This window comes from Streptomyces sp. NBC_00461, from assembly GCF_036013935.1.
Taxonomy (GTDB): domain Bacteria; phylum Actinomycetota; class Actinomycetes; order Streptomycetales; family Streptomycetaceae; genus Streptomyces.
On the sequence record NZ_CP107902.1, the window covers coordinates 1,420,565 to 1,640,000 of the forward strand.

The following is a 219,436-nucleotide window of genomic DNA, read 5'->3' on the forward strand; positions in this document are numbered from 1 at the left end:
GGGTGCGCGGCTCGGGCTCCTCCTCCCGCTGCGGTACGAGCACCTTGAACGCCTGGAGCCCGCCGGGCCGGCTGGTGAGCGGCCAGAAGGTGCGTCCGTGCCGGACAAGCGGCTGGAGACGGACCCGCGGATCGCCGACCGGTGGGGCGCCGACCAGTTCGTCGAGCGGCACCCGGTGGGCCTGGGCGATCGGCAGCAGCAGTTCGAGGCTGGGCTTGCGCAGGCCGGACTCCAGGCGCGACAGGGTGCTCACCGAGATGCCGGTCGCCGCGGACAGATCCGCCAGGGTCACCTCCCGCTCCTTCCGGATCCGTCGCAGCCGGGGGCCCACATCCGCGAGAACGTCTTCGGTACTCATCCCCGTATTGCAGAATCAGCAAAGATGTTTGTCAATCCCGCACCCGCGGAGCACGTTGTCGGCATGACCGAGACATACGAAGTGATCGTGATCGGTGGCGGCGCTGCGGGACTGTCCGCGGCTCTCGTCCTGGGCCGGGCCCGGCGCCGCACCCTGGTCGTCGACGCGGGCGAACCGCGCAACGCGCCGGCCGCCCACATGCAGGGCTATCTCTCCCGGGACGGCATGCCGCCCGCCGAGTTCCTGGCGGTCGGCCGTGCGGAGATCACCCGGTACGGCGTGGAGCTGGTGCGGGACCGGGCGGTGGACGCCTCGAAGGACGACGGGTTCGCGGTGGCCCTCGACAGCGGCCGTACCGTTCGCGCCCGGGCACTCGTCGTGGCCACGGGTCTCACGGACGAGCTGCCTCGGGTGCCCGGTCTCGCCGGGCGCTTCGGCCGGGATGTGCTGCACTGCCCGTACTGCCACGGCTGGGAGGTGCGCGACCGGCCCTTCGGCGTGCTGGCCACGACGGCGATGAGTGTGCATCAGGCCCTGATCGTGTCCCAGTGGTCGAAGGACGTGACGTTCTTCCTGCACACGGTCGCCGAGGACGAGCTGTCGGACGACGACCTGCGCCGGCTGGCCGCGGCCGGGGTCGAGGTGGTGCCCGGCGAAGTGGCCGGTCTGGTCGTCGAAGAGGACCGGCTCACCGGGGTACGGCTCGCGGACGGCAGCACGCACGAGCGGTCCGTCCTGTTCGTCGCGCCGCGTGCGGTCCCGCACAACGACCTGTTCCTGCGGCTGTGCGCCGAGCTGCGCGAGACACCCTTCGGCGCGTACCCGGTGATCGACGAGCGGGGCCTGACGACCGTGCCGGGCCTGTGGGCCGCGGGCAACGCGTCCGGCTTCGCCGAGCAGGTCGTGAACGCGGCGAGCCGCGGCTACCGCGCGGGCGCCGCGATCAACGGGGAGCTGCTGATGGCCGACCTCGACGCGGCCGTACGTTCGTAGAACCTTCGCCGTCCGGGTGTGGAGCCGCTGCCTCCGTTGCACCATGGCTGCATGCTGCTTGCCCGGCTGGCCCATGTGTCCCAGGAGGTCGCGGCCACCTCGGCGCGGTCCCGGAAGATCGCTCTGCTCGCCGAGCTGTTCCGGGACGCCGAGGCGGACGACGTGCCGATCGTGATCCCGTATCTGGCGGGGCGACTGCCCCAGGGACGGCTCGGCGTCGGCTGGAAGGTGCTGAGCCGCCCGGTCGCCCCCGCCGCCGAACCGACCCTGACCGTGCGCGAGGCCGACGCCGTGCTCACCGACCTGGGCAAGGTCGCGGGCGCCGGCTCGCAGGCCGAACGGGCCCGGCTGGTCGGGGAGTTGATGGGCGCCGCCACACAGGAGGAGCAGCGGTTCCTGTTCGGGCTGATCACCGGCGAGGTACGGCAGGGCGCCCTGGAGGCCGTGGCCGTCGAGGGGCTGGCACAGGCGACCGGGGCGCCGCCCGGGGACGTGCGCCGGGCCGTGATGCTCGCGGGCTCCCTCCAGACGGTGGCCGAGGCCCTGCTCGCCGACGGCCCGGCGTCGCTCGAACGCTTCCGGCTGACCGTCGGCCGCCCGATCCTGCCGATGCTGGCGCACAGCGCCTCCTCGGTGGCCGAGGCGGTCGGCAAGCTCGGCGCCTGCGCGGTCGAGGAGAAGCTGGACGGCATCCGCGTGCAGGTCCACCGGGACGGCGATTCCGTACGGATCTACACCCGCACCCTCGACGACATCACCGACCGTCTGCCCGAACTCACCACCGCCGCACGGGAGTTGAGCAGTCGGCGGTTCGTCCTGGACGGTGAGGTGATCTCCTTCGGCGAGGACGGTCGGCCCCGGTCGTTCCAGGCGACGGCCGGGCGGGTCGGCTCGCGCGTGGACGTGGCGACGGCGGCCGAGACAGTCCCCGTCTCGCCGGTCTTCTTCGACGCCCTCTCGGTCGACGACCGCGACCTGCTCGACCTGCCGTTCGCCGAGCGCCACGCGGAACTCGCCCGGCTGGTGCCCGAACCGATGCGGGTGCGGCGCACCCTGGTGTCCGGGGCCGAGGACGTGGGCCCGGCCGAGGACTTCCTCGCCGACACCCTGAAGCGCGGTCACGAGGGCGTGGTCGTCAAGGGGCTGGACGCCGCCTACAGCGCGGGCCGGCGCGGCGCGTCCTGGCTGAAGGTCAAGCCCGTGCACACGCTCGACCTGGTGGTGCTGGCCGCCGAGTGGGGCCACGGCCGCCGCACCGGCAAGCTCTCCAACCTCCACCTCGGCGCCCGCGAAGCCGACGGCTCCTTCGCCATGCTCGGCAAGACCTTCAAGGGCATGACCGACGCGATGCTCACCTGGCAGACCGAGCGACTGCAGGAGCTGGCCACAGACAGCAACGATTACGTGGTGACCGTACGCCCGGAGCTCGTCGTGGAGATCGCCTACGACGGCCTGCAGAGGTCCACCCGCTACCCGGCCGGCGTCACCCTCCGCTTCGCCCGCGTGGTCCGCTACCGCGAGGACAAGCGCCCCGAGGACGCCGACACGGTCGGGACGCTGCTCGCCGCACACCCTGAGGTACACCTGTGAGCGGGAAGCAGAGCGCGGGCCTGCTGTTGTTCCGGCACACCAGCAGCGGCCTGGAGGTGTTGCTGGGCCATATGGGCGGCCCGTTCTTCGCCAAGCGGGACACGGGGGCGTGGACCGTCCCGAAGGGCGAGTACGTGCCCGGGGAGGAGACCGCCTGGGACGCCGCGCGGCGCGAGTTCCAGGAGGAGCTGGGGCTGCCGCCGCCCGCCGGCGAGGCGGTGGCCCTGGGCGAGGTCCGGCAGACGGGCGGCAAGACCGTCACGGCCTGGGCGGTCGAGGCCGACCTCGATCCGGCGACGATCGAGCCCGGCACGTTCCGGATGGAGTGGCCGCCGCGGTCCGGGCAGACCCAGGAGTTCCCCGAGCTGGACCGCGTGCGGTGGTTCGGGCTCGACCGCGCCCGCGAGGTGATCGTCACGGCGCAGGCCGCGTTTCTCGACCGACTGGTGGAGCACTCGCCCTGAGCAGACGCACACGCGTTGCGGTCCCCCGCGGCGCGCGGGAAGGTCGTAACACGAGCAGCGCCCCCAGGAGGTCAGCCATGCCCATCGCGACGGTGAATCCGGCGAACGGCGAGACGCTCAAGACGTACGAGGCCATGGGCGAGGAGGAGCTGGAGCGCCGGCTCCAGCTCGCGGAGGCGACGTTCCGCACCTATCGGACGACACCCTTCAGCGAACGCGCCCGCCTGTTGCACGGCGCCGCCGTCCTGCTCGACGAGATCCAGCAGGACATCGCCCGTGTCATGACCACCGAGATGGGCAAGCCCATCAAGCAGGCGCGCGCCGAGGCCGCCAAGTGCGCCAGGGCGATGCGCTGGTACGCCGACCACGCCGAGGAACTGCTGGCCGACGAGGAGCCCGCGGACGCCGACGTGAAGGACTCGGGCGGCTCCCGCGTCCTGGTCCGCTACCGGCCGCTCGGCCCCGTGCTCGCGGTGATGCCGTGGAACTTCCCGTTGTGGCAGGTGATCCGGTTCGCCGCACCCGCGCTGATGGCGGGCAACGTGGGCCTGCTCAAGCATGCCTCCAACGTGCCGCAGACGGCCCTGTTCCTGGAGGACCTCTTCCATCGGGCCGGCTATCCGGAAGGCTGCTTCCAGACCCTGCTGATCGGCTCGGGCGCGGTCGACGACCTCCTGCGTGACGACCGCGTGAAGGCGGCCACCCTCACCGGCAGCGAACCCGCGGGCCGCGCGGTCGCGTCCACATCCGGGGAGATGGTCAAGAAGACGGTGCTGGAGCTGGGCGGCAGCGACCCGTACGTCGTCATGCCGTCCGCCGACGTGGACCGCGCCGCGCAGATCGCGGTCACCGCGCGCGTGCAGAACAACGGCCAGTCGTGCATCGCCGCCAAGCGGTTCATCGTGCACACGGACGTCTACGACCGGTTCACGGAGCGGTTCGTCGAGGGCATGAAGGCGCTGAAGGTCGGCGACCCGATGGAGGAGGACACGGAGGTCGGGCCGCTGTCGAGCGAGCAGGGGCGGGCCGATCTGGAGGAGCTCGTCGACGACGCCAGGCGCAGCGGGGCGCAGGTGCTGTGCGGCGGCCATCGGCTCCGGCGGCCCGAGCTGCCCGGCTGGTACTACCCGCCGACCGTCCTCGCCGGGATCACGCGGGAGATGCGGATCCACCGCGAGGAGGCCTTCGGGCCCGTCGCCACCCTGTATCGCGCATCCGGTCTCGACGAGGCGGTGCTCATCGCCAACGACTCGCCGTTCGGGCTGAGTTCGAACGTGTGGACGCGGGACGAGGCGGAGGTCGACCGTTTCGTACGGGACCTGGAGGCGGGCGGCGTCTTCTTCAACGGCATGACCGCCTCCCATCCGGCGTTCCCGTTCGGCGGGATCAAGCGGTCCGGGTACGGGCGTGAGCTGTCCGGGCACGGAATCCGGGAGTTCTGCAACATCACGACGGTTTGGCACGGTGCGTGAACGTCGCGCGGCTAACATCCCGGTTGTGAACCGCGAAGTGACTCTGCCTCTGATCGTCGACGACCGCGGTACCTTGCAGGTGGCCGCGGCCGATGTGAGCAAGTTGTTGCGGACGGTGGGGGGACGGTGGCTGCACCTGGTCGAGGCCGGGGAGAGCGGGCTCGACGAGGACACGGTGGCGGCGTTGACCATTGAGCTGGCGAAGCTGGCCGACCGGATCGACGTGGCGTGCATCGCTCACAGCAGCGGGAGTGCGCCGTAGGGCCCCGCGCCACTTCAGGCCGGCTGGAGCAGAGTCGCCCAGAACATGGCCTCGTAGCCCTGCAGCAAACGGCCGTAGGCGTGTGCGCGTTCCTCGCTCAGGAACCCCCCGTCCAGGCCTGCCCGGACCGCGGCCGTCGCCCTCCGGTCCAGCTCCGGGGACGGCTGCGCGAAGAAGTCGAAGAAAGCGCAGTCGTTGTCCTTGAAGCCGTAGTGCGTGCGCAGGGCCTCCGCGATGGTCGCGCAATAGCCACCCCAGGCCGAGAAGTTGGCGGTGATCGCCAGGACCGTGTCCGTCGGGGAGGCGTTGAGGGCGAGCCAGGCGACGTAGGACGGGTAGGCCTGGCAGCCCGGCAGCGGCTCGTATGCGCGCGTCCGTGCCTCGTCGACGCCGCACGCCGCCGCGAACGGTTCCAGCCGCTCCCCCGCCAGCGCCTCGCCCTCGGCGAGCATCTCGAAGAACGCGGCCGCCTCCGGCTCCCCGGTCGCGCGCTGCGCCAGGTGCAGGAACGCGCGGCGGTCCGCCGGGATCACCCGGCGCTGTTCCAGAGCGAGCGTCGCGAGTGTGTCGCGGGAGGCCTCGCCGCGGGCGATCAGCGGCACGAGTGCGTTGGCCTGCGGGTCCGGGGCGAGCAGCGCGGTGGTCGTCTCCAGCAGTTCCGTGGCCGTACGCGTCATCGCGTCCTCCATGGGTTCCGATGTGGGACTCCTGGCTTCGACCCTGGCACGGGTCACCGATTCGGAGCAGCCCGACGCGAGATCGTCGCCCGCTCGGGTGATCGTGGACGAACCACCCCGCAGAGGTGAACCACTTTCCGACCTGGGAGCCGCAGGCCTTCCGGACGGCGAAAGCAGGCGCGGTTCATGGCGACTTTGTGCAGACCCGGTTCTGGGCGAAGGCCCGGGTCCCGCCGTCGTCCAGCGGGCGCTCGACGACGCCGAGCTCCTCACCTCGCTGTGCCACCAGCCCACCGACCTGGGCGTCGGATCCCTGCTCTCCAACGGCCTGTTCGGCGACGGGACCGCCTCCGACCTGGACTGCTGCATCATCCACGCCGGCGGCCCGCGCATTCTCGACGACCTCAGCAAGTTCCTGCGGGTCGATCCGCACACCTTCCCGTTCAGCCGGGCCACGCTCACCGAGTACGGCAACATCGCCGGCGCCGCCCGGCTGAAGAGACGGAGTGAGTACGGCATGACCGAAGAAGCCCTCACCGAGACAGTCCCGCCGATCCGGGACTGGCCGGCCCTCGACCTGACGGGCGTCGACTTCGACCCGGTGCTCACCGAGCTGATGCGCGAGGGCCCCGTCACCCGTATCCGGCTGCCCGACGGCGAAGGCTGGGCCTGGCTGGTCACGCGCCACGACGACGTGCGCACGGTGACCGACGACCCGCGCTTCAGCCGCGAGGTGGTCATGGACCGGCCGGTCACCGCGCCCGCCCCGCACTTCATCCCGCAGCGCGGCGCCATCGGCTTCCTCGACCCGCCGGACCACACCCGGCTGCGCGGCTCGGTGGCCGCGGCCTTCACGGCCAAGGGCGTGGAGCGGGTCCGCGAGCGATCACGGCGCATGCTGGACGAACTGGTCGAGGAGCTCCTCCAGGACGGCCCGCCCGCCGACCTCACCGCGGCGGTCCTCAGCCCCTTCCCCATCGCGGTGGTCTGCGAGCTGATGGGTGTCCCGGCGGCCGACCGGCACGCCATGCACACCTGGACCCAGCTGATCCTGTCCTCCTCGCACGGCGCGAAGGTCAGCGAGAAGGCCCAGCACGACATGGGCGCGTACTTCGCGGATCTCATCGGACACCGGGAGGGCAGCTCGGGCGAGGACGTGACGTCGCTGCTCGGGGCCGCCGTCGGCCGCGCCGAGATCACCCTGGAGGAGGCCGTCGGCCTCGCCACGCTCGTCCAGATCGGTGGCGAGGCGGTCACCAGCAACAGCGCCCAGATGTTCCACCTCTTGCTGACCCGCCCGGAGCTGGCCGAACGGCTATGCGACGAGCCGGAGATCCGTCCCAGGGCCATCGACGAACTCCTGCGCTACATCCCGCACCGCGCGGCCGGTCCGCCGCGCATCGCGAGGGAGGACGTGGAGATCAGTGGCGTACGGATCCGCGCGGGCGACCCGGTCCACGTGTCGTACCTGGCCGCGAACCGCGACCCGGAGGTCTTCCCCGACCCGGAGACGATCGACTTCCTGCGCGCCCCGAACCCCCATGTGTCGTTCGGCTTCGGCCCCCACTACTGCCCGGGCGGCATGCTGGCCCGGCTGGAGTCCGAGCTGCTCGTCGACGCGCTGCTGGACGGGGTGCCGGGCCTGAAGCTGGCCGTACCGCCGGACCGGGTGCCGCCCTTCAAGAAGGGGGCGTTGATCCGCGGTCCCGAAGCCCTGCCGGTCACGTGGTGAGCGGCCGGTGACCGCGACGGAGGGCCTGCTGGTCCCGCAGGGCCACGGCAGGGTCGTCCGGACCCCGGCCCAGCGCGTGACCTTCAAGGCCACCGGCACCCACTTGCGCACCGCCTCGCCTTCGAGCCGCGGGTGCGCACCTCCGACAACTGGCAGCGCCGGCGGTCGAGTTCGGGCAGCCGGGTGGTCCGTGCGACACCGGGCACGGTCCCTGTCGGGCGCTACCGGATCGGCATCCCCGACAACGTGCGCGCGATCACCAGCCGCTGGATCTCACTCGTACCCTCGAAGATCGTGTAGATCGCGGCGTCACGGTGCATCCGCTCCACCGGGTACTCCCGGGTGTAGCCGTTGCCGCCGAGGATCTGGACGGCCTGGGCCGTGACCTTCTTCGCGGTCTCGCTGGCGAACAGCTTCGACATGGAGCCTTCGGCGGCCGTGAACTGCTTGCCGTTGACCGCCATCCAGGACGCCCGCCAGACCAGCAGACGAGCGGCGTCGATGGACGTCCGCATGTCCGCGAGCTGGAAGGCGACGCCCTGGTTGTCGATGATCGGGCGTCCGAACTGCTCACGGGTCGTGGCGTAGTCGAGGGCGACCTCGTACGCGGCCCGAGCGGTGCCGACCGCCATGGCGCCCACCGCGGGGCGGCTCGCCTCGAACGTCGCCATGGCAGCGTTCTTCACGCGCTCACCGCCCGCCTTGGCCCGCTCGCGGGCTCGCGCCAGACGCTCGTCCAGCTTCTCCTTGCCGCCGAGGAGGCAGGAGCCGGGGACGCGCGCGTCCTCCAGGACGACCTCGGCGGTGTGCGAGGCGCGGATGCCGTGCTTCTTGAACTTCTGGCCCTGGGACAGGCCCGGCGTGTTCGGCGGGACGATGAAGGACGCGTGGCCCTTGGAGCCGAGCTCCGGGTCGACGACCGCGACGACGACGTGGACGTTGGCGATGCCGCCGTTGGTCGCCCAGGTCTTCGTGCCGTTGAGCACCCACTCGTCCTTGGCCTCGTCGTACACGGCGCGCGTGCGCATGGAGGCCACGTCGGAGCCGGCGTCGGGCTCGGAGGAGCAGAAGGCCGCGACCTTGACATCGTTGGCGTCGCCGTACATCTGCGGGATCCAGGTGCCGATCTGTTCCTCGGTTCCGTTGGCGAGAACGCCCACGGCGGCGAGGCCGGTGCCTACGATCGACAGGGCGATGCCCGCGTCGCCCCAGAACAGTTCTTCCATCGCCGTCGGGATGCCCAGACCGGTGGGGTCGAAGTACTGCTGGGCGTAGAAGTCGAGGGAGTAGATGCCTACCTTCGCGGCCTCCTGGATGACCGGCCAGGGAGTCTCCTCACGCTCGTCCCATTCGGCGGCCGCGGGGCGGATGACGTCGGCGGCGAAGCCGTGCAGCCAGTCCCGGACCTCCCTCTGTTCGTCGTTGAGCTCCATGGTGAACTCGGCCATGTCCCCTCCAGCGGCGGTGCCCTCTATTGTTACTAGCGGTAACCCGAGTCTGTTACCCACGGGTAGGAAAAGTCAACTCCCGATGCCGGGTCGGCAGCCCGTTCGATGCAGAGGGCATGTTCAGTGTTATTTTGCGCAGGCATCACCGAATTGGCACGGGCGGGGAGAGCTCATGGACACCACACAGCGGACCGAGCAGCAACGGTCCGCCGACCGACGTCGGCGCGAACTGCTGGAGGCAGCCGACAGGGTGGTGCTGCGCGACGGCCCTCAGGCCTCGATGAACGCCATCGCGGCTGAGGCAGGGATCACAAAGCCGATCCTGTACCGCCACTTCGGCGACAAGAGCGGACTCTACGCCGCGTTGGCCAAGCGGCACACCGACGCCCTGCTGAACTCCCTCCGGGCGGCCCTCGACGCCCCCGCGGACCGGCGGGAACGGGTCGAGGCCACACTCGACACCTACCTCGCGGCGATCGAGACCCGTCCGCAGGTGTACCGCTTCCTGATGCATCCCGCGGAGGGCAGCCCGACCGGCGACCAGGGCTTCGACGTCGGCAAGCACGCGATTCCGCTGCTGAGGCGCATGGGCGAGGAGTTGGCGCAGGTCATCGAGGACCGGCTGGATCTGGGGCCGGAGGGTCAGCGGCTGGCCCGGGTGTGGGGACACGGGATAGTCGGCATGATGCACGCGGCGGGCGACTGGTGGCTGGGGGAACGTCCGTGCTCCCGGGCCGAGTTGGTGCGGAGCCTGGCCGATCTCCTGTGGGGACGGCTGGCCGCTGCGGGGGACAAGGTCGGCGGCCCGGGGTTCTGACGGCTGCGTTTGCGGCTGAGGGCCGGTGGGGTCGACGTCGTCCACTTCACCGGCGCCAGGAGGCTCGCCTCACCTGTCGCATCAGGCGGCTGTGGCGCCGACCCGTCAGGCGGTCGGCGTAGACCTTGCCCTCCACGTGATCGCACTCGTGCTGCAAGCATCTGGCAAAGAATCCCGTGCCGTGGACCGTCACCGGCTCCCCGGTGACGGTGAAGCCCTCCACCACCGCGTGGTCGTGGCGCTCCGTCCCCGCCTCCAGGCCCGGCAGGGACAGACAGCCCTCCGGGCCCCGGATCACCACTCCGTCGGCCTCCACCAGCCTCGGATTCACCACATGTCCCAGGTGGCGGACCTCGTCGTCGTCCGGGCAGTCGTAGACGAACACCCGCAAGGATTCACCGACCTGGTTGGCCGCCAGACCGACGCCCTGCGCCGCGTACATCGTGGCGAACAAGTCCTCCACCAGGGCGGCCAGTTCGGGACCGAAGTCGGTGACCTCCTCGCACGGGGCGTGCAGGAGCGGGTCCCCGAGCAGGGTGAGGGGCCGGACACGCCCGCGGGTGCCCGGAATGGAGCCGTTTCGCATGGCCGCAAGGGTACGGCGGTTCGGGACGGTGAATGGATCTCGATAGGCTGAGGTCCACACCACGTTGCCGTAAGGCTCCAGGCGCGGCGCGTACGCAAGGAGGATCGAGAACTGATGGCAGGCAACTCGGACCCGCTCACGCCGCGGGCCAAGCTGGCCGTGACCGCGGGCAAGGCGGTCGCGGCGGCATCACGCGCCGCCGGGCGCGGCAGCGGTTCGGTGATCGGCGGCCGGGTGGCGCTCAAGCTCGACCCCGACCTTCTCGCGCGGCTCGCCCAGAACCTGGACGTCACGCTGGTCTCGGCGACCAACGGCAAGACCACGACGACCCGGCTGATCGCCGAGGCGCTGCGCGCCGCGGGCCCGGTCGTGTCCAACGCGCTCGGCGCCAACATGCCCGCGGGCATCACCTCGGCGCTCGCCGGCAGCTCGGACGCCCGGTTCGGTGTGATCGAGGTCGACGAGAAGTACCTCGCCGGCGTCGCCCGGGACACCGACCCGAAGTGCATCGCGCTGCTGAACCTCTCGCGCGACCAGCTCGACCGCGCCGCCGAGACCCGCATGCTCGCGGAAGCCTGGCGCGAGGGGCTCGCGGGATCGAAGGCCGTCATCGTCGCCAACGCCGACGACCCGCTGGTGGTGTGGGCCGCGTCCTCCTCCCCCAATGTGATCTGGGTCGCCGCCGGGCAGATGTGGAAGGACGACGCCTGGTCCTGCCCGTCCTGCGGCGGCGTGATGCAGCGGCCCGGCGACGACTGGTTCTGCGGTGAGTGCGGCTTCCGGCGGCCCACGCCGAGCTGGGCGCTGCGCGGCGACCACGTCCTCGACCCCCACGGGTCCGCCTGGCCCATTCATCTCCAGCTGCCCGGCCGCGCCAACAAGGCGAACGCCGCCAGCTCGGCCGCCGTCGCCGCCGTCTTCGGCGTACCGCCGCAGGTCGCCCTGGAACGCATGTACCAGGTGCAGGCCGTCGCCGGACGCTACGACGTGGTGCAGTTCCAGCAGCGCGACCTCCGGCTCCTGCTCGCCAAGAACCCGGCGGGCTGGCTCGAAACGTTCAGCCTGATCGATCCTCCGCCCACCCCGGTGATCCTTTCCGTGAACGCGCGCGGCGCGGACGGCACCGACACCTCCTGGCTGTGGGACGTCGACTACACGCGCCTGGCCGGCCACCCGATCTGTGTGATCGGCGACCGGAAGCTGGACCTCGCGGTGCGTCTGGAGGTCGCGAACCAGCACTTCCAGGTCTGCGACGACCTGGACCAGGCGGTGCAGATGTGCCCGCCGGGCCGGATCGAGGTCATCGCCAACTACACCGCGTTCCAGGACCTGCGCCGCCGCGTCGGCAACTGACCACTCGGAGGACACAAGTGAGCGACAACAGCCTGCGGGTCGTCTGGATCTACCCCGACCTGCTCAGCACGTACGGCGACCAGGGCAACGTCCTGGTCGTGGAGCGCCGGGCCCGGCAGCGCGGCCTGGACGTGGCCCGCCTGGACGTGCGCAGCGACCAGCCGATCCCGACCTCCGGTGACATCTACCTCATCGGTGGCGGCGAGGACCGTCCGCAGCGGCTCGCGGCCGAGCGGCTGCGCCGGGACGGCGGTCTGCACCGGGCCGCCGAGAACGGCGCGATCCTCTTCTCGGTGTGCGCCGGCTACCAGATCCTCGGCCACGAGTTCATCAACGACCTCGGCCAGCGCGAGCCCGGCCTCGGTCTGCTGGACGTGGTCTCGGTGCGCGGCGAGGGCGAGCGGTGCGTCGGTGACGTGCTCGCCGACATCAACCCGCACCTCGGCCTGCCCCCGCTGACCGGCTTCGAGAACCACCAGGGCGTCACCCACCTCGGTCCGACGGCCCGCCCCTTCGCCAATGTCCGCCTCGGCAACGGCAACGGCACGGGCGACGGCACGGAGGGCGCGTACAACGACACGGTCTTCGGTACGTACATGCACGGCCCGGTGCTGGCCCGCAACCCGCTGATCGCGGACCTGCTGCTGAAGCTGGCACTCGATGTGAACGCACTGCCTCCGACCGACGACCGCTGGTACGAGGCGCTGCGCAACGAGCGCATCTCGGCTGCTCAGCAGCCTGCCTGAGGCCGGGCACGCGGTGTGCGGGAACCAGCCCGTCTGACGGCGCGTCCGCACAGCTGAGCGGGGTCGTCCAGCAGGCGGACGCACGGTACGGCCCCGCCCCCTCCTGCCGTTATGGTGGCGGGGTTCGAGCCGGACAGCGCGGTCCGGTCCCGTGCCACGTTCAATAGCTGAGAAGGTTTTTTCGGGCTATGCGCATTGGTGTCCTCACGTCCGGCGGCGACTGTCCCGGCCTGAACGCCGTCATCCGGTCCGTCGTGCACCGTGCCGTGGCCGACCACGGTGACGAGGTCATCGGCTTCCGGGACGGCTGGAAGGGCCTCCTGGAGTGCGACTACCTCAAGCTCGACCTCGACGCGGTGGGCGGCATCCTGGCCCGCGGCGGCACCATCCTCGGCTCCTCCCGGGTCCAGCCCTCCCATCTCCGGGACGGCGTGGAGCGGGCCAGGGGACATGTCGAGGAGCTCGGTCTCGACGCGATCATCCCCATCGGTGGTGAGGGCACGCTGAAGGCCGCCCGGCTGATGTACGACGCCGGCCTGCCGATCGTCGGTGTCCCGAAGACCATCGACAACGACATCGCCGTCACCGACGTCACGTTCGGCTTCGACACGGCCGTCGGCGTCGCGACCGAGGCCCTGGACCGGCTGAAGACCACCGCCGAGTCCCACCAGCGCGTCATGGTCGTGGAGGTCATGGGCCGCCACACCGGCTGGATCGCCCTGCACTCCGGCATGGCGGCCGGCGCCCACGCCATCGTCGTACCGGAACGGCCCTTCGACATCGAGGAGTTGGCCCGGAAGGTCGGCGAGCGGTTCGAGGCGGGCAAGCGGTTCGCCATCGTCGTCGCGGCCGAAGGGGCCAAGCCGAAGGCCGGGTCCATGTCGTTCGACGAGGGCGGCAAGGACATCTACGGTCACGAGCGCTTCGCCGGGATCGCCAACCAGCTCTCCATCGAGCTGGAGGAGCGGCTGGGGAAGGAAGCGCGGCCGGTCATCCTGGGGCATGTGCAGCGGGGCGGCACGCCGACCGCGTACGACCGGGTGCTCGCCACCCGTTTCGGCTGGCACGCCGTGGAGGCCGTGCACCGGGGCGAGTTCGGCAAGATGACCGCACTGCGCGGCACGGACATCGAGATGGTGTCCCTGGCGGAGGCGGTCGAGACGCTGAAGACGGTGCCGGTGGAGCGGTACGACGAGGCGGAATGCGTCCTCTAGCACGTCGCTCGGCGCGTCACCTCGTGCGCCGCTTCGTACGCCACTGATCTTGTACGGAATTGAAGAGTCCGCCCCCGGTCGCAGCAGCGGCCGGGAGCGGTTCTAGTCTGGGTCCGGACAGACAGCGCACAACCCCCACGAATCAGGAGCCGTTGGATGGATCACAGCGGGCACGGCATGACCATGGATCTGCCGCCGTTCACGCTGGGGCGGGGTCTTCAGTGGTCGGCGGACCCGTTCTTCCTCGTGGCCTGCCTGGTGGGGCTCGCGCTGTACGCGTACGGCGTCGTACGGCTGCGACGGCGCGGTGACAAGTGGTCGCCGGCGCGGACGGTCTCGTTCGTCCTCGGTGTGCTGACCATCGGGCTCGTGATGTGCACGAAGCTGAACGACTACGGCATGGTCATGTTCAGTGTGCACATGGTGCAGCACATGATCATCAGCATGCTGTCGCCGATCCTGATCCTGCTCGGCGCCCCGGTCACCCTCGCGCTGCGTGCGCTGCCGACCGCCGGGAAGGGCCGCAAGGGTCCGCGTGAGCTGCTGCTGATGCTGCTGCACAGCCGGTACATGCGGATCATCACGCATCCGGCGTTCACCATCCCGCTGTTCATCGCGAGCCTGTACGCGCTGTACTTCACGCCGATCTTCGACTCCCTGATGGGCTCCAGGACGGGGCACATCGCGATGATGGTGCACTTCCTCGCCGTGGGTGTCGTGTTCTTCTGGCCGATCATCGGGGTCGATCCCGGGCCGCAGCGGCCGGGTTATCTGATGCGGATGCTGGAGCTGTTCGCGGGCATGCCGTTCCACGCGTTCTTCGGCATCGCGTTGATGATGGCGTCGACGCCGATGGTGGAGACGTTCAGGAACCCGCCCGCCTCGCTCGGCATCGACGCGCTCTCCGACCAGACCGCGGCCGGCGGCATCGCCTGGGCGTTCAGCGAGGTGCCCTCCGTCCTGGTGCTGCTCGCGCTGCTGTTCCAGTGGTACGGATCCGAGCAGCGGCAGGCCAAGCGCTCGGACCGGGCCGCCGATCGCGACGGCGACAAGGAACTCGAGGCATACAACGCCTATTTGGCCTCATTGAACGCACGCGGCCGTTGAAGGCTTCGCCATTCGGAAGCATTCAGTAGCATGAAGTGCATCGGGGGAACCGCACGGGGGAGCGGTAATGACACTTCGCGCATTTATGCAAGGAGCCGGGAAATCGGCGATCGGTAAGATCGCCGTCCTGCTCGTTTTCGTTCTGGCGCTCAGCGGCTGTGACCGAAGTGCGCCACTGCTCATGGTGAAGGCGGTGGCCGCGGGGGTGCCTTCTCTCGCGCCTTTCTTCGACGAGAGCGGCGGTCTGGGCCATGACGCGGTGGTCAGGTCGCAGGCCGTGCAGGAGGCCGTGCACGGGAGTCTGCAGCAAGGGGACACACCAGGCCTGTACGGGGGCACGAGGAAGCCGACCATCTGCGACGTCAAGCAGCTCAAGGCCTTCCTCACGGACCCCGTGAACCGGCAGAAGGCGCAGGCCTGGGCGACCGCACTGGACATCACCACGGCCGGGATCCCGGAATATCTGGACCGGCTCACTCCTGTTCTCCTGCGTCACGACACTCTCGTACAGAACCACGACTACAAAAAGGGAAAGGCCGTCCCCTACAACTCCTTGCTCCAGGCGGGAATCGCCGTTCTCGTCGATGAACAGGGACTTCCGGCTGTGAAGTGCTCGTGCGGAAATCCACTCCGCCCCTTCACGGACGACACGAACAGGATTTCGGTCAAGTTCGAGGACGGCAACAGCAAATGGCGGGGATACCGGCCCTCCTCCGTGGTGGCCGTGCGGCCCGCGCCACGGAGTATGGAGCGGCTCGCCCTGGTCGATGTCGACGATCCCGGCCGGGGCATCGACCGGCCGGTCGGCACGACGGGCGGACACGACCAGACCTTCGACACACGCAAGCAGCGTGCGGTGCCCGACCTCGCCGGGACCACGTTCGGGGACGCGAGCCGACGGCTGGCCGACAAGGGGCTGGCGGTCGGGTACGACGAGAAGGAGCGGCCGCCCGACGACGCACGGGTGACGGCATCGGACCCGCCGACGGGGACCGAGCTCGGGTTCGGGGAGTACGTGACGCTGAGCGTGGCCGGCGGGACGCCGGGAGGCACGTCCGGGGGGAGGTCCGGGGGAACGTCCGAGGGGTCGACCACTCCCCCGGCGCCGCCTTCGACCTCCGGGCCGCCGTCCACCGCACGGCCGGCCTCCCCGTCCTCCCCGTCGCCACCGTCCTCGCCATCCTCTCCGTCGTCACCGTCGTCACCGTCGTCACCGTCCGCCCCGTCGAGCAGCGGGGCGGGGCCCTCGTCCTCCCCGCCGACGTCGAGCGCACCGCCCAGCTCCAAGGCGCCCCCGTCGAGTGAGCCGCCCGGTTCGCCGCCGACGACGGCCAGGTCGTCCCCGGCCGGCGATCCGGTCACCAGCAGCGCACCGCCACCCAGCGCTCCGGTCACCACGAGCGCCCGGCCGCCCGAGACCGTGAGCGCCCCGGCCACGAGCTCTCCGGCCACCAGCGAGCCGCCGGCGAGCAGCGCCCCCGCCACGGGTGAGCCCGCGCTTTCGGGGCCCGCCTCGATCGTCATCACGTAGCGCCCCGCAGAACCCGGGAGTCACCGGATGCATTCAGGATCACCGACGTCGGGAGTGGGCCGGGTCATCGCCGACCGTTATCTGCTGCTGAACCGGCTCGGCAGCGGCGGCATGGGCCGTGTGTGGCTCGCCCACGACCAGAGACTCGCCTGCGAGGTCGCGCTCAAGGAGATCGTGTTCCGGGATCCGGAGCCCGCCGGGGACGAGCGGGAGGCCCGGGTCGCCCGCGCCCGTGCGGAGGCCCGGTACGCGGCGGGGCTGCGCGGCCATCCGCACGTGGTGACGGTGCACGACGTGCTGGAGCACGAGGGGCTGCCGTGGATCGTCATGGAGTACGTGGCGGGCGCCGTCGACCTGAAGGAGCTGGTCGAGACGCGCGGGCCGCTCGCGCCCGCCGAGTGCGCCCGCGTCGGGCTCGCCGTACTGGACGCGCTGACGGCCGGGCACGAGCGCGGTGTCATGCACCGGGACGTGAAACCGGCGAACATCCTGCTCGCGCCGGACCGCACCGGGGCGCCGTACGGCCGCATCCTGCTCACCGACTACGGCATCTCGGTGCAGCCGGACGCCGGGGAGACCCGGTACACGTTGGCGTCCGTGCTGGTGGGGACGTCGGGCTATCTGGCGCCGGAGCGCGCCACGGGCGGGTCGCCGACCCCGGCCGCCGATCTGTTCTCGCTGGGCTGCACGCTCTACCACGGCGTCGAGGGCCGGGGCCCCTTCGAGCGCGAGTCGCATCTCGCGGAGGTCACCGCGGTCGTCATGGAGGAGCCGCGTCCGACCGTGCGGGCCGGCGCGCTGGGCCCCGTACTGCAGGCGCTGCTGGTGAAGGATCCGGGGCGGCGGCCGTCCGCGACGGAGGCGGAGGCGGCGCTGTCGCGGATCGTCACGTCGCAGGCCGAGGCGTACGCCCGTACGCAGACCGACCTCGGTTCGCAGCCGCCCTGGGCCACGATGTCACCCGGGACGCCCCCTTCCCCTCCTCCGCCCGGCCCCGGGCCGGACGGCTTCGGGCCCGTCGTCGTGTCGTCGGCGCCCGCCCACCGCCGCAGCGAGCTGCCGCGGGTCCTGCGGGCCGTCATCGCCGCCTGTCTCGGCCTGGTGCTGGCGCTGGGCGGCGTCTGGTACGCCACGGCGCACCAGAAGAGCGGCGGCGACGGGACCGAGTCGTCGCCGTACGGCACGGCCGTCGGGCTCGCCCGGCCGCTCAAGGACGGGGAGTGCGTGCTCGCGGACTGGCCGGGCTCGGCGCGTTTCCAGGGCACGCCCCGGCTCGCGCCGGATCCGACCTGTACGGACAGGGCTCCCGACGGGCAGGTGATGGCGTTCGTGGCGGCGGCGTCGGTGGATGAGGCACGCAGGCTGGGGCCGGCCCGGTGCGAGCAGCGGACGCAGGAGATCCGGGAACGGCTGGCCGATGTCCGCAGCGTCGCCGTCGTGCCGACACAGGCCGGTTTCGACACCGCGGGACGGCGCACCGCCTGTCTGGTCCTTGGCGCGCACGGGCCGGTGTACGGGCCGCTCGGCGACCGGCGGAAGGTCGGCACGGCCTTCGCCGACACGGCGAACATGCAGCGGCGCGACTGTCTCCGGATCCCTTCCAACCGGGACGCCCGCCTGGCGTCCTGCGCCGGCCCGCACGACGAGCAGGTGCTCGGTTTCACCCGGCTGGGCAAGGGCGTCACGCTCGCCCGAGCCCGTACCGAGTCGGACGCGTCGTGCGCGAAGGACGTGCCGCCGAGCGACTACGGCTTCGACCCGTCGGTCTACACGGCGGGCTCCTGGACCAGCGCGGGATCGTGGAAGTCGGGCACGCATTTCGTCGTCTGCACCGTCCGGAAGCAGAACGGGGGCACCATGGAGGGGGACGAATCCTGAGGAGGGTGTTGCGATGCCCGGTTCTGCGGACAGTTCTACGAAAGTGATGGGGGCCGTCACCGTCGGCGGTCTCGTCGTCGTGACCGCCTACACGGTGGCGCTCGGCTCCAACGGCTGGCTGTGGTTCGGCTGGGTCGTGCTGGGCCTGCTCACCCTCGGGGTGGTGGCGACCCGCAGTACGTGACGCTCACTCCCCGGTCAGCCGCCCGGCCGAGTGCACGCCCGGCTGGTACTTCGGCAGCCGGGCGGTGATCTTCATGCCCGCGCCGACGGCGGTCTCGATGACGAGCCCGTAGTCGTCGCCGTAGACCTGGCGCAGCCGGTCGTCGACGTTGGACAGCCCGATGCCGCCCGAGGGGCTGATCTCGCCGGCGAGGATGCGGCGCAGCAGGCCGGGATCCATTCCGGCGCCGTCGTCCTCGATGACGACCAGGGCCTCGGCCCCGGCGTCCTGTGCGGTGATGCTGATGTGGCTCTTGCCGGCGGGCGCCGACTTGCCCTCCAGGCCGTGTTTGACGGCGTTCTCGACGAGCGGCTGCAGGCACAGGAAGGGCAGGGCGACCGGCAGCACCTCGGGGGCGATCTGCAGGGTGACGGAGAGGCGGTCACCGAAGCGTGCCCGCACGAGCGCCAAGTAGTGGTCGATGGCGTGGAGTTCGTCCGCGAGGGTGGTGAAGTCGCCGTGCCTGCGGAACGAGTAGCGGGTGAAGTCGGCGAATTCCAGAAGGAGTTCGCGGGCCCGCTCGGGGTCGGTACGCACGAACGAGGCGATCACGGCGAGCGAGTTGAAGATGAAGTGCGGGGATATCTGGGCCCGAAGCGCCTTGATCTCGGCCTCGATCAGGCGGGTGCGGGACTGGTCGAGGTCGGCCAGTTCGAGTTGGACGCTCACCCAGCGGGCGACCTCCCCGGCGGCGCGGACGAGGACGGCGGACTCGCGCCGGGCGCAGGCGACGAGTGCGCCGTGCACGCGGTCGTCGACGGTGAGCGGGGCGACGACCGCCCAGCGCACCGGGCAGTCCGGGGTGTCGCAGGTGAGCCGGAAGGCCTCGCCGCGGCCGGTCTCCAGCGGCCCGGCGAGGCGTTCCATGATCTCGGTGCGGTGGTGGTCGCCCACGCCGTCCCAGACCAGGACCTCCTTCCGGTCCGTCAGGCACAGCGCGTCGGTGCCGAGGAGGGTGCGCAGTCTGCGGGCGGACTTGCGGGCGGTCTCCCCCGTCAGGCCCGCCCGCAGCGGCGGCGCGGCGAGGGAGGCGGTGTGCAGGGTCTCGAAGGTGGCGTGCTCGACGGGGGTGCCGAGGCCCCCGAGGCTCTCGGGGCGGGCCGTGCGCCTGCCGAGCCAGAACCCGGCGGCCAGCAGTGGCAGGACGGCCACGCACAGACCGGCGAGGAATCCGCTCATGCCTTCGCCTCCGCCCGCAGCGCCTCCGGCAGATGGAAGCGCGCCAGAATCGCCTCCGTCCCGCTCGGCACCCGCCCGGGGGTGGCCAGGGACACCAGCACCATGGTGAGGAAGCCCAGCGGCACCGACCAGAGAGCGGGCCAGGCGAGCAGCGCGTGCAGCGTGCCGGTCCCCGGGAGGCCCGCCATGGTCACGGCCACGGCCACGAACGCGGAGCCGCCGCCGATCAGCATCCCGGCGGCCGCGCCCGGCGGGGTCAGCCGGCGCCACCAGATGCCGAGAACCAGCAGCGGGCAGAAGGACGACGCGGACACGGCGAAGGCCAGCCCCACCGCGTCGGCGACCGGCAGCCCGCCCACGATGGCACTGGCGGCGAGCGGAACGGCCATCGAGAGCACCGTCCCGAGCCTGAAGTGCCGTACACCGCGCGTCGGGAGGACGTCCTGGGTGAGCACTCCGGCCACGGCCAGGGTCAGTCCGGACGCCGTGGACAGGAACGCGGCGAAGGCGCCGCCCGCGACCAGCGCGCCGAGCAGGTCGCCGCCGAGGCCGCCGATCATGCGGTCGGGCAGCAGCAGGACGGCGGCGTCCGCGTCGCCGGTGAGGGTGAGTTCGGGGGTGTAGAGCCGGCCGAGGGCGCCGTAGAGGGGCGGCAGGAGGTAGAAGGCGCCGATCAGGCCGAGCACGGCGACCGTGGTGCGGCGGGCGGCGACGCCGTGCGGGCTGGTGTAGAAGCGGACGACGACGTGCGGCAGGCCCATGGTGCCGAGGAAGGTGGCGAGGATCAGCCCGTAGGTGGCGTACAGCGGGCGTTCCTCGCGGCCCGTCTCCAGGGAGGTCGACATGCCGCCGTTGGTGCCCCGGTCGGCCCTCGGGACGGGGGCGCCCTCGGCGAAGGTCAGCCGGGTGCCGGCCTCGATGCGGTGGGTGCCGGCGGGGAGGCGGATCCGCCGCTCGTCGTGCGAACGGCCGTCGATCGTGCCGCTCGCCGTCACGGTGAGCGGGCGGTCGAGGGTGAGGTCGAGGCCGTCGTCGACGCGTACGACGCGCTGCTCGCGGAAGGTCGCCGGCTCCTCGAAGGCATGCCTTGGTGCCCCGTCGCCCTGCCAGGCGAGGACCAGGAAGAGCGCGGGGACGAGCAGCGCGGTCAGCTTGAGCCAGTACTGGAATGCCTGCACGAAGGTGATGCTGCGCATGCCGCCCGCGGCGACGGTCGCGACCACGACGAAGGCCACGATCAGCCCGCCGAGCGACTGCGGCGCACCGGTCAGCACCGTCAACGTCAGCCCGGCGCCCTGGAGTTGGGGCAGCAGATACAGCCAGCCGACACCGACGACGAACGCCCCGGCCAGCCGTCGTACCGCGTAGGAGGCGAGGCGGGCCTCGGCGAAGTCGGGCAGTGTGTAGGCGCCGGAGCGGCGCAGCGGGGCGGCGACGAACAGGAGGAGGACCAGATAGCCGGCCGTGTAGCCGACGGGGTACCAGAGCATGTCGGGGCCCTGGACCAGGACCAGGCCGGCGATGCCCAGGAAGGAGGCGGCGGAGAGGTATTCGCCGCTGATGGCGGCCGCGTTGAGGCGGGGCCCGACGGTGCGGGAGGCCACGTAGAAGTCGGAGGTGGTGCGGGAGATGCGCAGGCCGAACGCGCCGACGAGGACCGTGGCCACGACGACGAGGGCGACGGCGGGGACGGCGTAGCTGGAATTCATCGGTCCTCGTTCATCGGTCCTCGACGAGGCGGACGAAGTCCCGTTCGTTGCGCTCGGCGCGCCGTACGTACCACAGGGCGAGCAGGACCATCGGGACGTAGAGGCAGAAGCCGAGGACCAGCCATTGCAGGCGGCGGGCGTCCGGCATGGCGGCGAACACCAGCGGCAGCGGGCCGATCAGCAGGCCGAGGAAGGCGAACACGGCCAGTGCGGCGCGGAGTTGGCTGCGCATCAGGGAGCGGACGTAGGTGTGGCCGAGGGTGGTCTGCTCGTCGATCTCGGTGCGCGGGCGGTAGTAGCCGGAGGCGGGGTACCGCCCGCGCGAGCGAAGCCCGGCACGCGGAAGGGTGCGGCGGGGCGGGCCGGTGACGACGACGCGCCGCTCGGCGGGGTCCTGGCTGGGCACGGTCAGGGCCTCCTCATCAGCAGGTCCCGCAGTTCGCGCGTGTGGCGGCGGCTGACCTGGAGTTCCTCGCCGCCGACCAGGACGCTCACCGTGCCCGCGTCCAGGCGGAGTTCGCCGACGTGACGCAGGGCGACGAGGTGGCGGCGGTGGATGCGGACGAAGCCGCGGGAGCGCCAGCGCTCCTCCAGGGTGGACAGCGGGATCCGTACGAGGTGGCTGCCCCGGTCGGTGTGCAGGCGGGCGTAGTCGCCCCTGGCCTCGACGTGCGTGATGTCGCCGACGGCGACGAAGCGGGTCACACCGCCGAGTTCGACGGGTATGTGGTCGGGGTCGGGTTCGTGCACGGGGATGCGCGGGGCGGTGGTGCCGGTGAGTTCGGCGGCTCGGCGGATCGCCTCCGCGAGGCGTTCCCTGCGGACCGGCTTGAGCACGTAGTCGACGGCCTTGAGGTCGAAGGCCTGCACGGCGAAGTCCTCGTGGGCGGTGACGAACACGACCAGCGGCGGCTTCGCGAACCCGGTCAGCAGCCGGGCGAGGTCGAGGCCGTCGAGGCCGGGCATGTGGATGTCGAGGAAGACGACGTCGATCGCCTCCGGCCCGCCCGGACCGGACTCCAGCGCCCGGTTGATGCGGCGCAGCGCCTCGGTGGCGTCGCCGGCGCCCTCCGCGCCGGCGATGCGGGGATCGGCGTTCAGGAGATAGAGCAGTTCCTCCAGTGAGGGGCGTTCGTCGTCGACGGCGAGGGCGCGCAGCATGAACCCGGAGTGTAGGTGGAATCAGCACGCCAGGACATGTGCCGGGCGTGGACGTTCCTGCTGGATACAGTGCCGACATGAACAGCAGGCCCGCGCCGTTCGACCAGACCGACCGGAAGATCATCAACGCGCTCATGGTCAACGCCAGGACGAGCTTCGCCGAGATCGGTGCCGCCGTCGGGCTGTCCTCCACGGCCGTCAAACGGCGCGTGGACCGGCTGCGCGAGACGGGCGTGATCACCGGGTTCACGGCCACGGTGGAGCCGTCGGCGCTCGGCTGGCGCACGGAGGCGTACGTCGAGGTGTACTGCGAGGGCGCGGCCCCGCCTCGACGGCTCGCGGAGGTGGTCCGCAACCATCCGGAGATCACGGCGGCGATGACGGTGACCGGCGGCGCGGACGCGCTGCTGCACGTGCGGGCGCGGGACGTGGACCACTTCGAGGAGGTGCTGGAGCGGATCCGCGTCGAGCCCTTCATCCGGAAAACGATCAGCGTGATGGTGTTGTCCCATCTGCTCCCGGAAAGCCCGGAGGCGGGCGCCACCCAGCCTGCTCCCGAATAAACATCCGGATGCGCAGCACAGCTGCGCCGGACCGGCCGAAGACGCAGCATTCCTGCGCGGACACGCAATTCTTGTTGCTTGTCGCGCGTCTGGGTCACTTCCTACCTTGGTGTCAACCCTCATCGACACCCCAGGAAGCGGAGGAACCCCTCTGTGTCCGACTCCCGTGTGCCGCGTCGGCGGCGCTTCCTCGTCTGCGAACCCAGACATTTCGCCGTGCAGTACGCGATCAACCCCTGGATGCAACCCGACGCCCAGGTCGACGTGGATCTGGCCCATCAGCAGTGGCAGGCGCTGATCGGCGCCTACCGGGCCCACGGCCACAGCGTGGACGCCGTGGAGCCCGCCCCCGGCCTCCCGGACATGGTCTTCGCCGCGAACTCGGCGGTCGTCGTGGGCGGCCGCGTCTTCGGCTCGCTCTTCCACGCGCCCGAACGGCGCCCGGAGTCCACGTTCTACGACACGTGGTTCAAGAGCGCCGGCTTCGACGTCCACCGGCCCGAGTCCGTCTGCGAGGGTGAGGGCGACCTGGTCTGGACGGGCCGCTACGTCCTGGCCGGCACGGGCTTCCGTACGACCCGCGAGGCGCACCGCGAGGTGCAGGAGTTCTTCGGCCACCCGGTGATCAGCCTGACCCTGGTGGACCCGCGCTTCTACCACCTGGACACGGCGCTGTTCGTCCTCGACGACGACAACGTCTCCTACTACCCGGAGGCGTTCTCGCCGGGCAGCCGGGAGGTGCTCGCGCGGCTCTACCCGAACGCCGTGCTCGCCACCGCCGAGGACGCGATGGCCTTCGGCCTCAACTCCGTCTCCGACGGCCGCCACGTCTTCATCGCGCCCCAGGCCGAGGCGCTCACCTCCGCCCTCACCGACCGCGGCTACGTCCCCGTCCCCGTCGACCTGTCCGAGTTCCGCAAGGCGGGCGGGGGCATCAAGTGCTGCACTCAGGAGATCCGTTCATGACCGCTCCCGTCACCACGCGTACGTCCGCCGACCTGATCCGCGCCGAGGAGCCGGTCCTGGCGCACAACTACCACCCGCTGCCCGTGGTGGTCGCCCGCGCCGAGGGCACCTGGGTCGAGGACGTCGAGGGCCGCCGCTACCTCGACATGCTGGCGGGCTACTCGGCCCTCAACTTCGGTCACCGCCACCCGGCCCTGATCGAGGCGGCCCACCACCAGCTCGACCGCCTGACCCTCACCTCGCGCGCCTTCCACAACGACAAGCTCGCCGAATTCGCCGAGCGGCTGGCCGAGCTGACCGGCCTGGACATGGTGCTGCCCATGAACACGGGCGCCGAGGCGGTGGAGAGCGCCATCAAGGTGGCCCGCAAGTGGGCGTACGAGGTCAAGGGCGTCCCCGCCGACCGGGCGACGATCGTGGTCGCCGCGGGGAACTTCCACGGCCGAACGACGACGATCGTCAGCTTCTCTACGGACGAGACGGCACGGGCGGGCTTCGGCCCCTTCACCCCGGGCTTCCGGATCGTGCCGTACAACGACCTGGCGGCGCTGGAGGCGGCGGTCGACGAGACGACGGCCGCCGTGCTCATCGAGCCCATTCAGGGCGAGGCGGGTGTCGTCATCCCCGACGACGGCTATCTGGCCGGCGTGCGGGAGCTGACCCGCCGCGAGGGCTGCCTGTTCATCGCGGACGAGATCCAGTCCGGGCTCGGCCGTACGGGCCGCACCCTCGCCGTCGAGCACGAGTCGGTCGTCCCCGACGTGCTGCTGCTGGGCAAGGCGCTCGGCGGCGGCATCGTCCCGGTCTCCGCGGTGGTCGCCCGCCGGGACGTGCTCGGTGTGCTGCGCCCGGGCGAGCACGGCTCGACGTTCGGCGGCAACCCCCTGGCGGCCGCGGTCGGCACGGCCGTCGTGGAACTGCTGGAGACGGGCGAGTACCAGCGCCGGGCGACCGAGCTGGGCGTGGTCCTGCGCGGCGGCCTGTCCGCCCTGGCCGGCAAGGGCGTCACCGGCTTCCGCGCGCGTGGCCTGTGGGCAGGCGTCGACATCGACCCGTCCATCGGCACCGGGCGCGAGATCGGCGAGCGGCTCCTTCGGGAGGGGGTCCTCGTCAAGGACACCCACGGCTCCACGATCCGGCTGGCGCCACCGCTGACGATCACCGGGGAGGAGCTCCGGTCGGCGCTGGGAGCACTGGAGCGGGTTCTGGGTTCGTGACCCCGGTGGGGAGTGGGGGCGGCCGGACCCTGGCCCCCCACTCCCCACCGATCCCCCAGCCGGTGCCCGAAGGGTGAAGACTGGGTCAAGAGGTGGTAGACCACTCTCAGCGACAGAGAGGTCGGCCGTGGGCACTCACGAGGAGCAGGACGTCGCCCGGCAGCGGTTCGACGTGGCCGATGCCGTGCCCTTGTTGCTCGACGCACGGGGTGTGGTGGCCAGCTGGACGCGGGACGCCCAGCGGCTGCTGAGGTATACGGCCGCCGAGGTGGTGGGCACCGGGGTCGCCGGGCTGCTGCACGACGAGGACGCCGCGCGGCTGCCCGAGCTGGCCGAGCGGTGCCGCAGGGACGGCGGCTGGGCGGGGCTGCTGACCGCGCGCCGCAGGGACGGGCAGCAGGTCAAGCTCATGGTGCGGGTCACTCCGGCCTCGGAGCTGGGAGGCGCCCGGCGCTGGCTGGTGCTGCTGTGTGAGATGGCCGGGGCTCGGGGCTGGGACATGAGCCGCTCGGTGCTGGAGCAGATGGTCACGGGATCACCCGTCGGCATAGCGATCGTGGACGCGAATCTGCGCTGTGTGTGGTCGAACGCGGCACTGGAGCAGTTCGGCGGCGGCGCCGCCGGTGAGCGGCTGGGGCGGCGGATGTCGGAGATCCAGCCGGGCCTGGACTCCGAGGCCATCGACGCGCAGATGCGGCGGGTGCTGGAGACCGGCGAGCCGGTGTTCGGGTACGAGCAGGTGGGCCAGGTGCGCTCGGCGCCGCACCGGGAGACGGCGCACATGCTGTCGTTCACCCGCCTGGAGGACGACCACGGCCACCCGATGGGCGTGTACTACACGGTCGTCGACATCACCGAGCGCCATCGCGCCCGGCAGCGGCTGGCCCTGCTCGACCGGGCCGGTGAGCGCATCGGCCGCACCCTCGACATCGTGCGGACCGCGCAGGAGCTGGCAGACGTCGCCGTGCCGGACTGCGCCGACTTCGTCTCCGTGGACCTGCTGGAGTCCGTGCTGCGGGGCGCGGAGCTGGCGGCCGGGCCGCTGAGCGCCACGGACCCGGTGCCGTTGCGGCGCGCCGGGCACCAGTCGGTGAACCCGGGCGCCCCGGAGGCGGCCGTGCGGGTCGGCGAGGTGGCCGCGTATCTCCCCGGATCGCCCCCGATCCATTGTCTGGCCACGGGCAGCTCCTGGCGTGAGGAGCGCCTCGATCCGCTCGCCAAGGCGTGGGCCGCCAACAGTTTCGGCGGCCGGGAGGCGACCTTCCTGGAGCTGGGGCTGCACAGCGTGATGATCGTGCCGATCCTGGCGCGGGGCGTCACCCTGGGCGTCACCACCTTCTTCCGGCGCAGGCGTCAGGAGCCGTTCGACGAGGACGACCTGAGCCTGGCCGAGGACCTCGTGTCACGGGCGGCGGTCTGTGTGGACAACGCCCGCCGCTACACCCGCGAGCGCAACGCCGCGCTGGTGCTGCAGCGCAGCCTGCTGCCGCGCCGGCTGCCCGAGCAGAACGCGGTGGAGGTGGCCGCCTGCTACCGGCCGGCCGACGAGCTGACCGGCCTCGGCGGCGACTGGTACGACCTCATTCCGCTGTCCGGCGCGCGCGTCGCCCTGATCGTGGGCGAGGTCCCGGGCCACGGCATCGACGCCGCCGCGGCCATGGGCCGCCTCCGCACCGCCGTACGCACCCTCGCGGCGCTCGATCTGCCGCCGGAGGAGGTACTCGCGCACCTCGACGACCTGGTGGCGCGGACGGCCCGCGAGGAGGGCTTCGAGCCGGACGCGCCGGGGGACGCCGGCATCCAGGTCGCCGGTTCGGGTTGTGTGTACGTCGTCTACGACCCCGTCGACGGGCAGTGCACGATGGCCGCCGCGGGCCATCCCGCGCCCGCCGTGGTCATGCCCGACGGCAGTGTCAGCTTCGTGGACCTCCCGCAGGGGCCGCCGCTCGGCGCCGGCGGCCCGCCCTTCGAGGCGGTGGAGCTGGCCCTCGCGGCGGGCAGCACGCTGGCCCTGCACACCGACGGGCTGCTGGCCCGCGAGGACCAGGACTGGTCCGTGGACGCGGACCGCGACCGGCTGCGCCGGGCCCTGGAGCGCGTCGAGCCCTCGCTCGACCTGCGCTGCCGGGCCGTGGTCGACGCGCTGGTGCCCGCCCGCCCGCACGACGACGTGGCCCTGCTGATGGCCCACACCAGGCTGCTGGGCGCGGACCAGGTCGCGGACTGGGACCTGCCCGCGGATCCCGCCGTCGTCGCCGACGCCCGCAAGGAGGCCGCCCGGCAGCTGGCCGAGTGGGGCCTGGAGGAACTGGTCTTCACCACGGAACTCGTGGTCAGCGAGCTGGTCACCAACGCCATCCGGTACGCCGAGGGCCCCATCCGGCTGCGCCTGATCAGGGAACGGGCCCTGATCTGCGAGGTCTCCGACGGCGGCGCCACCGCACCCCATCTGCGCCATCCGCGCACCACGGACGAGGGCGGCCGGGGACTGCTGCTGGTCTCCCAGCTGACCCAGCGCTGGGGTACCCGTTTCGTACCCGAGGGAAAGGTGATCTGGGCCGAGCAGTCCCTGGAGGAGACTCCGGCCTGATCCGGGGACCCGCCCGAATGTCACAAGGGGTGGGAAAATAGCGTGAACCCGGCGGTGAGGCGGTGGCCATGAACGATGCGGCGATCGACTACGCGGGGGTGTTCCAGTGTCTGCCGGGCATGGTGGCGCTGCTGACCCCCGAGCTGGTGTACGCGGACGCCAACGAGGAGTTCCTCCGGTCGTCCGGGCGGGCCCGCGAGCAGGTGGTCGGCCGCTATCTGTTCGACGTCTTCCCGGACAACCCGAACGACTCGGCGGCATCCGGTATGCGCAATCTGGCGGCCTCGCTGCAGCGGGTGCTGGAGACCGGCCGGCGCGACGCCATGGCCCTGCAGCGCTACGACGTGGAGAACCCCGAGCGGCCCGGGGTGTGGGAGGAGCGCTACTGGAGTCCGGTCAACGCGCCGGTGCTCGGGCCGGACGGGAAGGTGGCGCTGCTGGTGCACCGCGTCGAGGAGGTCACCGAGCTGATCAGGGCGCGGGGCGGGCGCGTCGGCAGCCGGGGCCGGGTGCTGGAGGCGGAGCTGTACACCCGGGCGCGCGAACTGCAGGAACTCAACGAGCGGCTGCGGCAGGCGCATGCCCGCGAGCGCGAGGTGGCCCTCGCGCTGCAGGAGGCGATGCTGCCCGCCCCCCGGCAGGTCGGCCACCACCACGCGGCCGTGCGCTACCGGCCCGCCGTCGGCGCGCTCAACGTGTGCGGTGACTGGTACGACCTCGTCGACCTGGTGGGCGGCGACCGCATCAGCGTGGCGGTGGGCGACGTGGTCGGGCACGGTCTCGCGGCCGCGTGCGCCATGGGCCAGCTGCGCAGCGCCCTGAGCGCCGCCTCGCGCGTGGCCGACGGCCCGGCCCAGGCGCTGAACGTGCTGGGGCGGTACGCGCACGTGGTCGACGGCGCCGAGTCCGCCACCGTCGTCACGACGTTCATCGACTTCGACGAGCGGACCATCACCTACAGCAGCGCCGGGCATCCCCCGCCCGTCCTCGTCCATGCCGAAGGCCGTGTCGAGTTCCTCGACCAGGCCACCGACCCGCCGCTCGACGCCGAGGCCGACCCGGCCCCCAGACCGCAGGCCCGCACGGAATATGCGGCGGGTGCCGTCCTCGCCCTGTACACGGACGGCCTGATCGAACGCAGGGACGAGGACATCGACACCGGCCTGGCACGTCTCGCCGACGCCCTCGGCCGCCACCGCGGTGCGGGCCCCGAGGTCCTCGCGGACGCGGTGCTCCTGGAGCTGCTGTCGCCGGTGGGCGCCACCGACGACACCGCCCTGGTCATCGTGCAGCTGTGACCGGGCGGAACCGATCCGGACAGAGCGGCACCGAGCAGAGGGGGCGGCGTGTACGCAAGGGCCGGGAGCCTGCCAGCAGTTGGGCGTGATCGAGCCATGAATTCGCATCCGGTTGCTGTCTACCGGCCGGTAACTGGAGGCTGGTGCCGCAGTTGTCCCCCCGCTCGCGACGCGGCATCCCGCCGTGTTCCGGCGAACTGCGCCTGCACATACACTGGCAGCCCCACGACACGCCGGTTGACCTGCTGGAACGCGGCGGCACAGGCGATCCGCCGGAGTGAGGAGCGACCCCTTTGTTCTACTACGTGCTCAAATACGTGTTGTTGGGACCACTGCTGAGACTGGTTTTCCGGCCTCGTATCGAAGGACTCGAACACGTACCGGCAACGGGTCCGGCCATCGTCGCCGGCAACCATCTGTCGTTCTCGGACCACTTCCTGATGCCGGCGATCCTCAAGCGCCGCATCACCTTCCTCGCGAAGAAGGAGTACTTCACGGGGCCCGGTATCAAGGGCCGCCTCACCGCGACGTTCTTCCGCAGCGCGGGGCAGATCCCGGTGGACCGCACCGGCAAGGAAGCGGGCCAGGCCGCGATCCGCGAGGGCCTCGGCGTTCTGCGCAAGGACGAGCTGCTCGGCATCTACCCGGAGGGCACCCGCTCGCACGACGGCCGCCTCTACAAGGGCAAGGTCGGCGTCGCCGTGATGGCACTCAGGGCACAGGTCCCGGTGATTCCCTGCGCGATGATCGGCACCTTCGAGGCACAGCCCCCCGGCAAGGTGATCCCGAACCTCCACCCCGTCGTCATCCGCTTCGGCAAGCCCCTCGACTTCTCCCGCTACGCCGGCATGGAGAACGAGAAGGCGATCCTGCGGGCCATCACCGACGAGATCATGTACGCGATCCTGAAGCTGTCCGAGCAGGAGTACGTCGACGAGTACGCCGCCGTCGCCAAGGCTCAGCAGGCGGAGCAGGAGCGCGCGAAGGAGCGCCGGTTCCCGCGGATGCCGCTGCGATAGGGCGGGCAGAGCAACGGATGAGGGGCGGCCGGAGTGTTCCGGCCGCCCCTCACTTCGTTCAACTGCCGGTTACGGCTTGGGCGTTGCGTGCGGGGTGCACGTCACGTCCTGGGTGTCCAGCTTGCCGGTGAGCAGGTAGCTGTCGACCCGAGGGTTGATGCACGGGTTGACGAGACCGGTCACACCGTGCGAGCCCGCGTCCTTCTCGGTGATCAGGCGGGAGCCCTTGAAGCGCTTGTGCAGTTCGACGGCGCCGTCGTACGGGGTGGCGGCGTCACGCGTGGACTGCACGATCAGGACCTGCGGCAGCCCCTTGTGCGTCTTGACGTCCACGGGGCTGGTCTGCTTGACCGGCCAGGTGGCGCACGGCAGGTTCAGCCAGGCGTTGGCCCAGGTCATGAACGGGTACTTCTTGTTCAGCTCGGTGTTGTCGCGGTCCCACTTCTTCCAGCTGGTGGGCCACTTGACGTCCGTGCACTCGACGGCCGTGTAGACGGCGTTGCCGTTCTCCGCGCTGATGTTGCCCGCGGTGTCCGACAGGTCCGGGGCGGCGGCGTCGACCAGCGCCTGGGTGTCACCGGCGACGTACTTGCTGAAGACCGTCGCGACCGGCACCCACGAGGAGTCGTAGTACGGGGCGCTCTGGAAGAACCCGATCAGCTCGGCCGGGCCGACGACCCCGCCGATGGGGTTCTTCTTGGCGGTGGCGCGCAGTTCGAGCCACTTCGCCTGTACCGCGGCGCGCGTGGTGCCGAGGTGGAAGGTGGCGTCGTTGGCGGCGACCCAGTCCTCCCAGTCATTCCAGCGGCCCTCGAAGGCGACGTCCTGGTCCAGGTTGGCCTGGTACCAGATCTTCTCCCGCGAGGGGTTGACCACGCTGTCCACGATCATGCGGCGCACATGGCCAGGGAACATCGTGCCGTAGACGGCGCCGATGTAGGTGCCGTAGGAGACGCCCAGGTAGTTGAGCTTCTTCTCGCCGAGCGCGGCACGGATCACGTCCAGGTCGCGCACGGTGTTGGGCGTGGTCATCTGCGCGAGCATCGCCTTGCCGCTGCGCTCGGCGCACCCGTCGGCGTACTCGCGGGCCAGCTTGCGCTGGGCCAGCTTGTCGGCCTCGGAGTCCGGCACCGGGTCCGCCTTGGGCGCCTTCACGAACTCCTGCGGGTCGATGCAGGAGATGGGCGCGGAGTGGCCCACGCCGCGCGGGTCGAAGCCCACGAAGTCGTACGCCTTGGCCGTGTTGGCCCAGATCGGGTTCTTGGCGGTGACCCGGGTCGGGAAGCGCATGCCGGAGGCGCCGGGGCCGCCGGGGTTGTAGACGAGGGCGCCCTGACGCTCCGCCTTGGTGCCGGTGTTGCCGATGCGGTCGACGGCGAGCTTGATCTGCTTGCCGTACGGCTTGGCGTAGTCGAGCGGGACGCTGACCCAGCCGCACTGGATCGGCTTGGCGAACCCCCAGTCGGCGGGGCAGTCCTGCCAGTCGATGCCGACCGCGGCGGCCCGCTGGGCGGCGATGGTCTCTCCGCGCGCCTCGCGGTCCTGTCCGTGCCGCGAGCCGGAGCTCGCGCTGGCACTCGGCGCCGCGACGGCGCCGGCTATGAGTGCGGCCGTGACGAGCGCTCCGGCCGAGCCGAGCGCCGCAACCCGCCTGTTCCGTCTCATATCCCTCAAGTGGGACCTCCCCCTTCGTCCTTGCAATTGGTAGGGGGATCCTTTCGGCTGTGAAGTCTCCGAGGACAGGGGTCGTTGACCTTCTTTACCAATCCGATAAACGGAGATGACGGTCCCGCTCAGCGGAGATTCAGCCGAGAGCGGCGAGCGCCTCGTCCAACACCCGCCGCAGCCGCAGGGCGTCGGTGGCCACGGCGCTCACGAGCACGGCGGGCCCGGCGAGCGGCACAAGCGCGGCCCCCTCGCCCAGCACCCGGGCCGCCACCGGCTCCGCCCCGAACTCCGGCCGTACGACGACGAGTTGCCCCACGGCCCGATGTCCGCCCAGCACGGCAGGACCGTCCCAGCCGCCCGGCGCTCCGGGTCCACAGGCCAGTTCCTGGTCGAGCAGGGTCCGCCCCTCGACCCGCACGGTAAGACGACTGGTCAGCCGCCCGGGTTCCTCGCCGACCCGCCCGAGCACCTGTTCCTCTCGCAGCACGAGCCGCGCGCCGGCTCCGAGCTCGGCTCGCGTCGTGACGTACAGATCGCTGCCCTTGGCGGAGATCAACTGCTCGGGCAGCCACTCCAGTTCCGCCTCGTCGGCGACGTCGAGCCGCACGTCGTAGTGTGCCTCGCCCTTCGCCTGTCCGGGAAGCGCGATGGTGGCGGCGGCCGACCCGACACGCAGCCGCGCCCCGCGCTCCACCCTCGCCTCCACCGCGAACCGGTCCCCGCCGAGGGGCCCGCTCATCGCCCCGACGAGCATGACCCGCGCCTCGGCGCCACTCCCCCGCGTCCGCCGCAGCGCGAGCGGCCCGTCCCCCTCCAGCGCGGGAAGGGCCGTACCGCCCCTGCCGTCGTCCCGGGCGACGATCCGAGCGGTGGCCCGTACTCCGCTCACGATCACGCCGCCCAGGCGGCGAGCCGCTGCCGCACCCAGTCGGCCACCTCCCGTACACCGGCCTCGGTCCGCAACGACTGCAGGACGACGGGCAGTTCGGCCCGCTGCGCCTTGGCGTCGGCCGCCATCCGCCCGAGGTCGGAGCCGACGTACGGCGCGAGGTCGGTCTTGTTGACGACGAGCAGGTCGGCCGTGGTCACCCCCGGCCCGCCCTTCCGCGGAATGTCGTCACCGCCCGCGACGTCGATCACGAAGATCTGGGCGTCGACGAGCCCCTTGGAGAAGGTCGCCGTGAGGTTGTCCCCGCCGGACTCGACCAGGATCAGATCCAGCGGCCCGACCTCGTCCTCCAGGTCCTCGACCGCTTCGAGGTTGGCGGAGATGTCGTCCCGGATGGCGGTGTGCGGACAGGCTCCCGTCTCCACGGCGGTGATCCGCTCGGGCGGCAGCACAGCTTCGCGCAGCAGGAATTCGGCGTCCTCGCGGGTGTAGATGTCGTTGGTGACGACAGCGAGGGACAGCTCGTCCCGCAGGGCCCGGCACAGTGCGGCGACGGTGGCGGTCTTGCCCGACCCGACGGGCCCACCGAGCCCGATCCGCAGCGCGCGCCGCGAGCCGTCGGGGCGCCGGGCGTCGGCACTGAGGGCGGCGGGGCCGTCGTGGGTGTGAGAGTGGTCGAGATGCATGGAGCGGCTCCTCTTGTTCCTTCTTCGGTGCACTCGTGTCTGTCTTTCCTTCGGTGCACTCTCGGCTGTATTTCTTCGGTGCGCTCTCAGCACGGGTCCGGCCCGTTCAGCCCGTCCGGCGTTTGAGGACGAGGCCGTTCAGGCCGAAACGGGGGTCAGGGGGCGGAGCCCCCAGGGTCGGGACGGGAAGGGGCGAAGGGGGCGAACACACCTACGAGGCGAACAACCGGACGCCCCAGGCGGCATGCAGCTCGGCGGCGATCTCCAGCAACGGCGCCGAAGCCGCGGGCAGTGCATCGACCCCCGCCTCGGCAACGACCCCCGCCGCCTCCACCGCCCGATCCGCGACGCGATCCATCTCGGGCGCCAGCCGCGCGAGCACGCGCGTGGCGTCGAACGGATCAAGACTCAGCAACCGCACGGTCGCGCTCGCCGGCCCGCTCACACTCTCGTACGCCGCGCAGTAGGCCGCGTCCTCGGCCCCCAGCCCCGCCGCCCGAGCCGCAAGCCCCAACACCACCGGCTGATGCGCCCCCTTGGGGAACTCCCTTGCCACGGCGTCGAGTTCGTCCGCGGGCCAGGTCGCCCGAGCGGCCCGCATCAACTGCCGTCCGAGCTTGCGCGCAGCGAGCCGCAGCGCGGGCGACGGCGTGCGGGCATCCGCGGCCGCGTCGAGTTCCACGGGATCCACGCCGAGCGCGGCAGCCGCGGCCAGCGAGGCCGCGACCAGACCGGCCGTGTGCAACCGCCCCCGGCAGAAGCTCTCCAGGCTCGCGTCCCCGGTGATCCGCCCGGCCTTGACGGCCGCCTCGGCCCCGCCGGAGTGCGCGTGGCCGCCGGCGGGAAAGCGCCCGTCGGCCAGTACGAGAAGTGCTGCCCGCGACATCAGGACCACTCCGCCGGAAGGGTCAGAAGAGTCACAGGAGTCGGAGAAGTCGGAGGAGTCATCAGAACAGGAAGTAGCGCTGGGCCATGGGCAGTTCGACGGCGGGCGCCGCCTCGACGAGTTCCCCGTCGATGTGCACGGCGAAGCTGTCGGGATCGACCTGCACCCGTGGCCGCGCGTCGTTCTCGCGCATGTCGGCCTTGGTGACCCCGCGCGTCGACTCGATCGCGACGAACCGCTTGCCGAGCGAGAGCCGCTCCGGCAGCCCGTCCTCGATGGCGAGCGGTGCCACGAAGTTGAAGGAGTTCGCGGCGGGCGCCCGCCCGATCGCCCCGTACATCGGCCGCGGCAGAATCGGCTGCGGCGTCGGGATCGACGCGTTGGCGTCGCCCATCTGCGCGTACGCGATCTGCCCGCCCTTGATGACGAGGTGCGGCTTGACGCCGAAGAACGCCGGCTCCCACAGCACCAGGTCGGCGAGCTTGCCGGTCTCCACCGATCCGACCTCGTGCGCAAGACCCTGCGCGAGGGCCGGATTGATCGTGTACTTGGCGACGTAGCGCCGTACCCGATGGTTGTCGGCACGCCCGTCGCCCGGCAGCGCACCCCGGCGCCGCTTCATCACATGGGCCGTCTGCCAGGTCCGCATGACGACCTCGCCCACGCGCCCCATGGCCTGGGCGTCCGACGAGATGATGGAGATCGCGCCCAGGTCGTGCAGTATGTCCTCGGCCCCGATGGTGGACGGCCGGATCCGCGACTCGGCGAAGGCCAGGTCCTCCGGCACCGCCGCGTTGAGGTGGTGGCACACCATCAGCATGTCGAGGTGTTCCTCGGCCGTGTTGACGGTGAAGGGCCGCGTCGGGTTGGTCGAGCTGGGCAGCACGTGCGGCTCGGAGACGACGGTCATGATGTCCGGCGCGTGCCCGCCGCCCGCACCCTCGGTGTGGTACGCGTGGATGCCGCGCCCCGCGATGGCGGCGAGCGTGTCGCCCACGAACCCGGCCTCGTTGAGCGTGTCCGTGTGGATGGCGACCTGTACGCCGGTCCGGTCCGCGACCGTCAGCGAGGCGTCGATGACGGCAGGCGTCGAACCCCAGTCCTCATGCAGTTTCAGGCCGAGCGCGCCGCCGCGGATCTGCGACAGCATCGCCTCGTGCGAGACCGTGTTGCCCTTGCCGAGGAACCCGATGTTGAGCGGGTACTGCTCCATCGCCTCCAGCATCCGCGCGAGATGCCACGGACCGGGCGTCACCGTCGTCGCCTTCGACCCCTCGGCCGGTCCCGTGCCACCGCCCACCAGCGTGGTGACACCGGCGGACAGCGCCTCGTCGGCGATCTGCGGGCAGATGAAGTGGACGTGCGCGTCGATGGCACCGGCGGTCACGATCCGCCCGTTGCCCGCGATGACCTCGGTCTCGGGCCCGATGACGAGGTCCGGGTGGACGCCGTCCATGGTGTCGGGGTTGCCGGCCTTGCCGATGCCGGTGATCCGGCCGTCGCGGATGCCGATGTCGGCCTTGACGATGCCCCAGTGGTCGATGATCACGGCACCCGTGATCACCGTGTCGGGGGTGCCGTCGGCGCGCGTGGCACGCGACTGGCCCATGGATTCGCGGATGACCTTGCCGCCGCCGAACACGGCCTCGTCACCGGCGAGTCCGGGACCGCCGGAACGATCCTCCTCGATCTCGATCAGCAGATCGGTGTCGGCGAGCCGGATGCGGTCGCCGGTGGTCGGGCCGAACAGGTCGGCGTACGCGGCGCGCGAGATCTCAGGCATCGAGGGCACCTCCGGTCTCGCCGCGCAGGCCGGGCACCACGCGGGCGCCGGCGAGCGGAACGAGTTCGACGTCTACGGGGATGCCGGGCTCGAAGCGCACGGCCGTACCGGCGGCGATGTTGAGCCGCCTGCCGCGCGCGGCGGCCCGGTCGAAGTCCAGACCGGGGTTGGCCTCGGCGAAGTGGTAGTGGGAGCCGACCTGGACGGGCCGGTCGGCGGCGTTGAGGACGGTCAGCCGGATGACCTCGCGGCCCTCGTTGTACACGACGGGCTCGTCCGCGAACAGGATCTCGCCGGGAATCATCGGGGCACCTCAGACGATCGGGTCGTGGACGGTGACGAGCTTGGTGCCGTCGGGGAAGGTCGCCTCGACCTGCACGTCGTGGATCATCTCCGGGATGCCGTCCATGACGTCGTCGCGGGTGAGCAGTTTGCGCCCGGAGGACATGAGCTCGGCGACCGTACGGCCGTCACGGGCGCCTTCGAGGATGTGGGAGGTGATCAGCGCGACCGCCTCGGGGTGGTTGAGCCTGAGTCCACGGGCCCGGCGCTTCTCGGCCACGTCGGCCGCCACGTGGATGAGCAGCCTCTCCTGCTCGTGCGGTGTCAGTTGCACGTCCCACCTCACAGTCCTCGCTCCGGACCGTGCGGGGTCCGGTTGCCTCAGCCCCGGGGCAAAGTCCCTGGTGGCGTGGATCGAGAGGCTAGTTGGACCGGGTTTCAAGCACGTTAACCGAGTTGTGATCCCGCACGCTCATCAACGCCCGCAGACCGTCGCGCAGGACGTCGGCCGGCATCGGCCCGAAGAGGGCCTGCTGTGCGAGGAAGCCCATCGCTGACGCCATCATCGTGCGGGCCACGTGGTCCGGGGCCACGTCCGGCCGCATCGTCCCCGCGTCCTGGTACGCCTGCACGATCCGCGCCCAGGCCTCCTGCACACCGCCGTAGCCGTCGCGCAGAAGGGCCGCCAGCTCGTCGTTGCGGAGTGTCTCCGTCCACACCTGGACGACCAGGCGCGGGAAGGCGGGCCGCCCGTCCACGGTCACGGACTCCTTGGTGGAGAGGACGCGGCTGAGGACCGAGGCGACCAGGAGGTCCGGGGGCGGGGGCGGGCTGCTGCGGGCCGCCTCCTCGAAGCCCTCATGGACCTGGCCGAGCACCTCCCCGACGATGGCCGCGATGAGCTCCTCCTTGCCGCTGAAGTAGCGGTACACGGCCCCGGCGGACAGATCGACCTCCTTCAGCACGTCCTGCATGGACGTGGCGTGGAATCCGTTGCGGGCGAAGCAGCGGGCGGCGCCGTCGAGGATCTGCCGGCGGCGGGCGTCGAGGTGTTCCTGGGATACGCGGGCCATGGTTCCCAAATTAAAACGAACATTCCTTCTTGACAAGGCGCACGGACGGCGGGACGGTGGAGACACCCAAAACGAACGATCCTTCTTTTTATTCTCGCTCCCGCTCCCGCTCCCGCCCCCCTCCCGCTCTCGATCCCGGAAAGGGAACCCCATGCCCACCGACTCCGCTACGCCCACGAAGGCGCACCGCCGACGTCTGATCGCGGTCGTCGTCCTCGTCCCGGTGCTCGCCGCACTGGCGCTGTGGGCCTTCGCCTGGCCCGCCGCCCGCACCGCACCCCGCGACCTGCCGCTCGGCGTGGCCGGCCCCCCGGCCGCGACGGCCCAGCTGGAGAGGCAACTGGGGCAGAAGGAGGGCGCCTTCGAGATCCACCACTACTCCGACGAGACCGCGGCCCGCCACGCCGTCGAGGACCGGACCGTATACGGCGCGGTGGCCGTGACGCCCCAGGGGCCCGAACTGCTGACCGCGTCGGCCGCGAGCCCGATGGTCGCGCAGCTGCTGCGGCAGGCGGTGGGAGAGCAGGCCTCGGCCGCCGGCACGCAGATCCGTACGGTCGACGTCGTGGCCGCCCCGGCGAACGACCCCCGTGGCGCGGCACTGAACTCCAGCGTGCTGCCGCTCGCCCTGGCCGGGATCGCGGCGGGCGCGGTGGTGACCATGCTCGGGCTGCGCGGCGTCCGCGCCGTGGCCGCCCTGGTCGTTTCCGCCGGCCTGGTGGGCGTGGCCGCGGCCTGTATCGCGCACAGCTGGCTCGGGGTGCTCACCGGCGACTGGTGGGCGGAGGCCGCCGTGCTGGGCCTGTCGACACTGGCCGTGAGCGGCGCCGTCGCCGGGCTAGCCGCCCTTCTCGGCCGGGCCGGCCTCGGGATCGCCTCCGGCGTCGTGATGCTGTTCGGCAACCCTTTCTCCGGCGCGGCGTCGGCCCCGCAGATGCTGCCGGAGCCGGTCGGCGCGATCGGGCAGTGGCTGCCACCGGGCGCGAGCACGACCCTGCTCCGCTCGGTGTCGTTCTTCGACGGCGCGGCGGCGACCGGCCCCGTCCTGACACTCACCTGGTGGGCCGTGCTGGGCCTGGGCGCCGTACTGCTCGGCCAGGCGCTCAAGGCGCGCGCCAGGACGGGCGAGCCGGCCGCCGAGCGGGAGCTCGCCCGCGTCGGCTGATCGCCCGTCATATCCGACCGACCGTGCATCCCCGCTGTAGCGGACGGGGGTGCACGGTCTTTTCGTCTATTACGAGGGATCCGCATCCGCCTCTTGTGCAAGGGATCCGTCTCCTACGAGGGACCCGGCCCCCGATGGTGCGCGGCGATGCCGAAGCGCTGCTGTTCGCGGGGAGCGGACGCCGCCTCGCGGACGGTGGAGACCGAGCTGATCACCTGGTCCTCGGCCGGCTCCTGGATCTCCTGGAGTTCCTCGAGTCGTGCGAGGTCAGCGGCGGAGACAAGGGCGACGAGGGGCTTGCCATGCCGCGTCACGACGACGCGCTCACCGCCGTACACCACCCGGTTGATCAGGTCGGCGAGCTCAGCCCTGGCTTGCGTCACCGGAATCTCGTAGGCCATGCCCCCATCATAACGTCACGTACGTCCTGTACATTTTTTACAGACGCCGAAGGAGGGGCACCCATGACCCGACCGACCGCCCGCTATGTCCTGCCCGAGATCACCGAGCGCACGAGCTACGGGCACAAGTCGCTGGATCCGTACTCGAAGCTGCTGGAGGAGCGGATCGTCTTCCTCGGGACGCAGGTCGACGACACCTCGGCGAACGACGTGATGGCGCAGCTCATGTATCTGGAGCACAAGGACCCGGACCGGGACATCGCGCTGTACATCAACTCGCCCGGCGGCTCGTTCAGTGCCATGACGGCGCTCTACGACACGATCCAGTACGTCACCTGCGACGTGGCGACGACCTGTCTGGGGCAGGCGGGTTCCTCCGCCGCGGTGCTGCTGGCCGCCGGCACGCCGGGCAAGCGGTTCGTGCTGCCGGGCGCCCGCGTGGTGATCCATCAGCCGTCGCTAGCCGAGCCCGTCGAGGGGCAGGCCAGCGATCTGGCCATCCAGGCCGAGGAGTTGACGCGGATGCGCTCCCGCCTGGAGGAGATGCTCGTACGGCACACGGGACGCAGCGCGCAGCAGGTGAACGCGGACATCGAGCGGGACAAGATCCTGGATGCCCAGGGAGCGGTGGAGTACGGGCTGGTGGACCAGATCATCCCCAGCCGCCGGACCACCCTCGCCCCGCCCACCGGTCGGTGAGCGCCCGGTGCTCCCGCCCGAACTTCCTCCGCTGCCCGCTCTCACGCGCGCCGAGGGAGAGCTGATCGACCGTTACCTCGACGTGGTCGACCTGCTCGGCCGTATCAATCCGGCGCACGAAGGGGACACGTATCGCGGACTGCGTGCCGCGCAGGCTCTGGTGAGCCAGGCGGCGGCGCTGCGCGACGCGCTGGCGCTGATGCACCGTCGGGGCGAGAACGAGTTGCACGCCCCGACTCTGGGACGCGCCCTCAGGGTGCTGGACGGCGAGCGGCGCACGGCCAGGGTCACCCTGCCGCCCCACACCCCCAGTTGAAGCGGGTTCGACCGGTCCGGACACCTCGCCGCGGCGCGAGGTGTCCGGACCGACGTTCAAACGGACCAAACGGCGTACCGCCTTTTGGTGGACGCGAGGCTCCCTTTTCGGGGCCGTCGGAGTTGCGCAACGCGCGTGGCCCGAGGGCGGAATGATGCGTTCCGCCGCTGGTCCGGGGCTCGTCGGGGGCCTCAACATCCGTTCGAACACAGGGGTGTCCACCCGAACGGGTGAGTGGTGAGTAACAACACAAAGTCACGGTTCCATTGGGTTTTTCTGACTTCTGTAGGTGAAGATCCCTGTCTGACGACAAGACCCCGCCACAGCGGCGGGGCGATCCGGGCGGACGCCGAGTCCTGCCGCCGCACGGATGACCGGTCGACAGGAGTGGATCGGCAGGAGTGGAGGACCCAGGCAAGACGGGTCGCCGGAACGGCCGTCTCCGTAGGGAGACGCCGGGTCGAGCAGCCCTTGGGGTGAAGCCGCGTCAGCGGCCGGGCAACTTCGCCAGCCCGAATCCGACAGGTCATCCTTCACAGGCGGCTGACGAAGGGTTGCGCATGTCTGCGCTCAATCGTGTCCCGTCGCTGATGGCCCGGGCCGGCACGGCCTCGGCGCTCACCATCGCCGCCGTGGGCGGCTCCATCGTGGTCCCGGGTGTCGCTTCCGACGCCGCGGCCGCCACGCCCGCGACGAAGGCACTTCAGATCGCGGCCTCCAAGAAGGGTTCCCCGTACAAGTGGGGCGCCTCGGGGCCGCGCAGGTTCGACTGCTCAGGGCTCACGCTGTACTCGTTCAAGAAGGCGGGCAAGAAGCTCCCCCGGACGGCTGCCCAGCAGTACAACAAGTCCCACCACATCTCCTCGAAGAGCCGCAAGGCCGGAGACCTCGTGTTCTTCCACTCGGGCTCCAGCGTCTACCACGTGGGCATCTACGCAGGGAAGGGGAAGATCTGGCACGCCCCGAAGACCGGGGACGTCGTGAAACTGCAGAAGATCTGGACCAACAGCGTTTGGTACGGCCGGATCAGCTGACTCTCCCGCGGGGGCGACGCCGACCTGACAGGCCGTCGCCCCCGCGGGGCCTTCCACGGGCTCGGCACACAGCCGAGGGGGAAACCCCCGCCGCCCTGCCGCCGGAGCCCTCACCGCGCCCTGACGGCCCCTCTGGACGGGGCCGGGGCACCACGGGCCGTGTCGCCACGCTCTCGCTTCCGCTCTCGCTTTTCGCCCCTCGCGGCCGCGCCGTGCACCTCGGCGCTAGGGCTCCTGCTGTCCCGCTGCCCGCACCGGCTCGGCCGGGACGGTCCACGGAAGTTCGATGGACACCGTCTTGCCGCCCTCCCGGGTGGGACGCACCCGGAGCCTGCCACCGCACTCGGCCGCCAGCCAGCGGACGATCACCATGCCCCGGCCGTTGTCCTGCTGGACGGCGGCGGGCAGCCGTTTCGGGAGACGGGGATGACTGTCGGTGACGCCGATGCGGAGCTGTTCGTCATGGTGGAGCTCGACGTCCACCGTGAAGGTGGGTGACAGCCCGAAGGTGTGCTGTACGGCGTTGGTGGCGAGTTCGGAGACGATGAGCCGGATGGTCTCGGAGGTTTCCGTGCCCGCCGGCAATCCCCATTCCGCCAGCGTGTCGACCACGTAGCCGCGGGCCGCGGCAACCGAGGCGGGATCGCTCGGCAGAGTGACGGATGCTTCCAGATGGTCTGCCATGGCGCGGTCGTCCCTTTCCCACGGGACCGGAGTCCGACACGGAGCGGATGGTTCGAGTACGGTCCCGGACTGGTGCTTCGTCGCCAGAGTGCCATTACCGCAGACGTCACGGGTGGCGATCCACCAAGATATGCATATATCTGTCGCTCAAAGCGGTGAACTCTGCGACGGGAGACCGTATTGGGGTGGCCCGGAGGGAGTAAGGAGTAACGCATGCAGCACGGTCCCGCGGTGCGCCGCCGGAAGCTGGGTGCCGAACTGCGTGCGTTACGCACGAGTGCGGGGCTCACAAGTGGTGAGGCGGCCCGGCTCGTGGGCTGGCACCAGTCGAAGGTGAGCCGGATCGAGACCGGCGCCAGCGGGGTGAAACCGGCCGATGTGCGGTTACTCCTGGACGCCTACACCGTGTCGGACGCCCAACTCCGTGAGTTGCTGATGGTGTTGGCGGGCTCCGACGAGGGAGGCGGCCGGCACCACTGGTGGCACGCCTATCGGGGGGTACTGCCCCCGACCTACCGCGATTTCATCAGCCTGGAGTCCCAGGCGAGCGCAATGAGCACGCTGGAGACGTCCGTCGTACCCGGCCTGTTGCAGACGCCCGAGTACGCACGTGAGGTGACCCGTGCGGCGGTGGGCGGGCTGGACGACGAGCGGCTGGACGCCCTGGTCGAGGTGCGCCTGGCCAGGCAGGACGTGTTGCGCGCGGACCGGCCGTTGGAGCTGAGCGCGGTGCTGGACGAGGCTGTGCTGCGGCGCGAGATCGGCGGCCCCGACGTCATGGCGAGACAGCTGCGACAGCTCATCGAGGCGGCGCGTCTGCCTCAAGTGCGGCTTCAGGTACTGCCGTTCGCTGCCGGTGCCCATGTCGGCGTCACCGGGCCTTTCGTAATCTTCTCATTTTCGAGCACTTCTGATCTGGACGTGGTTGTTCTCGACCACTTGACGAGTAGCCTCTACCTCGAGCGGAAAGAAGACCTCCGGGCCTATACCGAGGCCTTCACCGCCCTTCAGTCCCACGCCCTTTCGCCCGAGGACTCGTTGGATCACATCGCCGCAATAAGTGACGGCGCGTAAGGAGGCACCATGTCCGTACTGCCTCGGAACGTACCTTCCAGTACCGATCTGCACGACGTGCGGTGGCTGCGCAGCAGTTACAGCACGGGTGCGAACAACTGCGTGGAGACGGCACTGCCGCACTCCGGCCCCTGGGCCGGGCTCCTCGCCGTGCGCGACTCCAAGGACCCGGCCGGGCCCGCCCTGCTCGTCTCCCCCGGGAGCTGGACGGAGTTCACGGCCGCGTTCAAGGGCTGATCAGTTCCGATCAGGCCTGATCAGTTCCGCATCGTGCGGCACACGGCCGTGTCACGCCGACTCATGGTCGCGTCTCGCCGATCACATCTACAGCGCGTTCGATCTGTGCCTCGGAGAGGTCCGCGCGAGCGGTCAACCTGAGCCGTGAGATGCCGTCGGGCACGGAAGGAGGACGGAAGCAGCCCACGGCAAGGCCTGCCGTACGGCAGTCGGCGGCCCATTGCAGGGCCTCCTCCGGGGACGGCGCGCGCACGGAGACGACCGCGGCGTCCGGGCGTACCGCCTCGTGACCCGCGGCGGTCAGGCGGGCGTGCAGCTCGGCCGCCACCGTGCGTGCCCGCGCCGCCCGCTCCGGCTCACGACGCAGCAGTCTGAGGGCCGCCAGGGCCGCCCCGGCGGCCGCCGGGGCGAGGCCCGTGTCGAAGATGAACGTCCGGGCCGCGTTGACCAGGTGGTCGATGACCCGGGCGGGGCCGAGGACGACACCGCCCTGGCTGCCGAACGACTTGGACAGCGTGGCCGTCACGACGACGTCGTCGGCGCCCGCGAGGCCGGCCGCGTGCGGGGCGCCCCGGCCGCCGTCGCCGAGGACGCCGAGCCCGTGCGCGTCGTCGACCAGCAGTCCCGCGCCGCGCTCCCGGCACGCCTCGGCGAAGGCGGCCAGCGGTGCGGCGTCCCCGTCCACCGAGAAGACCGTGTCCGAGACGACGACCGCCGTGCCCTCGTGCGTCCTGAGCGCCTTGCGCACGGCGTCCGGGTCGGAGTGCGGCACGACCTGAGTGGCGCCCCGGGCCAGCCGGCAGCCGTCGATCAGTGAGGCGTGGTTGCCCGCGTCGGAGACGATCAGCGAGCCGTGCGGGGCCAGGGCCGTGACAGCGGCGAGGTTGGCCGCGTACCCCGAGGAGAAGACCAGGGCCGCCTCGAAACCGCAGAATTCGGCCAGCTCGCGCTCCAGCTCGATGTGGAGTTCCGTCGTACCCGTCACGAGCCGGGACCCGGTCGAGCCGCCGCCCCAGGTCCGCGCGGCCGCCGCGGCGCCCTCGGCGACGGCGGGATGGTGGGCCAGCCCCAGGTAGTCGTTGCTCGCGAGGTCCAGCAGCGGGGAGCCGGCCGGGCGCGGCCGCAGGGTTCGTACGAGTCCGGCGCGACGGCGCAGCTCCGCCTGTTCGTCGATCCAGCCGAACGCCATGGCTCCTCCGGGGCTTTTGTAGGCAGTGGACAGACACTAGCCGGACGGGTCGCACCCCATGGTGTGGCAATACACACACGTCGAAGTGCCTCTGTTGTTCAATCTCTCCTTGGCCGGGAGCGCTTCCGTAAGACAGGATCGGCTCTCATGGACCTGCTGAACACGCTGGTGGACAAGGGGCTTCGGCGCGAGCTGCCGACCCGCGAGGAGGCTCTGGCCGTCCTCGCCACTTCCGACGACGACGTGCTCGATGTGGTGGCCGCGGCCGGAAAGGTACGCCGGCACTGGTTCGGCCGACGGGTGAAACTCAACTACCTCGTCAACCTGAAGTCGGGGCTGTGTCCCGAGGACTGCTCGTACTGCTCCCAGCGGCTCGGCGCCGACACCGGCATCCTGAAGTACACCTGGCTCAAGCCCGACCAGGCCTCCGAGGCGGCCGCCGCCGGCCTGGCCGGCGGCGCCAAGCGGGTCTGTCTGGTGGCGTCCGGGCGTGGCCCGACCGACCGTGACGTGGACCGGGTGGCGGGCACCATCAAGGCGATCAAGGAGCAGAACGAGGGCGTCGAGGTGTGCGCCTGCCTCGGTCTGCTCTCCGACGGCCAGGCCGAGCGGCTGCGTGAGGCGGGTGCGGACGCCTACAACCACAACCTGAACACGTCCGAGTCGACGTACGGGGACATCACGACCACGCACACGTACGCCGATCGGGTGGACACGGTGCAGAAGGCGCACGCGGCCGGGCTGTCGGCCTGCTCCGGTCTGATCGCCGGCATGGGCGAGAGCGACGAGGACCTGGTGGACGTGGTCTTCTCGCTGCGCGAGCTGGACCCCGACTCGGTTCCGGTCAACTTCCTGATCCCGGTCGAGGGCACCCCGCTGGCCAAGGAGTGGAACCTCAGCCCGCAGCGCTGCCTGAGGATCCTGGCGATGGTGCGGTTCGTCTGCCCGGACATCGAGGTGCGCATCGCCGGCGGCCGCGAGGTGCATCTGCGCACCATGCAGCCGCTCGCCCTGAACCTGGCCAACTCGATCTTCCTCGGCGACTACCTGACCACCGAGGGCCAGACCGGCAAGGCCGACCTGGACATGATCGCGGACGCCGGGTTCGAGGTGGAGGGCACCGACCAGGTGACCCTGCCGGAGCACCGGGCGAGCGCGCGGGGCGGCTGTGGCTCGCACGAGAGCGCGGGCTGCGGTTCCCACGAGGGTGCGGGGTGCGGTTCCCACGGGGACGAGGACGGTGGCGTCTGCGGTACGGCGGCCTCGGCCGAGCCGCGCACCGACCTGGTCGCCGTCCGCCGCCGCGGTGCCGGAACGGACCTCGCGCCCAATGCCTGACCTGCCCGTCTCCGAGCTGCTCGAGCTGGACCGGCGGCACGTCTGGCATCCGTACGGCCCCATGCCCGGCCGTGTCGAACCGCTCGTCGTCGAGGCGGCGAGCGGGGTCCGGCTGACGATGGCGGACGGCTCGGGCGAGCTGGTGGACGGGATGTCGTCCTGGTGGTCGGCGATCCACGGCTACAACCACCCGGTACTGAACGAAGCGGCGCGCGAGCAGCTGGGCCGGATGAGCCATGTGATGTTCGGCGGACTCACCCACGAGCCCGCCGTACGCCTGGCGAAGCTCCTTGTCGACATGTCGCCCGACGGTCTGGAGCATGTCTTTCTCGCCGACTCCGGTTCGGTGTCGGTCGAGGTCGCCGTCAAGATGTGCCTGCAGTACTGGCGTTCGCTGGGCCGGGGTACGAAGCAACGCCTCCTGACCTGGCGGGGCGGCTACCACGGCGACACCTGGCAGCCCATGTCGGTGTGCGACCCCGAGGGCGGGATGCACGAGCTGTGGACCGGCGTACTGCCGCGCCAGGTGTTCGTGGACCCGCCCCCGGTCGAGTACGAGGAGTCGTACGCCGAGCAGTTGCGCTCGGCGATCGAGCGGCACGCCGACGAACTGGCCGCCGTGATCGTCGAGCCGGTGGTGCAGGGCGCGGGCGGGATGCGGTTCCACTCCCCCGCGTATCTGCGGGTGCTGCGCGAGGCGTGCGACGCGCACGACGTGCTGCTGGTGTTCGACGAGATCGCGACCGGGTTCGGCCGTACGGGCGCCCTGTTCGCGGCCGGGCACGCGGCCGTGACGCCTGATGTCATGTGCGTGGGCAAGGCCCTGACCGGCGGTTACCTGACGATGGCGGCGACGCTGTGCACGGCTCGCGTGGCCGACGGCATCTCGCGCGGCGAGGTCCCGGTCCTCGCCCATGGCCCGACCTTCATGGGCAATCCCCTGGCGGCGTCCGTCGCCTGTGCGTCGATCGAGTTGCTGCTCGGCCAGGACTGGCTCGGCGAGGTCAAGCGGATCGAGGCGGGCCTGCGGGACGGGCTGGCGCCCGCGCACGCGATCCCCGGCGTGCGGGACGTGCGCGTCCTCGGCGCCATCGGGGTCGTACAGCTGGACCATGACGTCGACATGAAGGCCGCCACGGACGCGGCCGTGCGCGAGGGCGTGTGGCTGCGGCCGTTCCGCGACCTGATCTACACGATGCCGCCGTACGTCACCGGTGACGCGGACGTGGCACGGATCGCGCGCGCGGTGTGCGCGGCGGCACGGGAGGGATGAGCATGTCGATCCTGGTGATCACCGGCACGGGCACGGAGGTCGGCAAGACGGTCACGACCGCCGCGGTCGCCGCCGCAGCGCTCGCCGCCGGACGGTCGGTGGCCGTACTCAAGGCGGCCCAGACGGGCGTACGACCGGACGAGCCCGGGGACGCCGCCGAGGTCGCGCGGCTCGCGGGTGCCGTCACGGCGACCGAGATCGCCCGCTATCCCGAGCCCTTGGCACCGGGCACTGCCGCACGGCGGGCCGGAATGACTCCGGTGCGTCCGCACGACGTCGCCGAGGCCGCCGCCAAGCTGGCCACCGAGCACGATCTGGTGCTGGTGGAGGGGGCGGGTGGGCTGCTCGTCCGGTTCGATCCGGCGGGCGGGACCCTGGCGGACGCGGCGGAGCTGCTGCGGGCGCCGGTGCTGGTCGTGGCGTCGGCGGGACTGGGCACGCTGAACACGACGGAGCTGACGGCACGCGAACTGCGCTTGCGAAGGCTCGACTTGGCCGGAATCGTGATCGGCAGCTGGCCCGACTCCCCCGATCTGGCCTCGCGTTGCAACGTCGCGGACCTGCCGGAGGTGTCCGGCGCCCCGCTGCTCGGCGCGCTGCCCGCCGGAGCGGGAGCGCTGGCACCCGCCGACTTCCGTGCGGCGGCACCGAGTTGGCTGGCGCCGCGACTGGACGGGATGTGGGACGCGGAGGCTTTCCGCGTGCGGGAGGCGCCTTAGGGCATGGGCGCGGGCGCCTTATGCCATGGGCTCAGGGGGCCATGGGGCATGGGCTCGGGGGCTCACGCCTTCGGCAGCGCCCGCATGGCCGCCTTGGCGAGGCGGTCGGCCGCATCGCAGGACTTCTTGTCGTCGAACCCGTCGGGGCCCAGGAACCAGACCCTCAGGGCCGGGTCGGCCTTCCCGGACTCGCCGGCCGGATCCGTCGCGCCCGTCGTGTCGATGGATATCTGGCAGCCCTGGAACTGTATGAGCCGCCGCGCGCGAAGGCCTCCGACCGTTGTCTGCTCCGCGTCCTCCATCACGTAGTAACTGCCCATCTGGAGCTTGCCGTCGGCGGCCCCGTCGACCGGCGCCGTCCAGTCGCAGTCGTCGCTCGCGCCTGCCGGGGAATCGCTCTCCAGCTTCTTCACGCCCAGGAGCTTGGCCATGGTGTCCTCGGGCAGGAGCGTGCACAGATTGGTGCCCTTGAGCTGTCGCGCGCCGATGGGGCCCGAGTCGTCGCTGGACGAGCCGGAGCCGTCGCACGACACGACCGCCGAGAGGCACAGCAGCGTCGGCAGGGCGAGGACAACGGGACGAAGGTGCACAGCAACCCCCTGAACAGGCGTGTTTTTCACGCCAGTTGATCAATGGACCCCGGCTTGCAGATCATAGGGCGAGATGCCGGAAACCACTCGAAATTTCGATGGTCGGGCAGGGCAGGGCAGAGCAGGCCGGGTCAGCGGACGCCGAGCGGGCCCGGCGTCCGCCGTGTGATCGCCGCTCCTTCGTCCGCGGTGTCGTCGGCCAGTGCCCGGACCAGTCCGTGGTCGGGGGACAGTCGGCAGACGGGGTCGGTGCGGGCGGCGTCGCCCGTGAACGCGTGCGCCTGGCAGCGGCAGCCGCCGAAGTCCTCGTCGCGGCGGGAACAGCCGCGGCAGGGTTCGGCCATCCAGTCCGTGCCGCGGTAGCGGCCGAACGCCGGGGAGTGGTCCCAGATCCAGGCCAGGGGATGGTCGCGGATGTTCGGCGGGTCGAGGCCCGGCAGTGAGGCCGCGGCCGGGCAGGGCAGGACGGTGCCGTCCGGGGTGACGGTGAGCGAGACCGCGCCCCACCCGCCCATGCACGGCTTGGCCACACCGTCGAAGTAGTCGGGGACGACCCAGACCAGGTCGGGGCCGTCCGGCGTGAGGCGCTCCCGCCACCGGTCGACGGCGTCCCGGGCCCGGGCCAACTGGTCGCGGGTGGGCAGGAGCGCGGTGCGGTTGAGCAGACCCCAGCCGTAGAACTGCGTGTTGGCGAGTTCGATGCGGTCCACGCCCCAGGACAGGCCCAGCTCGATGAGGGCGTCGACCGCGTCGAGGTTCTCGCGGTGCAGGACGACGTTGAGGCCCAGCGGGAGACCTGCGGCCCGTACGAGCGTGGCGGCTTCTTCCTTCTCGGCGAAGGACCGGCGTCCCGCGATCCGGTCGGAGGCGTGCGGGTCGGAGTGCTGGACGGACAGCTGGACGCTGCGCAGCCCGGCGGAGACGAGCGCGGACAGCCGGGCCCCGTCCAGGCCCACGCCGCTGGTGACCAGCTGCGTGTAGATCCCGGCGGTCTCGGCCGCGGTGACGATCTGCTCCAGATCGCGGCGCAACAGCGGCTCGCCGCCCGAGAGATGGGTGTGGACCACGCCGAGCCCGCCCGCCTGGCGCATCAGGTCCGTCCACTGTGCCGTGGTCAGCTCGCGTGAACGGCGCGTGAGTTCCAGCGGGTTGGAGCAGTAGCCGCAGTGGAGCGGGCAGGCATGAGTGAGTTCGGCCAGCAGGGCCCAGGGGCGGGCGGGCGCGGTGGTCATCGCAGCCAGCCCTCCTCGCGCAGCCGTCCGAGGAAGTCAGGGATGTCGGTCGCCACGGAGGAGCCGGGGAAGCGTTCGGCCAGTTCGTCGACGATGTCGCGCACGCTGCGGGTGCCGTCGCACAGGGCGACGACCGTACCGGCGCTGCCCTTCAGGACGACGACACGCTCGGGAAGGAGCAGCAGGTCGGTGCCGCGGGCATGGTCGTGCCGCAGGACGATGCCGGGCGCCGGCACGGGTCGCCAGTCGGTCGTCGCCGCCGTCACCCGTGCTCCCTGCGACCCGCCTGGTCCACGGCGTCGAGCAGCGACCACAGCACGTCGCACTTGTGGCGCAGTGCGGCCACGGCACGCTCCTGGTCGTCCCGGGTACGGGCCCAGCCGAGCACGAGGCCGAGTGCCTCGCCGCTGTCGCGCCGGCCTTGGGCGACACGGGTGCGGAAGTAGGTGAGGCCGTGGGGTTCGATCCACGGGTAGTGGCGTTCGAAGGCCTCGATGCGGGTGCGCATCAGGTCCGGGGCCGACAGTTCGGTCAGCGACGCGGCGACGGCTTCGAGGACCGGGCGCAGCCGGCAGAAGTTGACGTATCCGTCGACCGCGAGCCGTACGCCCGGCAGCACGATGTCGGCGCGCAGCAGCGTCTCCCGGTCCAGGCCGGCCGCCTCGCCCAGCCGCAGCCACCGCTCGATGCCGCCCTCGCCCTCCTGCTGCCCGTCGTGGTCCTGGATGCGGCGCAGCCACATGCGGCGCAGCGCGGGGGTGGCCAGCTTGGCGGTGATCAGGGCGTCCTTGACGGGGATGTGGCGCTGGTAGTGGAAGCGGTTGGCGATCCAGCGGCGGAGTTCGTCCCGGCTCAGATCGCCGCTGTGCATACGGAGGTTGAAGGGGTGGGAGTCGTGGTAGCGCTCCTCGCCCACCGCGCGCAGTCGCGCCTCGAACTCCGCGGGGCTCCAGGGCTCCGCGAGCGGGGCGGGTGCCGTACCGGCGGGGCCGGTACCGGTGCCGTATTCGCGATGCACGGCTGCCGTGTTCAAAGCTCGATCTCCATCCCGTCGGACGCCACCTCGATGCCCAGCCGTGCGAGCCGCTTGTGCTCGGGCGCCGCCGGGTCGACGAGGGGGTTGGTGTTGTTGAGGTGCGTGTAGAGGCACCGGGCGGAGAGACGCGCGAGGCGCTCGGCCGTTCCGTCCGGTCCTTCGATGGGCAGGTGGCCCATGCCGGTGGCGGTGCGGTCGGAGATGCCCGTGCGGCAGGGCTCGTCGTCGTCCCAGAAGGTGCCGTCCACGATGACGCAGTCGGCCTCGGCGGCGGCCTGCTGGAAGTGGTCCGGCCAGGCGGCCAGGGCGGGAGCGTAGAGCGCGGTCGTGCCGGAGGCGGGGTCGTACAGGCGCAGCGCCACCACCCATGCCTCGTCGTCCGGGGCGTCGGCGGCGTACCGCGGGCGCTTGCCCGACACCGGGATGCCGCTGATCTGCACGCCCTGCGTACCGCGCTCCAGCGGCGCCGCGCCGCGCCGCGGCAGTGGTCGCCAGGTCACGGAGGTGTACGGCGCCAGCACGTCGTCGAGGCACAGTCGCTCCAGGAGCGCCTGCCGGACCGGGGCGGTGGCGATCACCTGGAGGCTGTCGGCCTCGCGGAGCCGTGCGATGCCGAGGGTGTGGTCGAGTTCGGCGTCGGTGAGGACGAGTCCGGCGACCGGTGTCTGCCGGGGGCCGGGTCCCGGGTGGAGTTCGGTCCGGGCTTCGATCTGGTCGCCGATGTCGGGTGTCGCGTTGACGATGTACCAGCGGCCCTCGTCGGTCCGTACGGCGAGGGAGGCGTGGCGGCGGCGCCGGCGCGGATGTGCGCGCGCCCCGGAACATCCGGGGCACGCGCAGTTCCACTGCGGGATGCCGCCGCCTGCGGCGGTGCCGAGTACCAGCAGCAGCATGGCGCCGGCTAGCGGGAGCTGAGGGAGTAGGCGGTGACTTCGAGCGCGGTGTCGACGACCTCGTAGTCGGGCGTCTGCCAGGTGGCCCGGTCGGTCTCCTTCGAGGGGATCTGCTCGACCGGCTTGAGCTGCTGTGTGGCTTCGTTCATGCGTGGCACGTCCTTTCAGTGGGGGGATCTCCGGGCGGGGTCATCTGATGGACACGCGGAGGATCTTGTCCTTGCCGTATCCGGCGTCGCTGGTGCCGAGCCACAGTTCGTCCGAGCCGGGCACCTTCGCGATGCCGCGCAGGCGGCCGAACTGGCCGGCGTAGAAGTCGACCGGCTTGCCGACGCGCTCACTGTTCCCGTCGATCGGGATGCGCCACAGCCGCTTGCCGCGGAGGCAGGAGACGTAGAGGACGTTGTGCACGACGGCGATCTGCGCGGGCACTCCCCCCGACCCGGGGGCGAAGACGACGCTCGGGTCGGTCAGGCCCTTGCGGCCGCAGGAACCCTCGCAGGTGGGCCAGCCGTAGTTGCCGCCCGGCTTGATGAGGTTGACCTCGTCCCACGTCTGGTCGCCGATCTCCGCCTCCCACAGGTGGCCGTTGCTGTCGAAGGCCAGGCCCTCCGGATTGCGGTGCCCGTAGCTGTAGACGCGGTTGCCGAACGGGTTGCCCGGGGCCGCGGCGCCGGTCCTGGTGATCCGGAGGATCTTTCCGTTGAGCGACTTCTTGTCCTGCGCGAGCTTCGGCTGATAGGCCTCGCCGGTCGAGACGTAGAGGTATCCGTCGGGGCCGAAGACGATCTGTCCGCCGTTGTGGTTCCCGATCCTCTTGATACCCGTGATCAGTGTCTTGTAATGGCTGAGCGACTTGCCGTCGTAGTCCATGCGGACGATGCGGGTCTCAGTTCTCGTGGTGTGCACGAAGAACACCTGCTTGTCCGTCTTGCCGTTCCAGGTCGGTGACGGAGCGACACCCAGCAGACCGCCGGGGCCGTCGTCATAGGGCTCGGGGACGGTGTACGGCACCTCGCCGACCCTCTTCTTGGTGCCGTCGCGGTCGAGGCGGAAGACCTGGGAGTCGAGTCGCTGGGTCACCAGTGCCGAGCGTCCGTCCGGCATGAAGGTGATGTCCCAAGGCGTCTGCCATCCCGTGGAGACGGTGGTGACGTCGGCCGGTGCGCCGCTGTCGGTGGCGTCGGTGGCGTCAGCGGTGTCCATGACGGCGATCTCGGCCGAGGTGGGCGCCGCCGCGGCCGCGGGCGCCGGCTGCGAAAGACCGGCCGCGAGCAGTGCGGCCGAAACGGCGAGCGAGGCGAGGACGAACCGGGCGGGACGCCGCACCCAGCGGCGTGGATCTGTCATGCGACACCCTTCGTCGTGCCTTGAGTGAGCCGTCGTGGTGCGGCGTGTCCACATGGCCGCGAAAAGCAGGGTATTTCCCGGATGTCGCCATGCTCTGCATTGAAATCATGACGATGGGCGCCCGATCTGCCATTCGGATGAGCCATGGGGGTGAGGCGCGGACGCGGACGGATGCGGGGTGGCCGGTCTGCGCCGCTCAATCGCGCGGCCCCTTCGAGCAAGTGGCCTACAGTGCAAGGGACTTGACGATGGACTTGACGATGAGCAGGCCCGGCGGGGGCGCCTTCCACGAGGCCGCGTGTCCGGCCACGGAAGGAGCGCGATGCGTCCCGTCCGCCCAACTCGCCGTGTTCTTCTGACCGGTGGCCTCGCAGCCGTCGCCGCCGCCGTCGCATCACCGGTCGCCGCCGCCGCTCCCACGCGGAGACCGTCCGTCGCACCGGCGGCCGGTTCCATCCCCCTCCGCCGGACAGCCGCAACCGGGCGTGACGCCGCAGGAGGGGGTGCGAGGGGCCCGTACGGGGGACAATCGCGGTAAGGAACATCCTGTCAGGGAGGTCCTCATGCCGCTGTCGTCACCCGGTGCCACCAAGGTGGCGCGGGATCCCGTGCACCACCCGCTGTTCGCCCGGTTCTACGCCCGGGTCAGCGTGGGGGCCGAGACCCGGATGGGCATGGGCGCCGTCCGCGACCGGCTCCTGACCGGGCTGTCCGGGCGGGTCATCGAGATCGGCGCGGGCAACGGCCTGAACTTCGCGCACTATCCGGGCACCGTCTCGGAAGTCGTCGCACTCGAACCCGAGCGCCGGCTGCGGCAGTTGGCCGTCGAGGCCGCGCTGCGCTCCCAGGTGCCCGTGGATGTCGTGCCGGCGGCCGCGGAGGCACTGCCCGTCAAGAGCGAGGCCTTCGACGCGGCGGTGGTCTCGCTGGTGCTGTGCAGTGTGCGGGACGTGCCGCGGGCGCTGGCCGAGCTACGGCGTGTGCTGCGACCCGGTGGAGTCGTACGGTTCTTCGAGCACGGCCGGGGTGGCGGGCCGGCGATGACCTTCACCCAGCGCGCCCTGGACCGCACACTGTGGCCGCCGCTCAACGGCGGCTGCCATCTGGCCCGCGACCCGATCGCCGCGCTGCGGGACGCCGGATTCGAACTCGGCCCCTACCGGCGGGTGCTGATGCCGGAGACGGGGCCGAAGCTGCCCACCTCGTACTGCGTGCTCGGCACGGCGTGGCGGCCGCAGGTCAGGGATGCCGAGGGCGATGCCGGGGACCCGGCCGCGAAGAAGTGATCACGGCCGGCTGATCACACCGTCCATTGCCGCAGCTCCGCCGCGATGTCGTACACCGAGGCCTCGCCGCTCTTGACCAGACGGGCCAGTTCGCGGACCTGCACGGGCGAGGTGGTGACCTTGAGGCCGCTGGCGACCAGGTAGGCGTACGCGACGGCGGAGGCGAACAGCGCGTTCGAGCGCTCCAGCGCCGGGACGTGCAGGAGGAGCTGGAGCAGCGAGGCCGCACGCGCGTGCGGGCTGTCGTAGACGGGGACGTCGAATATCTCCGCCTCGTGGCGTGCGACCGCGGCGACCAGGGCACCCCAGTCGGTGACCTGGGGGTCCCCTGGCGTGTTCTGTTCGGCGAGCATGAGGAGCCAGGCGAGGTCGATTCTGAGATGACTCAAGGGATCAGTGACGACCTTCGTCGCGCCCGGCCTCGCGGTCCGTCTCGAACTCCTCCGCGAAGACGGCCTCGTACTGCTTCATGAAGTCGGCGGCGGCCTCGACGAACGTGTGGCCCACCTCGCCGGTGTCCTGTCTGACCAGCTCTTCTATATAGCGATTGACGCTCACGCCGCGGGCCAGCGCACGCTCGCGGGCGGCGCGGGCGGTGCCTTCGTCCACTCGTACGTTCAACTGGGTCTTCGCCATACCTAGAAGCTAGCACCAAGGCGCTAGCACCGACAAGAGGCCCCCGACGGGTGGAGAGTGCCCCTTACACCGGCATCAGGGGCACGACCTGGGGTGGAGACCCGCCCGCACTCACGGAGGATTTCGACTGTGGGCCGGATCACACTACGCTCGGCCGGGACGAAGGAGTCCGTACGTCCACGTGAGCGAGGAGGCAGCCTTGTCCACACCTGCTGCGGAGCAGGCCCGGGGCCATGCGTCGGCCGACGGGATCGCGGCCCGCGCCCGCGGTCTGACCAAGGCGTACGGCTCGGGCGAGACAACCGTGCTGGCCCTCGACTCGGTGGACGTCGACATCGCGCGCGGCCGCTTCACCGCGGTCATGGGGCCCTCGGGTTCCGGGAAGTCCACGCTGATGCACTGTCTGGCGGGCCTCGACACGGTGTCGGCCGGCCAGGTGTGGCTCGGCGACACCGAGATCACCGGGCTGAAGGACCGCGAGCTGACGCGTCTGCGCCGGGACCGGATCGGCTTCATGTTCCAGTCGTTCAACCTCATTCCGACGCTGAACGCGGCCGAGAACATCACCCTGCCCATGGACATCGCGGGCAAGAAGCCCGACGAGAAGTGGCTGGACCAGGTCATCGACACGCTGGGGCTGCGCGACCGGCTGAAGCACCGGCCCGCCGAGTTGTCGGGCGGTCAGCAGCAACGCGTGGCCTGCGCGCGGGCGCTGGCCTCCCGGCCCGAGCTGATCTTCGCCGACGAGCCGACCGGCAACCTCGACTCGCGGGCCGGCCTGGAGGTTCTCGGCTTCCTGCGGGATGCCGTCGACCAGCTGGGCCAGACCGTCGTGATGGTCACTCACGACCCCGGCGCCGCCGCCCACTCCGACCTGGTGGTCTTCCTCGGGGACGGGCGCATCGTCGACGAGATGGAGCAGCCGTCGGCGGAGGCGGTGCTGGAGCGGATGAAGCGGTTCGACGTGATCCGCAGCAAGTTCGAGGGCGACGGCGCCCCCTCCGACGGCGTGACCGGTACCGACGTGCCCCTCGACACCCTCGACACCTTCGACAAGGACTGAACCGTGCTGAAGGCGACGCTCCGCAGCTTCCTCGCCCACAAGGGGCGGCTGCTGCTCTCCGCGCTGGCGATCGTGCTGTCCGTGGCGTTCGTCGCGGGCAGCCTGATCTTCTCCGACACGGTCACCCGCACCTTCGACCGGCTGTTCGCCTCCACCTCCGCCGATGTGACGGTGGAGCCGAAGGAGGACCTCAAGTCGCAGGTGCCGACGGGGGCGGTCGACACCGTGCCCGCCTCGCTCGCCGCCCGGGTGGCGAAGGTCGACGGGGTCGCGTCGGCGCACCCGGACGTGAGCGTCCAGAACATCACGGTCGTCGACAGCAGGAACAAGTCGGTCGGGCCGACCACCGGCGCGCCCACCATCGCCTCCGACTGGTACCTCACCGCCCGCAGCCCGGTGAAGCTGACCTCGGGGCACGCCCCGCACGGCCGCGGCGAGGCGCTCCTGGACGCCGACACCGCCGACAAGAAGCACGTGCGGATCGGCGACACCCTGACCGTGCTCGCCCAGCCGGGCAGCTTCCAGGTCGAGATCGTCGGCATCGCCACCTTCACCACGACCAACCCGGGTGCGGCCCTGGTCTTCCTCGACCCGAAGACGGCCCCGACACAACTGCTCGGCTCGGCGGGCAAGGCGACCAGTATTTCGGTGGACGCGGCCAAGGGCGTGAGCGACGCGACGCTCAAGAGCCGGGTCACCGCCGCGGTCGGCACCCGCGGCCACGACATCAAGACCGCCGACGAACAGGCCAAGTCGGCCGCGCAGGACCTCGGCGGATTCCTCGACGTCATCAAGTACGTGATGCTCGGCTTCGCCGGGATCGCCGTCCTGGTCGGCGTCTTCCTGATCGTCAACACGTTCTCCATGCTGATCGCCCAGCGCACCCGTGAACTCGGACTGCTCAGGGCCCTCGGCGCGGACCGGCGCCAGGTGCGGCGGTCCGTGCTCACCGAGGCTCTTCTGCTCGGCCTGGTCGGCTCGACGCTGGGCCTCGCCGTGGGCATCGGGCTCGCGGCCGGGCTGATCAAACTCATGGGCACGTTCGGCATGAACCTCAAGACCGCGGAGATGGTGGTCGGTTGGGGCACCCCGGTGGCGGCGTACGTCGTCGGGATCGGCGTCACCTTCGTCGCGGCGTACCTCCCGGCCCGGCGCGCGGCGGGTGTCTCGCCCATGGCCGCACTCGCGGACGCCGAGATCGCCGGTGTGGGGCGGCCGTTGCGGACGCGGGCGATCGTGGGCTCGGTGGTCGGAGTGCTCGGCGCCGCGGCGCTCGTCGGCTGTGCCACCGCGTCGAAGACGGCCTCGGCGGCCTCCCTGCTGGGGCTCGGCGTCGTCCTGACGCTGATCGCGACCGTGATCGCGGGCCCGATCCTCGTCCGCCCCGTCATCCGGGTCCTCGGCGGGGCCTTCCCCGCCCTGTTCGGCCCGGTCGGCCGCATGAGCCAGCGCAACGCGCTGCGCAACCCGCGCCGCACGGGTGCCACCGCGGCCGCCCTCATGGTGGGCCTGGCCCTGGTCGGCGGCATGTCGGTGGCCAGCGCCTCCATGTCCAAGTCCTTCGACCAGCAGATCGACAAGACCCTCGGCGCCGACTTCATCGTCCAGAACAGCAACTTCGTGCCGTTCTCCCAGGAGGTCACCGACAAGGTGCGCCACACGAAGGGCGTGGGGGACGTGGTGCGGCAGCGGTTCACCCCGATCGCCGTACGGCTGCCGGACGGCAAGCGCGTCAAGACGACCGCCGCTGGCTACGGCGACGGGGTCGACGACGTCGCACACGTGACGTACGCGGCCGGAAACACGGCGGCGGCGCTCGCGGACGGCAACATCGCCATGGACGTCGAGTTCGCGAAGGACCACCACGTCCGGATCGGCAGCACGATCCCGGTCGAGTTCCCCGCCGGACGGAAGACCACCCTCAAGGTCGCCGCCCTCACCGACCAGGGCGGCGCCAACGGGTTCGGGATGCAGGGCGGGCTCTTCGTCGGTCTCTCGACGATCGAGAAGTACGTCCCGGGCGGCCAGGACTCCGCGCTCTACGTCAACGCCGCCCCCGGCACCAGCCCCGACCAGTTGCGCTCCCGCCTGGAGAAGACGCTCGACCCGTACCCCCAGGTCCAGGTCCGCGACCAGGCCGACTACAAGAAGCTGGTGCACGACCAGATCGCCGTACTGCTCTATCTCGTGTACGCGCTGCTCGGGCTGGCGATCATCATCGCGGTGCTCGGCGTCGTCAACACCCTTGCCCTGTCAGTCGTGGAGCGCACTCGGGAGATCGGACTGCTGCGGGCCATCGGGCTCGCCCGGCGGCAGTTGCGCCGGATGATCCGGCTGGAGTCGGTGGTGATCGCGGTGTTCGGCGCGGTGCTGGGCCTGGCACTGGGCCTGATCTGGGGCGTGTGCACCCAGCAGGTGCTGGCGCTGCAGGGCATGAAGGCGCTCGCGATCCCGTGGACCACGATCGCCGCGGTGGTGGTCGGTTCGGCGGTGGTGGGCATCGTGGCAGCACTGCTGCCGGCGTTGCGTGCATCCCGCATGAATGTGCTGGCGGCCATCGCGCACGAGTGAGGGAATCGCGGCGCGTTCTCAAGTCCCTTGCCGGTGAGGAGAGTTCATGCCGCCTCCGTTGCGCTTCGGTGCCGGCCCGGTCAGCCCCGCGCCCGCCGACGATCGGACCTCGACGGCAACCTGCCAGGCGCACCGCTACGCCCGGCCGGCGGACGCTTCACACCCACGCGGGTCGAAACACGTCGCGCGTTCGAGGGGCCCGGCCCGGCCTTTCCCGCGCCGGTTCACCCCACGGCGCTCGCCCCAGGCACCCCACGCCCCCCGGCCCGGGAGCCGGCTGCCCCGGCGCCTTGGGGAAGCGTGTGGCCCCGTTCCAGAGGCCGGTCATCAGCGAGCCGTGCCAGTGCCGCAGGAGGTCGGTGCCGCAGCAGGAGCACGGCCGGGCCGCCTGTTCGTCTTCGTCGACCCGCTCGGGGTGGAGCGTGACGCGAACGGCCCGGCCACCCAGGTGGCGTACCCGCCGGGTGGAAAGCATGCGGTGTGACGTGGACTCTGCCCGGAGCCGATGCATGACCACGCCCGTGCCTGAGTCCGACCTGCGGCCGGGCTGGGCGGGCGAGCCGAAGGTCGATGGCCACCGGACCGTGCCGTGACGGACCGAGGACAGCGTCCGGCTGCAGTCGCGTACCGGCCGCGACGTCACCACGCTCCGGATGGACCTGGCCGTGGCCGCCACGCGCCTGCCGCCCGGCGTGGTCCTGGACGGCGTTATGTGACCTGTGGGGGTGTCTCAGCCCCAAGGTGTCTCAGGCGGCGCAGCTCCCATGGCCGAGACGTGACGGGCGTCGCGGCCATGTGCCGCAGCGGCAGCTCAGAGGTGGCCGTCCAGGAACTTCCGTACCTCGGTGGTGGTCATGGGCCCCGTGCCGTGCGCCACCGCCTCTCCCTCCTTCAGCAGGACGTAGGACGGGGCTCCGGTGATCCCGTATCGCTCGGTCGCAGCCGGACAACGCGTGATGTCGGCGCGGACGGCCGTCAGGCGGCCCATGTAGTCGTCGGCGATGCCACCCACGACGAGGTCCATCACCCGGCAGGGCTCGATTGCCTTGGGCCATGTCCCGGTGAAGTACGCGAGGACCGGAACCGCGCTCATCCCGAGGATGAAATTGAACTCCGCGTCCTCACGGGGTCGGTGAACCCGCTTCGTCATGGAAGCTCCTGACTTCACGTTCCGTCATTCCACCCCCATCATCCCTCGCGCGGTGTGCCAGGCCGGCCCGGTCGGTCGTCCGGTTGACCTGCCGGAAGGGAGACACGGGGCGCATCGTCCACCGGATCCAGTCGAGCCGTATCCGCCACCGCGCTTCTCAGAGACAGGGCCCCGACGGGCTTCCCGAGGCGTTGTCTGGTCTTCACGTCAACCCCTGGTCTCAGCGGATTCCTGGACCGCTCGCGGACGCGGTCGTGGACGGTCGAAGTACGCGTCAGCCGACCCGAAGACCGACCGCCAGCGTCAGTTCAAGGACCCGGTGTGGCGATGCGAGATCCGGAAACAGCTCCCGCAGCTGCGACACCCGGTACCGGACCGTCTGGGGATGGACGAACAACGCCGCCGCCACCTCGTCCCGCCTGCCCTGGTGCAGCAGCCACGCCCGCAACGTCTCCTCCAGCCGCCGTGCGGTCGCGACGGGCAAGGTCCGCAACGGTGCGAGGGCTCGGGCACGCAGGTCTGCGTACGCGTCCGCGTCGGCGCTCAGCACCAGCTCGGGCAGGTGGTCCTCGGTGTCGCGAATGTCAGAGGAGAGGGAGCGCGCGCGTACGGCTCGTGCGTACGAGGCGGACGCACGAGTCCATGGCCGGGCCGGGCCGACCACGGCGGTGCGGTCGGTCAGCTGCCGCAAGAGATGTGATCGGTCGGCATCGGGGACCAGCAGCACACCGGTGGCGTCCGGCAGATCGTCGAGGACGAGGGTGCTCGGGTCGAGCGCACGGTAGGCAGGCCGGGCCTGGGCGGCGGGCAGCAGGACCGCGGTCAGCGAAACCGGAGGCTGCCACCCGGCCCGTTGAGCAGAGGCCAGCAGCACGTCCGGGCTCGCGCCGGCGAAGAGGTCGCGGGCCAGGTGTTCCAGGTGGCGCTCCTGGGCCCTGCCCCGGGCGGCCAGTTCGTCGGCGTGGCCCGCGGCGCTCGCGGCGGAGAGCTCGTCGATGTACGCGAAGGTCAGCTCGGCGAACTTGGCGACCTCGGCGGCGGGCAGACCTGCGGGTACGGCACCCGCTGCCAGGCATCGCCAGGCCACGCGGGCGCCGACGCGGTAGGCGCTGAGCAGAGCGTCCATCGAACGGCCGTCTCGCACCTCGCCGCGGCCCAGCTCGTAGGCCGCGTCACCGGCGTCGCCGCCTGTGGCGTTCCCGCTCGCGAGGTCCAGGTAGTGCCCCAGGGCGGTGCGGACGGCTCGGCGGATGGTGGCGCCCATGCGGCCCGAAAGGGCGTTGGCGTAGGGAGGGACCTCGTCGATGATCGCCTGGACGACCTCGTCGGCGGTGGTCTTCAGCACGGCCCGAAGTGCGGTGACGGTCGTCTCATCCAGGGCCAGTTCGCTGGCCCTCCGGATTGCATGGCTCACGTTTTTGTTCCCTGCGAACAATTCTGCCGACCAGATTTACGTCCTGCGGTCAGGACTTTACGCCTTGAGGCGCAGCAAGCTGGAGTCATGACGAGTGCAGCCCTCCGCAGCAGGGCGTGGAAACTGCTGGAGATGGTCACGACGCCGCTGCTGCCGTCGGACTACCTCGACCTGGTCAGCCCGTTGCGCGCGGGCGCTGACCTGCGTGGGCGCATCGAGGCCGTGCACCCCGAGACGGGTGACGCCGCGACCATCGTGATCAGGCCGGGACGGGGCTGGCGCGGCCACACGGCCGGTCAGTACGTGCGGATCGGGGTCGACGTCGACGGGGTGCGCCTGTGGCGTGCCTACTCGCTCACTTCACCGGCAAAGCGCCAGGACGGCCGCGTCACGATCACCGTGAAGGCGATCCCGGACGGCAAGGTCAGCAACCACCTGGTCCGCAGGACGAGACCGGGCACGCTGATCCAGCTCGACCAGCCGACCGGTGACTTCGTGCTGCCGCAGGCCAAGCCCGCCAAGGTGCTCTACCTGACGGCCGGCAGCGGCATCACGCCGGTGATGGGCATGCTGCGCGACACCGAGTTGGACGACGTCGTCATGGTCCACTGCGCGCCACAGCCGCAAGACGTGATCTTCCGCAATGAACTGCACGACCTGGTCGCGGACAAGAAGCTGCGGCTCACCGAGGTGCACACCGACACAGACGGCATGCTCGACATCGCCCGTCTCGACGAACTCGTGCCCGACTGGGCCGAGCGCGAGACCTGGGCCTGCGGGCCCGCGGGCCTGCTCGACGCCGCCGAAAAGCACTGGAGCGAGCACGGCGTACCAGAGCGTCTGCACACCGAACGCTTCCGCCCCAGCATCGTCGTCGCCGGCGACGGCGGCGAGGTCACATTCAGCGCCACCGGCAAGACCGTCGACGCGGACGGCGCCACGCCGTTGCTGGACATCGGCGAGGAAGCCGGCGTGCTCATGCCCTCCGGGTGCCGCATGGGCATCTGCTTCGGCTGCGTCACGCCGCTCAAGGCGGGCGCCGTCCGCGACCTGCGCACCGGCGAGATCACCGAGGCCGAGCCGGGCGTCCTCATCCAGACCTGCGTGTCCGCCGCGGCGGGCCCCTGCGACATCGACCGGTAGGAGCACCTTGACCGCCATCGACCCCACCGCCCACCTGACCGCGGAGCAGATCGAGGAGCTCGGCCGCGAGCTGGACGCAATCCGCGACGAGGTGATCGCCGCCCGCGGCGAGAAGGACGCCGCCTACATCCGCAAGGTCATCTCGGCGCAGCGCAAGCTCGAGCTGGTCAGCAGGGGCGTACTGCTGTTCTCGATCTTCCCGCCCGCGTGGCTGATCGGCACCGCCGGTCTGTCCGTGGCGAAGATCATGGACAACATGGAGATCGGTCACAACATCCTGCACGGCCAGTGGGACTGGATGCGAGACCCGAAGATCCACTCCACCACCTGGGAGTGGGATCACGTCTCGCCGTCCGAGCAGTGGAAGCACTCGCACAACGAGCTGCACCACACGTACACCAACGTGATCGGCAAGGACAACGACCTCGGCTACGGCATCATGCGCGTCGACGAGGACCAGAAGTGGCACCCCTTCCACCTCGGCCAGCCGCTGTGGAACTTCCTCAACGCCTGCTTCTTCGAGTACGGCATCGCGGCGTACGACCTGGAGCTCGGCAAGAACCTGCACAAGCGCCGCCGCAAGAACCCGGAGTTCCGCGAGCGGGCCAAGGCCGTGGGCCGCAAGATCCGCAAGCAGGTGCTCAAGGACTACGTGATCCACCCGCTGCTGTCGGGCCCGTCGTTCCTCCCCACGCTCGCCGCCACGTTCACCGCGAACCTGGTCCGCAACATCTGGTCCCACTCGGTGATCATGTGCGGGCACTTCCCCGAGGGCGTGCAGGTCTTCGAGCGCCGGTCGATCAAAGGCGAGACGCGCGGCCAGTGGTACCTGCGCCAGATGATGGGCTCGGCGAACATCAGCGGCAGCAGGGCCATGCACTTCATGACCGGCAACCTGTCGCACCAGATCGAGCACCACCTGTTCCCGGACCTGCCGAGCAACCGGTACGCCGAGGTCGCGGTGAAGGTGCGCGCGCTGTTCGAAAAGTACGAGCTGGAGTACGTCACCGGACCGCTGCCCAAGCAGGTGTTCTCCGCGTGGCACAAGGTCTTCCGGCTCTCGCTGCCGAACAAGAAGGCCACGGTCCAGACGCCGGACCGCGAGCAGGAGCTGGTCGCGGCCTGATCGCCGGTACTGGTTCGGATCTTTCGGCCGTGCCGGCGCCACCGCCGGGTTCGGTGAGATCCGGTGCGGACGGTGGGCGGAGTGTAGACGTGCTGGAAGGCGGTGACGCGTCACTGGCCGACGGGCCGTCAGAAGTCGTACGGCTTCTTGGTGCTCCAGTTCAGCACGTCGGCCTCGTTCCAGCTGAACTGCGGCTTGTGGCCCTTGGCGTCGACGGAGTAGAAGGGGCCGGTGCGACCGTCCGTGCCGCGCAGCGCGATGGCGAACGAGTGCGCCGTGTGGTTCTTCGAGCCGTAGTCGAAGAGGTTCACCGCGCTGTATGCCCTGCCTCCGGGCTGGAGCGTGATGTGCTTGTCGCCGCCCGGGTTGTCCTTCTTCGAGTGCGGCAGTGCGGCGCCGTCGACGTCCTCGCCGAGCTTCACGGCCGGGTACGAGGTGACCCAGCATGGCTTGGTGCCCTCGTTCGACGCGGTGACCAGCAGGTGGTCGCCCTGCTGACCGGCGAACCGGTGCACCGCGGTGACCAGCATCTCGTCTCCGCGGCACTGCTGGGCGCCGGCCGTCGTGCCCGCGCTCGCGACCTCGTCCGTCCCGCCCGAGGCGGTCGCCGGGAGTGCCCCCTCCTTGGTGTCACCAGCGTTGTTGGCCTGCTCCGTGCTGCCCTTGCCGTCCCTGTCGGACGCGGACCGGCTCTGCGCGGTACCAGCGGCGTGGCCGCCGTCCGCTGCCTTCGAGCCGTCGTCGGCGCCGCCGCAGGCGGTCAGGCCCAGCGCCAGCGCGGCGGTGACGGCGGCCAGGGTGGCGGAACGGGTGGTACGGCGGGCACGGTGCGTGGTCATGATGAAAGGTCCCCCATGGTCTGTCAGGACGCGGCACCTCCCCTGCTCCCGCAGGGCGACCGGCCGCCTCGACTGTTTCGCTGCACCCCGTGAGATGACGCGCGGGCGGGCGTAGTTCAGTCGGGTCTGTCCGCATTCGGTAACAGGGCAACTGGGCGCAGGCACACCGGTGTTCACGCCGCGCCCGTCAGCGGGGCGGCGCCTCCGGCTGCTGCGGCACAGGGGAGGCCACCAGATGCTCCTGCCCCGTCCGCGGAACGGTTCGCCGGCGGTCCACCACGCACGCGCCCCCCGGCAGACGCCGGTGATGTCACGCCGAAGCCCGGCCACGCCCCACAGGTCGCCGAGCCGCACTCCGCTGTAACGGGCAACGCGTCCGGCTACGGCGGCAGACCGAGCAAGCCTGTCCCCCGCTCGGTTCCCGGGCAGGGAAACCCGTTCGCCAGACCGGCGATTGCTCTGCTTGGCTCGCCCCATGAGTGATCTTCGCATCCGCCACGCCGCCCTCTCGGACATCGACACAGTGCTGCAGTTCTGGCGCGACGCCGCGGAAGGAACGAGTATCAGCGACGACCACGACGGAGTGGCCCGACTCATCACACGAGACCCCGAAGCCCTGCTCCTCGCAGAGCGCGACGGCCTCCTCACCGGAACCGTCATAGCCGGCTTCGACGGATGGCGATGCTCCGCCTACCGACTCGCCGTACACCCGGACCACCGCCGGCTGGGCATCGCCACCGCCCTGCTGGACGCAGCAGAACAACGATTCGCCGCCCTCGGCGGACGACGCGTCGATGCCATGGTCCTGGAAGCCAACGAACAGGCACACCACACGTGGACAGCGGCTGGATACCATCGCGAGGACCACTGGCGACGCTGGGTCAAGCCGCTGTAACCGCCAACCGCCCGGATACTTGTCAGCTGCCAAGACTCATGGTGCTGCGCGCCGAGGACCACTGTCGGCGCTGGGTGAATCACCTCTCCCACTGACCAGCTTTGCCGATCCTTTACTATTGCGGGGACGGTTTCGGTCCTCCAATGAAAGGTGTGAGCGTCCGCCCATGGGCGAGCCTCCCAGTAGTGCACGCAGTACACGACATCGCGCGATCCTTCCGCCCCTGTCCGACGATGGGACGGAGGTGACCCGATGACCGAAGTGCTCCTCCTGCTGGTGGCGATCCTGCTGTCGCTGGCCTGTGGCGCTTTCGTCGCGGCCGAGTTCTCGCTGACCACGGTCGAGCGGGGCGCACTGGAGCGGGCGGCGGAGCGCGGCGAGCGGGGCGCTTCGGGCGCCCTGAAGGCCGTGCGGAGTCTGACGTTCCAGCTCTCCGGCGCCCAGCTGGGCATCACCGTCACCAACCTGGTCGTCGGCATGCTCTCCGAACCGTCGATCGCGAAGCTCATCGCGGGTCCGCTGGAGGCACTCGGCATCTCGCACTCAGTGGCGAGCTCACTCGCCCTGGTGCTCGGTACTGCCCTGTCGACCCTGTTCCTGATGGTCGTCGGCGAGCTGGTGCCCAAGAACTGGGCGATCTCCTCGCCGCTGGCCGTCGCCAAGCGGGTGGGCAACGCGCAGCGCCTGTTCAGCGCGGCCTTCCGCCCCTTCATCAGCCACCTGAACAACACCGCGAACCGTGTGGTGCGCCGCTTCGGCCTGGAGCCCACCGAGGAGCTGGCCTCCGCGCGCGGCCCCAAGGAGCTGGCGGCGCTGGCCCGGCACTCCGCCAGGGAGGGCGCCCTGGAGGCGGACACCGCCGAGCTGTTCGTACGGACGCTCAACCTCGCCGACCTGACCGCGGAGAACGTGATGACGCCCCGCGTCCAGGTCATCGCCCTGGAGGTACAGGCGACCTGCGCAGACGTGGCGAACGCGACCCGGGCGACCGGGCTGTCCCGGTTCCCGGTCTACCGCGGCAACCTCGACTCGGTCGTGGGCACCGCGCACATCAAGGACGTCCTGGCGATACCGGTCGAACGCCGCACCCGCACCCCTGTCTCCGACCTGATGCGCGAGCCGCTCCTCGTCCCGGAGTCCCTCACCGTCGACCGGCTGCTCGACCGGCTCTCCGGCAAGCGCACCATGGCCGTCGTCATCGACGAGTACGGCGGCACGGCGGGCGTGGCCACGCTGGAGGACATCGTTGAGGAGGTCGTCGGCGAGGTGCGGGACGAGCACGATCCGCACGAGACGCCCGACCTGGCCCCCGCGGGCAGTGACGACGAGGGCCGGTCGCTGTACTCGGCCGACGGTTCGGCGCGGGTGGACCAGCTCGCGCGCGTGGGGCTGAGGGCGCCGGAAGGACCGTACGAGACGCTGGCCGGTCTCGTGGCGGCGGAGCTGGGCCGTATCCCTGCCGTGGGTGACCGCGTGGAGGTCGCCGGCTGGCGGCTCGACGTCGTGGACGCCTCGGGGCGCCGGGCCGCGCGGGTGCTGATGCACGCACCGCTGGACGGCGCGGACGGCCGGGACCACACGATGGACGAGCAGGGGGACGCCCGATGACCGCCGTACAACTGCTGATCGGCTTTGCGACCCTCGTCGTCAACGCCTTCTTCGTCGGCGCCGAGTTCGCGCTGATCTCCGTCAGGCGTTCGCAGATCGAACCGTATGCGGAGGAGGGCGACCGGCGGGCGAAGAGCGTGCTGTGGGGTCTGCAGCACGTGTCCGCGCTGTTGGCGGCCGCGCAGCTCGGCATCACGCTGTGCACGCTGGTGCTGGGTGTGGTCGCGGAACCGGCGATCGCGCATCTGCTGGAGCCGGTGTTCCACGCCGTGGGCGTGCCGACCGGTGCCGGGCACGCGGTGTCCTTCGTGATCGCGCTGGCTCTGGCGACGTATCTGCACATGCTGCTCGGCGAGATGGTCCCGAAGAACATCGCGCTCGCGGAGCCGGTGCGCAGCGCGCTGCTGCTCGGTCCGCCGCTGGTCACCCTGGCCCGGGCGCTGCGACCGGTGATCTTCACGGTCAACGCCTTCGCGAACACCCTGTTGAAGCTGTTGCGGGTGGAGACGAAGGACGAGGTCGCGGCCACGTTCTCGGACGCCGAGCTCGCCCGGATCGTGCGGGACTCGGGCGAGGCGGGCCTGATCGACGACCGCGCGCGGGAGCGGCTGAACGACGCGCTGGAACTGGGCCGGCGCCCGGTGCGCGACGTGGCGCTCCCGCAGGAGAGCGTCGTCCACGCGCGCGTGGGCATCACGCCGGAGGAGCTGGAGCGGCTGTCGGCCGAGTCGGGCTTCTCCCGTTTCCCGGTGGTGGACGAGGGCCGCCGCATCGTCGGCTACCTGCACGTCAAGGACGCGCTGGACGCCTCCCCCAGGGACGTGCCGTTCCGGGTGCGGGACATGCGGGCCATCGCACGCGTCCGGGAGAACACACCGCTGGACGACGTGCTCACCGCGATGCGGGGCAGCCGAACCCACCTGGCGGCCGTGCTCGGCGACGACGGCCGGCTGGCCGGACTGGTGACCATGGAGGACGTGCTGCAGGAGCTGTTCGGGCAGCGGGCGTGAGCCCTCGGACGAGACGACCGGGCCGACCGACCGATGGGTATGGAACCGGGTTACCATCTTTTCCGCCATGCAGACGAACCCCACACACACCAGCCTGGTCGCGGTCGGCGACTCCTTCACCGAGGGCATGTCGGACCTGCTTCCCGACGGCTCCTACCGGGGCTGGGCCGATCTCCTCGCCGGGCGGATGGCCGCCGTCTCCCCCGGCTTCCGGTACGCGAACCTCGCGGTACGCGGCAAGCTGATCAGGCAGATCGTCGACGAGCAGGTCGACGTGGCGGCGGCCATGCGGCCCGACGTGATCACGCTGGTGGGCGGGCTCAACGACACGCTGCGACCCAAGTGCGACATGGGACGGGTACGGGATCTGCTCACCGAGGCCGTCGAGCGCCTGGCCCCGTCCTGCAAACAGCTGGTGCTGATGCGCAGCCCGGGCCGCCAAGGTCCGGTCCTTGAGCGCTTCCGGCCGCGCATGGAGGAGCTGTTCACCGTCGTCGACGAACTCGCCGCACGGCACGGCGCGGTGGTCGCCGACCTGTACGGAGCACCGTCGCTCAGCGACCCGCGCCTGTGGGACGTGGACCGGCTGCACCTGACGGCCGAGGGGCACCGCAGGGTCGCCGAGGCGGTCTGGCAGACACTCGGCTACGACCCCGAGGACGCCGACTGGCACACGCCCATGGCGGCAACGCCGCCTCCGGGGTGGGCCATGCGGCGGGCGGCGGACGTCCGCTTCGCGCGGCAGCACCTGCTGCCGTGGATCGGCCGCCGTCTGACGGGCCGCTCCTCCGGCGACGGCCGGACAGGCGCCCAGTTCAGCGCTGAGCTGGGCAAAGCCTTCTGGGTCACCCCTGTGGACGACACAAACCCCGGCCCCGTGACGGGCTGGCGGCGGGTGGGGCTCCAGGGCTTGTCCGATGGGTAGGGCAACCCGCCTGCCGGCGGGTCGTTCCTTCCGCAGGCAACGGCGGTGGCAACGCCTGGGACAACCCAGCGTCGTGGCCAAGGACACCAGTTGGCTCACCGCCTCTCCCTGGACCTGACGAGCAGCCGGCCTCTCCGAGCGCATACGGCAGCGAGCACGACCGCCTTGCAGAAGCGCAGGGAGGCCGTGCTCGCTCCGTGGCCGAACCGCTCAGGGTTCGGTAGGGAATCAGTCCACGTTCACCGCCTGCCACAGCTGGCTGTCGGCGTTCGTGTCCGTCGACTGCACGAGCTGAGCGCCCGCTGTCGTCGGCGAGCCGGACACCGAGAGCAGCTTGCCGCTGTTCACATTCTTGATCTTGTAGTAGCCGTTTCCGGCGGCGGCCAGGGTCCAGTGCTGGTTCGCACCGTTGTTGTCGGTCCACTGGACGATGGTCGCGCCGTCCGCTGTGGACGCTTGGTAGACGTCCAGCAGCTGACCGCTGTTCTGGTTGACGATCTCGTAGCTGCCGTCACCCACGGCAACCCACCGCCAGCGCTGGTTCTGCGACCCGGTGTCGTTCCACTGGATGATGTTCGCCCCGGCGGAGGTCGATCCGTCCGAGACGTCGATCGCCTTGCCGCTGTTCTTGTTGAGGACCTTGTAGAACGCGTTCTTGGAGGGGAAGTGAATGGAGGCGAACGCGTCCAGCGCACAGACGGTGCTGGTAGAGGCCGCGTTCTTCGTTCCGGTGCACACGACCTTGATCGTGTGGGGACCCGCGGCGAGATCCGTCTTCTCGAACAGCACCGTCTGCTTCGTCACCGTCGAGGCATAGGCGTCGATGCCCGCCTGCGCGAGGGTGCCGTCGATGTAGACGTCGACCTTCCCCATGTTCGGCTGCTTCATGCTGAGATATCGAACGCCCGAGCCGGTGAACGAGTACTGGACGTAGTCGCCCGCCCGGCTCGTGTGGTTCTCGGACCCCTTGAAGTCCTGCGCGTCGTTCCAGTTCGACCAGCCGGAGGAGTAGGTGAGAGCAGAGTCCTTGTCGTCGACGTAGGCCCATCGCTGTCGTACGAGCGACTTCGACGCGGCAGATGCGATCCCCTGGGCGTCCACGACGTAGAGGCGGTAGTCGCCGGCCGTCGGCGGGACAGTGATGGTCGTCGCGGTTCCGGCTGCCTTCGTCATGGTGGGGCCGACGGCGAACGTCGTCGTACCGGAGGGTGCCAGCCAGAGAGTCCTGCTCGCGTCGCCGATGGTGCGGACGGGGATGGACGAAACGCCCTTGCCGGTGAACGTGCTCGCGGGCAGGGCGTAGTCCTGCAGGCCCAGGTTGCTCTGGGGGATGATGTCCTTGTAGGCGTCCTCCAAGCCGGAGTTCACGGCGATGCTGTACGCCTGGGACGGCCACACGCCGTCCGCGTACGCGCGCACGTCCTCGATGGTGCTGTTCGGGACGTTCTTGTCGTTGATCTTGTTGACGGTGCCGTAGGTGTTGGTGATGCTCAGGTCGTGCTGCTTGCCCCAGGTGCCGGAGTTGATGGCGAAGGCCACGTTCGGGTCAAGGTCGAGCACGTTGTCGTGGAAGTTGAGGTAGGCGGAGCCTTCGTCGGGGTGGAGTCCGTACTTGTGGCCGGCCGGAACGCCCTGGATGTAGTTGTTGCTGATCTCGGTTCCCGGCTGGCTGCCCAGGTCGTAGATGGGAGCGGAGTCGCCGAGGACCTGCATCGTGTCGACGATCTGGTTGTAGCTGATGGTGTTGTTCTTCGCTGTGGTGGTCGGCACACCCGGTCGGATCGAGTTCGACGAACCGTCGAAGTTCCACCAGCCCCAGCCGAGGGTGATGCCCGCCCACGGGGACTTCTCGATCCGGTTGTGCTGCACGGACAGGGATTCGGTGAAGTACGCCGACACGGGGCTGGACCCCTGGAACAGCACCGCGCTGTCGTAGAGGTAGTTGTCCGTGATCGAGATGTTCTTGCAGAGTCCCTCGACGTTCACCGGGTACTTCTCGTGGTTGGTCGAGGTGTAGTCCCCGATGTACACGTGCTGGGGGTGTCCCACGGTGATTGCGGATCCGGCTATGTCATTCGTGACGTTGCCGGTCAACTGCGAGTCCGTCACGTCGTTGACCATGCTGATTCCGTCGGCGCCGGTGTGCTGCACCGTGTTGCGCCGGAGGACGATTCCGTCGGCGTTCTCGATCTGGATGATCCCCGGCGGCAGGTCGACGTTGCGGTAGGTGTACGCGTGGAAGTTCTTCTTCGCGTACACGGTCGAGCTGGCGTTGCCCTGCTGACCCTGCCGGAAGACGGAGCCCGCGACATTGACCAGGTTCCAGTCGGAGTGCTCGACCGTGAGCCCGGAGAACGTGATGTTCCGCGCATGGTCGGTCGTGGAGGTGCCGGCGATCTTGATCAGGGTGGACACGTTGTTCGGCGCGAAGACCTGCGCCGACGTCATGTCATCGGAGGGGGACTTGTAGTAGTAGACGGTGTGGGTCGTCTTGTTGAAGTAGAACTCGCCAGGCTGGTCCAGGAACTCGAACGCGTTCATGAACGTGTGGGTGCCGCTGGGGTTGAAGTTGCCGTTCGGCGGTCCCTGGGCGATGGCCGCGCCCGGCTGCTGGAACAGGGCCACGCGGTTGGCGCCGTCCGAGCTGGTGGTGATCTGGCGGACTCCCACGATGGCCGTGGTCCAGGTCGTCGCCGACTTGATCTCGACGTCGTCCTGGTTGGAGGCGATGGCGGGCAGATCGGAGAGGCTGTACTTGGATCCGTCGCACTGCGAACCCGACTCCCAGGCCCAGGGAGCCTGGCCGGCCGTGACGGTGTAGGTCCCGTAGCATCCGGCCGAGGTGATCGTCTTCGAGGCCATCTGGGCGCGCTTGCCGTTGACGTAGAGCGTCCGGAGCTTGTTGTCGCGGCTGAGGGTGGCCTTCCAGATGTTCCCGCTGTCCTGTGTCCAGCCGGTCACCGGAACGCCACCGTTCAGGACGGGCTTCTCGTTCTGGTAGGCGGCGTACACGACCTGGTGGCCGTTCGTTCCGGAGTCGGCCGGCGTGAAGTTGATGGTGCTGCTCACCGGGTAGTTGCCGCCGCGGAGAAAGACGTTGATGTCTCCGGTCATGTTGCTGTTGACGGTGCGCACGACGTCCCGTGCGTGCTGCAGGGTCTTGAACGGCGCGGTGATCGTCCCGGCGTTGGTGTCGCTGCCGTCGGGGGCGACGTAGTAGGTCGCCTGGGTCGCGGCCGAGGCCGGGGTCGGCGTCGCGAGGGAGGTCAGCAGCATCGCGGGGAGAGCCATCGCAAGCACTGCTGACAGCTTGCGGAGGGCAGGGGCGGCGGGCTTCATGGTCTGCCCCTCCATCTGGTTCGGACGGTCGGGAAAGCGTTCATGTTTCGGCTCCGGGGGTGGTGTCAGTGCGGTTGACGCGGCTCTTCATCGCTCCGCCCCTGAGCGCTCCGAAGGCTCAGGAGCGTCGGTGAGCGGCAAAACCCTGGGGATCGGGGGCGACTCCGCGACGACAGAAGGGGTGCGAGCTTCCCTCGTGACGGACGGGGCGTGGCCTGTGTAATCGGGCGGGCGGGTGACAGAAGGCGATCGTGGCGGCGGTGAGCGCGTTGATCGTGCCCCCACACACACAAGGCCGTGGAGCAGTTCGTCCACGGTGGCCGCCCCGTGGTGATCGCCCTTGTCGATCAGCGGCATCGGGAACTCCCCCCGCGAGTGCCGTCACCATGTGCCGCGGACCGTCCATCGGGCGCGGGGCGGTCGGCCGTGCCCTGTGTACCGCTGGTGGTGAGGACGTCGGGCCTGATCAGCCCTTGGCACCGGAGGTCGTCCCAGAGCGCCGGGGGTACGGCGCTTCGCTGGAGAGCCACGGTCTGCGTCACTTGTGCGCGGTCGCGCATGCCCAGCGTGACGTTGACGGTGCTGGGACGGGTGCCTTCGACCGGCCACTCACGAGAGTGCAGGCCGGAGTTGCAGACGCCGACCTGGACGATGCTCCTTGCCCGATTCCTGTACGGCGGCCAGGACGTCGTCCAGCGCGGACCGGTCGAGGAGGGTGTGGCGCCCGGCGAGCATCGGTCCGGGTGCTGCTGCTGGTACAGCTTCGCGGCCTCCATAAGGATCGCGTCCACCCGGACGGTCAACGCACCGTCCTTCTGCGGCGCTTGGGCGAAGCCGTCCTTGGTGCTCGTACCGGCGGAACCGCCGCCGCCCCAGGCCGTCACGGTCAGCAGCACTTGCTGAGCGCTCTCTTCGGGCCGGACGAAGGCATGTTGACGGTCATGAGCGACTCCATTGGGCTCGCAGGTGCCCCGAGCGAGTCGGGGGGTGACGCTTGGACGGGCCGACCCCGGGCCGTCCGGGGCGGGCGTCGGGCACTGAAGGCGGCTCTTCTGCTTCCGACGTGAAAGCAATTAGCCGCCTTACCAATGGGCTCGTCAAGAGTTTGACGGCGTTCCCTTGGCGGATTTAGAGGGATGACGGGGTGTTCGCGTGCTACTACGACCGATAAAGGCTATTTGTCCGCTTGGCGATTTCAGAGCTCACGTCGTAGATCTTGTCGAAATGAGTACGACTTATCTTCGATCCAAACTGCGATGCCGGGCTCCACAGCGATCAGTCGCGTTCGCCGCGGTCACCCAGGAAGCGGAAAAAACCACGACACGCCAGCGGTCAAGGACGAGCCCGTTCAGGGCCGTAGGGGGGTCTGGGGGCGCAGCCCCCAGGTACGGGATGGGACGGGTAAGGCGGGTAAGGGCGGCGGGGGCGAAAACCCTCCCGGTCGGCCGACCGGACCGGCGTGACCCAGGTCTCGTAGGTTCCACCGAACACATCCCTGGCGCTGGCCTGCACGAATCGCCAGTAGAATCCGTACACGTGACTTCTGCGCCCGCCAAGCCCCGCATCCCGAACGTCCTCGCCGGACGCTACGCCTCCGCCGAGCTCGCCACGCTCTGGTCGCCCGAGCAGAAGGTGAAGCTGGAGCGACAGCTCTGGCTCGCCGTGCTGCGAGCCCAGAAGGACCTCGGGATCGAGGTGCCGGACGCGGCGATCGCCGACTACGAGCGTGTCCTGGACACCGTCGACTTGGCCTCCGTCGCCGAGCGCGAGAAGGTCACGCGGCACGACGTGAAGGCGCGGATCGAGGAGTTCAACGACCTCGCCGGGCACGAGCACGTGCACAAGGGCATGACCTCCCGCGACCTCACCGAGAACGTCGAGCAGCTGCAGATCCGGCTCTCGCTGGAGCTGGTGCGCGACCGCACGGTGGCCGTCCTGGCGCGCCTGGGCAAGCTCGCGGGCGAGTACGGCGAGCTGGTCATGGCCGGCCGCTCCCACAACGTGGCCGCGCAGGCCACCACCCTCGGCAAGCGCTTCGCGACCGCCGCCGACGAGTTGCTCGTGGCATACGGCCGGGTCGAGGAGCTGCTGGGCCGCTACCCGCTGCGCGGCATCAAGGGCCCAGTCGGCACGGCGCAGGACATGCTGGACCTGCTGGGCGGGGACGCGGCGAAGCTGGCGGACCTGGAGCAGCGGATCGCCCGGCACCTGGGCTTCTCGCAGGCGTTCACCTCGGTCGGCCAGGTCTATCCGCGTTCGCTGGACTACGAGGTCGTGACGGCGCTGGTGCAGCTGGCGGCGGCGCCTTCGTCGCTGGCCAAGACGATCCGGCTGATGGCCGGGCACGAGCTGGTCACCGAGGGCTTCAAGCCGGGCCAGGTCGGTTCCTCCGCGATGCCGCACAAGATGAACACGCGGTCCTGCGAGCGCGTCAACGGTCTGATGGTCATCCTGCGCGGCTACGCGTCGATGACCGGCGAGCTGGCCGGCGACCAGTGGAACGAGGGCGACGTGTCCTGCTCGGTGGTCCGCCGAGTGGCTCTCCCGGACGCGTTCTTCGCTCTGGACGGTCTGCTGGAGACGTTCCTGACGGTGCTCGACGAGTTCGGCGCCTTCCCTGCGGTGGTCGCGCGTGAACTCGACCGCTACCTCCCCTTCCTCGCCACGACCAAGGTGCTGATGGGCGCGGTGCGCGCGGGCGTCGGGCGTGAGCTCGCGCACGAGGCCATCAAGGAGAACGCCGTCGCCTCCGCGCTCGCCATGCGCGAGCAGGGCGCCGAGCGCAACGAACTCCTCGACAAGCTGGCCGCCGACGAGCGCATCCCTCTCGACCGTGCCCAGCTCGACGCCTTGATGGCCGACAAGCTGTCCTTCACCGGTGCCGCGGCCGACCAGGTCGCCGCGGTCGTCGGCCGCATCGAGGAGATCGTGAAGCAGCACCCGGAGGCCGCGGGCTACACCCCGGGGGCGATCCTCTGACCCGCTTCACCCAGGCGGAACTGGAGGCCGCCCGCGACCGCCTCGTCCCGGACGTGGTCGCGGACGGCCTCGGTGTCCTGTTCTGCGGCATCAACCCCGGGTTGATGACGGCGGCGACGGGCCACCACTTCGCCCGGCCGGGCAACCGCTTCTGGCCCGTGCTGCACCTGTCCGGCTTCACGCCCAGGCTGTTGAAGCCGTCGGAACAGGGCAAGTTGCTGTCCTACGGGCTCGGGATCACGAACGTGGTGGCGAGGGCTAGCGCGCGGGCCGACGAGCTGAGTGCGCAGGAGTACCGCGACGGCGGGCGGCAGCTGGCGCTGAAGGTGGCACGACTGCGGCCGCGCTGGCTGGCCGTGGTGGGGGTGACCGCCTACCGGGCGGCCTTCGACGACCGCAAGGCCCAGGTGGGGCCGCAGGAGCGGACGATCGGGGAGACGCGGGTGTGGGTGCTGCCGAATCCGAGCGGACTGAACGCGCATTGGACGGCTGAGACGATGGCGGAGGAGTTCGGGCGGTTGCGGGTCAGGGCGGGTCTGTCTCAGTGACCACGGCGACGAGCTGGACTTCGTCCGCCTCGTCCCGGTCGGCGACGGCCACGGCGGCCCAGCGGCCGGTGCCCACCACCTCCCAGCCGTAGGCCACGCGCGCGCGTGCGCTGAGAGTGGCCCACGGCTCCGGTATCTCCTCCCGCTCGGTGCGCAGCAGAACCGTCTGCAGGTTCCAGGGGGCGGTTTCACCCCAGCGCGGCGCCAGTTCCTCGTAGAGGGCGTCCCGGACCTTCTCGTACTGATCCACCGTCACCGCTCGCTCGGCGCCGTCGCCGCCTCTGAGGCCATGACTGCTCTCTAACTCCGCGATGTGGTAGCCGTGTTCCGCCGGAAAGGGGCGGAAGCACAGCTCTTCGATGCGGGCGATGTGCTGTGCGATGTCCATGTGGTCCAGTAAACCGGCCGGCACTGACAATTGGTGAGGTGTCAGGCATCCCGGCGCCGCACGCTCCACACCCCGGCCAGCAGCGCGACCCCCGCCCACAGCCCCGTCACCGCAAGCCCTGTCCACGGTCCGAGCGTGCCGGTCCATGTCTCGTGGAGCGCCACCTGGCCCGCCCGGTCCGGCAGGACGTCCGCGACGGAACCGGACATGTCGCCGATGACGAAGGAGACGATGAGCAGGAACGGGATGAGGATGCTCAGGGTGGCGACGCCACTGCGCAGGACGGCCGTCAGTCCCGCCGCGAGCAGCGCCATCAGCGTCAGATAGACCCCGCAGCCGACGACCGCGCGCAGTTCCTCGCTCCAGCTCAGCCCGTCGGCCTTCACTCCGAGGGCGGCTCTGCCGACGGCCAGACTCACCGCACCGCCCACCAGCCCGACGACCAGCACGGGTACGGCGATCGCCACCGCCTTGGCGGCGAACCACCGCCCGCGCCGCGGCACCGCGGCCAGGCTGACGCGCAGGGCGCCGCCCCGGAACTCGGACGACACCGCGGTCGTACCGAACGCGATCGCCGCGATCTGCCCGAAGTTGACGCCGAAGAAGACGGAGAACAGCGGGTCGAAGTCCGCTCCGTCGCTGTCGGCGCCGGCGAGGGCCGAGAACAGGGTGGTGGCGAGCAGCACGGCGGCGAGGCCGCCGACGAGCGACCGCAGGGTACGGATCTTGAGCCACTCCGCGTGGAGTACGGGCGTGAATTCCATGGTCAGGCCTCCTGGGGCTGTGCGGTGAACTCGGTCTCTGCGCCGGTGAGGTCCAGATACGCCTGCTCCAACGTGCCTTCCTCCGAGGCGAGTTCGAGGACCGGCACGCCGGCGGCGGAGACGAGGCGCCCGATGTCGTCCACGCGTGCGTGGTCCACGATCCAGTGCCCGTCCACGTGCTCCACCGCGTCGTGTCCGTGCCGTGCCAGGACGCTCTTGAGGGCGGTGGCGTCCGTCGTCCGGATCCGCACACGTGGCTGCACGCGCGCGTCGATGAACTCCCGCATCGGGGTGTCGGCCAGCAGACGTCCACGTCCCAGGACCACCAGATGGTCGGCGAACGACGCGGTCTCGTTCATGAGGTGGCTGGAGACCAGCACGGTGCGCCCCTCGCCCGCGAGCCGGCGCAGCAACGCGCGGATCCAGACGATGCCTTCGGGGTCGAGGCCGTTGGAGGGTTCATCGAGCATGACCACCTCGGGGTCGCCCAGCAGTGCGGCGGCGATCCCGAGGCGCTGGCGCATGCCGAGGGAGTACGTCTTCACCCGTCGGCGCGCCACCGACGACAGCCCGGCCTGCGCCAGTACCTCGTCCACCCGGCGCCGCGGGATGCGGTTGCTCGCGGCCAGTGCGCGCAGATGGTCCCGGCCGGTACGGGAGCCGTGCGCGGCGTCCGCGTCGAGCAGGGCGCCGACGTGGCGCAGCGGTTCGCGGAGCGTGGCGTAGGCGCGGCCGCCGACCGTGGCGGTACCGGAGGTCGGCCGGTCGAGGCCGAGCACGAGCCGCATGGTGGTGGACTTTCCGGCGCCGTTGGGGCCGAGGAAGCCGGTGACCTTGCCGGGGTGGACGGTGAAGGTGAGGTGGTCCACGGCCCGCCGGGTGCCGTACTCCTTGGTGAGGTTGTCGACGTCGATTCTGGTCATGGCAGCAGCGTCGCCGCCGGAGTGGGGTGATCTCCTCCCCCACGGGTGGAGATCCTCTCCCCCACGCGGGGGAAGCCCGTTGTCAGTGGCGGCTGGCACGATGACGAAATGGCCCGCTTTCTGCGCCCGTTGCTCCGGGGGACGACGTACACACGGCTGCTGCACCTGTGGGTGCCGATTCTCATCGTCAGCGTGTGGCTCTACATCGACATGTCGACGTGGTGGCTGCCCGCGGCCGTGCTCGTGCCGGTCGGGTTCATCCCGGCGGTGCGGCTGGGCGAAGGGGTGCAGGCGCGGCTGCTGCTGACACCGAGTGAGCAGGACTCGGGCATCTCCGTGAGCCCGGCGGCGACTTGGCGGGACCGGCTGCGCACAGTGCTGTGGCTCGAGGTACGCATGGCACTGGGCGCGGTGGCCTCGGCGAGCTGCGTATGGCTGCCGGCTCTGGCCTACGAGCTGGCCCGCATCTCGCTCGGACACACCCCGGACGCTGCCGTCCCGCTCCTGCGCGAGGCTCGACCGCACTGGGCGTACTGGCTGTTGGTGCCGGTTCCGCTCGTCGCGCTGTACGGGGTCGTGGTCGGCCTGGGGGAGCTGATCACCGGCGTCGCGCGCCGACTGCTCGGCCCGTCCGCCGCCGAACGCCTCACGGCCCTGGAGGAGCGCACCGAGCAGCTTCTGGAGCGCAACCGGATCGCCCGTGAACTGCACGACTCGATCGGTCACGCGCTGACGGTGGCCGTGGTGCAGGCGGGCGCGGCCCGAACGGCGGGCGACCCGGCCTTCACCGACCGGGCCCTGGCCGCCATCGAGGAGACCGGGCGGGCCGCGCTGGAGGACCTGGAGCGGGTGCTCGGAGTGCTGCGGGAGGCGCAGCGGCCGGTGAGCAGCCGTCCGACGCTGGTGGAGGCGGACCGTCTCCTGGAGTCCGCGCGCGCGTCGGGCGCGAAGGTCGACTCGGACGTGTCCGGTCCGCTGGAGTCGATCCCGGGACCGGTCTCCCGCGAGGGCTACCGCATCCTCCAGGAAGCTCTGACCAATGTGCTGCGGCACGCGGGAGCCGTCCCCGTGCGCGTCCGCGTCGAGGTCACGGACGCCGCCCTCACCCTGGAGGTCCGCAATCCGCTGACCGCCGACATATCGGGGCCCGGCCGGGGCAGCGGGCTGCGCGGTATACGCGAGCGCGCGGCCCTGCTGGGCGGCCGCGCGCGAACCGGGCCGGACGAGGGCGACTGGCAGGTACATGTGGAGCTGCCGTTGAGCTGATCTACGCTGTCCGGATGCCGGTCACCGTTCTCCTCGTCGACGACGAGCCCCTCGTACGCGCCGGTCTGCGGGCCGTTCTGGAGGCGCAGCCCGACATCGAGGTCGTTGGGGAGGCCGCCGACGGGGCGGCGGTGATCCCGCTCGTGCGCCGGCTGCGGCCCGACGTGGTCGCCATGGACGTACGGATGCCGCTGCTGGACGGCATCGAGGCCACGCGCGCGGTGCTGCGGACGGTCGACGAGCCGCCGAAGATCCTCGTGGTGACGACGTTCGAGAACGACGAGTACGTGTACGAGGCGCTGCGGGCCGGCGCCGACGGGTTCCTGCTGAAGCGGGCCCGCCCGGCCGAGATCGTGCACGCGGTGCGGCTGGTCGCGGAGGGCGAGTCGCTGCTGTTCCCGGCCTCCGTGCGGCAGTTGGCCGCCGAGTACGGCGAGAGCGACGGCAACCGGGCCGCCCGGGACGCGATGGAACGGGCCCGGCTGACCGAACGGGAGGCCGAGGTGTTGCGGCTGATGGCCCGCGGGCTGTCCAACGCGGAGATCGCCGCCCGACTGATCGTCGGCACGGAGACAGTGAAGTCGCACGTGAGCGCCGTACTGGCGAAACTCGGCGCGCGTGATCGCACTCAGGCCGTGATCGCCGCGTACGAGTCGGGCTTCGTGGCCCCGGGCTGATGGGCGTGCCCCGAAGGGCGCGGGGCCGTGCCATCAGCGGCTCCGCCGCGGGGCGCGACCAGCCACGACGGCGCAGCGCGGCACTCCCGAGCGGCACAACCCGGCGGAGCGACCCGGTACGATCCGGCCAACACGCGCACGAGCTGGGAGGACGGGACGTTGGGGCAGCTGACCGGCGGGGACCCCTCGCTGCTGCGAAGGATCAACTCCGCGGTGGTGCTGCACGCGCTGCGTGCCACGGACGCGGCGACACTGACGGAGATCACCCGGGTGACCGGACTGTCCCGGCCGACCGTGGAAGGTGTCGTCGAGGGCCTCATCGAGGTGGGTTACGTCGTCGAGAAGGCGGCCGACGAGAGCGTCGTACGACGCCAGGGGCGGCCCGCGCGGCGCTTCCGGTTCCGGGCCGAGGCCGGACATCTGCTGGGTCTGGACATCGGGCCCCACCGCGTTGCCGCGCTCCTCGCCGACCTCGACGGACGGGTGCTCGGCTCGGTCGCGAAGGACGTCGACGAGACGGCTCCCGCCGACGAGCGCCTGGAGCGGCTGCGCACCGCGGTGGCCGAACTGCTGCGCCGGGCCGGGGTCGCTCGCGGCTCGCTGCGGGCCGTGGGAGTCGCCTCGCCCGGGATCGTCGAGGCGGACGGCACCGTACGGCTGTGCGCCGCGCTGCCCGAGTGGACGGGGCTGCGTCTGGGCGAACGGCTCAGCCGGTCCTTCAAGTGCCCGGTGCTCGTCGAGAACGACGCCAACGCCGCGGCCGTCGCGGAGCACTGGAAGGGCGCGGCCACCGAGTCCGACGACGTAGTGATGGTGCTGGCCGGGCTGAGCCCCGGAGCCGGTTCGCTGATCGGCGGGCAGTTGCACCGGGGGTACGGAGGGGCGGCCGGCGAGATCGGCGCGCTGCATCTGCTGGGCCGCGAGGTGACCCCCGAGACGCTGCTGTCCACCACCGACGAGCCGCTGCACCCGCTGGACGAACAGGCCGTCGCCGAGGTCTTCGCGCAGGCCCGGGAGGGAGACCAGCGGGCCCGCGCGGCCGTCGACCGCTTCATCCAGCGGCTCGTCCACGACGTGGCCGCCCTGGTCCTGGCCCTCGACCCGGAACTCGTCGTCATCGGCGGCTGGGCGGCCGGCCTGGACGGCGTACTGGACCCCCTGCGCCGCGAGTTGGCGCGTTACTGTCTGCGCCCGCCGAAGGTCACCCTGTCGCTCCTCGGCGAGGCCGCGGTGGCGACCGGCGCGCTCCGGCTCGCCCTGGACCACGTGGAGGAGCAGCTGTTCGCGGTCGAGGGCACGATGACGGCGCGGCGCTGAGACCGGGGCACGCACGCGTGCTGTGCCCCGGAGCGGTCCCGGGGCACAGCACGAGTGACGTGCGCGGGTGTCAGGACGCCTGGCGCTCGGGTCCCTGGTGGATCTCCACGCCTCCCGAGTCGCCGAAGGTCAGGCGGCAGGTGTCCGCCCTGTAGGTGGCGACGGAGAGGGCCGCGGTGCGGCCGTCGGCGAGGAAGCGGGTGGTGACGACGAGCACGGGCGCCCCCGGCAGCCGGTCCAGTTCCTTGGCGTCGTCCGCGCGGGCGGAGCCGAGCTCCACGGAGCTGTCCTGCCCCTCCAGCTCCAGCCGGTGCAGCTCGCGCAGCACCGCACGCGCGCGTGCCGGTCCGGACGGCGCGTCTATGGCGGAGAGGTCGGGCACCGACGACGCCGGGATGTAGAGCAGCTCCGCGGCGACGGGCTGGCCGTTTGACACACGGGAGCGGCGCACCGTGTACACGGTCTCGTCCGGGCCCGTCTCCAGCGCGGCGGCGACGGCCGCGGGCGGGGCCGCCGCCGTGCAGTCGGCGGCCTGCCACACGTCCCCGGCCGCTCCCGGCCAGGCGTGCTGCTCCGTGCCGACAGCGACGCCCACGCGCGGCGGGGCGACGGTCGTGCCGACACCGCGTCGGCGCTGCAGCCTGCCTTCCAGTTCGAGCTGCTCCAGTGCCTGGCGGAGCGTGGCGCGGGCGACGCCGAAGCGGGCGGCCAGGTCGCGCTCGTTCGGCAGGATCTCGCCCACGGAGAACTCGGAGTCCAATGCCTCACTGAGCACGGTCTTGAGATGCCAGTACTTCGGTTCCGGCACCGATTCCAGCTGCGTGGTCCCCACCCTGTCCTCCGCAATCGCCGTGGTCCGGCGGCGTTTTAGCGCCCTTGTTTATTAAAGGTTGTTGCACTTATCTGCGACCATAGGGCGGCCCAAACCCTTGGTCAAGACCAATCCTCGATCCCGTCCGCGCGGCGCGGGGCACCTGCCGCACAGCGTTCACACGGCGTTCGTACGGGCCCGTCCGCGCCGCCTAGACCTCGGCCAGCGACAGCAGCTTGTCGGGGTTGCGCATGATGTAGACGGCCTGGATGCGCCCCTCGAAGACGTCCACCTGGAAGACGCTGTCGGGTTTGCCCGCCGAGAGGATGACGACCGCGAGGCCGCCGTTGATCTCCATGAAGCGGAAGGACAGGTCCGCCACGCCCTTCTGGGCGACCCCGACGAGGAAACGGCCCACCTTGTCGGCGCTCTCCAGGACCCGCAGCGGCGCCCGGGACTTGCCGCCGCTGTCGCCCACCAGGCGCACATCGGGCGCGAGCAGCGCCATGAGACCTTCCAGATCGCCTTCCCCGGCGGCGGCGAGGAACCGCTCGGTCAGCTCACGACGCCGGCCGGGGTCGACCTCGTAGCGCGGCCGGCGCTCCTCGACGTGCCTGCGGGCCCGCCCGGCCAGCTGGCGCACGGCCGGCTCGCCGCGCTCCAGCATGGCGGCGATGTCCGCGTAGGGGTAGCCGAAGGCCTCTCTGAGCACGAACACGGCCCGCTCCAGCGGCGACAGCGACTCCAGGACGACGAGGACGGCCAGGGAGACGGAGTCGGCGAGCACGGCCCGCTCGGCGGTGTCCGGGACGGTGTCCCCGAAGTCGGTCACGTACGGCTCGGGCAGCCAGGGCCCGACGTACGCCTCGTTGCGCGCCTTGACCTGGCGCAGCCGGTCGATGGCGAGGCGGGTGGTGATGCGCACCAGATAGCCGCGCGGTTCCCGCACCTCGGCGCGGTCGGCGCCGGACCAGCGCAGCCACGCCTCCTGGACGACGTCCTCCGCGTCGGCCACCCGCCCGAGCATGCGGTAGGCGACGCCCATGAGGACGGGGCGGTGGTCTTCGAAGACGTCGGTTCCGGTGTCCGTGGTCACGGCACCATCCCATGCGACGCGTCCGGACATGTCCAGGAGAAATCCATGTGTCCCGGAGCAGAATGACCCGCGGGCCGTCGGGGGTCGGCGGCCGGAGTTGCGGAGGTGGCCATGCGGTACGGGGTTCTGGGCACGGGCGAGGTCGGCCGTACGCTCGGCGGAAAGCTTGCGGAGCTGGGCCACGAGGTGACTCTGGGTTCCCGCTCGAAGGACAACCCCACCGCCCTGGAGTGGGCGCGCGGCGCCGGCGCGGGAGCACAGGCCGGCACGTTCGCGGAGGCGGCCTCGTCCGCCGAGGTGGTCGTGGTCGCCGTCGGGGGCCGGGTGGCGCTCACGGCTCTGGAGGCGGCGGGGGCGGAGAACCTCGACGGGAAGGTCGTCGTCGACGTCTCCAACCCGATGGCGTTCGAGGACGGGGAGCTGAGGCTGTCGCCCGTCGAGTCGGACAGCGTGGGCGAGCAGATCCAGCGCGCGTTCCCGCACGCGCGTGTGGTGAAGACCCTCAACACCGTCAACTCCAACGTGATGGTGGATCCCTCGCTGGTGCCGGGCGAACACCAGATCTTCGTGTGCGGTACGGACGCGAGCGCCAAGGAGCAGGTCATCGGTCTCCTCGGGGAGTTCGGGTGGCCGCCGCACCGGGTGCTCGACCTGGGTGGCATCCGGTCGGCGCGGAGCGTGGAGATGCTGCTGCCGTTGTGGCTCGACCTCTTCCGGAATCTCGGGCACGCGGAGTTCAACATCGAGGTGCGCAGGGGGCATTGAGAGGTTTTCATCCTGTTTTCGCAGTTCACGGGGCTGGTGTGGCCCTGAGTTGACGTGCTCGTGCCGGTCAGGAGCGTGATCGTTCCGGGGAGATCGTCGGTCACCTCTGGATCTCGGTGTTCGCGAGGACGAGGAGGGCCCGCAGGAGGGTGGTCGCGTGGCGGGCGTGCATGCGGACCTTGGTGAGGCAGCGCCAGGTCTTGAGGTTGGCGAAGCCGTGCTCGCCGACGGCGCGTTCGCGGCTGAGCAGACGGTTCGCCTCCTTCTCCCCCTCGGTGAGCTTGTGGTTCCGGGTGGCTTTGCGGCCGGTGATGATCGCGGGGTGGTCGTCGGGGTCGTCGTCCAGGCCGACGAAGCCGAGGTCGGCCAGGGCGCCGAGGCCGGCCTCGCGCAGCTCGGTGAGCTTGTCGTGGCGGGCGGTGGTGATCTCGCTGGACCGGCCGGGGCCGGGCTGAGGAGATCCAGATCAGGTCGTCCTGCTGGACGGCACCCTGATCCGCACCCGCCGCCGCACCGGGACGGACAACCGCAAGAACTACAGCGGGAAACATAAGGCCCATGGCCTGCTGTTTCTCGCGCTGACCGACGAGAAGGGCAGAGGAGCCGGTATGCCTTGGCCGTCATCGTCGGCAGCAGCTGCCCGCAGGCGCACGGATGACGGGCCGTTCCGTCCGGTGCCCCGTACGCGGAGACGGGGCGCCGAACGGAACTACGCCGTCCGGGAGGTGGGCACCGCTCAGGAGGTGAGCAGCGAGAGGTTCACCGTGTTGGCCATGGCCTGCATGCCCGCGCTGTTGGGGTGCAGATGGTCGCCGCTGTCGTAGGCGGGGAGCAGCTGCGCCGGGTTGGCCGGGTCCCGGAGCGCCGCGTCGAAGTCGATCACCGCGTCGAACGCGCCGCTGGTCCGGATCCACTGGTTGACCTGGGCGCGGATGGCGGCCTTGGCTGCGGTCTGCGTGGAGTTCGGCAGGATGGTCCCACCGATGATCCGGACGCCTGCCTGGCGCGCCTGGTTGATCATGGTCTGGTAGCCGGCGATGATCTGGTCGGCGGTGACGCTGGTTTGGTTGATGTCGTTGATGCCCTCCAGCAGGATGGCGTCCTTCACGCCCGGCTGGGTCAGGACGTCGTGGGAGAACCGGGTGACGGCCGCGATGCCCTGCTGCGCGGACGGGCTGTCGGTGACCACCCGGTTGCCGCCGATGCCCGCATCGGCCACGCCGAGGCGCTGGCCGCCGGACTGGGCCTGCAGCCGCCGGGCGAGGTAGTCGGGCCAGCGCTGGTTGGCGTTGTCGGTGGCGATGGAGCCGTCGGTGATGGAGTCGCCGATGGCCACGACGGTTCCCTTGGCCGTGGGTGACACGACGTCGAGTCCGGCGACGTAGAACCAGTGGTTCGTGGTGGTGGTGAAGTTCGTCGCGGCCGCCTCGGCGGCGTGGTTGCCGGTGCCCGCGGCGGACAGGTACGAGGTCTGGTGGGCGTCGTAGTGGTAGGTGGAGGCGCCGGTGGTGCCCGGGAGGTAGACGCTCACCAGCAGGTTCTGCTCCGCGGCGACCGGCATCGGTATGACGTCGCTGGTCAGTTCCTGCCCGGCGGGGATGGTCGGCGTGGCCGACCGGCCGAAGGTGACGGTGTGTGTGGTGCCCGCGACCGCGGTGGCGCCGCTGGACTGGACGGCCACGGTGACGGCCCCGACCGAGAGGGCGGTCGTGCTGCGCAGGTTGGACAGTCGGATGCGCAGTCCCGCGCCGGAGGTGTTGTTGTGGACGACCATCCGGATGGTCTGCGAGGTGAAGGTCTGGCCGCCGCTGACCATGCTCGGGCCCCAGGTCGCCGAGCGTGGGCGCTCGGTCAGGCTCCACTGCTGGTTGGTGGTGTTCTTGCAGGTCCACTGGATGATCGCGTGGTCCTCCGCGGTGGAGCCGTCGGAGACGTCCAGGCACAGGCCGCTGCGGGCGGAGACGATCGCCGAACCGCTGAAGGTCCAGTTCTGGTTGCCGGCGCCGGTGCAGGGCCACTGGATGATCGCGGCCCCCGCGTTCGTGGAGCCGTTCTGGACGTCCATGCACTTGCCGCTGTTGATGTTGACCAGCGAGAAGGTGCCGTCGCCGTGGTCGACCGCCTCCCACAGCTGGCCGGGGCCGCCGGAGGCGGTCTTCTGCACGACCGTCGCTGCGTTGGCCAGGGAGTCCGACAGCACGGCGGCGTTCTTGCCGCTGTTGGCCGCCGTCAGCGCGTAGACGTGGCCGCCCTGCGGCGCGCCCGCGGCCGAGGCCTCTCCCGCCGGGACGAGCGCGAGTCCTGCGGCGGCCAGACAGGCGGCGGATGCCGTGGCCGTGAGTCTGGCGGTGAGTCTTCGGGAGGTGTGCATGTGCGGCCCTTCTTTGCTGGGTGGGGACGTGCGGCTCTTCCGCGTGGGGACGTGCGCGTCTTCTTCGTGGAGACGTGCGCGCCGGAGGGACCCCGGCCCACAGCGGCCACGCAGGAGGCACGTCGTGGCCCTGTGGCCCGGGAAGAGGTACGGGCGGCGCGGCGATGACGGGTGGTCAGGAGGTGGGCTGGAACGTCCACAGCAGGTTGTTGTTGGTCACCCAGGTCCACTGCTTGGTCACGGATCCGGAGGGGACCTGTCCGCCGCCGTCGAGGACGAGTCCGGTGGTGCGGTTGGCGATCGAGTACTGGCCGTTGCCGCGGTCGGTTACCTTCCACTGCTGGTGGGGGCCGCCGTTCCAGGCCGCTTGCTGGGCTGGAGCGCCGTCGCTGGTCGAGCCCCAGCCGTCGGCGACCATGCCGTTGGCGCGGTTGACCAGCCTGTAGTAGCCGTCGCCGAGGTCTACGGCCTGCCACTGGAGGTTGGGGCTGTCGACCGGGGTCCACTGCTTGAGGTTCGAGCCGCTGGCGACGTTGCCGCCGCTGTCCAGGGCCAGACCGTCGGTGACGTTGATCAGACGGAAGTACGTGGCCGGATTGAAGGTGACCTTCAGCGAGACGATGGCGTCGTTGTTGCCGGTCACCCGCAGGTCGGGATTGTCCGCGGTGAACGTCCAGGCCGTGCCGGTGAAGTTGTCGCCGGAGTAGCCCGTCACCCGGTAGCCCTGGGGCACCCTCAGCGAGGAGATGGTCGCGGACCCCACCCCCGCGGCCGACAGCTGGGAGGAGGTGTAGCTGCCCAGCGTCAGGACGGCGCTCGCCGAGGAGTAACTCACGTCCTGGAACACGGTCACCCGGGCTCCGCCGGCGGCCGTGGGGACGCCGCTGACCTCGACGCAGACCACGGAGTCATTGGCGTCCGGGGCGGTAGCCGGCACGGTGACGCTGATCTGGCCGCCGCTGACGGTGTAGGTGAGCGAGGCCGAGGGGTTGTTCATCAGGTAGACGCGGCTGATCGTGTTGGTGATCGCCGGGATCTGCAGCACGCCGCCCGCGGGCCAGGTGAAGACGTGGGCGAACAGCTTGCCGTCCTTCTTGGTGGCCCTCCCCCAAGTGGGGTCGGTGGTGAAGGGGCTTGCCGTGGCTCCGTGCACGCTGTCGCCGTACGTCGCCATCCAGGAGGCCAGGCCGCGCAGGATGGTCACGGATCCGGCGGTGACCGAGCCGTCGCCCTTGGGGCCGATGTTCAGCAGGAAGTTGCCGTCCCGCGAGACGCAGGTGACGAGCTCCTGAACGAAATCCTTGACGGGGCGGTAGGAGTTCTCTCGGCCCGCCTGGTAGCCCCAGGCACCGTTCATCGTGTCGCATCTCTCCCACTGGCGCTCCAGCGGCGCGTTGGGGACACCGAACTCCGCGACCGTGTAGTCGCCCAGACCGAGGTCCCGCTTGACCCGTTCGTTGACGACGAGTCCGGGCTTGCGGGCGATCAGCCAGTTGTAGAGGTCGACACCGTCCGACCGCAGCCACCAGTCCTGGAGGGTGGGGCTGGAGGGTTCGCCGAACCAGTCGCCGTCGAACCACAGGAGCGCCGGGTCGTAGCGGTCCAGCAGCTCCTGCAGTTGGGCTTTCATGTCCGCGATATAACCTGTGCGGGCAGCCTGCGATGCCATCGTGGTGACACCGCCGCTTCGGATGGTCTGGGAGGGGTGGTTCCAGTCCAGGATCGAGTAGTAGAGCCCGAATTTGACGCCTCGTGCCTCGCACTCGGTCTTGAGCGCCGCCAGCAGATCACCCTGGACACCGGCGTAGTCGTGCAGGTTGTACAGCTTGGTGCCGGTGGTGTCGGTGAAGCTGGGGACGTTGGAGTCCCACATGGCGAAGCCTTCATGGTGTTTGGCAGTGATGACCAGGTACTTCATGCCGGCGTCCGCCGCCAGTTGGGCGATGGTTGCCGCGTTGAACGCGGTGGGGTTGAAGTGCGCGGACACCTGGGTCTGGTAGTTGGCCTTGGACCAGCTCTCGGAGCTGAAGGCCCACTCGCCGTGGCCGAGGTAGGAGTAGGACCCGAAGTGGATGAACATCCCGAACCGGGCCTGGTACCACCAGTCCATCTTCGAGGGGACCGAGTACGCCTCGGCGGCGGTGGGCCACAGGGCCTGCGGCAGCCCGAAGGCCACGGTGCCGCCGGCGAGGGCGGCGGCCTTGATGAGGGAGCGCCTGCTGAGGGGAGCGGAGGTCATGTGCGGCTCCAGAAGGGGTGAAGGACACGGGGCGTGTCGACAGTCGTTTGTCCGTGACTCAGCCCGGACGGCGGGGAACGGCGGCTCGTGTCCGCTCAGGCCACATCCTTCTCGGACATCGGATGTATTAAGGGCTACGCCCTCACGTCTTGTCTAGAGCTAAGGACAGAAATAAGAAAGCTCCACGTCACTGCCCCATGATCAGGTCAACGCGCAAGAATAGATCGGATCTATCACGGTCGATGCGTGGAAACTGCACACGGCTTCGCAGCGCGGCCACCTGACCGCACTGCGAAACCGTGATGTCCGGACCCGCTCCAGCTCGATGTCGCTGGTCGCCGAGGGGCCTGAGATGAGTGTCAGCGGCCGCGACGGGTCGAGGCGGCGGAGCGCATCGGGCACGTCGGGTGTGATCTGATCGGCCCGGACCAGGCAGATGTGCTGGGCCGGGAGCAGCGTCAGTGCCCGCCGTCCCTGGCCCCGACCGTGGTCGAGGACCACGGTGCCGGTGACGGCGATGGCCGCGGCGACCGTGGTGACGACGGCGTCCGCCGAGTCGAGCTGTCCGACGGTCAGCGGCGGGACGTCCGCCGGCAGCGACCAGGGGCCGTCCGGGACCAGGCCTTCGGGGAGTCCTACGGCACCACGAGGGAACGTGCTCCGGTACAGCGCAGAGCGCGGCCCACGGCCGCCGCGGCACCGGCTGCCGGAACACGGACCACTGTGGCGCGGTACTCGGCGGCACGCTCGGCGAACAGCCCCACGACGTCCTCTCCCGCGTGGTCGGCGCGGCGACCACGCGGACGTGGCAGATCGTCGGGGCGCTCGGAGCCGGGAACACCGGACAGGGCTGCCCGAACCGCGCTCAGGACGGTCTCGCGGCCGTTCATCGACATTCCTTGCCTCCCGCCGTCGTACGGCTGTCTTCTCTCACACGTGGTCTCGTACGGCGCCACCAGGCGCGCAGTGACTCCCGGGGTGGGGCCGGCGTGTCACGGGTGGCGGACCAGCGGGCCTGGCAGGGCGCCGATCCGGCCGTTGCGGGCCACCAGCCGTGCTCTCAGGGCGGCGACCCTTTGTGCCGCCGCCAGCCGCCCGGGAGAGGACAGGACGGCGCCCGCGGCTTTCATGGCGAGCGCCTCGGTGGTGGGCAGCAGCCGCGCACGGCGTTTGGCCTCCACCGCCTCTGCCCGTAGGTGGACCAGCACCTCCGGGATGTCGATCTTCACGGGGCGGGCGTCGTAGCAGGCGCCGCAGAGCAGCGAGGCCGCGTTCTCGACGCCGACCAGCTGCGGGGTGAGCACGGCGCCGATTGGGCCGGGATAGACGGAGCCGTAGGCGTGGCCGCCGGTGCGCTCGTAGACCGGGCAGACGTTCAGGCAAGCGGAGCAGCGAATACAGGACAGCGCCCGGCGCCCGACCTCGTCGGCGAGGGGCGCGGTGCGGCCGTTGTCGAGGAGGATCAGATGGAAGGTCTGCGGGCCGTCGCCCTCGGTGACGCCCGTCCACAGCGAGGTGTACGGATTCATCCGCTCTCCCGTGGACGAGCGCGGCAGGAGCTGGACGAAGACATCGAGGTCGGCGAAGGACGGAAGCACCTTCTCGATGCCCATGAAGGTGATCAGCGTGTCCGGCAGGGTCAGGCACATCCGCCCGTTGCCCTCCGACTCCACGACCACGACCGTTCCGGTGTCGGCCGCCGCGAAGTTGGCGCCGGAGACGGCGACCTTGGCGCGCAGGAACTTCTCCCGCAGATGGAGCCGGGCCGCCTCGGCGAGGTCACGGGGGTCGTCGGTGAGTTCGTCGGGAGCCGGCCTGCCCCACTTCCTCATCTCCCGCCGGAAGATCTCCCGGATCTCGGAGCGGCCCCGGTGGATGGCGGGCACGAGGATGTGCGACGGGCGGTCGCCGTCCAGCTGCACGATGAGTTCCGCGAGATCGGTCTCGTACGCGCGGATACCCGCGTCCGCCAGCGCCTCGTTGAGACCGATCTCCTGGGTCGCCATCGACTTGACCTTGACGACCTCGTCCTCGCCGGTCTGCTTCACGAGAGATGGTGGTCGAGGTGGCGCAGGGTGTGACGTTTGACCGCGGCGGCCCTCTCCCGCAGTTCCTCCCAGTCCTCCAGTTCGGAGGTGACCGCCAGCCGCTTGTCCCGGATGGTGCCCGTCGCCCGGCGCAGGTTCGCCCGCAGCCGGGTGTCGGCGAGCGCGGTGCGCGCCGCCTCGGGGAAGGCCGGGGTGCCCAGCCATACGACGTTGTCGGCGCCGCTCACCGTACGTCACCTTCCGTGCGGGCCAGCAACGGCTTGCGTTGGAAGGACGGGCTGAGCTGCTTCGCAAGGAACTGTCCGGAATCGAGTCGCAGTTGGCCCGGCTGGAGGCCGCCGAGGTGGTGTTCGGGTCGGCTTCCGGTGTCGAAGCGGACCCTCGATCTCGTCGGCGGCCTGATACGCCAGGAACGCAACCGGCTGAACACCCGCTGGCGCAAGGTCAGTTCCGGCACCCAGGCCGTCATCGTGCTCGCGGTGCTCCGCCACGACCAGCGTCTTTCTGACATGGCCGGCGGCAACGCGGTCTCCGCCTCCACCGTGCGCCGCTGGGTGCTGGAAGTGATCCGCCTGCTGTCCGCCCGCGCCCCGCGCCTGGACCGCGCGCTGAAGGAGATCGCCCGCGTCGGCGGGGTCGTGGTCCTGCTGGACGGCACCCTGATCCGCACCCGGCGCCGCACCGGGAGAGACAACCGGAAGAACTACAGCGGCAAACACAAGGCGCATGGCCTGCTGTTTCTCGCGCTGACCGATGAGAAAGGCAACCTGATCTGGATCTCGGCAGCGAAGCCGGGCCGGTCCAGCGAGATCACCACCGCCCGCCGCAACAAGATCACCGGACACCTGCAAGAGGTCGGCCTCGGCGCCCTGGCCGATCTCGGATTCGTGGCCTGGATGACGCCCCCGACGACAACCCGGTGATCATCACCGGCCGCAAGGCCACCCGCAAGCACCAGCTCACCGACGCGGAGAGGGAAGCAAACCGCCTGCTCAACCGCGAACGCGCCGCCGTCGAGCACGGCTTCGCCAACCTGAAATCGTGGCGCTGCCTCACCAAGGTCCGCATGCACGCCCGCCACGCGACCACCCTCCTGCGGGCCCTCCTCGTCCTCGCGAACACCGAAGTGCAGAGGTGACGGACGATCTCCGTCAAGCGATCATGCCCTCAGCCTCCGCGAGCACATCACTCCCGACCCACGCCAGCCCCGTGACCTGCGAAATCACGATGAAAATCTCTCATTGAGGGCCGTACGGCTGCGAGGTAGCCCCCACCCGGGGGCTACCCGTCGGTAGCAATTGCTGACAAGCTGTCTACACGGCGTCCGCCGGCGAGCCCCAGACGAGGAGCACCCCCATGTCCGCCACCGTCTCCTTCAAGGTTCCCTCTCCCCGTGGCCCACAGCCCGTGACCGTGTCCTACACGCGCGTGGGCAGCGGCGAACCGCTGCTCCTACTGCACGGCATCGGTCATCACCGGCAGGCCTGGGACCCGGTGGTGGACATCCTCGCGACCGAGCGCGACGTGATCGCCGTGGACCTGCCCGGATTCGGCGCCTCCCCCGCTCTGCCTGACGGCCTCGCCTACGACCTGCCCACGACGACGGCCGTGTTCGGCGCGTTCTGCGAGGCCATGGAGCTCGTGCGTCCGCATGTGGCGGGCAATTCGCTGGGCGGTCTGCTCGCCCTGGAGCTCGGCCGCGAGAAGCTCGCGCGGTCGGTGACCGCCCTGTCCCCGGCCGGGTTCTGGTCGGAGGCGGAGCGGCGCTACGCCTTCGGGGTCCTGCTCACCATGCGGCAGATCTCCCGTCGGCTGCCGCTGCCCCTGGTGCGGCAGCTGTCCCGCTCGGCGGCCGGCCGGACGCTGCTGACGAGCACCATCTACGCCCGCCCGGGCCGCCGTTCACCCGAGGCCGTGGTCGCCGAGACGCTGGCCCTGGCCCGGGCGGCGGGGTTCGACGCGACCCTCACGGCCGGCAGCACCGTCAAGTTCACCGACGACCTCCCCGGCGTCCCGGTCACGGTGGCCTGGGGCACCCGGGACATGCTGCTCGTGCGCCGTCAGGGGGTGCGCGCCAAGCGGCTCATCCCCCGGGCCCGGCTGGTGCGGCTGCCCGGCTGCGGGCACTGCCCGATGAACGACGATCCGGCGCTGGTCGCCCGCGTCATCCTCGACGGCAGCCGCTGACGGGGCGCGCCTGGGAGCCAACGCGCCGGATCCGAGGGCGACTCCGGCGCCGACCAGAGCGCTGCCGACGGCCTGGGCGGCCCCGTAGGAGCCCGTTTCGACAAGTGGCGCCGTGCAGGCGGCGGCCACCGGGATGAGGCCGGAGAACAGCGTGGCGCGTTCCGCGCCGATCCGCTGCATCGCCATGTACCAGCACACGAAGCCGACGACGGTGACGACCGCCGCCTGCCACAGCAGCGCGGCGGCCTCGGTGGTGTCGGGGCGCCGCAGCCACGCCGTGCCGTCCATGACCAGCCCGGCCGCCGCGGACTCGACCGCCGCGACACCGCACACCGTGGCGGACAGCAGCCGGGGCTCCAGGGGGCGCAGCACGGGCACGGCGAGCACGGCGAAACCGACCTCGCCGGCCAGCGCACAGACGGAGAAGGCGATCCCGGTGCCGTCGGCGCGCCCCCACCCCTGGACCGTGAAGGCCCCGAAGGCAACCAGCAACGCCCCGTACAGGACCGTGCGCCGGGGCCTTCGGCCCTCGATCGCGGGGACCACGACGGCCACGACCACGGGCGCGCATCCGACGAAGACGCCGGGCACCGCCGGTTCGGCGGAACGCTCGGCCGCGATCACGGCCAGGTTGAAGCCGACCATGCCGACGGCGGCGAGGAGTGCGAGGCGGAGCCACTGACGGGGCGCGAGCCTCCGCAGCCGTGCCGTCGCTCCCGCGCCGGCCGACGGGAGGAGGAGCAGAAAGGCGAGGCCGTAGCGCAGGAACTGGCCGCCCGCGTACGGGTAGTGGCCCAGGACGCTGTTCGCGGTGAAGGAACCACCGACGAGGACACAGGCGAGCGCGGCGAGAAGGGCTCCACGCGTGGTGGTGGCGTTCATGGCAGCGACGCTAGGGAGCGCGGTGGCCCGGTTTAAGGTCCATTTCCATGACGCCATCGCAGACCAATCGGGACGGGAGCGCCGATCCGGCACGAGGCACGGATCCCGCTCGCGCGGGATCACCCGCCTGGGAACTGCTCCTGCCCGCGGCCTCCGCGCCGGCACGCACGCGTGGACGTTCGCTGCAGGCCGCGCTGCGTGCGGCGGTACGGACGGGGAGGCTGGCGCCGGGCACCCGGCTGCCGTCGAGCCGTGATCTCGCCGCCGATCTGGGGGTGTCGCGGGGGCTGGTCACCGAGGCGTACGAGCAGTTGACGGCGGAGGGCTATCTGCGAAGCGGGCGCGGTGCCGGCACCTGGGTGGGGGGTGCCGTGCGGGCCGCGCCCCCACGCGCGCGGGATCTCGCCCCGCGCTCCCCCGGTGCGCGCGCCGACTTCGTGCCCGGCACGCCGGATCTTTCACTGTTCCCGCGCGCCGCCTGGGCCGCGGCGCAGCGTGCGGTGCTGGCGGAACTGCCGCACCAGGACCTCGGCTATCCCGACCCGCGCGGGCTGCCGCAGTTGCGTACCGTGCTGGCGGAGCTGCTGGCCCGCCGCCGGGGTGTGGTCGCGGACCCGGAGCGGATCGTGGTCGTCTCCGGTGTGGCGCAGGCGACGACGCTGCTCGGATTCGCGCTCCACGCGCGCGGGTTGCGCACCGTCGGCGTGGAGGATCCCGGGAGCCCTCAGCACGACGCGCTCTACGCGTCGGCCGGCGTCACGACCGTACCCGTGCCCCTGGACGGCGAGGGAATCGCCGTCGGGCCGTTGCGGGACTCGGGCGTGAGGGCCGTCGTGACGACGCCCTCCCACCAGTTCCCCACCGGGATCGCGTACTCCGCGCGCCGCCGCACCGAACTGCTCGACTGGGCGCGGTCCGTGGACGGGCTCGTTGTGGAGGACGACTACGACGGCGACTTCCGCTACGACCGCGCCCCGGTGGGCGCGCTGCAGGGACTCGACCCGGAGCACGTGGCCTACACGGGCTCGGTCAGCAAGTCACTCGCCCCGGGCCTGCGGCTGGGCTGGCTGCTCGTGCCCCAGTCCATGGCCGACGAGGTCGTCGAGCGCAAACGGACCATGGACCTCGGCCATCCCACCCTCGACCAGGCCCTGTTCGCCCGTTTCGTGGAGCGCGGCGACTACGACCGTCAGCTGCGCCGCTGCCAGCGCGCTTACCGCGAACGGCGCGACACCCTCGTGGCGGCGCTGGAGGAGCACTTCCCGGGCGCGGAGGTGGCCGGGATCGCGGCGGGGCTGCACGTCATCGCCGAACTCCCGCACCGATACGGCCCGCAGGAGGACTTCCTCGCGCGCGTGGCCGCGGCGGGCGTCGCCGTACGCCCCCTGACGGACTACACGCACGCGCGTGGCGGGCACGACGGGGAGCGGGGCGTGCGGCTGGTGCTCGGATACGCGCATCTCTCACCCGCGCGGATCCGCGCGGGCGTACGGCTGATGGCCGAGGCGACGCGCGTGTGACGGCTGGGTGACCTGCGCGGAGAACACCGAGTGGCTCATGCCTCTCCGCATCATCGTCGCACCCCTCGCACACGGGTTTCCCTGCCCCTGCGGTCAGTTGTTCACCTGTGGTTTCCGTGTGCGCTGCGGCGCACCAGTAGGTCTGGCATCGCACACTGGCCGGATCCCGTCCCTGGAGGCGCATCCATGTCCCACCGTCCGTTCCCGGGCCGCCGTAGCGTGCTGCGCGGTTCCCTGGCCGCGTCGGCGGCCCTGACTCTGCCCACCGCCCTCGGCGCCGCACCGGCGTTCGCCCTGTCCGGGCGCCCCAAGGCGGGCTGGGGCGTGCAGGCGGGAGACGTGACCTGCGACTCCGGTCTGGTGTGGGTGCGCTCCGACCGTCCGGCCCGGATGATCGTCGAGACGTCCGCGACCGAGTCGTTCCGCAACCCGCGCAGATGGCACGGTCCGCTGCTCGGCGCGGATTCGGACTTCACCGGTACGACCCGGCTGCACGGGCTCCCGTCGGGCGAGCAGATCCACTACCGCGTCCTGCTCGCCGACCCCGACGACCCGCGCCGCACCGGCGAACCGGTGACCGGCACGTTCCGCACGGCGCCCGCCAAGCGGCGTCATGACGTGAAGTTCGTATGGTCCGGAGACCTCGCGGGGCAGGGCTGGGGCATCAACGAGTCGATCGGCGGCTACCGCATCTTCGACGCCATGGCCAAGGTGGACCCGGACTTCTTCCTGTGCAGCGGCGACAACATCTACGCCGACGGGCCCATCGCCGCCGCCGCCACGCTGCCCGACGGCAGCGTCTACCGGAGCGTCACCACCGAGGAGAAGTCCCACGTCGCCGTCACCCTCGACGACTACCGGGGCAACTTCCGCTACAACCTGCTGGACCAGGCGCTGCGCCGGTTCAACGCCCGGGTGCCGAACATCATCCAGTGGGACGACCACGAGGTCCGCAACAACTGGTACCCGGGCGAGGTCATCGGCTCCGGCACGCCCTACCCGGCCGGCACGAAGCTCGACGACCTGGCGGGGCGCTCCCGGCAGGCCTTCTCCGAGTACTTCCCGATCTCCTCCATCAGCAGGCGCCCGGACGGCCGGATCTACCGCGTCGTCAACCACGGCCCCCTGCTCGACGTGTTCGTGCTCGACATGCGCACCTACCGCAACGCGAACTCGCCGGACAACCAGACCACGGACCCGGTGGGCATCCTCGGCCGCGAGCAGCTGGAGTGGCTCAAGCGGGAGCTCTCGAAGTCGCGTGCGGTGTGGAAGGTGATCGCCAACGACATGCCGCTCGGCCTGGTCGTGCCCGACTCGAACGAGGGCAAGCCGAACTTCGAGGCCGTCGCACAGGGCGACCCGGGCGCGCCGCTCGGCCGTGAGCTGCAGATCGCCGAGCTGCTGCGGTTCATCAAGCACCGGCGGATCACCGGCACCGTGTGGCTGACGGCCGACGTGCACCACACGTCGGCGCAGCACTACGACCCGTCGCGGGCCGCGTTCAAGGACTTCGAGCCGTTCTGGGAGTTCGTGTCCGGTCCGCTCAACGCGGGCGCCTTCCCGGCCAACGCGCTCGACGGCACCTTCGGCCCGGACCGGGTGTACGTGAAGGCGCCGACGACCGCGAACGTCTCCCCCGCCGAGGGCTACCAGTTCTTCGGCGAGGTCGACATCGACGGGGACAGCGGCGAGCTGACGGTGCGTCTGCGCGAGTACGACGGCACCGTCCTGTTCACGCATACGCTGCAGCCGGGCCGCGTCGGCCAGTAACTCCCGTATTCTTTCCCGTAGGCCGCGTACCGGCGTCATCCCCCGGTGCGCGGCCTTCGCGTGCCCGCGAGCGTGATCAGGCCGGCTACCGCACCACAACCGTAAGAAGAACTCCAAAAGGTGCATAACCAGGCTTTACCCGTCGGTCACAAGGCGTTCGTGATCACGCAACACCGTTCCTTCACAGTGGTTGCATGAGTCGAGACATATCTGATGCGACGCGTGCGAAGCAGGACCGTCCCGTGCGGGCGGTCGCCCGGTCCGCCATGGAGGGGCTCCAGACGTGGTGGACACGCCGCCACGGTCACGCACCGCCGACGAGCGATACCGACGCCCGGTCGCCGTCGCGAAAGCAGCAGACCGGGCCGTCCGACGGGTCGCCGGCCACGCCGGAGGCCGCGCCCGGCGAGAGCGCGCTGTGGCGGATGCGGACGACGGTGCAGGACGAGCCGGGGTCGCTGGCCGCGCTGTGCACGGCGCTCGCCGGCCGCCGGGTCGACATCCTGAGCCTGCAGACGCATCCGCTGGCCGAGGGCACGGTGGACGAGTTCCTGCTGCGGGCTCCCGGCGAGCTCATGGCCAGCGACCTCACCCAGGTGGTGTCGCTGGCCGGGGGCGCCGACACCTGGATCGAGCGGGCCGACGCCCACGATCTGGTGGACGCGCCGACCCGGGTCCTGGGCCTGGCCACCCGCACCGCCCTGGACGCGGCGGAACTGCCGCTCGCGCTGCGGCAGTTGCTCGGCCGGTGCACCATCCGCCAGCTGCCCGCCGCGCCGGTGGGCGGCGGTCGGGGCGCGGAGCAGGTGCCCGTGGAAGGGGTGCTGGAGGACACGGTGATGCGGCTGCGCGCGCCGGAAGGCGGACTGATCACCGTGGAGCGGCCGTATCTGCCGTTCACCCCGGCCGAGTTCGCCCGGGCGCGGGCGCTGGTGGAGCTCGACGCCCGGCTCGGGCCGCGCATGCCGGCCGGCCAGGACGTGCTGACGCTGCCCGAGGGCAACGAGATCACGGTGCGGCGGGCCGACGCACGCGACCTGGAGGCCGCGAAGGCGATGCACGAGCGCTGCTCGGCGCGGACGCTCGCCATGCGGTACCACGGGCCGGTCGGTGACGCCGACCGCTACCTCAGCCACCTGCTCAGTCCGCGGTTCGGCCGGACTCTCGCCGTGCAGACGGCGTCGGGACGCATCGTCGGCCTCGGCCACCTGATGTGGGACGGGGACGAGACCGAGGTCGCTCTGCTCGTCGAGGACAAGTGGCAGCGGCGCGGCATCGGCGCGGAGCTTCTGGAGCGGCTGGTGGCCATGGCCGCCGAGGCGGGCTGCGAGAGCGTGTACGCGGTGACACAGGCCTCCAACACCGGGATGGTCACGGCGATGCGTGGTCTTGAGCGCCCGCTCGACTATCAGATCGAGGAGGGCACGCTGGTCATCACCGCACGGCTGGGCGATCCACTCGGAGTGGGCGGCGCGGTAAGGGTCACCAGCGCCGAAGCACCCTAGGGGCTATGGGGCACCGATGGGCTGCGGGTGCGCCGCGGCTGGTCGCGTGGTTGCCCGCGCCCCTGAAGGGGCGCGGACGCGGCCCAGGGCGCCGTCCAGGTCCGCCCACAGGTCCTCGACGTCCTCCAGGCCCACCGACAGCCGCAGCAGCCGGTCGCTCACCCCGGCACCCCGGCGGTCCTCCGCGTCCACGATGCGGTGGCTGATGGACGCCGGGTGCTGGATGAGGGTGTCGACGCTGCCCAGGCTCACGGCGGGGGTGACCAGGCGGACGCCGGCGATGACCTCGTGCGGGTCGCCGGCCACCTCGAAGGCGATCATCGCGCCGCCGATGCGCGGGTAGTGGACGCGGGTGACCCGCGGGTCCTCGGCGAGGCGGCGCGCGAGTTCGGCGGCGTTCGCCGAGGCGGCCCGGACACGCACCGGAAGCGTCGCGAGGCCGCGCAGCAACAGATAGCCGGCGAGCGGATGCAGTACGCCGCCAGTGGCGAACCGGACCTGCCGCAGCCGTCCCGCGAACTCCTCGTCGCAGGCCACCACGCCCGCCATCACGTCCCCGTGTCCGCCGAGGTACTTGGTAGCGCTGTGCAGCACAAGCCGTGCACCGTGTTCGGCGGGGCGTTGCAGCACCGGCGTGGCGAAGGTGTTGTCCGCGAGCAGCGGGACGGAGCCGCAGGCGTGGGCGACGGCCCGCAGGTCGACTTCGGCCAGGGTCGGGTTGGCCGGTGACTCGACCATCACCAGTCCGGTGTCGGGGCGCAGGGCGTCCGCGATCCCGGCCGGGTCGGTCCAGGTCACCTCGGAGCCGAGCAGTCCGGCGGTCAGCAGGTGGTCACTGCAGCCGTACAGTGGCCGTACGGCGACGACGTGGCGCAGGCCCATCGACGCCCGTACCAGCAGGATGGCGGTCAGTGCGGCCATGCCGCTGGCGAACGCCACCGCCGACTCGGTGCCTTCCAGGCGGGCCAGCGCGGTCTCGAAACGGGCGACCGTCGGGTTGCCGAGGCGCCCGTAGACGGGCGGGCCCTCGGGCTCGGCGCCGGTGGTGGCGAAGGCGTCGATGCGCGCCGCCTCGCCACGGCTGTCGTACGAGGGATAGGTGGTCGACAGGTCGATCGGCGGGGCGTGCAGTCCCTGCCGGGCGAGGTCGTCGCGGCCGGCATGGACGGCTTCGGTGGCCAGTGCTCTCGTGGAGTCCATGGACGGAGAATGAACAACCACCGGGTCACAGGATTCGAACACCGTGCTACGTTCGGCCAATGGCCGAATCTGTCGTACTGGATCCGGTGGATCTTCATCTGCTGCGGCTGCTGCAGAACGACGCCCGGACCACCTACCGCGACCTCGCCGCGCAGATCGGCGTGGCGCCCTCGACGTGCCTGGACCGCGTGACCCGGCTGCGCCGCTCCGGTGTGATCCTCGGGCATCAGCTGCGGCTCGATCCGGCCAAGCTCGGACGTGGTCTGGAGGCGCTGCTGTCCGTGCAGGTCAGGCCGCATCGACGGGAGTTGGTGGGGCCGTTCGTGGAGCGCATCCGGGTGCTGCCGGAGTCCCGTACCGTTTTCCATCTGACCGGGCCGGACGACTATCTCGTCCATGTCGCGGTCGCGGACATGGCGGACCTGCAGCGGCTGGTCCTGGACGAGTTCACCTCTCAGCGTGAAGTGGCCCGCGTCGAGACCCGGTTGATCTTCCAGCAGTGGGACTGCGGACCGCTCCTGCCGCCTACGCCCTCGGCTCAATCCGGGTGACGGGCGGCGGCCCCTCGTATGAGGATGGACCGCATGTCACAGACCACGAACCCGCTGCCCCGCGAGGTCGCCGACGCGTATGTCGACGACCTCATCGCCCTCGACCCGGTGACCGGTACCTACCTCGGTGTGAAGGAGAGTTCGAGCAGGCTGCCCGATCTGTCGCCCGCGGGCCAGGAGGCGCTCGCGGAGCTGGCGCGGCGGACGCTGGCGCGGCTCGACGAGGCCGAGCGGCGGCCCGGCGCGGACAGTGACATCGAGCGCCGGTGCGGCCGACTGCTGCGCGAGCGGCTGACCGCCGAACTGGCCGTCCACGAGGCCGAAGAGGGTTTGCGCGCCGTCGGCAACATGGCCACGCCCGCCCACTCGGTGCGCGAGGTCTTCACCGTGACGCCGAACCAGTCCGAGGAGGACTGGGCGGCGATCGCCGAGCGGCTGCGTGCCGTGCCCGCAGCGCTGGCGGGCTACCGCGAGTCCCTCGCCCTCGGCCTGGAGCGCAAGCTGCACGCGGCTCCGCGCCCGACGGCCACGTTCGTCGAGCAGCTCACCGAGTGGTCGGACACGGACGGCAAGGGCCGCGGCTGGTTCGAGGACTTCGCCTCGGCGGGCCCCGAGACGCTGCACGCGGAGCTGGACGAGGCGGCCCGCTCGGCGACCGCGGCCGTCGTGGAGCTGCGCGACTGGATGCGCGACGTGTACACGCCGGCGATCGAGGGCGCGTCGAACACGGTGGGCCGCGAGCGGTACGCCCGCTGGGCGCGCTACTTCAACGGCACGGACTTCGACCTGGACGAGGCGTACGCGTACGGCTGGTCCGAGTTCCACCGTCTGCTCGGCGAGATGAAGCAGGAGGCCGAGAAGATCCTGCCCGGCGCCGAGACCCCGTGGACGGCGCTCGCGCATCTCGATGAGCACGGCAAGCACATCGAGGGCGTCGACGAGGTCCGCGACTGGCTGCAGGGTCTGATGGACCAGGCGATCGACGAGCTGGACGGCACGCACTTCGAACTCGCCGAGCGGGTGCGGAAGGTGGAGTCGTGCATCGCCCCGCCCGGCGGTGCGGCGGCGCCCTACTACACGCCCCCGTCGGAGGACTTCTCGCGCCCGGGCCGCACCTGGCTGCCGACCATGGGACAGACCCGTTTCCCGGTCTACGACCTCGTCTCGACCTGGTACCACGAGGGCGTCCCCGGTCATCACCTCCAGCTCGCGCAGTGGGCGCACGTCGCCGGGAACCTCTCCCGCTACCAGGCCACCATCGGCGGGGTCAGCGCCAACGCCGAGGGCTGGGCGCTGTACGCGGAGCGGCTGATGGACGAGCTCGGCTACCTCACGGACGCGGAGCAGCGGCTCGGCTACCTCGACGCGCAGATGATGCGGGCCGCCCGCGTCATCGTCGACATCGGCATGCACCTGGAGCTGGAGATCCCGGCGGACTCCCCCTTCCACCCCGGCGAGCGCTGGACTCCGGAGCTGGCCCAGGAGTTCTTCGGCGCGCACAGCAGCCGTCCGGCGGACTTCGTGGAGAGCGAGCTGACCCGCTACCTCACCATCCCGGGGCAGGCGATCGGCTACAAGCTCGGTGAGCGGGCCTGGCTGCTGGGCCGGGAGAAGGCACGCGAGCGGCACGGCGACGCGTTCGACCTCAAGGCCTGGCACATGGCGGCGCTCTCGCAGGGCTCGCTCGGCCTGGACGACCTGGTGGACGAGCTGTCCCAGCTCTGAGACGTCATCCGCTCATCGATCACGGGTCCGGTCCGGTCGAACAGGGTTCCTGACCGGGTGATCGCGTGAGGGCGGAGGCGTGGCAGCAGGGCTTCTTGGTGGTTCGGGGGTGCGATCCCCATCGAGTGCCAGGAGGCCCTGTTGCCGCAGTCTTTCGCGTCCGCCCGCGTGGAGTCCGACTCGCTGCCGGCGTCGTGTGACTGCCTCGCGCACAGGTTCGGCAACGCGGCGGACGGGCCGGACCGCACCCCGAGTGCCTGCTCGGCGCGCAGACCGGTGACAGCGTGAGGATCGCCTGTGTGCCGTGGCGCTCCCCGCGGATAGGGTGGACGGTGATCGACAGGGATGGGCTGGGCGAGGGCGGCGGACGGCGTGGGCGGTGCCGAGGAGAGCGGGAGCACGGGCACCGGGCGCCCGACGTCACGGGACGTCGCCCGGCTCGCAGGCGTGTCGCACACCGCGGTGTCCTTCGTGTTCAACGGCCGAGCCGAGGGAAACCTCTCGCCCGCCACCCAGGAACGCATCCGGCAGGCCGCGGCCCAGCTGGGCTATCGCCCCGACCCGGTGGCCCGCGGTCTGCGCCGTCGCCGTACGGCCGTGATCGGGCTGGTCACCGATGAGATCGCGTCCTCGCCGTTCGCCGGCCGGCTGCTGCGCGGCGCCATGGAGACCGCCTGGGACAGCGACCATCTCGTCCTCACCGTCGACTCCGGCGGTGACCCGGTCAAGGAGGACGCGGCCGTCGCGGAACTGCTCGACCGGCGCGTGGACGGCATCGTCTACGCGGCCATGTCACTGCGCCGGGTCCGCGTCCCCGAGGGCCTGCACCGCACCCACTCCGTGCTGGCCAACTGCCTGCCCGAGGACGACTCCCTGCCCGCCGTGGTCCCTGCCGAGCGCGCCGGTGGCCGCAGCGCGGCCCGGCTGCTGCTCGGTGCGGGCCACCGCCGGCTCGCCGTGATCGGCGGTCTGGACGACATCGCCTCGGTGGAACGTACCCGCGGCTTCCGGGACGCGCTGCGCGCCGAGGGCGTCACCGTGCCCGGGGGGTGGATCGTGCGCGGCGGCGGGGAGATCTCCGCGGGATACGCGGGGGCGCTGCGCCTGCTCGACGGGGTCGAGCCGGGCCGTCGCCCCACTGGCGTCCTGTGCTACAACGACCGGGTCGCGGCGGGTGTCCTGCACGCCGCGACCCGGCTCGGGATCGACGTGCCCGCCGATCTGTCCGTGGTCGGCTACGACGACCAGGAGCACATGGCCGCGTTCCTCACACCGCCGCTCACCTCGGTCGCGCTGCCGCACCGGGCGATGGGCGAGGCGGCGGCCCGGCTGCTCCTGGACGCCATCGAAGCCGGCCGTACGCCGCCCGCGACCGTCCGGCGCCTGGCCTGCCCTGTGGTCAGCCGCGCCTCCGTGGGTCCGGCGCCCACCCGGTGACCCGGGCACCCGGCCCGTCGACGACCAGTTCGGCGATGTCGCCGGGGCGCCGGTAGACGCGCTCGGTGACCATGGCCCGTTCCGCGACGAAGAGTTCGAGGAGCGAGCCGTCGACGAGCAGCCGGAGCGCGAGTTCCGGCCCCTTCGGCACGTGCACGGTGATCGGGGCGGAGCCTTCCCTGCCGGTTCGGGGCCAGGCGCTGCGGTCGAGGACGACGGTCCCCGAGGCAGGGTCCGCCCGGACGGTCAGTTCCCGGCCCGACCCGTCCCGCAGCAGGCTCACCGTGGTCGGTTCGCGTGCGGTGACCGTCAGGTCGTACGTGTGGGGAAGCGGGACCCGTCCTGGCGCGGTGACGAACGGCTCGGCCGGGCGCAGCAGTTCGAGTTCCGGGGCCGGACTCACCCGCAGTGAACCGTCGGGGTGGACGTCGACGACCCGTGGCGCGGTGAGTACGCCCGCCCATCCGGCCCGGTTGATCTCCTCCTGCGGGCGGGCCTCCCACGACCAGCCCCACAGCAGTGCGCGGTCCGGCTCCTGGAGCACGGCGGGAGCGTAGAAGTCCCGCCCCTGGTCGAGCCGGCCGCCGGCGCGCGGTACCAACCTCAACGCGCCCTGGCCGTCCGCCTCCAGACGACCCGTCAGATATCCGGTGGAGCAGGGATCCCCGTCCCACAGGGACACCAGGAGCACGTGCTCGCCGCCTGCTGTCCGGTACAGGTGCGGGCACTCCCAGCCCACCGACTTGTCGCCGAACACGCCCACGGCCACCGGGTCCCTGCCGTCCAGCAGCACACCGGCGAACCGCCAGTCGGTCAGGTCGTCGCAGTCGTAGAGCAGGACCGACGGCGTGCCGTCGGCGTGCCCGGCCCCGACGAGGGCCCAGCGCCTGTCCGCGTGGCGGAAGACGAACGGGTCGCGGAACATCACCACGTCCAGTCCCGGCGGCGGCCCTGCCACCACCGGCGTCGGCAGCGGCTTCCACTCGGTCAGCAGCTCGTCGTCCGGGTCCGCCGCCCGCGCCAGGCAGATGGTGCCGAGCCCGGTGTGGGCATGGTCAACTCCCGTGTACACGGCGGTCGGTGTGCCGGCGTCGTCGATCACGCAGCCCGACCAGCAGCCTGCCTCGTCGGGGCCGCCCGGCGTCGGGGTGAGCGCGATCGGGTGGTGCTCCCAGTGCGCGAGATCGGCGCTGGAGGCATGACCCCAGTGGACGTTCGCGTGCACCGGTGCGTCGGGGTTGTGCTGGTAGAAGAGGTGGTAGCGGTCCCGCCAACGGAACGGCCCATTGGGGTCGTTGATCCAGCCGACAGGCGGACGGACCCTGAAACGCGGCGCGTTGGGGTCATTGCTCAACGGTTGACTCCTGCCGAGGTGATGCCCTCGCGCAGAGGGCGCTGGCCGACGACGAACACGGCGACGGCGGGGAGCATCGAGAGCACGACCCCGGCCAGGACCACCGAGATCGACCCGGTGCCGAGGTTGCCCTGCAGGGAGACCAGACCCAGCGGAAGCGTGTAGTTCTGGCCGGAGGTCTCCAGGATCAGCGGGCGGAAGAACTCGTTCCAGTGGTAGTTGAAGGCCAGCACGCCGACGATCGCCAGGCCGGGTGTGGCCAGCGGCGCGTACACCGAGCGGAAGATCCGCCAGGGCCCCGCGCCGTCCAGCATGGCCGCCTCGCCCAGGTCCTTCGGCATACCGAGGAAGTACTGGCGCATCAGGAAAGTGCCGAAGGCCGTCGGGAAGGCCGGGATGATCAGGCCGAGGAGCGTGTCGGTGAGGCCCATCGACTTCAGCACCAGGAACACCGGCACGATGGTGACCTGCAACGGCACCATCATGGTCGCCAGGACCAGGCCGAAGAGCGGCTTCTTGAGACGGAACTCCAGGCGCGCGAAGGCGTATCCGGCCAGGCCCGCCGTGATCATCTGGCCGACGGCGATCAGCGCCGTCACCAGCGTGGAGTTCAGGGCGAGCAGCCACACGTCGATCTGCTGGAAGACCCCGCGGTAGGCCGCGGTCGTCGGGTGCGTCGGGATGATCTGCGGGGGCAGGTCGAAGGACTGGGCCGGAGTGCGCAGTGAGGTGGCGACGGTCCAGATGACCGGGCCCAGCGTCAGCAGGGCGCACACGGTCAGTGCGGCGATCCGGGCCCACGGGGTGAGTGAGTGACGTACGCGGCTCTGGGTCGGGGTTGCTTGGCTCATGCGGCTCACCGGCTCACTGGTAGTGGACGAAACGCCGGCTGAGCCGGAACTGGAGGGCGGTGACCGCCATGATCAGCACGAAGAGCAGCACGCCCACCGCGGATGCCTCGCCGAAGTCGAGCTGCTCGAAGGCCCTCTCGTAGATCACCATCACCACGGTGCGGGTGGCGTCGCCGGGTCCGCCGTCGGTGAGGACGTAGGGCTGTTCGAAGACCTGCAGGGCATTGATGATGCCGACCACCGACGCGACGAGCAGCGTGGGCGACAGCAGCGGCAGCGTGATGCCGAGGTGCTTGCGCAGGCCGGTCGCGCCGTCGAGAGCGGCGGCCTCGTGGATCTCCTTGGGGATGTTGTTCAGACCGCCGACGAACAGCAGGAACGAGAAGCCGAACTGCTGCCAGACGTAGACCAGGATCACCGTGGCCATCGCCGCGTGCTCCGAGGTCAGCCAGGGCACGGGCGCGACGCCGACCAGGCCGATCGCCCAGTTCACCACCCCGAAGTCCTGGTTGAACAGGTACTTCATCACCACCGAGATCGAAGCGGCCGACAGCACCAGCGGGAAGAAGAACGCCGAACGGAACACCGACCGCAGCCACACCGGCATCCGCCCGTTCAGCGCGAGCGCCAGCGCCAGCGCGATCAGCAGTTGCAGCGCGACAGCGAGGACCATGAAGAGGAGCGTGTTGCGGAAGGAGACCAGAACGGTCGAGTCCGTGAAGGTCGTGCGGTAGTTGGCGCCGCCGGCGAAACGGGGCGGGTCGATCACGTTCCAGTGGAACAGGCTCAGCACGATGGACCCGATGATCGGCACGACCGTGAAGACGACGATGCCGACGACCGTGGGCGCCAGGAACAGCGCGGCCAGCAGCCGGGTACCGCGGTCGCGGACGGACGGCCGCACGGCGACGGCGGGTGGCGTGGCGGGCCGCGGACGTACGGCCGGGACCTGGGTGTTCGTCATACCTCACGCTCCATGGCCTGCTCCAGGTCGCTCTGCATCCGGCGCAGGGCGGGACCCACCGCGCGCGGCGAGGCCAGCGCAGTGCCGGTGTACTTGAGCAGGACGTCGGTCACCTCGGCGACCTGCGGCGGCGCGGGGATCGGGCCGGTGTCGGGAAACCGGTCGAGGGTGTCGTAGAAGACCCGCCAGTGTGCCGGGCCGCTCGCGGCGTAGCGTGCGGCGTTCAGCATCGAACGCCGGGCCGGGGTGGTCTGGTTGCTCTTGAACAGCCGGGTCATGGTGTCCTTGCGGGCCGCGTATTTGATGAACTCCCAGGCGGCTTCCTGCTTCTTCGAGGTGCGCAGCAGCGCGTAGCCCGCCGCGCCGAACTGGTGGCGCTGGGTACGCCAGCGCGGGAAGTACTGCACGTCGTAGTCGGCGGCCCGCATGCCGGCCAGCTGCAGGCCGCCCGCCCAGAATCCGCCTGCCGGTGTGACGCCGACGCGGCCGGTGGAGAACACGCCGACCAGATTGCTGCCGTTGCCGCCCTCGGGCCGGGAGCACAGGTTCTCCTGGACGAGGGAAGCGAGATAGTCGTACGCCTCCTCGACCCGGTCGGCGGTGACCTGCGGGGTCGTCCAGCGGAAGCCCCCGCCGCGCCCCTGCCGGTCGGCGGCCGGGTAGAAGGCGTCCCACAGCCAGGAGCCGCCGGGCGCCTTCGACTCCTTCAGCAGGTTCGTGCCGTTTGCGAAGAGCCAGGGCATCACGCCGCCCCACAGCCGGTTGGTCCAGAAGTACGGCGTGAAGTGCGCACCGCCGGTACGTTTCATCTCCCGCAGCAGCGCGGTGAAGTCGTCGCGGCTCCAGTCGGCCGCCGGGAAACCCGCGCCCGCCCGTTTCAGCACCTGCTTGTTGAGGTAGATGTCGGCGGCGTTGAACTCCATCGGCAGCTGGTAGAGGTTCCCCTCGTACATCATCGACTCCACCAGCGAGGGGTGGACGTCGGCGAAGTACTCACGCAGTTGAGCCGCGTCCCGCCGCACCCAACGGTCCAGGGGCACGCCGAGCCGTTGGGCGAACAACTGCACGCCCTCGGTGGCCACATACACCAGGTCGGGGGCGGTGCCCGCGGCGATCTGGGTGAGGATCTTCGCGAAGAAGTCCGACCAGTCGACGGCCTGCACCGCGTTCACCCGCAGCGGGATGTCGGGGTGGAGCCGGTGGAAGCCCTTGGTGAGGGCGTCGACGGTGGCCGGGTCGAAGGCGGAGCCGAGGGTGGCGACGACGAGGGAGCCGTCGTCACGGCCGGGGATGTCGGCTCCCGTGAGCCGGTCCCAGCTCGCGGCGGTCGCGGCCAGGGCGGCTGCTCCGGCCCCGTATGCGCCGTACCGCAGCAGCGTGCGGCGGGGGAGGTGCGAGTCAGTCATCGAACGGGCCTAACTCGTGTTAGATCAGGGGTGATGCCCCAGATGATGTGAACCGGGCAGCAGACCTGTCAAGGGTCGGGAACGCTTGACCTTTAACGAGTTAGGTCTACAGTCCTCGTTCACACGAACCGATTTTTCACGCCCTCCGCGTTGTGAGCCGCACTCGCGTGCGTGACGAGCCGCCACGGGCCCTCATGGGCCGCCACGAGAGGAACGATGTGTCATGCCCGGAACATCGGGGATTTCCAGGAGATCACTGTTCGCGGGATCGGCGGCGGGCACCGCCGCCGCGCTGCTGCCCACCGCGGCGGCCACGGCCGCCCCGAAGCCCAAGCACGGGGCCACGGCCAAGAGCAGGACCAAGTCCACGGCGAGCGGGGCGAGTTACCGCCCCGCGTACCACTTCACGGTCCCCGACCAGTGGAAGAACGACCCGCAGCGGCCCGTCTGGATCGACGGCGAGTATCACTACTACTACCTCTACAACGCCGACTACTTCTCCGGTGTCGTCGGCACCGCATGGCGCCTGGCCACCACCAAGGACCTGGTCTCCTTCACCGACCGCGGGGTCGCCGTGCCCAAGGACACCACGCCCAATGGCGATCTCTGGTCGGGTTCGGCGGTGGTCGACACCGGTAACACGGCCGGATTCGGCGCGGGCGCGGTCGTCGTCATCGTCACCATGTCCCCCGGCGACGGCACCGACCACCAGGAGCAGTTCCTGTACTACTCGACCGACGGCGGTCTCACCTTCACCAACTACGGGGCCGACCCCGTCCTGGCCAACCCCGGCGTCGCCGACTTCCGCGACCCCAAGGTGATCCGCGACGAGGAGCGGGGCCGCTGGGTGATGGCCCTCGCCGAGAACGACAAGATCGGTTTCTACCACTCCGACGACCTCAAGTCCTGGACGTACGTAAGCGGTTTCGTCCACGCCGGCATCGGCGTCCTGGAGTGCCCCGACCTGTTCCGCATCACCGCCGGCGACGGCACCGTGAAGTGGGTGCTCGGCGTGAGCGCCAACGGGAAGAGCTCGGGGCTGCCCAACACGTACGCCTACTGGACGGGTTCCTTCGACGGCAGCGCGTTCACCGCTGAGGCGAGTGACCCGCAGTGGCTCGACCACGGCTGGGACTGGTACGCCGCCGTCACCTTCGAGAAGCGGGACGCGAGCGGCGCGGTGGACGCGGCTGCCCGGTACGCGATCGGATGGGTGAACAACTGGGACTACGCCAACACCACCCCCACCATCGACTGCGACGGCTTCAACGGCACCGACTCCATCGTCCGCGAGATCACCCTGAAGAAGGCATCCGACAACACCTATTACCTCGCCTCCCAGCCCGTCGCCGGCCTCGACTCGCATGTCTCCCGCACCGTGAACCTGGGCGACGTGACCGTGGACGGCATGAAGGTGCTCGACTACACCGGTATCTCCTACGAGGTGACGACCGAGATCACCTGGTCCCAACTCACCGGCGTCGGACTCCAGTTGAGGCGCTCGCCCGACGGCGGTCGGCACATCGATGCCGGGATCTACACCGACTACGCCTTCCTCAACCGACGCAACACGGTGAACGCCGACACGTCCGGCAAGTGGCAGGAGAGCCACACCCCGTTCGACCCGTCCGCCGGCACGGTGAAGCTGCGCATCCTGGTGGACCGCACGTCGGTGGAGATGTTCGTCGACGACGGCCGCTACGTGCACACCAGCCAGGTGTTCCCGTACCTGCTGGACACCCGGCTCGCACTGTTCACGATCGGCGGCAGCGCGGTGTTCCGCAACACGGTGATACGCGAGTTCTCGGTGTGAGGGCCGGCCAGGGGCGCGGGTGCACACCAGACGCGTGAACCCGATCGGCAACACCGGAACGGGCCGCCCGGTCCTGGAAGACACCTCCACGAGCCGAACGAGCGGAGGAATCACGCCCATCTGTCCCTCCACCGACCGGGGTTCATGCCCACCCGAGCCGAACGCCTGGCCTGACCCAGTCCGCCTCGTCCGTGCCGGCCACGCGATGAGGCGGGCGGGGTCATGAACGGCTCTGCTCGATGCGCCGCAGCTGTACGAGGCCCAGCCAAGTCTCCGGCCCCGGCTGGACGTTGGCCGCGCGTACCGCGTACCTTCCCGCTTCCAGCTCGACCCGGAGGCAGTCGGTGCGGTCCGTTTCGCCGCCGGGCCAGGCCGAGTCGAACAGCACGACCGTGCCGGGCACTTCCCAGCTCATCTCGTGCTCCCAGTCCGCCGTGGCGAGGGCAGCCGGGACACCGGCCAGGAGTTCGTCCTCGGAGCCGGCCGCCCACCACCGTACGAAGGTGCCGTGTTCCGGCAGGAAGGCGGTGGAGGCGGGTTCGTCGCCCAGGACCAGCGCGGTCGAGTCGCCGACCGGGAGCAGTCCGACGTACCCGTCGACCTCGCAGGCGCGGTCGTAGTCGGAGGCGTTCTCCTCGCCGTCGGCGCCCGCCCAGAACGGCAGAACCGTCTCCGGCACCGCGATCAGCGGCCCGCCACCCGACTCGACCCACTCCGCCACACCGGGTTCCGCGTATCGCACCATGGCGCAGAACGGTACACGCCCAAGGAACCCACCATTCCAGAAGTGCTGTCGAGTGGCGCGTAGTTGGAGCCGACCTGGCTGCGGACTGCGGACTCCGGACTCCGGACTCCGGACTCCGGACTGCGATTGTGGTGGGCGTCTGCGACGCGCCGCGCGCCGGACGCGGGGCGGGACCGAGGCGGTCGTCGGGCGTTCAGCAGCCGCAGTCCTCCGAGTTCTTCGGCGCCGTGAGCGGGTCGGCGGCGCGACGCTCGCGGCCCTCCCAGGTCTCGTACGCGAAGCCCTCGCGCACCCAGTACTCGAAGCCGCCGAGCATCTCCTTGACGCGGTAGCCGAGTTCGGCGAGGGCGAGCGCCGCGCGGGTCGCGCCGTTGCAGCCGGGACCCCAGCAGTACGTGACCACCGGGACGGACTTGTCGAGGAGCTGTACGGCCTGCTCGGGGATGAGCGCGGTCGGCAGGTGGAGCGCGCCGGGGACGTGGCCCTGGTCCCAGGACTCGGTGGAGCGGGAGTCCAGGACGACGAACCCGGGGTCGCCGCCGGCCGCGAGTGCGGCGGCGACATCCGACACGTCGGCGTGGAAGGCGAGGCTCGCGCGGAAGTGGGCGGCGGCCTCGGCCGGGGCGGCAGGAGCAACCCGGAGGACGGCGTTCACGGCGTCAGTGGTCATGACAACGAATCTATGCCTGCCGTTCGGCCATCTGAAGCGAGGATCCCCGGGCCACCTCTTGATCGGCCGGGGCTTCCCCTGCTATCCATCCAGGGTGACCGTGTTTTCCCCGGACGCCACCGACTGGCGCATCCTCGACGTCCTCCAGCGTGAGGGCCGGGCCAGCTTCGCCGAGCTGGCCCGCGCCGTCTCCATGTCCCCGAGCGCGGTCACCGAACGGGTGCGCCGCCTGGAGGAGGCGGGCGTCATTCAGGGGTACGCGGCCGTCGTGGACCCCGAGCGGCTGGGGCTGCCGATCCTGGCGTTCGTGCGGCTGCGCTATCCGAACGGGAACTACAAGCCCTTCCGCGACCTGGTCGCCGTCACGCCCGAGATCCTGGAGGCGCACCACGTCACGGGCGACGACTGCTTCGTCATCAAGGTCGCCGCCCGGTCGATGCGCCACCTGGAAGAGGTGTCGGGCAGGATCGGCGCGCTCGGCTCGGTGACCACGAGCGTCGTCTACTCCTCGCCGCTGCCCCGACGCCCCCTCGGCCACTGACTCAGCCGGCGCCGCGCTGCCGCAGCACGGAGCCGGATCTGCCCTTCACGACCTCCAGTTGCGCGTGGATCCGGCGTCTCAGGTCCGCCACATGGCTGACGATGCCGACGCTGCGGTCCCGCTCACGCAGGGAGTCGAGCACGTCCAGGACCTCGTCGAGGGTCTGGTCGTCGAGGCTGCCGAAGCCCTCGTCGATGAAGAGCGTGTCCAGGCGGACTCCACCGGCCTCGTCGGTGACGACGTCCGCCAGACCAAGAGCCAGCGCGAGCGAGGCGAAGAACGTCTCACCGCCCGACAGCGTCGCCGTGTCCCGCTCGCGTCCGGTCCAGGCGTCGACGACGTGCAGCCCGAGACCGCTGCGGCCGCGTCCGGCCCGGTCGTCGGAGTGGACGAGGGTGTAGCGGCCGGACGACATGCGCTGGAGCCGCACGGTCGCCGCGGCGGCCACCTGCTCCAGACGGGCCGCCAGCACATACGACTCCAGGCGCATCTTGCGCTCGTTCTCCGCGGAGGTGCCCGCGGTGAGGGAGGCCATGCGTGCCACCCGGTCGTACTCCTCGCGCAGCGGAGCCAGGCGTCGTATTCCAGCGGCCGAGCGGGCGGAGAGCCGGTCGAGTTCGGTGCAGCGGCGGCCCGCCGCATCCCGTGCGGAGGCCGCGTCGCGCAGCCGTTGGGCCGCACCGGCCGCGGCCCGCTCCGCCGATTCGAGGTCGGCGCGCGGCTGCTGGGCGGCGGCCGCGGTGTCCGCCTCGGCGAGTACGGCGCGCACGGCGGCCTCCTCGGACTGCCAGGCGTCCAGGCGGTGTTGCAGCTCGCGGTGGGCGGCGGCGTCGAGGAGCGCCGCGGCCGCGGACTGCGGGGTGTCGAAACCTGCCCGGTAGGCGGCGTCGGCGAGCCGGGCGTCGGCGTCCTTGAGCCGCTGCGCGGTGTCCTCGGCGGCACGTGCGGTGTCGGCGCCGTCGGTGAGCAGCGCGACCCGCCGCTCCAACTGCGCGGCCCGGGCGGCCACGCTGTCCGCGGTGCCGCGCGCTTGCGTCAACTCCTCTTCCAGGCCTGCCCGTTCGCGGTCGAGTCGCTCTCGGTGGCCCACCCGCGAGGCGGCTCTGACCGCCGCCTGCTGCCGCACCGCGGTCCGTCGCTCGTGCTCGTGCTCCGCCTGCCGCAGCTGCTCGCTCGCCGGGTGCAGTTCCGAGGCGGCACCGCGTTCCCGGGCGTGGAGCCGCTCCAACTCCTCGACCTCTTCGGCGAGTCGGTCTGTCGGCGTGTCACCCGCCTCGGCCGTGGCGGCGGCCAGCGCCTCTCGCACGACGCCGAGGCGCCGCTCGTCCTCGGCGCGCTGTTCGTCGGCGCGCTGGAAGGCGGTGAGGGCGCGCTCCTCCGCCTCCCGGTCGACGTGTCCGGCGACCTTGCGCGCGGGGGCGGGGTGTTCGGTGGCTCCACAGACGGCGCACGGCTCGCCGTCGGTGAGGCTCGCGGCCAGCTCGGCCGCGATGCCGTTCAGCCGCTGTTCCTTGAGGTCGAGCCAGTGGGCGCGGGCCTCGGTGGCGCGTTCGCGGGAGGCGAGGACTCGTGCCTGGGCCTGGTCGGTGTCGCGGGCGAACTGGTCACGCTGGCGGGCCGCGCCGAGCCTGCGCTGCGCGGGCTCGCGCTGCACGCGGAGCTGTTCGGCCCTCGTCGCGGCCTCCTGCGCGGCCTCGATACGGGTAAGCAGTCCGGAACGGGTCGTCTCCCAGCCGTCGAGCCAGGCCTCGGCCTCCTGCAGCACGTCCTCGTCGGCGCGCTCCTGCCGGTCCAGGTCGATGCGCTCCCGGACCAGTCCGGCCAGCCGCTGCTCGGCACGGCGGGCGGACTCCAGCCCGCCGAGTTCCTCTGCGGTGCGGCGCGCGGCGGAGGCGAGTCCTGCGGCACCGGCGTCGGCGAGAGAGCCGTGCAACTCCTCGCGCGTGTGCGATTCCTCGCACGTGCCGGCGTCACCGCGCGCGTCCCTCGACGCCGCGGGTCCGCTCACACCGGTTTCGGCAACTGCGTCTCTCGGCTGCGCGGACCCGGTCTTCTCGGCGGCCACCTCACCTGCGAACCCGGCCGCACCCACCTCGCAGCCACCGTCCCGGGCCCCCGCGAACCCTGCCGCACCCACGTCCGGGTTCTCCGCTCGGGACACCGTGTGTTCCGTACCGAGGGCCGATCGCAGCAGTGCACGCGCGCGTGTCTCCGCCTGGGCCGCGCGCCGGTGTTCCGTCTCGGCAAGGTCGCGCAGCTCCAGGGCGGGCGCCACCGCCTCGGCCTTGCGGGCCCGCTCCATGTGTGCCTGCGCCTGCCGGTGCGCAGCCGACCGCTCCTCCAGCCGCTCGGCACGCTCCCGTGCCTCGCCGAACCGCCTTTGCAGCCTTGCCAGTTCACGGACGTCGCCCAGCGTACGCTCGGCAGCCGCCTGCGCGGACTCGGCCGCCATGAGACGGCAGTGGGCGACGGTGAGCTGTTCGCGAGCGGTGCTGCGGGCGACCGCGGCGGCCGTGATCACCGCCTCGGCCAGCCCCGGCTCCCCCGGCTGGAGCTCCGGCAAGTCGAGGGCGCCGTCCGCCGCCTGCTGCATGCGGTGCGCGTCGGCGAGCAGCGCGGCGTCCCCCTCGCGCACCTGGGCCTCGGCGGCACGCCGGCGCTCGGCGAGGCGCTTCTCGACCTCGGCGAAGCGGTGGGTGTCGAAGAGACGGCCGAGCAGCTTGCCGCGCGCCTCGGCGTCGGCACGCAGAAAGCGCGCGAAATCGCCCTGGGGCAGCAGGACGACCTGGCAGAACTGCTCGCGGCTCATGCCGAGGAGCTGGGTGATCTCCTCGCCGATCTCCTGGTGCGAGCGGCTGAGATCCTTCCAGGCGCCGACGGCCGGGTCATACTCGCGCAGCCAGCTCTGGGCCTTCTCCAGCGTGGTGCCCGAGCCGCGCTTCTTGGGGCGCTCCCAGGGCGGCTGCCGGGTGACCTCCAACCGGCGTCCCGCGACGGTCAGTTCGAGGGTCACGCCCGTGCGCGTGCCCGATGCGGCGTGGTCGCTGCGCAGGGCCAGGCCCTGGCCGCTGTGGCGTGCGCCCGGGACCGTGCCGTAGAGGGCGTAGCACACGGCGTCGAGGACGGACGTCTTGCCCGCTCCCGTCGGTCCGTGCAGCAGGAAGAGGCCGGCCGCCGACAGTTCGCCGAAGTCGACGCTCTGGGATCCGCCGAAGGGCCCGAACGCGGTGATGTCCAGCCGGTGCAGCCTCATCGGGCCACCTCCCGCACGACCTCGTCCGCGCGCACCGCGTCGAACGCGTCCCGCAGCACGCCCTGTTCGCGTGCGTCGGGTCCGGCGCCGCGCACATGGGCGACGAAGTCCTCGGCGATCTCCTGGTCGCTACGGCCCGCGAGCCGCCTGGCATACGACACGTCGGGGTCGTCCGGTGCCCGCTCGGGGTCGAAGACGAGGCTGAGGGTGTGCGGGAAGCGCTCGGTGAGCCGGGCCATGGGGTCGGCCGGGCGGACCGGGTCGGTGAGGGTGGCCTCCACCCACGCCTCCTCGTGGCGGGCGAGCTGCGGATCGGCCAGCAGGTCCTCAAGGGTGCCCCGGATCCGGGCCAGGGCGCGGGGCACCGGGCAGTCGACGCGCTCGGCGGCGACGAAACCGTCAGCCCCGAGGTCGACGAGCCACATGCTCTTGCGGTGGTCGGTCTCCGAGAAGGAGTACGGCAGTGGGGAGCCGGAGTAGCGCACGCGCTCGGTGATCGTCTGGCAGCCGTGCAGGTGGCCGAGGGCCGCGTAGTCGACCCCGTCGAAGACTCCCGCGGGCACGGCGGCGACCCCGCCGACGGTGATGTCCCGCTCGCTGTCGCTGGCTTCGCCGCCGGTGACGAAGGCGTGCGCGAGGACGACGGACCGGGTGCCGGGCGCGCGGGTGGCGAGGTCGGCGCGGACACGGTGCATGGCGGCGGCGAGCACCGCCTCGTGTCCGGCTTTCTCCACGCCGAACTCGTCCTTCACCAGGGCCGGTTCGAGATACGGAAGCCCGTAGAAGGCCACGTCCCCGTGCGGGTCCGACAGCACCACCGGTGTCCCGGATGCCGAGGGTTCGGTCCGCAGATGGATGCCCGCGCGTCCGATGAGGCCGGCGCCGACACCCAGTCGGCGCGCCGAGTCGTGGTTCCCGGAGATCATCACCGTCGGCACGCCCAGGTCGGCGAGGCGGTGCAGCACGTCGTCGTACAGCTCGACCGCGGCGAGGGGCGGCACCGCGCGGTCGTACACATCACCCGACACGACCACCGCGTCCACGCCGCGCTCGCGCACGGTCGTGACGAGGTGGCCGATGAACTCGGCCTGGGCGCCGATCATGTTCACCCGGTGGAACGCCCGGCCGAGATGCCAGTCGGAAGTGTGCAGCAGCCTCATGATCCCCGACCCTAACGGCCGGGTCTGACATCACGGTTGGTTACTCCCGTATCGGCCCGTCATGGACCGTCCCGTACCGGTCCGTTACGTCCCATTTCGCGCGGAACGTCAGGCGTCCCCGTAGGCCTCCCCGCCCAGTTCGAAGCCCGCCGTGCCTGCCGTCACGTCCGCGAGCCACGCCCGGAAGGCGTCCACGTCGGCGTCCGGCAGTCCGACCTCGATGGTGACGGCCTCGCCGTAGCGGACGTCCCGCACGTCGCGTCCGGTCGAACGCAGGTCGTTCTCCACCTTCCCGGCGCGCTGGTGGTCGACCGTGACCGTGGCCAGCCGGAACCTGCGGCGGGTGCGGGTGCCGACGGCGTCGAGGGCCTCCCCGACCGCGCCGCCGTACGCCCTGATGAGGCCGCCCGCGCCGAGCTTGACCCCGCCGTAGTAGCGGGTGACGACGGCGACGACGTACCTCATGTCGCGGCGCAGCAGCATCTGCAGCATGGGGACGCCCGCTGTGCCGCCCGGTTCGCCGTCGTCGCTCGCCTTCTGGACGGAGGCGTCGGCGCCTACGACGTAGGCCCAGCAGTTGTGGGTGGCGTCCGCGTGCTCCTTGCGCACGCCGGCGATGAAGTCCTGGGCCTCCCGCTCGGTGGCCACCGGCGCCAGGGCGCACAGGAAGCGGGAGCGGTTGACCTCGGTCTCGTGCACGCCCGCGTGGGCGACCGTGCGGTACTCGTCCGGCATCCGGCCAGCCTATGCGGCGCGCCCGCTACTTCTTCCCGCCACCCTTCTTGCCCCGCGGCACGATCACGCTCGTCAGCAGTGCGGTGCCCGGGGCGAGCGCGTCCCAGGTGACGCCGTGCCAGGCCAGCACCGCGATCGCCGAGGTCGGGAACTTCACCCGCACCTCGTCCAGCGCGTCGTCGAGGCTGTCCCCCGCCAGTTCGAGGACGAGTTCCTCGAGGCCGGGGTTGTGCCCGACCAGGAGCAGCGTCTCCACCTCGGGGGACACCTCGTGGACGGCGGTCAGCAGATCGCGCACGTCGGCGGCGTACAGCCGTGGGTCCCGGCGTACCGGCGGTGGCGTGCCCCACTGGGCCGAGGCCAGTTCCCACGTCTGGCGCGTGCGTACGGCGGTGGAGCACAGGGCGAGGTCCGGCAGGCAGTCGGCCTCGGCGAGCGCCCGGCCGGCGGCGGGTGCGTCCCGGCGGCCGCGCGGCGCGAGCGGGCGCTGATGGTCCGCGACACCCTCGGGCCAGGCCGACTTGGCGTGCCGCAGCACCACCAGGCGGCGCAGCGGGCCCACTCCCGCGCGCGCGATCACGCCGGCGATCCCAGGTCGCGGGTGAGATCGAGGCCGAGCAGCCGGTCCGCGTGGGCATAGGTCTCGAAGCGGGCGCCGTCCGGCAGCTCGGACACGGTCTCGACCCAGGTCAGCACATCGAGCACGGCGGGGACGTCCAAGTCGTCCTCCCATGCGGTACGGAGGCGTGCGCGCGCCTCGTCGGGAATGGGCCGTGACGGCTGCCGCGCCCAGGAGGCGACCGCTCGGCGCCAGCGTGCGAGGGTCGCCCGGGCCTCGTCCAGGGCGGCGGCGTCGAGCCGCACGGGCGTGCCGCGACGGTGGGAGAGCAGGGCCAGGCGCAGCACGTCGGGGGCGGCGCCCTCCAGGATGCCGGGCCCCTCCGGGTGAACGGGAGCGACGGCGATCCGGACGCCCTCGGGTGTGGCGTCGCCCTCCGCCGCGACATGGAGGACCTGCGCCTCACCCAGTCCGGTTCCGACGTCCCGCGTGTCCTCGAAGGGGCGGATGCCGAGCGTGACCACCCAGGCCCGTAGTTCCGCCTGATCCCGCTCAGCGGTCAGCACCCCCCACACGGGAGTGCCGCCGAGCTCCAGAGCACGCACGAGCAGGTCGGCGACCAGCAGCACCCGCAGGGAGCCGGTGCCGGACCCGGGCACATGGACTTCGACCCGGGTCAGACCCCGCCGGGCGGGGGCGGCGTCGACGGACTCGCCGGTTCGGGCGTCGGTGATGTGCAGCACGGGCTGAGCGTAGGCGGGCGAACGTCCGCGCGCAGGCATCCGGCACGAACTTCGGACACAGTGGCGAAATTCAACAGGGTGCGCGGGGTGGGACGGTGACGCACGCGCGCGCGTGCCCGCGGCCTTCCCGCAGCAGGTCGTACCCGGACACCGGCCACCCCCACCTGAGCGACAGAGGCCGGGGAATCATCGCGCTCTCCCGGCCGTTGTCGGACGGGAGAGAAGGTCCACGAGGCGCAGGAGGCCCGGGGTGTACGGCGACGAGGCAACGATCCGCAAGATCCTTACCGAGTCCGGCGACACCTGGGCCGTGGTGGGTCTGTCGTCGAACCGGGCTCGCGCCGCATACGGCGTCGCCCAGGTACTGCAGCGCTTCGGCAAGCGTGTCGTGCCCGTCCACCCCAAGGCCGAGACGGTGCACGGCGAGCAGGGGTACGCCTCCCTCGCCGACATCCCCTTCGAGGTGGACGTCGTCGACGTCTTCGTGAACAGCGACCTGGCCGGTCCGGTCGCCGACGAGGCGGTGGCGAAGGGCGCCAAGGCCGTCTGGTTCCAGCTCGGCGTGATCGACGAGGCGGCGTACGACCGCACGCGCGCGGCGGGCCTGGACGTGGTCATGGACCGCTGCCCCGCGATCGAGATACCCCGCCTCGGCCGGCCGTAGGTCTTCGCCGGCTTCCTGCCCGGCGCCCTGCGGCGCGACGCCCGCGTCCCGCGTCCGGAGGCCACCCCTCGCTCCGCAACCGCCACAGCGTGGCCGCGCACAGCGCCAACACTGTGGACAACTCCGGTGGTCACACTGGTCTTCGCTGTGTACAGAGCGCTTGAAGGGCTGCCCAGGAACCACCCGGGCTTTGGTCAAAACTTCACATAGGGTCTTCTGCTCGACCTCTGTTGTTTTCTAATCTGCGACGTCGCACGCACTGAAAACTTGTATTCACTTCGTGAGAGGCCGCTGAAAATATGGTGAGCGTCGAACAGACCTCCGCAGAACAGACCGGAAGTCCAGGCGGCCTCAGGAGGGACATCGGGCTGATCGGCCTGATGTGGGCCTCGGTGGGATCGATCATCGGCTCCGGCTGGCTGTACGGCGCCGAGAAGGCGGTCGGGGCGGCCGGCCCCGCGGCGATCATCTCGTGGGTGATCGGCACGGTGGCCATCGTCCTGCTGGCCCTTGTGCACGCCGAGCTCGGCGGCATGTTCCCGGTGGCCGGAGGCACGGCGCGCTATCCGCACTACGCCTTCGGCGGCCTGGCCGGCATGTCCTTCGGCTGGTTCTCCTGGCTGCAGGCAGCGACGGTGGCGCCGATCGAGGTCGAGGCCATGATCGGCTACGCCGGTCACTGGAGCTGGGCGCAGGGCCTGGAGCACAAGGACCAGACACTGACCACGTCCGGTCTCGTCACGGCCGTGCTCCTCATGGCCGTCTTCGTCGCGATCAACTTCTTCGGTGTACGCGCCCTCGCGCACACCAACAGCGCCGCCACCTGGTGGAAGATCGCCGTTCCGCTCGGCGCGATCTTCGTCATCGCGATCGGCAACTTCCACCCCGCGAACTTCACCTCGGAGGGCTTCGCCCCGTTCGGCGCGAAGGGCGTGCTCAGCGCCATCAGCGAGAGCGGCATCATCTTCGCGCTGCTCGGCTTCGAACAGGCCATCCAACTGGCGGGCGAGAGCCGCAATCCGAAGCGTGACCTGCCCCGGGCGACCCTCGGCTCGGTCGCGATCGGCGCGGTCATCTACATCCTGCTGCAGATCGTGTTCATCGCCGCCCTGCCGCACAGCACCTTCGCGAAGGGCTGGGACCACCTCGACTTCCCGGGCATCAGCGGCCCCTGGGCGGGCCTTGCGACCCTGGTGGGTCTGGGCTGGCTCGCGATCGTTCTCTACGCGGACGCCATCATCTCCCCCGGTGGCACCGGCCTGATCTACACCACCGCCACCTCCCGCGTCTCCTACGGTCTGGCCAAGAACGGCTACGCGCCGAAGATCTTCGCCCGCACCGACCGCCGCGGCGTGCCGTGGTTCGGCCTGATCATCTCCTTCGTGACCGGCGTGGTCTGCTTCCTGCCCTTCCCGAGCTGGCAGCAGCTGGTCGGCTTCATCACCTCGGCGAGCGTGCTGATGTACGCGGGCGCGCCCCTGGCGTACGGGGTCTTCGCCGACCGGCTGCCGCACCACGAGCGCCCGTACCGGCTGCCCGCCGGCAAGGTCATCTCCCCGCTGTCGTTCTTCGTGGCGAACCTGATCATCTACTGGGCCGGCTGGGACATCCTGTGGCGGCTCGGTATCGCCGTCGTCCTCGGCTATCTGCTGCTCGGCGGCTACGCCCTGTGGTCCAACGCCACGAACCAGCCCGACGCGCCCCGTATGGACTTCAAGGCCGCCCAGTGGCTGCCGGTCTACCTGCTGGGCATGGGCGTCATCTCCGCGCAGGGCGGCTTCGGCGGCACGGGCAACATCGGCCTGTGGTGGGACATGCTGGTCATCGCCGTGTTCTCGCTGGTCATCTACTACTGGGCCCGGGCGACCGCGTCCCGGACCGAGCAGATCGAGCAGAGCATCGAAGAGGTCGTGGTCACCGACGCTCCCGCGCACTGACCCGACCGTCCCCGACCTGACTGCTCCTGACCCGGCCCGTCGGCCACGGCTCCCCTGCCGTGGCCGACGGGCCATCGTCATCATGCTCGGGTGGCCGCCGCCCCCTCCAACTCCCCCTCAGACGTGTACCACGGCACGTAGTCGGGCGACGCCTACCGCGCGGGCACCACGCCGGCCCGGCTGCGCCGCCTGTTCGAATCCCCCGCCGCGGCGGCCGCGTTCGCGGAGCAGTACCTCGGCGAGAGCTCCACGTCCTGACGGGGCGACAGAAGGCGCCGATCGCGCTACACCGTCCCTAGGGCATCCAACGGGGGACGCTCACAGCACGGGCGGTGGTCGACATGCCATTCCTGCAAGGAGACGTGAACGTCAAGCAGATCGACGCGACGCGGTGGCGTCTGATGGAGCCCGTGGAGTACGAGGGCCGGGACGAGTCGTTCACCGTCCCGACCGACTTCTGCACCGACTTCGCCTCGGTCCCGACCGTCTTCGTGTGGCTGATTCCGCGATACGGCGTCTACACCAAGGCCGCGATCCTGCACGACTACCTCTGCGAGAGGCATCCCGTGAGCCGCAGGGACGCCGACGGCATCTTCCGCCGCGCCCTGCGCGAGCTGGGTGTCTCGGTGCTGCGCCGGTGGATGATGTGGGCGGCCGTCCGGGCGGGCGGCCACTGGTCCGGTGCCGGGGTGGGGCAGGGGGCACTGTGGCTGCTGGTGGCGGTGCCCGCCGCGGCGTTCCTCGCGATCCCCGCGCTGGTCGTGACCGTGTGGCTGGCCCTCTTCCTGGCCCTCGAATGGCTCGTGTACGCCGTCACCCCGCCCCGCGTCGCTCCTCCGGCCAACCGGCCCCGCTTCACCGGCGCACCGAGCAGGGAGGGCGAGGCGGACAAGGGCGGGCTGCCGGGGGCCGCACCGGGCACACCGGATCCGTGCGTACCGGATCCGGGCGCACCGGGAGAACCCGAACCGGCGTGACCTCAGTCGTGCAGCGGCCGGTCGCTCAGCCTGTGGTCCGCGACCTTCAACGCCTCGTCCACCAGCCGCCGCAGGTGCCCGTCCCGCAGTGAGTAGATCACCCGCCGTCCCTCCTTGCGCGTGTTCACCAGACCCGCGAGCCGCAGCCGCGCCAGGTGCTGGCTGACCGCCGGCCGGGCCGCCCCGCACGCCTCCGTGAGCGTCGTGACGTCGGCCTCGCCGCCGGTCAGGGCATGCAGCAGGGTCAGGCGGGTGCGGTCACCGAGGAGCGCGAGGAGTTCGGCGGCGAGTGCGAACTGCTCCTCGCCCGGGGTGCGCGGATGCGCATCGTGCGCAGGTGATAGGTGCATGCGTGCGCTCATACGCACATAATGGCCTCGTGGGCGCCGCGCGTCCACACCCGCGCACCGGAAGGGGACCCACGTGAGCGACCGGCACCACGCACACCACGAGCACCACGCACACCCGCGTCGGCACACCCACCCCTCCCCCGGCCTGCGCCATCGGCTCGGCCATCTCCTCACCCCCCACTCCCACGAGAGTGCCGACAAGCTCGATGCGGCCCTGGAGTCCTCTGCCCGCGGAATGCGCGCGCTGTGGGTCTCGCTGACCGTCCTCGGAGTGACGGCGCTGGTGCAGGCCGCCGTGGTCGCCGTGTCCGGATCGGTGGCTCTGCTCGGCGACACGGTGCACAACGCGGCGGACGCACTGACCGCGGTACCGCTGGGAATCGCCTTCGTGCTGGGGCGTCGGGCGGCCACACGGCGGTTCACCTACGGCTACGGGCGGGCCGAGGACCTCGCGGGCATCGCGATCGTGCTCACCATCGCCGCGTCGGCGGCGTTCACGGCCTGGGCGGCGGTGGAGCGGCTGCTCGATCCGCGTCCCGTCGCACACGTACCGGCCGTGGCGGTGGCCGCACTGGCGGGATTCGTCGGAAACGAGTGGGTGGCCCGGTACCGGATCCGGGTGGGCCGCGCGATCGGCTCGGCCGCACTGGTCGCCGACGGGCTGCACGCCCGTACGGACGGATACACCTCACTGGCCGTGCTGCTGGGCGCCGGGGGCTCGGCGCTGGGGTGGCAACTGGCCGACCCGGTCGTCGGGTTGGCGATCACGGCCGCCATCGCGCTCGTGCTGCGGGACGCGGCGCGCGAGGTGTTCCGGCGCGTGATGGACGCCGTCGACCCGGAGTTGGTGGACCGGGCCGAGGGGGCGCTGCGCGAGGTGCCGGGCGTGCGGGCGGTCGGTGAGCTGCGGCTGCGCTGGATCGGGCACCGGCTGCGGGCCGAGGTCGCGGTGGCGGTCGACGGCGAGGCGACCGTGCGCGAGGCGCACGCGATCGCCGTCGAGGCCGAACACGCGCTGCTGCACGCCGTACCGAAGCTGACCGCGGCCCTGGTGCACGCCGATCCGGCGCCGGCCCCGGGCCAGGAGGACCCCCATCTGGCCCTGGCGCATCACGCCACTCGCTAGTGCCGCAACAGGCAACGTTCGCCCCGTCGCGACGCCCGGCACGCACTCTCACCGCACCGGCCGAAAGCCCAAGTACGTCCAGTACGAGGACTTCCGGCCGGCACGCCGAGAGCACGCACCGGACGCCGCTCCTTGACGGGCAAACGTTCCCTGCCGCGGCACTAGGTGTATTGACCCGCAGCGTTGTTGACGCGGGTGATGGCTGGCTGGCCGCCGAGTGCGGGGACGGCTGGGGCGGTCGATGAGTCCGCTCGCGCCCTCGGAGTGCCGGCGCCGGATCCACTTGTGGGCGGTGGGACGGGAGATGCCCATCTCGGCTGCGACGTGCGCGACGGGACGGCCGGAGCGCACACGTTCGACGAGCAGTCGCCTGCCGTGAACGGTCAGCCGGGCATTACGGTGGGACACGAAGGCCTCCGTGCGGTGAAGATTCGACACCTCCACCACACACGGGGGCCTTCGCCATGATCAAGCCCGGCCCGCGTTAACAACGCTCGTGATCAATACACCTAGGCGCCGAGCCCCTCCAGCACGACCGCGCCCGGCAGTTGCGCGAACGCCTTTCCCGGCACCAGCAGTTTGCCGCGTCGGCGGCCGCTGCCCACCAGGACGTACGGGAGGTCGACGACGGCCGAGTCGACCAGCACCGGCCAGCCGTCCGGGAGCCCGATCGCGGTGATACCGCCGTACTCCATTCCGGTCTCCCCCGTCGCGGTGTCCATGGACGCGAACGAGGCCTTGCGGGCGCCGAGTTGGCGGCGGACGACGCCGTTGACGTCGACCCGGGTGGTGGAGAGCGCGACGCACGCGGCCAGGGTCGTCTCACCGCCCCGCCTGCCGGCCACCACCACGCAGTTCGCCGACCGCTCGAGCAGTTCCCGCCCGTAGTGCTCCACGAAGACGGCGGTGTCGGCCCACCGGGGGTCGGTGTCGACGTAGACGATCTGCTCGGCGGGGACGCTGCCGCGCCAGTCGCGTACGGCGGCGGCGACCGGGGCGGTCAGTTCGTCGAGGGCGTCGGGAGCGGGGATGGCGATGTCGAAGTGTCCGAGGGGCGCGTCCATGACGGCACGCTAACAGGGCGCCGGGGCGCGCTCAGGGGACGGGCGGGACCGACACCGCCAGCACGAACTGTGCCGGGACGTCGCCCTGATTGCCGTAGGTGTGCGGGGCGTTGGCCTCGAAGGTGACGCTCGCGCCGGCCGGGACGCGGTGCTCGGCACCCTCGACGGTGAGGGTCAGCTCACCCGCGGTGACGTGGGCGATCTCGACCGTGCCCACGGGGTGCGGGTCCGAACTGCTGCTGTCCCCCGGCATCAGAAGCCATTCCCACATCTCCAGCGGGCCGGGCGCCTCGGTGCCCGCGAGGAGGCGGCTGTAGCTGCCGGCCTCCGTGTGCCACAGCCGCACCACCTGGTCGGCCGGGACGACCCGCACCTTCGGGCCCTGCTCGTAGTCCAGCAGCGTGGTGATGCTGATCCCGAGCGCGTCGCCGATCTTGACGACCGTACCGATGCTCGGGTTGGTGCGCGCCTGCTCGATCTGGATGAGCATGCCTCGGCTGACGCCGGCGCGGGCGGCGAGCGCGTCAAGAGTGAAGCCGCGCTCGTTGCGCCAGCGCTTGACGTTGCGCGCCAGGGACTGGGTCAGCAGGTCGAGGTCCGACACGTTCCGTCCAATATCCATGTACCGCTGGGCCAATATTTTGGATGACAGGGTTCACTTTGCTGAACTACGGTGTGGTGGACCCGATCGTTCACCGAACTGTACTGCGAGGTGACCCGTGACAGCATTTTTCGCGCTGTCCACCAGCCTCATGTGGGGGCTGGCCGACTTCGGCGGCGGACTGCTGACGCGACGTGCGCCGGCGCTCACCGTGGTCGTCGTCTCGCAGGGGATCGCGGCGGTCGTCCTCGGGGTGATCATGGTCGCCACGGGTGGCTGGAGCGAGGCGGGTCCGCGGCTGTGGTTCGCCTTCGCCGCAGGTCTGGTGGGGCCGGTCGCCCTGTTCTCGTTCTACAAGGCCCTCGCGCTCGGCCCGATGGGCGTCGTCTCCCCGCTCGCGACTCTGAGCGTGGCGGTCCCGGTCGGCGTAGGCCTCGTCCTCGGCGAACGCCCCGGCCTGATGCAGGTCGCGGGGATCGCGGTCGCCGTCACCGGCGTCGTGCTGGCGGGCGGACCCCAGCTCAAGGGCGCGCCCGTGCAGCGGCAGGCCATCCTGCTCACGCTCGTCGCGGCACTCGGCTTCGGCACGGTGTTCGCGCTGATCACGGAGGCGTCGGCGAGTGTCACGGGCCTGTTTCTCGCGCTGTTCGTGCAGCGACTGACCAACGTCGCCGGGGGCGGCATCGCGCTCTACGTCTCCGTGAAGCGCGGCGGCGAGGCGCTCCCGGCCGGCGGTTTCCCCTGGGCGTCTCTCCCGGCGCTGGCCTCCGTCGGCCTCGCGGACGTCGCGGCCAACGGCACGTACTCGGTCGCCGCACAGCACGGCCCCGTCACGGTGGCCGCCGTCCTCGCCTCGCTCTATCCGGTGGTGACCGCACTCGCCGCCCGCGGCTTCCTCAGCGAACGGCTCCGCGGCATCCAGGCGGCGGGCGCGGGCCTCGCCCTGGTGGGCACGCTGCTGCTGGCGACGGGCTAGTTTCTAGGCCTCGGCGTCCAACTCGGCGAGCCGCGCGACCGTCTCCTCGTCCAGTTCCGAGAGCGCGCGCAGCTGTTCGGGGGTGATCCCGTCCGGTATCGGCACCGGCGCGGGTGTCCTGAGGGGCGGCTGCCAGCCCTCGCCGGCCGTCCAGCGCCGTACGACTCGGGCGGGCGCGCCCGCGACCACGGCGTGGTCGGGCACGACGCCTCGGACCACGGCACCCGCGGCCACCACCACGTTCCGTCCGATCCGCGCGCCCGGCAGGATCACCGCGCCGGTGCCGATCCAGCAGCCGGAACCGATCGCCACCGGCTCCATCCGCGGCCACTGCTTGCCGATGGGCTCGTGGGGATCGTCGTAGGAGTGGTTCGTGGACGTGACGTACACGTACGGCCCGAAGTAGCAGTCGCTGCCGATGGTGACCGTCGTGTCGGCGATGACATGGCTGCCCCGGCCCAGGACGACGCCGTCCCCGATGCGCAGGATCGGGTCGGGGCCGAGGTCGAGGTCGGGCATCAGGCCGGCGGTGAGGGTGACCTGTTCGCCGACGATGCAGTGGGAGCCCAGGTGGATCCAGGGTTCGCCGAAGACCGTGCCGAGCGGGAAGGCGAGCCGGGTGTGGGCGCCCAGCGCACCGAAGCGGAAGCGTCCCGGATGCTGCGCGGTGACCGAGCCCGTGCGCTGCACCCAGGCCCAGCCCGCGTGGACGGCGCGCTGCGTGAGGCTTCGCCGCCAGGATGAGAACGTGTTCTTGCGCTTCGGCACCCGCTCACCGTACTCAGGGCCACGTGCACCGACGGGCTCCGCGCCCTGTGATCTTCACCCCACCTGAGCAGGCGTCACCCGGGACGCGGATCACCCGTAGCGGATGAGGCGGCCGCGGCCGACCTGTGGTGCGGTTCGAGGATGACTATGCGCAGCCTCCCGAACCCCTTCGACGCGGCGGGGCGAGTGGCCCGGTACGCACTGGGGACCGCCGGCTCGGTCGCCGACCGCGTGGTCCCCGCGGTGACGGCCGCCGTCCTGGACCGGCTCGACCTGGACGGCCTGGCCGCCCGCATCGACGTCAACCGGATCGCCGACCGCGTGGACGTGATGCGCGTGGCCCGCCGGCTTGACGTCGACCTCGTCGCCGACCGGGTCGATGTGGATCGCATCGCCGACCGCGTGGACATCGAGCGGGTGGCGGCCCGGGTGGACGTGAACGAGGTCGCCGCCCGTCTCGACGTCGACAGGGTCGCTGCGCAAATCGACGTCGCCAGGATCGCGGCGCGTATCGACGTCGACCGGATCGCCGCCCGGCTGGACGTGGACGCCGTGATCGACCGGATCGACCTGGTCGCGCTCACCAAGGCCGTGCTGGAGGAGATCGATCTGGGCCGGATCGTCCGGGACACCAGCGGCGGGATGGCCGAGGAGACGGTCGACGCGCTCCGGCTGAGCAGCGCGCGGGCCGACCGGATGGTGGACCGTGTCGCCGACCGCCTGCTGCACCGACCGGGCGCGGCCCCCAAGGGCACCGACGGTCTCGCGCCGCCGCACGGGCAGACACCGTGACGCGTACGGCGCCGGGCCCCGAGGGCGACACGGCGGGAATCGTGTCACGGTGCCTGGCGGCCCTGGTCGACGCGATCGTGGTGGCGGGCATCGGCCTCGCCGCATACCTCGCCTTCGGCGGCCTGCGACTGCTCGTCACCGGGCCGCCCTTCCGCATGCCCGACCTCTCCGGCTGGCTGACCGGTGTGCTCGGCTGGGCCCTGGCCGTCGTCTACCTGGCTCTGAGCTGGGTCACTTCCGGAGGCACCGTCGGCGACTGGCTGCTGGGGCTGCGTGTCACCGGCCGCACCGGGCGGCTGCTCGGCATCCCCCGCGCGCTGCTGCGGGCCGTGCTGTGCGTCGTCCTTCCCGTAGGCCTGCTCTGGGTTCCCTTCAGCCGGCGCCATGCCTCGGTCCAGGACGTCGCCCTGGCCAGCGCCGTGCACTATCACCACTTCTGACACCACCAGCGTCGCCCCGGCAGGCTGCTCGGGGGGCTCATCGCCTACGGTGCGTGTTGAATCGACGACGAGGAGAGGGCGATGACGCACAAGGCGTTGATCACGGGGATCGGCGGCAGGGAACCGAAGATCGACGGGACGGCCTTCGTGGCGCCCACGTCGTCGGTCATCGGCGACGTGACGGTGGAGGCCGGAGCGAGTGTCTGGTACGGGGCGGTGCTGCGCGGCGATGTCGAGCGGATCTCCGTGGGGGCGCGGAGCAACATCCAGGACAACTGCACGCTCCACGCCGATCCGGGGTTTCCCGTCAGCATCGGGGAGCGGGTGTCCGTGGGGCACAACGCGGTGGTGCACGGGGCGACCGTCGGGGACGACTGCCTGGTCGGCATGGGGGCGACCGTGCTGAACGGTGCCGTCATCGGCGCGGGATCGCTGGTGGCCGCGCAGGCCCTCGTGCCGCAGGGCATGCAGGTGCCGCCGGGGTCACTGGTGGCGGGAGTGCCGGCCAAGGTGAAGCGGGAGCTGACGCAGGAAGAGCGCGAGGGCGTCACGCTCAACGGCACGCTGTACGCGGACCTCGCCAAGGCGCACCACGAGGTGCACGACAGGGCCTAGGCCTCAGTCGGCGGCCGGGACGGGCTCCGGTTCGGCCGCTTCCCTCTCGGCCGCCGCCTTCTTCGCCTTGCGCTTCAGCACCAGCATCGACGTCAGGCCGATCAGCACGGCAGCTACCAGGCCCAGGTACGAGAACCGCTTCAGCCAGTCCTCGGCGACGACGCCCACGTAGTAGATGACGGCCGTCGTGCCGCCCGCCCAGCAGATGCCGCCGAGGACGTTGGCGAGCAGGAACTTCCAGTACGGCATGTGGAGGACGCCCGCGAGCGGGCCGGCGAAGATGCGCAGCAGGGCGACGAAGCGGCCGAAGAAGACGGCCCACATGCCCCACTTCTCGAAGGACCGCTCGGCGGTGGCGACATGTCCCTCGCTGAAGTGCCTCGGGAACTTCCCGCCCAGCCAGGCCAGCAGCGGGCGTCCGCCCTTGCGGCCGATCGCGTAGCCGATGGAGTCGCCGATGACGGCACCGGCGGTCGCGCACGCGCCGAGCACGATCGGGTTGATGCCGGAGTGCTGCGAGGACAGCAGGGCCGCCGAGACCAGGACGATCTCGCCCGGCAGCGGGATGCCCAGGCTCTCCAGACCGATGACCAGCGCCACCACGGCATAGACGGCCCCGGCGGGTACGGTGTCGAGCCACTCCTGGACGTGCAACGCCGGTTCCTCCCGTTGAAAAAACGCTTCGTTCCCTGCATTCCCGGCGTGCGCCCGAAAGGGGCGCACGCCGGGAAGCCTACCGGGTCAGCCCGTTGAGGCGCCGTCCCAGAGATCGCACTGGTGTTCCTGATGGACAGAGGTGCTGAGGGTGTTCCCGCCCTTGGACGCCGTCTTCAGCGAGAGCACCGTCCCGGGGACACCGGGCATCACCGGCTGCCCCTCGGCACGCGGCACACCGTCCCGTACGAAGGATCCCCAGTACTGCACCATCTGCCGCGAGAGCACCCTCTGCTCGGCGTTCAGCGGGGAATCCAGACCGAACTGCCTGAAGAGGTACTGGACCTCGTTCACGTGGGTCGCACCGAAGTCGAAGTCCGTGTGCAGGTTGCGCAGGGAGGCGAAGGGCGGGGAGGTGAGGTCGGCGAACTCGTACGAGTAGACCCGGCCGCGGGTGGCGAGCAGGCCGTCGAGCCGCAGTGCCGGGCAGCTGAACAGCGTGTCGCCCAGTGCGGTGGCATAGGCGATCGTCGGCGTCGGGTAGGCCGACAGCGGGTAGCGCTGCAGGGCCTGCTCGCCGAAGGCGTTCCGCATGACGTCGGGATACTGCCCGGCCGTGAGCGGCGTGCCGTTCAGGTCATAGGCGGCGAAGGCGAACAGACGCCCCTCGTCCTTGTTCGAGCCGTTGATCACCGGCACACGGGACGCGGTCCCGTTCGCGACGGCCTCCTCCGGCTGCACCGGCAGGAAGGCACCGCCGGCCACCGGGCCCCAGTCGAAGCCGCCCTGGGCCTCAAGGATCTCGCGAGCGGACTTGCCGCGCAGACACGCGATGTCCGTGCAGCCGAGCTTCTTCACGAAGTCGGCCCCCTGAGCCACCGCGTCCTGGTGCGTGCGTGCGCCGCAGTCGTCGTAGGCACCGCTCTCGATGATGCCCGCGCGGAACAGGCCCCTCGCCGTCGGTGAGGCCAGCTGGGTGCAGACCGAGCGGCCGCCCGCCGACTCGCCCGCGATCGTGACCCGGGCCGGATCGCCGCCGAAGCGGGAGATGTTGGCGCGCACCCAGCGCAGCGCCGCCTGTTGGTCGAGCATGCCGAAGTTGCCGGAGACCCGGTCGTGCGTCTCGCCGTCGAGACCGGCCGTGGCGAGGAAACCCATCGCGCCGAGGCGGTAGTTGACGGTCACGACGACCGTTCCCGTCTGCCGCGCGAAGGTGTCGGGCACGACGTCCTGACCGGCACCGGCGGTCAGTCCGCCGCCGTGGAACCAGACCAGGACCGACCGCCTGGCAAAGCCGTCGGGGACGTACACGTTCAGGTCCAGGCAGCTCTCGGTGTACGAGGGCTGCTCGTAGCCTGGATCCCAACTCGCGCTCTGTACGCACTTGTTGCCGAAGTCCCGTGCGGAGCGCACCCCGTGCCAGGCCCGGACGGCGTGCGGCGCACGCCAGCGGAGCCTGCCGACCGGCGGCTCGGCGTACGGGATGCCGAGGAACTGCCGTCCCTCGGCGGTGCTTTCGCCGCGTACCCGGCCCGCATCGGTACGGACGACGGGGTCGCCGTGCGCGGCGGCCTGCGCCGGCACCGGGGCGACGAGGACGGCCGCGAGGGCCGTCAGCACGAGGGCGATTCGGCGTATCACGAGCCCACCTCCACGTTCGTCCGCAGTCGAAGATCACGCGAGGACGCACCGACCCACACGGGGCGGCGGCCGGTCCCGAGCACCCAGTGATGGCGCCTGGGGTCCCATGAGGACAGGGTGCGCGCGGCGACGTCCACCTCGACCCGCCGCCGCTCCCCCGCACGCAGGGTCAGCCGCCGGTAGCCTCCCAACACCCGTACCGGCTGGTCGAGTCGGAGCCGGGGCGAGGGTCCGACGTACACCTGCGGCACGGCCACGCCCTCGCGCCGCCCGGTGTTGCGGACGCCGAAGGACACCGCCAGGCCACGCCGCGTCCAGCGCGCCCGCACGTCCTCGTACGAGAAGGAGGTGTACGACAGTCCGTGCCCGAAGGGGAACAGCGGCCGTACGCCCTCGGCGTCGTACCAGCGGTAGCCGGCGTGGATGCCTTCCGAGTACTCCTCGGTGCCGTCCACGCCCGGGTAGCGGTGGGGGTCGCCGGCCACGGGGTGGTGGTCGTCGTCGGCCGGGAAGGACTGGGTGAGACGGCCGCCGGGGTCGCGGTCGCCGAACAGGACGGCGGCGGTGGCGGCCGCGCCCTCCTGGCCCGGGTAGTACATCTGGAGCACGGCCCCGGTGCGCCTCAGCCAGGGCATCGACGTCGAGGACGAGGTGTTGAGGACGACGGTGGTGCGCGGGTTGGCCGCCGTGACGGCCTCGATCAGCTGCTCCTGGTGGCCAGGAAGGGCGATCGTGGCCCGGTCCAGGCCCTCGGTCGCGTCCTCGTAGGCGAACAGCACCACGTTCCGCGCGGCCCGTGCGGCGGCGACGGCCTCGGTGACGTCCCGCGCCCGGGTCGCGCCGGTACTGCGCCGCAGCCGGAAGAGCAGGCCGTCGGCCCCTCCTTGTGCGGTGATCCGCAGCGCATGGGCGCCCTTGGCGAGCGTCAGGGTCTTGCGGCGCACCGAGAGCCCGTCGGGGGCCGCCGAGACGAGCCCTCCCGTGAAGAACTCGCCGTATCCGGGGGCCTGCGGGAACAACTCCGTGCCGTCCAGGAGCACCTTGGGGCGTGCCGTGGGCGCGGACGAGAAGTGCAGGACGAGGGTCCACTCGTCGGCGTCGGGGACGGTGAGCGTTCCGTCGTACGTCCAGACCTTGCCGGCGTCGACCCGGCGGCCCTCGCTGTCGAGGGCGGGGCTCAGCGCGGACGCCGGGATCGCCTTGCCGAACAGGTCCTCGCCGAGTGCGTAAGTCACTTTCCCGGCACGGGACTTGATGACGTCCAGCGGGCTGTCGGCGTGGTCCGGCACGACGTGCGCGCTCCCGCCGCCGCTGACGAAGGGCAGGGCGCCGGTCGGGCCGATCACCGCGACGCCGGTGCCCTCGGCCAGGGGCAGGGTGCGGTGCTCGTTGCGCAGCAGGGTGGCGCCCGCCTCGGCGACCTCCCGGGCCAGGGCCGCGCCGGCCGGTGCGTCGCGCTCCGGGCGCGGCGGCGCGCTGCCGTCGAGCAGCCCGAAGCGGTCCATGACGGCGAGGATCCGGCGTACGGCACGGTCGACGTACCGCTCGGGCACACTGCCGTTCCGCACGGCCGACTTGAGCGCCGTACCGAAATGGGTGCCGTCGGGCATCTCCATGTCGAGGCCGGCGGTGATCGCCGCGACGGTGCTGTGCGCGGCGAACCAGTCGGTCATCACCCAGCCCTCGAAGCCCCACTGGTCGCGCAGGATGTCCGTGAGCAGTGTCTTGTTCTCGCACGCGAACGTGCCGTTGACCTTGTTGTAGGCGCCCATCACCGCGCCGGTGCCGGCCGCGACGGCCGCCTCGAAGCCGCGCAGTTCGGTCTCGTGCATGGTCTGCTCGTCGACCCGCACGTCGATCGACATGCGGTCCTGCTCCTGGTTGTTCATCGCGTAGTGCTTGACGGTGGCGATCAGGCCCTCGTCCTGGATGCCGCCGATCTCCGCGGCGACCAGGTCGGAGGCGAGCAGCGGATCCTCGCTGAAGGTCTCGAAGTTGCGGCCCGCGTACGGGGTGCGGATGAGGTTGACCATCGGGGAGAGCAGGACGTCCTGACCCAGAGCGCGGCCCTCGCGGCCGATGACCTGTCCGTAGCGGCGGGCCAGGTCGGGGTCGAAGGCGGAGGCCAGCAGGACGGGGGCGGGCAGGGCGGTGGCGTGCTGGGTGACGCGGACGCCGGCCGGGCCGTCGGCGAGTCGGAGCCGGGGAATGCCGAGGCGCTCGACCGGGGGGACGTAGCCCGCCTGGCCGAGCGAGTCCGGGTCGGTGGCGCCGTGCAGGAGGGAGATCTTCTCGTCGAGGGTGAGCCGGGCGACGAGGCCTTCGACGCGGGGACCGGCCCCCGCCTCGGGTCTGTCCAGCGCGTGTGCGGGGGGCGTGAGACCGCTGGTGGCCGCCGAGGCGACGGCTATCGCGCCGCCCAGCAGTCGTAGCGCGGATCTCCGGGAGACAGTGTCGGTCATGGGCCGTCACTCCTTCGGTGTGCGGGCACGACGGTGTGCACCGCAGGTGCGCCCCGGTGTCCCGGTCTGCGTTCGGCATCTGAACGCACCATGCGTCAGGCCGACTTGGCACCCCGGTGGCAGCTACGGGCGCGGCGGGAAAACTAGAACGGCCAGTGACTCGTGTCAATGAACCGAACAGGAAACGTCCGGATGCCGACAAGAACCGAAGCCGGGGCCGCCCGGCCGGGGCGGCCCCGCACGACTCCCTATGAGCCCGACATGTCCGACGTGCCAAACGCGCCAAACGCGCCCGACGTGCCTGGCCTGCCCCACGTGCTCAAGGTGACCGAGGTGGTCGTCGTGACCCTGTTCGCCACGGAGGTGGCCGCACCCAGGACGTGAGCGGGGAGAGTGCGCACCTCGTCCAGAGGCGCGGGCGGTGCGGAAGGTGTCGTATCGCTGTGGACCTGCGCGAACCGCTCCTCGTACTGCTCGCCCTGCGCGTCCTCGGACTTCTGCGCCCGGGGCCGGGGCTGGGGCCGGGCGTCGGGCGCCTTCGGCGTACTGCCGGAAGAGCCCTCCGTCTCCGCGCGACCGCCGTCCCCCGATCCGCCCTTCTTCTCCGTGAGGCCGGGGCCGTCGTCCACGGCTTCCAGCAGCCACCGCTGCCCGGCGGAACCGTCCCGCGTGCCGACGACGACGTGCGCCCCCTTGCCCGGCGCGACGAGCAGCCCCTTGCCGCCGCGCAGCAGGAGTTCCCCGCGGACCGTGAGGTCGTAGCGCGCCTCTCCCCCGTGCGCCAGGCAGGAGGCCAGGTCCACCGAGTGTCTTTCGGTGTCGGAGTCGAGGCACAGGGTGGGGTCGACGCCGCTGCGCAGCAGACCGTCGCCCTGGTACGACCACTGCTGCGACCCGGCGGATGAGCATGCCGCCAGCACGGCCGCGGCACCGGAGTCGGCCCGGCCGCCGCCGACGTCGAGGCAGAGACCGCTCTCCGCGTTGCGGAGCCTGCCGCGTCCGATCTCGACGGGCTGCCCCACGGAGGCGGGCAACGGGGAGCCGGCCGAGGACTCGTCGTCCGCGGAGCGCGACGGCTGCAGCGAGCTGCTGCTCTGTGCCCCCCAGGTGGCCCGGGGGTCGGGGACACCGTTGTCGTCGGACCAGCCCTTGGTGACGAAGACGGTGGCGAGCAGCGCCGCGGCCGCCACACCGACACCCACGACGACGGCCTTGGTGTGTCGCTGCGTCGGTATCGGGCGGTGTCGTCCGCCGCTCCCGGGACGTGCGGCGCCGCGCCCAGCCGCCTGGTCTCCGCCGCGGCCGGGGCGGGAGTCGAGATAGCGCCGGGCGCCCCAGCCGAGCACGGTCTCCGCGAGCAGCACCTCCAGGCCGCCCTCGAAATGGCTGAGCTGTTCGGCGGCGTGACGGCAGTAGCGGCACTCCATCAGGTGCTGCTGGACATCGGGGAGCAGGGCGCCGCCCCGGCGTATCGGGACGTCGAGGAGACGGTTGTAGAAGCGGCATTCCTTGCCGGGCGCGAGTTCCCGGTGGGCGTGCACACAGCCCACCCTGAATTGCTCGCGTGCTTGCTCCAGTGCGGCCGACGCGGTGGGCGCGTCCACCCCCAACAGACCAGCCGGTACGGTTATGGGTTCGGCCTCGACCTCGGTGTGCCACAGCAGGCATTGAGAAGCTCCCGGAAGGGACCGGAATGCCCGCTCGGCGAGTTTGCGCCTTTCCGGTGTCACTGACCGTGCGGCACGCAGTCCGCGTCCGCCGGTCGGTTTGCGGAGTTCCGGCAGGAGAACGGAAATTCCGTCGTCCGATGCCCACTCCTTGACCGTGTCCCGTACGGCCGCCAGGAGCTGCGGTCGCAGGGCGCCGCCGGCCGGCCGCCCGAGGATCCGGTGGAACGCCGCGGCAGCGGCCATGTCCGCCGGACTCTCCCCGGAGGCAACGCAGATGACGGCGTAGTCATACGTCGCCCGCCAATGTCGGGCCAGCAGCAACGCGCCCGCCCGGGCGCCCTCGGCCCCCTGACCCAACTGCGCGACGAGATGGCGGTCGGACTCGGCGGGCCCCGAGCCGGGGCGGGGCGGGTACGGCGGACGTGGGGGGTAGGGGGATTGCACTGAACCATTTCCTTCCAAGCGGCAGGACGGTATGTGCGGAAAGCGCGTCCATCGGAAAGCAGGTGCCTGATTGGTGCGTACCTATGCCGCGTCAGGTGGTGACCGCTATAGGGCCGCTCACTTTTGCACAATTAGCTCACGGCAAACAAGGAGTTCGAGTGACTCAAGTTCAAAACGCGGAAACTTCAGATAAGTTACCGGCGGTATCCGCACCGGCATTCGAAACAACCATAGGGGCGACCGTCAAGTTGTGTGCGCCACAGGGTGGTTGACGCACGAAACCTCCACCGCCGGGCAGCCCGACGGACCCACAGCGAGCTCCGAAGTTTCTCCCGGCGAACTCTCATGCCCGTCGGCCAGCATGGCCCGCATGATCGCCCCCCACGCTTCCAGCGCTCCGGCTCCCGCGCCCACCCCCACCACCCGCACCGTCCGCAAGGCCGTCGTCCCGGCCGCCGGGCTCGGCACACGGTTCCTGCCCGCGACCAAGGCCACGCCCAAGGAGATGCTGCCGGTCGTCGACAAGCCGGCCATCCAGTACGTCGTCGAGGAGGCGGCCGCGGCCGGACTGAACGACGTCCTCATGGTCACCGGCCGGCACAAGCGGGCGATCGAGGACCACTTCGACAACGCCTTCGAACTGGAGCAGGCGCTCGCGGCCAAGGGAGACGCCGTACGCCTGGACGCCGTACGCGACCCCGCACGGTTGGCCGACATCCACCACATCCGCCAGGGCGAGCCCCTCGGCCTCGGGCACGCGGTACTTTGCGCCCGCCGCCATGTCGGCAACCAGCCCTTCGCCGTCCTGCTCGGCGACGACCTGATCGACCCGCGCGAGACCCTGCTCAGCCGGATGCTCGACGTCCGCGACCGGCACGCGGGAAGCGTCGTGGCCCTCATGGAGGTCCCGCCGGAGCAGATCCATCTCTACGGCTGCGCGGCCGTGGAACAGACCGGGGAGGACGATGTCGTCCGGGTCACCGGCCTCGTGGAGAAGCCGTCGCACCAGGACGCACCCAGCTCGTACGCGGTGATCGGCCGCTACGTCCTCGACCCGGCCGTCTTCGACACACTGGAACGCACCCCGCCCGGCCGGGGCGGCGAGATCCAACTCACCGACGCACTCCAGGAACTGGCCGCGGGCGGCACGGTCCACGGAGTCGTCTTCGACGGCCTGCGCTACGACACCGGCGACAAGGCCGACTATCTGCGCACGGTGGTCCGGCTGGCCTGCGACCGGGACGACCTGGGCCCCGAATTCGTCGCCTGGCTCAAGGAGTTCGTCGCGGGACTGGACGGCGACACGGTCCCCGGCCGACGGCGCCGGCGACTGGTTGCCTGACGGCAGGCCTGGGGCGCGAGGCCGACTGACAGCAGGCCCGGGACTCGGGGCCACCTGACGGAACGCCCGGGGCTCGGGGCTGCCTCACGGCGCCCAGAGCCCGGGGTCCGGGGTCCGGGGTCCGGGGACGACACTCACCCCCGGACCCCGGCAACCACATACTCCTCAGCCGTGGGGACGCAGCGTCCAGACAACCGTCATCTCACCCGTGACGGCGCCGTCGGCGCGGCGGATTTCGATCGCCACCGGGAACTCGGGGCGCTCGCCCGCGTCCAGTTCGGCGACGACGTCGGCGGCCGGGCGGCCGAGGGTGGCGGTGGCGGTGACCGCCCCCATCGCCAGCTTCCTGTAGGCGATCTCGGCACTCACGGCGAGCGGCACGGCCCGCGCGAGGTGCTCCCCGAACGCGGCCAGCACGATCGCTCCGCTCGCGGACTCGCCGAGCGTGAACATCGCGCCGGCGTGCGGCCCGCCCACGTGGTTGTGGTAGTCACCCTGGTCCGGCAGGGCCACCACCGCCTTGTCCGGCGTGGTCTCCAAGAACTCGAGATTCAGGGTCCGGGCCATGGGCACCGTGGCGGCGAGCATCTCACCGATCGACATCTGGTCTGCGCTCATGACGAAGATGTTACCCATGAGTAGCCCGAAGTGGCCAGATCCATGTGCTGATCGGCACAGCCCTGGCAAGCCACAGTGACCGAATCGTGTCCCAGGCGGCACTAGGGTGGCTGCTCATGTGGCCAGGACAGCAGCCGCCCGGGGGCGAGCAGAACCCGCAGGGACAGAACCCGCAAGCGCAGAACAACCCGTACCAACAATCGGGGTACCAGCAGCCGAACCCGTATCAGCAGCCCGGGTTCCAGCAACCCAACCCCTATGCGCAGCAGCCTCAGTGGCAGGCTCCGGTACCCGCGGGCTCTCCGCAGCCCTCCCAGGGGGGCGGTGGCGGGAACCGGACGAAGCTCGTCGCGATCGTGGCGGCCGTGGCCGTGGTGGTGGCCGCCGGTGTGACCGGATTCCTGGTGCTCGGCGGGGAGAAGGACGACAAGGCCGACGGGAGCGGGACCGACGGCAAACCGTCCTCGTCGGCTTCGGCCTCTGCGGACCCGAGCGCCACGGACTCGTCGGACGACGACCCGCGTGGCGCGGAGACCGAGAAGGCGACGATTCCCGGCTGGAAGCTCGTGGTCAACACGAAGTGGGGTATCGCCTTCGACGTGCCCGCGGACTGGGAGGTCCAGAACCCGGGCCTCGGCATCGGCTTCGACTTCCCGGACGACGAGAAGGACAAGGGAATCAACATGTCGGGCACCGCGGAGTACAAGTCCAAGTGGTGCACCTCCGACAGCGACAAGGACGGCAGCACCGACGACACCCCGCTGGCCGTCGTGGGCACCAAGGGCGCCGACGGCGCCAGGAACACCGACGAGATCGCGGTCAACACTCCCGCGTGGTGGGTCTTCGGCGGCTACACCCAGCCCGACAAGAAGAGCATCTCCTTCGACAAGAAGGCCACGCCCTTCAAGACCACTTCGGGCATCCAGGGCAGCATCGCGTGGGCCCAGTCGACCAACACACCGAAGAAGGGCAAGTGCGTCACCGACGGCAAGGCACTCACCTTCGGCTTCAAGAACTCCGCTGATGACTATGTGTCGTTCAACTTCTTCGGGGCCAAGGGCGTGAAGGACGAGGTCTCCAAGGCGACCGTCCTCAAGGTTCTCGGCACGGTCCGGCTCCACGGAACCCCGACCGGGTGACCGACCACAGGGCGTTGTGATCCACCTCGGCGAGGCGGGTCACAACGCCCTGGAACATCAGCCCCTCAGATCGCCGCGGTGGACCCAGCGGCCGGCCAGCGACTCCTCGGGGTCGTGGCAGTCACCGATGCACTCCCAGGTGCCGCCGCTATTCTCGCATTCGAGCTTGGCGTTCACCTTGTTGTCCTTGTACACATAGCCGGTCACCCTGGCGTTCCTGCTCGGCGAGGCGTGAACGGCGACCTTCTCCTTGTTGACGATGTAGGCGTGGCCGACGGGGTGGCAGGAGAACGAAGCGGCCGAGGCGGGCGCCGCGACCACGGCGGGAAGAGCGGCGCCGATGAGCGCGGCCGTACCGATTACAGCTGCAACACGCTTACGCATGAGGCTCCTTCATCCTTGGGAACCAAGAGGTCCCGGGGGGTGGCAAGTCGTCATGAACATGACTTGATCACCTTAAAAGGAACGCCAGCCCTCGTCAAAGAAGCGGTCAAGCGCGAGCACTTGGGCATGGGGTGAGCGGCCGACTTCCCGGTACGGCTCAGCCGATGCCGAACGCCCCGTTGGGGGGCTGGGGTGAGGGTACGGCGTTCTCGTCGCGTACCGGTCGCGCGCCGGCGATGAAGTCCCGTATGCCCGCCCCGTACTCGACCCGCGCCGGGAAGGCGTCGGCCGCCGTGAGCCGGGCCAGGGCGAGTGTGTCGGCGGGGTGGTGTGCGGCGACGAGCACGGCGTTGCCGAAGCGTCGTCCGCGCAGGACGGCCGGTTCGGCGATCAGCACCAGCTCCTCGAACACCGCGGCGAAGGTGGCGAGTTGGGAGCGGAGGAAGTCGAAGGGGGCGGCGTCGGCGAGGTTGGCGAGGTAGACGCCTCCGTCGCGCAGTACGCGGCCGGCCTCGCGGGCGTAGGTCAGGGACGTGAGGTGCGCCGGGACGCGGGAGCCGCCGAAGACGTCGGCGACGATCACGTCCGCGGAGTCCGTGGGGGCCGCTTCCAGCCAGGCGCGGGCGTCGGCGGTGTGCACGGCGACGGCGGCGTCGTCCGGGAGCGGCAGGTGCTCCACGACCAGCTCCAGCAGGGCGCGGTCCGCCTCGACGACGTCCTGCCGCGAGCCGGGCCGGGTCACGGCCAGATAGCGGGGCAGGGTGAGCGCGCCGCCACCGAGGTGCAGTACGTCCAGCGGGCGCCCCGGCTCCGCGACGGTGTCCAGAACATGCCCGAGCCGCCGCGCGTACTCGAACTCCAAATGCGTCGGCTCGTCCAGGTCCACATACGACTGCGGCGCCCCGTCGACCGTAAGCAGCCAGGCCCGCTTCCGATCCACGTCGGGCATCAGCTTGGCAGTGCCGTGATCGACATCTCGCGTCACGGGTATCGACTCGTCCACACCCCCATTGTCCCCGGCCCGAGAACGCACCGGCACACAGACACCCCAAAGGGGCCGCGAGGAACCGCGCGACCAGCCACAACCGGCCTGCAGCCACAGACACCCCAAAGGGGCGCGGGGAACTGCGCGACCAGCCACAGCCGAGCGGCAGTCCCCCACACACCCGCCAGCCAACAACGGGCACCGTGCCGGCACCGGCACACAGACACCCCAAAGGGGCGCGGGGAACTGCGCGACCAGCCACAGCCGACCGGCAGTCCCCCACACACCTCAGCCCCAACGGACCGACTTCCGCACAGCCGTCAGCCGACAGCTGTCACCGTGCCCGCCCCGACCGTCCGGCCGCCCTCGCGGATCGCGAAGCCGAGCCCCGGCTCCAGAGGCACATCGCGGCCGAGCTCGACCGTCATGGTCACGGTGTCACCGGGCCGGGCGACCGCCGCCTCGCCGAGGTCGACGTCGCCGACCACGTCCGCGGTGCGGATGTAGAACTGCGGCCGGTAGCCGGTGGACACCGGGGTCGTACGGCCGCCCTCGCGCGTCGACAGGACGTAGACGCGCGCGGAGAAGCGATGGCTGGGCGCCACGCTGCCGGGCGCCGCCACGACGTGCCCGCGCCGGACCGCGTCCCGCGGCACCCCGCGCAGCAGCAGCGCCACGTTGTCCCCGGCCTGCGCCTCCTCCATGGGCTTGCCGAAGGTCTCCAGACCGGTGACGACACTCTCCAGCCCGGCGCCGAGCACTTCGACACGGTCGCCGACGCGCACGACACCGCGCTCGACGGCGCCGGTCACCACCGTCCCCCGGCCGGTGATCGTGAGCACGTTCTCGACGGGCAGCAGGAACGGCGCGTCCAGGTAACGCTCGGGCATGGGCACATACGTGTCCACGGCGTCGAGCAGCGCCTCGATGGACGCCGTCCACCGCGGGTCGCCCTCCAGCGCCTTCAGCCCGGAGACGCGTACGACGGGTACCGCGTCGCCGCCGTAGCCCTGCGAGGTGAGCAGTTCGCGGACCTCCAGCTCCACGAGGTCGGTGAGCTCCTCGTCCCCCGCGTCGGCCTTGTTGAGGGCGACGACGATGTGGTCGACGCCCACCTGCCGGGCGAGCAGGACGTGTTCGGCGGTCTGCGGCATGATCCCGTCGACCGCGGAGACGACGAGGATCGCCCCGTCGAGCTGCGCGGCACCGGTGACCATGTTCTTGACGTAGTCGGCGTGGCCGGGCATGTCCACGTGCGCGTAGTGACGCGTGTCGGTCTCGTACTCGACATGCGCGATGTTGATGGTGATGCCGCGGGCGGCCTCCTCCGGGGCGCGGTCGATGCGGTCGAACGGCACGAACGTGCCGGTGCCGCGCTCGGCCAGCACCTTGGTGATGGCGGCGGTCAGGGTGGTCTTGCCGTGGTCGACGTGGCCCATGGTGCCGATGTTCAGATGCGGTTTGGTGCGCACGTATGCCGTCTTGGGCATGGCGATACCTCGAAGCCTCTTCGTAGGAGAGATGGGGACCCCAAGGACTCGCCGACCCTCCCCCTGCGGGGTCCGCCGGACGATCCGGAGAGGGTCAGCTTCGGGCGCCGTCGACTGCGGCGACTGGAACGGGAACGGCAGCCTTCGGGGCATCCGCGACCGCGGATGCTGCGAGGTGGAAGGCGTACCGGAACATGACGCCGATCATTGCTGACGCTTTGCCCGGCGTCGAATGGTTTTCCGCTCCACGGTCTTTGCGCGCCACGGCGGTTCAGGCCCCGATGTTCTTCAGCGCCTCCCGCACCGAAAGCGGCGCGAACCGCCCCCGCTCCCGTGCCAGGAACGTCCGTACGGCCTCCGGGTCGGTCTTGGCGTACTCGCGCAGGCTCCAGCCGATGGCCTTGCGGACGAAGAAGTCGGGGTGCCCGGACTGGCGCAGGCAGTAGCTGAAGAGGCGTTCGGAGTCGGTGCGTTCCTTGTGGCGCAGCTGGTGGAGCAGGGCGGTGCGGGCGACCCACAGGTCCTCGTCCACGATCCAGGCGTCCATGTCCGCCCTCAGCGCCGGGTCGGCCGCGACCAGGGCACCCACGACGTGGGCCGCGAGGGCGTCGACGGTGTCCCACCAGGAAAGGGTGGCGACGAGGTGCCGGGCCACCGGGAGGAAGCCGGAGGAGCACACGCGCGCGTGGCGGCGCAGATAGTCGACGGCGAAGTAGTGGTACTCACGCTCGGGCAACTGCCAGCAGCGCAGGGCGATCGCGGCACAGTCGGGCTCGTCGGGACGGGGCAGGCCCTCCAGGACGGTGCGGGACAGGGCACGGCGCACGGGCGTGGTGAGGCCGAGGAAGGGGGCCACGTCCTTCAGGTACGCGCGCATGGGCGCGGCCCGCTCCGGATCGGCGGCGGCGCCGTATGTGGCGGTGAGCCGCTGCAGCACGGTGTCGGCGACTGTGCTGGACGGCACGTCCAAGATGTCCCCACCTGTGACGGTCATGAGACGAACCCTACGGCGATCACACATATCCGTCCGTTAGTGTCACTGGATGCTCGATGCCACCACCCGCTCTGGGGGCACCGCCACGGCCTCTCCCCGGGCCGCCGCCACGGAGCTCGCCGTCGCCGTCGCCGTGCCCGCACCGCCGACCCTGGGCGAGCGCTGCACGCGCGTGCTGCTCTCGCCCTGGTCGCGGCTGTCCCTGCTCGTTCTCCTGCTCGCGGGCGCCGCGAGTGCCGTGCTGGTCTTCGAGCCACAGCGGCTGCTGGCGCACGGCTGGCCGCCACAGTTCGGCGGAGCCGCGGCCGCCGTGGTGTTCGCGGCGGCGTACGGACTGTGCAGCGTGGCCTTCGTGCCACGGCCGCTGCTGAACCTCGCGGCGGGCGCGCTCTTCGGTTCCCAGTTCGGCACCGGGACGGCCCTGGCGGGCACGGTGCTCGGGGCCGGGATCGCCTTCGGTCTGGGCCGGGTGCTCGGGCAGGACGCGTTGCGCCCCCTGGTGCGGGGCCGGCTGCTGAAGACGGCGGACGGACAGCTCAGCAGGCACGCTTTCCGCTCGATGATGGCGGTCCGGCTCTTCCCGGGCGTGCCGTTCTGGGCCGCGAACTACTGTGCCGCCGTCTCCCGCATGGGCTGGCTGCCCTTCCTGCTCGCGACGGCGCTCGGCTCGATCCCGAACACCGCCGCGTACGTCGTCGCCGGCGCCCGTGCCTCCGCGCCGACGTCCCCCGCCTTCCTGATCGCCATGGCCTGTATCGCCCTGCCGGCCCTGGTGGCGGCGGTGGTCGCCTGGCGCAAGCGGCACCACCTGCGCGGGAACTGACGCACCGTCACATAGTGAGGCGACGGTCTACACGCTTTCCACGCTCTCCAGGACCATCGCGTTGGCCAGCCCGCCCGCCTCGCACATCGTCTGCAGGGCGTAACGGGCACCACGCGCGCGCATGGCGTGCACCAGGGTGGTCGTCAGGCGCGTGCCGCTCGCGCCCAGCGGGTGGCCGATGGCTATCGCGCCGCCGTGCACGTTGACCTTGGCGAGGTCCGCGCCGGTCTCCTGCTGCCAGGCGAGCACGACGCTGGAGAACGCCTCGTTGACCTCGAACAGGTCGATGTCGTCCATGCTCAGACCGGCCCTGCGCAGCACCTTCTCGGTGGCCGGTACGACGCCCGTGAGCATCAGGAGCGGGTCGGAACCGGTGACGGCGAAGCTGTGCAGCCGGGCGAGCGGGCGCAGGCCGAGGCGGGCCGCGGTCTCACTGGACGTGATGAGCACGGCGGAGGCGCCGTCGTTGACGGGACTGGCGTTGCCTGCGGTGACGTTCCACTCGATCTGCGGGAAGCGCTCGGCGAAGGCCGGGTCGTGGTAGGCGGGCCGTAGGCCGGCGAGGATCTCCGGGGTGCTGTTCGGCCGTACGCACTCGTCGCGTGTGACGCCTTCCAGGGGCGCGACCTCGGCGTCGAAGAGCCCCTTGGCCCAGGCGTCGGCGGCCTTGCGGTGCGAGGAGACCGCGAAGGCGTCCATCTGGTCCCGTGTGATCGACCACTTCGCGGCGATGAGCTCGGCGCTGATGCCCTGTGGGACGAGCCCCTCGGGGTAGCGCTCGGCGACGCCGGGCCCGAAGGGGTCCTTGCCGGCTGGCACGTTCGACCACATCGGCACGCGGCTCATCGACTCGACTCCGCAGGCGACGACGAGGTCGTAGGCGCCGGAGATGACGCCCTGCGCCGCGAAGTGCACGGCCTGCTGGGAGGAGCCGCACTGGCGGTCCACGGTGGTCGCCGGGACGGTCTCCGGGAAGCCCGCCGACAGGACGGCGTAGCGGGTGGTGTTCATGGCCTGCTCGCCGACCTGGTCGACCGTGCCGCCGATGACGTCGTCGATCAGGGCCGGGTCGACGCCGGAGCGGTCGAGAAGAGTGCGCAGGGTGTGGGCGAGGAGCTCGACCGGGTGGACGTGCGCGAGAGAACCGCCCGGCTTGCCCTTGCCGATCGGCGTGCGTACGGCTTCGACGATGACTGCGTCACGCATGTGCGGGCCTCCATGACGAGCATTGGGTGACTACTGGTGAGTAGGAAATCCAAACTCACCATAGCTCTGCGCGTTGGAAAATCAAACCCTCCCTTAGACTGGCCTCATGGCCGCACCCAAAGACCAGCGCAGTCCGCGCCCCTGTTCCATCGCCGACGCCCTGGCGCTCGTGGGTGAGAAGTACTCCCTGCTCGTCCTGCGCGAGGTGTGCCTGGGCAACGGTCGCTTCGACCAGCTGGTGCGCAACATCGGCGCCCCGCGCGACATCCTGGCCACCCGCCTGCGCCGCCTCGTGGACGCCGGGATCCTGACCAAGCGCGTCTACAGCGAGCGGCCGCAGCGCTTCGAGTACCGGCCTTCACAGGCGGGGCTCGAACTCGAGCCGGTCCTGATGACCCTCATGGAGTGGGGCGACCGCCATCTCCGCAAGGACGACGACCGCCCCATGGTGATCGAGCACGTCTGCGGCAACGAACTGGTCCCGGTCGTCACCTGCCGCGCCTGCGGCAACCCGGTGCACCACGAGGACCTCACCGCACACCCCCAGGCCGACGGCTGGACGGTGACGGGACCGACGGCCGCCTGAGCCTGGTCCTGATCAGGCAAACGGGTGCGAGACGGCGACGCCGCCCGGCAGTCCCGAAAACTCCCCCGCGCTCACCACGGATGCGTCTGCAGGTACTTGGCGATCTCCGGGCGCTCCCACGACCCGTCGGCCACCACGATCCGGTAGCGGCGGGTGAGGGTGTCGCCGGGGGCGAGTTCGAGTTCGTCGTAGAACGCCCAGGACGGGGCGACCGCGGCGAACGGCTCGTTGCGTACGAACCAGTGCGCGGGGTGGGTTCCGTGTTCGCCCAGGTCGTCGTTCTCGGGGGCATGGGCGAAGACGAGAGTGGCGTGGCCGTCGGAGCCGTCGTGTTCGCCGCAGAAGGCGAGCCAGGACGACTGCCCGCCCATCAGACCGGGACCCTCCGCGTCGGGGCCGATGATCCGGCCGTCGCGGAAGGCCCGCGGGCCGCGCCAGAACAGGCCGGTGTAGCCGGCCATCTCGCGTCCCGCGGTGGTCGGGCTGCCGAAGCGCAGCGGCTCGTCCCGGCGGTTGGTGACGGCACTGGTCCAGGTCAGCGCCCAGGATCCGGACTCCGTGTCCACGTCGTGGATCTCGACTCGGCGCTCCTCGTCGGCCCACAGTTCGCCGCCGTACGGGTGCCAGGTGAGCCGCTCGGCGATGACGACGCGGTCGTCGTGGGCGGCCACCTCGTCGAAGGCGACGTGCGCCATCGAGCCCACGCGCTCCGGCAGTTCGAGGTAACCCTCGCCGTGGACGTAGGAGTTGCCGCCCCACAGGTTGGCGCCCGACAGGTGCGAGGCCGTCAGCTGCAGGCCCTTGTGCCAGCGGTGGTCGTTCGGCCGGTAGTCGGTGACGACGTCGCCGGCGAGGGTGCGCAAGGGGTGGATGTACGGCTTCGGGGACTCCCAGGCCGCCTCCGCGGCGTAGACGTAGCTGAGCAGTTCCACTCCGGTGACCGGTTCGGTGATCGTGATCCGGTCGCCGTGGGCGTGGACGACGCGCAGGCCGCTCATGCGGACACCTCCTCGGCGGCTGCGGGAGCCACGGGTGCCCAGCCCGGCGCACCCCCGTGCATCGCCGAGTGGAACGGGTCGCCGGGGCCGATCTCGCCGGCCCTCACCGTAGTGTCCGTGAACGCCGACTTGTACAGCGCGGCGATGAGCTCCAGGCTCGTACGCCCGTCGGCGCCGCTGCTGCGCGGCCGCTCCCCCGCGCGCATGCTCGCGACCAGCTCCCGCAACTGCTCCGTGTGCGAGCTGGGCACGTCGGTCCCGAAGTCCTGCCAGGCGGCGGCCTCGGCGGCCGGCACGCCGGGGGCCGGGGTGATGCGCCAGTTCGCGTTGCTGTGGCCGTAGAGATGGGTGAGCTCGACAGTGGCGCGTTCGCAGTCGATGCGGATGCGGCTGACCTCGTCGGGGCTCAGGACACTGTTGACGACCGTCGCCATGGCACCGCTCTCGAACCGGACCAGCGCGGTCGAGACGTCCTCGGTCTCCACGTCGTGCACCAGGCGTCCGGCCATCGCCCGCACCTCGCTCCACGGGCCGAGCAGGTCCAGCAGGAGGTCCATCTGGTGGATGCCGTGGCCCATGGCGGGTCCGCCGCCCTCGGTCGCCCAGCGGCCGCGCCAGGGCACGGCGTAGTAGGCGGTGTCGCGGTACCAGGTGGTCTGGCAGTGGGCGACGAGCGGCCGGCCCACGGTCTTGTCTGCGAGCAGTCGGCGCACGTGCCGGGAGCCGGAGCCGAAGCGGTGCTGGAAGACGATGGACGCGTACGGGCCGCCGTCCGCGCCCTCCTCGGCCTCCACCGCGTCGTAGTCGGCGAGCGTCGGCACCGGCGGCTTCTCGCACCACACCCACGCCCCGGCGCGCAGGGCGGCGATCGTCTGGTCGCGGTGCAGCGTCGGCGGGGTGCAGACGCTGACCAGGTCGGGGCGCTGCTCACGGAGCATCCGGTCGAGATCGGTGTAGGCGTGCGGGATCCCGGTCTCCCGGCAGAACTCCTCTACCGCGGTGGCATCGATGTCGACGGCGGCGACGACCTCCGTCTCGCCCTCCGCGGCGAGCGCGGACAGCGCGGACAGGTGCGAGCCCCGGCCGATGGCGCCGATACCGATGATCGCGGCACGGACGCGTCGGCCGGCGAGGGGGGCGGGGAGGGGCCGGGACGTCCCTGGGCGGGTCTCGGACGTGGACATGGACCTGATCAGCACTCCTCCGGGGACAACGGGCCGACGAGGAGGAACGCCGAACCTCGGGAAGCAAGCGCTTTCCCCTCCGCTGCAACGTAAGCTCCGCCCCCGCGCGAGGTCAACCATCGGAACGCCATGCGGATGATCATGCGGAGGGCCGTCACCGGGGCCGTTTCGCCAAACCCCGCCCCCGGGGCCGTCAACCGGGGGCGCTACGCTGCCCCGTGATCACCCTGCCCGCAGGCGCGGTGCGCACGGCGCCCTTCCACGATCAGCACTTGGACTCCGTAACTTCATGTCTTGGTTTGAATCCCTCGTCCTCGGACTCGTCCAGGGGCTGACCGAGTTCCTTCCCGTCTCCTCCAGCGCGCACCTGCGGCTGACCGCGGCCTTCTCGGGCTGGAAGGACCCGGGCGCGGCCTTTACGGCGATCACGCAGATCGGCACCGAGGCCGCCGTGCTGATCTACTTCCGCAAGGACATCGGGCGGATCATCTCGGCGTGGGCGCGCTCGCTGGCGGACAAGGAGATGCGCCGGGACCACAATGCGCAGATGGGCTGGCTGGTGATCGTCGGCTCGATCCCGATCGGCGTGCTCGGGCTGCTGTTCAAGGACCAGATCGAGGGGCCGTTCCGCGATCTGCGGATCACCGCGACGATGCTGATCGTCGTCGGTGTGGTCATCGGCATCGCCGACCGGCTGGCGGCGCGCGACGAGACGGGCGGCCGGCACCGGGCGCCCAAGCAGCGCAAGACACTTGAGAACCTGGGCGTGAAGGACGGTCTGATCTTCGGTCTGTGCCAGTCGGCCGCGCTCGTCCCCGGCGTCTCCCGCTCCGGCGCCACCATCAGCGGCGGCCTGTTCATGGGCTACAAGCGCGAGGCGGCGGCCCGTTACTCCTTCCTCCTCGCCGTTCCCGCGGTCCTGGCCTCGGGTCTGTTCGAGCTCAAGGACGCGATGGAGAGCGACCATGTCTCCTGGGGTCCGACGATGTTCGCGACGTTGATCGCCTTCGCCTCCGGGTACGCCGTCATCGCATGGTTCATGAAATTCATCTCGACCAAGAGCTTCATGCCGTTCGTCTGGTACCGCATCGCGCTCGGCATCGTCATCATCGTCCTGGTCGCGACGGGCGCGCTGAGCCCGCACGCGGCGGAGTCGGCGGGCTGACCCACCGCCACCGGCCCGCCCTCCGGGACGACCTGACAGCGCACACCGCTGGGCGCGACCTGGTCACGGCGACGGGGCGATCCTGGACCGATCCCAATCCCGATCCCGGCCCGAACAGCGGCTGTGGGCACGTGTATTGCCACGAAAATCCGTGACCAATCACATAGGTCCTGGGTAGCCGTCCGGTAGCGCAGTGTCAGTGCCTGCCCCTAGGCTTGTGCGCATGTCCCCGGATTCCTTATCGCCTGGTTCCGTGCGCTCTGCCGCCGAGATCAACGAGCAGATCCGTGCACTGTGGATGCGCGCGGGCGGTTCCCTGTCGGCCCAGGAGCGCGCGGAGTACGAGCTGCTGGTGGTCGAGTGGGCGGCCGCGATCCGGAGCGACGTCATTGAGGCGGCCTGACGGCGGCTTGAAGACGGCTTGAAGACGAGGGTCCTGAGACGCTCGGCGTGGAGCGCCTCGCATGCGCCCCGCACATGAAGGAGCCCACGCCCTCAGCCCCAGACCCCCATCAGGTGTCAGGCACCAGGCCATCAGCCAATACCCTCCATGAACGCCACCATCCGCCGATTGACCTCGTCCGCATGGTCGATCTGCGGTCCGTGGCCCGTGTTCGAGATGATTTCGGCCCTGGCGCCGGGCACGAGGCGCGGTACGCGCTCCACCTGGCGCCGCGGGTGCACCAGAAGGCTTCGTTTGCCGAGGATCAGGTGGAGCGGGGTGCGGACGGTGGAGAGTTCGGCGTCGGAGAGCGGGAGCGGGGCCGGGCGTCGTATGCGGTAGGCGCGCACGCCCAGGCGGATCATCATCCGCAACTCCGGCACGATCAGGACCGGTTGTTCCAGCAGGCGGGCAAGTCGGGGACGCAGGGCCTTCGGGGCGGACGTCGCGAACAGGCTGACGAAGATCCAGACGAAGAAGCGCAGACCGACCTTCTCCAGGCCGCCGGGGTCGAGCAGAGTGACCGAGGCGAGCCGTTCGGGCCTGCGGTGGGCCTGGTTCAGGGCGAGCCAGCCGCCGTACGAGGAACCGACGAGGTGGACGCGGTCGAGACCGAGGCCGGCGAGGGTCTCGTCGAGCCACTGCGCGGCAAGTTCCGGCTGGTGAATGGCCTCGCGCTGCACGCTGCGGCCCGGGTCGCCGGGGGTGTCGATCGCGTAGACGGGGCCTTCGGCGCTGAGCGCGGCGGTGTTCGGGTACCACATCGCGGAGCAGCTGCCGGCGCCGTGCAGCAGGACGACCGGGGTGCGGGACGCGCCCGCCTGGCCGGTGGGGCCGTAGCGGTAGACGTGCGTGGTGCCGAAGCCGGTCTCCACGTCCGTCTCGGCCACCGCCTGCGCGCCCATGGCGTACAGGGCGTCGCATGCGGCGAAGTAGCGGTCGCGCCGCTCGTCGTCCACGTACCGCCCGACATCGGGACGGCCACGCTCGCGGTCTCGGGTCGTGGTCTCGGGCACGGATGGCCACCTCCAGAAGCGATCACCTGTTCGTGATACGACCGTACCACTTATTTGGTACGGATGTACCATGACAGCCGACGGACGCGGCCCGGCTGCGGGGCGCTCAGTTGGACCGAGGGCGAGGCAGGGACCATGCCGAAGCGTGTGGATCACGCACAACGACGGACCGAGATCGCGGAGGCCCTCATCCGGGTCGCCGGGCGGCGCGGGCTTGCCGCCGCGGGTATGCGCGACGTGGCGGCCGAGGCGGATGTGTCGCTACGGCTGGTGCAGTACTACTTCGAGACCAAGGAGAAGCTGCTGTTCTTCGGTCTGCAGCTGCTGGCGGAGAGGTTCGCGGAGCGGGTCGCCGCCCGGGTGGCGGCGGCGGGGGACGGCCCGGGCCCGCGCGCGGTAGCGGAGGCGCTGCTGATGGCGGCGTTGCCTGCCGACGAGGAGAGCCGCACCTTCCATTTCCTCTACACCTCGTACACCGTGCTGGCCGTGACGGACGAGGCGCTCGCCGCCCAGCCCTTCATCAGAAACGCCGACGGCGCCGAGCAGGCCCTCACCTCACTGCTGCGGCAGGCCGGCGAAGCGGGGCTCCTGTACCCCGGTGCGGACGCGCAGCTGGAGGCGGTCAGCCTGCTCGCCATGTCCGCGGGGCTCGGCACGAGCGTCCTCGTCGGCCAGCGCAGCCCGGAGGCGGCCGTCGAGGTGCTGCACCACCATCTGGACCGGATCTTCCAGGGTGCGGCCGGCTGAGCACCCGCCACCGTTCGCGACGCAGCCGTTCATGACTCGGCCGTTCCCGACTCAGCCTCGGCGTCCGTGCGCCGTGGGCTTCGAACGGCGGGCGCGGGCAGGGAAGTTGGAGGGAAGTTGGGTTGAGGCGAGGTCGGGCCGTGCGAAGTTGGGTTGATGCCGCGCAGCCCCTTGGCCCGGCACTCCCCATGCCCAACACTGATCCAATGACGCAGCGCGTGGAGCTTGCGACCGTGATGGACCGGCTGGCCGTCGACGAGGTGATCACCGACTACGCGGCGGCCGTGGACGACGGCGACTGGGAGGCGTACCGGGGTCTGTTCACGCCCGGAGGGCGGGTGGACTACCGCTCGGCCGGTGGCATCGAGGGAAGCTCCGCCAGGGTCGCCGCCTGGCTCGCCGAGAGCATGCTGCTGTTCCCGATGCGACAGCATCTGATCGTCAACCGCCGGGTGCGGTTCGGGATCCTGGATCAGGACGCAGGCGACACCGCGCGCGTGCGGGCGGACTACATCAATCCGATGCGGTTCGCGACGGACGGAGGGGAGTCGGCCGCTCCCGACTTCGTGTGCGGCGGCCGCTACGCCTTCGCGCTGCTGCGGACCCACGACGGCTGGCGGCTGAGCGAGGTCGTCGTACAGGAGAAGTGGCGCCGCCTCCCCGAGCCGCACGCCGCCTCCGCGGCCGACTGACCCGGGGCCCTCTGTCCACGGTCATCGAAAGCACGCACACTGGAGCCACCACTGGGTAGGGAGGTGCCGAATGAAGACCTTCGGTCCGTGGCTCGCCTCCCCGTGGCGGCGCTCGGTCATCTCCGTACTGGCGGGCGCCCTGCCCGTGTTCGCGTTCCCCGCCCCGTCGCTGTGGTGGTTCGCCTATGTCGCCCTGATCCCCTGGATCGTGCTGGTCCGCTCCGCGCCGACCGGGAAACGGGCGGCCTACGACGGCTGGTGCGGCGGGTTCGGCTACCTGGTGGCCGTGCACCACTGGCTGCTGCCGAGCCTCCATGTGTTCATCTTCCTCATCGCCGCGCTGCTGGGCGCGCTGTGGGCCCCGTGGGGCTGGCTCGTGCGGCGCCTCCTGAGCGGGGTGCCCGGGCCTGGGCGGGTCATCGCCGCCCTCGTCGTGCTGCCGTCGGCATGGCTGGCGGTCGAGCTCGTCCGCTCCTGGCAGGGGCTGGGCGGCCCCTGGGGCATTCTCGGCTCCAGTCAGTGGCAGGTGCAGCCCGCGCTGCGGCTCGCGTCGGTCGGCGGGGTGTGGCTTCTCAGCTTCCTGGTCGTGGCCGTCAACGTGTCCTTCGCCGTGCTGGTGTCCGTCCGCGAGTCGCGGGTTCCGGCAGTGGCGGGCCTCGTCGCGACCGCCGCCGCCACCTCGGCGGCCTGGGTGTGGTCCCCGCGCCCCGATGTCGACGGCCGGGTGCGGATCGCCGTCGTACAGCCCGGCGTCGTCGACGGCACGGACAGCGCCGACCAGCGCTTCGACCGCGAGGAGCGGCTCACCCGGCAACTCGCCGGACAGAACGTCGACCTGGTCGTCTGGGGCGAGAGCAGCGTCGGTTTCGACCTCGGCGACCGGCCCGACCTCGCGAAGCGGATCGCGGCGCTCTCACGCGGTACGGGAGCCGACATCCTGGTCAACGTGGACGCCCGGCGCTCGGACAGGCCCGGCATCTACAAGAGTTCGGTGCTCGTCGGCCCGGACGGCCTGACCGGCGACCGCTACGACAAGATGCGGCTCGTGCCGTTCGGCGAGTACGTGCCCTTCCGCTCGGCGCTCGGCTGGGCGACCTCCGTCGGCAAGGCGGCCGATGAGGACCGCCGGCGCGGCACGGAGCAGGTCGTGATGAATGTCGGGCACGGGCTGCGCGTCGGCCCGATGGTCTGCTTCGAGTCGGCGTTCCCCGACATGAGCCGCCATCTCGTGGACGACGGCGCCGACGTGCTCATAGCCCAGTCGTCGACCTCCAGCTTCCAGCACAGCTGGGCCCCTGAGCAGCACGCCTCGCTCGCCGCGCTGCGCGCTGCCGAGACCGGCCGCCCCATGGTGCACGCGACACTCACGGGGGTCTCGGCCGTGTACGGGGCGAGCGGGCAGCGCCTGGGCTCGTGGCTCGGCACGGGCTCCAGCAGCGCGGAGGTGTTCGACATTCCGCTGGCGCACGGCACCACCGCGTACGTCCGCTACGGCGACTGGCCGGTGCACGGGGCCCTCCTGATCCTCGCCGTGTGGTGCGCGAGCGAAGGCGTACGAGCCGTCCGGCTCAGGCGGCCCGGTCCTGAACCGCACGTACCACCCGCTCGCACAGTTCGTGAGTCGCCAGTGCGTCCCGGGCACTGAGCACCTTGCCCGCGCGCACGCCGTCGAGGAAGGCGAACACCGCCTGCTCGATGCCGCGCTGCCGGGCCACGGGCACCCAGTCACCGCGCCGCCGCACGGTCGGCTGGCCCTTGTGGTCGATCACCTCGGCGAGGTTGACCACCTGACGCTTGGTGTCCTGCCCGGACACCTCCAGGATCTCCTCCGCCGAACCGCTGAGCCGGTTCATCACGCCCAGCGCGGTGAACCCGTCGCCGGCCAGCTGCAGCACGACGTGGTGCAGGAGCCCGTCCACGACGCGGGCGCGCACGGTCACGTCGTCGACAGGACCGGGCGCCAGGAAGCGCAGCGTGTCCACGACGTGGATGAAGTCGTCGAGGATCATCGAGCGCGGTTCCTCCGGCAGCCCGATGCGGTTCTTCTGCATGAGGATCAGCTCGCGCGGGTGCTCGGCGCACTGCGCGTACCCGGGGGCGTGGCGCCGGTTGAAGCCGACGGCAAGGGAGACCTCGCGCTCCTCGGCGAGCCTCACCAACCGCTCGGAGTCGGCGAGTTCGTAGGCGAGCGGCTTGTCGACGTAGGTCGGCACGCCCGCTTCCAGGAGGCGGGTCACGATCTCCGGGTGCACGACGGTGGGGGCGTGCACGAAGGCGGCGTCCAGGTCCTGGGCGAGCAGCGCGTCCAGGGTGGTGTGCCGGTGGTCGGCCGGGAGGTGGAGGCCGTCGCCGACGCGGTCGAGCGTCGCGGGCGTCCGGGTCTGCAGGTGCAGCTCGACGCCGGCCAGAGCACCGACCACCGGAAGGTAGGCCTTCTGCGCGATGTCGCCGAGTCCGATGCAGCCGACCTTCACGGGACGATCTCCTAGCGCTTGCCTGCCGGGGTTCTGCCGGAAGCATACGGCTGCCGCCGCGGCCGCCGGTCGGCGATGGAGCCGAAGCCGCGCGGCGGCAGCGCGGGTGCGGCCTCGGGCAGAAGGGCGATCGCCCTGTCGCGTACGGCCACGAGCGCCCGGTTGCCCGTCGTGTTCAGGCGCGCGACCGGCATGCTCGGCGGCTCAAAACTCGTGGATGGATCTGAGCGGCTGGGAAAGGATGCGGTCATGACGACCGAACGGCACGAACCCGCGACCACCGCCGACGAACGCACCATGCTGGACGGCTGGCTCGACTACCACCGGCAGACCCTGGCCTTGAAGTGCGAAGGCCTGAGCGACGAGCAGCTCAGGACCGCCTCGGCGGAGCCCTCCAACCTGTCGCTCATGGGGCTGGTGAGGCACATGACGGACGTGGAGCGGTCCTGGTACCGCAGGGTCCTCGCGGACGAGGACGCGCCGCCGCTCTACTTCAGTTACGAGGACGACCCCGACGGCGAGTTCCGGCTCACCGAGGCGGACACCTGGGAGCAGACGTACGCCGCCTGGCAGGCCGAGATCGCGCTCGCCCGGAGCAACGCGGACCGCCTCACCCTGGACGACATCTCCAAAGGCAAGCACCGGCGCACCGGCGAGCGCTTCAACCTTCGCTGGATCCACACCCACATGATCGAGGAGTACGCGCGGCACAACGGCCACGCCGACCTGATCCGCGAGCGCATCGACGGTGCCACGGGCGACTGACGTCACCCGGCCCGGATGCGCGGCCCCCGTTCGGGGCGGGAGATCACCCGTGCGGGGCATCCTCCCCCCGTACGCTGTCCGCCGGGCCACCAAACCCGACATTGTTGCCGGGTGCATCGAACGACGACCACCGCAACGCTCCTGGTCACTGTGGCTGTCTCGGCCCTCACCGGCTGTGTGTCGGTCCAGCGCCCACCCGCGCCCGGCCCGCCGACGACGCCGTCCCTGCCGTCTGCGCCGCACCCGGCCGACGCGGCGGAGCCACAGATCGTGCAGGCGCCGGCCCGTGAGGCACTGGAGATGATCGGCCCGTCCCGCCGGGCGGAGCCGAAGGCACCCGAGCGGCACGTCCCGTCAGCCACGGCGCCGGCCCAACGGCCGCCGGCACCTCACCCGCCTCGGCACTCCCGTCCCCGGACGGCGCATCCGGAGTCCGGGCACCAGCGGCAGCCGCGCGTCGAGATCCCGGACGCAAGCGGGTCGGTCACCAAGGGCACGGACGTGTGCGCCCTCGGCAGGCAGTACGGGGGCTGGCGGGCGGGCAGTCCGGAGGCGGTCATCTGCGAGCAGACGTACGGGAGTTGAGGCGGCCGCGACGGGTCCGCGAAGCGTCCGGCTAGAGCCGCTGCCGCGGCGGCCCCCACCATCCGTCCCCGTCCCGCCCGCTCTCCCCCAGCCGCAGTTCCAGGCGCTCGATGGCCGCCCGCACCCCGTCCCCGTAGCTGTCGTCGTCCAGCGCACCGGCCGCGTCGCGGGCCCGGCGCAGATGGGTGCGGGCGGCTCCCCTGCGGCCGAGCTTCACGTAGTCGGCCGCCAGGTTCAGATGCAGGGACGGGCACAGGGCACGTACCGCGAGCACGCTCCCGTGTTCGGCGAGCCGGTCGTCCGTGAGTTCCTCGGCGGCCGTCAACGCCCTGAGGTCCCACGCCAGTTCGTCCGCGGGATCGTCCTGGGCGTCGGCCATGTAGTGGGCCAGGGTGCAGCGGTGCAGTGGGTCGCCGTCCTCGCCGATCTCGGCCCACAGCTCCAGATAGCGGTGCCGGGCCTCCTCGCGGTCGCCCGCGTGGTGCAGCATGACGACCTGCCCGATCCGCGTCATCACGGCATCCGGTGCCGCCTGCTCCTGTCCCTTGGCCACGGTGCCCTCCGGGGCGTCGTCGGTTTGTCCGTTCCCGACGCTAATTGGCTGAGGCTGGAATCCTGGTCAGGCAGCGCCGTCGTACCGAGGGCCGGTCGACGTCAGCCCAGGTTCGGGATCGTCCAGTCGATCGGCTGGTGGCCCTGGGCCGCGACCGCCTCGTTGATCTGCGTGAACGGGCGGGAGCCGAAGAACTTCTTCGCGGACAGCGGCGAGGGGTGCGCGCCCTTGACCACCGCGTGGCGGCTCTCGTCGATCAGCGGGAGCTTCTTCTGCGCGTAGTTGCCCCACAGCACGAAGACCGCCGGGTCGGGCCGGTCGGCCACCGCGCGGATCACCGCGTCGGTGAACTTCTCCCAGCCGCGGCCCTTGTGCGAGTTGGCCTCGCCGCCGCGCACCGTGAGCACCGCGTTGAGCAGCAGGACGCCCTGCCGAGCCCACGGCATCAGATAGCCGTTGTCCGGGATCGGGGTGCCCAGTTCCTGGTTCATCTCCTTGTAGATGTTGCGCAGGGAGGGCGGGGTCTTCACTCCGGGACGCACCGAGAAGCACAGTCCGTGGCCCTGGCCCTCGCCGTGGTACGGGTCCTGACCGAGGATCAGGACCTTCACCTGGTCGTAGGGCGTGGCGTCCAGGGCGGCGAGGACCTCCTCGCGAGGAGGGTGGACGGGACCCTTGGCCCGCTCCTCCTCGACGAACTCCGTCAGCTCCTTGAAGTAGGGCTGCTGCAGCTCGTCGCCCAGGACCCCGCGCCAGGACTCGGGCAGCATGGCGGTGTCGGTCACGTCAACTTCCTTACGGTGTGCGGTGAACGGTGGTGCTGGATGAGGTGTGGTCTCACGTCCAGGCCTCAGAACCTACAGGCGGGCACTGACAATCGGCCCGGCCACCGCACAAACCCGGCGCTACCAGCTGGTCTTGCGGTACAGCTCCCCCATCAGCATGATCGTCGACGGGTCCAGGGCCTGCTCCGCCCCGGAGATCTCGTCGCTCGCGGCCACGAACTGCTTGCCCTGCCACAGCGGCAGCAGCCGTGCGTCCTTCACGAGGATCTGCTGGGCCTGCTCGAAGTCCGAGACCACGTCGGCCCGGTCGCTCTCGCTGCGGGAGCGGGGCAGCAGCACCCCGGTGATCTCGGGCGCCGGATACGGCGTGCCCAGCGCGTTCTGGTTGCCGACGAACGGCGCGATGAAGTTGTCGGGGTCGGGGAAGTCGGGAGACCAGCCACGCCCGAACACCGGGTACTCGCCCTTCTGGTAACCCGTCACATACGTCTTCCAGGGACGGCTCTTGAGAGTGATCGTGAAGAGCCCGGAGTCTTCCAGCTGGCGCTTGATCTCCGCGAACTCCAGCTTGGTGGAGGAGCCGTAGCGGTCGGTGGTGTACCAGAGGGTGAGCGGGACGCGCTGGGTGATGCCGGCGTCGGTGAGGATCTTGCGGGCCTTGGTGGTGCTGGGGCTTCCGAAGTCGTCGAAGAAGTCGGTGGTGTGGCCGGTCAAGCCCTTCGGGACCATGGAGTACAGCGGCTCGACCGTGTCCCTGTAGACCTTGTGCGCGATCGCGCCGCGGTCGACGACCTGGGCGACGGCCCTGCGGACCGCGGGCTTGTCGGCCCAGGGGTCCTTGGGGTTGAACACCAGGTAGTTGATCTCGGTGCCGGAGCCCTCGATGATTTGGAGGTTCCCGCCGGCGTCGTGCTTCTGGAGGTCGACGATGTCGTCCGCGTTGATACCGCGGAAGGCGACATCGAGCTTCTTGTCCTTCAGCGCGGCGACCATGGTGGCGGAGTCCTGGAAGTAGCGGATGGTCACCGCGTCGTTCTTGCGCTCGGCGTATCCCTTGTAGCTGTCGTTCTTGACGAGTTCGGCCTTCTTGCCGTCTATGTACGCGTGGAGCGTGTACGGCCCGGAACCGTAGACCTTGTCGTCCTTGCGCAGGGAGCCGGCCGGGTACTCCTCGGGGTCGACGATCGACATGGCCGGTGTCGCGAGCACGAACGGGAAGGTCGCGTCGGGCTTGTTGAGATGGAAGACGATCTTCCGGTCGCCCAGCGCCTGCACCCGGTCGAGGCTGCCGAGCAGGCCTGCGGGCCCGCCGTTGACGTTGATCCGGCGGATCCGGTCGATGGAGTGCTTGACCGCTTTCGCGTCGAGCGCGTGCCCGTCGGAGAACTTCAGTCCCGAGCGCAGCTCACAGGTGTACACCGTGTTCGAGTTGTCCGAGAAGCGGCAGTTGTCCGCCGCGTCCGGCTGCGGGGTGGTTGCTCCGGAGGGGTAACTGAGCAGCGTCTGGTAAATGTTGCGGAACAGTTCCCAGGACTGGTCCCAGGAAGCGGCGGGATCCAGCGTGCTGGGCGCGCTGGTCGTCCCGACGACGATGGGGCCCTTGTCGCCGGAGGAGCCCGACGACAGGATGCCGCACCCGGCCACCAGCGACGATATGGACGCGATGGCCGCCACTTGCCGCAGGCCTCGGTTCCGGTTGAACACGCGCTCGCTCCTCGATCTGCCGCACCAGGGTCGGCAGACCATACCGCAGTGCCGCAAGGGTTGAGCCGGGTTGTTACAGGGCACTTGATCAGCTTGTTTATGACGACGTTGTCATCCAGCCGCGCCCGTCCCGCGACGACAAGGGCGCCGTTTCCGTCAAGGAAACGGCGCCCTTGGGTGCCCGATCGTTACGTTCGCAACGGGTCGCGTCAGGAGACGCCGGCGTTCAGGAAGATGCCGCCGTCGACGACGATCGTCTGGCCGGTGACCCAGGCGGACTGCTCGGAGGTGAGGAACGCGGCGGCGCCACCGATGTCGGAGGGCACGCCGAGCCGGGCCAGCGGGTAGGCGGCGGCGGCCTCCTCCTCCCGGCCCTCGTAGAGAGCCTTGGCGAACTGGGTCTTCACCACGGCCGGGGCGATCGCGTTGACCCGCACCTTGGGCGCGAACTCGTGCGCGAGCTGCTGGGTCAGGTTGATCAGCGCGGCCTTGCTGACGCCGTAGGCGGCGATGAAGGGCGAGGGCGCGAGACCCGCGACGGACGCGATGTTCACGATCGTCCCGCCGTTGTCCTTCTGCCAGGCGTGCCAGGTCTTCTGGGCGAAGCCGAGCGCGGAGATCACGTTGGTCTCGAAGACCTTGCGCGCGACGTCCAGGTCGAGGTCGGCGATCGGGCCGAACACCGGGTTCGTACCGGCGTTGTTGACCAGGTGGTCGACGCGGCCGAAGGCCTCCATCGTGCGCTCGACGACCTCGGCCTGATGGCCCAGGTCGTGCGCCTTGCCGGCCACACCGATGACGCGCTCGGCGCCGAGCTTCTCGACGGCCTCCTTGAGGGCGTCCTCGTTGCGGCCGGTGATGGTCACACGGTCGCCGCGGGCGATCAGCGCCTCGGCGACGCCGTAGCCGATGCCGCGGCTGGCGCCCGTGACGATGGCGACCTTGCCGGAGAGTTCGGGCAGTTCAGTCATGGGGTCGTGTTCTCCTAGTCGAGCGGTCCGCCGGCGACGTACAGGACCTGGCCGGAGACGAATCCGGCCGCCTCGCCCGCGAAGAAGGCGATGGCGTTGGCGATGTCGTCCGGCTCGCCGACCCGCGCCACGGGGATCTGGGTGGCGGCCGCGGCCTTGAAGTCCTCGAAGCCCATGCCGACGCGGTCGGCGGTGGCCTTCGTCATCTCGGTGGCGATGAACCCGGGGGCCACGGCGTTGGCGGTGATGCCGAACTTGCCGAGCTCCTTGGCAAGGGTCTTGGTGAAGCCCTGCAGACCGGCCTTGGCGGCCGAGTAGTTGACCTGGCCGCGGTTGCCGAGCGCCGAGGACGAGGACAGGTTGACGATACGGCCGAAGCCGGCGTCGACCATGTGCTTCTGAACGGCCTTGCACATCAGGAACGCGCCGCGCAGGTGCACGTTCATGACGGTGTCCCAGTCGGAGACGTTCATCTTGAACAGCAGGTTGTCGCGCAGCACGCCCGCGTTGTTGACGAGGATGGTCGGCGCGCCCAGTTCCTCGGCGACGCGCGCGACGGCGGCCTCGACCTGCGCCTCGTCGGAGACGTCGGCACCGACCGCGAGGGCCTTGCCGCCGGCCGCGGTGATCTTCTCCACGGTGTCCTTGCAGGCGGCCTCGTCGAGGTCGATCACGGCGACCGCGTGGCCCTCCGCGGCCAGTCGTACGGCGGTGGCGGCACCGATGCCGCGCGCCCCTCCGGTGACCACGGCGACCCGCTGCTCAGTGGTGGACATGTCTGCTTCTCCTCGCCCTCGAGAAAGTAGGCCCGCTCGAAAGTACGGCGGCTGGAAAGTACGTCGACCCGACTCTACGCCCGCTGGGTGAGCGACCGCTTAGTACCTTCGGCAGACGTGACGCTAGAAGGCCTGGCACTCGGTGTCAACGGCGCGCGGCGCCGGTGTGATCCATTACCTCACCAGCAGGTCGAGCAGGCGCTCCGTTTCGGCCGCCGGATCGGCGGTGAGCCCAGTGTGCACCGGACCGGGCTGGACGACCGTGGAGCGCGGCGCGATCAGCCAGCGGAAGCGGCGTCCGGCGTCGTCGCCCGCGGCCTGTCCCGCCGCGTCCCCGCCGCCGCACACGCCCTCGACGGCGTCGAGGGCGGCCCGGATGCCGGCCACGTCCGCGCCCGGGTCGAGGGCCAGCAGCCGCGCCTCTTCCAGGTGGGTACGGGCGCCGACGTAGGCCTGGGCGCGGCAGTACAGGAGCACCCCGGCGTTGATGCACTCGCCGCGCTCGACGCGGGGCACGACCCGCAGCAGGGCGTACTCGAAGACATCCCGGTCGTTGGCCTCGCTGCCCCTGATGATGTGGCGCTCGACCACATGTCCGGCCATGTGGATGTGGCGCTCGCTCACTTGCTCTCCTCGATTCCGGTGACGCGCTCGTGGACGGCGGCGGCCCGCGCGAGCAAGGGGCGCGCATACGCCCGTCTGAGGTCGTCCGGTGAGTCGAAGCCGGGTTCGTCGGCCAGCCAGACGTCCGGGATCTCGGCGGTGACCTCGGCCAGCAGGTCCTCGGTGACGCGGGGTGCCAGGTCGGCGGCGGCGCCCGCGAGATCGGGGGCGAAGCGGGCGAGGGTGTGGTCCGAAGCGTCGTAGGGGCGGGCCGCGGAGGCCTGTGCGCCGGGCCAGTTGTGGTGCCAGATCATCGTGGCGCCGTGGTCGATGAGCCACACCTCGCCGTGGTGCATCAGAAGGTTGGGGTTGCGCCAGGAGCGGTCGACGTTGTTCACCAGCGCGTCGAACCAGACGATCCGCCCGGCCTCCTCGGGGCTCACGCGGAAGGCGAGCGGGTCGAAGCCGAGGGCACCGGAGAGGAAGTCCATGCCGAGATTGGTGCCGCCGCTGGATCTCAGCAGCTCCTGCACCTGCTGGTCGGGCTCGCCGAGCCCCAGCACCGCGTCGAGGCGGATCGTCACGAGCCGCGGCACCCGGAGGCCGAGCCGACGGGCGAGTTCACCGCAGACGACCTCGGCGACCAGTGTCTTGCGGCCCTGTCCGGCGCCGGTGAACTTCATGACGTACGTCCCGAAGTCGTCGGCCTCGACGAGTCCCGGCAGCGATCCGCCCTCCCGCAGGGGCGTGATGTAGCGGGTCGCGATCACTTCCTTGAGCATCGCCCCAGGCTACTGGGGCGGCGGCGGGCCCCGGGCGCGCGGGGCGCCGAGATCGACAGCAAAGCGACAGCGCGGTTTTACCCACCTCCGAGCGCGATGGGGTCAAGCTCTCGACTGCGTCTGAACAACCGGTGCACGCAGCCCGTACCCCCTCACAGATGAATCTTGATTGGAAGGGAACGTCAGCATGAGCCGCGAATCACTTCCCCCCGTTGCGGGCCCCGCCCGCCGTACCGTCATCGCGGCGGTGGGCGCGGCGGGACTCGCCGTCGCGCTGACCGCATGCGGATCGGACGACGGCTCCTCCGACTCCTCGAACACACAGGCCGGCGCCAAGGCGAGCGGCGGCGAATCCGGCGCGGGCGGCAATGCCTCGTCCGGCTCCGGCGGCACCGCCCTCGCCAAGACCTCCGACATACCGGAGGGCGGCGGCAAGGTCTTCAGCGAACATCAGGTGGTGGTCTCGCAGCCGAAGGCGGGCGAGTTCAAGGCCTTCACGACCATCTGCACCCACCGGCAGTGCCCGATGACGGACCTCCAGGACGACATCCTGGTCTGTGCCTGCCACGGCAGCCGCTTCTCCGTCACCGACGGCAGTGTGAAGCACGGCCCCGCCCTCGAACCGCTGGGCGCCAAGAAGATCACCGTGGACGGGGACTCGATCACGCTCGCCTGATCCGGCGCCGCCGGCTGAGGCAGGCCAGCACCTCGTCCGTGGTCGCGACCGTGGCGACCAGCGCGAGGGTGTGGCGGATCATCGCGGATGTGTAGTCGGAGGGCACTCCCGCGACGGCGTCGGACGGCACTACGACGGTGTAGCCGCGGTTCACGGCGTCGAAGACGGCGTTCGGGATCGCCACGTTGGCCGAGACACCGGTCACGACCAGCGTGCGGCAACCCAGGTTGCGCAGCAGGGCGTCGACGTCGGTGCCCTGGATCGGGGACAGTCCGTGCAGTCGTCGTACGACGAAGTCCTCTTCGGCGACCTCGATGGGGGCGGCGACGCGCACCGCCGTGGTGCCGGACAGCTGCTGGACGGGCAGCCGTCCGGCGGCGCGGAAGAGGCGGGCGTTGCGGTTCGCGCCGCGGCCGTCCGGGCGGCGCTCGGCGATCGCGTGGACGACCTGGATGCCGTTCTCGTGCGCGGCCGCCACCAGCCGGGCGACGTTGAGGAGGGCTCCCGACGAGCGTGCCTCCCGGGCCAGTTCGGGCAACGCGCTGTCCGGGCCGACCACCCCCTGCTGGCACTCGACCGTCAGCAGCACGGTGGCCGCCGGGTCGAGGAGTTCGCTGAGCTGTTCGTACGACGGCACGGTTCCCCCTCGTGGGCGGCGGTCCGGAGCGCGCGAGCGTAACGGCCATTGCGTACGGACGGAAGACGTCCCATCCTTTTCTGACGTGATGTCAGAGGATCACTGGAGTTCCTCTGGCACGACGTGAGAGAAGAGGGGGCCGCATGACCGTCACTCAGCGCCGGGGCCGGAAGATCATGATGACGCCGGGCGAGCTGGACGAGTTCCTCGCCACCCAGCGCACCTGCCGGGTCGCCACCGTCTCGGCGGGCGGTGCTCCGCACGTGAGCACGCTGTGGTTCGCCTGGGACGGCACATCGATGTGGCTGTACTCCGTCGTGCGCAGCAAGCGCTGGACCGACCTGCGACGCGATCCCCGGGTCGCGGTCGTGGTCGACACCGGCGAGGAGTACGACGAGCTGCGCGGCGTGGAGCTGTCCGGATCGGTGGAGTTCGTCGGCGAGTTCCCCCGCACCGGGGAGCTGTGTGCCGAACTCGACGTCCCGGAGACGCTGTTCGCCCGGAAGAACTTCAACCTGGAGGAGATGCCGCACGACGGCCGGCACGCCTGGGTGCGGCTGACCCCGGAGAAGATCGTGTCCTGGGACTTCAGCAAGCTGGGTCCGGCGTAGGCCCGCCCGGTCAGCCGACCTGCAGCGCCGCTTCCTGCAACGCCTCCGCCGCCGCCCGGATCGACGGGCGGCGGTCGGCGTCCGCGCGCCAGACGGCGTAGATCTGCCGCCGCACCGACTGGCGCACGGGCACGGCCCGCACGCCCTCCGGGAGCGGACCGCGCCCCAGCCTCGGCGCCACGCACACCCCGAGGCCCGCGCCGACCAGGGCGAGCTGAGTGGGGTGCTCCTCGGCGCGGTGGGCGACGCGCGGCTCGATGCCCTTGGAGCGCAGCGTGTGGATCAGCCACTCATGGCAGAACTCGCTCTCGCCCCAGGTGATCCAGTCGTCCTCGGCGAAGTCCTCCAGGTCCACCTCGGCCCGTTCCGCGTACGGGTGGTCCGAGGGCATCGCCACGTCGGCGGTGTCGTCGAGGATGACGGCCTTGGCGAGCCCGTCGGGCACCGGCAGCGGCCGGTTGTACCAGTCGAGGACGACGGCCAGGTCCAGATCACCGCGCATGACGGCGAGCACGGCGGGCTCGGGCTCCATCTCCCGCGAGGTGACGCGCAGACCCGGATGCACCGAGCGCAGCCGGGACAGCGCGGCCGGGAACAGACCGCGCGCCGCGGTCGGGAACGCGGCAAGCCGCAACTCCCCCACCACTTCGCCGCGGTGCGCCTCCAGGTCGGACTGGGCGAGCTCGACCTGCGACAGGATGCGTGCCGCGTGCTCGGCGAGCAGTCTGCCCGCGTCCGTGAGCCGCACCCCGCGTCCGTTCTTCGCGAGGAGCTGCTGGCCGACCTCGCGCTCCAGCTTGGACATCTGCTGGGAGACCGCCGACGTCGTGACGTGCAGCCCCTCGGCGGCACCGCTGACGGAGCCGTGCCGGGCGAGGGCGTCGAGGGTGCGCAGACGCTCCAGATTCAACATGTAAGCAATGCTACGACATAGTCGATGCGAAAACTCGATTGTGCTACGACGTAGCCTGGAGCATCGTTACGACCATGACCACCGCGACCGCGCCCCGGACCCCTGTCCGCGCCCCTGCCCGCCGCCCCGCTCTCGACTGGCGCCTGCGCTTCGGAGCCCTCTCCGCTATCTGGGGCTTCAGCTTCCTGCTGATCAAGGTCGGCACGGAGGGGTACGCACCGTTCCAGGTCACCCTGGGGCGGCTGGTGTTCGGTACGGCGGTGCTCGCGGCGACGATGGTGGTGAAGCGGGAGCGGCTGCCGCGCGGGGCACGGACATGGGGGCACCTGGCGGTCGCCGCCTTCCTGCTGAACGCGCTGCCCTTCTCGCTGTTCGCCTACTCCGAGCTGACCATTCCCTCCACACTGGCGGGCATCTGCAACGCGACCTCGCCGCTGTGGGGCATGGCCCTGTCCCTGGTCGCCCTCTCCGAGGACCGGCCCACGCGGGTCCGAGTCGCGGGTCTCGGTCTCGGGTTCCTCGGCGTTCTGACGGTCCTCGGCGCATGGCAGGGATTCAGCGGTCTGGACGCCAGGGGCACGGCGATGGCCTTGCTGGCGTCGCTGAGCTATCCGATCGGCTGGATCTACGTCCGCCGGACCCTGGCCGGAAGTTCCCACTCCCATCTGTCCATGACCGGTGCGCAGTTGTTGCTCGCGACGGCACAACTTGCTGTCGTCACACCGTTGTTCACATCGTTCCCGGTGCGTTTCGCTCCGGTGCCGCTGCTTGCGATAGCGGCGCTGGGGGCGCTCGGGACGGGCTTGGCCGTCCTCATCCAGTACGGGTTGGTCGCCGAAGTCGGGCCGACGACGGCGCAGATGGTCACCTACTTCATTCCGGTCATCGCCACGGCGGCGGGGGTGGCGATCCTCGGGGAGTCGCTGCGGTGGTCGACTCCGGTCGGGGCGGTGGTGGTGCTGGCGGGGGCGGCTCTCACTCAGGCTCGGCGGGGCGCCTGACGGGGCGGGCGCCAGGGCCATGGGCACGGGGCGGGCCTCGGAGCCGTGCGCCCCTGTGGAATGCGGGGCGGCTCGTCGCACCCTCCACGCCGCGAAGCCGCACATCGATGGAGCCCAGCGCCCCTTGACCGGCTGCTCCATCCGCTTTCCGCTGCCGCTGCCGCCGCGGACTACACGTAGGTCCGGGTCGGCGGTGGGACCAAGGCTTCCGCGATCGCGTCAGCCAAGGGGCCGACCTCCTCCGGCGCGAGGGTCGCGACCGTGATCCGGATGCCCGGACGGGCACTCATTCTGAAGCGGGCGCCCGGGGCCACCGCCCACCCTCCGTGCAGCAGGCGGGCGACGGCGCCGGTTTCGTCGGGCACCGGGATCCAGACGTTCAGGCCGCTGCGGCCGTGGGCCTCGACGCCGCGCTGTGCGAGCGCGTCGATCAGCAGGTCCCGACGGTTGCGGTAGGCCGCCGCCACCGTGCGCGTGTCGAGTACGCCGTCGGCCCACAGCCGTACGACGGCACGCTGGGTGATACGGCTGACCCAGCCGGGGCCGAGGCGGTGCCGGCCGGCCACCCGGTCGACGGTGACGGGGTCGCCGGTGAGGACCGCGAGGCGCAGGTCGGGGCCGTAGGCCTTGGCGACCGAGCGCACGAACGCCCAGTGACGGGTGACGCCGGCGAGGGGGTGCAGGGGGAGGTCGACGATGCCGTGGCCGTGGTCGTCCTCGACGAGGAGGGTCTCCGGGTGCTCACGGAGGACGGCGCGCAGGGCACGCGCGCGCGTGGCGGTCACCGCGGCGCCGGTCGGGTTCTGCGCGCGGTCCGTGACGATCAGGGCGCGTGCGCCGGCCTCCAGGGCCCGCCGTACGTCGGAGGGCAGCGGCCCCTCGTCGTCCACCCCCACCGGCGCCGTGCGCAGCCCGACCGCCGGGACGAGATCCAGCAGGCTGCCCCACCCCGGGTCCTCCACGGCGACGGTGTCCCCCGGCTTGAGATGCGCCGCGAGCACGCGCTCGATGGCGTCCAGCGAGCCGGACGCGACGGTCAGCGGACCCTCCGGCACCCCGTCGGCGTCCAGTGCCGCGCGCGCGATCCGCGCCAACTCCGGCTCCACGAGGGCGTCTCCGTACAGCACGGGCTCCCGGTCACCTTGCTCACCCGCCGCCGCGAACGCCTTCGCCAATGACGGCAGCAGCGCCGGATCGGGGTTGCCGTTCGCCACGTCCCGTACCCCTTCCGGCACATCCATCCGCGCGTAGTCACGCCCCGTGGTGGCCGGCTTGGACCGCACCCGGCTGCCCCTGCGCCCGGCCGTCTCGATGACCCCGCGCTCCCGCAGGATCCGGTACGCGGACGCGACCGTATTGGCGTTCACACCCAGCTCGACCGCCAACTCCCGCATCGGCGGCAGCAGTTGTCCCGGTTCCAGCTCGCCGGACCCCACCGCACGCTCGACGCTCGACGCAATCTCCGCTGCGCGTCGCCCCTCGATCCGATATCCTTCTAGCACAAAGAAGATTATGCACTAGTGCAATACACATCGCAACACGGACAGCAGCACCGCGCAGAGCAATGGAGATCGCCATGCAGGGGACCCGGCAACAGCCGACGTCGCAGCCCACCGCCTACACGCCGACCGACCGCACCGTCCCCACCCGGTCCGCGGAGCGGGCGTCGTACGACAAGGACCTCGTCCACGCGATACTCGACGAGGGCTATGTCTGTCATCTGGGCTTCGTCCGCGACGGGGCGCCGGTGGTGCTGCCGACGCTGTACGGGCGGGTCGGCGACCGGCTCTACGTGCACGGCTCGACGGGCTCGCGGCCGCTGCGGATGACCGGCCAGGCCGACCCCGGGCTCCCGGTGTGCCTGACAGTCACCCATGTCGACGCACTGATCCTCGCCCGGTCGGCCTTCCACCATTCGATCAACTACCGGTCCGTGGTGGTGCACGGCATCGCACACGACGTGACGGACCCCGAGGAGAAGCGGGCGGCCCTGGACGCGCTGGTGGACCACGTCGTGCCGGGCCGAGCGGCCGACTCCCGGCCCGCGAACAAGAAGGAACTGGCCGCCACCGCCGTGATCCGGCTCGACCTGAACGAGATCTCCGCCAAGCTCCGCACCGGCGGTGTGAACGACGAGCCCGAGGATCTCGCCCTGCCGCACTGGGCCGGCGTCGTCCCGCTGAGGAAGGGCTACGAACTCCCGGTGCCCGACGCCGACCTGGCACCCGGCACCGAGCTGCCCGACTATCTGACGGTGCGGTGATGCTGATCCATCCCTGGGACGCCGGTCGCGACGACGCCGAGTGGCAACAGTGGCTCTCCGTCCACGACTTCGGGCAGCTCGCCGTCAACGGCCTGCCGGGCGAGCCGCCGTACGTCCAGCCGCTCCACTTCCTGTACGACGCCGAGCGCGGCGAGGTCCTCACCCACCTCGCCCGGCCCAACCCCCTGTGGCCCGCCCTGGAGGCGAACCCGGACGTCGTGCTGAGCGTGGTCGACGACTACGTGTACGTCCCCGGCCCCTGGCAGGCCCCGCCGGACGCCCCGTCCGAGCACGGCACGCCGACGAGTTTCTACGCGGCGGTCCAACTCCGTTGCCGGGCCCAGGTGGTGGACGACCCGGCCGAGAAGGCGGAGCTGCTCAACCGTCAGGTCGGCCATTTCCAGCCGGACGGCGGATCGGCGCCGGTCGCGGTGGGCGAGGCACCGTTCGGCAGGCTCGTACCGGGCCTGCGTGGCCTGCGGCTCGACGTGGTCGACGTACACGCGAAGTTCAAGTACGCCAACCACCGGCCGCGGGAGGTGCAGGACCAGGTCGTGGCTGGACTTGAGGCGCGCGACGGCGCCAGGGACACGTTGGCCCGGGAACACCTCCTGCGGCGGCGAGCCCGGTAGCCGACGGCGCGGAGAGACCGGGGTACGGGTCCGGCGCGGGACTCCGCATCCGGGGCTCAGACGGGCACCGGGTCCTTCGTCGCCGCGCCTCGCGCCTCCGCGAGAGCCAGCCCGGCGACCGAGCCGAGCATCAGCAGTGTGCCCGCCATGGTGGCCGCGGTGAGCCGTTCACCGAGCAGGGCGACCGCCAGGATCGCCGCACCGACCGGCTCCAGCAGCATGATCACGGACACGGTGGCCGACCGGACGACGGCCGCGCCCGCGAAGTAGAGGCCATAGGCGAGGGCCGTGGGGACGCTGGTGATGTAGGCGAGCAGCAACAGGGTCTGAGCCGGGTGGGCCGCAGGCGGGAAGAGCCCCTCGGCCAGGGCGAACGGCAACAGGCACAGGCTGGTCACCGCGAACGCCCCCACCGAGGTGTCGGACGCGTCCACTGCGCCGTACCGGCCCCACCACCGCGTGAGCAGGGTCATCACGCTGTACCCGGCCGCGGACAGCAGGGCGAGCAGCACACCCGACGGGCGTACGGACGTGCCCCCGCCGCCGAGCACGAGCACCCCGAGCCCGGCCAACGCCCCGACGACAGCGGCCACGCCGCCACGGCCGAGCCGCTCGCCCATGGTGAGCCGGGCGCCGACCGCGATGAGCACGGGGCCGGCGCCCAGCGTGACGACGGTGGCGACCGCGAGCCCGGTGGCGGACACGGCCGCGAAGTAGGCCGTCTGGAACACGGCGAGCCCGACACCGGTGACACCGACCCGCAGCGCCCTGCGGCCGAGCGGCTCGCGTACGACGGTGCGGACGCGCGGGCGCAGGAGGCGGGCGGCGAGCAGCAGGACGAGACCGCCCGCGCACCGCCAGAAGGAGAGGACGGCACAGCCCATGTCACTGGCCCGGTAGACCAGGGAGGCGGCCGCGCCCGCGGTGCCCCAGGCGACACCGGCGACGATCAGGAAGAGCAGGCCTCGCCCGACGGGCAGGCCAGAAGCAGCATTCGACACGAAGAGTCTCCGCAGAGTGCAGAAGTTCGGAAGGGCCCGGCGTCAGCGGGGCCGTGGACTTCTTCTGCGGGCAGCACCGTCCACCCGACCAGGTCGGGCGTGGATTCCGGAGGGCCCGCCTCAGGCGGCCGGAGGCGGAAGGACGAGTGCGTTCGCATGCATGATTGCGCAGCCTATGCGGCTGTTTCGCGGGAGGACAACTGCCTTTCCGGGCCGCCGCTCGCCACCGGCTCCGAAGACACCTTGGCGGGGGCCGACGACTGGGCGATGAACGCGCCCACCAGGACGACCGCGCCGCCGACGATCTGCGGCGCCGAGAGGTGCTCGCCGAGCAGCACCCAGGCCAGGACGGTGGCAACAACCGCTTCCAGGCAGGCCACGACGCCTGCGACCTGCGGCGAGAGCCTGCGCACCGACAGCACACCGGTGACGTACGCGAGGACTGTGGCAACGAGGACGATCCAGGCCAGCAGGACGAGGGCGGGGACCGGGGTGCCGTCCATCTGCGCGGTGCCCGTCAGCACGGACCAGTCCATGGTCCAGGGGCGGGCCACGGCGGTCAGGACCAGGGCGCCGATCAGCAGGCCGTACGCGATGACACCGAGCGGGTCGGGCGCGTCGTCGCCGGCGTCGCTGCCCTGGTCGGACAGGACGAAGTAGCCGACCTGGCAGCCCGCGGCGCCGAGCGCGAGCAGCAGGCCCACGGCGTCGAAGCTCAGTCCCGACCAGACCTCGACGACGCAGGCGAGCCCGCCGGCCGCGAGGAGCACGCCGAGCGCGGCGGCACGCGTCACCGGGCGCCGCTGCACGAATCGGACCCAGCCGAGGACGAGGGCGGGCGCGAGGTACTCGACGAGCAGCGCGACCCCGACGGGTATCCGGGAGATCGCCGCGAAGTAGCAGGCCTGCACACCGGCCACGGCGAGCAGTCCGAACCCGGCGAGCAGGGCTGGGCGGCGACGCAGCAGGGCGCGGTGGCGCACGGCGACCGGCAGCATCACCAGGGCCGCACCGGCCACGCGCAGCCACACCACGTGGAGCGGGTCGAGCCCCGCCTCGATCAGCGGCTTCGCGGCGACACCGGATCCGCCGAAGGCGAGCGCGGAGACGAGAGCGAGGCCGAGCCCGACGCCCTTGCCACTGCCGACGCCACTGCCACTGCCACTGCCGTTCCGGCCGCCCCGCCGGCTCTCAGACGTATGCACCGGCACATGATGACAGCCAACGACAGGAGCGTCACCCCCGATGACACCTGTCTCAATGACTGGACGGGCTCCACGGCCCGGCGGCATCCGCTGCCCCTGGGGTCCGCGGCACCTCAGCAGCCGGCCGCGGTCGAGCGCTCGGCCATGGCCGGATGGCCCGATGGCCCGATGGCCCCACAGCTCAGCGGCCCGGCCGGCCCCACTGCGGGTGTCGTTCCTCGATGCGGGCCAGCACGGCGCTCGTCTCGATGCCGGCCCGGTCGAGGACCTCGACGGCCCGTGCCTGTGGGTCGACGACGATCGCGGCGAGGAGGTCGATTCCGCCGGCCGGTTCGGGGCCACGGGCGGCGGCGCGGTCGCAGGCGTGGTCCATCGCGCCCGCGGCCAGCGGCGAGAAGGTCTCGGACTCCGTCACCGCGGGTACGGCGCCCGAGTCCTCGACGGAACCCTGCCAGCGCAGGCCGTAGCCGATGCTGCGCTGCACCAGGTAGCCGAGCAGCCGGGCGATCTCGGGCCCGTCGTCGAAGACGCCCCGCACCTCGGGGTCGTTCTCCACGAGCGAGTGCAGCAGATGGGCCGTATCGATCTGGCGGTCCCCTCCGCGCACGGCCCGGCGGCGCGCACCGGACACCACCGCTGCCAGCTCGGCGCTGAGCCTGGCATCGTTGTCCGCGCGGGGACCGACGGCCTGCTCACCGAACGACTGCGGAGGGATACGGGGTTGCACAACCCCAACCCCATCAGTCTCTTCGCCTCCGGTCATCCCCGAGGGGAAGCATTTCGGCGTCCCACACAGAGTGGACTCGGCAAGCTGGAATCTCCTCCTTACGGATGAGATCAGGCCGTTTTACCCGCAGGGGCGTGCGCCGCCTTGCCGCGCGCCTCGCGCGCAACCGCGGCGCGCCCGTCGGACGTCCCACCAGGTGCATGGAGAGCAGGTCCTGGCTGGTGTCCCTGCCGGCCGTCGACGGCAAGCAGTACGTGTACCGGGTGTACGCCCCGGAGGACGCACTGCCCGCCGACCTGTTCTGGGACGCCTGGCACTGCCACGACGAGAGCGCCTTCCCGCGCGCATGGGATCTCTTCGACGCCGCGGTGATACGCCGGATCGGCTGAAGCCCTCCCCACCGATTCCTCCGGCAACCTTGCGGCATTCATTCCAGCCGAACCATCCTCCACAATTCCTGACGGTTCATCAGTATTGAATGTTGCGACCCCTGCGGCTACTTTCCGCGACACCGAAGCCCGACACGAAGGGGTGGTCGCATGACCGAAGTCAGCGCGGAGGCTCGTATCGGGGCCCCCGCCGAGAAGGTGTGGGCACAGCTCACAAACTGGTCCGCGTACGGCGAGTGGAACGCGACCCACACCAGCTTCCCCAAGGGCGGCCCCGACAGCCTCGAAGTGGGCGGGACCTTCCAGGAGAACATGAAGCTCATGGGCTTCCCGGCCGAGGTCGAGTGGACCATCGAGGAGCTGGAACCGGGCCGGGTGTTCGGCACCCGGGGCAAGGGCCCGATGGCCGTGAGCGTCGCCAACCGTTACACGCTGACGCCCGACGGCGACGCCACAACGGTCCGCATCGACAGCGAGTTCACGGGCGCCGCCGTCTCGCTCATGGCGGGCAAGCTCAAGGACTCGGCGACGGCCGCGCTGAACGAGTCGCTGCGGAAGCTGGCCGGGCTGGTGGCCTGAGGCCGCGCGAAAGCCGCAGCCACGGCAGATACCGCGGACACGCGGACACGCGGACACCGCAGACACGAAGGCGCCCCGTGGATCGCTCCACGGGGCGCCTTCCTCACGGCGGGGAGGCCGTCAGTCCTCGTCGGCGAGGATCAGATACAGCTTCTTGCGGGCTTCGTTGATGACGGTCAGCGCCTTCTCGCGCTGCTCCTTGCTGCCGGTCTTCCAGACCTGGCCGAAGGCCTCCATCAGACCGAAGCCGGCCTGCCGGATCTCACCGAGCGCCTCGAAGTCGATACCGCGGGAGGCTTCCTCCCAGGGCGCGTCCGGGCCCTCGTCGGCCGCCACGCGGCCGGACTCGGTGAGGGAGAACAGTTTCTTGCCACCCTCGCTCGCGCTGGCGATCAGGCCTTCGTCCTCCAGCAGCTGGAGGGTGGGGTACACCGAACCCGGGCTGGGCTTCCACGCCCCGCCGCTGCGCTCGGCGATCTCCTGGATCATCTCGTAACCATGCATGGGCCGGTCCTTCAGCAGGGCCAGGATCGACGCTCGTACGTCGCCCCTCCGTGCCCTGCCGCGTGGTCCGCCACGCCCTCGAGGGCCCCAGGGGCCCGGACCGAAGCCGGGGCCGCCGAAACCGAAACCGGGGCCGTGACCGCCGCCCGGGCCACCCGGCCCGAAGGGGCCGAAGGCGCCACGCCGACCCTCGAAACCACCCCGGCCACGAGAGCCGGGTCCACCGTGTCCACGTTCGAATCCATGGGGACGCATCGCAATCACTCCATTCCATCGTTGATCTGTCGCGATGCGTCAACGATATATCGGAATAGTTCGCATGACAAGAGTCGACTGGAAGTCGGCAGAAGGAAGGGCCCGACCCCAGGTCAGGGCCGGGCCCGCGGGCGCTCGGTGGGCGCTCATTCAGCGGTCAATGACCGCGGAACGCCTCTTCCAGCCACCAGGCCCCGTGGTCGCGGGTCACCTTGGCGTCGATGAGGAGAGGTGCCGAGCGTGGCCCGGCGACCCAGTCCTGGACGGCCTTGAGGTCGGCCGGCGTACGAACGGTCACCGCCTCGAATCCGTAGCCGCGGGCGACGGCGGCGATGTCCGTCTCCGGGAAGGTGACCGTGTCGAGCGGGAAGCCGTCGGGGCCGAAGTGGTGCACCTCCGCTCCGTAGGCCTCGTCGTTGTAGACGACGACCACCATCGGCAGGCCGAGCCGGCGCACGGTGTCGAGTTCCACGGCGCTCATCAGCGCGCCGCCGTCCCCGAGGGCGGCCACGGGCAGGCGGTCCGGCTGCGCCAGGGCCGCCCCGATCGTCGTCGCGAGGCCGAGGCCGATCGACTGGAAGGCCTGGGTGAAGCAGAACCCGTCGTGGTCGGGGACCGAGAGGTAGGCGCTCGGGTAGCCCATGAAGTTGCCCGAGTCGACGCCGACGACCCGCTCGGCGGGGAGGATGTCGTCGAGCGCGATGCTGAGCGTGCGCGGATCGATCCGCTCCCGGGTGCCCTCGTCCTCGTACGGCACGTCCCGCCACCGTCCCCGCGCGGCGAGGGCTTCCGCGATGCCGGGCGTCCGGTAGCCCACGGCCTCCTCGCCGCCTGCCTCCAGCGCCCGTCGCGCGGTGCGCTCCACGTCTCCGGTGAGGCCGAGAGTGATCTCCCTGTGCGCACCGAGCGCCTCCGGGTCGTCGTCGACCTGTACGACGGTCGCGTCGGCGCCGATCAGACTGCCGTGCCGCATGGTCCACATGTTCAGTGCGCAGCCCCAGCCCACGATCAGGTCGGCGCCCTGGATCAGTTCGGTCGCCAGGGGCGAGGCGAAGCCGCCGGAGACGTCGAGCGACCAGGGGCTGCCCTGGAACAGGCCCCGGGCGACGGCCGAGGTCGCGAGCAGTGCGCCGTGCCGGTCGGCGAGTGCGGCCAGGGCGTCACGGGCTGCAGGGGTGCGGGCGCCGCGGCCGGCCACGAAGACCGGACGTCGGGAGCGTTCCAGCGCTCGTACGAGATCCGCCACCGCGCTCTGCGACGGCTCGGCCTGCTCCGGTGCGGACTCGGGTGCGGACAGCGGTACGGCGGCCGGTGCCACGCCGGCCGGCACGTCGAGGGCCTGCACCTCCAGCGGGAGGTTGAGCAGGACCGTGCACCGTTCGTACCGGGCCCTGCGCAGGGCGGCCCTGGCCTGCTCGACCGCGTCGTGCGCTGTCGTCAGGCGCGCGGTGACGGCCCCGACGGAGTGCCCCAACACGGCTTGTTCGATGCGGAAGTTGGACCGCTGCGCGGTCGCCTCGGCGGCCAGCACGAGCAGTGGCGTACGGCTCTTGGCCGCCTCGGTGATGCCGGTCAGGGCGTTGGTCAGGCCGGGCCCCTGGTGGACGCTGAGCGCGGCGACCGAGCCGCTCGTGCGGGCGTACGCGTCGGCCATGGTCGCCGCGCCGCCCTCGTGCCGTGCGGCGACGAAGCGGGCGCCGGCCGCCACCATCGCGTTGGTCAGATGGAAGTTGCCCGAGCCGACCACGCCGAAGACGTGGTCGATCCCCGAGGCGGTCAGCGCCCGTCCGACGGCTTCGGCGACCTTCATGACCGCTCCACCAGAGCGAGCACGCGCGCGGGTGCACCGGATCCCGAGACGATGGGCAGCGGAGCGGCGATGACAAGGGCGCCGGTCGGGGGCAGTGCCGCCAGGTTCTGCAGCTGGGTCAGCCCGTACTTGTCGGCGCCCAGAAGGTAGGAGTGGCAGGGGAACGGGGGCTCGAAGGAGTGCGCACGGCCCGCGTCCGTGCCGACCGTCTCCGTGCCGAAGCCGAGCACCGGCGACTCCTCGGCCACCCAGCGCGCGCACTCCGGTGACAGGCCGGGCGTGTGCGGACCGTTCTCGTCGGCGTTGAGGAACGCCTCCTGTGACGCGGAGCGGGCGTCCCAGCCGGTGCGCAGCAGCAGCCAGCCGCCGTCGGGCAGGGGCCCGTTGTCGGCCTCCCAGGTCTTGATGTGGTCCACCTCGACCAGGAAGTCGGGATCCTTCGCGGCCTGCGCGGAGAAGTCCAGCACGGCCGCCGGGGCGATCAGCCGGCCCGCCGGCACCGACGCCACGTCGGAGAGGTCTTTTCCGGTGACCCAGTGGACGGGTGCGTCGAAGTGGGTGCCGGTGTGCTCACCGCTGCGGAAGTTGTTCCAGTACCAGGCCGGGCCCCGGTCGTCGTAGCGGCTGATCTCCTCCAGTTCGAAGACCTGGGTCTGGCCGAACTGGGGCGGCAGCTGGATCACGGGGGTGGACGACGACAGCGGCGACGTGAGGTCGACGACCTCGATCGAACCACTCCGCAGCCCGGACAGCAGAGCGGCGAGCACGGACGGCTGGGACATGACGGCCTCCTGGCGGAGTTGGACTGTCAACGCCTGCGTGTACAGGGTGTCAGCCGACGGCCGGTTCTCCGAGCCCTGTGGCCCGGTCGGACGTGGGAGACGGGCCGTGCGGCGTCTCCTGCGCGTGAGGCTCCCCGCGACGGTCCCCATCTGTTCGCGCGGGGGGGCGTGAGCCGTCCCGCGCGAACGGCACGCTGAAATCGGTCCAGCTTGCCGGAATTGGCCTTGGCCGACGGGCCGCGGCAGCGCCTAGCGTCAGAGCATGCGCATTCGAATCGTCGACGCCTTCACCGACCGTCCCTTCGGCGGCAACCCCGCCGGTGTCCTGCTCCTCGACGCCTTCCCGGACGACGAGCGGCTGCAGAAGATCGCCCTGGAGGTCAACCACGCGGAGACCGCTTTCGCGCACCGGCTGCCGGAGGGCGGGGAGGCCGACTGGGCGCTGCGCTGGTTCACGCCGGCCACCGAGGTCAACATGTGCGGCCACGCGACGCTCGCCACCGCCCACGTCCTGCACACCACCGGCGCCCACGAGGGCACGGTGCGCTTCGCCACCCGCAGCGGTGTTCTCGCCGCGACGCCCCAGGAGGACGGCTCGATCACCCTGGACTTCCCGACGGCACCGCTCACGCAGGTCCCGGTCCCGGCGGGGGTCGCCGAGGCGCTGGGCGCCGAGCCGCGTGCCGCCTTCGACACCGGCCCGAACGTCGGCGACCTGGTCCTGGAGCTCACCGCCGAGAAGACGGTCCACGCCCTCACCCCCGACTTCAGGGCGCTCGCCGCCTACGCCGAGCGCGGCATCATCGCCACCGCCCGCGCCGAGGACCCGTCCCAGGGCTACGACTTCGTCTCCCGCTGTTTCTTCCCGAACGTCGGCATCGACGAGGACCCGGTCACCGGCAGCGCCCACACCGCCCTCGCCCCGTTCTGGTCCGAGCGCCTGGGTCGCCCCGGCCTCACCGGACTGCAGGCCTCGTCCCGTTCTGGCTACGTCCGCACCGAGCTGCGCGGCGACCGCACGCTGCTGAGCGGACGCGCGGTCACCGTCATCGACGGCGAGCTGCTGGCGTAGCCGCGCCTCACGCCGTGGGCAGCCAGCCCACCTTGCCGGCCAGCAGCGCGTATCCCACGAACGCCCCGATGTCGAGCAGGGAATGCGCCACCACCAGGGGACCCACCCGGCCCCACCTGCGGTACAGGTAGACGAACACCACGCCCATCGCCATGTTGCCGACGAAGCCGCCGATGCCCTGGTAGAGGTGATACGAGCCGCGGAGTACGGAACTGGCCACCAGGGCGGTGCCGGGTGTCCAGCCCAACTGCCCCAGCCGGCGCAGCAGATAGCCGACGACGATGACCTCTTCGAGGATCGCGTTCTGCATCGCCGACAGGATCAGCACCGGGTACTTCCACCACACGTCGGGCAGCGCCTCCGGCACCACCGTGAGGTTGAAGCCCAGCCCGCGTGCGGCCAGGTAGAAGGCGATTCCGGTGCTGCCGATCACCGCCGCGATCGCCGCGCCGCGACCGAGATCCGGCCACGGCCGGGTGCGGTCGAAGCCGATGGTGCGCAGGCTTTCGCCCTCGCGCAGCAGGAAGTGCGCGACGAGCGCGACCGGCACCAGAGCCGTGGCGATCCCGAAGAGCTGCCAGGCGAGATCGAGCCAGGGGCGGCCCGGCGCGGCCGAGGCGTTGAGAGTGGCCGCCTGGTCCTTGAGACCGCCTGGTTTCGTGACCGATCCGACAAAGCTGATCAGGGCGGACAACCCACTCGCACCGAGTGAAAGCCCCAGAACGAGCAGTGTCTCGTCACGGAGAATCCGCCGCGAAGGACGTTCCGGCGGAAAGGAATCCGCCGCCGGGCCCGCCTCTGCCTGCACACCTGCCTCCAGTTGAGTAATCCAGCCTCATCCCCACCGCCGCCCCGCTACTGTCTCGAAAGAAGTTACGAAAATCGTGCGCTTGGCCGTCAGGGGGACGGACGCCGTACGGGGCGTACCTCCCCTTTCTGCATGCCATACGGCCGCGTCGCGGCACGAGGTTCAACAGGGAGGGGCACCACCGTCATGGGACGTCACAGCTTGCCCGATCAGTATGGGGCGGGCCGCAGCGACCCCCGTCCACGCGCGCGCCGCCGCACCGTGGCCATCGCGACGGTGCTCGTCCTCACCGTCGCCGGCGGCACGGCGGGCGCGGTCAGGGGCGGGCTGCTCTCGTTCGGTTCCTCGTGCCGGGACGATCCGGTACGTCTCGACCTCGCCGCCGCGCCGGACATCGCCCCCGCGCTCACGGCCGCGGCGAAGCGGGCCCAGGACGACAACATCACCTCGGACGGCCACTGCGTCGCGCTCAAGGTGACCGCACGCGCCGCCTACAAGGTCGCGGACACGCTGGCCGCGGGCAGGAAGACCGACGCCCAGTTGTGGGTGCCGGACTCGGACATGTGGATCGACCGGATCACGGCGGGCAACAGCGCGGTCGAGGTGACTCCGGCGGGTGACATCGCCTCGACGCCCATCGGCGTGGCGATGGTGCCGACGGCCGCGAAGTCCCTGGGGTGGCCGCAGAAGACGTACAGCTGGATCGAGCTGGCCGGTGCGACCCTGCGGGACGACGCGCTCAAACTCGGCGCGGCCGACCCCGCGCGCAGCGCCACCGGGCTGCTCGCCCTGACCAAGCTCAGCGCGGCCGCCGCCGGGCTCAAGGGCGGCGGCACCCAGGCCGTGGCCATGATGAAGACGCTGTCGCAGCGCATCTCGGACAGTGACAGCCAGGTCGTGGACACGCTGCCCCGCGACTCCTCGGGCACCGAGTTGGGCAACCCGAAGCGGAACCAGGCGCTGGTGCTGTCCGAGCAGGCGGCCTACACGTACAACTCCTCGGCCGACAGTGGCGGCAGCGTGGACATGTTCTATCCGAAGGACGGCTCGCCGGAGCTGGACTACCCGTACGCGCTGGTCGGCCGGCTGACCACGGACCAGAGCCGGGCCGCGCTGCGGTTCATGAACTACCTGGGGCAGCCGGAGCAGGCGCGGCTGCTGCAGAAGTACGGTTTCCGCACCTCCGACGAGGGGGCGCCGGCGGCCGTGGTCGCGAAGGCCGGCGGCGCCGGCCCGCAGCCGTACGCCGAGCCCGCCCTCCAGCCGGCTCCGGACGCGGCGGTCCAGGAGACCCTGGGCACGTGGACGATCACGGTGCAGAGCGCCCGGCTCACCACGGTCGTGGACGCCTCCTCATCGATGTCCCAGGAGGTGCCGGGGACCGGCCAGTCGCGCATGGACGTCACCAAGGGGTCCCTGCTGCGGGCCCTCGCCACGTTCACGCCCGAGGACGAGATCGGTCTGTGGGAGTTCTCCACGAAGCTGGACGGCGACAAGGACTACCGCGTCCTCGTGCCGACCGAGCGGCTCGGGGACCGGAAGGGCAGCGGCACCCAGCGCGACCGGCTCTCGGCGGCGTTCAGCGCCCTGAAGCCGGTCCCGGACGGGGCCACCGGCCTCTACGACAGCACGCTCGCCGCGTACCGGGCGGCGACCTCGTCCTACGCCGAGGGGAAGTTCAACGCGCTGGTCGTCCTGACCGACGGAGTCAACCAGGACCCGGGCAGCATCTCCCGCGACAGGCTCGTCGCCGAGCTGCAGAAACTCACCGACCCGGAGCGTCCGGTGCCGCTCATCATGATCGCCGTGGGCCCGGACGCCGACCGGGACGAGGCCGAGGAGCTGGCCAGGGCGACCGGCGGTTCGGGCCAGTCGGTCAGCGACCCCTCACAGATCCAGTCGGTGATCCTGAAGGCGATCGTGGCGGCCGCGGCGCAGGGAGACGACTAGTCCGGCTGGTTCTACTGGTTCTGCTGGTTCTGCCGTGCGCCGCTCAGCCCAGCGGTACGGGTTCCGGCAGGCCCACCGGCCAGGTGTGCACCGGCTCCCCGATGCGCATCAGCTCGGCGTACCGCCGAGTCATGGCCGCCAGTGCGGCATCCCGCGAGTGGCCCGCCTCCAGGGCCCGGTGGAAGGTCGCCGCCTGCCAGGACGCGCCGTTGACCCGGCGCCGGCAGCGCTCGTCGATGACACCGAGGTACAGATCCCGGTCGGCGGGTTCGACCCCCCACGCGTCCAGGCCCGCCTCGGCGAGCGGCAGGAGTTCGTCGCGTACGAGGCTCACCGCGTCGACCTGTGTGATGCCGCCGTACCGTCCGCGCCGCGGCCACTGAAGGCGGGCGTCGATGCCGTGTTTGCACGCGGCGTCGAAGTTGGCGGCGGCCGCCTCGAAGGGGAGCCGGGTCCACACGGGCCGCGGCTCCTCGGCGAGGGCGCGGACGAGGCCGTAGTAGAACGCCGCGTTGGCGACGACGTCGGTGACGGTGGGCCCGGCGGGCAGGACGCGGTTCTCGACCCGCAGGTGCGGGACGCCGTCGGCGATGCCGTAGACGGGGCGGTTCCAGCGGTACACCGTGCCGTTGTGCAGGACGAGTTCGGCGAGCGTCGGGATGCCGCCCGCGTCGAGGACCTCAAGGGGGTCCTCCTCGTCGCAGATCGGCAGCAGCGCCGGGTAGTAGCGCAGGTTCTCCTCGAAGAGGTCGTACGCCGAGGAGATCCATCGCTCCCCGAACCAGGTACGCGGACGCACACCTTGGGCCTGCAGCTCCGGCGGGCGGGTGTCCGTGGACTGCTGGAAGAGCGGCGGCCTGGACTCGCGCCACAGCTCACGGCCGAACAGGAAGGGCGAGTTGGCGCCGACGGCGATCTGGGCGGCGGCGACGGCCTGGGCGGCGTTCCACACGTCGGCGAAGCGGCCCGGGGTGACCTGGAGGTGCAGTTGCACGGAGGTGCAGGCGGCTTCGGGCGCGATGGACTTCGAGGTGCAGGTGAGGTGCTCCACGCCGTCGATGTCGAGGGCGAAGTCCTCGCCGCGGGCGGCCACGATCTGTTCGTTGAGCAGTGCGTAGCGGTCGACGTCGGAGAGGTTGGAGGAGACCAGGTCGTCCCGGTCGAGAGTCGGCAGAATGCCGATCATCACGATTCCCGCATCCACCTCGCCCGCTTTTCTGTGGGCATATGCCAGCGACGTCCGGAGTTCCTCCGCGAGACGGTCGAATACGCGCCCGCCCAAAGGATGTGGGGCTATGTTGACTTCCAGATTGAACATGGCGAGTTCTGTTTGGAAATCACGGCTCGCGATCCGCTCAAGGACCTGCGCATTGAGCATTTTCGGCATGCCGTCGCGGCCGGCCAGATTCAGTTCGATCTCCAACCCCATGAGGTTCTTGGGGCGATCGAACCGCTTCTGGTCCAGCAGCCGCTCCAGTCCCGACAGGCACCGCCGGAGCTTGTCGCGATAGTGCTGCCGATCGGACAGGTCGAACCGCCCTGCCACGACCTTCTCCCCCATCGAAGTGTCCCTCCTAGGATCACCGGCCCCACCGGGCCTGCCCGGCGGATCGTCCGCCGGTCTCGGGTCACGTGGGATGATGCCCAGCCGCGGCGATCAATAACGTCCCCACGCGGGCCCGCCGCCCGCTACTCTGACGAAAGTGACCGGCGGCACATTCGCCAGGCATGGACACATCGCAGTTTCCGGCCGTCGACGCACTAGTGAAAAACGCCGACGAGAATTGGCCGACCGCTCCCGGGGCATTCCCCGAGGTCACCGACGTGAGCTCGGACCAGAATCGGGACGATTCCCACGTATCGCTGACTGTATACACCCTTGCCGAGTGCACCGGAAACGGATAGCCGAAACACCGTCTGAACACACGTCGTATAAACTCCGCGAACAAGACAGAGGGTTGGCGCCCGCGGTCATGGAACCTGCCGTCGAGGTGACGTGCGGTAGGCCTCACCCACACTCCTCGTTCCCCGGCCCGGCCCCCGCCCCTCTGGCTCCGTGAGCAGACAGCGCCGTCCGCCCCCGCCCTCGCGCCACCGTGCCTGTCGAATGAGAGGCGACCCACCATGCCGCTGCATGTCCCCCCGGCTCCCGCGCCCGCCCTTCGCACCGTCCTCACCGCTCTCGGTTCACCGACTGCGGTACGCGAGGCCCGAACTCCCTCGCTGCTGCACTCCCAGGGTCCCTGCACACCCGAACTCCCGCTGCCCGTACACGTACTGGACCGGCTCGCCCCCGCGGGCGCACCCGCCACCCGGCTGGCCGGGTGGCGCTTCCTGATCCACTGCGGCGAGCGCGCGGTGGCCGCGGCCGACACCATGCTGACCCCCGACGGCTGGGCCTTCTCGCACTTCTTCGAGGGGCCCTACATCGCCTCCACCGAGCGCGCCCTGCGTCAGGCCGAGGCGATGACCCAGCCCTACCAGCCCCGTCTGCTCTCGGTACCCAGCCTGTACATGCTGACACTGTGGCTGCACGGCGACTGCACGGCGGACGGAGCCGCCGGCCACCCCGCCGCCACGGACCTGCTCGTCCCGCTGGCGCCCGCGCCTCCCGGCATCGCGGCTCACCGCCCGCACCGCGTCGCCGAACTGCTCCCCGTCCTCACCCACCGGGCGACTCCCGCCCCGTTGCTGATCTCGCCCGCCTGAACCACCTTCGCAAGGCCCTTCGTACCCCGCCCCGGAATTCCGGACAGCGGGGTACGACACTTTTCCCTCCGCATTCCTCTCCCGCTCCCCTCCCCTTTCCCTTCCGCTTCCCTTCCGCTTCCCTTCCGCAATGCGCTCGTACGAGCCATTGACTGCTCGTACGAGCCGGGAATCATCCCTGACCTGTAAGGACTAGCCCTATCCGGCCACGGGGAACCACCCGAATTGACAGTGCAGTTGGACTGAACCGTCCGCGCGGGTGATGCGTCCTCAACCTGTGAGAAGCGGTGCCGCGAAATCCCTGCGGATCGGCGCCCGTGGGGCAACACTGGGACTGGACCGACTTATCACTACGGGGGGCGGCCATGAACGGACCTTCAAGCCGCGGGACAGACACGACAGCCATACCACTCATCACGACAGAGCGAAAGATCCCATCAATGTGCCAGCACCAGCCACCGTGTCCGACAGCCCACTCCGCCGACCGGGAATCCGCCCGACTAGTGGCGCATCACCCGGAGCAGGGATGGAGCCTGCTGTGCAACGGCGTTCTGCTCTTCGAGGACACCGGTGAGCTCCTGCCCGACGGGCAGATCATCGCCCCGCACCGCCAGGTGATGACGGCCGCCTGAGCGGCACCGGGCGGGGTGAGCCACCGCCCGGAGACTTGAGGGGCCGGTCGCGAGGACACGCTGCGAACCGGCCCCGACGCATGTCCGGAGGCGATCACTCCGTGTAGTGCCGTGTGCCTGCTGCGGTCATCGTCCTGGACGTTTCGAGGCCCGTGTCGACCGGAGGTGGGGGAACTGGCAGCGGACGAAGCGGTCGCCGAGGGTGCGTCCGAGGCCCGGGGCAAGGTCACCATCAGGGAGATCGCCCGGCAGGCCGGGGTCTCGGTGCCGACGGTGTCCCGGGTCGTCAACGGCCGGTCCGACGTCTCGCCGCAGACCCGCGCGCGGGTCGAGGACCTGCTGATCCGGTACGGCCACCGCAAGCGCGCCGCCGCCACCGGCTCCCGTGCGGCTCTGCTCGACCTGGTCTTCAACGACCTCGACAGCCCCTGGGCGCTGGAGATCATCCGGGGTGTCGAGGACGTCACGCACGCGACCGGGATCGGCGTCGTGGTGTCGGCGGTCCACGGCCGCTCGGGGGCCGCCCGCGCGTGGATGCGCAATCTCCGGGCCCGCGCCTCCGACGGCGTCATCCTCGTCACCTCGGCGCTGGAGCCCGTACTGCACGAGGAGTTGCGCGCCCTGGGCGTACCGCTGGTGGTCGTCGACCCGGCGGGCTCCCCCGCCCTCGACGTCCCCACGATCGGCGCCGCCAACTGGTCCGGCGGCATGGCGGCCACCGGGCATCTGCTGTCGCTGGGGCACCGCAGCATCGGCCTGATCACGGGCCCGCCCGGGCTGCTGTGCTCACGGGCGCGGTTCGACGGCTACCGTTCCGCACTGGAGAGGGCGGGCCTCACGGTCGACGAGTCCCTCGTCGTCCCGGGCGACTTCCACCCCGAGTCCGGCCTCACCGGCTGCGACACGCTCCTGGACCTGCCCGGGCCGCCGACCGCCGTGTTCGCGGCCGGTGACCGGATGGCACTCGGTGCGATCGAGACACTGCGCCGCCGGGGCCTCAGAGTGCCGCAGGACATGAGCCTGGTCGGTTTCGACGACCTTCCGGAAGTCCGCTGGTCGTCCCCGCCGCTGACCACGGTCCGCCAACCGCTCGCCGACATGGGCAGGTTGGCCGTCCGTACGGTGCTGCGCCTGGCGCGCGGCGAACAGCCGGACTCCCCGCGCGTGGAACTGAGCACCGAGCTGGTGGTGCGGTCCAGCACCGCACCACCGGCACACCGTTGAACTACCGGAGAGCCTCCCTGATCGCGAAGTACGCCGCCTTCGGCCTCAGTTGCTCGTCCCAGGGGAGCGCGGCCCCCTCCCCGGGGAAGACCGCCGGGATCCACGAGTACTTGTCGGTGTAGTCCCACACCGTGATGCCCACGCACCGCCGTACCGCGAGGCACGCCTTGGTCAGGTCCCGGTACCACGCGGCCTGCGTGGCCAGCTTGGCGTCGTCCGCGGGCAGGAGCATCCGCACGTCGACCTCGGTCAGCGCGGTGTCGAGGCCGAGCCGGGAGAAACGGCGGAGGTTGTCCTCCAGAGTGGTCGGATAGCCGTACTGGAGAGCCAGATGGGCCTGGAAGCCGATGCCGTCGAGCGGGACTTTCCGCGCCTTCAGGTCCTGGGCCAGCTGGTAGTAGGCGTCGCTCTTCGGGCCTACCGCCTCGATGTTGTAGTCGTTGAGGTACAGCCTGGCGTGCGGGTCCGCCTGGTGGGCCCAGCGCAGGGCGTCGGCGATGTAGCCGGGGCCGAGCGTCTTGTACCAGATGGTCTCGCGATAGGTGCCGTCCTCGTTGAACGCCTCGTTGACGACGTCCCAGGAGTAGACCTTGCCGCGGTAGTGCCGTACCTCGGTCTGGATGTGCTTCCTCAGTACGGCTTTCAGCTCGTCCGCCGTCCACTCCCGGCCGGTCAGCCAGCTGGGCAGCTGGCTGTGCCAGACCAGGGTGTGGGCGCGGACCTTCTGGTGGTTCTTCCGGGCGAGGTTGACGATCTCGTCGCCGTTCGTCCAGTCGAAGACGCCCTGTTGGGGCTCGGTGGCGTACCACTTCATGCCGTTGCCGGGCGTGATCATGTCGAACTCGCTGCCGAGCAGGCCCGTGTAGGCGGTGTCGGTGAGTTCGGGGTTGTCGGTGGCGCTGCCGAAGTAGCGGCCGTGGCGCTGGGCCAGCTCCGCGAGTGTCGGCTTCTTCGGGCTCGCCTGGGCCGTGGGACCGGTGGCGAGGCCGGCGACGACCAGGGCGGCCGCGAGTGCTCCGGCGAGTCCGAGACGGGTGGTCTTGCGCATGGTGCGACTCCTCACGTTCTGTGGTGTGGGGCCGTACATCCGCGGGCGCGCGGTCATCCCTTCGTCGCGCCGGCGGTGAGGCCGCCGACGAGCTGGCGCTCGGCGACCGAGTAGAAGGCGAGGGCGGGGACCATCGCGAGGACGAGATAGGCGAAGACCCGGGCGTACTCCGTCGAGTACTGGCCCTGGAACTGGGCGACGCCGAGCGGCAGGGTCCACCACTTGGAGTCGGTGAACACCAGCAGCGGCAGCATGAAGTTGTTCCAGCTGGCGACGACGGCCAGCACCGAGACCGTACCGAGCGCGGGCCGCGCCATGGGCAGCAGCACCCGCCAGAAGAACCCGAAGGAGCTGCAGCCGTCGAGGGTGGCAGCCTCCTCCAGCTCGCCCGGGATCTGCCGGAAGAAGGCCCGCAGGATGATGATCGTCATCGGCAGTCCGTAGGCGGCCTGCGGGAGGATCACGCCCAGCGGGTTGTCGAGCAGGTCCATCTGGCGCAGCAGCAGGAACAGCGGCAGTGCGGCCACCGCGAAGGGGAACATCAGCCCCATCGTGAAGAAGGTGAACAGCAACTCCCGTCCGCGGAAGGCGAACCGGGCGAAGGAGAAGGCGGCGAGCGCGGACACGGCGACCACGAGCACGGCCGTCGCCACGGCGATCAGCGTGCTGTTGCCGAGCAGCCGCCAGAAGTCGCCCTTGCCGATGATGTCGGTGTAGTTGCCGCTCAGCCAGTGCTCGGGCACGCCGAACGGGTTGCGGGAGAGCTCGTCGGTGGACTTGAAGCCGGACACGACGGCGTACACCACGGGTACGAGCATCACCACGCCCACGGCCACGAGGATCACGTGCAACGGCAGAGTGCGTACGGCCTTGCGGCTCACGTGCCGGCCCCCCTCATCGTCGTGGTGGCCCCTTCGAGGTCGCGGCGGAGCACGAACCGCTGGTAGGCGAGGGCGAAGACGAGGCAGATACCGAACATGACCACGCTGATCGCGCTGGCGTAGCCGACCTGGTAGCGCTTGAAGCCGTACTGGAACATGGTCACGGCCATCGTCTCGGAGTGGTGGTCGGGGCCGCCCTGGGTGACCACCCACACCAGGTCGAAGAGCTGGATGGACCCGATGACCGACAGGAAGACGCTGACGCGCAGGGTGGGCGCGAGCAGCGGCAGGGTGACGTTGCGGAACCGCTGCCAGGCGTTCGCGCCGTCGATCAGCGCGGCTTCCGTCAACTCGGCCGGGATGGCCTGGAGTCCGGCCAGGTAGAGCATCATGTGGAAGCCGAAGTACTTCCACATCATGACCAGGAAGAGCGTCGCCATGACGTAGGAGGGATCGGCGAACCACTCCCCGCCCAGACCGCCCAGGCCGATGCTGCCGAGCACATGGTCGGCGAGCCCGTCGTCCGGGGCGAATACCATGCTGAACAGGACTCCGGTGATGGCCTCGGACAGGACGTACGGCGCGAAGAACAGCAGCCGGTACACGGCCCGGCCGCGCAGCCGCTGGTTGAGGGCCACCGCCATGGCGAGGGCGAACGGCAGCTGCAGCACGAGCGACAGGACGACCAGGACCAGGCAGCGCCACAGGTCGCCCAGGAAGACGTCGTCCTGGAGGAGCCGGGTGAAGTTGTCGCCGCCGATGTAGTCGGAGGGCATGCCGAAGCCGCCCCAGCGGAAGAAGGCGACGTACAGGGCGAAGAGCATCGGCAGCAGGACCAGCCCGATGAACAGGACCAGCGCCGGCACCTGGAAGCCGACCGCGGTCAGCCAGTTCACCAGGCGCCGCCGGGCCCGCCCCCGCGCGAAGTCCGCGGCCGGGGGCGGGAGTCCGATGTCCGGGCCGCTCCGTTTGTCCGGAAGGAACGTGGAGGTCATCGGCGGCTACTGCTCTTCCTTCGCGGTCTTGGTGATCGACTGAGTGACCTGCTCGGGCGACTTGGAGCCGGCGATCAGCGCGGCGACGCTGTCGTTGATCTCCTGGCCGAGGGCAGGCGCGTAGGCCTGGTCGAGGTAGAGCTGGAAGCCGGTGGCGGCCTTCAACTGTGCCTGTACGGCCTTGGTGTTGGGGTCGGTGAGCGCCTTCTCCGCCCCCGGCACGATGGGCAGCGTGTTGGTCTTCTTGACGAGTTCCACGTCGGTGGACTCGGAGGCGAAGAACTTCAGGAAGTCGACGGCGGCCTGCGGTGCGCCCTTGCGCAGGGCGTGCCCGCCGCCACCGCCGAACACCTCGGTGATCGCGCCCTTTCCGCCCTCGACCGCCGGGAAGGGGAAGAAGCCGAGGTTCGCGCCGAGTCCCTTGCCCGCGTCGGCCTCCACCACCGGCGCCCACTGGCCCATGAGTTCCATGGCCGCCTTGCCGTTGCCGACGGCCGCGGCCTGTCCGGTCGGGGTGGAGTAGGCGGCGCCGAGGAACCCCTTCTGGAACGGCTGGAGTTGGACCAGTTCCTTCAGGTGCTGTCCGGCCTGGACCAGTCCGGGGCCGGTGAAGTCCTTGTCGTCATTGGCCTTCTGCAGAGCGTCGATGCCGGCCGTGCGCATCGCGAGGTAGGCCCAGAAGTACATGCCGGGCCACTTCTCCTTGCCGGCGAGGGCGAGGGGGGTGATCCCCTTGGCCTTGAGCTTCTTCACGGCGTCGAGGAAGCCGCTCCAGGTGGTCGGGGGCGCGGCGATGCCGGCCTGCTTGAAGAGCGCCTTGTTGTACCAGAAGCCGATCATTCCGATGTCGAACGGGATCGCGTACGTCTTGTTGTCGAGGATGTACGCCTGCTTCGAGACCGGCAGCAGGGTGCCGGCCCACGGCTTGGTCCCGTCGGTGAGGTCCTCGACGAGCCCTGCGTCCACCTGCTGCTTGAGGACGCCGCCACCCCAGGTGTGGAAGATGTCGGGGAGCTTTCCGGAGGCGGTCAGCGCCGTCATCTTCGACTTGTAGGCGTCGTTCTCCAACTGGACGATCTTTATCCTCACCTTGGGGTTCTGGGCCTCGAACTTCTTGGCCAGACCCGCCCAGACGGTCTTCGTCGGCTCGGTGGTGGAGATGTTCCACCACTCGACGGTGGTCGTCCCGTCCGACGACCCTCCGTCCGAGTCGCCGCCGCACGCGCTCAGTGCCGTCATGCTCAGACCGGCCGCGGCGGAGGCCGCCAGGAAGCCGCGGCGGGACAGTGCCCGGTCGCCCATCTTGCGCTCCTTGGGTAGGGACGGCGTGTCAACGACCGCCCGCTGGGACCGAATGTTTCGGAGTTGATCCAGAAAGATGCGTTGTTGCCGCACCCTAGAGACAGCTCCTAAACGGTGGCAACCCCTTGTGCACGGTGAACCGCTCAAACTTGCGCAGTCGGACCCCACCATCCCCGCAAGCCGCACCGTCCGAGGGCTCGAAACATTCGGTCTCATCAGCGAACATTACGGAGACAGCCCGACGGACGCATCTATACCTCCGCTTGGTCCGAATGAGCCTCGTGCGGCATACACTGAGTTACGCATCCATGTGATCCAGATCACGAAGGAAGCGCACATGAGTACATCAACCACTACCCCGGGCCCCGTAGCCGATCCCGGCCCTCTGGGTCTCGGCGCGTTCGCCATGACGACGTTCGTCCTCAGCGTCTTCAACGCCGACCTCATCACCGACAAGAGGCTGGTCGCCGTCGTCCTCCCCCTCGCACTCTTCTACGGCGGGCTGGCACAACTCCTGGCCGGCATGTGGGAGTTCCGCAAGGGCAACACGTTCGGCGCCACCGCGTTCTCCTCCTTCGGAGCCTTCTGGCTGGCGTACGCCGCCTACGCGAAGTACGTCGCGGGCGGCCTGCCGACGTCCACCGCGCACCAGGCCAGCGGCCTGTTCCTGCTGGCATGGGCCATCTTCACGGTGTACATGACCATCGCCGCGACGCGCACCACGGGCGCGGTGCTGGCCGTGTTCGTCACCCTGTCGGTGACGTTCATCGTCCTGTGCATCGGCGACTTCGCCCAGTCCCCGGACACCACCAAGGCCGGCGGCTGGATCGGCCTGGTCACCGCGGCGTGCGCCTGGTACGCGTCGTTCGCCGGCGTCACCAACTCCACCTACCAGCGCGCGGTCGTGCCGGTCTTCCCGAACCTGGGTGAGCGCCTGCACCTCCACCGCTCCCACCACGGCGGCCCGTTCGCCGGAGCCCACACATGAGTGACTCCGGCAGCGAGACGCTCTCCAACCTGCTGCGGGAGGAGCGGCGCTTCCCGCCGCCTCCCGCGCTGGCCGCGGCGGCGAACGCCACCGGGGCGGACTACGAGCGGGCCGACGCCGACAGCCAGGGCTTCTGGGCTGCGGCGGCGGCCCGACTGGACTGGGCGCAGCCGTGGAAGCAGGTGCTCGACTGGAGCGGCGCCCCCTTCGCCCGCTGGTTCGTCGGCGGGCGGCTCAACGCGGCGTACAACTGCCTGGACCGGCATGTGGCAGCGGGACTGGGCGACCGGGTCGCCTTCCACTGGGAGGGTGAGCCGGGCGACACCCGCACCCTCACCTACGCCGAGCTGACCCAGGAGGTCTGCCGGGCGGCCAACGCGCTGGAGTCCCTGGGGGTGCATGCAGGCGACCGGGTGGCCATCTACATGCCGATGATCCCGGAGACGGTGGTGGCGATGCTGGCCTGTGCCCGCGTCGGCGCCCCGCACACCGTGGTCTTCGGCGGCTTCTCCGCGGAGGCGCTGCGCGGCCGGATCCTGGACTGCGACGCCCATGTGGTGATCACGGCGGACGGAGGCTATCGCCGAGGCACCCCCTCCCCGCTGAAACCGGCGGTGGACGAGGCCGTGCGCGAGTGTCCCGACGTCCGCAGCGTCCTGGTGGTGCGGCGAACCGGGCAGGAGGTCGAGTGGACCGACGGCCGGGACGTGTGGTGGCACGACCTGGTCGCGGAGCAGCCCGCCGAGCACGAGGCGGAGGCGTTCGACAGCGAGCATCCCTTGTACATCATGTACACCTCCGGTACGACGGCTCGCCCGAAGGGCATCCTGCACACCACCGGCGGCTATCTCACCCAGGTGGCGTGGACGCACTGGGCGGTGTTCGACGTCAAGCCGGAACGGGACGTGTTCTGGACGGCGGCGGACATCGGCTGGGTGACCGGCCACTCGTACATCGTCTACGGGCCGCTCGCCAACGGCGTCACCTCGGTGCTGTACGAGGGGACGCCGGACACCCCGCACAAGGGCCGCTGGTGGGAGATCGTCGAGAAGTACCGGGTGACGATCCTCTACTGCGCCCCGACCGCGATCCGCACCTTCATGAAGTGGGGCGGCGACATTCCGGCCGGCTTCGACCTCACCTCACTGCGGCTGCTGGGCTCGGTCGGCGAACCCATCAACCCCGAGGCCTGGATCTGGTACCGCGCGAACATCGGCGGGGACGACTGTCCCGTGGTCGACACCTGGTGGCAGACGGAGACCGGCGCCCAGATGATCAGCCCGCTGCCCGGGGTGAGCACCTGCAAGCCCGGCTCGGCGTTGCGCCCGCTGCCCGGTGTCCACGCGGATGTGGTCGACGACACGGGCAAGCCGGTGCCCAACGGCTCCGGCGGCTATCTGGTGCTCACGGATCCGTGGCCTGCGATGCTGCGCACCATCTGGGGCGACGAGCAGCGGTACATCGACACGTACTGGTCCCGTTTCGAGGGCATGTACTTCGCCGGCGACGGGGCGAAGAAGGACGACGACGGCGACATCTGGCTGCTGGGCCGGGTCGACGACGTCATGAACGTCTCCGGCCACCGCATCTCGACCACGGAGGTCGAGTCCGCCCTCGTCTCGCACCCGATGGTCGCGGAGGCCGCCGTGGTCGGCGCGACCGATCCGACGACCGGGCAGGGCGTCGTCGCCTTCGTGATCCTGCGCGGCGACGCCGGGCAGGAGGGCAGTGCGGAGGAGATCGCGACCGAACTGCGCGCGCACGTCGCCAAGGAGATCGGCCCGATCGCCCGGCCCCGGCAGATCCTGGTCGTCGTGGAACTCCCCAAGACCCGCTCGGGGAAGATCATGCGGCGGCTGCTGCGGGACATCGCCGAGAACCGCCAGCTCGGTGACGTCACCACGCTCACCGACTCGTCGGTCATGGACGAGATCCGCGAACGACTGCCCTCGGCCGGGAGCTCGGGAGACGAGGAGGCCTAGATCCGTACGGCGCGGCCGGCCTGCCGCCTCATCCTTCGAAGCGGTACCCCGTACCGGGCTCGGTGATGAGGTAGCGCGGGTGCGAGGGGTCCGCCTCCAACTTGCGGCGCAGCTGGGCCATGTAGACCCGCAGGTAGTTGGTCTTGTTGCTCTGGGAGACTCCCCAGACCTCCTGGAGCAGGTGCTTCTGCGTGATGAGCCGGCCGGGATTGGTGATCAGGATCTCCAGCAGGTGCCATTCCGTCGGCGTGAGCCGCACGTCGAACTGTCCGCGGACCAGCTTCTTGGCGAGCAGGTCGACGGTGAAGTCGTCGGTCTCCACCAGCGCCGTCTCGGGGGCGAGCGGCGTCTCCTCGACGCGGCGGACGGCGGCACGCAGCCGGGCCATCAACTCGTCCATGCTGAACGGCTTGGTGACGTAGTCGTCGGCTCCCGCGTCGAGCGCGGCGACCTTCTCGTCGGAACCCTGGCGCGCCGACAGGACCAGGATCGGCACCCGACTCCAGCCGCGCAGGGCACGGATGACGTCGACGCCGTCCATGTCGGGCAGCCCGAGGTCCAGCAGCACCACGTCGGGCCGGCGTGCGGCCGCGAGGCGGAGGGCCGTGGCGCCGTCGGGGGCGGCGTCCACTCCGTACCGGCGTACCTCCATGTTGATCACGAGGGCCCGTACGAGCTGCGGGTCGTCCTCCACCACCAGCACCCTGGTCATGGGCGTGTGCCCTTCCTCTCGTACCTGCCGGCCGTTGCCCCGACCGGCGTCACGCGAAGGGAGTCGGCGGGCCCGGACGGCACCGGCCGCCACGCCCGTCCGGCGGCCGCCGACTCCCGTCCGGATCGCCCGTCCGGATCGCGCGTTCCCATCAGCCCTTGGCCGCAAGGCCCTTGAGCGCGGTGTTGAGTTCGAGGACGTTCACCCGCGGCTCGCCCAGGAAGCCGAGCGTGCGCCCCTCGGTGTGGTCGTCCACCAGCCTCTGCACCTGCGCGACGGACAGGCCGTTGCGCTCGGCGACCCGGTGGACCTGGATGTCCGCGTACTGCGGGGAGATGTCCGGGTCGAGGCCGGAGCCGGAGGAGGTGACCGCGTCGGCGGGGACCTGGGAGGGCTTGACCTTGTAGGCGGCGGTGGAGTTGTCCTTGACGACCTTGGCCTTGGCCTCCTTCACCCACTTGACCAGTTCGGGGTTGTCGGCCGACCGGTTCGTGGCGCCGGAGAGGATCAGCTTGTACTGGGTATTGACCGAGTTCTCACCCAGCCCGTTCGCCGGACGGGACTGGAAGTAGTCCAGGCTGTAACCCTGTTGACCGATCAGCGAGGAACCGACGACCTTGCCGTCCGCCTTGATCTCGGAGCCGTTCGCCTTGTTGTTGAACAGCGCCTGGGCGATGCCGGTGACGGCCAGCGGGTAGATGACGCCGGTCACCAGGGTCAGTACGAGCAGGGCGCGCAGGCCCGCCCCGAGCAACCGGGCTGTGTTCGTAACGGAGTTGTTCATGACGGTCAGCCGATCCCGGGGATGAGGGAGATGAGCAGGTCGATGAGCTTGATGCCGACGAAGGGCGCGATCAGCCCGCCGATGCCGTAGATCGTGAGGTTGCGCCGCAGCAGCTTGTCGGCGCTGACCGGCCGGTACCGCACGCCCTTCAGGGACAGCGGCACCAGCGCGATGATGATCAGCGCGTTGAAGATGACGGCGGACAGGATCGCGGAGTCCGGTGAGGACAGGCCCATGATGTTGAGCTTGTCCAGGCCCGGGTAGACGGCCGCGAACAGCGCCGGGATGATCGCGAAGTACTTCGCGACGTCGTTGGCGATGGAGAACGTGGTCAACGCGCCCCGGGTGATGAGGAGTTGCTTGCCGATCTCGACGATCTCGATGAGTTTGGTCGGGTTGGAGTCGAGGTCGACCATGTTGCCGGCTTCCTTCGCGGCCGACGTACCGGTGTTCATCGCCACGCCGACGTCCGCCTGCGCGAGCGCGGGCGCGTCGTTGGTGCCGTCGCCGGTCATCGCGACGAGCTTGCCGCCCGCCTGCTCCCGCTTGATGAGCGCCATCTTGTCCTCGGGGGTGGCCTCCGCGAGGAAGTCGTCGACACCCGCCTCCTCGGCGATCGCCTTGGCCGTCAGCGGGTTGTCACCCGTGATCATGACGGTCTTGATGCCCATGCGGCGCAGCTCGTCGAACCGCTCCCGCATGCCCTGCTTGACGACGTCCTTGAGGTGGATGACGCCCAACACCCGTGCGCCGTCGGCGTCTTCGACCGCCACGAGCAGCGGGGTGCCGCCGGCCTCGGAGATCCGGTTGGACAGCGTGTCCGCGTCCTCGGCGACCGTGCCGCCCCGCTCCTTGACCCAGGCGATGACCGAACCGGCCGCGCCCTTGCGGATCCTGCGCCCGTCGACATCCACGCCCGACATGCGGGTCTGCGCGGTGAAGGCGATCCACTCGGCCCCGGCCAACTCGCCCTGATGCCGCTCGCGCAGGCCGTACTTCTCCTTCGCCAGCACGACGATGGAGCGGCCCTCGGGCGTCTCGTCGGCCAGCGACGACAGCTGCGCGGCATCGGCCACCCCGGCCTCCGTCGTACCGCTGACGGACACGAACTCCGACGCCTGCCGGTTGCCGAGGGTGATGGTGCCGGTCTTGTCGAGCAGCAGCGTGGAGACGTCACCGGCGGCCTCGACCGCCCGTCCGGACATGGCCAGGACGTTGCGCTGGACCAGGCGGTCCATGCCCGCGATGCCGATCGCGGACAGCAGGGCGCCGATCGTGGTCGGGATCAGGCAGACCAGCAGCGCGATCAGCACGACCAACGTCAGGTGCGTGCCCGCGTAGTCGGCGAACGGCGGCAGCGTGGCACACGCGAGGAGGAAGACGATCGTCAGCGAGGCCAGCAGGATGTTCAGCGCGATCTCGTTCGGTGTCTTCTGCCGGGCCGCGCCCTCGACCAGGTTGATCATCCGGTCGATGAAGGTCTCGCCCGGCTTCGTCGTGATCCTGATGACGATGCGGTCGGACAGCACCTTGGTGCCGCCGGTGACCGCCGACCGGTCGCCGCCGGACTCACGGATGACCGGCGCCGACTCACCGGTGATCGCCGACTCGTCGACCGAGGCCACGCCCTCGACGACGTCACCGTCACCGGGAATGATGTCGCCCGCCTCGCAGACCACCAGGTCGCCGATCTTCAACTCGGTGCCGGGCACCTGCTCTTCGGAGTCACCGATGAGCCGGCGTGCCACGGTGTCGGTCTTGGCCTTGCGCAGGGTGTCGGCCTGCGCCTTGCCACGCCCCTCGGCCACGGCCTCCGCCAGGTTGGCGAAGACCACGGTCAGCCACAGCCAGACGCTGATCGCCCAGCCGAACCAGTCGCCCGGGTCCTTGAAGGAGAACACGGTGGTCAGCACCGACCCGATCCACACCACGAACATCACCGGGGACTTGACCATCACCCGCGGGTCGAGCTTGCGGAAGGCGTCCGGCAGCGACTTGAGCAGTTGCTTGGGGTCGAACAGGCCGGCACCGACGCGGCCCTCGGGGGCCTGGTGCCCGGTCGGTAGGTCGCTGTGCGGCGCCCGGGTCGGGGTGGCTGTGGACATCGAGTCCTCTTGGTTGGTTACGTCGGTCGTCATGACGCCAGCCCCTCGGCCAGCGGACCCAGCGCGAGGGCCGGGAAGTACGTCAGACCGGTGATGATCAGGATCGCGCCCACCAACAGGCCGGTGAACAGCGGCTTCTCGGTCCGCAGGGTGCCCGCGGTCTCCGGCACCTGCCGCTGCTCGGCGAGCGAGCCGGCCAGCGCCAGCACGAACACCATCGGCAGGAAGCGGCCGAAGAGCATGGCCAGACCCAGGGTGCTGTTGAACCACTGGGTGTCCGCGTTCAGTCCGGCGAAGGCCGAGCCGTTGTTGTTGGCGGCGGACGTGTAGGCGTAGAGAATCTCGGAGAATCCGTGCGCCCCGCTGTTGGTCATCGAGTGGGCCGGGGTCGGCAGGGCCATGGCGAACGCGGTGAAGATCAGCACCAGTGCCGGGGTGATGAGGATGTAGCAGGCCGCCAGCTTGATCTCACGGGTGCCGATCTTCTTGCCCAGGTACTCGGGCGTACGGCCGACCATCAGACCCGCGATGAACACCGCGATGATCGCCATGATCAGCATGCCGTAGAGGCCGGAACCGGTACCACCGGGCGCGATCTCACCCAGCATCATGCCGAGCATGGTGATGCCGCCGCCGAGGCCCGTGAACGAGGAGTGGAAGGAGTTCACCGCGCCGGTCGAGGTCAGCGTGGTCGCCGTCGCGAAGATCGACGAGGCGCCGACGCCGAACCGGGTCTCCTTGCCCTCCATCGCGCCGCCGGCGATCTGGAGCGCCGGGCCGTGGTGGGCGAACTCGGTCCACATCATCAGGGCCGTGAAGCCCAGCCAGATCGTGACCATCGTCGCGAGGATCGCGTAGCCCTGCTTCACCGAGCCGACCATCAGGCCGAACGTGCGGGTCAGCGCGAACGGGATCACCAGGATCAGGAAGATCTCGAACAGGTTGGAGAACGGAGTGGGGTTCTCGAAGGGGTGGGCGCTGTTGGCGTTGAAGTAGCCGCCGCCGTTCGTACCGAACTCCTTGATGGCCTCCTGCGAGGCGACCGCCCCGCCGTTCCACTGCTGCAAGCCACCCATGAACTGGCCGACCTCGTGGATCCCGGAGAAGTTCTGGATGGCACCGCAGGCGACCAGCACGATGGCCGCGATCACCGCGCCCGGCACCAGGATGCGGACGACGCCACGCACCAGGTCGGACCAGAAGTTACCCAGCTCACCGGTACGCGAGCGCGCGAAGCCCCGTACGAGAGCCACCGCCACGGCGATGCCGACGGCCGCCGAGACGAAGTTCTGCACGGCCAGACCGGCGGTCTGCACGACGTGACCCATGGCCTGCTCGCCGTAGTACGACTGCCAGTTGGTGTTGGTCACGAACGACACGGCCGTGTTGAACGACTGCGCCGGGTCGATGGACCTGAAGCCGAGCGAACCGGGCAGCACACCCTGTGTCCGCTGCAGCAGGTAGAGGAAGAGGACGCCCGCCGCGGAGAAGGCGAGGACACCGCGCAGATACGCGGTCCAGCGCATCTGGGTGTCGGGGTTGGCACCGATGCCCTTGTAGATCCACTTCTCCGCCCGCCAGTGCCGGTCGGAGGAGTAGACCTTGGCCATGTAGTTGCCGAGGGGAAGGTAGGCGAGGGCCAACGCGCCTATGAGCGCGAGCAGTTGGAGAACGCCTGCGAGTACGGGACCCATGTCGTGGCTCAGAACCTCTCCGGGAAGATCAGGGCGAGGACGAGATAGCCCAGCAGGGCGACGGCCACGACCAGGCCGACGATGTTCTCGGCAGTCACAGCTTCGTCACCCCCTTGGCGACGAGGGCCACCAGAGCGAAGCAGGCGATCGCGGTGACGACGAAGGCCAGATCGGCCATCGTGAACTCCTGGAGTGAGGTTCGACCGGACAGGGACGCTTCGAGGGAACAACCTTCGCGGCCGGATTCGGCCGCCGTTGACGGGTCCCATACGGCGTACCGCACGCCTTTGACGGAACTCATACGGCAGGACGATCGCCGCAGGTCAAAAGCCGGTCGGAGGCACAACGGACGGAGTCACAACGGACGGAGCGCCGGCCGGCAGATGACGGCGTCCGTCTCCAGGGCCGACCCCGCGGTGACCCTGCGGCCACCCGGTGACCCTGTCGGCCGGCTGCGACACCGGCATCTTGACGGACGGCCGGTCGGTTACCGGGGGCCGGTCGCTCACTGGGGCCCGGGGTCATGACGCAGGGTGTCCACTCCATGCCGCGAGACCACTGATCCCACCATCTGGCTCAATATGCACATATCGCGATACAGGAGACCCGTCTTGATGCCCGGCCAGCGCCCCGCCTGCCGGTCTTAACGGAAGCTTGACGCCTACGCCCCCATGATCCGTGGGCCCACGCGTCACTCTCCGCTTACGCTGGTGCCGCCGTCCGCGTGATGGCCGGAACCCACACGCTGAGCCGCACATCAGGAGCACGCCGATGGCCACGACCGAACAGCCACCTCCCAGTCGGCTGCGCGCCTGGATGCTGGAGGGTCTGTCCGAGATGGGCAAGGGCCACCCCCAGCAGGCGGCGGCCCCCGAGATCGAGCCCAAGCCCAGGCCCAAGCTCGAACACCAGGGCCAGCCCTGGTACCGGGTCATGTGCCTCACCGGCGTCGACTACTTCTCGACCCTCGGCTACCAGCCGGGCATCGCCGCCCTCGCGGCCGGCCTGCTCTCACCGATCGCGACCATCGTGCTGGTGATCGTCACCCTGGCCGGTGCCCTCCCCGTGTACCGACGGGTCGCCGAGGAGAGCCCCCACGGCGAGGGCTCGATCGCGATGCTGGAGCGGCTGCTGTCGTTCTGGCAGGGCAAGCTGTTCGTCCTGACCCTGCTCGGCTTCGCCGCCACCGACTTCCTGATCACCATCACCCTCTCGGCCGCGGACGCCTCGACCCACCTCGTCGAGAACCCGCATCTGACCAGCGCCCTGCACGACAAGCAGATGCTGATCACCCTGATCCTGGTGGCCCTGCTCGGCGCGGTGTTCCTCAAGGGCTTCCTGGAGGCCATCGGCGTCGCGTTCGCCCTGGTCGGCATCTACCTGACGCTGAACGTCGTCGTCGTGCTCGTCGGCCTGTGGCACGTCGTCACCGCGGGACACGTCATCACGGACTGGTCGAGCGCCCTGACGACCGAGCACGGAAACATCTTCGCGATGGTCGGCGTGGCCCTGCTCGTCTTCCCCAAGCTCGCGCTCGGCCTCTCCGGCTTCGAGACCGGCGTTGCCGTCATGCCCCACGTCAAGGGCGACTCGGACGACACCGAGGAGCAGCCCACGGGCCGCATCCGGGACACGAAGAAGCTGCTCACCATAGCCGCCCTGATCATGAGCGTCTTCCTGATCGCGACCAGCTTCATCACCACGCTGCTGATCCCGGAGAAGGAGTTCAAGCCGGGTGGCCAGGCCAACGGCCGCGCCCTCGCCTACCTCTCGCACGAGTACCTGGGCAACGCCTTCGGCACGGTCTACGACGTCTCGACGATCGCCATCCTCTGGTTCGCCGGCGCCTCCGCCATGGCCGGTCTGCTCAACCTCATGCCGCGCTATCTGCCGCGCTACGGCATGGCCCCGCACTGGGCGCGGGCGGTGCGCCCCATGGTCATCGTCTTCACGCTCATCGCCTTCCTGGTCACCTGGATCTTCGACGCGAGCGTCGACGCGCAGGGCGGCGCCTACGCCACCGGCGTGCTGGTGCTGATCAGCTCGGCCGCGGTCGCGGTGACCATCGCCGCCCGCAAGGCCAGGCAGCGGAACTGGACCATCGCCTTCGCGGTGATCTCCGCGGTGTTCCTGTACACGACGGTCGTGAACGTCATCGAGCGCCCCGACGGCGTCAAGATCGGCGCCTGCTTCATCGCCGGCATCATCCTGGTCTCGCTGCTCTCCCGGCTGGCCCGCGCCTTCGAGCTCCGCGTCACCGACGTCGAGCTGGACGACATGGCGGAACGTTTCATCAGGGACATGTCCAGCCGCAAGATCCGGTTCATCGCCAACGAGCCCGACCAGCGCGACAAGGCCGAGTACCGCGACAAGATCGAGCAGATCCGCAACGACAACGACATCCCCGGCGAGGACTTCGTCTTCGTCGAGGTCACGGTCCTCGACCCGTCCGAGTTCGAGGCTGGGCTGAGGGTGCGCGGCGAGGTCCTGCACGACCGCTATCGGGTGCTGACCCTGGAGTCCTCCTCCATCCCGAACGCGCTGGCCGCCCTGCTCCTCCACGTCCGCGACACCACCAAGTGCACTCCGCACATCTACTTCGAGTGGACCGAGGGCGGCCCCTTCGCCAACTTCCTGCGCTTCTTCCTCTTCGGCCAGGGCGAGGTCGCCCCGGTCACCCGCGAGGTCCTCCGCGAGGCAGAGCCGGACCGCACCCGCCGCCCCCGCGTCCACACCGGCTGAGCCGGCCTCCGGCGCGGGCGCCCCACCACCGCAAGCGACGCGTTGGAGCCCTCTGCCCGCGCCCGCCCGCCCGCCCGCCCGCCCGCCACAACCCGACGGTGTAAATCCGACGCCACAAACCCAACGGCCTGACCCAACGGCGTATTGGGCGCGTCAAAATTGGCCCGTGCGCCGTCAGGGCCTCGTCAGCGCACGGCGCGCTCGGCCCCGCTCCCGCCTACCTTCGCCTCATGCAGGGCAGCGGACCGTCGAGCCCGGCCGGCGACCGCCACTGGGGTGGCAGCGCTCGGCTCGCCCTGGGCTGCGCTCTCGTCTTCGGTGCCATGACGATGTTCGTCGACTGGGACGCGAGCACCCTGAGCCCCGCGCGCACCCTGCTCTGGCTCACGCTCTCCGCCGCGGTCTTCGCGGTTCTGCTCCCGCCCCGCGTCACCGCGGGCCCCGGCTGGATCGCGGTACGCGGCCCGGTACACCGCGGCATGGTCCGTACGGACTTGCTCGTGGCCGTACGGCAGTACGCCGGCGTCTCCTCCCACCTGGTCCTGCGCGACGCTCGGGGCAACTGCCTGCATCTCGACCCGCGCGTCCTCGCGGCCAATCCGCTGCTGTGGCACGAGCTGGACACGGGAATGCGCCGCTCCCTGGAGCGTGGCACTCTGCGACAGGGCACGGACGTCCTGCGCCGGATCGGTCACCGGATCGACGACGAGACCGCCCAGGCGGTGCTCAGGGCGTCGGGGCTTTCCTGACGAGCCCGCGCCGCTGCGGTCGTACGACCACCCGGCCGAAGCTCATACGTCCACCGACCACGACCCGCAGCGCCACGGGCATGTCCTGGCCGCCGGACGAACGTTCCTTGATCTTGGCGTAGTCGATCACCAGGGAGTCGGTGTCCACCACGACGCCCGGCCGCGTCATCAGCCGCAGGGTTCCGCCCCGCATGTCGAGGTCGATGTACAGGGTGTCGTGTGTGATCACCGCGCCGGTGAAGTCGAGCGTCACATCCCCCCACTCCGACTCGATCTCAAGCCGCCGCGGTACCACCCACTCCTCGCCGCGCCGGGCCGAACCGCCCCGCTGGTCGATGCGGACGACGTCCTTCACCTCGGCCGCGGCCTCTGCGTCGTCCGTCGGCAGGTCCGTCGTCAGGACGGCGAGCTCCCCCATCGTGCGGGCGGACAGGGCGGCCTCCACGCGCTCGCCGAGCTCCTCGACCGTCAGCCGGCCGTCCCCGGCCGCGATCCGCAGCACGTCCACGACCCGGTCCCGGTCCGCGTGCGAAGCCCGCAGGCCGAGCGACGCCCCACCGCTTCGTGACACCTCACCCGACATGGACACACTCCGAATCCCAGTCACGGACTAACGCTATATCGCGTTACACCCAACGCTCAACCCCACGTCCACCAGGGCCGGTTCGCGGCCCTATCGTGACCGCATGCAGAGCTACACGATCGGCCAGGCAGCACGACTGCTCGGCGTGAGCCCGGACACCGCACGCCGCTGGGCGGACGCCGGCCGGGTGGCGACCCATCGCGACGAGAGCGGCCGCCGACTCATCGAGGGCCGGGACCTGGCCGCCTTCTCCGTCGAACTCGCCAAGGCGGGCAGCGCCGAGGAGGAGACCTCGTACACCTCGGTCCGCAACGCCTTCCCCGGAATCGTCACCGCGATCAAGCTCGGTGACGTGGCAGCCCAGGTCGAGATCCAGGCCGGCCCCCACCGTCTGGTCTCCCTGCTGACCCGCGAGGCCGTCGAGGAACTGGGCCTGGAGGTCGGCATGGAGGCCACCGCCCGGGTGAAATCGACCAACGTCCACATCGACCGCACCTGACTCGCACGCCACTTCCGTACGAACGCACATGCGGCCCCTGTCGCTCCTAGGGCCAGCTCATGCGATGCGACAGGAGACTTACACCTCGCATATGCGCCAGTATGATTTCCATGATCTGCGCATCGGAAGAGGCCGACGGCCTCGTTCCTGTAGAAATCAGAGGGAGTGGACCCGTGATGACCCGTTCCGCGCGCCGGACCCGCCGGGCCCTTCAGGCGGCCGGTGCAGGAGCCGCCGCGCTGCTGGCTCTGAGCGCCTGCTCCTCGTCCGACTCGGACTCCGGCTCCACGACGTCCGGCTCCTCGGCGTCGTCGTCCTCGTCGCCGAAGCTGTCCGGCGACGTGACCGTCTTCGCCGCCGCCTCCCTCCAGGAGAGCTTCACGACCCTGGGCAAGGAGTTCGAGAAGGCCCACCCCGGCACGAAGGTCACCTTCAGCTTCGGCGGCAGTGACAGCCTGGCCGCCGGCATCACCGGCGGCGCCCCGGCCGACGTGTTCGCCTCCGCCAGCCCCAAGACGATGGCCATCGTGACGGACAAGAAGGACAACGCCACCGTGCCGGCCACCTTCGTCCGCAACCAGCTGGAGATCGCCACCCTGCCGGGCAACCCCGACAAGGTGTCCTCCCTGAAGGACCTCACCAGGTCAGGCCTCAAGGTCGTGCTGTGCGACAAGACGGTGCCCTGCGGCGCCGCCGCCCAGAAGGCGCTGGACGCGAGCAAGCTGAAGCTCACCCCCGTCTCCTACGAGGAGGACGTCAAGTCGGCCCTGAACAAGGTGGTGCTGAAGGAGGCCGACGCCGCCGTCGTCTACAAGACGGACGTGAAGACGGCGGGCAGCAAGGTGGAGGGCGTGGAGTTCCCCGAGTCCGCGGACGCGATCAACGACTACCCGATCACCCTGCTCAAGGACTCGAAGAACCCTGAGACCGCCAAGGCGTTCATCGCGCTCGTGCAGTCCGCCGAGGGCCAGAAGGTCCTGTCCGAGGCCGGGTTCCTCAAGCCGTGACCTCGACCGACAAGTCCGACGCCGCGGCCGACACCCTCCAGGGCGGCCCGCGGCGCGGACCTGTCCGGTCGGGCCGCCGCGGGGTTCCGCTGCCCCTGCTGGTCCCCGCGCTGATCGGCCTGGCGTTCCTCCTGCTGCCCCTGGTCGCCCTGCTCGTACGGGCCCCGTGGAGCACCCTCCCCGAGCAGCTGACCAGCACCGAGGTGTGGCAGGCGCTGAAGCTGTCGCTGGTGTGCGCCACGGCGGCGACCGCGGTGAGCCTGGTCGTCGGCGTCCCGCTGGCCTGGCTGCTGGCCCGCACGGACTTCCCCGGACGCGGTTTCGTACGTGCCCTGGTGACCCTCCCGCTCGTGCTGCCCCCCGTGGTCGGCGGCGTGGCCCTGCTGTTCGCCCTCGGCCGCAACGGCGTGGTCGGCCAGTGGCTGGACTCCTGGTTCGGCATCACGCTCCCCTTCACCACCGCGGGGGTCGTCGTCGCGGAGTCCTTCGTCGCCATGCCGTTCCTGGTCATCAGCGTGGAAGGCACCCTGCGTGCGGCAGATCCTCGCTACGAGGAGGCGGCCGCCACCCTGGGCGCGTCCCGCTTCACCGCGTTCCGCCGGGTCACCCTGCCGTTGATCGCGCCGGGCATCGGGGCCGGCGCCGTGCTGGCCTGGGCACGTGCCCTGGGCGAGTTCGGCGCGACGATCACCTTCGCGGGCAACTTCCCGGGCCGCACTCAGACCATGCCGCTCGCGGTCTACCTGGCCCTGCAGAACAACCCCGAGGCGGCCATCGCCCTCAGCCTGGTCCTACTGGCGGTCTCGATCGCAGTACTGGCGGGCCTACGGGACCGCTGGATGACGCCGTCATGACGAGCCCGCGCCGGAGGCCGATCCGATGACGAACACCCACCCCGCAGCCGCCGACGGCGCTCGGCCCCCGAAGGGGCAACCCGCGCCCGACAACGAAAGCACCACGGGTGGTGCGGGTGAGAACACGTACCCGGCCGAAGGCCGGCCACCCCCCACACACCCGAACCCGCACCCGCACCCCTCCGACGGCCTCGACGCCCACCTGGTGGTCGACCGGAAAACCTTCCGCCTCGACGTAACGCTCACCGCCGCCCCCGGAGACGTGGTCGCCGTGCTCGGCCCCAACGGGGCAGGCAAGACCACCGCCCTACGCGCCCTCGCCGGCCTCGTCCCGCTCAGTGGCGGCCATCTGCGGCTGGACGGCGCCGAGTTGGACCGTACGCCACCCGAGTCCCGCCCGGTCGGCGTGGTCTTCCAGGACTACCTGCTCTTCCCCCACCTGACAGCCCTCGACAACGTGGCCTTCGGCCCGCGCTGCCAGGGTGCCGGCAAAGCGGAGGCCCGCGCCCTGGCCGCCGAGTGGCTGGAGCGCATGGGCCTCGCCGAGCACGCCGGCGCCAAGCCCCGCCGTCTCTCCGGCGGCCAGGCCCAGCGCGTCGCCGTCGCCCGCGCCCTGGCCATCCGCCCCCGGCTGCTGCTCCTCGACGAACCGCTGGCCGCCCTGGACGCCGGTACCCGCCTCGACGTACGGTCCCAGCTCCGGCGCCACCTGGCCGAGTTCGAGGCGGTGGCGGTCCTGGTCACACACGACCCGCTGGACGCCATGGTGCTGGCCGACCGGTTGGTGGTCGTCGAGCACGGCCGCGTCGTCCAGGAGGGCACGCCCTCCGACATCGCCCGCCATCCCCGTACGGACTACATCGCCCGACTGGTCGGCCTCAACCTCTACCGCGGACAGGCCGACGGCCACACCGTCCGCCTCGACACCGGCCCGGCCATCACCACCACCGAGGTCCTGTCCGGCCCGGTCTTCGTGGCGTTCCCACCGAGCGCCGTCACCCTGTTCCGGGACCCGCCCACCGGCTCCAGCGCCCGCAACCACTGGCGCTGCGAGGTGGCCGGCCTGGAGACGCACGGCGACCAGATCCGCGCGGACCTCACCGGCGAACTCCCGCTGGCCGCCGACCTCACCACGGTCGCCGCGGCCGAACTCGACCTGCGCCCGGGCGCAACGGTCTGGGCGACGGTCAAGGCCGTACAGACCCACGCATACCCTGCATAAGGCCCTCAAAGCCCTACCGTGATGCCATGACCCTGAGCATCCGAAACCAACTCCCCGGCACCGTCACCGCCATCACCCCCGGCGAGGCGATGGCCACCGTCGGCATCCGCCTCGCCGGCGGCCAGGACCTCACCGCGGCGATCACCCTTGAAGCCGTGAACGACCTGGCGCTCGCCCCGGGCTCCGCGGTCCGCGCCCTGGTGAAGTCGACAGAGGTCTCCCTCGCCACCGGCCCGGTCAAGGGCCTGTCCATCCGCAACCAGCTGCCCGGCACGGTCACCGCGGTCACCTCCGGCGGTGCGATGGCCTCCGTCAAGGTGGCCGTCGAGGGCGGCGAACTCACCTCCGCGATCACGAGGGACGCCGCCCAGGACCTCGGTCTGGCTTCCGGCACAACGGTCGTCGCCCTGATCAAGTCGACCGAGATCTCGCTCGCTACGGCATAACGCGAAGAGGCCCCGCCGAAGCGGGGCCCCTCGTTTCCGGCTCAGTCCTCGTACGCGTCCAGCGGCGGGCACGAGCAGACCAGGTTGCGGTCACCGAAGGCCTGGTCGATCCGACGCACCGGCGGCCAGTACTTGTCGGCGACCGACACCCCGGCCGGGAAGACAGCCTCCTCACGCGTGTACGCGTGCTCCCACTCCCCACCGAGCGCGGCGGCCGTGTGCGGCGCACCCCGGAGCGGGTTGTCCTCGGCCGGCCACTCGCCCGCGCCGACCTTCTCGATCTCCGCACGGATGGCGATCATCGTGTCGCAGAACCGGTCCAGCTCGATCAGGTCCTCGGACTCGGTCGGCTCGATCATCAACGTGCCGGCCACCGGGAACGACATCGTCGGCGCGTGGAACCCGTAGTCGATCAGCCGCTTGGCGACGTCGTCGACGCTCACACCGGTCGCCCTGGTCAGCGGTCGCAGGTCGATGATGCACTCGTGCGCGACCAGGCCGCCGGGGCCGTTGTAGAGCACGGGGTAGTGCGGTTCGAGCCGCTTGGCGATGTAGTTGGCGCTGAGGACCGCCACCTGCGTGGCACGCTTCAGGCCCTCGCCGCCCATCAGCCGGACGTACGCCCACGAGATCGGCAGGATCCCCGCGGAACCCCACGGAGCCGCCGATATCGGCCCGACACCCGTCTCGGGACCGGCCGCCGGCTGCATCGGGTGGTTCGGCAGATACGGCGCCAGGTGCGCGCGCACACCGACCGGACCGACCCCGGGACCGCCGCCGCCGTGCGGGATGCAGAAGGTCTTGTGCAGGTTGAGGTGCGAGACGTCACCGCCGAAGTGCCCCGGCTTGGCAAGCCCCACCAGGGCGTTGAGGTTGGCCCCGTCGACGTACACCTGCCCGCCGGCCTCGTGCACCTGCGCGCAGATGTCGGCGACATGCTCCTCGAACACACCGTGCGTGGAGGGGTACGTGATCATCAGCACGGACAGCTCGTCGCGGTACTGCTCGATCTTCGCCCGCAGGTCCTCGACGTCGATCTCGCCGTCCTCGGCGGTCTTCACGACGACGACCTTCATGCCGGCCATGACGGCGCTGGCGGCGTTCGTGCCGTGTGCGGAGGACGGGATCAGACACACGGTCCGCTGCTCGTCGCCGTTGGCCCGGTGGTATCCGCGGACGGCGAGCAGCCCGGCCAGCTCGCCCTGCGAACCGGCGTTGGGCTGCAGCGACACCTTGTCGTACCCGGTGACCTCGGCGAGCCGCTCCTCCAGCTCACGGATGAGCGTGAGATACCCCTGCGCCTGCTCGGCGGGCGCGAACGGGTGCAGCTGCCCGAACTCGGGCCAGGTGACCGGCTCCATCTCCGTGGTCGCGTTGAGCTTCATGGTGCAGGAGCCCAGCGGGATCATGCCGCGGTCGAGCGCGTAGTCGCGGTCGGCGAGCCGGCGCAGGTAGCGCAGCATCGCGGTCTCGGAGCGGTGCTGGTGGAAGACGGGGTGGGTGAGGAATGCGTCGCTGCGCAGCAGGGCCTGCGGGATCGCTTCCCCGGCGGCCTCGTCCAGCGCCTCGATGTCGCCCTCGACCCCGAACGCGGCCCACACGGCGCCCAGTTGGGCCCGCAAGGTGGTCTCGTCACAGGCGATCGACACCTGGTCGGCGTCGACGAAGTGGAGGTTGACGCCGTTCTCACGTGCGGTGGCCACCACCTCGGCGGCGCGGCCCGGCACGCGCGCGGTGAGCGTGTCGAAGTACGAGCCGTGCACGACCTCGACGCCGCCGGCGGTGAGCCCCGCGGCGAGGATCGTGGCGTACCGGTGGGTGCGCTGCGCGATGCCCCTCAGCCCGTCGGGCCCGTGGTACACGGCGTACATACCGGCCATGACGGCGAGCAGTACCTGGGCGGTGCAGATGTTGCTGGTCGCCTTCTCGCGACGGATGTGCTGCTCGCGGGTCTGCAGCGCCAGCCGGTAGGCCTTGTTCCCGTCGGCGTCCACGGACACCCCCACGAGCCGCCCGGGCAGGCTGCGCGCGAACTTCTCGTGTACGGCCATGTAGCCGGCGTGCGGCCCGCCGAAGCCCATCGGCACACCGAACCGCTGCGTCGTACCGACGGCGATGTCCGCACCCAGCTCACCGGGCGACTTCAGCAGCGTCAGCGCGAGCAGGTCGGCGGCGACGGTGACGAGCGCGCCGAGCTCGTGCGCCTGGTCGATCAACGCCTTGATGTCGCGTACGACACCGGAGGCACCCGGGTACTGGACGAGCACGCCGTTGATCTCACGCCCGGCGATCTCCGCCGGAATGCCCTCGCTGAGGTCCGCGACCACGACCTCCACGCCCGTCGGCTCGGCGCGGGTCTCGATCACGGCGACGGTCTGCGGCAGCACGTCCGCGTCGATAAGGAACAGGCCCTTCTTGTTCCTGCCCATGCGCCGGGACAACGCCATCGCCTCGGCGGCGGCCGTGCCCTCGTCGAGCAGCGAGGCACCGGAGGTCGGCAGCCCGGTGAGGTCGGCGACCATCGTCTGGAAGTTCAGCAGGGCCTCCAGGCGCCCCTGCGAGATCTCCGGCTGGTAGGGCGTGTAGGCCGTGTACCAGGCGGGATTCTCCATCACGTTGCGCAGGATCACGGGCGGGGTGAAGGTCCCGTAGTACCCGAGCCCGATCATGGAATCGAGAACCTGGTTGCGATCGGCCAGCGAACGCAGCTCGGCCAGCACCTCGGCCTCGGTACGCGCGCCCGGCAGATCCAGGGCATCGGCGTTCTTGATCACATCCGGCACCGCGGCGGCCGTGAGCTCGTCCAGGGAGCCGTAGCCGACATGCGCGAGCATCTTGGCCCGAGCCTCATGATCGGGGCCGATGTGACGCTGCTCGAAGGGGATCCCCTTCTCGAGCTCGGAGAGCGGAATGCGATGGGCGGTCATTTGCGGAGGCCTCCTGGTCTGCCACGACCTTCGAGGGGTACCACGGCGCGGGTACCCGATCGGCCTCCCCCTCTGTCATCTCGACCTGAGAGCTTCACCGGACCATCCGAGGATGTCCGGCTTTCACCGTCGGTGAGAGCGGAAGCCGTCGACACCCGCCCTGCTTTCCAGAGTGACCTCGTCCGCGCGGTACGTGAGCCTGAGAGATTCCGGGGAGGATTTGCTCCTTCGGCGCCTCCGGTGGCGTCCGGAGGACTCTCCCGCACGGGGTCAGCAGCCGCTGTCAGCCTACCAGCGAGCGCACCACCCGGTCCTTCGAGTGGCCGCCTGCCCCGATGTGCTCTTTTGTAGTGCTTACGAATGAGTTGCGACCAAGTGGAGGGCCCGTGCAGACCGACATCGATCCGCGCAACCTGATCGGCCGCAAGGCGTTCGACCGCAGCGGCACCAAGCTCGGCACCATCGACGAGGTCTATCTCGACGACGCGACGGGCGTGCCGGAGTGGGCGGCCATACGCACCGGCCTGTTCTCCCGGGACGCCTTCGTCCCCCTGAAGCCCAGCGAACTGGTCGAGGGCACCCTCCACGTCCCCTTCGACCGCTCCCTCATCAAGGACGCCCCCGACTTCGGGGTCGGCCGCCATCTCTCCCCCGAACAGGAACTTCAGCTCTACCACCACTACGGTCTCGACATCGCCTCTCCTCCCTCGGTCCCGGACCGGTCCTTCGGCAGGATCGCCGGCACGGAGGACGCCGACGCCTGAGGTGCACGTCAACACGGAACCCCGTCCACGGAAGCCGCGGATCCACCCGCCACCAACGGCAGCGGATCCGCCATCTCCAGCTCGGGGTCGTCGGTCCGGAACGTCCGCACCCGCCCGGGCTCCGAGTCGGGCGTCTCGAACCGCACGGTGACCCGCCCGAGGCCGCTGCCCTGCACCCACCCGTGCCCGAACTCGGCATGCCGCACATCGTGCCCCGCGGGCCAGCGCCGCTCGGCGGGTGCCTCCTGCTCCGGTGCGGGTTCGTCCGCCGTCTCCTCCACCGTCACCTCCGTCCGCTCCCCCGCGGCCTGCGCGAACAGATCCTCCTGCGTGTAGTCGGCGAGCCCGCTGACCCCGACACCGAGCAGTCGTACGCCACCCGTGGTGTCCACCATGTCCAGCAGCCGGGCGGCCGCCTCCCGCACCACCCCCGGATCGTCGGTGGGCCCCCGCAACGTCTCGGAACGCGTCAGCGTCGAGAAGTCGTAGCGGCGCACCTTGAGCACGATGGTCCGCCCCGAAAGCCCCGCCCCGCGCAGCCGCCGCACGCATCGCTCGGCCAGCCGCTGCACCTCAAGGCCCACCCTCAGCCGGTCGTGGATGTCCACGTCGTAGGTGTCCTCGACCGACACCGACTTGGTCTCCCGCTCCGCGACCACGGGCCGGTCGTCGTGCGCCAGCGCCATGGCGTGCAGCGCGTGCCCGTGGGCCTTGCCCAGCAGCCGGACCAGCTCGTCCTCGCCCGCCTCGGCGATCTCGTCGACCGTGGTGATCCCGGCCCGCCGCAGATGGTCCCCGGTCGCAGGCCCTACCCCCGGCAGCGTCCGCACCGACATCGGCCCGAGCAGCGCCCGCTCGGTCCCCGGCTCGATCAGCACCAGCCCGTCCGGCTTCGCCTCCTCGGAGGCGATCTTCGCGATCATCTTGGACGCGGCGAGGCCCACGGACCCGGTCAGTGCCGTACCGGCCCGTATGTCCGCCCGCAGCTTCTCACCCACCAGCCGCGCCGACGCCGCGTCCCAGGCCACCTCCCCGGCCTCCAGGTCCACGAAGGCCTCGTCCAGGCTCAGCGGCTCCACGAGCGGCGACAGCGAGTGCAACAACGCCATGACCTGCTCGCTGATCGACCGGTAGAACCCGAAGCGCGGCACCAGATACGCGGCGTTCGGCGCCAGCCGCCGTGCCTGGGCCATCGGCATCGCCGACCGCACCCCGAACACCCTCGCCTCGTACGAAGCCGTCGCGACCACCCCGCGCGGCCCGAGTCCGCCCACGATCACGGCCTTCCCACGCAGACTCGGCTTGGATGCCTGCTCCGCCGAGGCGTAGAAGGCATCCATGTCGAGATGCAGGATCGTGGGCGCGTTTCTCACATGTCCGATGCTGCCCTACGCCACTGACAATGCCGTCGTACGACCGCCCGAGCGCCTCACGGCACCTCGGGACAATCGCTCAGACCGCCCGGTTGCGCCGCCGCGCCAGCTCGTCCGCCGGATTGTGCCCGATCAGGGTCTCGCCGGTGTCGATCCGCTCGCCGTGCAGTTGCGACAGGGCGCTCTCGACGTCCCGCCACACCACACCGACGGCGATCCCGAAGATGCCCTGGCCGCCCTGGAGCAGCGCGTGCACCTCGTCGGGCGAGGTGCACTCGTAGACCGTGGCACCGTCGCTCATCAGCGTCATGCGCTCCAGGTCCCGGAAGCCGCGCTCACGCAGGTGCTGTACCGCCGTGCGGATGTTCTGCAGCGACACACCGGTGTCAAGGAACCTCTTGACGATCTTCAGGACGACGACGTCGCGGAAGCTGTACAGCCGCTGCGTCCCCGACCCGCTCGCGGGCCGCACACTGGGTTCGACGAGGCCGGTGCGGGCCCAGTAGTCCAGTTGGCGGTAGGTGATGCCGGCGGCCGCGCAGGCCGTCGGGCCGCGGTAGCCGATCTGCTCCAACGCCATGGACGTCGCCCCTCCGCTGCTCGGCACACCCGCCGGTCGCTGCGGAGCGTGATCGGCCGCGCTGCCATGAAGCGGGTACGGGCCACTGTCCCCGAGACTGCGTCCCGAGGCACCCCCAGCCGTACCGTCGCCGCTGCTTCTCACGCCGACCTCCGTCCTTGACCTGCCCCCTCGACGGTAGGCAGCCACCAGTGGTGCGTCAACGACCGCCACACTCGGCACGCCGAGTGATAATCACCCTAGGAGTGGTTTCCCGCACCCAACCGCGGGGAAAGGCTAGCCGAATGCGCTCGGAGGGGGCCGCAGGACGCACTCACTCGCCACCGGCACTTGCCGGCATGTGAGGCGCCCTCACTGGCTGCTGGTCCCGAAGTCCTCCGGCGAGATCTGGTCGAGGAACTCGCGGAACTTCTCCACCTCGTCCTCCTGCTCGTCCGGGATCGCGATGCCCGCGTCGTCCAGCACGCCGTCGCTGCCGTAGATCGGCGTTCCGGTGCGCAGGGCCAGCGCTATGGCGTCGGACGGACGGGCACTGACCTCGACCCCGCTGGCGAAGACCAGCTCCGCGTAGAAGACGCCCTCACGCAGATCCGTGATGCGTACTTCGGTGAGCTCCTGACCGACGGCCTCCAGCACGTCCTTGAACAGGTCGTGGGTCAGCGGGCGGGCGGGGGCCATGCCCTGCTGGGCGAACGCGATCGCCGTCGCCTCCCCCGGTCCGATCCAGATGGGGAGGTAGCGGTCGCCTCCCACTTCACGCAGGAGCACGATCGGTTGGTTGGAGGGCATTTCGACCCGGACACCTACGACATCGAGCTCGTTCACACAGCAACCCTAGGACGTGCCCGGGATGTTTGGGTAGTCGGGCAGAGAACGGGGGGACGATCCGGCCTTCGCGCACGCGCCGGAATCACGGCAGTCGCACGCCCAGCGCGGTCTGTACGAGCGCAGCGTGCAGCTTCACCGTGAGCGCCGCCAGCTCCTTCGTACGCGCCTGGGCATGCGCCCTCGTCTGCGGATTGCGGTGGCGCTTCAACGGAGCCACCACCTGGTCCACAAGACCTGCCTCACGGTCGGCGGCCGCCTTCATGGCCCTCAGGTGCCGCGGTTCGATCCCGAACCGCCCCAGCTCCACGACGAGCGACGCCACGGTCACCGTCTCCGCGTCGTACGCCCCGTCCGGCAGCGGTGCGACGAGTCCGTACGACTCCCACTCCTCGAGCTCCTGCTCGCCGATCCCGGCGGCCGCGAGCAGCTCGGACCGCCCGATCCGGGCCGCCGTGGGCCCCTCGGACGGCTCCAGCAGGGCCTCCCCGTCCCGCTGACGCCCCACGGCGGGCAGGGGTACGGCTTCACCGCGCTCCACGGCGTCCAGGTGCTCGCGGATCACCTTGAGGGGCAGATAGTGGTCCCGCTGCATTCTCAGGACGTGGCCGAGGCGCTCGACGTCGTCCGCGCTGAACTTGCGATACCCCGAGGGGGTGCGCTGCGGCTCGATGAGCCCCTCCGACTCCAGGAAACGGATCTTGGAGATGGTGACTTCGGGAAACTCGTCTCGAAGCACGTTCAGCACCGTGCCGATGCTCATCAGACCAGTGTCCGTGGCGGCGGTACCGTGCCCGGCACCGCCGCTCGGTGTTCTAAGCATGGGCATTCCCTGAGGGAGGGGTCAGTAGCCCCGCTGGCTCGCGTAGAAGACCAGTCGGTACTTGCCGATCTGGACCTCGTCGCCGTTGTTCAGACCGACCTGGTCGATCCGCTCGCGGTTGACGTACGTGCCGTTCAGGCTGCCCACGTCGGCCACCGTGAACGCGCCGTCCGCACCGCGGCGGAACTCCACGTGACGGCGCGAGACCGTCACGTCGTCCAGGAAGATGTCGCTCTGCGGATGACGCCCGGCCGTGGTCAGGTCGCCGTCCAGCAGGAAGCGGCTGCCCGAGTTCGGTCCGCGGCGCACGACCAGAAGCGCGGAGCCCACGGGCAGCGCGTCGACGGCCGCCTGCGCCTCGGGAGAGAGCGCCGGCATCTGCGTCTGTCCGGTGACCTCGGCGTCGTAGGCCTCGATACCGGAAATGGAGATCGTGGACGTCGTCTCGGACGGCCGCTCGGGAGTCGCCCCTGCCCGCAGCGGCGCACCGCAGTTGGAACAGAAGCGGCTGTTCTCCGCGTTGCGGTTACCGCACCTCGTACACACCAGGGCCGACATAGGGGAAAACCCTCCACCCGTACTTGAGGTTGACGGTTGCCCGAAACCTATGCCGCCGGACTGCGCAGGGTCAACAGACGGCGCGCCCTGACCTCCGGAAATGTCGCCGCCCGGGCCAGGAATCTGGTCCCGGAACAGCGGGCGCTGGCCCTCGGCGTCTGGTTGCGCGCGATGACGCGCGGTCGCATTGGCGCTGTCCTCTCGCGCGTTCCTGCCGAACAACTTCGCAAACAACTTCACGGGCGATTCCCCTTGACCGAAACAGACCCGCCCGTGGGGCAGGACGAACCCTGATTGCATACACCGGCCGACCCGGACATCCTCACAACGTCCGTATCCACCAGACAGTTTCCACCACGCACCACCCATTCGGTGCGCCGACCCCCCGCAACCTCATGCCCCTGCCGGACGCCGCCCATGCACCGCCGGTTCACTAGGAGGACGACCGAGCGTAGTCAGGCCGCTTCGCCGCTCGCAAGGCGTCCACGACGATCTTGGTCGACCGCTCGACGGTCACGGTGGCCTGCTCCTTCTCCAGAGTCTGCACCACGCCCCCAGGGATGTTGAGCGCCGGCTCCAGGTCCTCCGGCTTGCCGATGACCTTGAAACGATAGGGCGCGTTGATCTTGTTCCCGTCGACGCTCACGCTCTTGCCGGAGTCGGTGAGATACGTGCCGGCCACGACGCGCACGCCGTTCACCTGGATCGCCTCGGCACCGGCCGCGCGCAGCTCCTGGATCGCGTCGAGCAGCATGTCCGCCTGGACCGTCCCCTTCGTGTCCTCGATCGTCATCGTGATGCCGGGACCCTGCGCGGCCACCGTGCCCGCCAGAATGCCGAGTTGCTTCTCCTTCTCGACGGTCTGCTTGCGGGCCTCCTCGGCCTGGTCGGAGCTGTTCTCCAGCTCGTCGCGCTGCTTCTCCAGTCCCTGCTTCTCGTCCTCAAGACGCTGAGTACGGTCGTCGAGTTCATCCAGGATGCGAACGAGATCTTCCTGACGCGCGCCGCGCAGGGCACTGTCACTGTTGCTGTTCGAGGCCACCTGGACGGCCAGACCGAAACCGAGGCCGAACAGCAGGACGGCGACGATGAGTTGGGCACGGGTGAGGCGCGGCGGCCACAACCCCTTCACCAGCCGCTGCCGCCCGGTCAGAGCGGGCTGCCCCTTCTCGGGGTTCTCCGGGAGGTTCTCCTCGGGGCTTTCCGTGAGGTTCTCCTCGGGGACTGCCGCGGCGTCGGGAGCAGTGGCGGGGACCTCCTTCGGGAGTTCCTTGCGCAGCCTGTTCTCCGGCGTCTCTTCCTGGTCGCTCATCGGCCTCACGCCCGGAAGACGTGTCGTCGGATCGCCGCGGCGTTCGAAAAGATACGGATACCGAGCACCACGACGACACCGGTGGACAACTGGGCGCCCACGCCCAACTTGTCCCCCAGGAACACGATCAGCGCGGCCACGACCACGTTGGACAGGAACGACACCACGAAGACCTTGTCGTCGAAAATCCCGTCGAGCATGGCCCGCAGACCACCGAAGACGGCGTCGAGCGCCGCGACGACGGCGATCGGCAGATAAGGCTCGACGACCGCCGGAACCTCAGGCCGGACCAACAGTCCGGCCACGACTCCCACGACGAGGCCCAGTACGGCGATCACGATGTGCCCTTCTCAGTTTTCTCGGTGCTCGGCTGTGCAGTACGTACGATCACACTCGGTGCTGCGGGCAACCGGAGGTCGCTCTCCACGGAGATGCTGGTCCGGATGCCGTAGTTCTCCTGCAGGGCATGCAGATACAGCCCGTCGGCACTGTTCTGGAACCTGGTGCTCAGCTGTTTGCCGTTCCCCACGGCGAGCACCGTGTAAGGCGGAACCAGTGGCTTGTTGTCGACCAGTATCGCGTCTCCCGCGGCCCTGATCGCCGACAGCGCCGTCAGCCGCTGGCCGTTGATGGAGACGGCCTCGGCCCCCGACTCCCACAGCCCGTTGACCACGCGCTGCATGTCGCGGTCGCGCACCCGACCGGTGTCGGAGAAGTCCGAGGTCTCGCGCGGGTCGCCGTTTCCGCCGCTGGTGGCTTCCTTGGCGTCGTTCACGACGAGCTTCACGCCGGGGCCGTGCACTTGCACCGCACCGGACAGAATGCCCACCAGCTCGCTCTTGTCTCCGCCACCGCTGTGCTTCAGTGCCTCCCGCTGCCGCGCACTCACGTCGTCGCGCAGTTTGTCCACGGAGCCTTCCAGCTTGTCCGCCGCCGCGGTCTCGCGGTCGATGCGGTCGATCAGCTCCTCCCGCTCCTTGGCGACGACGGGAGCCGCCACGCGCGCCTGTGCCGCTCCGACGGTCACGACGAGAGCCGCGAGCACCAGCCCGGCGGCCAGGCCGAGCCTGGCCTGGAGGGTCTTCGGCATGCCGCCCGCGCCCTCAGCCTTCTTCCGGGCGGCCGCCTCGGCGTAGCCGTCGTCGAGGCTGTGGTCCATGACGTTGGTGAGCAGCGACATGGAGGCGTCCGGGCGCGATGATCGCGTGGGTGTGCTCCGAACGGGGGGCTGCTGCGGCATGCAGCACATCGTCGCACGTCGCGCCCACTACCTCCGAATGGCCCCACCCGCGTGCCGGACAGGCCCCGTTGGGGACACCTGTCCGGCACGCGCGCGTGCTGCGTCTTTCAGCGCCCTGCGCTGTCCACGACCGCCGACCACTCGTCGAGCAGAGCCTGTGCGGAGGCGTCGTCCGGCCCTTCCGCCCACAGGTGGGTGACCGCCTCGGCTGGGTCCGGCAGCACCATCACCCAGCGCCCGTCGGTCTCCACGACCCGCACGCCGTCGGTGGTGTCCACGAAGCGGTCTCCGGCCGCTTCGACGACCCGCCGCATCACAAGCCCCTTGACGGCCCAGGGGGTCGCCAGATCGCGTTTCAGGACGTGCGCACGCGGAATCCGCGCGTCGATCTGGCTCAGGGTGAGCTGCGTCCGCGCCACCAGCCCGATCAGCCGTACGAAGGCAGCCGTACCGTCGAAGACACTGCTGAATTCCGGGATGATGAAGCCGGCCCTGCCGTCACCGCCGAAGATGGTCGAGTCGTCACCGCCGACCCGTGTCAGGTCGTCGGGCGAGGTCGTCGTCCACTCCACCTGCGTCCCGTGGTAGGCCGCCACCTGCTCGGCGATCCTCGTCGTGGTCACCGGCAGCGCCACTCGCCCGCTGCGCCGCTCGGCGGCCACCAGGTCGAGCATGACGAGCAACGCACGGTCGTCCTCGACGATCCGCCCCTTCTCGTCGACCAGCGACAGCCGCTCGCCGACCGGGTCGAACCGCACCCCGAAGGCGGCCCGCGAGGACGCCACGATCTCACCGAGCCGCACCAGCCCGGACCGCCGGACATCTGCGGTCTCGGTCGGCCGCGACTCATCGAGCCCCGGGTTGATCGTCAGCGAGTCCACGCCGAGCTTGCCGAGCAGGCTGGGCAGGACGAGACCGGCACTGCCGTTCGACGCGTCGACGACGACCTTCAGTCCGGACTCCTTGATCCCGGTCGTGTCGACATTGCGCAGCAGCGACCCTGTGTACGAGTCGAAGACGCTGGCGGGGAAGTGCAGATCCCCGATCTCACCGGGGAACGCCCTGCGGTACTCCTGCCGTGCGAACACCCGGTCCAGCTTTCGCTGGCTGCCCTGGGACAGATCGGCGCCGTTCCCGTCGAAGAACATGATGTCCACGGAGTCCGGCACCCCGGGCGTGGTCCTGATCATGATCCCGCCGGCACTGCCCCGCGCGGTCTGCTGCCGGGCGACGGGCAGCGGTACGTTCTCCAGGTCGCGCACGTCGATCGCGCTGGCCTGCAGAGCGGAGATGACCGCCCGCTTCAGGGCACGCGCGCCACGGGAGTGGTCGCGAGCCGTGGTGACAGTGGAGCCCTTCTTCAGGGTCGTCGCGTAGGCGCCGGCGAGCCGCACCGCGAGCTCTGGCGTGATCTCGACGTTCAGGATGCCGGAGACGCCACGAGCACCGAAGAGATGCGCCTGCCCCCTGGACTCCCAGATCACCGAGGTGTTCACGAAGGCGCCGGCCTCGATGGTCTTGAACGGGTAGACCCGCACATTGCCCTGAACGATCGATTCTTCACCGATGAGGCACTCGTCGCCGATGACCGCGCCGTCCTCGATCCGCGCGGCACGCATGATGTCGGTGTTCCTTCCGACGACACACCCACGCAGATTGCAGTGCTGCCCCACGTAGACGTTGTCGTGCACCACGGATTTGTGCAGGAAAGCGCCGCTCTTCACGACGACGTTCGAGCCCACAACCGAGTGCTCGCGAATTTCGGCGCCGGCCTCGACCTTGGCGTAGTCACCGATGTAGAGGGGTCCGCGGAGAACGGCATCGGGATGTACCTCGGCGCCTTCCGCCACCCACACACCCGGGGAGATCTCGAAACCGTCGATCTCGACGTCGACCTTGCCCTCCAGGACATCGGCCTGCGCCTTCACATAGCTCTCGTGGGTGCCGACGTCCTCCCAGTAGCCCTCGGCGACATAGCCATAGATCGGCTTGCCCTCCTTCATCAACTGCGGGAAGACATCCCCGGACCAGTCGACGGGCACATCGGGCTCGACATAGTCGAAGACCTCGGGCTCCATGACATAGATGCCCGTGTTCACGGTGTCGGAGAAAACCTGGCCCCAGGTCGGCTTCTCGAGGAAGCGCTCGACCTTGCCTTCTTCGTCGACGATCGTGATACCGAACTCCAGCGGATTGGGCACGCGCGTCAGACACACAGTGACGAGCGCACCCTTTTCCTTGTGGAAGTTGATCAGCTCGGTGAGGTCGAAGTCGGTCAGGGCATCACCGGAGATGACGAGGAAAGCATCGTCCTTCAACGCCTCTTCCGCGTTCTTGACGCTCCCTGCGGTACCGAGTGGCTTCTCCTCGTTGGCATAGGAAAGCTCCATTCCGAGCTCTTCGCCATCACCGAAATAGTTCTTGACCAATGAGGCCAGGAACTGGACAGTTACGACGGTCTCGTTCAGCCCATGCCTTTTGAGCAGCCGTAGCACATGCTCCATGATCGGGCGGTTGGCCACGGGCAGGAGCGGCTTGGGCATGCTTGAGGTCATGGGGCGAAGGCGTGTGCCTTCGCCTCCGGCCATCACGACGGCCTTCATGTCGGAAGCGTCCTCCTCAAAGAGACGACGGTCTAGCCGACTTCACCCATCCAGATTGTCCCGCACTTTTCCGCCGAGGGCCATCGAGCCGCTACGGCCGCAGGAATCGGCGAGTTCAATCGGCCATGGCGTCCGCACGGACCAGGCGGCGGACTTGTACCACGTAGAGGACTCCTGCCCACCAGTAGAGCGTTGTACCCCATCCTGCGAACGCCCATCCGAAAATAGCAGCGAGTGACGAGATCCATCCGGTGCCGTCACTGAGCAGGAGCAACGGGAAGGCGTACATCAGGTTGAACGTGGCTGCCTTCCCCAGGAAGTTCACCTGCGGCGGCGGATAGCCGTGCCGCCTGAGGATGCCCACCATCACCAAGAGGACCAGCTCACGCGCCAGAAGTAGAGCGGTCAACCAGATCGGCAGAATCTCGCGCCAGGTGAGGCCCACCAACGTGGAGAGAATGTAGAGCCGGTCGGCTGCCGGGTCGAGGAGCCGGCCGAGGCTGCTGATCTGGTTCCAACGCCGCGCGAGCTTGCCGTCGAGGTAATCGCTGACTCCGCTCAGAGCCAGCACCAGCAGCGCCCACCCGTCACTCTTGGGGCCTCCGAACTCAGGCCTGAGAACCAGCCACAGGAAGACCGGCACGCCGGCGAGACGAGCCATGCTGAGGATGTTGGGGATGGTGAGGACCCGGTCTGTCTGGACGCGGGTCTCCTGGACCTCCACCCGGGAGCCTCCTGTGGGAAAACGAGCCAACGATGCTCCCTGACCTTACCCCAACGCAAAAAAGCTCTGGCCCTTGGGCTTGTGTGCCCAAGAGCCAGAGCTCTAAAAGGAGTTCGGCGGCGTCCTACTCTCCCACAGGGTCCCCCCTGCAGTACCATCGGCGCTGTAAGGCTTAGCTTCCGGGTTCGGAATGTAACCGGGCGTTTCCCTCACGCTATAACCACCGAAACACTATGAAACTGTTCAGCCGCACCGTTGTCGTGGCCCGACAACGGGGCTGTTCGTGGTTTCAGAACCAACACAGTGGACGCGAGCAACTGAGGACAAGCCCTCGGCCTATTAGTACCGGTCACCTCCACCCATTACTGGGCTTCCAGATCCGGCCTATCAACCCAGTCGTCTACTGGGAGCCTTACCCCATCAAGTGGGTGGGAATACTCATCTCGAAGCAGGCTTCCCGCTTAGATGCTTTCAGCGGTTATCCCTCCCGAACGTAGCCAACCAGCCATGCCCTTGGCAGAACAACTGGCACACCAGAGGTTCGTCCGTCCCGGTCCTCTCGTACTAGGGACAGCCCTTCTCAATATTCCTGCGCGCGCAGCGGATAGGGACCGAACTGTCTCACGACGTTCTAAACCCAGCTCGCGTACCGCTTTAATGGGCGAACAGCCCAACCCTTGGGACCGACTCCAGCCCCAGGATGCGACGAGCCGACATCGAGGTGCCAAACCATCCCGTCGATATGGACTCTTGGGGAAGATCAGCCTGTTATCCCCGGGGTACCTTTTATCCGTTGAGCGACGGCGCTTCCACAAGCCACCGCCGGATCACTAGTCCCGACTTTCGTCCCTGCTCGACCCGTCGGTCTCACAGTCAAGCTCCCTTGTGCACTTACACTCAACACCTGATTGCCAACCAGGCTGAGGGAACCTTTGGGCGCCTCCGTTACTCTTTAGGAGGCAACCGCCCCAGTTAAACTACCCATCAGACACTGTCCCTGATCCGGATCACGGACCCAGGTTAGACATCCAGCACGACCAGACTGGTATTTCAACGACGACTCCCCCTGAACTGGCGTCCAGAGTTCACAGTCTCCCAGCTATCCTACACAAGCCGAACCGAACACCAATATCAAACTGTAGTAAAGGTCCCGGGGTCTTTCCGTCCTGCTGCGCGAAACGAGCATCTTTACTCGTAGTGCAATTTCACCGGGCCTATGGTTGAGACAGTCGAGAAGTCGTTACGCCATTCGTGCAGGTCGGAACTTACCCGACAAGGAATTTCGCTACCTTAGGATGGTTATAGTTACCACCGCCGTTTACTGGCGCTTAAGTTCTCAGCTTCGCACGCCCGAAAGCGCACTAACCGGTCCCCTTAACGTTCCAGCACCGGGCAGGCGTCAGTCCGTATACATCGCCTTACGGCTTCGCACGGACCTGTGTTTTTAGTAAACAGTCGCTTCTCGCTGGTCTCTGCGGCCACCCCCAGCTCATGGAGAAAATCCAATCACCGGTGATGGCCCCCCTTCTCCCGAAGTTACGGGGGCATTTTGCCGAGTTCCTTAACCATAGTTCACCCGAACGCCTCGGTATTCTCTACCTGACCACCTGAGTCGGTTTAGGGTACGGGCCGCCATGAAACTCGCTAGAGGCTTTTCTCGACAGCATAGGATCATCCACTTCACCACAATCGGCTCGGCATCAGGTCTCACCCACATGCCATCCGGATTTACCTGGATGACGGGCTACACCCTTACCCCGGGACAACCACCGCCCGGGCTGGACTACCTTCCTGCGTCACCCCATCACTCACCTACTACAAGTCTGGTCCGTCGGCTCCACCACTTTCCATTCCCCGAAGGGTCCGGAACGGCTTCACGGACTTAGCATCGCCTGATTCAATGTTTGACGCTTCACAGCGGGTACCGGAATATCAACCGGTTATCCATCGACTACGCCTGTCGGCCTCGCCTTAGGTCCCGACTTACCCTGGGCAGATCAGCTTGACCCAGGAACCCTTAGTCAATCGGCGCACACGTTTCTCACGTGTGTATCGCTACTCATGCCTGCATTCTCACTCGTGAACCGTCCACCACTGCCTTCCGGCGCGGCTTCACCCGGCACACGACGCTCCCCTACCCATCCATGCGGGCGTTGGCCCTATAGCATGAATGACACGACTTCGGCGGTACGCTTGAGCCCCGCTACATTGTCGGCGCGGAATCACTAGACCAGTGAGCTATTACGCACTCTTTCAAGGGTGGCTGCTTCTAAGCCAACCTCCTGGTTGTCTGTGCGACTCCACATCCTTTCCCACTTAGCGTACG

At 70.5% G+C, this 219,436-nt stretch carries 210 protein-coding genes, 2 rRNA genes, 6 pseudogenes and 2 riboswitches (2 of these 220 cut by a window edge); of the genes and pseudogenes, 99 read left to right on the plus strand and 119 right to left on the minus strand.

The features are described 5' to 3' along the window. On the minus strand, positions 1–358 hold the 5' portion of the coding sequence (locus tag OG870_RS06935; protein ID WP_266527410.1) for a helix-turn-helix domain-containing protein. Its footprint begins 215 nt before the window's first position; only the first 358 of its 573 coding nucleotides appear in the window; its start codon is at positions 356–358; its stop codon lies beyond the left edge, outside the window. Between the two features lie 63 nt (positions 359–421). Here OG870_RS06935 and OG870_RS06940 point away from each other — a divergent pair, with 63 nt between their 5' ends. From OG870_RS06940 to OG870_RS06960, 5 genes are all read left to right on the plus strand, one after another. Further along, a complete protein-coding gene (locus OG870_RS06940; protein ID WP_327690760.1) occupies positions 422–1,351 on the plus strand; it encodes an NAD(P)/FAD-dependent oxidoreductase in 930 nt (309 codons plus the stop codon). A 51-nt stretch (positions 1,352–1,402) separates the two neighbouring features. Then, a complete protein-coding gene (locus OG870_RS06945) occupies positions 1,403–2,941 on the plus strand; it encodes an ATP-dependent DNA ligase (RefSeq protein WP_327690761.1) in 1,539 nt (512 codons plus the stop codon). Next, the gene (locus OG870_RS06950) at positions 2,938–3,405 is read left to right on the plus strand and encodes an NUDIX domain-containing protein (protein WP_266527415.1); all 468 of its coding nucleotides are present in this window, start codon (positions 2,938–2,940) and stop codon (positions 3,403–3,405) included. The genes OG870_RS06945 and OG870_RS06950 overlap by 4 nt, the downstream gene beginning before the upstream one ends. A gap of 77 nt (positions 3,406–3,482) precedes the next feature. Then, the gene (locus OG870_RS06955; protein ID WP_327690762.1) at positions 3,483–4,877 is read left to right on the plus strand and encodes an NADP-dependent succinic semialdehyde dehydrogenase; all 1,395 of its coding nucleotides are present in this window, start codon (positions 3,483–3,485) and stop codon (positions 4,875–4,877) included. A 25-nt stretch (positions 4,878–4,902) separates the two neighbouring features. Continuing rightward, entirely contained in the window at positions 4,903–5,139 is a 237-nt protein-coding gene (locus OG870_RS06960; protein ID WP_266527430.1) for a DUF6213 family protein, read from the plus strand. A gap of 14 nt (positions 5,140–5,153) precedes the next feature. On the opposite strand, the gene OG870_RS06965 is transcribed toward OG870_RS06960, so the two are convergent. Continuing rightward, complete coding sequence (locus OG870_RS06965; protein WP_327690763.1) at positions 5,154–5,816, minus strand: transcriptional regulator; 663 nt, start codon at positions 5,814–5,816, stop codon at positions 5,154–5,156. 517 nt (positions 5,817–6,333) lie between these two features. Between OG870_RS06965 and OG870_RS06970 the strand changes: the two genes are divergently transcribed. Then, complete coding sequence (locus OG870_RS06970) at positions 6,334–7,548, plus strand: cytochrome P450 (protein WP_266588532.1); 1,215 nt, start codon at positions 6,334–6,336, stop codon at positions 7,546–7,548. A 7-nt stretch (positions 7,549–7,555) separates the two neighbouring features. Continuing rightward, positions 7,556–7,764, plus strand: a pseudogene (locus OG870_RS06975) (cupin domain-containing protein); the annotation flags it as partial. A 5-nt stretch (positions 7,765–7,769) separates the two neighbouring features. Here the strand turns inward: OG870_RS06975 and OG870_RS06980 are convergent. Beyond that, entirely contained in the window at positions 7,770–8,996 is a 1,227-nt protein-coding gene (locus tag OG870_RS06980) for an acyl-CoA dehydrogenase family protein (protein ID WP_266586311.1), read from the minus strand. 172 nt (positions 8,997–9,168) lie between these two features. Here OG870_RS06980 and OG870_RS06985 point away from each other — a divergent pair, with 172 nt between their 5' ends. Then, entirely contained in the window at positions 9,169–9,813 is a 645-nt protein-coding gene (locus tag OG870_RS06985) for a TetR family transcriptional regulator (RefSeq protein ID WP_266586310.1), read from the plus strand. 46 nt (positions 9,814–9,859) lie between these two features. On the opposite strand, the gene def is transcribed toward OG870_RS06985, so the two are convergent. Continuing rightward, positions 9,860–10,399, minus strand: coding sequence for a peptide deformylase (gene def, locus OG870_RS06990; RefSeq protein WP_266527442.1), 540 nt, complete (start codon positions 10,397–10,399; stop codon positions 9,860–9,862). 114 nt (positions 10,400–10,513) lie between these two features. Between def and OG870_RS06995 the strand changes: the two genes are divergently transcribed. The 7 genes from OG870_RS06995 (at position 10,514) to OG870_RS07025 (ending at position 18,412) form a co-directional block, all read left to right on the plus strand. After that, positions 10,514–11,752, plus strand: a complete 1,239-nt coding sequence (locus tag OG870_RS06995) for a MurT ligase domain-containing protein (protein WP_266527445.1) — start codon at positions 10,514–10,516, stop codon at positions 11,750–11,752. A 17-nt stretch (positions 11,753–11,769) separates the two neighbouring features. After that, complete coding sequence (locus tag OG870_RS07000) at positions 11,770–12,498, plus strand: type 1 glutamine amidotransferase (protein ID WP_266586308.1); 729 nt, start codon at positions 11,770–11,772, stop codon at positions 12,496–12,498. A gap of 188 nt (positions 12,499–12,686) precedes the next feature. After that, on the plus strand, positions 12,687–13,712 hold the full coding sequence (locus OG870_RS07005) for a 6-phosphofructokinase (protein WP_266527451.1): 1,026 nt from the start codon (positions 12,687–12,689) through the stop codon (positions 13,710–13,712). Between the two features lie 156 nt (positions 13,713–13,868). Next, complete coding sequence (locus OG870_RS07010) at positions 13,869–14,819, plus strand: cytochrome c oxidase assembly protein (protein WP_266527454.1); 951 nt, start codon at positions 13,869–13,871, stop codon at positions 14,817–14,819. Positions 14,820–14,886: 67 nt separating this feature from the next. Continuing rightward, a complete protein-coding gene (locus OG870_RS07015) occupies positions 14,887–16,350 on the plus strand; it encodes a DUF6777 domain-containing protein (RefSeq protein ID WP_327690764.1) in 1,464 nt (487 codons plus the stop codon). A 27-nt stretch (positions 16,351–16,377) separates the two neighbouring features. Further along, the gene (locus OG870_RS07020) at positions 16,378–18,228 is read left to right on the plus strand and encodes a serine/threonine-protein kinase (RefSeq protein ID WP_327690765.1); all 1,851 of its coding nucleotides are present in this window, start codon (positions 16,378–16,380) and stop codon (positions 18,226–18,228) included. 13 nt (positions 18,229–18,241) lie between these two features. Further along, positions 18,242–18,412 carry a hypothetical protein gene (locus OG870_RS07025; RefSeq protein ID WP_266586302.1) on the plus strand — a complete coding sequence of 57 codons (171 nt, stop codon included), beginning with the start codon at positions 18,242–18,244 and terminating at the stop codon, positions 18,410–18,412. Positions 18,413–18,415: 3 nt separating this feature from the next. On the opposite strand, the gene OG870_RS07030 is transcribed toward OG870_RS07025, so the two are convergent. Genes OG870_RS07030 through OG870_RS07045 form a run of 4 tightly spaced genes read right to left on the minus strand, consistent with a single transcriptional unit; the run spans position 18,416 to position 22,500 of the window. Continuing rightward, positions 18,416–19,630: a sensor histidine kinase gene (locus OG870_RS07030; protein WP_266586300.1), complete on the minus strand. Its 1,215-nt coding sequence runs from the start codon at positions 19,628–19,630 to the stop codon at positions 18,416–18,418. Next, on the minus strand, positions 19,627–21,339 hold the full coding sequence (locus OG870_RS07035; RefSeq protein ID WP_327690766.1) for a sodium/solute symporter: 1,713 nt from the start codon (positions 21,337–21,339) through the stop codon (positions 19,627–19,629). Before OG870_RS07035 ends, OG870_RS07030 begins: the two co-directional genes overlap by 4 nt. 10 nt (positions 21,340–21,349) lie before the next feature. Continuing rightward, positions 21,350–21,745 carry a hypothetical protein gene (locus OG870_RS07040; protein ID WP_266527472.1) on the minus strand — a complete coding sequence of 132 codons (396 nt, stop codon included), beginning with the start codon at positions 21,743–21,745 and terminating at the stop codon, positions 21,350–21,352. A gap of 2 nt (positions 21,746–21,747) precedes the next feature. Continuing rightward, entirely contained in the window at positions 21,748–22,500 is a 753-nt protein-coding gene (locus OG870_RS07045; protein ID WP_266527475.1) for a LytR/AlgR family response regulator transcription factor, read from the minus strand. A 77-nt stretch (positions 22,501–22,577) separates the two neighbouring features. Between OG870_RS07045 and OG870_RS07050 the strand changes: the two genes are divergently transcribed. The 6 genes from OG870_RS07050 (at position 22,578) to OG870_RS07075 (ending at position 30,153) form a co-directional block, all read left to right on the plus strand. Continuing rightward, the gene (locus OG870_RS07050) at positions 22,578–23,063 is read left to right on the plus strand and encodes an Lrp/AsnC family transcriptional regulator (RefSeq protein WP_266527478.1); all 486 of its coding nucleotides are present in this window, start codon (positions 22,578–22,580) and stop codon (positions 23,061–23,063) included. Between the two features lie 153 nt (positions 23,064–23,216). Then, on the plus strand, positions 23,217–24,029 hold the full coding sequence (ddaH, locus tag OG870_RS07055; RefSeq protein ID WP_266527481.1) for a dimethylargininase: 813 nt from the start codon (positions 23,217–23,219) through the stop codon (positions 24,027–24,029). Next, complete coding sequence (rocD, locus tag OG870_RS07060; RefSeq protein WP_266677423.1) at positions 24,026–25,246, plus strand: ornithine--oxo-acid transaminase; 1,221 nt, start codon at positions 24,026–24,028, stop codon at positions 25,244–25,246. Before ddaH ends, rocD begins: the two co-directional genes overlap by 4 nt. Before the next feature lie 127 nt (positions 25,247–25,373). Beyond that, positions 25,374–27,836 carry a SpoIIE family protein phosphatase gene (locus tag OG870_RS07065; protein WP_266677425.1) on the plus strand — a complete coding sequence of 821 codons (2,463 nt, stop codon included), beginning with the start codon at positions 25,374–25,376 and terminating at the stop codon, positions 27,834–27,836. A 68-nt stretch (positions 27,837–27,904) separates the two neighbouring features. Continuing rightward, a complete protein-coding gene (locus OG870_RS07070; protein WP_266527490.1) occupies positions 27,905–29,134 on the plus strand; it encodes a PP2C family protein-serine/threonine phosphatase in 1,230 nt (409 codons plus the stop codon). A 293-nt stretch (positions 29,135–29,427) separates the two neighbouring features. Further along, the gene (locus OG870_RS07075) at positions 29,428–30,153 is read left to right on the plus strand and encodes a lysophospholipid acyltransferase family protein (RefSeq protein WP_266527493.1); all 726 of its coding nucleotides are present in this window, start codon (positions 29,428–29,430) and stop codon (positions 30,151–30,153) included. 69 nt (positions 30,154–30,222) lie between these two features. On the opposite strand, the gene OG870_RS07080 is transcribed toward OG870_RS07075, so the two are convergent. From OG870_RS07080 to OG870_RS07115, 8 genes are all read right to left on the minus strand, one after another. Continuing rightward, positions 30,223–31,818, minus strand: a complete 1,596-nt coding sequence (locus OG870_RS07080) for an alpha/beta hydrolase (RefSeq protein WP_266586294.1) — start codon at positions 31,816–31,818, stop codon at positions 30,223–30,225. Between the two features lie 139 nt (positions 31,819–31,957). Beyond that, positions 31,958–32,725 (minus strand): urease accessory protein UreD, encoded by a 768-nt coding sequence (locus OG870_RS07085; protein WP_266527686.1) that lies wholly within the window; start codon positions 32,723–32,725, stop codon positions 31,958–31,960. Continuing rightward, a complete protein-coding gene (ureG, locus tag OG870_RS07090) occupies positions 32,713–33,396 on the minus strand; it encodes an urease accessory protein UreG (RefSeq protein ID WP_266527498.1) in 684 nt (227 codons plus the stop codon). The genes OG870_RS07085 and ureG overlap by 13 nt, the downstream gene beginning before the upstream one ends. A gap of 211 nt (positions 33,397–33,607) precedes the next feature. Further along, complete coding sequence (locus OG870_RS07095; protein ID WP_266586292.1) at positions 33,608–34,282, minus strand: urease accessory protein UreF; 675 nt, start codon at positions 34,280–34,282, stop codon at positions 33,608–33,610. A 61-nt stretch (positions 34,283–34,343) separates the two neighbouring features. Beyond that, complete coding sequence (locus OG870_RS07100; protein WP_266923328.1) at positions 34,344–36,065, minus strand: urease subunit alpha; 1,722 nt, start codon at positions 36,063–36,065, stop codon at positions 34,344–34,346. Further along, positions 36,058–36,369 (minus strand): urease subunit beta, encoded by a 312-nt coding sequence (locus OG870_RS07105; RefSeq protein WP_266527506.1) that lies wholly within the window; start codon positions 36,367–36,369, stop codon positions 36,058–36,060. Before OG870_RS07105 ends, OG870_RS07100 begins: the two co-directional genes overlap by 8 nt. Before the next feature lie 9 nt (positions 36,370–36,378). After that, positions 36,379–36,681, minus strand: a complete 303-nt coding sequence (locus OG870_RS07110; RefSeq protein ID WP_162468422.1) for an urease subunit gamma — start codon at positions 36,679–36,681, stop codon at positions 36,379–36,381. 88 nt (positions 36,682–36,769) lie between these two features. After that, the gene (locus tag OG870_RS07115; protein ID WP_266527511.1) at positions 36,770–37,420 is read right to left on the minus strand and encodes a TetR/AcrR family transcriptional regulator; all 651 of its coding nucleotides are present in this window, start codon (positions 37,418–37,420) and stop codon (positions 36,770–36,772) included. A 151-nt stretch (positions 37,421–37,571) separates the two neighbouring features. Between OG870_RS07115 and OG870_RS07120 the strand changes: the two genes are divergently transcribed. Continuing rightward, positions 37,572–38,585 (plus strand): ABC transporter permease, encoded by a 1,014-nt coding sequence (locus OG870_RS07120; protein ID WP_266586288.1) that lies wholly within the window; start codon positions 37,572–37,574, stop codon positions 38,583–38,585. A 113-nt stretch (positions 38,586–38,698) separates the two neighbouring features. On the opposite strand, the gene OG870_RS07125 is transcribed toward OG870_RS07120, so the two are convergent. Continuing rightward, positions 38,699–38,986 carry a type II toxin-antitoxin system Phd/YefM family antitoxin gene (locus tag OG870_RS07125; protein ID WP_266527516.1) on the minus strand — a complete coding sequence of 96 codons (288 nt, stop codon included), beginning with the start codon at positions 38,984–38,986 and terminating at the stop codon, positions 38,699–38,701. Positions 38,987–39,049: 63 nt separating this feature from the next. Between OG870_RS07125 and OG870_RS07130 the strand changes: the two genes are divergently transcribed. The 3 genes from OG870_RS07130 to OG870_RS07140 all read left to right on the plus strand — a co-directional run bounded on the left by OG870_RS07130 (position 39,050) and on the right by OG870_RS07140 (position 41,035). Continuing rightward, positions 39,050–39,685, plus strand: a complete 636-nt coding sequence (locus tag OG870_RS07130; RefSeq protein ID WP_266527519.1) for an ATP-dependent Clp protease proteolytic subunit — start codon at positions 39,050–39,052, stop codon at positions 39,683–39,685. 7 nt (positions 39,686–39,692) lie between these two features. Beyond that, a complete protein-coding gene (locus OG870_RS07135) occupies positions 39,693–40,001 on the plus strand; it encodes a hypothetical protein (protein WP_266527522.1) in 309 nt (102 codons plus the stop codon). Positions 40,002–40,416: 415 nt separating this feature from the next. Then, a riboswitch (cyclic di-AMP (ydaO/yuaA leader) is annotated at positions 40,417–40,558 on the plus strand. Between the two features lie 3 nt (positions 40,559–40,561). Next, complete coding sequence (locus tag OG870_RS07140) at positions 40,562–41,035, plus strand: C40 family peptidase (RefSeq protein WP_266527525.1); 474 nt, start codon at positions 40,562–40,564, stop codon at positions 41,033–41,035. A gap of 225 nt (positions 41,036–41,260) precedes the next feature. Here OG870_RS07140 and OG870_RS07145 read toward each other — a convergent pair whose 3' ends face one another. Then, positions 41,261–41,719 carry an ATP-binding protein gene (locus OG870_RS07145; RefSeq protein WP_266586284.1) on the minus strand — a complete coding sequence of 153 codons (459 nt, stop codon included), beginning with the start codon at positions 41,717–41,719 and terminating at the stop codon, positions 41,261–41,263. A 213-nt stretch (positions 41,720–41,932) separates the two neighbouring features. Between OG870_RS07145 and OG870_RS07150 the strand changes: the two genes are divergently transcribed. Continuing rightward, positions 41,933–42,793: a helix-turn-helix domain-containing protein gene (locus tag OG870_RS07150; protein ID WP_266527531.1), complete on the plus strand. Its 861-nt coding sequence runs from the start codon at positions 41,933–41,935 to the stop codon at positions 42,791–42,793. Positions 42,794–42,802: 9 nt separating this feature from the next. Next, complete coding sequence (locus OG870_RS07155) at positions 42,803–43,030, plus strand: DUF397 domain-containing protein (protein WP_266527534.1); 228 nt, start codon at positions 42,803–42,805, stop codon at positions 43,028–43,030. A 61-nt stretch (positions 43,031–43,091) separates the two neighbouring features. Here OG870_RS07155 and OG870_RS07160 read toward each other — a convergent pair whose 3' ends face one another. Beyond that, a complete protein-coding gene (locus tag OG870_RS07160; RefSeq protein ID WP_266923331.1) occupies positions 43,092–44,219 on the minus strand; it encodes an 8-amino-7-oxononanoate synthase in 1,128 nt (375 codons plus the stop codon). 147 nt (positions 44,220–44,366) lie between these two features. Here OG870_RS07160 and bioB point away from each other — a divergent pair, with 147 nt between their 5' ends. The 3 genes from bioB to bioD are packed head-to-tail and all read left to right on the plus strand — an operon-like array spanning position 44,367 to position 47,549. Continuing rightward, entirely contained in the window at positions 44,367–45,557 is a 1,191-nt protein-coding gene (gene bioB / locus OG870_RS07165; protein WP_266527539.1) for a biotin synthase BioB, read from the plus strand. Continuing rightward, the gene (locus tag OG870_RS07170; protein ID WP_266923333.1) at positions 45,550–46,830 is read left to right on the plus strand and encodes an adenosylmethionine--8-amino-7-oxononanoate transaminase; all 1,281 of its coding nucleotides are present in this window, start codon (positions 45,550–45,552) and stop codon (positions 46,828–46,830) included. Before bioB ends, OG870_RS07170 begins: the two co-directional genes overlap by 8 nt. A gap of 2 nt (positions 46,831–46,832) precedes the next feature. Further along, entirely contained in the window at positions 46,833–47,549 is a 717-nt protein-coding gene (gene bioD / locus OG870_RS07175; protein ID WP_266588530.1) for a dethiobiotin synthase, read from the plus strand. A 62-nt stretch (positions 47,550–47,611) separates the two neighbouring features. Here bioD and OG870_RS07180 read toward each other — a convergent pair whose 3' ends face one another. The 7 genes from OG870_RS07180 to OG870_RS07210 form a co-directional block, all read right to left on the minus strand. Further along, entirely contained in the window at positions 47,612–48,139 is a 528-nt protein-coding gene (locus tag OG870_RS07180; protein ID WP_327690767.1) for a hypothetical protein, read from the minus strand. Positions 48,140–48,270: 131 nt separating this feature from the next. Beyond that, positions 48,271–49,371 (minus strand): pyrroloquinoline quinone biosynthesis protein PqqE, encoded by a 1,101-nt coding sequence (pqqE, locus tag OG870_RS07185; protein ID WP_327690768.1) that lies wholly within the window; start codon positions 49,369–49,371, stop codon positions 48,271–48,273. Then, entirely contained in the window at positions 49,368–49,637 is a 270-nt protein-coding gene (gene pqqD / locus OG870_RS07190) for a pyrroloquinoline quinone biosynthesis peptide chaperone PqqD (RefSeq protein WP_266841565.1), read from the minus strand. Before pqqD ends, pqqE begins: the two co-directional genes overlap by 4 nt. Beyond that, positions 49,634–50,296 (minus strand): pyrroloquinoline-quinone synthase PqqC, encoded by a 663-nt coding sequence (gene pqqC, locus OG870_RS07195; protein WP_405626718.1) that lies wholly within the window; start codon positions 50,294–50,296, stop codon positions 49,634–49,636. The genes pqqD and pqqC overlap by 4 nt, the downstream gene beginning before the upstream one ends. A 104-nt stretch (positions 50,297–50,400) precedes the next feature. Beyond that, positions 50,401–51,300 (minus strand): pyrroloquinoline quinone biosynthesis protein PqqB, encoded by a 900-nt coding sequence (pqqB, locus tag OG870_RS07200; RefSeq protein WP_266841563.1) that lies wholly within the window; start codon positions 51,298–51,300, stop codon positions 50,401–50,403. A gap of 8 nt (positions 51,301–51,308) precedes the next feature. Further along, positions 51,309–51,449, minus strand: coding sequence for a pyrroloquinoline quinone precursor peptide PqqA (gene pqqA / locus OG870_RS07205; RefSeq protein WP_266527557.1), 141 nt, complete (start codon positions 51,447–51,449; stop codon positions 51,309–51,311). Positions 51,450–51,489: 40 nt separating this feature from the next. Beyond that, positions 51,490–52,650 (minus strand): PQQ-dependent sugar dehydrogenase, encoded by a 1,161-nt coding sequence (locus OG870_RS07210; protein ID WP_266841560.1) that lies wholly within the window; start codon positions 52,648–52,650, stop codon positions 51,490–51,492. A gap of 563 nt (positions 52,651–53,213) precedes the next feature. Here OG870_RS07210 and OG870_RS07215 point away from each other — a divergent pair. Next, positions 53,214–53,936 carry a class I SAM-dependent methyltransferase gene (locus OG870_RS07215; RefSeq protein ID WP_266527559.1) on the plus strand — a complete coding sequence of 241 codons (723 nt, stop codon included), beginning with the start codon at positions 53,214–53,216 and terminating at the stop codon, positions 53,934–53,936. A 14-nt stretch (positions 53,937–53,950) separates the two neighbouring features. Here the strand turns inward: OG870_RS07215 and OG870_RS07220 are convergent, their stop codons facing one another. Further along, entirely contained in the window at positions 53,951–54,325 is a 375-nt protein-coding gene (locus OG870_RS07220) for a fic family toxin-antitoxin system, toxin component (protein WP_266527561.1), read from the minus strand. 4 nt (positions 54,326–54,329) lie between these two features. Next, positions 54,330–54,572 (minus strand): toxin-antitoxin system HicB family antitoxin, encoded by a 243-nt coding sequence (locus OG870_RS07225; protein ID WP_266527563.1) that lies wholly within the window; start codon positions 54,570–54,572, stop codon positions 54,330–54,332. A 199-nt stretch (positions 54,573–54,771) separates the two neighbouring features. On the opposite strand from OG870_RS07225, the gene OG870_RS07230 reads away from it, so the two are divergent. From OG870_RS07230 to OG870_RS07240, 3 genes are all read left to right on the plus strand, one after another. Further along, on the plus strand, positions 54,772–55,635 hold the full coding sequence (locus OG870_RS07230) for an ABC transporter ATP-binding protein (protein ID WP_266586269.1): 864 nt from the start codon (positions 54,772–54,774) through the stop codon (positions 55,633–55,635). A 3-nt stretch (positions 55,636–55,638) separates the two neighbouring features. Next, the gene (locus tag OG870_RS07235) at positions 55,639–58,206 is read left to right on the plus strand and encodes an ABC transporter permease (RefSeq protein ID WP_266527567.1); all 2,568 of its coding nucleotides are present in this window, start codon (positions 55,639–55,641) and stop codon (positions 58,204–58,206) included. A gap of 337 nt (positions 58,207–58,543) precedes the next feature. Beyond that, positions 58,544–58,690 (plus strand): hypothetical protein, encoded by a 147-nt coding sequence (locus OG870_RS07240; RefSeq protein WP_327690769.1) that lies wholly within the window; start codon positions 58,544–58,546, stop codon positions 58,688–58,690. A 327-nt stretch (positions 58,691–59,017) separates the two neighbouring features. On the opposite strand, the gene OG870_RS07245 is transcribed toward OG870_RS07240, so the two are convergent. After that, positions 59,018–59,356 carry a thioredoxin family protein gene (locus OG870_RS07245; RefSeq protein WP_266527572.1) on the minus strand — a complete coding sequence of 113 codons (339 nt, stop codon included), beginning with the start codon at positions 59,354–59,356 and terminating at the stop codon, positions 59,018–59,020. 274 nt (positions 59,357–59,630) lie between these two features. Then, the gene (locus OG870_RS07250) at positions 59,631–60,770 is read right to left on the minus strand and encodes a PucR family transcriptional regulator (RefSeq protein ID WP_327690770.1); all 1,140 of its coding nucleotides are present in this window, start codon (positions 60,768–60,770) and stop codon (positions 59,631–59,633) included. An 87-nt stretch (positions 60,771–60,857) separates the two neighbouring features. Between OG870_RS07250 and OG870_RS07255 the strand changes: the two genes are divergently transcribed. After that, complete coding sequence (locus OG870_RS07255) at positions 60,858–61,913, plus strand: ferredoxin reductase (protein WP_327690771.1); 1,056 nt, start codon at positions 60,858–60,860, stop codon at positions 61,911–61,913. Between the two features lie 7 nt (positions 61,914–61,920). Beyond that, positions 61,921–63,039, plus strand: a complete 1,119-nt coding sequence (locus OG870_RS07260; protein WP_327690772.1) for a fatty acid desaturase family protein — start codon at positions 61,921–61,923, stop codon at positions 63,037–63,039. 128 nt (positions 63,040–63,167) lie between these two features. On the opposite strand, the gene OG870_RS07265 is transcribed toward OG870_RS07260, so the two are convergent. Then, positions 63,168–63,878, minus strand: a complete 711-nt coding sequence (locus tag OG870_RS07265) for a DUF4232 domain-containing protein (protein WP_327690773.1) — start codon at positions 63,876–63,878, stop codon at positions 63,168–63,170. A gap of 475 nt (positions 63,879–64,353) precedes the next feature. On the opposite strand from OG870_RS07265, the gene OG870_RS07270 reads away from it, so the two are divergent. From OG870_RS07270 to OG870_RS07285, 4 genes are all read left to right on the plus strand, one after another. Then, positions 64,354–64,773 (plus strand): GNAT family N-acetyltransferase, encoded by a 420-nt coding sequence (locus tag OG870_RS07270; protein WP_266586259.1) that lies wholly within the window; start codon positions 64,354–64,356, stop codon positions 64,771–64,773. A gap of 252 nt (positions 64,774–65,025) precedes the next feature. Continuing rightward, positions 65,026–66,381 carry a hemolysin family protein gene (locus OG870_RS07275; RefSeq protein ID WP_266527588.1) on the plus strand — a complete coding sequence of 452 codons (1,356 nt, stop codon included), beginning with the start codon at positions 65,026–65,028 and terminating at the stop codon, positions 66,379–66,381. After that, complete coding sequence (locus OG870_RS07280; RefSeq protein WP_266527590.1) at positions 66,378–67,391, plus strand: hemolysin family protein; 1,014 nt, start codon at positions 66,378–66,380, stop codon at positions 67,389–67,391. Before OG870_RS07275 ends, OG870_RS07280 begins: the two co-directional genes overlap by 4 nt. A gap of 67 nt (positions 67,392–67,458) precedes the next feature. Then, the gene (locus OG870_RS07285; RefSeq protein WP_266527601.1) at positions 67,459–68,316 is read left to right on the plus strand and encodes an SGNH/GDSL hydrolase family protein; all 858 of its coding nucleotides are present in this window, start codon (positions 67,459–67,461) and stop codon (positions 68,314–68,316) included. A 228-nt stretch (positions 68,317–68,544) separates the two neighbouring features. Here the strand turns inward: OG870_RS07285 and OG870_RS07290 are convergent, their stop codons facing one another. After that, entirely contained in the window at positions 68,545–71,655 is a 3,111-nt protein-coding gene (locus OG870_RS07290; RefSeq protein WP_327690774.1) for an RICIN domain-containing protein, read from the minus strand. Between the two features lie 347 nt (positions 71,656–72,002). Beyond that, a pseudogene (locus tag OG870_RS07295) lies at positions 72,003–72,405 on the minus strand (hypothetical protein); the annotation flags it as partial. 786 nt (positions 72,406–73,191) lie between these two features. Here OG870_RS07295 and purB point away from each other — a divergent pair. After that, positions 73,192–74,634, plus strand: a complete 1,443-nt coding sequence (gene purB / locus OG870_RS07300; RefSeq protein ID WP_266586256.1) for an adenylosuccinate lyase — start codon at positions 73,192–73,194, stop codon at positions 74,632–74,634. Further along, positions 74,631–75,182, plus strand: coding sequence for a G/U mismatch-specific DNA glycosylase (gene mug, locus OG870_RS07305; protein ID WP_266588527.1), 552 nt, complete (start codon positions 74,631–74,633; stop codon positions 75,180–75,182). The genes purB and mug overlap by 4 nt, the downstream gene beginning before the upstream one ends. On the opposite strand, the gene OG870_RS07310 is transcribed toward mug, so the two are convergent. From OG870_RS07310 to OG870_RS07320, 3 genes are read right to left on the minus strand one after another with little or no spacing between them, the layout of a single operon-like run. Next, positions 75,160–75,570 carry a hypothetical protein gene (locus tag OG870_RS07310; protein ID WP_266530765.1) on the minus strand — a complete coding sequence of 137 codons (411 nt, stop codon included), beginning with the start codon at positions 75,568–75,570 and terminating at the stop codon, positions 75,160–75,162. The genes mug and OG870_RS07310 overlap by 23 nt on opposite strands. A 41-nt stretch (positions 75,571–75,611) precedes the next feature. Beyond that, positions 75,612–76,334: an ABC transporter permease subunit gene (locus tag OG870_RS07315; RefSeq protein WP_266586254.1), complete on the minus strand. Its 723-nt coding sequence runs from the start codon at positions 76,332–76,334 to the stop codon at positions 75,612–75,614. Positions 76,335–76,336: 2 nt separating this feature from the next. Beyond that, positions 76,337–77,257, minus strand: coding sequence for an ABC transporter ATP-binding protein (locus OG870_RS07320; protein ID WP_266586252.1), 921 nt, complete (start codon positions 77,255–77,257; stop codon positions 76,337–76,339). Between the two features lie 108 nt (positions 77,258–77,365). Here OG870_RS07320 and OG870_RS07325 point away from each other — a divergent pair, with 108 nt between their 5' ends. The 3 genes from OG870_RS07325 (at position 77,366) to OG870_RS07335 (ending at position 80,517) form a co-directional block, all read left to right on the plus strand. Continuing rightward, a complete protein-coding gene (locus tag OG870_RS07325) occupies positions 77,366–78,523 on the plus strand; it encodes a sensor histidine kinase (protein WP_266586250.1) in 1,158 nt (385 codons plus the stop codon). A 14-nt stretch (positions 78,524–78,537) separates the two neighbouring features. Further along, positions 78,538–79,200, plus strand: coding sequence for a response regulator transcription factor (locus OG870_RS07330; protein WP_266530773.1), 663 nt, complete (start codon positions 78,538–78,540; stop codon positions 79,198–79,200). Between the two features lie 159 nt (positions 79,201–79,359). Continuing rightward, positions 79,360–80,517: an ROK family protein gene (locus OG870_RS07335; RefSeq protein WP_266530774.1), complete on the plus strand. Its 1,158-nt coding sequence runs from the start codon at positions 79,360–79,362 to the stop codon at positions 80,515–80,517. Positions 80,518–80,587: 70 nt separating this feature from the next. Here the strand turns inward: OG870_RS07335 and OG870_RS07340 are convergent, their stop codons facing one another. Together OG870_RS07340 and OG870_RS07345 are read right to left on the minus strand one after the other, a co-directional pair. Then, positions 80,588–81,349: a GntR family transcriptional regulator gene (locus OG870_RS07340; RefSeq protein WP_327690775.1), complete on the minus strand. Its 762-nt coding sequence runs from the start codon at positions 81,347–81,349 to the stop codon at positions 80,588–80,590. 190 nt (positions 81,350–81,539) lie between these two features. Continuing rightward, on the minus strand, positions 81,540–82,424 hold the full coding sequence (locus tag OG870_RS07345; protein ID WP_266530778.1) for an RNA polymerase sigma-70 factor: 885 nt from the start codon (positions 82,422–82,424) through the stop codon (positions 81,540–81,542). Positions 82,425–82,535: 111 nt separating this feature from the next. Here OG870_RS07345 and OG870_RS07350 point away from each other — a divergent pair, with 111 nt between their 5' ends. Continuing rightward, positions 82,536–83,189, plus strand: a complete 654-nt coding sequence (locus OG870_RS07350) for an NADPH-dependent F420 reductase (RefSeq protein WP_327690776.1) — start codon at positions 82,536–82,538, stop codon at positions 83,187–83,189. 100 nt (positions 83,190–83,289) lie between these two features. Here OG870_RS07350 and OG870_RS07355 read toward each other — a convergent pair whose 3' ends face one another. The 6 genes and pseudogenes from OG870_RS07355 to OG870_RS07380 form a co-directional block, all read right to left on the minus strand. Next, positions 83,290–83,616, minus strand: a complete 327-nt coding sequence (locus tag OG870_RS07355) for a transposase family protein (RefSeq protein ID WP_327692299.1) — start codon at positions 83,614–83,616, stop codon at positions 83,290–83,292. Positions 83,617–83,925: 309 nt separating this feature from the next. Next, a complete protein-coding gene (locus OG870_RS07360; RefSeq protein WP_327690777.1) occupies positions 83,926–85,560 on the minus strand; it encodes a GDSL-type esterase/lipase family protein in 1,635 nt (544 codons plus the stop codon). A gap of 175 nt (positions 85,561–85,735) precedes the next feature. Next, positions 85,736–87,799 (minus strand): alpha-L-fucosidase, encoded by a 2,064-nt coding sequence (locus tag OG870_RS07365; RefSeq protein ID WP_327690778.1) that lies wholly within the window; start codon positions 87,797–87,799, stop codon positions 85,736–85,738. 201 nt (positions 87,800–88,000) lie between these two features. After that, positions 88,001–88,300, minus strand: a complete 300-nt coding sequence (locus OG870_RS07370; RefSeq protein WP_323179392.1) for an LUD domain-containing protein — start codon at positions 88,298–88,300, stop codon at positions 88,001–88,003. A 134-nt stretch (positions 88,301–88,434) separates the two neighbouring features. After that, positions 88,435–88,689 carry a hypothetical protein gene (locus OG870_RS07375; protein ID WP_323179391.1) on the minus strand — a complete coding sequence of 85 codons (255 nt, stop codon included), beginning with the start codon at positions 88,687–88,689 and terminating at the stop codon, positions 88,435–88,437. Further along, a pseudogene (locus tag OG870_RS07380) lies at positions 88,686–90,074 on the minus strand (lactate utilization protein B). Before OG870_RS07380 ends, OG870_RS07375 begins: the two are co-directional and overlap by 4 nt. Positions 90,075–90,089: 15 nt before the next feature. Between OG870_RS07380 and OG870_RS07385 the strand changes: the two are divergent. The 3 genes from OG870_RS07385 (at position 90,090) to OG870_RS07395 (ending at position 92,034) form a co-directional block, all read left to right on the plus strand. Then, entirely contained in the window at positions 90,090–90,770 is a 681-nt protein-coding gene (locus OG870_RS07385) for a transposase family protein (protein ID WP_327690779.1), read from the plus strand. Next, positions 90,767–90,985: a transposase family protein gene (locus OG870_RS07390; RefSeq protein WP_327690780.1), complete on the plus strand. Its 219-nt coding sequence runs from the start codon at positions 90,767–90,769 to the stop codon at positions 90,983–90,985. Before OG870_RS07385 ends, OG870_RS07390 begins: the two co-directional genes overlap by 4 nt. A 218-nt stretch (positions 90,986–91,203) precedes the next feature. Then, positions 91,204–92,034, plus strand: coding sequence for an alpha/beta fold hydrolase (locus OG870_RS07395; protein WP_266586242.1), 831 nt, complete (start codon positions 91,204–91,206; stop codon positions 92,032–92,034). A gap of 45 nt (positions 92,035–92,079) precedes the next feature. On the opposite strand, the pseudogene OG870_RS07400 reads toward OG870_RS07395, so the two are convergent. Beyond that, positions 92,080–92,973 (minus strand): annotated as a pseudogene (locus OG870_RS07400) (DMT family transporter); the annotation flags it as partial. Between OG870_RS07400 and pdxR the strand changes: the two are divergent. The 3 genes from pdxR (at position 92,964) to OG870_RS07415 (ending at position 97,711) form a co-directional block, all read left to right on the plus strand. Next, complete coding sequence (pdxR, locus tag OG870_RS07405; protein ID WP_327666644.1) at positions 92,964–94,436, plus strand: MocR-like pyridoxine biosynthesis transcription factor PdxR; 1,473 nt, start codon at positions 92,964–92,966, stop codon at positions 94,434–94,436. The pseudogene OG870_RS07400 and the gene pdxR sit on opposite strands and share 10 nt — an antisense overlap. Before the next feature lie 186 nt (positions 94,437–94,622). Then, entirely contained in the window at positions 94,623–96,206 is a 1,584-nt protein-coding gene (locus tag OG870_RS07410) for an alkaline phosphatase D family protein (RefSeq protein WP_266530795.1), read from the plus strand. Between the two features lie 194 nt (positions 96,207–96,400). Then, the gene (locus OG870_RS07415) at positions 96,401–97,711 is read left to right on the plus strand and encodes a GNAT family N-acetyltransferase (RefSeq protein WP_327690781.1); all 1,311 of its coding nucleotides are present in this window, start codon (positions 96,401–96,403) and stop codon (positions 97,709–97,711) included. A gap of 3 nt (positions 97,712–97,714) precedes the next feature. On the opposite strand, the gene OG870_RS07420 is transcribed toward OG870_RS07415, so the two are convergent. Further along, entirely contained in the window at positions 97,715–98,911 is a 1,197-nt protein-coding gene (locus OG870_RS07420; protein ID WP_327690782.1) for a trans-sulfuration enzyme family protein, read from the minus strand. 59 nt (positions 98,912–98,970) lie between these two features. Here OG870_RS07420 and OG870_RS07425 point away from each other — a divergent pair, with 59 nt between their 5' ends. The 3 genes from OG870_RS07425 to OG870_RS07435 all read left to right on the plus strand — a co-directional run bounded on the left by OG870_RS07425 (position 98,971) and on the right by OG870_RS07435 (position 102,624). After that, positions 98,971–99,462, plus strand: coding sequence for an Lrp/AsnC family transcriptional regulator (locus OG870_RS07425; RefSeq protein ID WP_266530800.1), 492 nt, complete (start codon positions 98,971–98,973; stop codon positions 99,460–99,462). 33 nt (positions 99,463–99,495) lie between these two features. Continuing rightward, positions 99,496–101,187 (plus strand): DUF885 domain-containing protein, encoded by a 1,692-nt coding sequence (locus tag OG870_RS07430; protein WP_266530802.1) that lies wholly within the window; start codon positions 99,496–99,498, stop codon positions 101,185–101,187. A 345-nt stretch (positions 101,188–101,532) separates the two neighbouring features. Then, the gene (locus tag OG870_RS07435) at positions 101,533–102,624 is read left to right on the plus strand and encodes a LacI family DNA-binding transcriptional regulator (RefSeq protein WP_405623610.1); all 1,092 of its coding nucleotides are present in this window, start codon (positions 101,533–101,535) and stop codon (positions 102,622–102,624) included. Here OG870_RS07435 and OG870_RS07440 read toward each other — a convergent pair. From OG870_RS07440 to OG870_RS07455, 4 genes are read right to left on the minus strand one after another with little or no spacing between them, the layout of a single operon-like run. Further along, complete coding sequence (locus OG870_RS07440; RefSeq protein ID WP_266923347.1) at positions 102,587–103,978, minus strand: glycoside hydrolase family 32 protein; 1,392 nt, start codon at positions 103,976–103,978, stop codon at positions 102,587–102,589. The genes OG870_RS07435 and OG870_RS07440 overlap by 38 nt on opposite strands. Continuing rightward, positions 103,975–104,829, minus strand: a complete 855-nt coding sequence (locus tag OG870_RS07445; protein WP_266841540.1) for a carbohydrate ABC transporter permease — start codon at positions 104,827–104,829, stop codon at positions 103,975–103,977. The genes OG870_RS07440 and OG870_RS07445 overlap by 4 nt, the downstream gene beginning before the upstream one ends. A 13-nt stretch (positions 104,830–104,842) precedes the next feature. After that, complete coding sequence (locus OG870_RS07450) at positions 104,843–105,793, minus strand: carbohydrate ABC transporter permease (RefSeq protein WP_266530807.1); 951 nt, start codon at positions 105,791–105,793, stop codon at positions 104,843–104,845. Beyond that, positions 105,790–107,199, minus strand: a complete 1,410-nt coding sequence (locus OG870_RS07455) for an extracellular solute-binding protein (RefSeq protein ID WP_266530809.1) — start codon at positions 107,197–107,199, stop codon at positions 105,790–105,792. Before OG870_RS07455 ends, OG870_RS07450 begins: the two co-directional genes overlap by 4 nt. A 223-nt stretch (positions 107,200–107,422) precedes the next feature. On the opposite strand from OG870_RS07455, the gene OG870_RS07460 reads away from it, so the two are divergent. Continuing rightward, positions 107,423–109,012 (plus strand): glycoside hydrolase family 32 protein, encoded by a 1,590-nt coding sequence (locus tag OG870_RS07460; protein ID WP_266841537.1) that lies wholly within the window; start codon positions 107,423–107,425, stop codon positions 109,010–109,012. Between the two features lie 220 nt (positions 109,013–109,232). On the opposite strand, the gene OG870_RS07465 is transcribed toward OG870_RS07460, so the two are convergent. Both OG870_RS07465 and OG870_RS07470 read right to left on the minus strand, forming a co-directional pair. Further along, the gene (locus OG870_RS07465; RefSeq protein WP_266530812.1) at positions 109,233–109,757 is read right to left on the minus strand and encodes an immunity 21 family protein; all 525 of its coding nucleotides are present in this window, start codon (positions 109,755–109,757) and stop codon (positions 109,233–109,235) included. 193 nt (positions 109,758–109,950) lie between these two features. Further along, on the minus strand, positions 109,951–110,427 hold the full coding sequence (locus tag OG870_RS07470) for a rhodanese-like domain-containing protein (RefSeq protein WP_266586224.1): 477 nt from the start codon (positions 110,425–110,427) through the stop codon (positions 109,951–109,953). A gap of 94 nt (positions 110,428–110,521) precedes the next feature. On the opposite strand from OG870_RS07470, the gene OG870_RS07475 reads away from it, so the two are divergent. Beyond that, positions 110,522–110,968, plus strand: a complete 447-nt coding sequence (locus OG870_RS07475) for an Lrp/AsnC family transcriptional regulator (protein ID WP_266530816.1) — start codon at positions 110,522–110,524, stop codon at positions 110,966–110,968. Between the two features lies 1 nt (position 110,969). On the opposite strand, the gene OG870_RS07480 is transcribed toward OG870_RS07475, so the two are convergent. The 5 genes from OG870_RS07480 to OG870_RS07500 all read right to left on the minus strand — a co-directional run bounded on the left by OG870_RS07480 (position 110,970) and on the right by OG870_RS07500 (position 117,457). Then, complete coding sequence (locus tag OG870_RS07480; RefSeq protein ID WP_327690783.1) at positions 110,970–114,221, minus strand: SMC family ATPase; 3,252 nt, start codon at positions 114,219–114,221, stop codon at positions 110,970–110,972. Continuing rightward, positions 114,218–115,381: an exonuclease SbcCD subunit D gene (locus OG870_RS07485; protein WP_327690784.1), complete on the minus strand. Its 1,164-nt coding sequence runs from the start codon at positions 115,379–115,381 to the stop codon at positions 114,218–114,220. Before OG870_RS07485 ends, OG870_RS07480 begins: the two co-directional genes overlap by 4 nt. A 108-nt stretch (positions 115,382–115,489) precedes the next feature. After that, complete coding sequence (locus OG870_RS07490; RefSeq protein ID WP_266530822.1) at positions 115,490–116,116, minus strand: YigZ family protein; 627 nt, start codon at positions 116,114–116,116, stop codon at positions 115,490–115,492. A 25-nt stretch (positions 116,117–116,141) separates the two neighbouring features. After that, the gene (locus OG870_RS07495; protein ID WP_266530823.1) at positions 116,142–116,696 is read right to left on the minus strand and encodes a SixA phosphatase family protein; all 555 of its coding nucleotides are present in this window, start codon (positions 116,694–116,696) and stop codon (positions 116,142–116,144) included. Beyond that, positions 116,693–117,457, minus strand: a complete 765-nt coding sequence (locus OG870_RS07500; RefSeq protein WP_327690785.1) for a hypothetical protein — start codon at positions 117,455–117,457, stop codon at positions 116,693–116,695. Before OG870_RS07500 ends, OG870_RS07495 begins: the two co-directional genes overlap by 4 nt. 211 nt (positions 117,458–117,668) lie before the next feature. On the opposite strand from OG870_RS07500, the gene OG870_RS07505 reads away from it, so the two are divergent. The 4 genes and pseudogenes from OG870_RS07505 to OG870_RS07520 all read left to right on the plus strand — a co-directional run bounded on the left by OG870_RS07505 (position 117,669) and on the right by OG870_RS07520 (position 120,996). Beyond that, positions 117,669–118,082, plus strand: a complete 414-nt coding sequence (locus tag OG870_RS07505; RefSeq protein ID WP_266530826.1) for a CoA-binding protein — start codon at positions 117,669–117,671, stop codon at positions 118,080–118,082. A 299-nt stretch (positions 118,083–118,381) separates the two neighbouring features. Further along, positions 118,382–120,019 carry an APC family permease gene (locus tag OG870_RS07510; RefSeq protein ID WP_266530828.1) on the plus strand — a complete coding sequence of 546 codons (1,638 nt, stop codon included), beginning with the start codon at positions 118,382–118,384 and terminating at the stop codon, positions 120,017–120,019. Positions 120,020–120,136: 117 nt separating this feature from the next. Beyond that, positions 120,137–120,277 (plus strand): annotated as a pseudogene (locus OG870_RS07515) (4-hydroxybenzoate 3-monooxygenase); the annotation flags it as partial. A gap of 104 nt (positions 120,278–120,381) precedes the next feature. Beyond that, positions 120,382–120,996, plus strand: coding sequence for a DUF1353 domain-containing protein (locus tag OG870_RS07520; RefSeq protein ID WP_266841532.1), 615 nt, complete (start codon positions 120,382–120,384; stop codon positions 120,994–120,996). 2 nt (positions 120,997–120,998) lie between these two features. On the opposite strand, the gene OG870_RS07525 is transcribed toward OG870_RS07520, so the two are convergent. Beyond that, positions 120,999–121,358, minus strand: a complete 360-nt coding sequence (locus OG870_RS07525; RefSeq protein WP_266677554.1) for an ArsR/SmtB family transcription factor — start codon at positions 121,356–121,358, stop codon at positions 120,999–121,001. A 61-nt stretch (positions 121,359–121,419) separates the two neighbouring features. Here OG870_RS07525 and OG870_RS07530 point away from each other — a divergent pair, with 61 nt between their 5' ends. Then, positions 121,420–122,472 (plus strand): cation diffusion facilitator family transporter, encoded by a 1,053-nt coding sequence (locus tag OG870_RS07530; protein ID WP_266841530.1) that lies wholly within the window; start codon positions 121,420–121,422, stop codon positions 122,470–122,472. Between the two features lie 189 nt (positions 122,473–122,661). On the opposite strand, the pseudogene OG870_RS48125 reads toward OG870_RS07530, so the two are convergent. From OG870_RS48125 to OG870_RS07545, 3 genes and pseudogenes are all read right to left on the minus strand, one after another. Further along, positions 122,662–122,880: pseudogene (locus OG870_RS48125) on the minus strand (helix-turn-helix domain-containing protein); the annotation flags it as partial. A gap of 101 nt (positions 122,881–122,981) precedes the next feature. Continuing rightward, positions 122,982–123,536: a YbaK/EbsC family protein gene (locus OG870_RS07540; protein WP_266530836.1), complete on the minus strand. Its 555-nt coding sequence runs from the start codon at positions 123,534–123,536 to the stop codon at positions 122,982–122,984. Positions 123,537–123,567: 31 nt separating this feature from the next. Continuing rightward, entirely contained in the window at positions 123,568–124,140 is a 573-nt protein-coding gene (locus OG870_RS07545; RefSeq protein WP_266586212.1) for a helix-turn-helix domain-containing protein, read from the minus strand. Positions 124,141–124,255: 115 nt separating this feature from the next. On the opposite strand from OG870_RS07545, the gene OG870_RS07550 reads away from it, so the two are divergent. Beyond that, positions 124,256–125,113 (plus strand): DMT family transporter, encoded by an 858-nt coding sequence (locus tag OG870_RS07550; RefSeq protein ID WP_266923358.1) that lies wholly within the window; start codon positions 124,256–124,258, stop codon positions 125,111–125,113. Between the two features lie 3 nt (positions 125,114–125,116). Here the strand turns inward: OG870_RS07550 and OG870_RS07555 are convergent, their stop codons facing one another. Further along, positions 125,117–125,881: an acyltransferase gene (locus OG870_RS07555; RefSeq protein WP_266586208.1), complete on the minus strand. Its 765-nt coding sequence runs from the start codon at positions 125,879–125,881 to the stop codon at positions 125,117–125,119. Between the two features lie 147 nt (positions 125,882–126,028). Here OG870_RS07555 and OG870_RS07560 point away from each other — a divergent pair, with 147 nt between their 5' ends. The 3 genes from OG870_RS07560 to OG870_RS07570 all read left to right on the plus strand — a co-directional run bounded on the left by OG870_RS07560 (position 126,029) and on the right by OG870_RS07570 (position 127,728). After that, on the plus strand, positions 126,029–126,673 hold the full coding sequence (locus OG870_RS07560; RefSeq protein ID WP_327690786.1) for a hypothetical protein: 645 nt from the start codon (positions 126,029–126,031) through the stop codon (positions 126,671–126,673). Then, positions 126,670–127,113, plus strand: coding sequence for an RDD family protein (locus OG870_RS07565; RefSeq protein ID WP_266586204.1), 444 nt, complete (start codon positions 126,670–126,672; stop codon positions 127,111–127,113). The genes OG870_RS07560 and OG870_RS07565 overlap by 4 nt, the downstream gene beginning before the upstream one ends. 81 nt (positions 127,114–127,194) lie before the next feature. Then, positions 127,195–127,728 (plus strand): gamma carbonic anhydrase family protein, encoded by a 534-nt coding sequence (locus OG870_RS07570; protein WP_266530846.1) that lies wholly within the window; start codon positions 127,195–127,197, stop codon positions 127,726–127,728. A gap of 3 nt (positions 127,729–127,731) precedes the next feature. Here OG870_RS07570 and OG870_RS07575 read toward each other — a convergent pair whose 3' ends face one another. The 4 genes from OG870_RS07575 to OG870_RS07590 form a co-directional block, all read right to left on the minus strand. Next, positions 127,732–128,382, minus strand: coding sequence for a DedA family protein (locus OG870_RS07575; protein WP_266841522.1), 651 nt, complete (start codon positions 128,380–128,382; stop codon positions 127,732–127,734). A gap of 87 nt (positions 128,383–128,469) precedes the next feature. Next, a complete protein-coding gene (locus tag OG870_RS07580) occupies positions 128,470–130,023 on the minus strand; it encodes a carboxylesterase/lipase family protein (protein ID WP_266586195.1) in 1,554 nt (517 codons plus the stop codon). Then, entirely contained in the window at positions 130,020–132,485 is a 2,466-nt protein-coding gene (locus OG870_RS07585; protein ID WP_327690787.1) for a beta-glucosidase family protein, read from the minus strand. Before OG870_RS07585 ends, OG870_RS07580 begins: the two co-directional genes overlap by 4 nt. 248 nt (positions 132,486–132,733) lie before the next feature. Beyond that, positions 132,734–134,599, minus strand: a complete 1,866-nt coding sequence (locus OG870_RS07590; RefSeq protein ID WP_266586191.1) for an RICIN domain-containing protein — start codon at positions 134,597–134,599, stop codon at positions 132,734–132,736. 370 nt (positions 134,600–134,969) lie between these two features. Here OG870_RS07590 and galU point away from each other — a divergent pair, with 370 nt between their 5' ends. Next, a complete protein-coding gene (gene galU, locus OG870_RS07595; protein ID WP_266841515.1) occupies positions 134,970–135,941 on the plus strand; it encodes a UTP--glucose-1-phosphate uridylyltransferase GalU in 972 nt (323 codons plus the stop codon). Between the two features lie 165 nt (positions 135,942–136,106). Here galU and OG870_RS07600 read toward each other — a convergent pair whose 3' ends face one another. Beyond that, positions 136,107–136,559 carry a DUF4442 domain-containing protein gene (locus OG870_RS07600; RefSeq protein ID WP_266586187.1) on the minus strand — a complete coding sequence of 151 codons (453 nt, stop codon included), beginning with the start codon at positions 136,557–136,559 and terminating at the stop codon, positions 136,107–136,109. Between the two features lie 116 nt (positions 136,560–136,675). Here OG870_RS07600 and OG870_RS07605 point away from each other — a divergent pair, with 116 nt between their 5' ends. Continuing rightward, positions 136,676–137,698, plus strand: coding sequence for a hypothetical protein (locus OG870_RS07605; protein WP_266841513.1), 1,023 nt, complete (start codon positions 136,676–136,678; stop codon positions 137,696–137,698). A 57-nt stretch (positions 137,699–137,755) separates the two neighbouring features. Here the strand turns inward: OG870_RS07605 and OG870_RS07610 are convergent, their stop codons facing one another. From OG870_RS07610 to OG870_RS07625, 4 genes are all read right to left on the minus strand, one after another. Further along, the gene (locus OG870_RS07610) at positions 137,756–138,082 is read right to left on the minus strand and encodes a hypothetical protein (RefSeq protein WP_266530860.1); all 327 of its coding nucleotides are present in this window, start codon (positions 138,080–138,082) and stop codon (positions 137,756–137,758) included. A 157-nt stretch (positions 138,083–138,239) separates the two neighbouring features. Beyond that, positions 138,240–139,085, minus strand: a complete 846-nt coding sequence (locus OG870_RS07615; protein ID WP_266586183.1) for a spermidine synthase — start codon at positions 139,083–139,085, stop codon at positions 138,240–138,242. Between the two features lie 302 nt (positions 139,086–139,387). Next, positions 139,388–140,557: an elongation factor Tu gene (gene tuf, locus OG870_RS07620; RefSeq protein ID WP_266530863.1), complete on the minus strand. Its 1,170-nt coding sequence runs from the start codon at positions 140,555–140,557 to the stop codon at positions 139,388–139,390. Between the two features lie 271 nt (positions 140,558–140,828). Next, the gene (locus tag OG870_RS07625) at positions 140,829–141,551 is read right to left on the minus strand and encodes a DNA alkylation repair protein (RefSeq protein WP_266586181.1); all 723 of its coding nucleotides are present in this window, start codon (positions 141,549–141,551) and stop codon (positions 140,829–140,831) included. A gap of 49 nt (positions 141,552–141,600) precedes the next feature. Between OG870_RS07625 and OG870_RS07630 the strand changes: the two genes are divergently transcribed. Then, on the plus strand, positions 141,601–142,374 hold the full coding sequence (locus OG870_RS07630) for a TVP38/TMEM64 family protein (RefSeq protein ID WP_266923371.1): 774 nt from the start codon (positions 141,601–141,603) through the stop codon (positions 142,372–142,374). Positions 142,375–142,401: 27 nt separating this feature from the next. Here OG870_RS07630 and OG870_RS07635 read toward each other — a convergent pair whose 3' ends face one another. Further along, positions 142,402–143,580 carry a thiolase family protein gene (locus OG870_RS07635; protein WP_266530869.1) on the minus strand — a complete coding sequence of 393 codons (1,179 nt, stop codon included), beginning with the start codon at positions 143,578–143,580 and terminating at the stop codon, positions 142,402–142,404. A gap of 106 nt (positions 143,581–143,686) precedes the next feature. Between OG870_RS07635 and OG870_RS07640 the strand changes: the two genes are divergently transcribed. Next, positions 143,687–144,166 carry a winged helix-turn-helix transcriptional regulator gene (locus OG870_RS07640; protein ID WP_266530871.1) on the plus strand — a complete coding sequence of 160 codons (480 nt, stop codon included), beginning with the start codon at positions 143,687–143,689 and terminating at the stop codon, positions 144,164–144,166. Positions 144,167–144,237: 71 nt separating this feature from the next. Here the strand turns inward: OG870_RS07640 and OG870_RS07645 are convergent, their stop codons facing one another. Further along, complete coding sequence (locus tag OG870_RS07645; protein WP_266586178.1) at positions 144,238–145,164, minus strand: PmoA family protein; 927 nt, start codon at positions 145,162–145,164, stop codon at positions 144,238–144,240. Then, positions 145,161–146,348, minus strand: a complete 1,188-nt coding sequence (locus OG870_RS07650; protein WP_266586176.1) for a Gfo/Idh/MocA family protein — start codon at positions 146,346–146,348, stop codon at positions 145,161–145,163. The genes OG870_RS07645 and OG870_RS07650 overlap by 4 nt, the downstream gene beginning before the upstream one ends. A gap of 289 nt (positions 146,349–146,637) precedes the next feature. On the opposite strand from OG870_RS07650, the gene OG870_RS07655 reads away from it, so the two are divergent. After that, entirely contained in the window at positions 146,638–147,513 is an 876-nt protein-coding gene (locus tag OG870_RS07655; protein ID WP_266586174.1) for an undecaprenyl-diphosphate phosphatase, read from the plus strand. A gap of 223 nt (positions 147,514–147,736) precedes the next feature. Next, the gene (locus OG870_RS07660) at positions 147,737–147,916 is read left to right on the plus strand and encodes a hypothetical protein (RefSeq protein ID WP_266531394.1); all 180 of its coding nucleotides are present in this window, start codon (positions 147,737–147,739) and stop codon (positions 147,914–147,916) included. Between the two features lie 131 nt (positions 147,917–148,047). Here the strand turns inward: OG870_RS07660 and OG870_RS07665 are convergent, their stop codons facing one another. Continuing rightward, positions 148,048–148,971, minus strand: a complete 924-nt coding sequence (locus OG870_RS07665) for an alpha/beta fold hydrolase (protein ID WP_266841508.1) — start codon at positions 148,969–148,971, stop codon at positions 148,048–148,050. Positions 148,972–149,106: 135 nt separating this feature from the next. Here OG870_RS07665 and OG870_RS07670 point away from each other — a divergent pair, with 135 nt between their 5' ends. The 3 genes from OG870_RS07670 to lnt all read left to right on the plus strand — a co-directional run bounded on the left by OG870_RS07670 (position 149,107) and on the right by lnt (position 152,055). Continuing rightward, complete coding sequence (locus OG870_RS07670) at positions 149,107–149,718, plus strand: TetR/AcrR family transcriptional regulator (RefSeq protein ID WP_327690788.1); 612 nt, start codon at positions 149,107–149,109, stop codon at positions 149,716–149,718. A 206-nt stretch (positions 149,719–149,924) separates the two neighbouring features. Continuing rightward, positions 149,925–150,410: a nuclear transport factor 2 family protein gene (locus OG870_RS07675; protein ID WP_266841504.1), complete on the plus strand. Its 486-nt coding sequence runs from the start codon at positions 149,925–149,927 to the stop codon at positions 150,408–150,410. Between the two features lie 70 nt (positions 150,411–150,480). Next, positions 150,481–152,055, plus strand: coding sequence for an apolipoprotein N-acyltransferase (gene lnt, locus OG870_RS07680; protein ID WP_266841502.1), 1,575 nt, complete (start codon positions 150,481–150,483; stop codon positions 152,053–152,055). On the opposite strand, the gene OG870_RS07685 is transcribed toward lnt, so the two are convergent. Continuing rightward, positions 151,979–152,884: a Gfo/Idh/MocA family protein gene (locus tag OG870_RS07685; RefSeq protein ID WP_266531384.1), complete on the minus strand. Its 906-nt coding sequence runs from the start codon at positions 152,882–152,884 to the stop codon at positions 151,979–151,981. The genes lnt and OG870_RS07685 overlap by 77 nt on opposite strands. An 11-nt stretch (positions 152,885–152,895) precedes the next feature. After that, positions 152,896–153,078, minus strand: a complete 183-nt coding sequence (locus tag OG870_RS07690) for a hypothetical protein (protein WP_266841500.1) — start codon at positions 153,076–153,078, stop codon at positions 152,896–152,898. Positions 153,079–153,133: 55 nt separating this feature from the next. On the opposite strand from OG870_RS07690, the gene OG870_RS07695 reads away from it, so the two are divergent. Both OG870_RS07695 and OG870_RS07700 read left to right on the plus strand, forming a co-directional pair. Beyond that, the gene (locus tag OG870_RS07695) at positions 153,134–153,649 is read left to right on the plus strand and encodes a DinB family protein (protein ID WP_266531382.1); all 516 of its coding nucleotides are present in this window, start codon (positions 153,134–153,136) and stop codon (positions 153,647–153,649) included. A 111-nt stretch (positions 153,650–153,760) separates the two neighbouring features. After that, positions 153,761–154,234 (plus strand): hypothetical protein, encoded by a 474-nt coding sequence (locus tag OG870_RS07700; RefSeq protein WP_266841498.1) that lies wholly within the window; start codon positions 153,761–153,763, stop codon positions 154,232–154,234. 31 nt (positions 154,235–154,265) lie between these two features. Here the strand turns inward: OG870_RS07700 and OG870_RS07705 are convergent, their stop codons facing one another. The 7 genes from OG870_RS07705 to OG870_RS07735 all read right to left on the minus strand — a co-directional run bounded on the left by OG870_RS07705 (position 154,266) and on the right by OG870_RS07735 (position 160,408). Further along, positions 154,266–154,787 carry a hypothetical protein gene (locus tag OG870_RS07705; RefSeq protein WP_266531378.1) on the minus strand — a complete coding sequence of 174 codons (522 nt, stop codon included), beginning with the start codon at positions 154,785–154,787 and terminating at the stop codon, positions 154,266–154,268. Positions 154,788–154,888: 101 nt separating this feature from the next. Beyond that, entirely contained in the window at positions 154,889–155,572 is a 684-nt protein-coding gene (locus OG870_RS07710) for a uracil-DNA glycosylase (RefSeq protein WP_266531376.1), read from the minus strand. A 120-nt stretch (positions 155,573–155,692) separates the two neighbouring features. Then, positions 155,693–157,276 carry an ABC transporter substrate-binding protein gene (locus OG870_RS07715; RefSeq protein ID WP_266586168.1) on the minus strand — a complete coding sequence of 528 codons (1,584 nt, stop codon included), beginning with the start codon at positions 157,274–157,276 and terminating at the stop codon, positions 155,693–155,695. A 209-nt stretch (positions 157,277–157,485) separates the two neighbouring features. Further along, positions 157,486–158,247, minus strand: a complete 762-nt coding sequence (locus OG870_RS07720) for an SDR family oxidoreductase (protein WP_266586166.1) — start codon at positions 158,245–158,247, stop codon at positions 157,486–157,488. A gap of 14 nt (positions 158,248–158,261) precedes the next feature. Beyond that, a complete protein-coding gene (gene fabG, locus OG870_RS07725) occupies positions 158,262–159,023 on the minus strand; it encodes a 3-oxoacyl-ACP reductase FabG (protein ID WP_266531370.1) in 762 nt (253 codons plus the stop codon). A gap of 174 nt (positions 159,024–159,197) precedes the next feature. After that, entirely contained in the window at positions 159,198–159,626 is a 429-nt protein-coding gene (locus OG870_RS07730; protein WP_266531404.1) for a DUF3037 domain-containing protein, read from the minus strand. 17 nt (positions 159,627–159,643) lie between these two features. Next, positions 159,644–160,408, minus strand: coding sequence for a HipA family kinase (locus tag OG870_RS07735; RefSeq protein WP_266531368.1), 765 nt, complete (start codon positions 160,406–160,408; stop codon positions 159,644–159,646). A gap of 187 nt (positions 160,409–160,595) precedes the next feature. Here OG870_RS07735 and OG870_RS07740 point away from each other — a divergent pair, with 187 nt between their 5' ends. Then, the gene (locus tag OG870_RS07740; RefSeq protein ID WP_327690789.1) at positions 160,596–161,084 is read left to right on the plus strand and encodes a Rieske (2Fe-2S) protein; all 489 of its coding nucleotides are present in this window, start codon (positions 160,596–160,598) and stop codon (positions 161,082–161,084) included. Here OG870_RS07740 and OG870_RS07745 read toward each other — a convergent pair. Then, the gene (locus tag OG870_RS07745; protein ID WP_266531364.1) at positions 161,071–161,721 is read right to left on the minus strand and encodes a cysteine hydrolase; all 651 of its coding nucleotides are present in this window, start codon (positions 161,719–161,721) and stop codon (positions 161,071–161,073) included. The two genes, OG870_RS07740 and OG870_RS07745, sit on opposite strands and share 14 nt — an antisense overlap. Before the next feature lie 143 nt (positions 161,722–161,864). Between OG870_RS07745 and OG870_RS07750 the strand changes: the two genes are divergently transcribed. After that, entirely contained in the window at positions 161,865–162,332 is a 468-nt protein-coding gene (locus OG870_RS07750) for a pyridoxamine 5'-phosphate oxidase family protein (protein WP_266531361.1), read from the plus strand. 10 nt (positions 162,333–162,342) lie between these two features. Here OG870_RS07750 and OG870_RS07755 read toward each other — a convergent pair whose 3' ends face one another. After that, positions 162,343–163,245 (minus strand): LysR family transcriptional regulator, encoded by a 903-nt coding sequence (locus OG870_RS07755; RefSeq protein ID WP_266531359.1) that lies wholly within the window; start codon positions 163,243–163,245, stop codon positions 162,343–162,345. 74 nt (positions 163,246–163,319) lie between these two features. Here OG870_RS07755 and OG870_RS07760 point away from each other — a divergent pair, with 74 nt between their 5' ends. Further along, positions 163,320–164,246: a DMT family transporter gene (locus OG870_RS07760; RefSeq protein ID WP_266531357.1), complete on the plus strand. Its 927-nt coding sequence runs from the start codon at positions 163,320–163,322 to the stop codon at positions 164,244–164,246. A 170-nt stretch (positions 164,247–164,416) separates the two neighbouring features. Here the strand turns inward: OG870_RS07760 and OG870_RS07765 are convergent, their stop codons facing one another. Next, positions 164,417–165,748: an aminotransferase class I/II-fold pyridoxal phosphate-dependent enzyme gene (locus OG870_RS07765; protein WP_266531355.1), complete on the minus strand. Its 1,332-nt coding sequence runs from the start codon at positions 165,746–165,748 to the stop codon at positions 164,417–164,419. Positions 165,749–165,822: 74 nt separating this feature from the next. Between OG870_RS07765 and OG870_RS07770 the strand changes: the two genes are divergently transcribed. After that, positions 165,823–166,509, plus strand: coding sequence for a pyridoxamine 5'-phosphate oxidase family protein (locus OG870_RS07770; protein WP_266586160.1), 687 nt, complete (start codon positions 165,823–165,825; stop codon positions 166,507–166,509). Then, positions 166,509–167,141 (plus strand): FMN-binding negative transcriptional regulator, encoded by a 633-nt coding sequence (locus tag OG870_RS07775; protein WP_266586158.1) that lies wholly within the window; start codon positions 166,509–166,511, stop codon positions 167,139–167,141. Before OG870_RS07770 ends, OG870_RS07775 begins: the two co-directional genes overlap by 1 nt. A gap of 56 nt (positions 167,142–167,197) precedes the next feature. On the opposite strand, the gene OG870_RS07780 is transcribed toward OG870_RS07775, so the two are convergent. The 3 genes from OG870_RS07780 to OG870_RS07790 all read right to left on the minus strand — a co-directional run bounded on the left by OG870_RS07780 (position 167,198) and on the right by OG870_RS07790 (position 170,074). After that, complete coding sequence (locus OG870_RS07780) at positions 167,198–168,142, minus strand: DMT family transporter (protein ID WP_266531349.1); 945 nt, start codon at positions 168,140–168,142, stop codon at positions 167,198–167,200. A gap of 173 nt (positions 168,143–168,315) precedes the next feature. Then, a complete protein-coding gene (locus OG870_RS07785; RefSeq protein WP_405623640.1) occupies positions 168,316–169,353 on the minus strand; it encodes an EamA family transporter in 1,038 nt (345 codons plus the stop codon). Between the two features lie 175 nt (positions 169,354–169,528). After that, entirely contained in the window at positions 169,529–170,074 is a 546-nt protein-coding gene (locus OG870_RS07790) for a Clp protease N-terminal domain-containing protein (protein ID WP_266586156.1), read from the minus strand. Between the two features lie 200 nt (positions 170,075–170,274). On the opposite strand from OG870_RS07790, the gene OG870_RS07795 reads away from it, so the two are divergent. Next, a complete protein-coding gene (locus OG870_RS07795; RefSeq protein ID WP_266531343.1) occupies positions 170,275–170,463 on the plus strand; it encodes a hypothetical protein in 189 nt (62 codons plus the stop codon). Between the two features lie 150 nt (positions 170,464–170,613). After that, positions 170,614–171,042 carry a type II toxin-antitoxin system Rv0910 family toxin gene (locus OG870_RS07800; protein ID WP_266586154.1) on the plus strand — a complete coding sequence of 143 codons (429 nt, stop codon included), beginning with the start codon at positions 170,614–170,616 and terminating at the stop codon, positions 171,040–171,042. Between the two features lie 120 nt (positions 171,043–171,162). Here OG870_RS07800 and OG870_RS07805 read toward each other — a convergent pair whose 3' ends face one another. From OG870_RS07805 to OG870_RS07815, 3 genes are all read right to left on the minus strand, one after another. Further along, on the minus strand, positions 171,163–171,801 hold the full coding sequence (locus tag OG870_RS07805; RefSeq protein ID WP_266531340.1) for a PadR family transcriptional regulator: 639 nt from the start codon (positions 171,799–171,801) through the stop codon (positions 171,163–171,165). A 157-nt stretch (positions 171,802–171,958) separates the two neighbouring features. Continuing rightward, entirely contained in the window at positions 171,959–173,611 is a 1,653-nt protein-coding gene (locus OG870_RS07810; RefSeq protein ID WP_266531339.1) for a thiamine pyrophosphate-binding protein, read from the minus strand. Beyond that, a complete protein-coding gene (locus OG870_RS07815) occupies positions 173,608–174,393 on the minus strand; it encodes a cyclase family protein (protein ID WP_266531337.1) in 786 nt (261 codons plus the stop codon). Before OG870_RS07815 ends, OG870_RS07810 begins: the two co-directional genes overlap by 4 nt. 262 nt (positions 174,394–174,655) lie before the next feature. Here OG870_RS07815 and OG870_RS07820 point away from each other — a divergent pair, with 262 nt between their 5' ends. Beyond that, positions 174,656–175,465 carry a PhzF family phenazine biosynthesis protein gene (locus OG870_RS07820; RefSeq protein ID WP_266531335.1) on the plus strand — a complete coding sequence of 270 codons (810 nt, stop codon included), beginning with the start codon at positions 174,656–174,658 and terminating at the stop codon, positions 175,463–175,465. Positions 175,466–175,472: 7 nt separating this feature from the next. On the opposite strand, the gene OG870_RS07825 is transcribed toward OG870_RS07820, so the two are convergent. Then, the gene (locus tag OG870_RS07825) at positions 175,473–176,273 is read right to left on the minus strand and encodes a CPBP family intramembrane glutamic endopeptidase (protein WP_266531333.1); all 801 of its coding nucleotides are present in this window, start codon (positions 176,271–176,273) and stop codon (positions 175,473–175,475) included. Positions 176,274–176,459: 186 nt separating this feature from the next. On the opposite strand from OG870_RS07825, the gene OG870_RS07830 reads away from it, so the two are divergent. After that, the gene (locus OG870_RS07830) at positions 176,460–178,223 is read left to right on the plus strand and encodes a substrate-binding and VWA domain-containing protein (RefSeq protein WP_266841489.1); all 1,764 of its coding nucleotides are present in this window, start codon (positions 176,460–176,462) and stop codon (positions 178,221–178,223) included. Positions 178,224–178,266: 43 nt separating this feature from the next. Here the strand turns inward: OG870_RS07830 and OG870_RS07835 are convergent, their stop codons facing one another. Further along, positions 178,267–179,784 (minus strand): glutamate-cysteine ligase family protein, encoded by a 1,518-nt coding sequence (locus OG870_RS07835; RefSeq protein ID WP_266531330.1) that lies wholly within the window; start codon positions 179,782–179,784, stop codon positions 178,267–178,269. 563 nt (positions 179,785–180,347) lie between these two features. On the opposite strand from OG870_RS07835, the gene OG870_RS07840 reads away from it, so the two are divergent. From OG870_RS07840 to OG870_RS07850, 3 genes are all read left to right on the plus strand, one after another. Then, positions 180,348–180,932: a hypothetical protein gene (locus OG870_RS07840; protein ID WP_266531328.1), complete on the plus strand. Its 585-nt coding sequence runs from the start codon at positions 180,348–180,350 to the stop codon at positions 180,930–180,932. 440 nt (positions 180,933–181,372) lie between these two features. Continuing rightward, entirely contained in the window at positions 181,373–181,564 is a 192-nt protein-coding gene (locus OG870_RS07845) for a DUF5999 family protein (RefSeq protein WP_323178073.1), read from the plus strand. Between the two features lie 174 nt (positions 181,565–181,738). Further along, entirely contained in the window at positions 181,739–182,788 is a 1,050-nt protein-coding gene (locus tag OG870_RS07850; protein WP_266588524.1) for a LacI family DNA-binding transcriptional regulator, read from the plus strand. A gap of 1 nt (position 182,789) precedes the next feature. Here the strand turns inward: OG870_RS07850 and OG870_RS07855 are convergent, their stop codons facing one another. Genes OG870_RS07855 through OG870_RS07870 form a run of 4 tightly spaced genes read right to left on the minus strand, consistent with a single transcriptional unit; the run spans position 182,790 to position 187,014 of the window. After that, the gene (locus OG870_RS07855; protein WP_266923384.1) at positions 182,790–183,836 is read right to left on the minus strand and encodes an endo-1,4-beta-xylanase; all 1,047 of its coding nucleotides are present in this window, start codon (positions 183,834–183,836) and stop codon (positions 182,790–182,792) included. Positions 183,837–183,889: 53 nt separating this feature from the next. Next, positions 183,890–184,654: a carbohydrate ABC transporter permease gene (locus OG870_RS07860; RefSeq protein ID WP_266531400.1), complete on the minus strand. Its 765-nt coding sequence runs from the start codon at positions 184,652–184,654 to the stop codon at positions 183,890–183,892. Between the two features lie 59 nt (positions 184,655–184,713). After that, positions 184,714–185,712, minus strand: coding sequence for a carbohydrate ABC transporter permease (locus OG870_RS07865; RefSeq protein WP_266531325.1), 999 nt, complete (start codon positions 185,710–185,712; stop codon positions 184,714–184,716). Positions 185,713–185,718: 6 nt separating this feature from the next. Then, the gene (locus tag OG870_RS07870) at positions 185,719–187,014 is read right to left on the minus strand and encodes an extracellular solute-binding protein (protein WP_266586146.1); all 1,296 of its coding nucleotides are present in this window, start codon (positions 187,012–187,014) and stop codon (positions 185,719–185,721) included. Positions 187,015–187,351: 337 nt separating this feature from the next. Here OG870_RS07870 and OG870_RS07875 point away from each other — a divergent pair, with 337 nt between their 5' ends. Together OG870_RS07875 and acs are read left to right on the plus strand one after the other, a co-directional pair. Further along, positions 187,352–188,002, plus strand: coding sequence for an acetate uptake transporter (locus OG870_RS07875; protein ID WP_266586144.1), 651 nt, complete (start codon positions 187,352–187,354; stop codon positions 188,000–188,002). Further along, the gene (gene acs / locus OG870_RS07880; protein WP_266923387.1) at positions 187,999–189,984 is read left to right on the plus strand and encodes an acetate--CoA ligase; all 1,986 of its coding nucleotides are present in this window, start codon (positions 187,999–188,001) and stop codon (positions 189,982–189,984) included. Before OG870_RS07875 ends, acs begins: the two co-directional genes overlap by 4 nt. Positions 189,985–190,012: 28 nt before the next feature. On the opposite strand, the gene OG870_RS07885 is transcribed toward acs, so the two are convergent. The 6 genes from OG870_RS07885 to OG870_RS07910 all read right to left on the minus strand — a co-directional run bounded on the left by OG870_RS07885 (position 190,013) and on the right by OG870_RS07910 (position 195,580). Next, entirely contained in the window at positions 190,013–190,696 is a 684-nt protein-coding gene (locus OG870_RS07885; protein WP_266531318.1) for a response regulator, read from the minus strand. A gap of 151 nt (positions 190,697–190,847) precedes the next feature. Beyond that, positions 190,848–191,480: a potassium-transporting ATPase subunit C gene (locus OG870_RS07890; protein ID WP_266531316.1), complete on the minus strand. Its 633-nt coding sequence runs from the start codon at positions 191,478–191,480 to the stop codon at positions 190,848–190,850. A gap of 5 nt (positions 191,481–191,485) precedes the next feature. Then, positions 191,486–193,618 (minus strand): potassium-transporting ATPase subunit KdpB, encoded by a 2,133-nt coding sequence (kdpB, locus tag OG870_RS07895; protein WP_266841483.1) that lies wholly within the window; start codon positions 193,616–193,618, stop codon positions 191,486–191,488. Then, the gene (kdpA, locus tag OG870_RS07900) at positions 193,615–195,279 is read right to left on the minus strand and encodes a potassium-transporting ATPase subunit KdpA (RefSeq protein ID WP_266923389.1); all 1,665 of its coding nucleotides are present in this window, start codon (positions 195,277–195,279) and stop codon (positions 193,615–193,617) included. Before kdpA ends, kdpB begins: the two co-directional genes overlap by 4 nt. An 8-nt stretch (positions 195,280–195,287) precedes the next feature. Continuing rightward, entirely contained in the window at positions 195,288–195,377 is a 90-nt protein-coding gene (gene kdpF, locus OG870_RS07905) for a K(+)-transporting ATPase subunit F (protein WP_016434100.1), read from the minus strand. Beyond that, entirely contained in the window at positions 195,374–195,580 is a 207-nt protein-coding gene (locus OG870_RS07910; RefSeq protein WP_266531312.1) for a hypothetical protein, read from the minus strand. Before OG870_RS07910 ends, kdpF begins: the two co-directional genes overlap by 4 nt. 470 nt (positions 195,581–196,050) lie before the next feature. Here OG870_RS07910 and OG870_RS07915 point away from each other — a divergent pair, with 470 nt between their 5' ends. Together OG870_RS07915 and OG870_RS07920 are read left to right on the plus strand one after the other, a co-directional pair. Further along, complete coding sequence (locus OG870_RS07915) at positions 196,051–198,021, plus strand: amino acid transporter (protein WP_266841480.1); 1,971 nt, start codon at positions 196,051–196,053, stop codon at positions 198,019–198,021. Positions 198,022–198,251: 230 nt separating this feature from the next. Further along, positions 198,252–198,770: a hypothetical protein gene (locus OG870_RS07920; protein WP_266586136.1), complete on the plus strand. Its 519-nt coding sequence runs from the start codon at positions 198,252–198,254 to the stop codon at positions 198,768–198,770. Here the strand turns inward: OG870_RS07920 and OG870_RS07925 are convergent. After that, positions 198,748–199,353 carry a DUF1707 SHOCT-like domain-containing protein gene (locus OG870_RS07925; RefSeq protein WP_266531308.1) on the minus strand — a complete coding sequence of 202 codons (606 nt, stop codon included), beginning with the start codon at positions 199,351–199,353 and terminating at the stop codon, positions 198,748–198,750. The genes OG870_RS07920 and OG870_RS07925 overlap by 23 nt on opposite strands. Before the next feature lie 103 nt (positions 199,354–199,456). Here OG870_RS07925 and OG870_RS07930 point away from each other — a divergent pair, with 103 nt between their 5' ends. The 5 genes from OG870_RS07930 (at position 199,457) to OG870_RS07950 (ending at position 203,381) form a co-directional block, all read left to right on the plus strand. Continuing rightward, a complete protein-coding gene (locus tag OG870_RS07930) occupies positions 199,457–199,852 on the plus strand; it encodes a TOBE domain-containing protein (RefSeq protein WP_266531306.1) in 396 nt (131 codons plus the stop codon). A gap of 176 nt (positions 199,853–200,028) precedes the next feature. Continuing rightward, the gene (gene modA / locus OG870_RS07935) at positions 200,029–200,859 is read left to right on the plus strand and encodes a molybdate ABC transporter substrate-binding protein (RefSeq protein WP_266531304.1); all 831 of its coding nucleotides are present in this window, start codon (positions 200,029–200,031) and stop codon (positions 200,857–200,859) included. Next, positions 200,856–201,713 (plus strand): ABC transporter permease, encoded by an 858-nt coding sequence (locus OG870_RS07940; RefSeq protein WP_266531302.1) that lies wholly within the window; start codon positions 200,856–200,858, stop codon positions 201,711–201,713. The genes modA and OG870_RS07940 overlap by 4 nt, the downstream gene beginning before the upstream one ends. Before the next feature lie 25 nt (positions 201,714–201,738). Continuing rightward, positions 201,739–202,935: an ABC transporter ATP-binding protein gene (locus tag OG870_RS07945; protein ID WP_266923392.1), complete on the plus strand. Its 1,197-nt coding sequence runs from the start codon at positions 201,739–201,741 to the stop codon at positions 202,933–202,935. Between the two features lie 26 nt (positions 202,936–202,961). After that, complete coding sequence (locus OG870_RS07950; RefSeq protein WP_266531298.1) at positions 202,962–203,381, plus strand: TOBE domain-containing protein; 420 nt, start codon at positions 202,962–202,964, stop codon at positions 203,379–203,381. A gap of 41 nt (positions 203,382–203,422) precedes the next feature. Here the strand turns inward: OG870_RS07950 and gcvP are convergent, their stop codons facing one another. Then, complete coding sequence (gene gcvP / locus OG870_RS07955; RefSeq protein WP_266923394.1) at positions 203,423–206,308, minus strand: aminomethyl-transferring glycine dehydrogenase; 2,886 nt, start codon at positions 206,306–206,308, stop codon at positions 203,423–203,425. 177 nt (positions 206,309–206,485) lie between these two features. Then, positions 206,486–206,581, minus strand: a riboswitch (glycine riboswitch). Between the two features lie 113 nt (positions 206,582–206,694). On the opposite strand from gcvP, the gene OG870_RS07960 reads away from it, so the two are divergent. Then, a complete protein-coding gene (locus tag OG870_RS07960; RefSeq protein WP_266531294.1) occupies positions 206,695–207,072 on the plus strand; it encodes a PRC-barrel domain-containing protein in 378 nt (125 codons plus the stop codon). An 8-nt stretch (positions 207,073–207,080) separates the two neighbouring features. Here OG870_RS07960 and OG870_RS07965 read toward each other — a convergent pair whose 3' ends face one another. The 12 genes from OG870_RS07965 to OG870_RS08020 form a co-directional block, all read right to left on the minus strand. Continuing rightward, positions 207,081–208,445, minus strand: coding sequence for a DNA polymerase IV (locus tag OG870_RS07965; RefSeq protein WP_266531292.1), 1,365 nt, complete (start codon positions 208,443–208,445; stop codon positions 207,081–207,083). 79 nt (positions 208,446–208,524) lie between these two features. Continuing rightward, the gene (locus OG870_RS07970; RefSeq protein WP_266531290.1) at positions 208,525–209,169 is read right to left on the minus strand and encodes a MerR family transcriptional regulator; all 645 of its coding nucleotides are present in this window, start codon (positions 209,167–209,169) and stop codon (positions 208,525–208,527) included. 207 nt (positions 209,170–209,376) lie between these two features. Then, complete coding sequence (locus OG870_RS07975; protein ID WP_004002801.1) at positions 209,377–209,850, minus strand: bifunctional nuclease family protein; 474 nt, start codon at positions 209,848–209,850, stop codon at positions 209,377–209,379. An 85-nt stretch (positions 209,851–209,935) separates the two neighbouring features. Beyond that, positions 209,936–210,673, minus strand: coding sequence for a transcriptional regulator FtsR (ftsR, locus tag OG870_RS07980; RefSeq protein ID WP_266531288.1), 738 nt, complete (start codon positions 210,671–210,673; stop codon positions 209,936–209,938). Between the two features lie 21 nt (positions 210,674–210,694). Then, on the minus strand, positions 210,695–211,600 hold the full coding sequence (locus OG870_RS07985; RefSeq protein WP_266531287.1) for an FHA domain-containing protein: 906 nt from the start codon (positions 211,598–211,600) through the stop codon (positions 210,695–210,697). Positions 211,601–211,664: 64 nt separating this feature from the next. Then, positions 211,665–212,543 carry a DUF881 domain-containing protein gene (locus OG870_RS07990; RefSeq protein WP_266531286.1) on the minus strand — a complete coding sequence of 293 codons (879 nt, stop codon included), beginning with the start codon at positions 212,541–212,543 and terminating at the stop codon, positions 211,665–211,667. Between the two features lie 5 nt (positions 212,544–212,548). Further along, positions 212,549–212,881: a small basic family protein gene (locus OG870_RS07995; RefSeq protein ID WP_003988855.1), complete on the minus strand. Its 333-nt coding sequence runs from the start codon at positions 212,879–212,881 to the stop codon at positions 212,549–212,551. Then, positions 212,878–213,783: a DUF881 domain-containing protein gene (locus tag OG870_RS08000; RefSeq protein ID WP_266531285.1), complete on the minus strand. Its 906-nt coding sequence runs from the start codon at positions 213,781–213,783 to the stop codon at positions 212,878–212,880. Before OG870_RS08000 ends, OG870_RS07995 begins: the two co-directional genes overlap by 4 nt. 107 nt (positions 213,784–213,890) lie before the next feature. Further along, complete coding sequence (locus tag OG870_RS08005) at positions 213,891–216,386, minus strand: mannose-1-phosphate guanyltransferase (RefSeq protein WP_266586128.1); 2,496 nt, start codon at positions 216,384–216,386, stop codon at positions 213,891–213,893. 115 nt (positions 216,387–216,501) lie between these two features. Then, positions 216,502–217,110, minus strand: a complete 609-nt coding sequence (locus OG870_RS08010) for a CDP-alcohol phosphatidyltransferase family protein (RefSeq protein WP_266586126.1) — start codon at positions 217,108–217,110, stop codon at positions 216,502–216,504. 111 nt (positions 217,111–217,221) lie between these two features. After that, positions 217,222–217,338: ribosomal RNA gene (gene rrf, locus OG870_RS08015) — 5S ribosomal RNA — on the minus strand. Between the two features lie 91 nt (positions 217,339–217,429). Beyond that, positions 217,430–219,436, minus strand: a 23S ribosomal RNA gene (locus OG870_RS08020) (it continues 1,111 nt past the right edge of the window).

Coding starts and splice junctions, on each gene's coding strand:
- OG870_RS07245 (WP_266527572.1), bottom strand. CDS start 59,356: ATGACGAAGCGGGTTCACCGACCCCGTGAGGACGCGGAGTTCAATTTC.
- OG870_RS06955 (WP_327690762.1), top strand. CDS start 3,483: ATGCCCATCGCGACGGTGAATCCGGCGAACGGCGAGACGCTCAAGACG.
- OG870_RS07210 (WP_266841560.1), bottom strand. CDS start 52,650: ATGACAGATCCACGCCGCTGGGTGCGGCGTCCCGCCCGGTTCGTCCTC.
- OG870_RS07525 (WP_266677554.1), bottom strand. CDS start 121,358: ATGAGCGCACGCATGCACCTATCACCTGCGCACGATGCGCATCCGCGC.
- OG870_RS07365 (WP_327690778.1), bottom strand. CDS start 87,799: ATGACCTCCGCTCCCCTCAGCAGGCGCTCCCTCATCAAGGCCGCCGCC.
- OG870_RS06985 (WP_266586310.1), top strand. CDS start 9,169: ATGGACACCACACAGCGGACCGAGCAGCAACGGTCCGCCGACCGACGT.
- OG870_RS07835 (WP_266531330.1), bottom strand. CDS start 179,784: ATGGGGGAGAAGGTCGTGGCAGGGCGGTTCGACCTGTCCGATCGGCAG.
- OG870_RS07450 (WP_266530807.1), bottom strand. CDS start 105,793: ATGACGAACACCCAGGTCCCGGCCGTACGTCCGCGGCCCGCCACGCCA.
- OG870_RS07280 (WP_266527590.1), top strand. CDS start 66,378: ATGACCGCCGTACAACTGCTGATCGGCTTTGCGACCCTCGTCGTCAAC.
- OG870_RS07560 (WP_327690786.1), top strand. CDS start 126,029: ATGCGCAGCCTCCCGAACCCCTTCGACGCGGCGGGGCGAGTGGCCCGG.
- modA (WP_266531304.1), top strand. CDS start 200,029: ATGACCCGTTCCGCGCGCCGGACCCGCCGGGCCCTTCAGGCGGCCGGT.
- OG870_RS07605 (WP_266841513.1), top strand. CDS start 136,676: ATGTGGCCAGGACAGCAGCCGCCCGGGGGCGAGCAGAACCCGCAGGGA.
- OG870_RS07775 (WP_266586158.1), top strand. CDS start 166,509: ATGCTGATCCATCCCTGGGACGCCGGTCGCGACGACGCCGAGTGGCAA.
- OG870_RS06940 (WP_327690760.1), top strand. CDS start 422: ATGACCGAGACATACGAAGTGATCGTGATCGGTGGCGGCGCTGCGGGA.
- OG870_RS07445 (WP_266841540.1), bottom strand. CDS start 104,829: ATGAGCCAAGCAACCCCGACCCAGAGCCGCGTACGTCACTCACTCACC.
- OG870_RS07805 (WP_266531340.1), bottom strand. CDS start 171,801: ATGCGTCCCCATGGATTCGAACGTGGACACGGTGGACCCGGCTCTCGT.
- OG870_RS07375 (WP_323179391.1), bottom strand. CDS start 88,689: ATGAACGGCCGCGAGACCGTCCTGAGCGCGGTTCGGGCAGCCCTGTCC.
- OG870_RS07690 (WP_266841500.1), bottom strand. CDS start 153,078: ATGCCGGTCGCGCGCCTGAACACGACGGGCAACCGGGCGCTCGTGGCC.
- OG870_RS06945 (WP_327690761.1), top strand. CDS start 1,403: ATGCTGCTTGCCCGGCTGGCCCATGTGTCCCAGGAGGTCGCGGCCACC.
- OG870_RS07860 (WP_266531400.1), bottom strand. CDS start 184,654: ATGCTCGTACCCGTGGTGTACGCCGTCGTGTCCGGCTTCAAGTCCACC.
- OG870_RS07830 (WP_266841489.1), top strand. CDS start 176,460: ATGGGACGTCACAGCTTGCCCGATCAGTATGGGGCGGGCCGCAGCGAC.
- OG870_RS07485 (WP_327690784.1), bottom strand. CDS start 115,381: ATGAGGCTGCTGCACACTTCCGACTGGCATCTCGGCCGGGCGTTCCAC.
- galU (WP_266841515.1), top strand. CDS start 134,970: ATGATCGCCCCCCACGCTTCCAGCGCTCCGGCTCCCGCGCCCACCCCC.
- OG870_RS07330 (WP_266530773.1), top strand. CDS start 78,538: ATGCCGGTCACCGTTCTCCTCGTCGACGACGAGCCCCTCGTACGCGCC.
- OG870_RS07815 (WP_266531337.1), bottom strand. CDS start 174,393: ATGTCCCAGCCGTCCGTGCTCGCCGCTCTGCTGTCCGGGCTGCGGAGT.
- OG870_RS07125 (WP_266527516.1), bottom strand. CDS start 38,986: ATGGCCTACGAGATTCCGGTGACGCAAGCCAGGGCTGAGCTCGCCGAC.
- lnt (WP_266841502.1), top strand. CDS start 150,481: ATGAAGACCTTCGGTCCGTGGCTCGCCTCCCCGTGGCGGCGCTCGGTC.
- OG870_RS07510 (WP_266530828.1), top strand. CDS start 118,382: ATGGTGAGCGTCGAACAGACCTCCGCAGAACAGACCGGAAGTCCAGGC.
- OG870_RS07045 (WP_266527475.1), bottom strand. CDS start 22,500: ATGCTGCGCGCCCTCGCCGTCGACGACGAACGCCCCTCACTGGAGGAA.
- OG870_RS07100 (WP_266923328.1), bottom strand. CDS start 36,065: ATGCCTGAGATCTCGCGCGCCGCGTACGCCGACCTGTTCGGCCCGACC.
- OG870_RS07315 (WP_266586254.1), bottom strand. CDS start 76,334: ATGGAATTCACGCCCGTACTCCACGCGGAGTGGCTCAAGATCCGTACC.
- ureG (WP_266527498.1), bottom strand. CDS start 33,396: ATGCATCTCGACCACTCTCACACCCACGACGGCCCCGCCGCCCTCAGT.
- OG870_RS07655 (WP_266586174.1), top strand. CDS start 146,638: ATGTCTTGGTTTGAATCCCTCGTCCTCGGACTCGTCCAGGGGCTGACC.
- OG870_RS07070 (WP_266527490.1), top strand. CDS start 27,905: ATGAACGATGCGGCGATCGACTACGCGGGGGTGTTCCAGTGTCTGCCG.
- kdpA (WP_266923389.1), bottom strand. CDS start 195,279: ATGGGTCCCGTACTCGCAGGCGTTCTCCAACTGCTCGCGCTCATAGGC.
- OG870_RS07630 (WP_266923371.1), top strand. CDS start 141,601: ATGCTCGATGCCACCACCCGCTCTGGGGGCACCGCCACGGCCTCTCCC.
- OG870_RS07320 (WP_266586252.1), bottom strand. CDS start 77,257: ATGACCAGAATCGACGTCGACAACCTCACCAAGGAGTACGGCACCCGG.
- OG870_RS07080 (WP_266586294.1), bottom strand. CDS start 31,818: ATGAGACGGAACAGGCGGGTTGCGGCGCTCGGCTCGGCCGGAGCGCTC.
- OG870_RS07275 (WP_266527588.1), top strand. CDS start 65,026: ATGACCGAAGTGCTCCTCCTGCTGGTGGCGATCCTGCTGTCGCTGGCC.
- gcvP (WP_266923394.1), bottom strand. CDS start 206,308: ATGACCGCCCATCGCATTCCGCTCTCCGAGCTCGAGAAGGGGATCCCC.
- bioB (WP_266527539.1), top strand. CDS start 44,367: ATGGACCTGCTGAACACGCTGGTGGACAAGGGGCTTCGGCGCGAGCTG.
- OG870_RS07585 (WP_327690787.1), bottom strand. CDS start 132,485: ATGACCGACACTGTCTCCCGGAGATCCGCGCTACGACTGCTGGGCGGC.
- tuf (WP_266530863.1), bottom strand. CDS start 140,557: ATGCCCAAGACGGCATACGTGCGCACCAAACCGCATCTGAACATCGGC.
- OG870_RS07670 (WP_327690788.1), top strand. CDS start 149,107: ATGCCGAAGCGTGTGGATCACGCACAACGACGGACCGAGATCGCGGAG.
- OG870_RS07645 (WP_266586178.1), bottom strand. CDS start 145,164: ATGAGCGGCCTGCGCGTCGTCCACGCCCACGGCGACCGGATCACGATC.
- pqqE (WP_327690768.1), bottom strand. CDS start 49,371: ATGACCACCGCGCCCGCCCGCCCCTGGGCCCTGCTGGCCGAACTCACT.
- OG870_RS07145 (WP_266586284.1), bottom strand. CDS start 41,719: ATGGCAGACCATCTGGAAGCATCCGTCACTCTGCCGAGCGATCCCGCC.
- OG870_RS07770 (WP_266586160.1), top strand. CDS start 165,823: ATGCAGGGGACCCGGCAACAGCCGACGTCGCAGCCCACCGCCTACACG.
- OG870_RS07465 (WP_266530812.1), bottom strand. CDS start 109,757: ATGGTGCGATACGCGGAACCCGGTGTGGCGGAGTGGGTCGAGTCGGGT.
- OG870_RS07695 (WP_266531382.1), top strand. CDS start 153,134: ATGACGACCGAACGGCACGAACCCGCGACCACCGCCGACGAACGCACC.
- OG870_RS07740 (WP_327690789.1), top strand. CDS start 160,596: ATGAGCCGCGAATCACTTCCCCCCGTTGCGGGCCCCGCCCGCCGTACC.
- OG870_RS07290 (WP_327690774.1), bottom strand. CDS start 71,655: ATGAAGCCCGCCGCCCCTGCCCTCCGCAAGCTGTCAGCAGTGCTTGCG.
- OG870_RS07650 (WP_266586176.1), bottom strand. CDS start 146,348: ATGTCCACGTCCGAGACCCGCCCAGGGACGTCCCGGCCCCTCCCCGCC.
- OG870_RS07430 (WP_266530802.1), top strand. CDS start 99,496: ATGTCACAGACCACGAACCCGCTGCCCCGCGAGGTCGCCGACGCGTAT.
- OG870_RS07820 (WP_266531335.1), top strand. CDS start 174,656: ATGCGCATTCGAATCGTCGACGCCTTCACCGACCGTCCCTTCGGCGGC.
- OG870_RS07150 (WP_266527531.1), top strand. CDS start 41,933: ATGCAGCACGGTCCCGCGGTGCGCCGCCGGAAGCTGGGTGCCGAACTG.
- OG870_RS07410 (WP_266530795.1), top strand. CDS start 94,623: ATGTCCCACCGTCCGTTCCCGGGCCGCCGTAGCGTGCTGCGCGGTTCC.
- OG870_RS07540 (WP_266530836.1), bottom strand. CDS start 123,536: ATGGACGCGCCCCTCGGACACTTCGACATCGCCATCCCCGCTCCCGAC.
- OG870_RS07490 (WP_266530822.1), bottom strand. CDS start 116,116: ATGCCGGACGAGTACCGCACGGTCGCCCACGCGGGCGTGCACGAGACC.
- OG870_RS07050 (WP_266527478.1), top strand. CDS start 22,578: ATGAACAGCAGGCCCGCGCCGTTCGACCAGACCGACCGGAAGATCATC.
- OG870_RS07800 (WP_266586154.1), top strand. CDS start 170,614: ATGACCGAAGTCAGCGCGGAGGCTCGTATCGGGGCCCCCGCCGAGAAG.
- OG870_RS07865 (WP_266531325.1), bottom strand. CDS start 185,712: ATGACCTCCACGTTCCTTCCGGACAAACGGAGCGGCCCGGACATCGGA.
- OG870_RS07115 (WP_266527511.1), bottom strand. CDS start 37,420: ATGGCCCGCGTATCCCAGGAACACCTCGACGCCCGCCGCCGGCAGATC.
- OG870_RS07310 (WP_266530765.1), bottom strand. CDS start 75,570: ATGGACATCGCACAGCACATCGCCCGCATCGAAGAGCTGTGCTTCCGC.
- ftsR (WP_266531288.1), bottom strand. CDS start 210,673: ATGCTTAGAACACCGAGCGGCGGTGCCGGGCACGGTACCGCCGCCACG.
- OG870_RS07735 (WP_266531368.1), bottom strand. CDS start 160,408: ATGCTCAAGGAAGTGATCGCGACCCGCTACATCACGCCCCTGCGGGAG.
- OG870_RS07875 (WP_266586144.1), top strand. CDS start 187,352: ATGAGTACATCAACCACTACCCCGGGCCCCGTAGCCGATCCCGGCCCT.
- OG870_RS07470 (WP_266586224.1), bottom strand. CDS start 110,427: ATGACCACTGACGCCGTGAACGCCGTCCTCCGGGTTGCTCCTGCCGCC.
- OG870_RS07025 (WP_266586302.1), top strand. CDS start 18,242: ATGCCCGGTTCTGCGGACAGTTCTACGAAAGTGATGGGGGCCGTCACC.
- OG870_RS06965 (WP_327690763.1), bottom strand. CDS start 5,816: ATGACGCGTACGGCCACGGAACTGCTGGAGACGACCACCGCGCTGCTC.
- OG870_RS07910 (WP_266531312.1), bottom strand. CDS start 195,580: ATGAGTTCCGTCAAAGGCGTGCGGTACGCCGTATGGGACCCGTCAACG.
- OG870_RS07915 (WP_266841480.1), top strand. CDS start 196,051: ATGGCCACGACCGAACAGCCACCTCCCAGTCGGCTGCGCGCCTGGATG.
- OG870_RS07215 (WP_266527559.1), top strand. CDS start 53,214: ATGCCGCTGTCGTCACCCGGTGCCACCAAGGTGGCGCGGGATCCCGTG.
- OG870_RS07140 (WP_266527525.1), top strand. CDS start 40,562: ATGTCTGCGCTCAATCGTGTCCCGTCGCTGATGGCCCGGGCCGGCACG.
- OG870_RS07160 (WP_266923331.1), bottom strand. CDS start 44,219: ATGGCGTTCGGCTGGATCGACGAACAGGCGGAGCTGCGCCGTCGCGCC.
- rocD (WP_266677423.1), top strand. CDS start 24,026: ATGACCGCTCCCGTCACCACGCGTACGTCCGCCGACCTGATCCGCGCC.
- OG870_RS07010 (WP_266527454.1), top strand. CDS start 13,869: ATGGATCACAGCGGGCACGGCATGACCATGGATCTGCCGCCGTTCACG.
- kdpB (WP_266841483.1), bottom strand. CDS start 193,618: ATGACGACCGACGTAACCAACCAAGAGGACTCGATGTCCACAGCCACC.
- OG870_RS07675 (WP_266841504.1), top strand. CDS start 149,925: ATGACGCAGCGCGTGGAGCTTGCGACCGTGATGGACCGGCTGGCCGTC.
- OG870_RS07925 (WP_266531308.1), bottom strand. CDS start 199,353: ATGTCGGGTGAGGTGTCACGAAGCGGTGGGGCGTCGCTCGGCCTGCGG.
- OG870_RS07420 (WP_327690782.1), bottom strand. CDS start 98,911: ATGGACTCCACGAGAGCACTGGCCACCGAAGCCGTCCATGCCGGCCGC.
- OG870_RS07425 (WP_266530800.1), top strand. CDS start 98,971: ATGGCCGAATCTGTCGTACTGGATCCGGTGGATCTTCATCTGCTGCGG.
- OG870_RS07730 (WP_266531404.1), bottom strand. CDS start 159,626: ATGGCCGGACATGTGGTCGAGCGCCACATCATCAGGGGCAGCGAGGCC.
- OG870_RS07845 (WP_323178073.1), top strand. CDS start 181,373: ATGTGCCAGCACCAGCCACCGTGTCCGACAGCCCACTCCGCCGACCGG.
- pdxR (WP_327666644.1), top strand. CDS start 92,964: ATGACGCCATCGCAGACCAATCGGGACGGGAGCGCCGATCCGGCACGA.
- OG870_RS07870 (WP_266586146.1), bottom strand. CDS start 187,014: ATGGGCGACCGGGCACTGTCCCGCCGCGGCTTCCTGGCGGCCTCCGCC.
- def (WP_266527442.1), bottom strand. CDS start 10,399: ATGCGAAACGGCTCCATTCCGGGCACCCGCGGGCGTGTCCGGCCCCTC.
- OG870_RS07105 (WP_266527506.1), bottom strand. CDS start 36,369: ATGATTCCCGGCGAGATCCTGTTCGCGGACGAGCCCGTCGTGTACAAC.
- OG870_RS07950 (WP_266531298.1), top strand. CDS start 202,962: ATGACCCTGAGCATCCGAAACCAACTCCCCGGCACCGTCACCGCCATC.
- OG870_RS07360 (WP_327690777.1), bottom strand. CDS start 85,560: ATGCACACCTCCCGAAGACTCACCGCCAGACTCACGGCCACGGCATCC.
- OG870_RS07120 (WP_266586288.1), top strand. CDS start 37,572: ATGCCCACCGACTCCGCTACGCCCACGAAGGCGCACCGCCGACGTCTG.
- bioD (WP_266588530.1), top strand. CDS start 46,833: ATGTCGATCCTGGTGATCACCGGCACGGGCACGGAGGTCGGCAAGACG.
- OG870_RS07285 (WP_266527601.1), top strand. CDS start 67,459: ATGCAGACGAACCCCACACACACCAGCCTGGTCGCGGTCGGCGACTCC.
- OG870_RS07985 (WP_266531287.1), bottom strand. CDS start 211,600: ATGGGTGGTGCGTGGTGGAAACTGTCTGGTGGATACGGACGTTGTGAG.
- OG870_RS07750 (WP_266531361.1), top strand. CDS start 161,865: ATGACCGTCACTCAGCGCCGGGGCCGGAAGATCATGATGACGCCGGGC.
- OG870_RS07890 (WP_266531316.1), bottom strand. CDS start 191,480: ATGAACAACTCCGTTACGAACACAGCCCGGTTGCTCGGGGCGGGCCTG.
- OG870_RS07030 (WP_266586300.1), bottom strand. CDS start 19,630: ATGAGCGGATTCCTCGCCGGTCTGTGCGTGGCCGTCCTGCCACTGCTG.
- OG870_RS07610 (WP_266530860.1), bottom strand. CDS start 138,082: ATGCGTAAGCGTGTTGCAGCTGTAATCGGTACGGCCGCGCTCATCGGC.
- OG870_RS07930 (WP_266531306.1), top strand. CDS start 199,457: ATGCAGAGCTACACGATCGGCCAGGCAGCACGACTGCTCGGCGTGAGC.
- OG870_RS07095 (WP_266586292.1), bottom strand. CDS start 34,282: ATGTCGCGGGCAGCACTTCTCGTACTGGCCGACGGGCGCTTTCCCGCC.
- OG870_RS06995 (WP_266527445.1), top strand. CDS start 10,514: ATGGCAGGCAACTCGGACCCGCTCACGCCGCGGGCCAAGCTGGCCGTG.
- pqqB (WP_266841563.1), bottom strand. CDS start 51,300: ATGCTGCTGCTGGTACTCGGCACCGCCGCAGGCGGCGGCATCCCGCAG.
- OG870_RS07395 (WP_266586242.1), top strand. CDS start 91,204: ATGTCCGCCACCGTCTCCTTCAAGGTTCCCTCTCCCCGTGGCCCACAG.
- pqqA (WP_266527557.1), bottom strand. CDS start 51,449: ATGAACGAAGCCACACAGCAGCTCAAGCCGGTCGAGCAGATCCCCTCG.
- acs (WP_266923387.1), top strand. CDS start 187,999: ATGAGTGACTCCGGCAGCGAGACGCTCTCCAACCTGCTGCGGGAGGAG.
- OG870_RS07225 (WP_266527563.1), bottom strand. CDS start 54,572: ATGGCGAAGACCCAGTTGAACGTACGAGTGGACGAAGGCACCGCCCGC.
- OG870_RS07020 (WP_327690765.1), top strand. CDS start 16,378: ATGCATTCAGGATCACCGACGTCGGGAGTGGGCCGGGTCATCGCCGAC.
- OG870_RS07460 (WP_266841537.1), top strand. CDS start 107,423: ATGCCCGGAACATCGGGGATTTCCAGGAGATCACTGTTCGCGGGATCG.
- OG870_RS07325 (WP_266586250.1), top strand. CDS start 77,366: ATGGCCCGCTTTCTGCGCCCGTTGCTCCGGGGGACGACGTACACACGG.
- fabG (WP_266531370.1), bottom strand. CDS start 159,023: ATGTCCACCACTGAGCAGCGGGTCGCCGTGGTCACCGGAGGGGCGCGC.
- OG870_RS07990 (WP_266531286.1), bottom strand. CDS start 212,543: ATGAGCGACCAGGAAGAGACGCCGGAGAACAGGCTGCGCAAGGAACTC.
- OG870_RS07415 (WP_327690781.1), top strand. CDS start 96,401: ATGAGTCGAGACATATCTGATGCGACGCGTGCGAAGCAGGACCGTCCC.
- OG870_RS07005 (WP_266527451.1), top strand. CDS start 12,687: ATGCGCATTGGTGTCCTCACGTCCGGCGGCGACTGTCCCGGCCTGAAC.
- OG870_RS07435 (WP_405623610.1), top strand. CDS start 101,533: ATGGGCTGGGCGAGGGCGGCGGACGGCGTGGGCGGTGCCGAGGAGAGC.
- OG870_RS07265 (WP_327690773.1), bottom strand. CDS start 63,878: ATGACCACGCACCGTGCCCGCCGTACCACCCGTTCCGCCACCCTGGCC.
- OG870_RS07810 (WP_266531339.1), bottom strand. CDS start 173,611: ATGAAGGTCGCCGAAGCCGTCGGACGGGCGCTGACCGCCTCGGGGATC.
- OG870_RS07015 (WP_327690764.1), top strand. CDS start 14,887: ATGACACTTCGCGCATTTATGCAAGGAGCCGGGAAATCGGCGATCGGT.
- OG870_RS08005 (WP_266586128.1), bottom strand. CDS start 216,386: ATGAAGGCCGTCGTGATGGCCGGAGGCGAAGGCACACGCCTTCGCCCC.
- OG870_RS06980 (WP_266586311.1), bottom strand. CDS start 8,996: ATGGCCGAGTTCACCATGGAGCTCAACGACGAACAGAGGGAGGTCCGG.
- OG870_RS07755 (WP_266531359.1), bottom strand. CDS start 163,245: ATGTTGAATCTGGAGCGTCTGCGCACCCTCGACGCCCTCGCCCGGCAC.
- OG870_RS07155 (WP_266527534.1), top strand. CDS start 42,803: ATGTCCGTACTGCCTCGGAACGTACCTTCCAGTACCGATCTGCACGAC.
- OG870_RS07130 (WP_266527519.1), top strand. CDS start 39,050: ATGACCCGACCGACCGCCCGCTATGTCCTGCCCGAGATCACCGAGCGC.
- OG870_RS07600 (WP_266586187.1), bottom strand. CDS start 136,559: ATGAGCGCAGACCAGATGTCGATCGGTGAGATGCTCGCCGCCACGGTG.
- OG870_RS07720 (WP_266586166.1), bottom strand. CDS start 158,247: ATGACTGAACTGCCCGAACTCTCCGGCAAGGTCGCCATCGTCACGGGC.
- OG870_RS07480 (WP_327690783.1), bottom strand. CDS start 114,221: ATGAGGCTGCACCGGCTGGACATCACCGCGTTCGGGCCCTTCGGCGGA.
- OG870_RS07350 (WP_327690776.1), top strand. CDS start 82,536: ATGCGGTACGGGGTTCTGGGCACGGGCGAGGTCGGCCGTACGCTCGGC.
- OG870_RS07170 (WP_266923333.1), top strand. CDS start 45,550: ATGCCTGACCTGCCCGTCTCCGAGCTGCTCGAGCTGGACCGGCGGCAC.
- OG870_RS07760 (WP_266531357.1), top strand. CDS start 163,320: ATGACCACCGCGACCGCGCCCCGGACCCCTGTCCGCGCCCCTGCCCGC.
- OG870_RS07795 (WP_266531343.1), top strand. CDS start 170,275: ATGGAGAGCAGGTCCTGGCTGGTGTCCCTGCCGGCCGTCGACGGCAAG.
- OG870_RS07885 (WP_266531318.1), bottom strand. CDS start 190,696: ATGACCAGGGTGCTGGTGGTGGAGGACGACCCGCAGCTCGTACGGGCC.
- OG870_RS07855 (WP_266923384.1), bottom strand. CDS start 183,836: ATGCGCAAGACCACCCGTCTCGGACTCGCCGGAGCACTCGCGGCCGCC.
- OG870_RS08000 (WP_266531285.1), bottom strand. CDS start 213,783: ATGCCGCAGCAGCCCCCCGTTCGGAGCACACCCACGCGATCATCGCGC.
- OG870_RS07570 (WP_266530846.1), top strand. CDS start 127,195: ATGACGCACAAGGCGTTGATCACGGGGATCGGCGGCAGGGAACCGAAG.
- OG870_RS07840 (WP_266531328.1), top strand. CDS start 180,348: ATGCCGCTGCATGTCCCCCCGGCTCCCGCGCCCGCCCTTCGCACCGTC.
- OG870_RS07255 (WP_327690771.1), top strand. CDS start 60,858: ATGACGAGTGCAGCCCTCCGCAGCAGGGCGTGGAAACTGCTGGAGATG.
- OG870_RS06970 (WP_266588532.1), top strand. CDS start 6,334: ATGACCGAAGAAGCCCTCACCGAGACAGTCCCGCCGATCCGGGACTGG.
- OG870_RS07035 (WP_327690766.1), bottom strand. CDS start 21,339: ATGAATTCCAGCTACGCCGTCCCCGCCGTCGCCCTCGTCGTCGTGGCC.
- OG870_RS07500 (WP_327690785.1), bottom strand. CDS start 117,457: ATGCCTGCGCGCGGACGTTCGCCCGCCTACGCTCAGCCCGTGCTGCAC.
- OG870_RS07640 (WP_266530871.1), top strand. CDS start 143,687: ATGGCCGCACCCAAAGACCAGCGCAGTCCGCGCCCCTGTTCCATCGCC.
- OG870_RS07455 (WP_266530809.1), bottom strand. CDS start 107,199: ATGACTGACTCGCACCTCCCCCGCCGCACGCTGCTGCGGTACGGCGCA.
- OG870_RS07660 (WP_266531394.1), top strand. CDS start 147,737: ATGTCCCCGGATTCCTTATCGCCTGGTTCCGTGCGCTCTGCCGCCGAG.
- OG870_RS07270 (WP_266586259.1), top strand. CDS start 64,354: ATGAGTGATCTTCGCATCCGCCACGCCGCCCTCTCGGACATCGACACA.
- OG870_RS07635 (WP_266530869.1), bottom strand. CDS start 143,580: ATGCGTGACGCAGTCATCGTCGAAGCCGTACGCACGCCGATCGGCAAG.
- OG870_RS07625 (WP_266586181.1), bottom strand. CDS start 141,551: ATGACCGTCACAGGTGGGGACATCTTGGACGTGCCGTCCAGCACAGTC.
- OG870_RS07945 (WP_266923392.1), top strand. CDS start 201,739: ATGACGAACACCCACCCCGCAGCCGCCGACGGCGCTCGGCCCCCGAAG.
- OG870_RS07920 (WP_266586136.1), top strand. CDS start 198,252: ATGCAGGGCAGCGGACCGTCGAGCCCGGCCGGCGACCGCCACTGGGGT.